The following is a 230686-nucleotide window of genomic DNA, read 5'->3' on the forward strand; positions in this document are numbered from 1 at the left end:
GCCTGGCCGCAGTCGATCAAGCGGATTGCCATCGCGCTGTGGCATTGCTCTGTACTGATCAAACTGTCGAAGAGGCGGATATTAGCCTGGAGGCGGGCCTGTAGAGCGGCGAATTCGGCGGTGTAATGTAGACGAATTGACGCGCGGCCGGCGCCGATTGCCGCACAGTTGAGGCTTTGTGACCAATTGCTCGGGCCGCCATAACGCTGGATGATTTTTTTCTGGCGCTGGTTGCCAAGCATCACCAGTCCACCACTGGCGCCAAATGACTTGGCCAGCGACGCGACGATCACACAGTCATCTTCCAGCGTCTGGATTCTCGGGCGTATCAGACCGACGCCGTTATGGCCCACGGCTGACAACGCGTGTGAATCATCCAGATAAAGAAACAGCCCGTAACGATCCTTGAGGTACAGCAGGCCTTCCATGTTGGACACGCCGCCCATGCTGTAGGCGCCATCGCCAATATAGGCCACACGACCATATTGCTGGCAGATCTTTTCCAGGAAATTCATATCGTTGTGTGGACAGGTCATCACCCGGGTTTCGTCGGCGCATGCAGCTTTCAAGTGATTCATCGAGTAATGCGCCTGACGGTCAAAGACCATCGCTGGCGGGCGATTCTCGGTCAATACACCGCTGGCCAGCAGCGGCAAGATCCCGGCACTTGCAGCGCTGCAGGACAGGGTCGTCAGGCACACTGCATCGAACAACTGCGAAAGCTCGGTTTCGTATTTTTCGAGAATCCCCAGCTTGCAGCGATTTTTCGAGTTGGCGACGCGCAGGGTGCCAGTTTCCTGCAGTGCGGCGATTGCACCTTGGAGCAGGGCTGGGTGGTGATCAAGGCCAAGGTAGGACGTGGTACAGAAGTGTTGTAACTCCCGTCCGTATTGATCGAGCAGGTGGTTGGAACCCATGACCTCGACATTGAGCCCGGCGACTTTGCCGAGCTCGGCGTTTTCCCAGTCCTGGTTTGCCAGGGCGATGACTTTTCGATAGTTGGAATAAAGGTTTGGTGCTTGCTGTGTATGGTTCATCAGGGCATCCCTTGAGCGTGGCAATCCGTGGGTCGTTGCAATTTGTGTGTATTGCCAGACTTTACGGAACACGACTTCGGGCCTGAATCAGACACTTCCTGCAATACTGAGCGGAATTGGATATTTGCTTGTAGGGCGATGTTCTGATGCGGTGTCGGGCGCCTCCGAATCCTACCCGGCAGGTGCCAGATTCCTGCTCGCCGCCCCACCAAACTGAATCAACACCACCCCGCCAATCAGCAGCAACGCGCCCAACACCCGCGACGCCGTCAGCTGTTTCTCCACCAGCCCAAACAACCCGAAGTGATCCAGCAGCATCGACGCAATCACCTGGCCGGCCAAGGCCAGCGCAACAAACCCCGACGCGCCGAGCTTCGGCAGCAACATCACCGCCAGCGCCACAAAGCACACGCCGAACGCACCGCCAGCCCACATCCACAACGGCGCCTTGCTGATAAAACCCAGCGACGGCAGCGGCAGGCGCAACGCCAGAATCACTGGCAACAGCACCAACACACTCACCAGCAACGAGGCCAAGGTTGCCCATAGCGGATGGCCGAGGCCCCGCGCCAGATTGCTGTTGATCGCACTCTGAAACGGCACCACCGCCCCGGCAAACGCGGCCAGCAGCAATAAACCGACCCACTGCAACGTACTCATGATCACTCTCCAACAGGTTTTGCTGGACTCTAGGTTATTCGTCGCGCAGATTTAAATTCCGTTTTGTCATCCAGAACATGCACAAGATGAATGATCTGCGTCGTATCGATCTCAACCTGCTGGTCGTCCTCGACGCCTTGCTCTGCGAGCAACACGTCACTCGCGCCGCCGAGCGGCTACACCTTAGTCAACCGGCGGTCAGCCATGCGCTGGCGCGTCTGCGCGACTTGCTCGGCGATCCGCTGCTGGTGCGCGCCGGTTCGACGCTGGTGCCCACGGCGCGGGCGCTGGAACTGGTTGCGCCACTGGCCGAAGCGTTGGCCCAGGTGCAGTCGCTGCTGGCGCCGAACACTTTCGATCCGGCCACTGCGCGGCGAACCTTTCGTGTGGCGATGTCCGATTACGGCGCGGCCATCATCCTGCCCGGTCTGATCCGCACTCTGCGCCGCGAAGCGCCGGGCATCGACCTGCAAATCAGCCACGCCAGCCGTGAGGGCATGCTGGAGGGTGTGCTCAACGGTGACATCGACGTAGCCACCGGGGTGTTCCCGGAAATGCCCAACGAGTTGCGCAGTAGCGTGCTGTTCGAAGAGCGCTATGTCTGCCTGCTGGATCGTCGCAGCTTGCCGGCCGACGGCGTACTGGATTTGCCGACCTACCTGTCGCGCCCGCATGTTCTGCTGGAGATGCGCGGCAGCGGCACCCCGGAAATCGAACGGGCGCTGACCTCACTGCGCGAACGCCGCCGCGTCGCCATCAGCCTGCCGCACTGGAACGTCGCCCCCGAGTTGATCAGCGGTACGGATCTGATTCTCACGGTGTCGTCACGCAGCGTGCGCGAGATTGATCAGCAGGAGCTGATTGTGCTGCCGCCACCGTTCGAGATCGCGCCGTTCACGTTTGTGCTGGCGTGGCATAAGCGCCGGGGTGGGGATCAGGCGTTGAACTGGTTGAATCGCCGGATTGAGGAGGGGATAGTGCGCGGCTGAAAACGTTATCAAGGAGTGGGATGTGACAGTGAAGTCTGGATGGATCGGGTGGGTGGCCCTGAGTGGGTGGTTGATGGCGGGGCAGGTGTTGGCTGGTTGCGTGCCAACACCGATGGCAGGAGATCTGGATCTTTCTGTCTGCAAGGAGTGGCCTGCATATCCAGGATTAACCATCAACGCCACTGCACAGTTTAAGCGCGGATCCCCATCTGATGACCCAGAAGCGCTGAGTACCTACGATTTCGACTTGTCCGTTCTGGACTCCGCTCAATCGAAACCCATTGCGACTTATTACAAAGCGGCTGCATTTGTATTGGATGGCGTCAGTTTGCGAGAAATAACGCTCGATACGGCTCGCTACACACTGACTACCGATCTTCGTGCCTTTGGCGTACGTGCGTTATCCACTAATGGATCCCGGATCAATCCGATGGAAGAAAACCTGCTTTCGCTCTACGTGAAAGAGGGCGAAAAATTGCGCCCGGTATTGGATAAATTAGTGGTTTATCGGTATGGCGGCGAGTGGGATGGTGACTGCGAAGGCGAGCGATATGAGATTTCAAGAACGGTAGAAATCGCTAAAACGAGCTCTCTCGGCTATGCAGATCTGATTGTCAAAACCTTGGAGAAAGACACAACAAGTGTGGGGACGGGAGACGCATGTAAAACTAAAACCACTGACAACAAACCCGTTTTGACAACATTGCACTACGACGGAAAATCATACGTTTTGCCAAACGGTTTCCAAGGCCTGTAACCCGCCAGCCGACACTTATCAAGGAAGAACCATGCTTAACCCCACCAGACTCCTGATCGCCTTCGTTTTGCTGGCCATCACCACCCAAGCCCACGCCGCCTGCACCACCAAGAGTTTCGACGGCAAATCCATGTCACGCTGCAACGTCTGGCCGGCGTTCCCGAGTCAGGCGATTTCGGTCAAATCCACCTATCTGGCCGATTCTGGTGGTGACGATGCCGGGGCGTTCGATCTGGACCTGGCGCTCCTCAATGCGAGCAACGCCAAACCCATCGCCACCTACCGTAAGCCGGGCGCCTACAACTCTGATGCCGTGCGCCTGGATGATGTGCGCATCGACACGGCGCGCTACCGTTTGACGCCGGATATCCGCGCTTTTGGGCTGCGAGCCAAGTTCGTCCACAGTTCCCATGCCATTCCCTATGAAAAAACCGATCTGGCGCTGTATGTGCGCGAGGGCGACGAGTTACGTCCGGTGCTTGAGGGCCTGGTGGTCTTCAAGGACAACGGTGAGTTCGCGGATGACTGCGAGGGCTACAGCAAGAAAATCCGCCGAACGCTCGAGATCGCTCCAACGAACCACAATGGTTTTGCCGATCTGATCGTCACCACCAGCGGCAGCAAAATGAAAAACACCCGGTCCGGCAGTCAATGCGTTTCGAAAACCACCGAGCTGAAGAAAAAGCAGATCACCCTGACGTACGATGGCCAGCAGTACAACGTCCCCGAAGACCTCAGAGGTTACTGACCCATGCTCACCGGCCTCAACCACCTGACCCTCGCTGTCAGCGATTTGCCCCGCAGCCTGGCGTTCTATCGCGATGTGCTGGGTCTGCGCGTCGAAGCCACGTGGGACGCCGGTGCCTATCTGTCGCTGTCGGGGCTGTGGTTGTGTCTGTCGCTGGATACGCAGCGCAGCGGCGAGCCGTCCGTCGACTACACCCATTATGCGTTCAGCCTCGCTGAGGCGGATTTCCCGCTATTCGCGCAGAAGCTAAAAGCGGCGAACGTGCGGGAGTGGCGTGACAACCGCAGCGAAGGTGCGTCGTTCTATTTCCTTGACCCCGATGGTCACAAACTAGAGGCTCACGTCGGCGATCTCGCCTCGCGACTGGCAGCCTGTCGGTTGAAACCGTACTCAGGCATGCGTTTTTACGACGCGTCGTGATCAGACACATTGGGCTGATATAGACTGGCCATCATTTGTACTGGCGCCAGCAGGTTTTCCATGACTCCATCGCTACTAATGGCCGTTCTGGCCTCGGGTTTCATTTACGGCATCACGCCGGGGCCGGGTGTGCTGGCGGTGTTCGGCATCGGCGCGGCGCATGGACGGCGCGCTGGCGCGGGGTTTCTTTGTGGGCACTTGCTGGGGGATGTGGTCTGGTGCAGCACCGCGCTGATCGCCATCGTCGGTGCCCGGGAAATCGGCAGCACCGCGTTCGATGTGCTGGGCGTGCTCAGCGGCTTGTACCTGTTCTGGCTTGGCTGGCGGGCGGTGCGGGCCAAACGGCGCCGCGATGATCAGCCGCAGGGCGCGGCGCGTCAGCCGTTCTGGCACGGCATCCTGTTCGGTTTGACCAATCCCAAGGCCTACCCGGTGGCGGTCGCGACCTTTACCGCGCTGCTGTCGAGTCGTGCCGAACTGCTCAACTGGTCGATGCTGCCGGCGCTGATCGCCCTGAGCTTTCTCGGCGGATTGCTGGCTTACGCTATCTTGATCGGCGTTGTCGGCGCCCGACGGGTGCGCACGCTGTATCAGCGTCACGAGTTGATGATCACCCGCCTGTGCGGGGTAATGTTCATCGGTTTTGCCATCAATGCGCTGCTGCATGCGCTGCCGGGATTGCTACCGAACAAGGCATGAAATGATCTGCAGGGATGCATGACAAAGGGTCAGGGATGGTTGAACAGTGCTGCATTGTCCGGACACCTACGCTGAACCATGGAAAGCCGAAATTCCGCGCCGTTGGCGAGTTATATGGACCTGTTGCTCGATGCCGTCTGTGCGGTTGACAGGCAGGGCCGTTTCGTTTTTGTCAGTGCCGCCTGCGAGCGTATTTTCGGTTATACGCCTGACGAGTTGATCGGCCGGTCGATGATCGAGCTGGTGCATCCCGCAGATCGCCAGCGCACCCTCGCCGCCGCCCGCGACATCATGGGCGGCGAACCCAAACACAATTTCGAAAACCGTTACGTGCGCAAGGATGGCCGCATTGTGAACATCCTCTGGTCGGCACGCTGGTCAGAGGTCGATCAGTTGCGGATCGCCGTGGCCCGTGACATCACCGAGCGCAAGCAAGCGGAATCGCGTCAGGCTGCGCTGTATGCGATTTCCGAAGCGGCGCATGTCGCCGAAGACTTGCTGGCGCTGTTCAAACGCATTCACCTGATCATCGGCGAATGGCTGCCGGCGCTGAATTTCTCTGTGGCGCTGTACGACGAGCACTGTGCGCAGTTGAATTTTCCCTATCACGTCGACGATCACGAATTGCAGCCCGAGCAACCGGGCACCGTCACCGGGCGTTTGTGTGCGGAGGTCATCCGCAGCGGTCAGCCGATTCTGCTGACGCCGGACAGCCCCGACGCCTCGCCCGACTTCGCGGCGCTGGTGGCGGGGCAGGACTCACCGTGCTGGCTCGGTGTGCCGCTGAACTCGAAGAACGGCACCATCGGTGCGCTGATCGTCAAAAGTCTGCCGGGCGGCGAGCGTTACACCGAACAGGACAAGGAACTGCTGCAATACGTCTGCGCCCAGGTCGCCACCGCCATCGAGCGTCAGCAACTGCACGCGCGGCTCAAACGCATGGCGCAGTACGATCAACTGACCCAGTTGCCCAATCGCGGATTGCTCAAAGACCGCCTCAAGGCTGCGCTGGCCGGTGCCCGCGAAACCTCGGGAAACATGGCGCTGCTGTACGTCGATCTGGATCGCTTCAAACAGGTCAACGACACCTTTGGCCATGCGGTCGGCGACATGCTGCTGCAAACGGTGGCGAGTCGGCTCAAGGGCTGCGTACGCGATTCCGACACCGTCGCGCGCATTGGGGGCGATGAATTCGTGGTGCTGTTGCACAGCGTTCACGCCGCTGAAGACGCCGATAGCGTGGCCGGAAAAATTCGCCAGGTGCTGATGCAGCCGATGCGCCTGGACGGTCACAACCTGCACATCGAACCGAGCATCGGCGTGGCCCGTTATCCCGAACATGGCAGCGAGGAACAGCAATTGTTCCGGCATGCCGACCAGGCGATGTACGCCGCCAAACGCCTCAATCATGGGGCGCTGGATAGCTGAAGCATTGCGCGCCGTTCGTCGCGGCGCGGGCAACTTTTCTAAACCTTTGGCAGTCCGGCAATTCTCAATCTAGGCGGGCACCTGCTCGCCAACGATCAACACCAAGAGGAAGAGAATCATGCCTAATTCAAGAAACTCGAACTCGGGAAACTTCGCCAACGATCGAACCAAGGCATCTGAAGCCGGTCGCAAAGGTGGGAAAACCACCACCACGACAGTCGACAAAGAGCCTGCGAAAACCGAAATGGGCCGCAAGCCAGCTCAGAAGTCGAAGTAGTCGGTGAGGTAGTTTTGATTGAGAGGCGGGGGCGCAAGCCCCCGCTTGAATTTGCAGAGATAGGAGGGCGCGACCATGAGCCGGATGGCCACCCAGATACGTCGTTTCAGTTTTGCCACGCTGTTGGGTTTGTTCGCTGGCAGTGCATTCGCCCAGTCGCCTGCCGACTTCATCAACGATGCGTCCGCCAAAGGCATGGCCGACATCGAAGCCAGCCGTCTGGCGCACCAGAAATCCGAATCCAAAGAGGTCAAGGATTACACCATTGTCGTGATCAATGACCGCACCACGGCCAACCAGCATCTGGCGAAGATCGCGAAGAAACTTGATCTGCCGGTCGCGCCCCGTGAAGAAATCGCCGACAAGGCCAAGACCATGATCCCGCAGGTCAAGGACGGTGAAACCTTCGACCAGGCCTACGCCGCAAGCCAGGTGAAAGCGACCGAAGAGGCCATCCAGCAGATCCAGCAGGAAGCGCAGTCGACCGACGTGCCGGAAATCAAGGCGTTTGCTGACGAGACACTGCCAAAGCTGCAAAGCCATCTGGAAATGGCCCGAGCGCTGCAAGCCAGCCGCTGAGTTCGGATTTAACCAATTTCTGTGGCGAGGGAGCTTGCTCCCGCCGGGCTGCGTAGCAGACCTCTTCAGGGGTACTGCGCGTCCTGGCGGGAGTAAACTCCCTCGCCGCAAAGTTTGACCTGCTAGCGGTGCTTTCAGCAGTCATTCAAATCCTGCTTCGGCTTGCTCTTCTCCCCCAGCCCCTCAAGGTTGAACACCTCACTCTCGCCCAAACTGCGGTAATGCTTGCGCAGCGCCTCCAGTCGTTTGAGATCCAGCGATTCCAGACCGAGCATCGCATTCTGCGCCTCCTTGTTCACCCGCAATAACTCATCAAGCTTCAGATGCAGGATGTCTGTATCACGGTTCTGCGTGTTCTGGATCAGGAACACCATCAGAAAGGTGATGATCGTCGTCGAGGTGTTGATGATCAGTTGCCAGGTGTCATTGAAATCAAAAATCGGCCCGCTCAACCCCCACAGAAAAATCAGAATCAATGCACCCATGAAGGTTTTCGGGCTACCGGCCCAGAGGGCCAGGGTCTGGGAGATTTTCGCGAATTTCATTGCGGTGTTCCTTATTGGGAGAGCTTGAAATTCAGACATCCGGGGCGCGATGAAAATTCTACTTACAAATGGCGACTGCCAATAATTGTGAGGGCGAAGACATCCCTTGCAATAAGCCCGTCTGGAACTGCCCGCAGCGCTCCCTGTATTGTGACGAACCGCAGGAATGTCCCGACAGGAGAACGCAATGAGTTGGTCCGCCAGACAATACGTCGCTTTCGAAGATGAACGCACCCGCCCGGCTCGTGATCTGCTCGCGGCGATTCCCACGGTTCAGGCGCGATCGGTGGTCGATATCGGTTGCGGCCCGGGGAACTCTACCGAGCTGCTGGTGCAGCGTTTTGAGCAGGCGCAGGTCAGTGGCCTCGACAGCTCGCCGGACATGATCGCCGCGGCGCGCAAACGCCTGCCGCAGTTGCAGTTCGAAGTCGTGCAAATCGATAGTTGGGCGGATCAAGGGCCGTTCGATGTGATCTTCGCCAACGCCGTGCTGCAGTGGGTGCCGGATCACGCGACGTTGCTGCCGGCACTTACCAACAAGCTGTCGGATGGTGGCAGTCTGGCGATCCAGATGCCGGACAACCTCAACGAGCCTTCCCATCGACTGATGCGCGAAGTCGCCGCCAACGGCCCATGGGCTGCGAAACTGGCTGGGGCCGCCGGGCAGCGCACCGACATGGCGAGTGCCAGCGATTACTTCTCGATGTTGCGCCCGCACTGTTCGCGGGTCGATGTGTGGCGCACCACCTATCACCATCAGTTGTCCGGTGGAGCGGCGGGGATCGTGGAGTGGTTCAAGGGCAGTGGCCTGATTCCGTTTCTGAGCCCGCTGAGCGAAGAGGAGCAGGCGCAGTATCTGCAGCAGTATCTGGTGGCGGTTGCCGAGGCGTATCCGGCGTTGCCCGATGGTTCGGTGCTGTTGCCGTTTCCGCGGTTGTTTATCGTCGCGACTCGGTAAAGGCAAACACCAATTCTGTGGCGAGGGAGCTTGCTCCCGCTGGACTGCGAAGCAGGCCCAAGATCTTCAGGGCTCTTCGCGCCCCAGCGGGAGCAAGCTCCCTCGCCACAATGTATATGCCGCGAGTTAGCGCTGCACCGCCACCAACATCATCATTGGCCGCTCCCGCTCTTCAGCCAGCGCCGGTTGCGCCGCCACCTGCGCATCGCTCGGCCCCCATTCGTTGACATGGCGAATGGCAAAACCTGCCGCGATCAACGAATTCAACAGCGTGCCCATCGTGCGGTGCTGCTTGATTACCCCTTCGGCCAGCCAGTGGGTCACCCGCTCGCCCTCTATTTGATAGCTGTCCAGCGGCCAGCGCTTGTGACCGTCGCTGTCGACCAGCCAGCCCGGATTGCGCGGCGCCATGAAGATCGGGTGTTCGATGGAGAACACAAAATGCGAACCCGGTTTCAACGCCGCGTACAGATGAGCGAACAGTCCGGCCAGATCCTTGATGTAGTGCAGCGCCAGCGAACTGTAGGCCAGATCGAAACTGCAGGCCGGCAAGTCGAGGTGTTCAAGATCGGCACGTTCATAGCGAATGTTCGCCGCCGCAGTGGTTTCGCGCGCCCGCTCGAGCATCTTTTCCGAGACATCCAGCCCCAGTACATGGGCGGCGCCGTGCTCACTGGCCCAACGGCTGAACCAGCCATAGCCGCAGCCGAGGTCGACCACATGCAAATCGTGCATCGATGGCAGCAATGCCTTGAGCGCCGGCCACTCCGGCGCGGCGTCGAGGCCGCCTATAGAGCGGTTCATCTGGCTGTAGCCCTGGAAAAACTCCGGGTCGTCGTAAATATTTTGCGTCATGGTGGAAATGCTCTTTTGAGTTCGGTCATCAGCGGCACAGGGGCCGCGCCATGGAGTCCCTCGAAAGTCAAAACGCGTATTCGTCGATGGCCGCGCAGGGGGAGGGTGGTGGGTGATGGGGAAATGCTAGCGGAGGGCCCGATTTGCATTCAACCTTGCTGCAAGACCTTCAACGCTGCCGAAGCCAGAAACCCCGAACGACTTTTCTCTTCCGGGTGATGAAGCACATATTCATCAATGCGGTTGAGCAGATAGCCGGGTAGTGTGATGTTGAGTTTCTGCGCCTTGCCCAGGTATTTGGTAACGTCGATATCAACCACAGCCCAGGCACAACCGGCATACTGCGGGTTCGCTACGTGCACGCCAAGCTTGCTGGCTGGCGGGATCGACGCACCGTCCTCGGCCAGAATTTCGAAATGACCCTCAATGGCTTCACGAGCCATCGCGACGGCATCATCCAAATCATCCCCGGCAGAAAAACAGCCGGGAATATCCGGCACTTCCACTCCCCAGGCATGTTCTTCATCACCTATTGAAATTGCGATCGGGTAAAGCATGTTCGTGGACCTCCTGGACGCTGTCGGTGGAATGAGTCAAAGCAGCGCCTGTTTCAAAATGCTGATGGCCGTTTTTTTAAGCAGGTCCTTCTTTGGATGCGGCACCGTCACCAGACCAGGTTTTATGGGATGTTTAAAGTGGTGATGACTGCCTTTGACCCGCACCAGATACCAACCGTCTGCGACGAGTTGACCGATTAAAAAGCGGCTATTCACAACACCTCCTTGTGGTGTGCTTGGTGGGTACTATAACTACTGATTTTTTTTGATCAACACTATAACCACCGAGCGGTCATCGTCCTTTGATTGGCTCGGTGGCAAGATTCAGTCTAGGCTGGGGCGTCGCGCTGGGATGATGGGTGTGTTGCAGGCCTTTACGGGGCAATGCGGGCAAATCCCGGACACAAAAAAACCGGCCCTGTAGGCCGGTTTTTTCTGTTCCTGCATCCCCCGTCATAACACGACGTGAGACCCGATTGAGTGGAGCGGGTAGAGGGAATCGAACCCTCAACTAAAGCTTGGGAAGCTTTCGTTTTGCCACTAAACTATACCCGCTCAGAGCGGCTGACTTTGTACCAGAGTCGGGCGCGGATTTGAAGTTTTTCTTTTGCCCGCAGCGCGTTACAGCATTGAAAATGGTCATTCGCGGGCAAATCTGCAGGGCAATCAATGCTGGTTTTCCAGCCCCACAGACTCGCTCGCGACGACACTTCTTCAAATGGCCAATGCATGGTGATCCTGGACGAACGCGTAACGTGTTCGGCTCGACTGCGGTGACGGTTTCAGGAAGCTGAGCAGGGCGTTCTGGCTATCGCGACAGGCGGCCTTGTGCTCCATGTCGAGGAAATGCCCGGTGGCCTGCAGCGTGGTGAAGGTGCTGTGCGCCACGTGGTTGCCGAAAATCCGGGCGTCTTCGGCGGCGGTGTATTCATCCCATTCGCCGTTGAGGAACAGCACTGGCACGTTGATCTTCTTCGCCGCATTCAAATAGCACTGACGATCGCTGTGCAGTACGTCACTGATGTGAAAGTGCATCTGCCCGTATTCGTGCTCGGCCAGGCTGCTGACGTGGCGATAGTTGAAGCGCTTGAACAGTGACGGCAGGTGTTTGCCGATAGTGCTGTTGACCAGGTGCCCGACGCGGTCGCCGTCGCGCTGGCCGAGGTAATCGACACCGCGCTCCAGATAATCAAGCATGTGTGCGTTGATCACCGGCGAGAACGAGCTGATCACGGCTTTTTCGATGCGCCGCGGCTGGTGTGACAGGGCAACCAGGGTCGCCGCACCACCCCAGGAAAACGACAGCACATGTTCGGCGCCGAAGTGGTCGATCAGCTCCAGCAGGATCTGCCCTTCGACTTCCTTGGTCAGATGTTTCTCGTGGCGGTTGTGGATTTTCGACCTGCCCGCGTAGGGCTGGTCGTAGCAAACCACGTTGAATTGCGGGTGCAGGTTTTTCACAGTCTGTGCAAACGACGCAGTCGTGGCCATCGAGCCGTTGACCAGGATGATGGTCTTTTCTGCGGCGTCTGCGCGATAGAACTCCGTGTAAACCCGATACTGACCCTGTATATCCAGCACAGCGATTTCTGGCCTCATGTCATAAGACTCCTGGCAAGCAAGCGGGTATGCGCGCAACCAGAGATTGCACGAGCTTTGTGACAGGTAGGCATACGCCTGGAATTTGCCTGGCCCATGTCGATCCATGACTACGGTCGACGGGTGTTGTTATTGGCGGGCAGTCTGCCGGCTGAGGCGCAACCCAAGGGGCTGACGACCGGCAAAAAGTTTCTTGGAAGTATGGTGTGACTAATCGGTCACAATCTGGCCGACGTCCTGATTCAAGCAGTGGGATGGGGATCGCGCAAGTGCCGTTGGTAAATTGTTCGACAACTTCTGCTGAGCGGTCGCCGGCTTAGAACAAATGAATCTCTTCGGTGCGCAAAGCACGGTACTCGCCCGGTTTTAGCGCGTTATCCAGCGACAGCGGGCCCATGGATTCGCGGTGCAGACGCAGCACTTTATTGTTGAAGTGACCGAACATGCGCTTCACCTGATGGTAGCGCCCCTCGACGATGCTCAGGCGCGCCGCTCGCGGGCCGAGCACTTCGAGCTGCGCCGGTTGCGTGGTCAGGTTTTCGAAGGCGAAGTAGATGCCCTCGGCAAACGTGAGCGCGTATTGCGGCCCGATCTCCTGTTCGGTCTCGACGTAATAGACCTTCGGCAGTTTGGTCTGCGGTTGGGTCAGGCGTCGCGACCAGCTGCCATCGTTGGTGATCAGCATCAGCCCGGTGGTGTTGAAGTCCAGGCGACCGGCGATGTGCAGGTCGTCCTTGTCCGGTTCATCGATCAGGTCGAGCACGGTCGGGTGTTGCGGATCGCGGGTGGCGCTGACGCAGCCGGGCGGTTTGTGCAGCATGAAGTAGCGCGCCGGTTTGCCGGTTTGCAGGACTTCTTGATCGACTTCGACGCGGCTGAATTCCAGCACTTCGCTGTGCGGGTCGCTGACGACTTTTCCGTCGATCCGCACGCGCTTTTCCACCAGCAACAGGCGAACCTGCTGACGGTTGTAGCGGGGCAGGTTACTGAGGAAACGGTCGACGCGCATGGTCAGGAATCGGCGGATAAAGGGCCGCGTATCTTACGGGATCGGCCGCGCCGCTGCTTGCAGTTGCGCCTCGACCTGAGCGCAGCGCGGGCACAGGCAGGATTTGTCGCGCAGCGCTGCGGGCAAGGCTTCAAGCACGGCCGGATCGATGCTCACGCCATAGCACCAGCAGGCCTGGTCGGCGGTGCGCGGGTCGGCCAGACTGCAGTCGTTGCGTGCGCCACAGGCCGGGCAAAGGTCGGGTTTAGTGTCGGAATCAGGCATAAGACGAGTGAGGCATTTCCACGCAGGTGCGGTTACGGCCAGTTTGCCTGGCCCGGTACATCGCATGATCGGCCCGGGACGGCAGCGTGTGCAAGATGCATCCGCTTGCTCAGTGGTAGCACCCGATCAACACGTTCGGGAAATAACTGCTCCCTGAGTGGCGCGAATGGTCGTTGTTGTATTCCTGGGCCTTACGCAGACCAACTGTGGGAGCGGGCTTGCTCGCGAATGCGCTGTTCCTGCCACCTTGAAGTTGACTGACCCAGCGCTTTCGCGAGCAAGCCCGCTCCCACAGGGGATTCTCAGTGTGACTGACACCACTGATCTGCAGCTTTTCCGCGCCCGGCACTTGCCCCAGGCCAAACAGACAAAAACCGGGTCGGCTGCACTGTACTGCTGCGGCCGAAGGTCTTTCTGAAGGCTGTTAGCAGCGGCTGCATGACAGTGTTTTGCAAATGAACAGGATTTCATCAATCACATGTTTCAACTTGTTACGGAATCGCACCAGATTCGGAAAACGCTGTCAGATATTTCGTCAGTCACCGAATAAACGACTGATGCCTGCCAGCGTCGCTGGTGCGGCTACCCGCGGTCCAGGAGGCCGCCATGTATCGACGAATTCTTCTACTTGCTGCGATGATGTTTTCCGTTGCCGGTTGCGCTCCCTACTCCTACGCAGACAGTTATTACAGCTCGCAGGTCTACACCTCACCCGCGCCGGCCTACTACAACACGGGCGGCACTTACTACCGCGGCGGCAGCACCTATTACTCGGCCCCGCGCTATTACCAGGCGGCCCCACGCTACTACCAACCGGCTCCGCGTTACTACTCGGCGCCACGTTACTACCAGGCTGCGCCGCGGCACTACCAGCCAGCGCCGCGTTACTACGAAAGTCGTCGCTGGCACGGCAACGATCGTGGTCGTTGGGACGGTCACCGCGGTGGTGGCTGGGATCGTGACCGGGGCGGACGTGATCATCACGGCAATCGGGGCGATCACGGCGGGCGAGGCGGTCGCTGGTAATCATCCGCAACTAAAAAGCGGCGCATTGAGCGCCGCTTTTTTTGTGCCTGCAATTTGCCGGGCAATCAGTAAACCGTCAGATCCGCCAACGGATGCCGACCTTCCCAGACCTTGTGAAAATGCGCCTCGACCACCGCATCCGGCACATTGTTTATATCCGGCCAATGCCAGTGCGGTTTCTGATCCTTGTCGATCAGCCGCGCACGAACCCCTTCGCTGAATTCCGGGTGCCGGCAGCAATTGAGGCTCAGGGTGTATTCCATCTGAAACACTTCGGCCAGCGACAGATAGCGGGCGCGGAGGATCTGTTCCCAGACCAGATGTGCGGTCAGCGGCGAGCCTTCGCTGAGGGTTTTCGCGGCGCGGGCGATCAGCGGATCACTGCTGTCGCGTTGCAGGCTGATGGCTTTCCAGGCACAAGTGACGTCGCTGACGTCGAGCAGTTCATCGATCTGCTGACGCCGCGGCAGCCACTGCGCCTCGGGCATCTGCCCAACGGCCTCCTGTTGCAGGGCCTTGAGCAGACTGTTGAGCTGCATGTCGGTCTGTTCCTGCCAATTGAGTTGCAGCAGGCCTTCGATCAATTGCGGTTGCTGCTCTTCAAGCAGGAAACGATCGGCCAGATCCAGATCGATCGCATCGCGGCCGTTCATGTGCGCGCCGGTCAGACCGAGGAACAAGCCGAGCTTGCCTGGCAACCGTGAGAGAAACCAACTGGCACCGACGTCCGGATACAGGCCGATGGTGATCTCCGGCATCGCCAGGCGACTACTCGGCGTGACGATCCGCGTGCTCGCGCCTTGCAACAGGCCCATGCCGCCGCCGAGCACGTAACCGTGGCCCCAGCAGATCAGCGGTTTGGGGTAGGTGTGCAGGCTGTAGTCCAGGCGATACTCGGCGGCGAAAAACTGCGCAGCGAGTGGCGGGACTTCACCGGGATGGGCCCGGCAGGCCTCCACCAGACTGCGCACTTCGCCGCCGGCGCAGAACGCCTTGGCGCCATTGCCGCGCAGCAGCACGCAGACGATTTGTGGATCCTTGGCCCAGGCGTGCAGTTTGTCGCTCAGGGCGTTGATCATCGGCAAGGACAGCGCGTTGAGCGACTTTTCAGCATCCAGGCTGGCGATCCCGAGGCGGGCGCCGTCGGTGCCGGTAAGTTCTTCGAAGTGCAGATTCATCGTGACCTCGATCGGGAAATTGAGCGTTCAGTATGATCGCTGTGTGGGAAAGTGCCGGATCTGCGTCAGATCAATTGACAAGCGTGGTCGGCTTTCCTAGGGTTCGCCCCATTGTTTTTGCCGGGTATGACCATGACTGCTGACGACCGTATCAAACTCGAACCGAGCTGGAAGGAGGCACTGCGTGCTGAGTTCGACCAGCCTTACATGGCGGAGTTGCGCAATTTTCTGCAGCAGGAGCGGGCGGCCGGCAAGGAGATCTATCCGCCGGGGCCGCTGATTTTCAACGCGCTGAATTCGACGCCGCTGGATAAAGTCAAAGTGGTGATTCTCGGCCAGGACCCGTACCACGGCCCAGGCCAGGCCCATGGTTTGTGCTTCTCGGTGCAACCGGGCGTGCCGGCGCCGCCGTCGCTGGTCAACATCTACAAAGAGTTGAAGCGCGACCTGAACATCGACATCCCCAACCACGGCTACCTGCAGAGCTGGGCCGATCAGGGCGTGTTGATGCTCAACACCACCATGACCGTCGAGCGCGCCAATGCCAACGCGCACAAGGACAAGGGCTGGCAGTTCTTCACCGACCGGATCATCGAACTGGTCAGCGAACGGCAGCCGCATCTGGTGTTCATGCTGTGGGGCGCGCATGCGCAGAGCAAACAGAAGCTGATTGATGCGACCAAGCATTTGGTGCTGACCTCGGTGCATCCGTCGCCGTTGTCGGCTTATCGGGGCTTCCTCGGTTGCGGGCATTTCAGCCGGACCAACAAGTTTCTCGAGCAGAATGGTGAGGCGCCGATCGAGTGGAGGCTGCCGCCGGTCTGATCGGCTGACCGGGCCGGCCCCTTCGCGAGCAAGCCCGCTCCCACATTGGTTTTGCGGCATGCACATAACCAATGTGGGAGCGGGCTTGCTCGCGAAGAAGGCAACTCGGTAAATCAGTGTTACTCGGGATTACGATTCCAGTACTTGAACAACGGCTCCGCCAGAAACAGTACAAACAGCAGCCGCATCACCTGCATCGCCGTCACCAGCGGCACCGACAGTTGCAGGGTTTCCGCCGTCAGACTCATCTCGGCGATGCCGCCGGGCATCATGCCCAATGTCAGCGAACGCAGATCCAGATGGGTCAGTGCACTCAAACCCAGCGCGGCCAATGTGGCGATCAACATGGTCAGCGCCGTGCCGATCAGCGTACGGCCCATGAATGACGGTGCGCGGCGGAAGAACTGTCGATTGAAGTGACAGCCCAGCCCGCTGCCGATCAGCCACTGGCCGATCTGGCTGCCACCGTCCGGCAGGCCGATGTGCAAGTCCCAGGCAATGCTCACCGTGGCACTGACCAGCAACGGTCCGAACAGCCACGGATTGGGTTGACGCAAACGCTGCCAGAGCCAGGCGAGCAGGGCGCCTGTAGGAAACAGAATCGCCAGCCAGTGCCAATCGACGTTGCCAGCGTGGGAAATCGGTGTGCCGTCGCCCAACAGATACTTGAACGCGGCCGGCACGCACAGCACTACCACCAGCACCCGCAGACTCTGCCCCGCCGCGACATGGCTGAGCAGCGCGCCATTGCGCGCGCCGAGGTTGACCATCTCCCCGGAACCGCCGGGCATGCTCGAGAAAAATGCCGTGGCGCGATCTTCGCCGGTACGCCGCATCAACCACACGCCGACCACCGCCGACAGGCTGGTGACCAGTGCGCCGAAGAAAATCAAACCGAAATGACTCAGCACCTGCTCCATCACCAGCGGCGTGAAGTGCAGGCCGATGCCAATGCCGACGATCCATTGGCCGCATTTGCGTCCGCCGGGGATTTCCGTGAGTTGCCACGGGGTCAGGCAGCGCACGAGGATGATCGCCAGCAACGAGCCGACCATCCACGGCAGTGGCCAGCCGATCTGGCTGGCGATGAAACCGCCAAGCAGACCGACCAGCGGGGTCGCCCACCAGCTTCTGAGGGAGGAGCGATCAGACATCGGCGATGGCGCGTTGCGCCGCCGAACGTTTGCGCCAGATGCGCAGCAGCGGCATCAGCAACATGATCGCGGTCAGGATCCACACGCCGAAGGTGATCGGGCTCGACCAGAGGATTTCCAGCGCACCGTTGGAGATCGACAGCGCACGACGCAGGTTCTGCTCCATCAGCCCACCGAGGATGAACCCGAGCAGCACGGGCGACAGCGGGAAATCCAGCTTACGCAGGATGTAGCCGAAGATACCGATGCCGACCATCAGGAACAGGTCGAAAGTGGTCGCATGCACGGCGTAGACGCCGATCCCGGTGATGATCGCGATCACCGGCACCAGTGCCCAGTTCGGCACGGCGAGGATGCGGGTGAAGATGCGGATCATCGGGATATTCAGGATCACCAGCATGATGTTGGCGATGAACAACGACGCGATCAGGCCCCAGACGATGTCCGGTTGCTGTTGGAACAGCAGCGGCCCCGGGGTGATGTTGTACAGCGACAGCGCGCCGATCATCACGGCGGTGGTGCCCGAACCGGGTACACCGAGGGTCAGCATCGGCACCAGTGCGCCGCAGGCCGAAGCGCCGATCGCGGTCTCAGGAGCGGCGAGGCCACGGGCGTCACCCTGACCGAATGTGCCGCCAGTACCGGCGATGCGTTTTTCGGTCATGTAGGCCACGGCACTGGCCAGTGTCGCGCCGGCACCCGGCAACACGCCCATGATGAAACCCAGCAGGCCGCAACGGATGTTCACCACAAACACCGACGCCGCTTCCTTGAAGTTGAACATCATGCGCCCGGTGGCTTTCACCGCTTCCTGACCGCGATGGGTTTTTTCCAGCAGCAGGAGAATTTCACTGACCGAGAACAGACCCAGTACCAGCACCACGAACTGGATGCCGTCGGTCAGGTGAATGTTGTCGCCGGTGAAGCGGTATACGCCGCTGTTGGCGTCGATGCCGACGGTCGACAGGAACAGCCCGATCAGCGCCGCAATAAAGGTCTTCAGCGGTCGATCGCCGGCCATGCCGCCGAGGCAGACAATCGCGAACACCATCAACACGAAGTATTCCGCCGGGCCGAAGGCAATCGCCCATTTCGCCAGCAGCGGGGCGAACAGCACCATGCCGCAAGTGGCGATGAACGCGCCGATGAACGAACTCCATGCCGACAGCGACAGGGCGACACCGGCCAGACCCTGACGCGCCATCGGATAGCCGTCGAGGGTGGTCATCACGGTGGAGGCTTCGCCCGGAATGTTCAGCAGGATCGAGCTGATCCGCCCGCCGTATTCGCAACCCAGATACACCGCCGCCAGCAGAATCAGCGCCGACTCCGGCGGCAGGCCGAGGGCAAAGGCGATCGGGATCAGCAGGGCCACGCCATTGATCGGACCCAGGCCCGGCAACAGCCCGACCACGGTGCCGATCAGTGTGCCGGTCAGGGCCGTGACCAGGTTGTACGGACTCAGCGCGACGCCGAAGCCCTGACCCAAATAACCGAGAGTATCCATATCAGTTCTCCAGAACGTCGAGCAGGCCCAGAGGCAGTGGAACGTCCATCAGACGGTCGAACAGCAGGTACAGACCGATGGCCATCAACGTTGTCACCACAATGCTCGGTAGCCAGCGACCGCCATACAGGCGCGCCATCGGGATGCCGATCAGGATGCTGCTGAGGATGAAGCCCAGCGGTTCGAACAGACCGGCGAAGACCAGCAGCAACAGCACGCAGATGCCGATCTTGGTCAGGGTTTGGCGATCCAGCGGTGGCTCGTCTTCGCTGTGTTTGATCGGTGCCGGGCGGAACACCATGTACAGCAGCGCCAAGCCCATCAGGCCGAGCATCAGCAGGGGAAAGGCGCGCGGGCCGACCGGTTCGTAAGAAAAAGCCGCTTGATACGGCCACGCCATCAGCGCCAGGCCGACGCAGGCCAGCAATAGCACCGAGGCGAAAATGCGTTGTAAGAGCATGGGAAACTCCTGTGCCGAGGCCTCGATGCGCGAGGCCGCAGCCGCTAGACAGAGACGATCACTGAATCAGGCCGAACTCTTTGGCCAGCACCTTGTAGTCCGCCACCTGCTTCTTCACGTAGGTGTCCAGCTCTGGGCCGGTCATGGCGAACGGGAACAGCTCACGTTGATCGCGCAGCTTGGCGAACTCTTCCGAGGCCAGCAGTTTGTCGAAGGCGTCCTTCCACCAGGCGTAGTCTTCGTCGCTGACTTTTGGCCCAAGGTAGAAACCACGCACCACCGGCCAGACGATGTCGTAGCCCTGCTCGCGCGCGGTCGGGATATCCTTCATTTCTGGCTCGTCGATGCGCTTGTCGGCGAACACTGCGAGCAGACGCATGTCACCGCTCTGGATGTGCGGCATGGAGTCGGAGATGTCGGTGCTGCCGACCTGGATGTGGCCGCCGAGCAGCGCGGTGGCGATTTCGCCGCCGCCTTCGAGGGCGACGTAACGCAGGTCACGCGGGTTGATCCCGGCAGCCTTTGCGATCAGTGCGGTCTGCATCCAGTCCTGGCTGCCGACCGTGCCGCCGGAACCGATGACCACGGAACTCGGATCTTTCTTCAGGGCTTTGACCAGATCGTCGAGGGTTTTGTAGGGCGAATCGCTTTTCACCGCGATGGCACCGTAACTGGTGCCGACGGCGGCCAGCCAGCGCACATTGGTTTCATCGAAACGACCGAATTTGCCTTGCGCCAGATTCAGCAGCGAACCGCTGGACCACGCCACGAGCGTGCCGGCGTCGGCCGGGCGTTGGGCGACGACCGCGTTGTACGCCACCGCGCCGACACCGCCGGGCATGTAGGTCACGCGCATCGGTTTGGTCAGCAGTTTTTCGTTGACCAGCGCGCTCTGCGCCAGTTTGCAGGTCAGGTCGAAACCACCGCCGGGGGAGGCCGGGGCGATGCATTCCGGACGTTTCGGTTCAGCCATCAATTGGCCGGCGAACAGCATGACGCCAGCGGCCAGAGCAACTTTACGCAGTGACACATTCATTGGTTTCTCCACGGTCTTGTTGTTGTAGGGCTTTTTGTAGGAGCTGCCGCAGGCTGCGATCTTTTGATCTTCCAACCCGCAGCATTTCAATCAATTACCAAAGGGCAACGCTATAGCTCACCAGCAACCGCACTTCATCGGCATCGCGAGCCGAGTAGTTGGAACGGTAAGTGGCATTACGCAAACGCACCGCGACGTCCTTCAGGGCGCCGCTTTGTACTACATATTTGATCTCGGTGTTGCGCTCCCACTCTTTGCCTTCTTCGCCATTCTTGAGCTTGATGTTGTCACCGCTCAGGTAACGGCTCATGAACGACAGGCCAGGGATGCCGAGGCGGGCGAAGTCGAAATCGTAACGCGCCTGCCACGAGCGTTCTTCGGCGCCGGCAAAGTCGTTGATCTGTACGAAGTTGACCAGGTACGGGTCGCTGCCATCGACATAGGGGAACGCGCTGTCGCCGGACATGTGCTGATAACCGGCGCTGAACTTGTGGCCGCTCAGGGCGTAGCTGACCAGACCGTTGAGCGAGCGGTTGTCGATCTCGCCACCACGGGCCGCGCCCTGATCGTCACTGACGGCAAAGCGCAGGTCGGTGGCGAAGGTGCCCGGGCCCATCGGCCGCGAGGCGACCAGACCGAAGAAGTGCTGGTTATAGACTTCGTCCAGTTGGGCGAAGTGGTAACTGCCGGTGATCTTGTCGGTGAACTTGTAGTCCACGCCGGCAAAATCGAAATGCTTGCCGGCAGCGGTACCGGCGAAACGGCTGTTCTTGTTGTTGAGGGCGATGTCCTCGAAATCGGTGCTGTCGCGATCCTTGGCTTTCTCCAGACGCCCGCCGGTGAAGGTCAGGTTCTTGATCTCTTTGGAGGTCAGCAAGCCGCCTTCAAAGGTCTGCGGCAGGATGCGCCCGTCATTCGGTTTGAGGATCGGCAGTTCAGGAATCAGGCTGCCGATTTTCAGTTCGGTGGCGGAGATTTTCACTTTGCCGGTCAGGCCGACTTTCGAGTATTCGTCCGCCGCGCGCCCGTCATCGTGGGTCGGCAACAGGCCGGTGCCGGTACGATCCGGGCTCGAATCAAGTTTGACCCCGAGCATGCCCAGCGCATCGACACCGAACCCCACGGTGCCGTCGGTGTAACCCGATTGCAGGTTGAGCATGAAACCCTGCGCCCATTCATCACGCTTGCTCTGCTGGGCACTGGTGCCGTCGCGAAAGTCGCGGTTGAAGTACATGTTGCGGGTTTCAAAAGTGGCGGAACTGTCTTTGATGAAGTCGGCATGGCTCAGCGGCGAAAAACCGGCGAGGGCAGCAGTGCTGGCGAGGGTGGCGTGGCGCAAACGAGAAGGACGAACAGGCGTAGGAGCCTTGGTCTGCAAGGACGGCATGCGGGTGTACTCCGTTTATTGTTCTTATTGGTCGAAAACGCTTCGAGGCGTTTTTCGTATCGCTGTGTGGCAGCAGCGACGGCAGTCGAAACTGTCCGTGACCGGACTCTAACGGGCTAACCTTTCACTAACCTTTCAGCTGGATTTCGCGGGTTTCGGGCTTCACAGCGGCGGTTGCGGCTGTAAACTCCGCGGCAAAGAGTGGCGTCGGCCATCCCTGAATGAGGTAGAGATCCATGCGTGTTCTGCTCGTCGAAGACCATTTGCAACTGGCCGAAAGTGTCGCCCAGGCGCTCAAGAGCACCGGTCTGACCGTGGACGTGTTGCACGATGGCGTGGCCGCCGACCTGGCGCTGGGCAGTGAGGAATACGCAATGGCGATCCTCGACGTCGGCCTGCCGCGCATGGACGGCTTTGAGGTGCTGGCACGCCTGCGCGCACGCGGCAAGAACCTGCCGGTGTTGATGCTGACGGCGCGCAGCGATGTGAAGGACCGCGTACACGGGCTCAATCTCGGTGCTGACGATTACCTGGCCAAACCCTTTGAACTGACCGAGCTCGAAGCGCGGGTCAAAGCCCTGCTGCGACGCAGTGTGCTCGGTGGCGAGCGCCAACAGCGCTGTGGCGTGCTGGCCTACGATCTCGACACCCGGCGCTTCAGCCTCGGCGAAGAACTGCTGACCCTGACCTCTCGCGAACAGGCAGTGCTCGAAGCGTTGATCGCCCGCCCGGGCCGAGTGATGAGCAAGGAGCAACTGGCGGCACAGGTGTTCGGTCTCGACGAGGAGGCCAGCCCTGACGCCATCGAAATCTACGTGCATCGCCTGCGCAAGAAACTCGACGGCCAACCGGTGGCGATTGTGACTTTCCGTGGCCTCGGCTACTTGCTGGAAAGCCGCGATGCATAAGCCCAGCAGCCTGCGCTGGCGGTTGCTGTGGAACCTCGCGTTGTTGCTGGTGGTGTTGATGCTCGCCAGTGGTTTGAGCGCGTACTGGAACGGGCGCGAAGCCGCCGATACCGCCTACGACCGCACCCTGCTGGCCTCGGCGCGGACCATCGCCGCCGGCCTGTCGCAGCGCGACGGCACCCTCAGCGCCGAGGTGCCCTACGTGGCGCTGGATACCTTCGCCTACGACAGCGCCGGGCGGATTTACTACCAGGTCAACGACATCCATCAGAAGCTGATTTCCGGCTATGAAAACCTGCCTGGCCCGCCACCCGGCACGCCAAGAACCGACGATTACCCAGCGCTGGCGCGCTTCTATAACGCGACCTATCGCGGGCAGAACGTGCGCGTGGTCAGCCTGCTCAAAGCCGTCACCGAACCGAACATGAACGGCATGGCGGAAATCCGTGTCGCCGAAACCGATGAGGCGCGGGTCAGCATGGCCCGCAGTCTGGCGGCCGATACGCTGCTGCGTCTGGGCATGCTCGCGATCGGCGCCTTGTTGCTGGTGTGGTTTGCGGTGAGTGCCGCGCTGCGCCCGCTGGAGCGTTTGCGCACGGCGGTGGAGGAGCGTCAGCCCGATGATTTGCGGCCGCTGCCGCTGGTGGAAGTGCAACATGAATTGTGGCCGCTGGTGCGCGCGCTCAATCACTTCACTGAACGTTTGCGCGGGCAATTCGAACGACAGGCGCAGTTCATCGCCGATGCTGCACACGAACTGCGCACGCCATTGGCGGCGTTGAAGGCGCGGCTGGAACTGGGGCTGCGTTCGACTGAGGCGCAAACCTGGCGCAGCACGCTGGAGTCCTCTGCGCAAAGCACCGACCGCTTGACCCATCTGGCCAATCAACTGCTGTCGCTGGCGCGTGTGGAAAACGGTGCCCGTGCCATTGCCGAGGGCGGCGCGCAACTGCTCGATCTGAGTCAGTTGGCCCGCGAGCTGGGCTTGGCCATGGCGCCGTTGGCTCATGCACGCGGGGTCGCGCTGGCGCTGGAGGCGGATGAGCCGGTATGGCTGCGCGGTGAGCCGACGTTGCTCAATGAACTGTTGAGCAATCTGGTGGACAACGCACTGGCGCATACGCCACCGGGCGGCAACGTGATTCTGCGGGTCGCGGCGCCCGCGGTGCTTGAGGTCGAAGATGACGGGCCGGGCATTCCGCTGGAAGAGCGGGATCGGGTATTCGAACGCTTCTACCGGCGCAATCAGCAGGTTGCAGGCTCAGGGTTGGGGCTGGCGATTGTCGGAGAGATCTGCCGGGCGCATCTGGCGCAGATTACCTTGCACGATGGCGAGCAGGCCGGTTTGAAGGTTCGGGTGAGTTTTATTGCGGGATAGCAGCCGAGAGGGCTTTTGTGGCGAGGGAGCTTGCTCCCGCTCGGCTGCGCAGCAGTCGTGATCCCTGAGTGCAGGGTTTGCCTGATGAAGGGAGGCCGCCTGGTTTTGGGGCCGCTTCGCAGCCCAGCGGGAGCAAGCTCCCTCGCCACAGGTCAGTAAAACATCGTCCGCGATTCTTCCAGATCCGCGCACAATTCCTTGTTCTCCGTATCGATCCCAAGCTTCCTGAACGCCGGTACACTGTGCGGATCAATCCGCGCAAACGGATGCTCGGTGTTCTTGTGGCAATACAGGCTCGCCACCTGCACCAGATCGACGTAATCAATCTGCGCCGAGTTGCGCTTGAAATCCAGATACAGCCCCGGCAACGCCACCAGTTGCTCGGGAAATTCCCAGACCCGCAACAACTTGTCGCCCAGCAGCGGATGAATATGGTCGATCACATGGTTGAGGCTTACCGGGTCCGACAGCAGTTCGTAGTGATCTTCGGCGTAGGTCAAGATCGGCAGCACGCCGATCTGATGCACCAGCCCGCCCAGCGCCGCCTGATCAGGTTTGAGTTGGGTATGCCGGCGGCACAGGGCGTAGCTGACGCCGGCGATTTCCAGGCTCTTGCGCCAGACTTCGCGCATCTTCTGTTCGACCACCTCGGAGCGGGCGTGGAAAATCTGTTCCATCACCAGCCCGATCGCCAGGTTGCTGCTGTAGTTCACCCCAAGGCGGGTGATCGCGGTGTGCAGGTCGGTGACTTCCTGGGTGGCGCGCAGCAACGGGCTGTTGACCACTTTGATCAGTCGCGCCGACAACGCCGTGTCGCGGCCGATCACTTTGCTCAGGTCGCTGACACTGATCTCCGGGTCTTCGGCGGCCTTGCGAATTTGCAGGGCCACTTCCGGTAAAGTTGGCAGAACCAGGTCATCGTTATCGATGGCCTCAACCAAATCCTGTTGGACCTTATCCGCCAGCTCGCTCATGTAGATTCTCTAGGGTGTTGCAACAAAAGCTGCGATCAGCGCTGGATTTCGCGGTCGCGATCCAGTTCGTAGGGCAGGTCGAGCAAATGCAGGGCTGGCCCTTCGAGGGCGCCCAGGTGCAGATCACCCGCTTCGGCAGCTTCGGCCTGCAACACCGCCAGCAGTTCAATCTTTTCTGCGGCGCGGGCGGCAATCACTACTTCGCCGATGGCGCTGCTGTGGCTTGGGGCGAACAGCGGGGTTCCCGGCTCGGGCAATTCGCTCGCGTCCAGTTGCACGCGATAGAGACGACGCTTGAGCTTGCCCAGGTACTGCATGCGCGCGACGATTTCCTGGCCGGTGTAGCAACCTTTCTTGAAACTCACGCCGCCGACGGCCTGCAGGTTGAGCATCTGCGGGATGAACAGCTCGCGGGTGCTCGGCATGACCTGACCGATACCGGCGCGAATCTGCCCCAGCAGCCATTGGTTCAACTCGCCTTCAGGCAGGGCGCCGGCCAGTTTGGCCTTGATGGTGTCGGCTTGATCGGCCGGTACCCAGAGTTCGGCGCGATCCGGCGAGACACGAATCGCGATCAGGCCCGCGCTGCGCACCACGCTGTCGGTTTCGCTCGGCAGATCCAGACCCAGACTGGCCAACGCTGCGTCGCCGTGCTCCAGACCAAAACGCACCCAGGCGGCGCTTTCGTCGGTCAATTTGGATTTGGAGAACACCGCGTACTTTTTCAGATCCGCCAGTTGCGGTTCCAGCAGTTCGCTGGCCATCGCCAGCAGCACGCCGTCACCTTCGAGCAGAATGCGGAAGCTCGACTGCATCCGGCCTTTTTGCGTGCAGCGCGCGCCCAGGCTGGCCTGGCTGTCGCTGAGGTAGTTGAGGTTGCAGGTCAATTGGCCTTGCAGGAATTTGCCGGCATCCACGCCGCGAACCGCGAGTACGCCTTCATGAGACAGGGTGCAGAAAAAAGCAGAATCGGCCATGGGTCATCGCAGGGTAAAAAGTCTGGGGCACATCATAAGGGCGCGTTGTTGAAATGGGTAGTTGATAAAGGATCGGTGGTGCCCGACCAAAGCCGACTGTGCGACCCGCGCCGGGGCTGTATACTGCGCGCCTATTTGAGGAGGGCTCCATGGTCGAACAAGTTGAACTCAATCGCCTCTTCTGGCACAGCCGCCGCGGCATGCTGGAACTTGACGTGCTGCTGGTGCCGTTCGTGCAAGAGGTCTATCCGCACCTCAACCAGGTCGATCGCGACTTGTATGTCCGTCTGCTGACCTGTGAGGATCAGGACATGTTCGGCTGGTTCATGGAGCGCAGTGAGTCCGAAGACCCGGAGCTGCAGCGCATGGTCCGGATGATCCTGGACCGTGTTCAGCCCAAGTAACACCTTCGAATGCCGCTGGCATGCCTCACGGCAGTTGCTGGCGGCGTATCTGTTGGCCCAAGCGTTCGCTCTGGGTGTGTTGTTTCTTCTGACGATTCCACTCTGGGCCAGTTTGCTCGGGGCTTTCGCTTGTGTGCTGCACGCCGCGTGGGTGTTGCCACGGCAGATTCTGCTGACGCATCCGCAGGCTTTTTGCGGACTGCGCCGCGACGCCGATGGCTGGCAGTTGTGGAATCAGGCGGGCGGCTGGCAAGCGGTGCAGCTGCGCCCGGATAGCCTGGCGTTGCCGTTGATCGTGGTATTGCGCTTTCGTTTGCGCGGCGAGCTGCGGGTGCGCTCGATCTGTGTACCGCGAGACTCGCAGGCAGCGGATGTGCACCGACGCCTGCGAGTGCGGCTCAAGTTCAGCCGGCGTAGGTGGGCGGCACCAGAATAGTGTCGAGCGCCTCGGGCAGCAGGTTTGGATAGTCGAGTGTGTAATGCAGACCGCGACTTTCCTTGCGCTCCATGGCCGAGCAGATCATCAGTTCGGCGACTTGCGCCAGATTACGCAGCTCGATCAGATCGCGGCTGACTTTATAGTTGCTGTAGAACTCGTCGATCTCGTCCAGCAACAGACGCACGCGGTGCTGCGCCCGTTGTAGACGCTTGTTGGTGCGCACGATGCCCACGTAGTCCCACATGAAGCGGCGCAACTCATCCCAGTTGTGGGCGATGATCACGTCTTCGTCGGAATCGGTCACCTGGCTGGCGTCCCATTCGGGTAGAGCGCTTGGTGCTGCGATTTCGTCCAGTTGCGCAAGAATGTCCGCTGCCGCCGAGCGGGCATAAACGAAGCATTCGAGCAGCGAGTTGCTGGCCATGCGGTTGGCCCCGTGCAGACCGGTGAAGCTGGTTTCGCCGATGGCGTACAGCCCCGGCACGTCGGTGCGACCGTGTTGATCGACCATCACGCCGCCGCAGGTGTAGTGCGCCGCCGGTACGACCGGGATCGGCTGCCTGGTGATGTCGATGCCGAAACCCAGGCAACGTTCGTAGACGGTCGGGAAGTGGCTTTTGATGAAGGCTTCAGGCTTGTGGCTGATGTCGAGATACACGCAGTCGACGCCCAGCCGCTTCATTTCATGGTCGATGGCGCGGGCGACGATGTCCCGCGGCGCCAGTTCAGCACGTTTGTCGAAGCGCGGCATGAACCGTTCGCCGTTGGGCAGCTTCAGATGAGCACCTTCGCCGCGCAGGGCTTCGGTAATCAGAAAACTCTTGGCCTGTGGGTGGTACAGGCACGTGGGGTGGAACTGGTTGAATTCCAGGTTGGCCACCCGGCAGCCCGAACGCCAGGCCATGGCGATGCCGTCACCGCAGGCGCCATCGGGGTTGCTGGTATAGAGGTAGACCTTGGCCGCGCCGCCGGACGCGAGGATCACGAAGCGTGCGCCGTAGGTATCGACTTCGCCGGTCGCGCGATTCAGCACATAGGCGCCGAGGCAGCGCTCGCCGTCCATACCCAAGCGGCGTTCGGTGATCAGATCAACGGCAACCCGTTGTTCCAGCAGCTCGATGTTGCTGCGCTCTTTGGCCTGAGCAAGGAGGGTGGTGAAAATCGCTGCGCCGGTCGCGTCAGCGGCATGGATGATGCGCCGATGGCTGTGCCCGCCTTCGCGGGTCAGGTGGAATTCGAAACCGCCGTCTTCGGTGCCGGACTGTTCGTCGCGGGTGAACGGCACGCCCTGGTCGATCAGCCACTGGATGGCTTCGCGGCTGTGCTCGACGGTGAAGCGCACCGCGTCTTCATGGCACAGACCGCCGCCGGCGTTCAGGGTGTCGTCGACGTGGGATTCGACAGTATCGGTATCGTCCAGCACGGCAGCGACGCCGCCCTGGGCCCAATAAGTCGAGCCGTTGGCCAGATCACCTTTGCTCAATACCGCGACGCGCAAATGACCCGGCAGGGTCAGTGCGAGACTCAAACCGGCAGCGCCGCTGCCAATCACCAGAACATCGTGTTGAAACTGTTGGCTCATTTCAGGATTCCGCTCAAAGCGACCCGGATCGGGGTTGGCGCAAGACAGCTGGATCGGCGAGTCAAGACAGCCACACAGCCCACTAGTATATAGAGGGGGGGAGCGGCACAATAGCCGGGCTCGTATGGCATTGTGAAACTACTGTGACGACAAAAGCTTGACGTTTCGTCGGACGTTTTTTTCCGTCGTTTTCGGAAAAGGCGACTGTATCGAGGATGAAACAGGCTTTTTCAGCACACGGTTGCTCAATGTCGCTTCAGCCCGGCTATAAATAATTGGAACTTTTGCCAGAGGCCCAAGATCAATAGTCAGTTGCCAGAAGCATGGGACAGTGTCGGCTTCAATGCAGAACCTGCGATTGGGTTTTTGCCGGCGAACCGATGACAAGATTATTCGCGCAGCCGGTTTATCCCGCGCTGCGTTTTTCGTGCGTGCCAAATCAGAGCCCGCAGGAAACTTGCCTGGAGGGGGAGAACTTTTGCGAAAAGCCCGAGTCTATGTTTGCAAGTCTGGTCGTTTAGTTATGCAAGCCTCCTCCATGCTTATCGAGGAGTGTTCATGCTAACCCAGGAAGAGGATCAGCAGCTGGTCGAGCGTGTTCAGCGTGGCGACAAGCGAGCTTTCGATCTGCTGGTGCTGAAATATCAGCACAAAATTCTCGGGTTGATCGTGCGTTTTGTGCACGACACCCATGAAGCCCAGGATGTGGCTCAGGAAGCCTTTATCAAGGCCTACCGAGCGCTAGGAAACTTTCGCGGAGACAGCGCGTTCTATACGTGGCTTTACCGCATTGCCATCAACACGGCAAAAAACTATCTGGTTTCACGCGGCCGCCGGCCGCCGGATAGCGATGTAAGTTCTGAAGATGCAGAGTTCTACGACGGCGATCATGGCCTGAAGGATCTCGAATCACCGGAACGCGCATTGCTGCGGGATGAGATCGAAGGCACCGTCCATCGAACCATTCAGCAACTGCCAGAGGATTTGCGTACGGCTTTAACTTTACGTGAATTCGATGGTCTGAGTTACGAGGACATTGCGAGCGTCATGCAGTGTCCGGTGGGTACCGTGCGCTCCCGGATTTTCCGCGCTCGGGAGGCCATCGATAAAGCCCTGCAGCCGTTGTTGCAGGAAAACTGAGACAGCGGCGACAGCCAAGAGAGGAACGCCATGAGTCGTGAAGCCCTGCAGGAATCGCTGTCCGCAGTGATGGATAACGAAGCGGACGAACTGGAATTGCGTCGAGTGATCAATGCACTGGACGATGTTGAAACCCGTGAGACCTGGGCTCGTTATCAGATCGCTCGGGCAGCCATGCACAAGGATCTGCTGCTTCCGCGTCTGGACATTGCTGCGGCAGTTTCTGCTGCGCTGGAAGACGAAACGGCTCCGGCCAAAGTATCCCGCGGCCCTTGGCGCAACCTTGGTCGTCTGGCCGTTGCGGCTTCGGTGACCGTTGCAGTACTGGCTGGTGTGCGCCTGTACAACCAGGACGAGATCGCTGGCGTCGAGCTGGCCCAGCAGTCCAACCAGCCTTCGCTGGTTGCGCCGCAGGTCAAAGGCCCGGCTGTTCTGGCAGGCTACAAGGAAAGCTCGGAAACCACCGGCCCGATGGCCAATGGCGTCCTGCAGGGTCAGCCAGGCTGGCACGATCAGCGTCTGCCAGGCTATCTGCGTCAGCATGCTCAGCAGGCTGCATTGAAAGGTACTGAAAGCGCTCTGCCTTACGCGCGTGCAGCAAGCATGGAAAACCGTTAAGGAGGATCATGCGCGCCATACCTCTACTTTCGCTTCTGCTCAGCGGCTGGTTTGTTGTTCCAGCCCATGCCGACGAGGCCCAGGACTGGTTGATCCGCCTGGGTCAGGCCGAGCAGCAGCAAAGCTTCCGCGGCACTTTCGTATACGAGCGTAACGGTAGTTTTTCTACCCACAATATCTGGCACCGCGTCCAGAATGGTCAGGTTCGCGAGCGTTTGCTTCAGCTCGACGGATCGGCACAGGAAGTCGTGCGCGTTGATGGGCATACTCAATGCGTCAGCGGCACCCTGATTGCGGGGTTGGGAGATTCTCCCAACTCGACCGCTCGTTCGCTTGATCCCCAAAAGCTGAAAAACTGGTATGACCTTGCTGTCATCGGCAAGTCGCGCGTGGCCGGGCGTGATGCGGTCATCGTGTCGCTGACGCCTCGCGATCAGCATCGCTATGGTTTCGAACTGCATCTGGATAAACAGACCGGGTTGCCACTGAAATCGTTGTTGCTCAACGACAAGGGGCAGTTACTCGAGCGTTTCCAGTTCACCAGTCTTGATACCGCAGATGTTCCGTCGGACAAAGACCTGCAAGCTGGCACCGAGTGCAAGGCAGTTACGCTTGACAGTGACAAGGCGTCTGCCGTCAAGACGGCTCAGGTTTGGCGTTCCGACTGGTTGCCACCTGGCTTCGAACTGACCAGCAGCACCTCGCACAAAGACCAGGAAACCAAAACTCAGGTTAATAGCCTCATGTATGACGACGGGTTGGCGCGTTTCTCGGTGTTTCTGGAACCGTTGAACGGTGCGACAGTCACGGATACGCGCACGCAGCTCGGTCCGACCGTCGCCGTTTCCCGTCGTCTCACCACGCCTCAGGGCGAAATAATGGTTACGGTGGTTGGCGAGATCCCCATTGGCACAGCTGAAAGAATTGCCTTGTCGATGCGTAACGATGGCGCTGCAACCAGCAAGCAGTGAGCTGATTTCAGTCATTTCCACTTGTTCTTCGAGACGTAGATGAAATGTTTGCTCAGCATTTTCATTTGCAAATCCCCCGAAAGTTTTTTATAGGTCAGAGCCTCACGGCTCTGGCCTTGTCTGTTGTTCCCGGAACAAAAATACCGGCCCGCGGTTCCCGGTGTTCCTTGCTCCATATCGCTTAACCCTGCTCGTCGTAACGGGAGCTGTATGTCGATACTTAGCTTGAAGTCTTATCTCTCCATTTTCGCCACCGTGCTCGTGCTTGGTCAGGCGGTGCCCGCTGCCCAAGCGGCCGACTTGCCTGACTTCACCCAACTGGTTGAACAGGCCTCGCCTGCAGTGGTGAACATCAGTACCACGCAGAAGCTGCCGGACCGCAAGGTGAACCAGCAGATGCCTGATCTTGAAGGCTTGCCGCCGATGTTGCGCGAGTTCTTCGAACGCGGCATGCCGCCTCAGCAGCGTTCGCCACGCGGTGATCGTCAGCGCGAAGCGCAATCGCTGGGTTCGGGCTTCATCATTTCCTCGGATGGCTACATCCTGACCAACAACCATGTGATTGCCGATGCCGACGAAATCCTCGTGCGTCTGGCTGATCGCAGTGAAATGAAAGCCAAGCTGATCGGCACTGACCCACGCTCTGACGTGGCCCTGCTGAAAATCGATGGCAAGGATCTGCCGGTGCTCAAGCTCGGCAAGTCCCAGGACCTGAAGGCCGGTCAGTGGGTGGTGGCAATCGGTTCGCCGTTCGGCTTTGACCACACCGTGACCCAAGGCATTGTCAGCGCCGTCGGCCGTAGCCTGCCGAACGAAAACTACGTGCCGTTCATCCAGACCGACGTGCCGATCAACCCGGGTAACTCCGGTGGCCCGCTGTTCAACCTGAACGGTGAAGTGGTCGGGATCAACTCGCAAATCTACACCCGTTCCGGCGGGTTCATGGGGGTGTCGTTCGCCATCCCGATCGACGTGGCGATGGACGTTTCCAATCAGCTGAAAAGCGGTGGCAAGGTCAGCCGCGGCTGGCTGGGTGTGGTCATTCAGGAAGTGAACAAGGATCTGGCCGAGTCGTTCGGTCTTGATAAGCCGGCCGGTGCGCTGGTTGCGCAGATTCAGGATGATGGTCCGGCAGCCAAGGGTGGCCTGCAAGTGGGCGACGTGATCCTGAGCATGAACGGTCAGCCGATCGTCATGTCCGCCGACTTGCCACACTTGGTCGGTGCGCTGAAAGCGGGCGCCAAGGCCAACCTTGAAGTGATTCGCGACGGCAAGCGCAAGAATGTCGAGCTGACAGTCGGTGCGATTCCGGACGAAGACAAAGAGCTGGCAGCACTGCCGAAGTCCGGCGCGGAAAGCAGCAGCAACCGCCTCGGCGTTTCGGTGGCGGAACTGACCGCTGAGCAGAAGAAAACCTACGACCTCAAGGGCGGTGTGGTGATCAAGGAAGTTCAGGACGGCCCTGCGGCCCTGATCGGTCTGCAGCCGGGTGACGTGATCACTCACCTGAACAACCAGGCCATCGGCTCCACCAAGGAGTTCACCGATATTGCCAAGGCCCTGCCGAAGAATCGTTCGGTGTCGATGCGCGTTCTGCGTCAAGGTCGCGCCAGCTTCATCACCTTCAAACTGGCTGAATAAGCCGGTCGCGGTGAAATAAAAAACCGCCTCGAGAGAGGCGGTTTTTTTGTGCCTGAAACTTTTATCTCGCTGATGAAAACTCAGCCCATCATGTCCTTGATCATGCGCTCCTGCTCCATCAGCTCGCGCTGGCGTGCATCAATCCGCGAGGACAGCGGGAAGTTGCTGCCCGCCTTGCGCTTGGCAAAGTCGAGCTGCTGGATCGCCTGCCGATAATCACCGACCAGCGCGAAGTACTCGGCGCGGGCCTGATGCAAGCCGATGATGTTGCCTGAGAGACCACGGGTCTCGGCCACCTGGTACCACACGTCCGGATCATTCGGACGGGATTTGAGCAGGCTATCGAGAGCCTTCTCTGCGTCGGCAGTGCGATTCTGTTTCAGCAACAGATCGACGCGAACCTGATTCAGCGGGTAATTGCCAGGATACTGCGTGAGCATCCGGTCGACCCGCGTTTGCGCATCCGGCAGGCGGTTGTTGGTGATGTCCAGGTCGATCTGCGCGAGGTTGTAGATGATTTCGTTGGGCGACTTGGCCAAGAGCTGTTTGAGGTTCTCCCGGGCTTCATTGAGCTGCCCACCCTTGATCTGGGCGATTGCCAGGCCGTAGCGCGCCACGTCGTTCTTCGGATTCTCATCCAGTTGTGCGCGAAAGCGTTTGGCGCCCAGCCCCGGGGTTTCTTCGTAGATCAACTGTACGCGAGCGCGAATCAGCTGATAGCGCATGCTGTCTTCGATGCCGCCCGCTGGCGCTTGTTCTGCGCGGTTACGGGTGTCGGCGATACGCGATTCGGTGACCGGGTGAGTCAGCAGAAACTCCGGCGGCTTGGCGTCGAAGCGATACTGGCGCATCAGGCGTTCGAACATGGTCGGCATCGAGCGCGGATCGTATCCGGCCTTTTCCAGGTTGAGGATGCCGATGCGGTCGGCTTCCTGCTCGTTCTGGCGCGAGAAGGTACGCTGCGACTGAATGGCTGCGGCCTGAGTACCGGCGATGGTCGCGATCCCGGCATCACCGCCCCCGGCGGCGGCAATCACGATCCCGGCGAGCAGAGCCGCCATCATCGGCACCTGCATCCGCTGCGAAGCTTCGACGCCGCGAGCAAAGTGACGTTGTGACAAGTGAGCCAGTTCGTGGGCCAGTACCGAGGCATATTCGCCTTCGGTCTGCGCGTTGAGGAACAGCCCGCCGTTGACCCCGACCACGCCACCCGGCGCGGCGAAGGCGTTGAGCTGCGGGCTGTTGATCAGGATGAACTCCAGGCGGCGGTCGGTCACTTGGCTGGTTTCCACCAGTTTGTAGACGCTGGACTCGACGTAGTCCTTGAGCTGCGGATCGTTGAGCTGTGCAACCTGGCTGCGCAACATCGCCAGCCAGGCGCGGCCCAACTGGTATTCCTGTTGCGGAGAGACAATGGCAGAACTGGCGTCGCCAAGTGACGGCAGATCGTCGGCAAAGCCCGGTGAGGCGAGCAGGCAAGCGAGCGTCAGCAGGGTAGGGCGCAGAAATGTCATGCACAAAGCCTTAGAAGACAAAGACCTTACTGTAGCCGGACACCGGGCGTGCGACCAGATATTCTAGGCGCCTCAACCACCTGAACCGGAGTGACGCAATGACTGACGCTGTAGCCCATGACTGTGAACTGGACGCCAGTGGCCTGAATTGCCCGTTGCCATTGCTCAAGGCCAAGATGGAACTCAACAAGCTGTCCAGCGGCGCGGTGCTCAAGGTGATCGCCACGGATGCGGGTTCGCAGCGCGACTTCCGCACCTTTGCCCGTCTGGCCGGTCATACGCTGCTGCGCGAAGAAGAGGAAGCAGGCGTCTACCGTTACTGGTTGAAAAAAGCCTGAAGCCAACAGCGTAAAAGACCTAAGGATTATTGATGTTCAAAGTGTTACGCGACTGGATTCAGCGCTACTTTTCCGATGAAGAAGCGGTGGTGCTGGCGGTGCTGCTGTTTCTCGCCTTCACCGCGGTGCTCACGCTCGGTGGCATGCTTGCGCCGGTATTGGCCGGGATGGTGCTGGCGTATCTGATGCAGGGGCTGGTGCTCGCCCTTGAGCGTATGCGCGTGCCTGGTGCGGCGGCGGTGGGCCTGGTGTTTGCGCTGTTCATGGGCGTGTTGCTGGTGTTCATCGTGGTGGTCTTGCCGCTGCTGTGGCATCAGTTGATCACGCTGTTCAACGAGCTGCCGGGCATGCTCGCCAAGTGGCAGTCGCTGCTGTTGCTGCTGCCCGAGCGTTATCCGCATCTGGTCTCCGACGAGCAGGTGCTGCAGGCCATCGAAGCGGCGCGTGGCGAGATCGGCAAATTCGGCCAATGGGCGCTGACCTTCTCGCTGTCGAGCCTGCCGCTGCTGGTCAACATCATGATCTATCTGGTGCTGGTGCCGATCCTGGTGTTTTTCTTCCTCAAGGATCGGGCCATGATCGGCGAGTGGGTGCGCGGCTATCTGCCCCGTGAGCGGGCGCTGATCACCCGCGTGGCGCAGGAAATGAACCGGCAGATCGCCAACTACATTCGCGGCAAGGTCATCGAGATCGTGATCTGTGGCGGCGTGACCTACATCGCCTTCGTCGCGCTTGGCCTCAACTATGCGGCGCTGCTGGCGTTGCTGGTCGGGGTGTCGGTGGTGGTGCCGTACGTCGGTGCGGTGGTGGTGACCGTGCCGGTGTTACTGATCGCGCTGTTCCAGTGGGGCTGGAGCGATCAGTTCATCTATCTGATGGCGGTCTACGGGATCATTCAAACGCTGGATGGCAACGTGCTGGTGCCGTTGCTGTTTTCCGAGGCGGTCAACCTGCACCCGGTGGCAATCATTTGCGCGGTGTTGTTGTTTGGCGGGTTGTGGGGGTTTTGGGGCGTGTTCTTCGCGATTCCGCTGGCGACGCTGTTCAAGGCAGTGCTGGACGCCTGGCCGCGCAAGGAGCCGGTTGTAGCTCCGTTGCTTTAAAACCGGATTACTCGTTGCGGCTTATGGCCCCTTCGCGAGCAAGCCCGCTCCCACAGTTGACCGAGGTCTATGTGGGAGCGGGCTTGCTCGCGAAAGCGTCAGTGAAAACGACGCAGAAATATCAGGCTTTATTGAGGGCCTGAGCCGCAGCCAGCACCGCATCCACATGCCCCGGCACTTTTACACCGCGCCATTCCTGACGCAGTACACCGTTCTTGTCGATCAGGAATGTGCTGCGATCAACGCCCAGATACTCCTTGCCGTACAGCTTTTTCAGCTTGATCACGTCGAACAACTGGCAGACGGCTTCGTCCTTGTCGCTGATCAGCTCGAACGGAAACTCCTGCTTGCACTTGAAGTTCTCGTGAGACTTCAGGCTGTCGCGGGAGATACCGAAAATCTCGGTATCAGCGGCCTGGAACGCCGCGTACTGGTCACGAAAACCCTGGCCTTCGGTGGTGCAGCCCGGGGTGCTGTCCTTCGGATAGAAGTAGATCACCACTTGTTTGCCCTTGAGGGCGGACAGGCTGACGGTCTGCCCGCTGGTGGCAGGTGCTTCGAAATCCGCAACCGGTTGGTCGATGACGACGGCCATGAAAGCTTCCTTACATTGGGTTTTGTGGGCGCCAAGGTTCGATCAGCGCATCCAGGTTCATTGCGTCGGCGAAATCCAGGAACTGGTCGCGCAGCCAACTGATCTGGGTGCCGGCCGGCAGTGTCACGGTGAACGTGGCGTTGAGCATGGTGCCGCCGGTCTGCGGCGCCTGATAGGTGTCGCAGGTCAGGTTTTCCAACTCGACGTTGTGATCCATGAAGAACTGGCACAGCTCATTGATGATGTCCGGGCGATACGCCGAGCTGACATAAGCCACGTACGGCAGGGCCTGCGGACGGTTTTCCAGAGCCGCGCTGCGTACCACGTTGACGGTGAATGCGTGGCGCTTGGCCAGGGTCGGCAGGCTGCCTTCGAGGCGGGCCAGCGCGTCCCAGCTGCCGGAGATTTCCAGCACCAGGGCGCTGCATTCGCCATGGCGAGTCAGGCGGGAGGTGACGACGGCGCAGCGATTTTCATGGCTGGCGCGGCACAGGACGTTAGTCAGCTCCATGGGGTTGGCGCCAAGGGCACTGATGACAAGGAATTGTTCGCGAACTGTGGGGGTGGACATGCAGCATTCCTAAAGCGATGAGCGGTCGGTAGGTCGATGGGCATTGGCCGTCGGGATGCGTCTGCGCGTGCCCGTTCAGAAAGCCCCGGGCCGTGGCTCGCAATTCGCTCCAATAAAGGCGGAGCGTGCAGCAGCGACACTGGAACGGGGCCTGGGAGGCCGAAAGGGGAGGCTGGAACCCGGCGTACAAGCTGATCTGTACCGATCAAAGTCTGAAGGGTAGCGAAAACCGAGGCCAAGGGGAATGGCGGCGCAGTACTTCGCTTGTGCAAGCATCTTGGCGCCAGTACCATTACCGCTCTCTTTTTCCGGCAGGAGCGGTTTCATGATTGCGGGCAGTATGGTGGCACTGGTCACTCCCATGGATGCACAAGGGCGTCTTGACTGGGACAGCCTCAGCAAACTCGTGGACTTCCATCTCAAGAACGGCACCCATGCCATTGTCGCGGTCGGTACCACCGGCGAGTCGGCGACCCTTGATGTAGAAGAACACATCGCCGTCATCAAAGCCGTGGTCAAACAGGTAGCCGGGCGCATTCCGGTGATCGCCGGTACCGGCGCCAACTCGACCCGCGAAGCCGTCGAGCTGACCCGCAACGCCAAGGAAGCCGGCGCCGACGCCTGCCTGCTGGTAGTTCCGTACTACAACAAGCCGACCCAGGAAGGCCTGTACCAGCATTTCAAGCACATTGCCGAAGCAGTCGACATTCCACAGATTCTCTATAACGTTCCCGGCCGCACCTCCTGCGACATGCAGGCCGAGACCGTAATTCGCCTGTCCAGCGTGCCGAACATCATCGGCATCAAGGAAGCCACCGGCGACCTGAAACGCGCCAAAGCCATCATCGACGGCGTGAGCAAGGACTTCATCGTGCTGTCCGGCGATGATCCGACCGCGGTCGAGCTGATCCTGCTGGGAGGCAAAGGCAATATCTCCGTAACGGCCAACGTCGCCCCGCGCGAAATGGCTGACCTGTGCGAGGCCGCGCTGAAAGGCGACGCCGAGACCGCACGGGCGATCAACGAAAAATTGATGCCGCTGCACAAGGACCTGTTCATCGAAGCCAACCCGATTCCGGTGAAGTGGGCTTTGGTTGAAATGGGCCTGATGCACGAAGGCATCCGCCTGCCGCTGACCTGGCTGAGCGCTCCTTGTCATGAAACGCTTCGCACGGCCCTGCGCCAGTGCAGCGTCCTGGTTTAATTGAGGAAGTACAACGCATGAAGCGAATGGCCGGACTTTCCGCACTTGCCTTGATTATCTCCAGCACCAGTGGCTGCGGATGGGTCTGGGGCCCGGAAGGTTATTTCCGTGACCGTGGTAGCGATTACCTGGAAGCGCAACAGACTGCACCGATGCAACTGCCACCGAATGTCAGCACCTCCAAGCGTCTGGATCCGCTGTTGCCGATCCCGCGCAACGTGGCTGATGACACGGCGAAGGGCGAATACGTGGTACCACGTCCGCAACCGCTGACGGCGGTTGCCGATGCGACCGACTACTCGCTGCAGAAGAGCGGTGACTCGCGTTGGGTCGTGGCCCAGCACCCACCGGCCGAAGTCTGGCCAGTGGCGGTGCAGTTCTTCCAGGACAACGGTTTCCGACTGGATGAACAGCGCCCGCAAACCGGTGAGTTCACCACCACCTGGCAGCATTCCGACGAGCTGTCCGCCGCTGTGGCCAAGCGCCTGAGCGCCGCCGGTGTCGGTGCCGACAGCGAAACCCGCGTGCGGGTGCGTATCGAGCCGGGCGTGCAGCGCAACACCAGTGAAATCTACGTGGTCAGCGCCGAGCGTCCTGCCGGCAGCACCGCCGACGTCGAGTTCACCAACCGTTCGGTCAACACTGGCCTGGACGCAGCGCTGGTCGACGACATGCTGGCGAGCATGAGCCGGATCTCCGAGAAGGGTGGTTCGGTGTCGATGCTGGCTTCGCGCGATTTCGATACCCCGAGCCGTGTCAGCCTCAGCGAAGACGGCAGCGGCAACCCGGTATTGAACGTCGGTCCGGACCTGGATCGTGCCTGGTCGAGCGTCGGTCGTGCGCTGGAGCAAGGTCAGTGGCGCGTTGAAGACATCAACCGCAGCCTGGGCCTGTACTACATCAACCTGGCCGAAAAAGCCGAGAAGAAAGACGACAAGCCTGGTTTCTTCAGCAGCCTGTTCGGCAGTGCGCCGACCAAGGAAGAAGTTGAAGCCCGTGCCGAGCGTTATCAGGTTCGCCTGAGCAAGGTCGGTGAGAACGTTCAGGTGACCGTCGAGAAGAACATCAACACCGTAGCGCCTGCCGATGTGGCGCGCAAAGTGTTGAGCGTGATTCAGGACAACCTGGGCTGATCACATGCGCTTTGCCGTTCTCGGCAGCGGTAGCCAAGGGAACGGCACGCTGATCGCCAGCGCTGATACGTATGTGCTGGTGGATTGTGGTTTTTCCCTGCGGGAAACCGAAAAACGCCTGTTGCGCCTGGGTGTTCACCCGGCGCAACTGAGCGCGATACTCGTAACCCACGAACATGCCGACCACGTGCATGGCGTGGGTTTGCTGTCTCGGCGCTACAATCTACCGGTCTACCTCAGTCGCGGCACACTGCGCGGGATGCGCAAACCGATCGAACCCGCAGGCTTTCTCGCCGGCGGCGAGCAGCTGCAGATCGGCGCACTGAACATCGGGGTCATTGCCGTGGCCCATGATGCGCAAGAGCCGACTCAGTACGTATTCAGTGACAGCGAGCAGCGGCGCTTCGGCCTGCTGACCGACCTGGGTTCCTACTGCGAGCGGGTGCTGGACGGCTATCGGGATCTCGATGCGTTGATGATCGAGTCCAACCACTGCCGCGACATGCTGGCCCGTGGTCATTACCCGTACTTTCTCAAGCAACGGGTGGGCGGCGAGCTGGGACATTTGAACAACCATCAGGCGGCATTCCTGGTGGCCGAGTTGGGGTGGCAGGGCTTGCAGCATCTGGTTCTCGCCCACCTGAGCAGCAAGAACAACCTGCCGCAGCTGGCCCGGCAATGTTTCGTCGATACCCTCGGGTGCGACCCGGACTGGCTGCAACTGGCCGATCAAGATTCAGGGCTCGACTGGCGCCATATCGCCTAGCCCATCTACTTAGCAAGCGGAGCCCATCATGGAAAAACGTGAAGAACTCTACCGCGGCAAAGCCAAATCGGTTTACAAGACCGACGACGCTGACCGCTTGATCCTGCTGTTTCGCAACGACACCTCGGCGTTCGACGGCAAGCGCATCGAGCAGCTCGACCGCAAAGGCATGGTGAACAACAAGTTCAACGCCTTCATCATGCAGAAACTCGAAGCGGCCGGCATTCCGACCCAATTCGACAAACTGCTCGGCGACAACGAGTGCCTGGTGAAGAAGCTGGACATGATCCCGGTCGAGTGTGTCGTGCGTAACTACGCCGCTGGCAGCCTGGTAAAACGTCTGGGCGTCGAAGAGGGCATGAAGCTCAACCCGTACACCTTCGAACTGTTCCTGAAGGACGACGCCAAGGGCGACCCGTTCATCAACGAATCCCACGTCGTGGCATTCGGCTGGGGCACCGCCGAGCAACTGGCACGCATGAAAGAACTGTCGCTCAAGGTCAACGAAGTCCTGAGCAAACTGTTCGACGACGCAGGCCTCTTGCTGGTCGACTTCAAGCTTGAATTCGGCGTGTTCAGCGACGGCTCGATCGTCCTGGGCGACGAGTTCAGCCCGGACGGCTGCCGTCTGTGGGACAAGGACACCAAGAAGAAAATGGACAAGGACCGCTTCCGTCAGGGCCTCGGTGACGTCATCGAAGCCTACGAAGAAGTCGCCAATCGTCTGGGTGTACCGCTTTAATCGACGCAAGCATCTGATAGCACGAGAAATTTTGCGAAAGAGGGTTTGCTTTCGGCAAAAGTGTTGTTATGATGCGCGCCGTTGGAGAGATGCCAGAGTGGCCGAATGGGACGGATTCGAAATCCGTTGTACCTTCACCGGTACCTAGGGTTCGAATCCCTATCTCTCCGCCATACATAGAAAAAGCCCCGTAGCTGAAAAGCTACGGGGCTTTTTTGTTTCTGTTGAAAAAATGCGATAGCAGGGCGATGAGTTGTGCGTGCCCTTTGGTGACTGAGTCCATTGTTGTCACGGAAGGATACTTTTTTGTTTTTATGCTGGATGTGTTCGTGCTCATGAGGGGTGGTAGATTCAGTTCACTTTAGGGAGAAACCGATGACATCACTGGAGCAGGGCATATCTGAACGCGCATTAGCCTTTGCCAAAGCCAATCGCACCCGCATCGCGCGTGAAGTTGCGTGTTTGACCAGGCATCCACGAGAGGATCACCCTGTGTCAGTTTTCATGGCTGGTTCTCCGGGAGCGGGGAAAACGGAAGTATCCAAAGCGTTTATCAATGTGATCGGGGCTGGCGGCTCACGTGCACTGAGGATCGACCCGGATGACTTCAGGGGGTTCTTTGCTGAATACAGTGGAAATAACTCCAGCCTTTTTCAGCGAGCGGTAACAGCCATAGTCGAGCGGACTCTTGATTTGGTCTATCAGCAAGACCAGTCATTTTTGCTGGATGGGACGCTAGCTAATCCAGAGGTCGCGAGAAGAAAAATTCTGCGCTCCATTGATAGAAAAAATAGATCTGTACAGATCATTTACGTTTATCAACGGCCCGAGTTAGCGTGGGAATTTGTTCTTGCGCGTGAGGAAACGGAGGGGCGAAACATTCCATGCCGCGAGTTTGTGAGGCAGTTTTATGCTGCAAAAGCATCTGTCTGTGAGTTGAAGCGAGAGTTGGGCGATTCGTTGCAGGTGGATGTGATCCTTAAAAACACGGATGGCGGGAATGCTGACATTGGTATCAACCTTTCAGCTGATGAAATTGACCGGTTCGTTAACCAGCCCTATGATCAGAACGAACTGGAATGTATTTTGAACGGAGTAGCCTTATGAAAGGCGAAAGCGACGAAATCAAGGAAAAAGCATTATCGACCCCGATGTCGGCTTTTTTTCATGCTGGGTCCATAGAAGAAAGACGTGAAGCGTATCTTGTTGCAGCAAATGAAGCGATTGAGATGCAAAAAGCGATAATTCGGACTGCCAAAAAGATTAAATTAGAGTCTTCCAAGTAAAGTCGTAAGACTTCCGGTCTAAAAGCCCAGCGTTATTGCTGGGCTTTTTCATTTTCAGGAAAAAAATACCTGATCGGCCTCCGATTTGCGTGGTTCTGAAGCCGGCCCGCTCGGGAGAACGAACCGCACCGCTTAAATTTCCTTCACCGGTGTCTCCCCCTGCACACCCTTGATCAACTCGATCACATGTAAACAATCAGCCTTGTTCACATACGACTCGCCACTGGCAATCGTCTCGTGGTTCCCCGCCCGCAGTCTCCAGCGCCATTGGCCTTTGCCGGTGCTCGGGGTGCCTCGGGATTGCCTGTAGATCTCGAAATACATTCAGTTCGCTCCTTGCGATGGTGTTTGCGACAACCTGTGTGGCGCATCGTCGCAAGCCTAGCGGAGCGAGTTTTTTTCGCTATCGGGCATTTGTTTCCAATCGTTGGCAGATGTTTCTGAAGAGTGCGGGCCAGAGCGCACGCATTGACGTCTGGATTGGCCAGAATGTCGCCACTTCCACCTTGCAAGGCTATCGACGCTACTGCTTAATACGGGACGGCTCATGGCGTCGAAAATGCTTCGACGACCGACAAACACTATAAAAAGAGCATTCCCTTGACTGAGCATGGAACAGCACAGGCCACACGGGTCACGTTATCGCTGGTTGTCCCGGTTTTTAACGAGGAGGACAGTCTCGACGCGTTCATTCTGCGCCTCGATGAAGTCTTCCAGCACCAGGCCTCAATTGCTCTGGAGCTGGTGTTCGTCAATGACGGCAGTTCCGATGCCACGCTTGAGCGGCTGTTGGAGCGCCAGTTGCGCGACTCGCGGCTGCGCATTGTCGATCTGAGTCGCAACTTCGGTAAAGAGGCGGCGTTGTCTGCGGGATTGCAGATCGCCACCGGGCAGATCGTCGTCCCCATCGACGTCGATCTGCAGGACCCGCCCGAAATCATTCTGCAAATGATCGAGCGATGGCGCGAGGGCTATGAAGTCGTGCTCGGTCATCGCGTCAGCCGCCGCAGCGATACGTGGGCCAAGCAGACTTCGGCGCATTGGTTCTATCGTTTGCACAACAAGATCGCCGAACAACCATTGCCGGAAAACGTCGGTGATTTTCGCCTGATGGACCGTTGTGTGGTCGATGCCTTGCTGACCTTGCCCGAGTCCCGGCGCTTTATGAAAGGCCTGTTCGCCTGGGTCGGTTTTCGCACCACCCACGTTGATTACGAGCGGCCCGAGCGCGTGGCGGGGCAGAGCAAGTTCAACGGTTGGCGGCTGTGGAATTTTGCTCTGGAAGGCATCACCAGTTTCAGTACCGAACCGCTGCGGATCTGGACGTACATCGGCGCGGCGGTGTCGCTGGTATCTTTTGCCTTTGCCATTTTTATCGTGTTGCGCACGCTGATCCACGGCGTCGACATGCCCGGTTATGCCTCGTTGATGGTAGCCGTGACGTTCCTCGGTGGCCTGCAGTTGATTGGCATCGGCGTGCTCGGCGAGTACCTGGGTCGCACTTACATCGAATCCAAACGCCGGCCGATTTTTCTGGTGCGTCGCGTCTACGACCCCAAGGACTGAAACATGGATCTCAAGGAAACCGACATCCTCGGCGACAGCATCGGTGAGCATTGGTATTACTGCTCCAAAGCGGCTGCGACGCGTCGTCTGCTCGGTGATGCACCGATCACGCGGATTCTCGACGTGGGCGCCGGGTCGGGGTTTTTCTCGCACCACCTGCTGACGCAAACCTCGGCGCAGGAGGCGTGGTGCGTCGATATCAGCTACCCCGCCGATTCCGATGCGACCACGGTTGGCAAACCGGTGTATTACCGCCGCGATATCGACGCCATCGATGCGGATCTGGTGCTGCTCATGGACGTGCTGGAGCATGTCGACGACGACCTTGGGCTACTCAAGGCCTACGTCGATAAAGTGCCGTCCGGCAGCCGCTTCCTGATGACCGTGCCGGCGTTCCAGTTCCTGTGGAGCGGGCATGACGACTTCCTCGAACACAAGCGCCGCTACACCCTGCCGCAGTTTGAAACCCTGGCCCGTGATGCCGGTTTGACTGTGCAGCGTGGTGCCTACTATTTCGGTGCGGTGTTTCCGATCGCCGCGGCATTGCGTTTGCTGCCCAAAGGCCCGCAGGCCGCAGTACCGCAGTCTCAACTCAAACGCCATCATCCGTTGGTCAACGGCGTGCTCAAGACCCTCTGCAGCCTTGAACTGCCGCTGATGGGCATGAATCGCCTGGCCGGTCTGAGCGTTTTCGTGCTGGCGCGTAAGCCGTGATCTCAGCCGACCGATCGGCGTTGGTCCAGCGTGGTTTGCGCTTTGCCGTGACCGGTCTGTTCGTCACCGCACTGCATGCGCTGGTGGCGGTGCTGTTCATCAACTTCGTCGCGCCGCAACCGCCGTTGGCCAACGGGGTGGCATTTGCTGTGGCGACGGTGGTGTCCTATGTGATCAACACCACCTGGAGTTTTTCGGCCCGTTTGCATGGCAAAACCTTGCTGCGCTTCATGCTGGTTTCCTGCGGTGGATTCTTGCTGGCGATGTTGGTTGCGTGGGCGGCGCAACTCGCTGGACTGCACTATTTGCTGGGCATCGGCGCGGTGGCACTGATCATCCCGGCATTCACCTTTGTGCTGCATAACTTCTGGACGTATCGATGAAGGGCTTGAACAAGCACCCGTCCTTGGCGCTGTTGCCGATCCTGCTGGGAGCGCTGGCGTTTTTTCTGGTGATCGGCCCGCGTGCCCTCGATCCGCAAAACATTGCCTGGCTCAAGGACGGCGACCCGGCAACGCACTATCTGGGCTGGGTATTCTTTCGTCATTCGCCCTGGACTTTTCCCCTCGGGCTGAACCCGTCCTATGGGATGGAACTGGGCAGCTCGATCATTTTTTCCGATTCCAATCCGCTGCTGGCGCTGCTGTTCAAACCGTTTAATGGCTGGTTGCCGGAGACGTTCCAGTATTTCGGTTTATGGCTGCTGGCGTGTTTTATTCTGCAGGCCTGGTTTGCCTGGAAGCTGCTCGGACTGATCACCGACAATCCCGTGTTGCGCCTGCTCGGTGCCGGGCTGCTGGTGTTTTCGCCGCCGATGTTTCTGCGTACCGGTGGTCATCTTTCGCTGGTCGGGCATTTCCTGATTCTTGCGGCGCTGTATCTGGCCTTGCATCCGGCGCTGCCGCGACGACGCTTGGCGTGGGGCGGTTTGCTCGCCGCGACAGCACTGGTCCATGCCTATCTGCTGGGGATGGTAGCGCTGATCTGGGTGGCGGATCTGTTGGGCAAGTTGTGGGCCGGCAAGTTGAGTCGACGTCAGGTGCTGATCGAGCTGGTCAGTTTGTTCGCGCTGGTGAGCGTGTGCTGCTGGCAGGCGGGGTATTTCAGTATTACCGATGGGGCGGCGGGCGGCGGTTTCGGCTTTTATCGAATGAACCTGTTGTCGTTGGTGGATCCAGACGGTTGGTCATTTGTCTTGCCGGGCATCCCCAAGGGCGGCGGTGATTACGAAGGCTTCAACTACCTCGGACTGGGTGTCCTGCTGCTAGTGCCAGTGGCGGCAATCGGCTGGTCCAGAAGTGGTATCTCGTTGAAGGCTTTGTTGTGCAGTCGCCCGTTCCTGTTGTTGGCGTTCGTTGGATTGACGTTGTTTGCCCTGTCGAATCAGATCGGTATCGGCTTGCATACTTTCGGCTATCCGCTCCCCAAGTTCGCGCTGCGTGTGGCGAGTATTTTTCGCGCTTCAGGACGCATGTTCTGGCCGGTGTTCTACGCCATCGTGATATTGCTCACCTACCTGGTGGTGCGCGGTTATCGGCCGCGTATCGCCATGGGGCTGCTGGCGCTGGCGTTGGTGGTGCAAGTCGCCGATAGCCGAATCGCCTGGGCCGGTTTGAGAGCGGCGAAAATGCTGCCCGAATCCTCGGCCTGGGCCAGCCCGATGCATGATCCGTTCTGGGCCATTGCGGCGGCGCACTACAAGAGCATCCGCGCCGTGATGCCGAAAAATCAGCCTGATCAGTGGCAGGCGATTGCCGATTTCGCCGCCACCCACGGGCTGAAAACCGATGCGGCTTACCTGGGCCGTACGAGCCCCAAGGCGCTGGACATGCTGCTGCGCACGACGCAAAGCCAGCTCGCCAGCGGCCAGTACGACAGCGATTCGCTGTACCTCCTCGATGACGATGCGCTGGAGCTGGCGGTAAAGAGCATTCACAGCGACACCGATCTGTTGACCCGCGTCGACGACTTTGTCGTGTTGGCCCCAGGCTGGAAACGTTGCAATCAATGCCTGGCGATGGTCGACCAGGGGCGGGCGCTGTCATCGATACCCTTGAGCCAGCCGGGACTGGTGCAAACGTTCAACCGCAGCACTCGACAATTGGTCAAAGGCTGGTCCACCCCGGAAGCCTGGGGCACCTGGAGTGATGGACAGGATGCGGAACTGCTGCTGCGTGTTGCCCCCGGGTCGCATGCGCTGGTGATCGAGGCGCTGGCCTTTGCCATGCCGCCGAACCTCAGTCAGCGGGTGATCGTCAGCATCAATGGGGTCGAGGCATTGTCGACGCGTCTGACTGAGGTGCAGGGCAATCGGCTGGAAATACCGCTCAGCGCAGCGCAGGTGGCCGAGGAATATCTGAATGTCCGATTGCATCTGCCCGATGCAGTCAGCCCGAAAACACTGGGCTTCAATGACGATGCGCGAGTCATGGGGCTGGGCTTGAAAACCCTGACGGTACAGTGAAATTGTCCAACAAACCGCCAATCGTCTGATAGACGTCAGTCCCAAGGACTTCATACACTGCCGGCAGTCTGGGGAGCGGGGGGCAATGGATGAATCGAAATGAACTACGCAAGGCCGACATCAACCTGATGGTGGTGTTCGAGACCTTGATGCTCGAACGCAACGTGACCCGGGCGGCGGAGAAACTGTTTCTCGGCCAGCCGACCATCAGCTCGGCACTCAATCGCTTGCGCGCGATGTTCAATGATCCGCTGTTCATCCGCGTCGGCCATCGCATGGAGCCGACTGCCCGGGCCGAAGAACTGTTCAAGTACCTGTCGCCAGCGCTCGACTCGCTGTCGGTGGCTCTGAGTCTGACTCACGATTTCGATCCGGCCGTGAGCAACATGACGTTTCGTATCGGCCTGTCCGATGACGTCGAATTCGGCCTGCTGCCACCGTTGCTGCGGGCATTGCGCCAGGAAGCACCGAGCGTGGTGTTCGTGGTGCAGCACGTCGACTACTGGCGCATCCCCGATCTGCTGGCCGCCGGCGACATCACCGTCGGCATCAGCCAGACCCGAGGTTTGCCAGCCAATGCCAAGCGCAAACTGCTGCGGCATATCCAGCCAAGCATCCTGCGCGCCGATGCCTCGGACTCGCCGCTGACCCTCGACGAATACTGTTCACGCCCGCACGTACTGGTGTCGCACACGGCCAACATCAGCGGCTATGCCGATGAGTGGCTGGCGGAAATCGGCCGCACCCGGCATGTGGTGTTGTCGGTGCCGCAATACAGTGCGCTGCCGGCATTGCTGGCCGGTACCGACCTGATCGCCAGCCTGCCGGACTACACCGCCGAAGCCATGGCTGCCTCCGGGCTGTTGTTCAAGGAACCGTTTCCGTTCAAGACGCCGATGCTGGATCTGTCGATGGTCTGGCTCAGTCACGTCGACAGCGATCCGGCCGAGCGCTGGCTGCGTTCGCGGCTTGAAACGTTCATGAGTGAACGGCCGCTGACCGCGCCCTGAATCCCACCACAAATCTCCCCTGTGAGAGCAAGCCTGCTCGCGAAAGCGCAGTGTCAGACAACATTGATGTGACTGACACACCCTCATCGCGAGCAGGCAAAAACCCGCACGGGAGTAGGGCGGTGCTGTGGTATATGTACGACCTTTCTGCCGACTGACTGGAGCATCCCCATGCCACACCTGCACATGGAATACACCGCCAACTTGCCGCAGTTGAACGCTGATGTGGCGTTGATCCGCCTCAACAACGCCCTGGTGGGTTCCGGTCAGTTCGCCGCCGAGTTCGATATCAAGAGCCGGGCGGTGAAGGTCGAGACCTTCAAGGTCGGTACCGGTATGGGTGAGCGCGCTTTCGTCCATGTGAAGCTGGCGCTGCTCAGCGGTCGTTCGCCGCAGATCAAGAAGCAGCTCTCGGATAGCTTGCTGGCGGTGTTGCAGGATTTGTGCGAGTGGCCGGCCGGGGTCGAAGTGCAGCTTTGCGTGGAGTTGCTCGATATCGACCGCGACTCCTACACCAAGACCGCCATCGGCGTGTAGGACTCAGGCCGCATCCAGCTCACTGCACACTTTGATCACCTGCTCGCGCAGCCAGACGTTGGCGCTGTCCTGATCGACGCTCTGGCTCCACTGCATGTCGAGGGTGAACCCCGGCAGGCCGTTCGGTGCCTCGCAGTGATTGAACACCGCGTCGTTGGTCAGCAGGCGCTGGATGCGCCGGGGCAGGGTGAGGATGAAGTCGGTGCCGGTGATCATCTTCAATGCCGCGCTGTAACTGTTGGAGCGCGCGACGATCTGCCGTTTCTGCGCCTGACGCGCCAGCCAGCCATCGACCATGTTGGTGGTGGAAGTCCACGGTGTCGGGAACACATGGCGCCGTTCGGTGAAGGCCTGCAGGCTCAGGCGCGGCTCCAGCGGTGTTGCGCGTTTGTCGAAGACACAGACCAGATCGTCCTCCAGCAGCATTCGCGATTTCAGGTCGGTGTGGCTGCGGTGGAAGTTGGGGCCGAAGCAGATCACCAGATCGAGGCTGCCGTCGCGCAGTTCGTCGGCGGGCACGTCGGTCTCGAACTTGTGCATGTTGACCACCACCGGCAAATCGTCGAAGTCGAAACGCTTCAACAGGCGCGGCAGCACCAGTTGCTCGAAGTATTCCGGGGCACAGATATTGAAGGTCACTGCTTGCCGGGTCGGATCGAAGGCCGGGGCGCCGGCGTGGCACAGGTTGATGCTTTCGAGGATCTTCTGCACATGGCCGTACATGGTGCCGGCCTTGTAGGTGGGACGCATGCCCGTGCGGGTGTTGATGAACAACTCGTCTTCGAAACTGGTGCGCAATTTTTTCAGGCAATAGCTGACAGTGGACTGGCTGACGCACAGCGTCTCCGAGACATCCGTGACGCTGCTTTGCTCATACACGGCGATAAACACCATGAGATCCTGCATGTCGAGCTTTCGAAGCAAGTTACTGTTCAGCATCCGTTCCGTCCCGCTGTGCTCCTTGCGCTGAATCCGCGCAAACGTGTGCGCATGATCGTAGCGGAACGATGGTGCCAGGACAAAGCCCTGTAGGACGTTTCAGTGTCAGTTGTGGGACAGAAAGTTTTAGGAACACGACGCCGTTAAATAAACCGGCAAAAGATGGCAACAGGCCTCTAGCCCGGTAACGGCATTCAGCTTCAACGGAAGTGTCGGGCGTAATGCCGAGGGTCAAAGCGCAGCACTATCAGCAACATCACCACCATGACCGCAGTCAGCGACCACCAGGCCCATTCGAAGCTGCCGAGACGGTCGCGGATGATTCCGGCCAGCAGCGGCGAAAGCCCGGCGATCAGGTAGCCGATGCCTTGCACAAACGCGGTCAGGCTGCCGGCGCGCTGCGGGTTGTCGAGGTGATCGAGCGAGACAATCAGACTCATCGGGAACAAGCCACCAATCCCCAGCCCCAGCAGGCATGGCCATAACAGGCTGAGGTGTTGCGGGCTGAGGATCAGTCCGCAGAAGCCGCCGATGATCAACAGCAGCAACGCTGCGAGGACGGTACGGCGATCACGGCTGCGATTGGCGATGGCCGGCGTCACCAGCCCGGATATCACCTCCATGGCGGTCAGAAAGCCCAGCAGCAGACCGGCGTGCTGTTCGCTCCAGCCCTGTTCCACGTAGTACGGCGCCAGCCAGGCGAGCACGCAGGTGTAGGACGCCGTGCCGAGGCCGAAGAAGAGGGCGAGCAACCAGGCTCGAGAATTGCGCGTGAAGGACTCTTTTCCTACAGGCGTGTTGTGGATGGATGATGGGGTCGACTGTGTCCACCAGACCAGCAACGCGAGCACGGCCAGTCCTGCCCAGATCGCCAGCCCGGTGCGCCAACTGCCGGTCTGCCCCATTACCAGCGGCGAGAATGAGGCGGCCAGCGCGGCGCCGCCCATGATTGACGTGACATACAGGCCCATGCACAGCGCCACGTTATCGGGGAAGCGTGATTTGATCAGCGCCGGCATCAGCGCCTGAATCAAGGCGATGCCAAGCCCCGCCAGCACCGCGCTGCCAATCAATTGCGGCGCCGAATCGAGCCACAGCCGCGACAGCGTCGCCAGCCCGATAATCAGCAACGACAGGATCACCGTGCGCTGCTCGCCCAGGCGTCGGCTGATGCCTATGCCGAAAAACATCGCCAGCCCCATCGCCATCACCGGCAGCATGGTCAGCAGCGAGGCCGCGCTGAAACTCAGCGGGATATCGCCACGAATCGCCGACAACAATGGCCCGACAGCTGCCATGGACGGGCGCAGATTGAGCGCGACGAGGATGATGCCCAGCATCAGCCAGACAGCGGGGCGGGAGGTGGCACGGACGTTTTCCATCGGCAGACTCTGGATTGCGGAGGCTGTCGATTAAGCGGCGCGCAGCACTTATCGGCAAATCAGATTTCCCCAGTACTATTTAAAAACTAAATAACACTCCCCTGTGTAGGAGCTGCCGAAGGCTGCGATCTTTTGACGTTGGTTTTTAAAAACAAGATCAAAAGATCGCAGCCTTCGGCAGCTCCTACACGGGGAGGTTCGGATCCCTCGTGCTGACCACGCTGTAAGACTATTCTTTTTTTCTGGCAGGACATTTCGTTACAGCTCTGGCCCAGCGCAGGCGCGTAAAACGCCGGCGGCGATATATACTGCGCGCCATTCTTCAAGGGAGAGCCGTGTGGCTATCGATATTCACTGGATTCGCGACAACGAAAGCCTCGCGCAGTTTTGCGCCGAGTGGCAGCAGCTGCCGTTCGTTGCCCTCGACACCGAATTCATGCGGGTCGACACCTTCTACCCGATTGCCGGTTTGCTGCAGGTCGGCGACGGCAAACGCGCCTACCTGATCGATCCGCTGACCATCGACGCCTGGCAACCGCTGGCGGCGTTGCTGGAAAATCCGGCGGTGTTGAAAGTCCTGCACGCCTGCAGCGAAGACCTCGAAGTGCTGCTGCGCCTGACCGGCAGCCTGCCGGCGCCGTTGTTCGACACGCAACTGGCGGCGGCCTACCTGAACCTCGGGTTCTCAATGGGCTATTCGCGGCTGGTGCAGGAAGTGCTGGGCATTGAGTTGCCGAAGGGCGAAACCCGTTCCGACTGGTTGCAGCGTCCACTTTCCGACACACAAATCAGCTATGCCGCTGAAGACGCAGTGCATCTGGCGGAAGTTTTCGTACAGCTGCGGCCGAAGCTGTCCGACGACAAGTTCGCCTGGGTGTTGGAGGATGGCGCCGAACTGGTGGCCAACCTGCGCCGCGAGACCGATCCGTACGAGGTCTATCGCGAAGCCAAACTGGCGTGGAAACTGTCCCGTGCGCAACTGGCGGTGCTGCGTGAACTGTGCGCCTGGCGCGAAAAAGAAGCGCGTGCCCGTGATCTGCCGCGCAACCGCATCGTCCGTGAACACTCGCTGTGGCCGCTGGCCCGCACGCAACCGGACAACCTCGCCGCGCTGGGCAAGATCGAAGACATGCACCCGCGTACCGTGCGTCAGGACGGCCAGTTTTTGCTTGATCTGATCAAGCGCTCTGGCAGTGTGGGGCCTGATCAGTGGCCGCCGGCGGTGCCGGAACCATTGCCGGTCGAAGCGGCGGCGCTTATCAAGCAACTGCGCGCCCTCGGCCAGGTCGAAGCCGAACGCCTGGGCATCGCCCCGGAACTGATGCTGCGCAAGAAAACCCTCGAAGCGCTGGTCAAAAGCGGCTTCCCCGAGGGCCCTTATCAATTGCCTGAGTCGCTGCGTGGCTGGCGCCGCGAACTCATGGGCCAGATGCTGCTCGACAGCCTGGCCACCGCCGGAGAACAGCCTTGAAACGTATTTGCTCCATTTACCAAAGCTCCAAGCGAAGCGGAATGTACCTGTATGTGCTCAAGAGCGATGCTCTGGAGCGTGTGCCGGAACCCCTGATGCTGGCGTTCGGCAAGCCGAAGCATTCCTTCGATCTGGTGCTGTCGCCTGAGCGCAAGCTGGCCAGCGAGGACATCACCGTGGTCCTGGAAAACCTCGACAAGCAGGGCTATCACCTGCAGATGCCGCCGGCCGAGGACGAGTACATCGAACACCTGCCCGAAGAATTGCTGCGACGCAACGACCCGGTCTGATCTGCGAGGCCCTGTTCTGGGCCTCTTGCCACCCTGGAACTGTTTTTACGGCGACGACCGCCACGAAGGAGCGCGACTCCTTCGGCGGTTGCCTGCACGGTTTGCGAAAGGTTTGAAAATGCGCGTTCTGATTGCTGAACACGACCACGCGGTGTACGCCCGGCTGCTGCGTCAGGCGGCCCCCGAACTTGAAGTACTGACCAGTGGCGACTCCGCCGAACTGACCCGTCAGGCGGCCGATTGCCCTGTGTGGCTGGGGCAGCCGGATCTGCTGGCTACCCTGCTGCGTCAGGGCCATCAGCCGCAATGGCTGCAATCGACCTGGGCCGGCATCACGCCGCTGCTCGCCGACGGCTTGCGCCGCGATTACCGCCTGACCCGCGCGGTGGGCATCTTCGGTCAGGTGATGGCCGAATACGTGCTGACCTACATGCTCGGCCACGAGCGGGAAGTGCTGGCGCGTCTGGTCAGCCAGGTCGAGCGCAAGTGGGACAACCGCACCGGCCAGAGTCTGGTCGGGCGCAAGGTGCTGATCGTCGGCACCGGCGATATCGGCCAGAGCGTGGCGCAGTTTCTGTTGCCGTTCGGTGTCGAGTTGTACGGCATCGCCAGCAGCGCGCGCGAGCAGGCGCCGTTCGTCGAAGTCGGCTCGATGGCGGATCTGCCACGGCTGGTGGGCGCGGTCGATTACGTGGTCAACCTGCTGCCGAATACCGCGCACACCCACGACATTTATGACGCGGCGCTGTTCAAGCAATTCAAGCCGACCGGGTTGTTCATCAACGTCGGACGCGGCGTGGCGGTGGTTGATGCGGATCTGGTGGAAGCCCTGAAGGAAGGGCATCTGGCTGGTGCGGTGATCGACGTTTGCCGTCAGGAGCCGTTGCCGCAACGCCATCCGTTCTGGACTGCCTGGGGCCTGCTGCTGACCGGACACAGCTCGGCACCGACGTCGCCGGCGCTGATGGTGCAGTTGTTCGTCGAAAACCTGAAGGCGTATCAGGCGGGAGAAGCGTTGCGCGGGGAAGTGGATTTCAACCGCGGATATTAAATCCACCGCGATAACTGTAGGAGTGAGCCTGCTCGCGATGAGGGTGTGTCAGTCGACATTAATGTTGTCTGACACTACGCCATCGCGAGCAGGCTCACTCCTACAGTGGTTTTTGCATGGTGGCTTAGAGGGTGAAGTTGCCTTCCGCCACCAGCTCGCTCAGCGGACGACGCGGGCTCGGCACTTCACGAGCTTGCAGGTATTCGGCCAGGGTCGCCTTGTCACCCAGCTTGCCGATAGCGACCGCCGCATGCAGCGCATAACCTTCAGGAATATTCAGCTCCTTGCGGGTCAGCTCCTGATCGAAACCGGCCATGCCGTGGGTGTGCCAGCCGCTGATGCTCGCTTGCAGCGCCAGGTGGCCCCAGGCCGAACCGGTGTCGAAGGTGTGCCACAGCGCCGGGGATTCTTCGCTGGCACCGGGTGCGGTGAAGGTGGTTTTCGAAATCACGATCACCAGTGCCGAAGCGTGCTGCGCCCAACTGCGGTTGAATTCGTTGAGCAGACCCAGGAAACGCTCCCAGTTCGGCGTGTCGCGACGCGCATAGAGGAAGCGCCACGGTTGCGAGTTGTAGGCCGACGGCGCCCAGCGTGCGGCTTCGAAAAAACTCAGCAGGGTTTCTTCCGGGATCGTTTCGCCGGTGAAGGCGCGGGGCGACCAGCGATCGGTGAACTGCGGGTGAATGGCGTAATCGGCGACGCGAGGGTTGGCACTCATCGAAAGATTCCTTGCTGTGTTTGAGTCATGAATTCGTGGCAAAACCCTACTGGGCGGCGATTCGGCTGACAAGCGCGATTTACCGACAGTCGCCAGCGCTTGGCCCGCAAGGCCTTGGGCACTAGACTGGCGGCCTTTTCACCACCTGATGTTGATGCTTGAGCCATGGCCGCCAAAGTCGAACCGTTCTGGAAACGCAAAACCCTCGAGCAACTGGATCACGAGGAATGGGAATCGCTGTGCGACGGCTGCGGTCTGTGCTGCCTGCAGAAACTCGAAGATGAAGAAGACAACAGCGTCTATTACACGCGTATCGCCTGCAAACTGCTGGACCTGAAAACCTGCCAGTGCAGCGATTACCCGAATCGCATCAAGTTTGTCCCGGACTGTATCCAGCTCACTCCGGGCCAGGCTGAAGAATTCAAATGGCTGCCGCCGACCTGCGGTTATCGTCTGGTCAGCGAAGGCAAGGATCTGCCGCTGTGGCACCACCTGGTGTGCGGCGATCGTGACGCCGTGCACCACGAACGGATTTCCCAGTCCGGGCGCATGCTCGCCGAAGGCAGCGTGCCGGAGGACGACTGGGAAGATCACCTGATTTTCCGGGCTGGTTAAGCAACAAGGGTTCCAGGATTCAACAAGGAGTGTGTATGGCTGGGGGATTGCTGCGGGCATCGCTGATCGGCCTGCTGGCGCTAAGCGCACCAGTGTGGGCGGCAAAGAAAGTCGATCTGGATTACCACGTACGCCTGTTGCCGCAAGGCGATCAGGCCGAAGTGCGCCTGACCCTGGCCAAAGGCGAAGCGGTGCGCAGTCTTGACTTCGACCTCGGCGACGGCAGCCATTACAGCGACTTCAAGGCCGACGGCCAATGGCAACTGACCCCGGGCAAACAGACCCGGGGCCTCTGGCGCCCGATCGGCGACAAGCCCAGCCTGACTTATCGCGTCAGTATCAGCCACGGCCGCAAGGGCGGCAGCTTCGACACGCGCATGACCCCGACCTGGGCGCTGCTGCGCGGTGATGATCTGGTGCCGCCGGCCAAGCTCGATCAGCAAGATGGCGTCGAGCTGGTGTCGCGTCTGCAATTTGAACTGCCCAATGGCTGGCAAAGCGTTGAAACCGCCTGGCCGCGCATCGGCAAGAATAAATTCCGCATCGACAACCCTTCACGCCTGTTCGACCGCCCGACCGGCTGGATGCTCGCCGGTCACCTTGGCAGCCGTCGCACGCGTCTGGGTGAAACCGAAGTCACTGTGGCCTCACCGCAAGGGCAGGGCATGCGTCGCATGGATGTGCTGACCTTGCTGACGTTCGTCTGGCCACAGGTGCAAGCGGTCTATCCCCGGCATCCGAAAAAACTGCTGATCGTCGGCGCCAACGACCCGATGTGGCGCGGCAGCCTCGGTGCGCATGAGTCAATTTACCTGAACACGCGTTTGCCGCTGGTCAGCGAGAGCGGCAGCAGTGCGCTGGTGCGCGAGCTGGCACAGGTGTTCGGGCGGATCAACGACGAGCAGCGCAGCGATTGGATCAGCGAAGGCTTTGCCGAGTACTACGCGATCGAATTGGTGCGGCGTGCCGGGGGCATGAGCGATGAGCGCTATCAGGCGTTGCAGGCGAAGTTGACCAAGGACAGTCAGAAAGTCACGTCTCTGCGCGGCGAGAAGATCAACCAGGCGCAGCTTGCAAAAGCGGTGCTCATGCTGCAGGAACTGGATCGCGAGATTCGTCTGAAGACTCGCAACAAACGTTCGCTGGATGATGTGTTGCGCGGGGCGATGCATCTGGGCACGGTGAGTACCAAGGAATTTGTGCAACTGGCCGAGAGTGTTCTGGGCGAGTCTTCCAAAGTCCTCGATAGCGCGTTACTTCAGTAATACCGCCTTCGCGAGCAAGCCCGCTCCCACCTTTGATCGCATTCCAACTTTCAATGTGGGAGCGGGCTTGCTCGCGAAGAGGCCAGAAGCCTCAACGAAAATTCAGGCTCAGACCCCGGCTTTCGGTGACTTCACCGAATCATTGCCAGTCACCGTCGCCGTGCTGGTCGCCGCCTCGGCATTGGCCTTGAGCTGGCTCAGCTCTTCCCCGGCGCGCTCGATCTTCGCCCGCACGTTGTTCATGTCCTGACGGCTTTTCTCCAGCAGGCTTTTCACCGAGCTGTGCCCGGTGATGCCGCGGGCCATCGCCACGCCGCCAATCGCCACCTGAATCAGACCGAACACGCCGCCACGGCGCAGGCCCTTGCCGACCATGATCACGCCACCGGCCAGCGAGCCGATGCGCTCCCAGCCCTGGACGTTCTGCTCGGTCGGGCTCTGGAACGGGGTGGAATCGATACGTTGGACGCGTTTGAGTTCGGTCATGATCTGTCTCCCAGGCAATGTGCAATAGATAGATAAGCTGACTGCCGCAGCGGCCGGCTCGTTCCATCGGATGTGCGACGTTTCAGCGGAATTTCGGCCCGGAGCGGGTATTCAGACCCTTGGCCATGCGGTCGTAGAGCACCACGTTGACCGTGGCGGCGAGGTTCATGCAGCCAGTGGTCGGGATGTACACGACGTCTTCGCACCAGTCGCGGATCTCTTTATCCAACGAGCCGTCCTCCGGGCCGAAGATGTAAAGGGCGCGATCCGGGTGGGTGTATTCCGGCAGCGGGCGGGCGCCCTCGACCAGTTCCACGGCGACCGGGACGCAGTTGAGCGGGAGGATCTTTTTCAGGTCGTCGATGCCGATCAGCGGGATGTCGTAGTGCACGCGCTTGGTGTCGGTGACGAAATCGGCGGCGCGTTCATAACGCTTGCCGGTGTAGAACACCGACGCCACGCCGTAACAGCCTGCGGCGCGCATCACCGAACCGACATTCTCCGGTGACTTGGGGTTGTACAAACCAATGCAGCTGTAACGTTTGTCTGCCACGAGCGGGGTGCCTTCGGGAAAAAGAGGGCGATTATACGGGGATTGGGCAGTTGTGGTCAGATCACGGATTACCGGTGTCTGATCGACCGCTTTCGCGAGCAAGCCCGCTCCCACAGTTGGAATGCGTCCACCTGTGGGAGCGGGCTTGCTCGCGAAAGGGCCGGTTCAGGCGCTGAAGATCTTCAGTCTTCTTTTTTCATCAGCCCGGCGAGGGCGGCGAACGGGTTATGCGTTGCCTTGGCGATTTTCGGCGTGCTCAGCGAGCCGTCGCCGAAGTATTGCTGATCGGTGTAGCGCGAGTGTTCGTTGTCGTGGCAGTACAGGCACAACAGTTCCCAGTTCGAGCCGTCCTGCGGGTTGTTGTCGTGGTTGTGATCGCGGTGGTGCACGGTCAGTTCGCTCAGGCGCTTGCCGGAGAACTCACGAGCGCAGCGGCCGCAGACGTGCGGGTACATTTTCAGGGCCTTGTCACGGTAGCCCATTTCCTTGTCGCGCTGGTTGTCGGCAAGGATGCGATCGAGCTTCGACGTGTTGGTCGGGGTGGACGAACTCATGGGTTCACCTGTGTAAAAAGACTAATGACGGTTATGTGCAGAGTTTAGCTCAGCCCTTGAGCTTCTCGGCAATCCAGATCGTGTGGCGGGTGCCCTTGTTGCCGTGGGCGAAGACCTGGACTTCTTCGGCCTTGAACCCGGCCTTCTTCAATTTGTCGGAAAACTGCCGGTCAGCGCTGGCCGACCACACCGCCAGCACGCCCTTGGGCCGCAGGGCCTTGGCGCAGGCGTTCAGACCAGCGGCCGAGTACAGCCAGCTGTTGGCCTTCTGGGTCAGGCCTTCGGGGCCGTTGTCGACGTCGAGCATGATCGCGTCGAAACCATTTGGCTCGCTTTGCAGGACCTTGGCCACGTCGTCCTGACGGATCACCGTGCGTGGATCGAGCAAGGGGCGCCCGGACTTTTCACCGAGCGGCCCGCGGTTCCACTCGACCACGCCGGGCACCAGTTCGGCGACCACCACTTCGGCACCCTTGCCCAGATGTTTGAGCGCCGAGGCGAGGGTGAACCCCATGCCCAGACCGCCAATCAAGACTCGCGAATTCGGTCGGCCGGCGACCTTGCGGCAAGGGATCTCGGCCAGCGCATCCTCCGAACCGTGCATGCGCGTGTTCATCAATTGCCCGCCGTCGCCGCCCTGGATCTTGATGACGAAATCCTCGCCATACTCGAACAGGCACAGGGCACCGCCGTTGTCAGGGATCGGCGTGGTGTCGAGCAGAACGAAACGTTTCATGGAAATCTCTACAAAGGGGAAGGCAAGCCGGCCCGTTGGGAGTAGCCTGAGCGCAGACTAGAGGCCAAACGGAGCCCTTGATGAAGCGCACCATTCTAACGGTCATTGCCCTGGCCGCGCTCTCGATTACTGCAGTGCAGGCGCAGCAGACCATTCCGGTCAGCCCGACGCCGCAACCCGGCTCGCCGGGTACCGCCACGCCGACCCCGTATCCGCAAATCACCCCGATCAGCGCACCGAAGGCCGGTGCCGGCAGTGGCAGCCCGCCGCTGGTGCCGATCGAAATGCCCAGCCCGCCGAGCAAGGATCAACCGGTGCCGGGCATCGAGCCGAGCGGCACCAAGGTCAAATCCCCTGGCGGTTAAACCTGTTGCGCCGCCAGTTGGCCGTCGGCCATGCGCAGACGTTTGGAGAGGGACACGGCAAGGGCGCGGATGATCTTCGCGGCGATCTTCGGCGCGTCGTTGAGCATTTTTTCCAGCGAGTCCTTGCCCAGATTGAGCAGTTGGCAGTTGCTCGCCGCGATGCAGGTCGCCGAACGGCGTTCGCCATCGAGCACGGCCATTTCCCCGAACGCCCGACCGCTGCGCAGGATGGCCATGGTGATGACCTGGCCGTCGGGGCCAGTCTTCTGCACCGCGACCTGACCGGTGTGGAGGATGCACATGAAACTGCCGGCATCGCCTTCACGGAAGATCGCTTCGCCCTCAGCCACGGTGCTGATGCTGAAGTAGCCCGAGGCCGCGGCGAAGTCCGCCAGTTGCAATTGATCGAACAGGCCACAGTCCATCAGCCAGTCGCGAATTTCGTTGTTCAGTAAGGTCGGTTCTGACATGTCGTTGCGGTCTTTATTGTTTTCACGGTTTTCAGGCACTACACGGATCCTTGTAGGAGTGAGCCTGCTCGCGATAGCGGTCTGTCATTCACATCACCGGTGACTGATACACCGCTATCGCGAGCAGGCTCACTCCTACAGGGATCTGTGGTGTATCGGCCTCTTGGGTCTGGAGTTAAGACCCAAGTGACCGACGGAGTTCCTCAGGCCAGGCCCAAAACCTTGAACACAAATGCATATTCGAGCGCTACGTCACGTAATCCCTGATAGCGCCCGCTCATACCGCCATGCCCGGCGCCGAGTTCAGTCTTGAGCAGCAGCAGATTGTCGTCGGTCTTGGTCGCACGCAGTTTCGCCACCCACTTGGCCGCTTCCCAGTACTGCACGCGGCTGTCGTTGTAGCCGGCGATCACCAGGGTTGCCGGATAATTCTGCGCAGTGACGTTTTCGTACGGCGCGTACGCCTTGATTCGCTCGTAGACCTCCGGCTCTTCCGGGTTGCCCCACTCGTCGTACTCGGTGACGGTCAACGGCAAGTCCGGGTCGAGCATGGTGTTGAGCACGTCGACGAACGGCACCTCGGCAATCGCTACGCCAAACAGATCCGGACGCTGGTTCAGCACCGCACCAATCAACAGGCCGCCAGCACTGCCGCCGCTGATTGCCAGTTTCTCGGCGGTGGTGATGCCGTTGAGGATCAGGAATTCGGCGCAGGCAATGAAGTCGCTGAAGGTGTTGTGCTTGTGTTCCTGCTTGCCGGCGCGATACCAGGCTTCGCCCAGCTCGCCGCCGCCACGCACGTGGGCGATGGCAAAGGCCATGCCGCGATCCAGCAGGCTCAGGCGGGCATGGGAGAACCACGGGTCGAGGCTGGAGCCGTAGGCGCCATAACCGTACAGATACAGCGGCACCGGTTTGCCGACCATTTCGCGTTTCATCACCAGACTGATCGGCACCTGCGTGCCGTCCGGCGCGGTGGCCCACAGGCGTTGGCTGACGTAGGCGTCGGCGTCGAACGGGCCGAGCACCGGGGTTTCCTTCAGCACGGTTTGCTCGCCGCTGGCCAGCAGCAACTGGCGCACCTGCGCCGGACGATTCAGCGCCTCGTAACGCAGACGGATGCGGTCGCTCTCGAACTCCAGGCTGTTCTGCACATAGAGGCTGTAAGCCGCGTCCGGCAATTGCACGCGATACGGCGTCTGGCCTTGCGGATGAACTTCGATGATCGGCAGACCGCCTTCGCGCAGGCTCAGGGTCATGGCCGCCGTGTTCAGCGTCACGCCGTCGAGCATCACCGTGTCGCTGTGCGGAATCAGGTTCTGCCAGTCGGCCTCGCTCGGCACCACACCGGTGTCCGGCGCCTGATACAGGGCGAAGTTGATGCCGTCGCGATTGGTGCGGATGAACCAGGTCCACACGCCATCCAGCGCACCGTGATCGACATCGTATTCGTGATCCTCGACCCGTGGCGCCAGGCAAGTGAAGGGCAGGTGCGGCTGGTGCGCGTCCAGCGCCCAGACTTCGCTAGTGGTCTTGCTGCCCAGAGTCAGCAGCAATTGCTGCTCGGAACTGGAGCGATAGCAATGCAGGAAGAAACGCCCGTCCGGCTCGTGGAATACCTCTTCGGCGGCGGTGCCATCGAGGCGATAGCGAAACAGCTTGTGCGGGCGGTGAGTGTCGTCGAGCACACCGAAGAACAGGGTCAGGCTGTCGTTGGCCCAGGTCATGCTGCCGTCGCAGTCCTGGAATTCCAGTTCGCTGACCTTGTCATTGGCCAGTTCCTTGACGAACAGCGTGTAGATCTCGTCGCCCGAGGCGTCGACGCTGTAGGCCAGACGCTGGTGATCCGGGCTGATGCTGAACGCGCCGAGCGAGAAGAAGCCGCCATTGGCCAGCACGTTCGGGTCGAGCAGCAGTTGCTCACGGCTTTCGTCGAGGGTCAGGCTGTCGTCGGCCGGACGCGGGCAACGGTAATGGCGGGCGTATTCGTCACCCGCCGTGGTGCGCGTGTAATACAGGTACGGGCCCCATGGCGAGGGAAGGGACAGGTCGGTTTCGAGGATCCGGCCCTTGATCTCTTCGAACAGGCTTTCGCGCAGGCCGGCTTGATCGGCGGTCTGTGCTTCCTGATAGGCGTTTTCAGCCTTGAGGTAGTCGAGCACCGCGTCGGTGTCGCGTTCCTGCAACCAGGCATACGGGTCGGCACCGGCTGCCTTGCGGGCGATCGGGGCACTGATGACGTGGGCGGATTCGGGCATGGAAGGCTCTCGGACATTTACGGAATAAGGGTTTTCGCAGCTCTTGAAACCATCGCACTCCCCTGTGGGAGCGGGCTTGCTCGCGAAGGCGTCCTGTCAGTAAAGACTTATTTGGCTGACACACCGCTTTCGCGAGCAAGCCCGCTCCCACAATGATTGCGGCGGGCCGTCTGGCATTGGGACAAGCCTGGCGGGCGAAAAGTCGTTACTATAAGCGCCTCTTTGCCTGCCTTGCCATGGACACCATGACCGAGAACGACTATCTGATCGCCTGGGGCCTCTACGCCTTTGCCGCTGTGGGCTGCCTGTTGGTAGGGATGCGCCTGACCCGCTGGATGTGGCGCTGGTTGCGCGAGCCGCTGCGGGTGCTGATGGCGGTGTTGCTGTTCAGCCCGACCATCATTGACCCGGTGAAAGCCAAGGTCGCGCCGTCGATCGCCATCACTGCGCTGGATCTGGCCTTCAAGGTCGGCAACAACGCCTGGCGAGCGGTCTCCGATCTGTTCATGTACGGCATGATTGCGTTCGGCATTTACCTGATCTTCGTGCTGATCCGCTTCCCGATCGAACGTGCCTCGCGCGCCCGCCGCGAGCAGGCCGAAGCCGCCAAGGCTGCGGCGCGTGCCGATGATCGCGACGACGATCAGCCGTTCGGCGCTGCCGGTGATGACCGCTATGGTCGCCCGCCGGTGCCGAACAATCCGCAGCGCATGCGCGTCGAGCCGCGTCTGTAAAACCGAGAGTCCGCACATGTGTGAATTACTGGGCATGAGTGCCAACGTGCCGACCGATATCGTGTTCAGCTTCACCGGCCTGATGCAGCGCGGCGGGCGTACTGGCCCGCACCGCGACGGCTGGGGCATCGCCTTCTATGAAGGGCGCGGTCTGCGCCTGTTCCAGGACCCGGCCGCGAGCAGCGAGTCGGAAGTCGCCAACCTGGTGCAGCGCTATCCGATCAAGAGCGAAGTGGTGATCGGCCACATCCGCCAGGCCAACGTCGGCAAAGTCTGCCTGTCCAACACCCACCCGTTCGTGCGCGAACTGTGGGGGCGCAACTGGTGTTTCGCGCACAACGGCCAACTCGCCGATTTCACCCCGATCAAAAGTTTCTACCGCCCAGTGGGCGACACCGACAGCGAAGCAGCGTTTTGCGATTTGCTCAACCGCGTGCGTGCAGCATTTCCGGAACCGGTCGATATAGAAGTGCTGCTGCCGGATCTGGTCGCCGCGTGCGCTGAATACCGCAGCAAAGGCGTGTTCAACTGCCTGCTCAGCGACGGCGACTGGCTGTTCTGCTATTGCTCGACCAAACTGGCACAGATCACCCGGCGCGCACCGTTCGGCCCGGCGCGGCTCAAGGATGTCGATGTGATCGTCGATTTCCAGGCGGAAACCACGCCTAACGATGTGGTCACGGTGATCGCCACCGAGCCTTTGACCGAAAACGAAACCTGGACCCGTTACCAACCGGGCCAATGGAGCCTGTGGCGACGCGGCGAATGCGTCAGCCAGGGCACGACCGAATAAAGGATCTCTCCTCGATGTTGCTCAGTTATCTACGGCTGGTGTTGTTTGCGGCGGGCCTGTTGATCGGTGTCCAGGTGCCGGGTTTCATCAACGATTACGCCAAACGCGTCGAAGCCCATCTGATCGAAGCGCAGACCGGTCTGCGCGGTTTTCAGGGCACCGCCGAGCAGTTTTTCAAGGGCGACTTGCAGGCGCTGGTCGCGCATTACCGCGCCAGTGATGACCCGGTGTTTCGCAGCGACGCCGACAGCCTGAGCACCTTGCTCAACCGCCAGATTGCGCTGGATAAACAGTTCCAGGCGATGCAGGGCCCGTGGTACATCCGCTTCCTGCAAGTGGTGCTGGCCGCCGACCCGGACATTCGCAAGGAAACCTGGAATGGCTACAGCTACCAGATCCTGCTGACCCCGGAAGCGATGATCTGGGGCATGAGCGGCGCGTTGCTGCTGTCGTTCGGCATCGAGTGCCTGATTCGTCTGATTGACTGGGTGGTGCTCGGCGGCCGGCGTTTGCGCCAGAGCCGGCCGATTGAAGACCGCGACGTGCGCGGCTTGTAAGTCTGGCAAAACTCCTGTGGCGAGGGAGCTTGCTCCCGCCCGGCTGCGCAGCAGTCGTAAAGCTATGAACTCAATTGTCCTGAATGATTGGGATGTCTGGTTTTTGGGCCTGCTTCGCAGTCCAGCGGGAGCAAGCTCCCTCGCCACAGGGTGTCAGGCACTCAAGACAATGTAGTTCTCACCGACCTTGCGCGCATACCCCTCCAGCACCTGCTGACACAACGTCACCATCTCCTCGACCCACTCCACGCCAACTCGCCACGACACCACCACCTGCAGATTCGGCGGTCGCTGGTCGATGTCGAGCAAGGTCAGTTCACCCCGCGCCAGTTCCTCGGCCACCAGCACCGGCGGCAGCACGCCAATACCAAAACCATCACGCAACAGCCGGGTAATCGCCGACACCGAATTCACGCAGTTCAGGCGCGGTGCCAGCACGCCGTTGGCCTGCATCAAAGCGAGCAGATCCTGATGCGGTCGGGAGTTTTTCGAGTAGGTGATGAGCCGTTCCTGCGCCAGTTCGCCGAGGTCGGCGTAGTCGCGGTTGTAGATCGAATTGCTCGCAACGATCCAGCCCAGCGGATGGCTGGCCAGCTCCAGGCTACGCACGCTTTCGTGACGTATCAGATCGGTTTGCAGAACGATGTCGAGGAAGCCTTTTTGCAGTTGATCGCAGAGGTTCAGCGAGGTATCCGCCACCAGCTCGATTTCCACCCGTGGGTACAGATCGGTCATCTGTGCCACCAACGGGCTGAGCCAAGTGTGGATCACCGTGTCCATCACGCCGATGCGCACCCGGCCGACCTTGCTCGAACGGGTCTCGATCGATTGCTTCAGCGCCGACATCGTATCGAGCATCTGCTCGGCGTAATCCAGCACCTTCAGGCCTTCGGGCGTCAGGCTGACGCCGCGTGAATCGCGCAGAAACAGCTTCACCCCCAGCTCGCCTTCGAGCACCGCGATGCGGCTGGAAATCGACGCCTGGGTGGTGAACAGCTTGTCGGCGGTCAGGCGAAAACTCTTCAGCCGGGCGACCCAGACAAAGGTTTCGAGAAACTTCAGGTTCATGGCAACGGCTCGGGTGACAAATTTTTCTTATGCCTAAGGCGGGTTTTTATTCGTTGGACGCAGCAGGGCCGGGCGACGAAAAATCGGCGCATCCGGTTCCCACGATAGGCGTCGTCGGAACTTCGAACAAGACCAATAAAAGCCTGCGGAGACTTGCCATGCGTGCGCCCGACACCCTCGACCTCCCCAAGAGCACGGCCCGCCCGGGACCGTTCGACTGGTATCGCAACATCAATCAGCAAGAGCGTCGTACCTTCTGGAGCTGCAAGATCGGCTATGGTCTGGACGGCATGGACACGCAAATGCTCAGTTTCGTGGTGCCGACCCTGATCGCCATGTGGGGCATCACCACCGGGCAGGCCGGGCTGATTCACACCAGCACCCTGATCGCCTCGGCCATTGGTGGCTGGGTGGCGGGGATTCTCTCCGACCGCATCGGCCGCGTGCGTACTCTGCAACTGACGGTGCTGTGGTTCGCTTTTTTTACGTTTCTTTGTGGTTTCGCGCAGAACTACGAACAGCTGCTGATCGCCCGCACCCTGATGGGCTTCGGTTTCGGTGGCGAATGGACTGCCGGCGCGGTGTTGATCGGTGAAGTGATCCGCGCCAAGGATCGCGGCAAAGCGGTGGGCATGGTGCAATCCGGCTGGGCGCTAGGGTGGGGGCTGACGGCGATTCTGTATGCGCTGCTGTTCTCGATCATGCCGCCGGAAGACGCGTGGCGTGCGCTGTTCATTCTCGGCATCGTCCCGGCAATTTTCGTGATCTTCGTACGTCGGCTGGTGAAAGACCCGGAGATCTATCGCGAAGCCAAGGCGGCGCAAACTCCGCAGAATCCGGCGAAGTTCTACGAGATCTTCGCCCCCGGCATGCTGTTCACCACGTTCCGTGCGTCACTACTGACTACCGGTGCGCTCGGCGGTTACTACGCGATCACTTCGTGGCTGCCAACCTTCCTCAAGAACGAACGCGGTTTGAGCGTGCTCGGCACTGGCGGGTATCTGGCGATGGTGATCGTCGGCTCCTACGTCGGCTATGTGATCAGCGCTTATCTGACTGATCTGCTGGGACGTAAAAAGAACTTCATCCTGTTCGCGGTCGGCTCGTTCACCATCGTTCTGCTGTACACGCAGATGCCGGTGAGCAACGGCGTGATGCTGTGGCTGGGTTTTCCGCTGGGCTTCTTCGCTTCGGGGATTTTCAGCGGCATGGGCGCTTTTCTCACTGAATTGTTTCCAACGCGGATTCGCGGTTCGGGGCAGGGCTTCTGCTACAACATCGGTCGGGCGCTGGCGGCTTTGTTTCCGCTGCTGATTGGTTTGCTGAGTCAGAAAGTCCCGTTGAGCGTGGGTATCGGTGCGTTCGCTGCGGTGTCCTACGGCGTGGTGATTCTCGCCGCATTGAGCCTGCCGGAGACCCGTGGCAAGCAACTGGATGCGCAGTAACTGATAACCTGCCGGGCAAGCGTCCTACAGATAAAAAGACCAGAAGCTACAGGAGTGTTCACCGTGAGCCGCCTGCTATTGAACTGTGACATCGGCGAGAGTTTCGGCAGCTGGACCATGGGTCTGGACGCCGAGGTCATGCCCTTCATCGACTGCGCCAACGTTGCTTGCGGCTTCCATGCTGGTGACCCGAGCATCATGCGCAAGACCGTCAGCCTGGCCCTGAGCCACGGCGTGCAGATCGGCGCGCACCCGGCCTATCAGGATCTGGTCGGTTTCGGCCGGCGTTCCATGGCCTATTCCGCCCAGGAACTGCAAGACATCCTGCATTACCAGATCGGCGCGCTTGACGGCATCTGCAAGGCGCAGGGCGGGCGGGTCAGTTACGTCAAACCTCACGGCGCGATGTACAACGACATGATGGCCAATCCGGCGCAATTGCGGGCGGTGATTCAAGCTGTGGCGACTTACGATCGCACGTTGCCGCTGATGCTCATGGCCACCCGTGACAATTCGGCGGCGCAGCAGCTCGGTGACGAATACGGCGTGACCCTGTGGTTCGAAGCCTTTGCTGATCGCGCCTACGACAGTGCAGGTCGGCTGGTTTCGCGGCAACTGCCGGGCGCGGTGCATCACGAGCCAGAAAAAATCATCGAACAGGCGCTGACCATCGCCCGTGGCGGCGAGCTCGTTGCCTGCGACGGCAGCGCGCTGCACCTGCAGGCCAACACCTTGTGCGTGCATGGCGATAACGCCAGTTCGGTGGCCGCCGTGCAGCGCATTCGCGAGGCCCTGAATCAGCAGAGCGCGCCATGAACCCACGGATTGAAGTGGTGGCCCTGGACTGCCTGATGCTGCGCCTGTTCGATGAAATTGCCGAAACCAACATGCCGTGGATGCTCGCCGCCAGTGAGCGTCTGCGCGCGGTGTTAGCCGCGCAGTTGATCGATCTGGTGCCGTCCTACACCACGCTGATGGTGCATTACGACCTGGCTGCGTTGAGCCCGAGTCAGGCCCGTGAACTGATCGCTGAAGCCTTGATCGACCTGTCGCCGAATGCGCGCACCAGCGGCCAGTGCCATGTGTTGCCGGTCTGGTACGACCTGAGTGTCGGCCCCGAACTGAGCCTGCTGGCGCAGCGCAGCGGGTTGGCGGTGGAGGAGGTGATCCGTCGCCACAGCGCTCGTGAATATCAGGTGTTTGCCCTCGGCTTCGCCCCGGGATTCGCCTTCATGGGGCTGGTGGAGGAAATCCTCGCGGCGCCACGCCTGGACACCCCGCGCAAGAAAGTCGCGGCCGGCAGCGTCGGTATCGCCGAACGGCAGACCGCTGCTTATCCGGTGGTCTCCCCCGGTGGCTGGAACCTGATCGGCCGTACCCCGGCGAAACTGTTCGACCGCCATCGCGACGGCTATAGCCTGATGCAACCCGGCGACACGGTGCGTTTCGAAGCGATGAGCCACGCCGAGTTCATCAACCTGGGCGGCGATGACACGCCACTGGAGGCGCTGGCATGAGCCGACTGACGATTGAGGCGAGCACGCCGCTGTGCCTGTTGCAGGACGCCGGGCGCTTTGGCGTGCGCCATTTGGGCGTGACCCAGGGCGGTGCCGCGGACTGGTGTTCGATGAGTTGGGGCAATTGGTTGCTCGGCAATGCGTTGGATCTGCCGGTGATCGAAATCACCCTCGGCGGGTTTGCCGTGGTGGCGCAGGAGGATTGCCTGCTGGCATTGGCCGGGGCGGATCTTGGCGCGCAGATTGACGGGCAGGCGCTGGCGGCGTGGCGCAGTTTCAAACTGGGCAAAGGCCAGACATTGAAGTTCACCCAACCGCTGCTCGGCGCCCGGGCTTATCTGGCGGCGCCCGGTGGATTCGACGCGCCGCAGGTGCTGGGCAGCAGTGCCACGGTGGTGCGCGAAGAACTCGGTGGATTGGATGGTATGGGGTTACCGCTGACCAAGGGCGCGACATTGAGTTATTGCGGTGCGGCTCTGCAGGTGCGTGAAGTACCGCAGGCGCATCGACCTGATCTGCGCCTGAATACGCCGCTGGATCTGGTGCTTGGCGCACAGATCGGTCAGTTCAGCGGGCAGAGTCTGTTCGATGTGTTCAACAGTCCGTGGACGCTGGACAGTCGCGCCGACCGCATGGGTATTCGATTGCTGGGCAAGGCGTTGCAGTATCAGGGCCGACCGATGATTTCCGAGGGTATTCCGCTGGGCGCGGTGCAGGTGCCGCCGGACGGACAGCCGATCGTGCTGCTCAATGATCGGCAGACGATTGGTGGCTATCCAAGGTTGGGAGCGTTGACACCGTTGGCGCTGGCGCGACTGGCGCAGTGTCTGCCGGGGGCGCAGGTGCGGTTGAGGCCGGTGGTGCAGGAAGTGGCGCACCGCGAGCATGTCGAATATTTGCAGCGTTTTGGTTGAAGATCAAAAGATCGCAGCCTGCGGCAGCTCCTACATGGAAACGCGAATCCCCCTGTAGGAGCTGCCGCAGGCTGCGATCTTTGGCTTTTATTTGGACAAAAACCGCATCCCTTCTTCCAGCCCACGCAGGGTCAACGGATACATCTGATCCTCGATCAAATCACGCACGATATTGGTCGACGACGTGTATCCCCACGTGTCCTTCGGATACGGATTGATCCAGATGAGCTTCTTGTACTTCTCCATGAACCGCTGCATCCACAGGTAGCCCGGCTCTTCGTTCCAGTGCTCGACACTGCCGCCGGCCTGGGTGATTTCGTAGGGCGCCATGGCAGCGTCACCGATGAAGATCACTTTGTAGTCGGCGCCATACTTGTGCAGCAAATCCTGGGTCGAGAAACGCTCGGACGTGCGGCGCATGTTGTTCTTCCACACCGACTCATAAATGAAGTTGTGGAAGTAGAAGTACTCCAGATGCTTGAACTCGGTCTTGCAGGCTGAGAACAGTTCCTCGCAGATCTTCACGTGCGCGTCCATCGAGCCGCCGATGTCGAACAGCAGCAACAGCTTCACCGCGTTGCGCCGCTCCGGGCGCATCTGGATATTCAGCAGGCCGGCGTCCTTGGCGGTGTGGTCGATGGTGCCATCGATGTCCAGCTCTTCAGCCGCACCCTGACGGGCGAATTTGCGCAGACGACGCAGGGCGACCTTGATGTTGCGCGTACCCAGCTCCACCGAATCGTCGAGGTTCTTGTACTCGCGCTGATCCCAGACCTTGACCGCTTTGCCCTGACGCTTGCCGGCATCGCCGACCCGAATGCCTTCCGGGTTGAAGCCGCCGGAGCCGAACGGGCTGGTGCCGCCGGTGCCGATCCATTTGTTGCCGCCGGCGTGGCGTTCCTTCTGTTCTTCCAGACGCTTCTTGAACTCTTCGATCAGCTTGTCGAGACCGCCGAGGGACTGGATCTGCGCGCGTTCCTCGTCGGTCAGCGAGCGCTCGAATTCCTTGCGCAGCCAGTCTTCGGGAATCAGCGCCTGCAAGTGATCGTCGAGTTTTTCCAGGCCATTGAAGTAGGCGCCGAACGCACGGTCAAACTTGTCGAAATGCCGTTCGTCCTTGACCAGAATCGCCCGCGACAAGTAATAGAACTCGTCCATGTCGGCGAAGGTGACGCGCTGCTTCAGCGCGTTGATCAGGTCGAGCAGCTCGCGCACCGACACTGGCACCTTGGCTGCACGCATTTCATTGAACAGGTTGAGCAACATGGCATCAGCCTCTTAGCGAGAACCGCGACGGCTCATGAACGCCAGGCGCTCAAGCAACTGCACATCCTGTTCGTTCTTCACCAGCGCACCGGCCAATGGCGGAATGGCCTTGGTCGGATCGCGCTCGCGCAGCACCGCTTCGCCGATGTTGTCGGCCATCAGCAGCTTCAGCCAGTCGACCAGTTCCGAGGTCGACGGCTTCTTCTTCAGGCCCGGCACCTTGCGTACGTCGAAGAACACGTCCAGCGCTTCGCTGACCAGATCCTTCTTGATGTCCGGGTAGTGCACATCGACGATTTTCTGCAGGGTGCTGCGATCCGGGAAGGCGATGTAGTGGAAGAAACAGCGGCGCAGGAAGGCGTCCGGCAGCTCTTTCTCGTTGTTCGAGGTAATGATGATGATCGGGCGTTTCTTGGCCTTGATGGTCTCGTCGATCTCGTAAACGTAGAACTCCATCTTGTCGAGTTCTTGCAGCAGGTCGTTAGGGAACTCGATGTCGGCCTTGTCGATTTCGTCGATCAGCAGAATCACCCGCTCTTCGGACTCGAAAGCCTCCCACAGCTTGCCCTTCTTCAGGTAGTTGCGCACATCGTGGACTTTCTCATTGCCCAGTTGCGAGTCGCGCAGACGGCTGACCGCGTCGTACTCGTACAGGCCCTGATGGGCCTTCGTGGTGGACTTGATGTGCCAGGTGATCAGCTTGGCGCCGAACGATTCGGCCAGTTGCTCGGCGAGCATGGTCTTGCCGGTACCCGGTTCGCCCTTGACCAGCAGCGGCCGCTCCAGGGTGATGGCGGCGTTGACCGCCAGCTTCAGGTCATCGGTGGCGACGTAGGCCTGGGTGCCTTCGAACTTCATCTGCTAATCCTCGAACGGTAACGCCGACCTGCACGGGCAGGGCGGGGGCGAAAAAATCGGATGCCCCGACTATAACGCGCAGCCCGGTCGACTGTGAACGCAGACGGCTTATTCAGTCTCTGAATGGGGCGTCACATGTTGACTCGGTTTCGGCCAGGGGCCAGTATTCAGGTATCGCCGATTTGGCGATAGTCTGTCGGGCATGACGACTAAATACCGATTTCGCGACAAATACCGCATTCAGTTGCGCGAGAAGGATCACCCGCCACCCCATGTCCACCTGATTGGTGGCGGTTTGGATGTGATGCTGAGCCTTGAAACCGTTGAGGTCATGACGGGCAAGGCACCGCCGCTGATCATCAAGGAAGCGCTGGCCTGGGTTGCGGCGCATCAAGCGCAATTGCTGGAGGACTGGAAACGATGTTACCCATGAAAAGGCCTCGTCTGTCGGCTGTGCAGGCGCTGTCAGATTCTCGATTGAAACTGACTTTTATTGATGGTCAGGATCTGACACTTGATCTGAGCCGAGATATTCACGCTTATCCAGGTCTGCAACCATTGCTGGATCCGGAAGTGTTTGCGACTGCGGCCCTGGACGATTATGGCTGGACGGTCGAGTGGCTTGAGCCCGATATACAGATTGGCGCAGATACGCTTTATATGGATGCGCTGGCTCAAAACACTGCCGATGAAAACACTCGGATTTTCATCGATTGGCGCGCACGTACCGGACTCTCTCTGAATCAGGCAGCCGAGGCGCTGGGTGTCAGTGCCCGCAGCATCAGCCGATACAGTAACGGGCGGGAGGCGGTGCCTAAGTCATTGGCGTTGGCTTGTCTGGGCTGGGACTCATTGCAGCAAAAGTCCACGCTGGCGGCTGAAGCGTCTGGTCGATATATCGTCAATCGTAAGTCTTAGCCCGCATCCGGCTTAGGCCTTTCATACCGCGCATTGAAGGCCTGAATGAAGCCATTGCGCAGAATCTGCAAAAACGCTTCGAATGCGCTGATATTTTGCTGATGCACGTTGCCGCTGAGCTCGACCTTGGTGGCGAACTGGTTTTTGGCCTGGTTCTTCAGCACGGTTTCCGTGCCGCCGACGATGGCCTCCCAGACTGAGCGGAAGATGCTCTTGTCCTTGTTCTCCACGTCCTGCTGCCAGTTGAACACTTCGACGTCGCGCAACAGCGGCTTGATATAGCCGCTGACCTGGGCTTTTTTCGCCTGGGATTCGATGACCACGTCGCCGTGGCCGGCGTTGAAATCAAACTTGCCGTAGGCCGAGGCGAAGTCGTTCATGCGCTTGAGCTCGATGTCGCGGGCGCGCAGGCGGAACTGGAAGTCCTCGAAGTTGCTCAGCGGGTCGAAGGTGGCAGTGGTTTCCAATGGGGCATGTCCGAGCAGAAGCGCTTTGCCTTCGAAGCGGGCGTCGCGTTTGCCCTGTTTGTCGACCACGTTGGTCAGGTTGTAGATGCTCGCTTCGACGTTGGTGGCATTCATGTTGACCGGTGGCTTGGAGTTGAAATTGCGAAAAGTGATTTTGCCCTCGTGAATCTGCACCTCGTCGAGGGTGATCGGTAGCAATTTGCCCAGTTGTTCGCGCCAGTCGGTGCCTTGACCGGTTTGAGAGTTCTGCTTGTTGGCGCCACCATCGACGAAGTTGACTTCGGGTTTGACGAATTTGACCTGCGCGACAACGGCATGGTCGTACCACAGCGAATGCCAACTGACCGCCAGGTCGATCAGTGGCGCGTTGACGAAAGGCACCGGCACCTTGCCGTCGACCTTGACGATTTTCAGGCCGTTGATTTTGTAGGCGCCGCGCCACAAGGCCAGATCGACGTCGGTGATCTGGCCGCGGTAATCGCCCATGTCCGCCAGTTTGCCGTTCAGATAATCGCGCACCATGTAGGGCAGGGCGATGTGCAGGGCGATCAACAGCACAACGACGACGGTGAAGATCCCTAGTGGCCAACTGTAGCGACGCTTCATGACAACAATTCCCGAACGATGTAAGCGATTGACTGTGGCGCGGCGCAGACGTTCGACCCGACTGGACTGCGCCAGGCAACAGGCATACCTTGAAACGCTGAATTCAACGCTGCATAAGGACCCAGCCATGAGCCGTATTTTTGCTGACAACGCCCACTCCATCGGCAACACGCCGCTGGTGCAGATCAACCGCATCGCGCCGCGTGGCGTGACCATTCTGGCCAAGATCGAGGGGCGCAACCCCGGTTATTCGGTCAAGTGCCGGATCGGCGCGAACATGATCTGGGATGCCGAAAGTAGCGGCAAACTCAAGCCGGGCATGACCATCGTCGAGCCGACGTCGGGCAATACCGGCATCGGTCTGGCCTTCGTTGCCGCCGCCCGTGGTTACAAGTTGATGCTGACCATGCCGGCTTCGATGAGCATCGAGCGTCGCAAGGTCTTGAAAGCACTGGGCGCAGAGCTGGTCCTGACCGAACCGGCCAAGGGCATGAAAGGCGCAATCGAGAAAGCCGCCGAGATCGTTGCCAGCGACACCGACAAATACTTCATGCCGTCGCAGTTCGACAACCCGGCCAACCCGGCGATTCACGAAAAAACCACCGGCCCGGAAATCTGGAATGACACCGATGGCGCTGTCGATGTGCTGGTGGCCGGCGTCGGAACCGGCGGAACCATCACTGGCGTTTCGCGGTATATCAAGAATACCCAGGGCAAACCGATTCTGTCGGTGGCGGTGGAGCCGGTGTCTTCACCGGTCATCAGCCAGGCGTTGGCGGGTGAAGAGATCAAGCCGAGCCCGCACAAGATTCAGGGGATTGGCGCTGGTTTTGTGCCGAAGAACCTCGATTTGTCGATGGTCGACCGGGTGGAGCAGGTCACTGACGACGAATCCAAGGCCATGGCGCTGCGTCTGATGCAGGAAGAAGGGATCTTGTGCGGTATCTCCTGCGGCGCGGCCATGGCTGTGGCAGTGCGTCTGGCCGAGAAGCCGGAAATGCAGGGCAAGACCATCGTGGTGATTCTGCCGGACTCCGGCGAGCGCTATCTGTCGAGCATGTTGTTCAGCGATCTGTTCACCGAGCAGGAGAATCAACAGTAGTCGAATTTGACTCAGATCAGCCGGGGTTCAGGATCGTTATGCTAATAAATGCTTTGTTGCGCAATTCTTAACACTGAATCTTGGGTTCAGCGGGTTTTTCCCGAGGCCGGTAGTGTTTATCATGGCCGGCTGCCATGCCGGGTAAAGGGCATTGCGCAGCGTTGTCTTTATTCAAGGAGTCGTTGATGAACTTTTCGTTAGCCGCCAAGGTGTCGGTGTTGCTGTTGTTTGCGGGCAGCATCCTCTATGTGCATTTGCGCGGCAAGGCGCGCCTGCCGGTTCTGCGTCAGTTCGTCAACCACTCGGCGCTGTTCGCCCCGTACAACGCGCTGATGTACCTGTTTTCCGGCGTTCCCTCCAAACCGTATCTGGATCGCAGCAAGTTTCCAGAGCTTGATGTGCTGCGCGATAACTGGGAAACCATTCGCGACGAAGCCATGCACCTGTTCGACGAGGGCTACATCCGCGCCGCCGAGAAGAACAATGACGCCGGTTTCGGCTCGTTCTTCAAGAAGGGCTGGAAGCGTTTCTACCTCAAGTGGTACGACAAACCGCTGCCGTCGGCCGAAACCCTGTGCCCGAAAACCGTGGCGCTGGTCAATGCGATCCCTAACGTCAAAGGCGCGATGTTCGCCCTGTTGCCGGGTGGCAGCCACCTGAACCCGCACCGTGATCCGTTTGCCGGCTCGCTGCGTTATCACCTGGGTCTGTCGACGCCGAACTCCGACGATTGCCGGATCTTTGTTGATGGTCAGGTTTATGCCTGGCGTGACGGTGAAGACGTAATGTTCGACGAGACCTACGTGCACTGGGTCAAGAACGAAACCGAACAGACCCGCGTCATCCTGTTCTGCGATATCGAACGTCCGCTGAGCAACCGTGTGATGACCCGCATCAACCGCGCCGTCAGCGCCTGGCTGGGACGCGCCACCGCCCCGCAGAACCTTGATGATGAACGCGTCGGCGGGATCAATCAGGCCTACGCCTGGAGCAAGAACTTCAGCGACCGGTTCAGCGGCTTGGTCAAGCAGTGGAAACGCCGCAATCCCAAGGCCTACCGCATCCTGCGTCCGGTGCTTGCGGTGGTGGTGTTGACGTTGTTGGGGTATTGGCTGTTTGGTTGAGGCTGGATATTGAAATAAAAAAACCGCTCCTTGTGAGCGGTTTTTTCATGAAGGGAAGGTGAAAGAGGCGCCGGCAAGAACACCCCCAGGCTCCTCAACGGCCGGTTTTGCCAACGCCTCCCTGATACGGTGCAACTCTCTCTCAGAAAGCTCTGAGCACGAGCGCTTTTTATCGACCTTTATAGACTTGGCGACCGACGCCTTGTTTTCAACGACAGCTTTCATGGTATCTCCGACGTTGATCATTAAATGAGCAGATGGCCCGATACTAGACTTAGTCAATAAGCTTCACAAGTCGCCCCTCTGCGTCGAACTCAAAACCCAGTTGCCTGTAAAGAGGAATTACTGCTGGAAGAGGTTCCTGAATTTCTATTTGTTCGCTGCCTATGATTCGTGCGAAGTGAGTAACGGCGGTCAAGGCAAACGTTGCGATGCGGCTCTTGAGGGGGTGATCCGTTCCCGGTTGGCCTTCAAGACGCACGATTTTCACGCGCAACCGGCTCTGGTTAGGATTCGCGAAGCAGAGTCCGCAAAGCTCTTGATCAAACCAAATTGCCAAATCGAACGCCATAGGCTCTCTGGCCTTCCACCTGACAACTTCCTGCCAGGAAAAATAAGGATCAAGCCATTTTTCATAGGCATTCAGGGCCAGAGCATCGATGGCCTCAAAACGAACTCTGGAGTGATCCAGATCCACGATCCCGTTCTGTTGCAGATCTTTCTGCAGTTTTGCAAAAGTAATACCGGCCTGCTTCCGCGCCTCTGACCGATAGACCTGATACCGCAAATATGTCCGTTCCCTTGGCATGTGATCCCGAGCATTCCCTGTCTCCCCGTTTTGGGCCTATCTGTTGCTCATCAGCCTATGCGCCTGCCATCGAGCTGTCCCTGCTGGCCCTTTGTCCAAATCATTGCAATCCATGTCCCCCGCTGGTTATAGTCGGCGCTCGTGAATCAGCTGATTCACTCTTCAAACCCTTCAAAAAAGATCAGCCCCAATGCCTGCATCCCTCATCAACGCGGTAGTCGATTCAGCGGTCAACGCTGGCGTCGTGCCGTGCGGGAATCAGCAGCCTGGGCAGATCAGTCATTACCCTCCACCTGTCAGTAGCACGCCGGTGTGCGCCCTCGTATCACCGCCGGGCGTTGGCGTTTCGGGCTGATCGGCATTCTTTGCTGACCCCTGCGCCCGCCAGAAAAACCTACTGAATTTCAGCCTCGGCTGAATTGGCTATTTGCCTGACTACAGGTGGTATTCATGTTTGTCCTATCAAAAAAATCCGCGCTCGCGGCGACGTCCACGAGCCTGTTCGTTCTGCTGTGGAGCAGCGGGGCGATCTTCTCCAAGTGGGGGCTGGCCCATGCATCGCCGTTTGCCTTTCTGCTGATTCGCTTTGTGATCGCGCTGTGCGGGCTGTTGCTGTTGACGCCGCTGCTCAAGTTGAAGCTGCCCAAGGGCGGTCGGCCGATGCTGTTTGCGATTGCAACGGGCGTGGTGTTGTTGGGGGCGTATCAGATTTTCTATCTGCTGGCGCTGAACACCAAAGTCACACCGGGGGTAATGGCGACGATCATGGGCGTGCAGCCGATTCTCACGGTGGTATTGATGGAGCGGCAGCGTTCGGCGAGCCGGATGTTTGGTCTGGTGTTGGGGTTGGCCGGGTTGATCATGGTGGTTTACCAAGGCATTGGTTTGGCCGGGATGTCGTGGGCGGGGATGTTGTTTGGCTTGCTGGCGCTGGTGAGTATGACGCTGGGGTCGATCATGCAGAAACGCATCACCGACAATCCCCTCGGAACGTTGCCGGTGCAGTATCTGGCGGGCCTGTTGCTCTGCGGGATCTTTGTGCCGTTCCAGCCGTTTCACTTCGAACACAGCGCCGGTTTCATCGTACCGGTGCTGTGGATGGGGCTGGTGGTGTCGGTGCTGGCGACGCTGTTGCTGTATCGCCTGATCGCCCGGGGCAATCTGGTGAATGTCACCAGCCTGTTCTATCTGGTGCCGGCGGTGACGGCGGTGATGGACTATCTGATTTTCGGCAATCGCCTGGCGGCGTTGAGCGTGCTGGGGATGCTGTTGATCATTGTCGGGCTGGTGTTTGTGTTCCGTAAAACTGCTTGAAAACCTTCGGGCTGACCCGGGCATTTTCAGTGTCTGGGCCGGCCTTTTCGCGAGCAAGCCCGCTCCCACAATTGGAATGCATTCCCCTGTGGGAGCGGGCTTGCTCGCGAAGACTGACTTATCAGCGCCGCAACATCAGCGAGCTGTTGCTACAGCCGGCTTCAACACCAGCCACAACGCCAGCGCAATCAGCACCCCGCCATACAGGTGCGCCATCGACAGCGGCTCATCCAGTAGCAACGCCCCCCACAACACGCCGAACGCCGGAATCATGAAGGTCACGGTCATCGATTTGACCGGGCCGATGGAGCTGAGCAGGCGGAAATAGATGATGTAGGCGAACGCGGTGCAACCCAGCCCCAGGCCCAGCAGCGACAGCCAGACATTCCATCCACCCCAGCTTGCCGGAGGCGCAGTGATCACGCTGTAGCCGAACAGCGGCAAGAGAAACAGCGAGGCGCCGAGCATGCTGCCCACGGCCGAGAGGCGACTGTCGAGCCCGCCACTGTGATCCAGCCAGCGTCGCGTGAGAAAACCGGCGAAACCGTAGCAAGTGGTGGCAAGCAGGCAGGCTAGGGCGCCCATCAGCAACTGCAGATCGAAGGCTACCGGTCCTGCACGCGTCAGCACACCGACACCGAACAAGCCGAGAAACACCCCGGTCAGTTTCGCGACAGTGAGTTTTTCACTGAAAAACAGCCCGCCAATCAATACGCCCATCAGCGGTGTGGTGGCGTTGAAGATCGCCGAGTAACCCGCCGGCAACACTTGCGCTGCGACCGAGTACAGCGTGGCCGGAATCCCCGAGTTGATCACTCCCAGCAGCATCACGGTTTTCAGCTTGCCCTTGAAATCCCAGCTGATGCGCATCAGCCCGAGAATCACCAGCAGACCGACGGCAGCAATCGACACTCGAAAGAACGCGGTCGGAATAGTGCCGATCACCGGCGCAATAATGCGCATGAACAGGAAGCTCGCGCCCCAGATGGCTGCCAGCGACAGCATGCGGAAAATATCGACAGCGCTCACGATGGCACTCCTTCCTTGATCGGGACGAGAGTGTTGCCGAGCGTCCTGACGATGGCAACCGCTAATCGGGCATTTAATTCTCTGCAGCGGTCTGCCTGGCGAAAAATGCCATCGACGTACGCTGGCGTTCCGGTTTTGGCAGAAATTGCACTTCACCTGCACCCGGTTCCGTGGCTAAGCTCAGGCACAGATTTCCACTTGCACGCCGAGGTCTCATCTATGCCGCAGCAATGGCCAGCCACCGACATCGCCCGCATGATCCTCGATGGCTTCGACGATTACCGCGAGCATTTCCGGCGGATCACCGACGGCGCGCGGGAACGCTTCGAGCAGGCGCGCTGGCAGGAAACGCAGACCGCGTCGGCGGCACGGATCAATCTCTACGAGGAAAAGGTCGGCGAAACCATCGCCCGCCTGCGCGAGCATTTCGACGACGAGACGCTGATGAATGTCGGCAGCTGGCCGCTGGTGAAAAGTGCTTACATCAGTGTCATCGACCTGCGCTTCGACGATGAATTGTCCGAGACCTGGTACAACTCGATCTTCTGCGGGCTGTTCAGTCACGACCTGATCAGCGACGGCTGCATGTTCATCCACACCACCCGGCCGAGCCTGCGCCGCGCCCGGGCCGCGCAGACCCGCACCTACAAGCCGCAGGGCCAGTTGTCATCGATGCTCGCGAGCATCTTTGCCGACTACCGCTTCAGCGAGGATTACGCCGATTTGCCCGGCGACCTGCAGCGCCTCGAGTCGCAACTGCGCGAGAACCTGCCGGACTGGGTGTGCAAGGATCCGGAGCTGGGCGTCGAGCTGTTTTCCTCGGTGCTGTACCGCAACAAGGGCGCGTATCTGGTCGGGCGCATCTATACCCGCGACGAGCAGTGGCCGCTGGTGATTCCATTGCTGCATCGCGAAGGCCGCGGGATTCAGATCGACGCGCTGATCACCGACGAAGCCGATGTGTCGATCATCTTCTCCTTCACCCGTTCGTATTTCATGGTCGATGTGCCGGTGCCGGCTGAGTTCATCGGTTTCCTGCGGCGCATCCTGCCGGGCAAACACATCGCCGAGCTGTACACCTCGATCGGTTTCTACAAGCACGGCAAATCCGAGTTCTACCGCGCGCTGATCAATCATCTGGCCAACACCGACGACCAGTTCATCATGGCTCCCGGCGTGCGCGGCATGGTCATGAGCGTGTTTACCCTGCCGGGCTTCAACACCGTATTCAAGATCATCAAGGACCGTTTCTCACCGTCGAAAAACGTCGACCGGGCGACGGTGATCGAAAAATACCGTCTGGTGAAAAGTGTCGACCGGGTCGGGCGCATGGCCGATACCCAGGAGTTCGCCGACTTCCGTTTTCCGCTGAGCAAGTTCGATCCGGCGTGCCTGGAAGAACTGCTGGAAGTCGCGCCGTCGACGGTCTCGGTCGAAGGCGACACGGTGCTGATCCGCCACTGCTGGACCGAGCGCCGCATGACCCCGCTCAACCTCTATCTGGAAAACGCCAATGAAGCGCAGGTGCGCGAGGCGCTGGAAGATTACGGGCTGGCGATCAAGCAACTGGCAGCGGCCAACATCTTTCCCGGCGACATGCTGTTGAAGAACTTCGGCGTCACCCGTCACGGGCGCGTGGTGTTCTACGACTATGACGAAATCTGCTTCCTGACCGAAGCCAACTTCCGCCACATCCCCGCGCCGCGCACCCCCGAGGACGAAATGGCTTCCGAACCGTGGTATTCGATCGGGCCGCTGGACGTGTTCCCGGAAGAGTTTCCGCCGTTCCTGTTCGCCGATGCCGGGCAGCGCAAACTGTTCGATCAACTGCATGGCGAGTTGTACAACGCCGATTACTGGAAGGGTTTGCAGGAGGCGATTCGCGCCGGGAAAGTCATCGACGTATTCCCTTACCGCCGCAAGGGCCTCGATAACGAATAATTCCGGCGCATGACGAATTTGTGGCGAGGGAGCTTGCTCCCGCCGGGCTGCGAAGCGGCCCCGAAACCATCCACCGCGTCCTGTCAGTGAGCTCCCGACAACCGGATTACGATTGCTGCGCAACCGAGCGGGAGCAAGCTCCCTCGCCACAGTAGGAGGCAAATCTGCGACAATCGGCCCCCTGCATAAACAGACGACCGAATTGCGTACCCGATGACCGACGAATCGCCCTCCATCGACAAACTGCTGAAAAACCTCGATCACGCCATGCTCGCCGACCGTCACCGGCTGCGGCGGCAGTTGCTTGAGCTGCGCAAGAAACCCGACGAGGCCAAACTGGCCCAGTGGGTGGCGCGCATGCAGGCGTCCTGTGATCAGGTGCTGGCGCGCCGTGCCAGCCTGCCGGTGATTCGTTACGACGACAGCCTGCCGATCGCCGCCAAGCGCGACGAAATCAAGGCAGCGCTGGAGAAGCATCAGGTGCTGATCATCGCTGGCGAAACCGGCTCGGGTAAAACCACGCAGTTGCCGAAAATCTGCCTGGAAATCGGTCGTGGTCAGCATGGCTTGATCGGCCACACCCAGCCACGCCGAATCGCTGCGCGCAGTGTCGCCAGCCGGGTGGCCGAAGAGCTCGGCACACCGCTGGGTTCGCTGGTCGGCTATCAGGTGCGCTTCGAAGATCAGAGCGACTCCAACACCCTGATCAAACTGATGACCGACGGCATCCTGCTGGCGGAAACCCAGAACGACCGTTACCTCGAACGCTACGACACGATCATCGTCGACGAAGCCCACGAACGCAGCCTCAACATTGACTTCCTGCTCGGTTACCTGAAAACCCTGCTGCCGCGTCGCCCGGATCTGAAGGTCATCATCACTTCGGCGACCATCGATCTGGAGCGTTTCTCCAAGCATTTCGACGATGCGCCGATTGTCGAAGTCTCTGGTCGGACTTTCCCGGTAGACACCTGGTATCGCCCGCTGACCCTGGAGCAGGACGAAGAGGGCAACCGCGTCGAGGACGACCTGACCGTGGATCAGGCGATCCTCGCCACCCTCGACGAAATTGCCGCCTACGAACGCAGCGAGCGCCGCAGTCCCGGCGATGTGCTGGTGTTCCTGCCCGGCGAGCGCGAGATTCGCGACGCTGCCGACATGCTGCGCAAGGCCCAGCTCAAACACACCGAAATCCTGCCGCTGTACGCGCGCCTGTCGCCGGCCGAGCAGCAGCGGATTTTCCAGTCGCACCCGGGGCGGCGCGTGGTGCTGGCGACCAACGTTGCCGAGACCTCGCTGACCGTGCCGGGCATCCGTTACGTGATCGACAGCGGCACCGCGCGTATCAGTCGCTACAGCTATCGCGCCAAGGTTCAGCGCCTGCCGATCGAAGCGATTTCCCAGGCCAGCGCCAACCAGCGTAAAGGCCGCTGCGGCCGGGTCGAACCGGGGATCTGTGTGCGGCTGTACAGCGAAGAGGATTTCCTCGGTCGTCCGGAATTCACCGATCCGGAGATTCTGCGTACCAACCTTGCCGCTGTTATCTTGCAGATGTTGCATCTGCGCCTCGGCGAAATCACTGCGTTCCCGTTCATCGAACCGCCGGACGGCAAGGCGATCAGCGACGGTTTCAACCTGCTGCAAGAACTCTCGGCGGTGGATCGCAACAGTCAGCTGACCCCGCTCGGCCGCCAGCTGGCGCGCCTGCCGGTAGACCCGCGCATGGGCCGCATGCTGCTCGAAGCGGCAAAACTCGGCAGCCTGCAGGAAGTGCTGATCGTCGCCAGCGCCATGTCGATTCAGGACCCGCGCGAGCGTCCGCCGGAGCGTCAGCAAGCAGCCGATCAGGCCCACGCACAATGGAAAGACACCGACTCCGACTTCGCCGGGCTGGTCAATCTGTGGCGTGGTTTTGAAGAGCAACGTCAGGCACTGACTGCCAGCCCGCTGCGCAACTGGTGCCGGAAGAATTTCCTCAACTACCTGCGCCTGCGCGAATGGCGTGACTCTCATCGCCAGTTGAGCCTGATCTGCCGCGACATGCAGTTGAGCCTGAATAAAGAGCCGGCGGATTATCCGAAACTGCACAAAGCAGTATTGGTCGGCCTGCTCAGCCAGATCGGCCAGAAAACCGAAGACGGCGATTACCTCGGCGCCCGTCAGCGGCGCTTCTGGATTCATCCGTCGTCGGGCATCGGCAAGAAACGTCCGCAGTGGCTGATGACCGCCGAACTGGTGGAAACCACCAAGCTCTACGCGCGCATGGTCGCCAAGATCGACGCCGACTGGATCGAGCCGCTGGCCGGGCACCTGATCAAGAAAAACCATTTCGAACCGCACTGGGAGAAGAAGCGCGGCCAGGTCGTGGCCTACGAGCAGATCACCCTGTTCGGGCTGATCGTGGTCGGTCGCCGCCCGGTGCATTACGGCCCGGTGGATCCGGTGGTTTCGCGGGAGCTGTTTATCCGCGAAGGCCTGGTACGTGGCGAGATTCAGTCGAAAGCCGAGTGCCTGACCGCCAACAAGCAGTTGCTCGAACAGCTCGACGAGCTGGAAGCCAAGGCCCGTCGCCGCGACATCCTCGCTGACGAAGAAACCCTGTACGCGTTCTACGATGCGCGCTTGCCGGCGGAGATTCATCAGACCGCGACGTTCGACAGCTGGTATCGGGTCAACAGTCAGAAAGATCCGCAATTGCTGATCATGCGCGAAGAGGACGTACTGGCCCGTGAGGCCAGTGAGGTCACCGCGCGCGACTACCCGGACACGCTGCACATCGGTGATCTGGAACTGGCGCTCAGTTATCACTTCGAACCCAATCACCCGCGCGACGGCGTGACCCTGCGCGTGCCGGCACCGCTGCTGCCGATGCTGCCACCGGAACGTCTGGAATGGCTGGTGCCGGGGCTGATCGAGGCCAAGTGCATTGCGCTGGTGCGCAATCTGCCGAAAGCCTTGCGCAAGAACTTCGTGCCGGTGCCGGATTTCATCAAGGCGGCGTTGCAGCGCATGACCTTCGCTGAAGGCTCATTGCCGCAAGCGCTCGGTCGCGAGTTGCTGCGCATGACCGGTGCGCGCGTCAGCGATGAAGCATGGGCGGAAGCCGCGCAGCAGGTCGAAAGCCATCTGCGGATGAACCTGGAAATCGTCGACGGCCAAGGCAAGTTCCTCGGCGAGGGCCGCGACCTGGCCGAGCTGACCGCGCGTTTTGCCGAAGCCAGCCAAGCGGCATTGGCCGTACCGCAGAGTGCAAAAAGTCAGCAACCGGTGGAGGCCAAGGTCTTCGCCCCGGTGGCGGAAAAGACCCAGCAGAAGATTGCCGGGCTGTCGATGACGGTCTATCCGGCGTTGGTGGAAGAGGGCGGCACGGTCAAGGAAGGGCGGTTTTCGACCCCGGCCGAAGCCGAGTTCCAGCATCGCCGCGCCTTGCAGCGGCTGCTGATGCAGCAATTGGCCGAGCCGGCGAAATTCCTGCGCGGCAAACTGCCGGGCGTCACCGAGCTGGGCCTGCTCTATCGCGAGCTGGGCCGAGTGGATGCGCTGGTCGAAGACATTCTGCTGGCCAGTCTCGACAGCTGCATTCTCGAAGGCGAAGACCCGCTGCCGCGTGACGGCGCCGGGCTGGCGGCATTGGCCGAGCGCAAACGCGGCAACTGGACCGAACACGCCGAGCGCGTGGCGCGGCTGACGCTGGACATTCTCAAGCTGTGGCACGGTCTGCAAAAACGCTTCAAGGGCAAGATCGATCTGGCTCAGGCAGTGGCGCTTAACGACATCAAGCAGCAAATCAGCAATCTGGTGTATCCGGGTTTCGTCCGGGAAACACCGATGCAATGGCTCAAGGAGTTGCCGCGCTACCTGAAGGCGGTCGAGCAGCGTTTCGAGAAGCTTGGCGCGCAAGTGCAGAAGGACCGGGTCTGGAGCGGGGAACTGGCCGGCCTCTGGGCGCAATATCAGACCCGCGCCGCCAAACATGCCCAGGAAGGCAAACGCGATCCGCAGCTGGAGCTGTACCGCTGGTGGCTGGAGGAATACCGGGTGTCGCTGTTCGCCCAGCAGTTGGGCACCAAAGTCCCGATCTCCGACAAACGCCTGAACAAGCAGTGGACTCAGGTCGAACCGTAACCTCGAGCCATACGCAATCCCCTGTAGGAGTGAGCCTGCTCGCGATTGCGGTGTGTCAGTCGCATTATCACTGGCAGACAGACCGCTATCGCGAGCAGGCTCACTCCTACAGGGGGATCGCGTTTAGCAGGAGAAAGGCGCCAAAATCCTGCGTTTATGGCAAACTTCGCGACCATAAATGCCGTTTTCGCGACCCAGAGCCTTCGGCGAGGTCACGGGCGGCACTATAAAGATGCCAGGTCAGCGTCCCGCGGACGGGAACAGACCCTTTGTGTGTTGGTACGTCGGTGCCAGCGCTTTCTGCCTGAACAGATTAGAGAAACGACCATGCATAACGTCGTCATCAGCGGCACCGGCCTGTACACCCCGGCCAACAGCATCTCCAACGAAGAGCTGGTGCAGTCTTTCAATACCTACGTCGCGCAGTTCAACGCCGACAACGCCGACGCCATCGCCAGCGGTGAAGTCCAGGCGCTGACCGAATCCAGTGCCGCGTTCATCGAAAAAGCCTCGGGCATCAAGAGCCGCTTTGTCATGGACAAGGACGGCATCCTTGATCCTGCGCGCATGGCCCCGCGCCTGCCGGAGCGTTCCAACGACGAATGGTCGGTCCTGTGCCAGATGGCCATCGGCGCCGCCGAACAGGCCCTGCAACGTGCCGGCAAGACTGCCGCCGACATCGACGGTGTGATCGTTGCTTGCTCCAATCTGCAACGCGCTTACCCGGCGATCGCCATCGAAGTCCAGGAAGCGCTGGGCATTCAGGGTTTCGGTTTCGACATGAACGTCGCCTGCTCGTCGGCGACCTTCGGCATCCAGCAAGCCGCCAACAGCGTGCAACTGGGCCAGGCCCGGGCGATCCTGATGGTCAACCCGGAAGTCTGCACCGGTCACCTGAACTTCCGTGACCGCGACAGCCACTTCATCTTCGGTGACGCAGCGACGGCGGTGATCATCGAGCGTGCCGATCTGGCGACGTCCAAATACCAGTTCGACGTGGTCAGCACCAAACTGCTGACCAAGTTCTCCAACAACATCCGCAACAACTTCGGCTTCCTCAACCGCGCCGCGGAAGAGGGCATCGGGGCCCGCGACAAGCTGTTCGTGCAGGAAGGTCGCAAGGTGTTCAAGGACGTCTGCCCGATGGTCGCCGAGCTGATCGGTGAGCACCTGGAAGAGAACAAGCTCAACGTCGGCGACGTCAAGCGCTTCTGGCTGCACCAGGCCAACCTGAGCATGAACCACTTGATCGTGCGCAAGCTGCTGGGCCGCGAAGCCACCGAAGAAGAAGCGCCGGTGATTCTCGACACCTACGCCAACACCAGCTCTGCCGGCTCGGTGATTGCCTTCCACAAAAATCAGGATGATCTGGCCGCCGGTTCGCTGGCCGTGCTGAGCTCGTTCGGCGCCGGTTACTCGATCGGCAGCGTGATTCTGCGCAAGCGCTGAGTCACCCGCCCTTGTGGCGAGGGAGCTTGCTCCCGCTGGAGTGCGTAGCGCTCCCAACACCGGCGATTGCGGTCTTGCTGAAGAACCACAATCGCCGGTTTTGCGACTGCTGCGCAGCCGAGCGCGAGCAAGCTCGCTCGCCACAGGGTCGAGTGCGTTAACGTCAATCGGTATTGCAAACGAGGCGTGCATGGCCGCAACGGACGACACCCAACTGCTCGAACGCCTGCTCGCGGGTGAGCAAAAGGCCTTCAAGGAACTGGTCAGCACCTACCAGAGCGCCATGCGCGCCGTGGCTTACGCCATCGTCGGCCAACGCCATGTCGAAGAGGTTGTGCAGGACGCCTGGCTCTCGGTGGTGCGCCATATCGATAGCTTCGAGGGTCGTTCCAGTCTCAAGACCTGGCTGCTGACCATCACCGCCAACTCGGCCAAGAGCCGCTACAAACAAAACCGCCGCGAAGTGTTGATGGATGACCTGCCGTCACCCCACGGCACCATCGACGACGATCGTTTTTCGCCCGGTGACGGCCATTGGCTGGTGGCGCCATTCGCCTGGCATCAGGACACGCCGGAAGCCTTGCTCACCGAAAGCGAGTTGCGTGACTGTCTGGAGCACACCTTGCTCAGCCTGTCGGAATTGCAAAGCAGTGTGTTGCTGTTGCGCGAGCGTCAGGGCCTGGAGCTGGAAGAGATCTGTAATCTTCTGGAAATCTCGCTCTCCAATGTCCGGGTGCTGCTGCATCGGGCGCGACTGAAAGTCTTCGCCACGGTGGAGCATTTTGAGGAGACCGGCGAATGCTGACCTGCAAGGAACAAGTAGCGCGTTCCAGCGATTATCTCGATGGCCAGTTGAGCTTTCGCGAAAAACTGATGGTGCGCCATCACCTGATGTTTTGCCCGAACTGCCGGCGCTTCATTCGTCAGATGCGTTTGATGCAGGCCACGCTGAAGGCGATGCCTGAAAAGCCGGATGAGGGTGTGGATGCGTTGGCCGAACGTCTGGCCGAGCAACGCCGCAACGATCGCTCCTGAAAAATGATGTGGCGAGGGAGCTTGCTCCCGCTGGGGCACGAAGGGCCCCCCGCTCTACGAAAGCAGGGGACTGCTGCGCAGTCCGGCGGGAGCAAGCTCCCTCGCCACAGGTAAGACAAAAATAGCCCGACGCGGACGAAACGAACGGATGATGGGGATCGTTCCGCCCACGCCAAGCTACAGGGTGACGCGTTTTAGAACTTCGCTTCCGCGTCCAGCTGCAGGGTGTTGGTGTCTGCGTCACGCTGGGTACGGCTGGAGAAGTCGGCCTTGGTCAGGAAGTACGTGGCGCCGATGGCGAAGTTCTTGTCGATGTCGTAACCGACCTTGAACTTGTGCCCACGGGAACCGGTGGTGCCGTTGGCGAAGTCGGAGTCGGTGAACGCGCCGACCACGGCGTTGCGTTGTACGTCACGATAGTTGTAATCGAGGTTCAGGCCGACGACTTTCGACTTGGCACCCAACAGCCACGCGGTGTCCTGATCGGTCACGGCATCGTTGTTCTTCACGTACTGGCCGTAGAACGACAAGGGCATCGGCAGACCGCCGATGTCGACCTGGCTGAACCCTTCATACAGACGGAATTCGTTGTTGGCCGAGTTGCCGTTGACCGCCAGGGCGCACGGTGTGGAAGTGCCGGTGCAGCGGCTGTCTTCGTCGTTCTGGTAGGCGTAGACGCTGCCGCCCAGGGTCAGTTTCAGGTTGTCGGTGATGTTGAAGCGGCTACCCAGCTGGCCAGCGGTCAGACGCAGGTCGTGACGGAATTGCACGCCATCGCCGTCGACGTTGTCCTTGAGATTGTAGTTACCCAGGCTGCCGAACAGTTCGGCGCTGCTGCCCAGTGGATATTTGTAGGTGACGGCCAGACCTTCCGGGTTGATGTCGCTGTCCCAGATCACGTCGCCCATGCTGACCCACGGCTGGAGCATCTTGCCGCCGATAATGTGCAGGTTCTTGATCTGGTCCGGGTGGTAGTCGATGTAGCCCAGATCCAGCCAGATCTGCTTCTTGTCGAAGTAGTTGTCCTGGTCCTGGTTGGTCGAACGGGCATCGTCGCCGCCGCCGGTGGCGATACGGATGCCAGTGTCGACTTGCGGGTTGATCTCGGTGTAGGCGCCCAGACGGGCACGGATGCGCTGACGATCCTTGTCGCGGCCGCCGTTGTTCGGCTCGCCGTCGATCTTGATGGTTTCCTGACGGATACGCACGTCGCCCTTGAACTGGGTCTTGGCGGCCCAGGCGAGTTTCTGGTCGAAGGAGCTCAACTCGTTGGTTTTCTTCGCGGTCGCCGCGATTTGCTCGTTGGTCTCTTGCTGCGCCTGCTGCGCGATTTGCTGAGCCTTCTGATCCTTGGCCAGTTCAGTTTGCAGTTCGATGTACTGCGCCTGGGAAATGGAACCGTTGGCCTTGAGCATGTCGAGCAGTTTGGCGTCGACTGCAGCACTGGCCGGAACGCTCATGGCCAGCAACAGGCCACCGCACAGGGCCGCCGCAGTTTTCGTGGAAGCAAGACGCATAGCAATCTCCGAAGATGAGAGGGATGGCTGAACCATCCGGGGCACACCGACGCGCACGTCGGAAAACAGTGTCCGGGTAGAACCCGGCGCTCTAAAAACAGGAGCGAGTATCGCGATGGTTTATGACAGAGCAGTGGCTAAGTGATGTCATGTCGATGACGATATAAAGTTGTCCTGAACTATTGATCTAGAGCGCTGTCGTCCGAATGCTCGTGTGCAAAGGGCAGCGATAAGCGATACTCGCGGGGCTTTGAAGCCCGGAAGTGGAGAGTCAGTGGATGCCGTTGCAACGCCTGCAAAGCCTGTCAGAAATCGCCCCTGCGACTTGGGATGCACTGGTGCCCGAGAACCAGCCGTTTCTGCGGCACGCCTTCCTCTCGGCCCTTGAAGACAGCGGCAGCGTTGGCCCGCACACGGGGTGGCAAGCCGAGCATCTGCTGCACGTCGAAGACGATCGGCTGATCGCGGCGCTGCCCAGTTATCGCAAGTGGCATTCTTACGGCGAATACGTGTTCGATCACGGCTGGGCCGATGCCTGCGCCCGGGCCGGCATCGATTACTACCCCAAACTGCTGACGGCGGTGCCGTTCAGCCCGGTCAGCGGCCCACGACTGTTGGCGGCGAATGTCGAGGACGGTTTCGAACTGCTCAAGAGCTTGCCGGGTTATCTGGAAATCGAAGAACTTTCCAGCGCCCACATCAACTTTACCGACCCGTTCACCGACGCCGCGATGGCCGAGCAGCCGGGCTGGCTGCAACGTATCGGCTGTCAGTATCACTGGCAGAATCGCGGTTATCGGGACTTCCAGGATTTTCTCGACGCGCTCAGTTCGCGCAAGCGCAAGCAAATGCGTAAAGAGCGCGAGCAAGTGGCGGGGCAGGGCTTCGAATTCGAATGGCTGGAGGGGCGTGAGCTGGATGAATCGCAATGGGATTTTGTCTACGCCTGCTACGCCAATACTTACGCCGTGCGCCGCCAGGCGCCGTACCTGACACGCGAGTTCTTCAGTCTGCTGGCTGCTCGGATGCCGGAGGCGATTCGGGTGGTCTTCGCCAGGCAGGGTTCACGTCCGGTGGCGATGGCCTTCAGTCTGGTCGGGGGCGACAGCTTCTACGGACGCTATTGGGGCTGTCTGGCCGAGTTTGACCGGCTGCATTTCGAGACATGTTTCTATCAGGGCATGGACTATGCGATTGCCCAGGGGTATCAGCGCTTTGATGCCGGCGCTCAGGGCGAGCACAAGCTGATTCGCGGCTTTGAACCGGTGATCACCCACTCGTGGCACTACCTGCGTCATCCCGGTCTGAAAGCCGCAGTCAAAGACTTCCTGCAACAGGAACGTGCCGGCGTCCTTGCGTACGCCGAGGAAGCGAAAACCGCCTTGCCCTATCGCCAGACATAGATCCTTTGTAGGAGTGAGCCTGCTCGCGATAGCGATCTGTCAGAGCCATTGATGTTGACTGACACACCGCTATCGCGAGCAGGCTCACTCCTACAAAGGGAGCTCAGGCACCCCTCAGGTTTCTTCTTTGCCCAACCAGCGATAAATCACCCCGCCTGCCACAGCGCCAATCAGCGGCGCGACCCAGAACATCCACAACTGCGCGATCGCCCAGCCGCCGACCATCAGCGCCGGTCCGGTGCTGCGCGCCGGGTTCACCGAGGTGTTGGTGACTGGAATCGAGATCAGGTGAATCAGCGTCAGGCCCAAGCCGATGGCAATCGGTGCGAGGCCCGCCGGGGCGCGTTTGTCGGTGGCACCGAGGATGATGATCACGAACATGGCGGTCATCACCAGTTCGGTGACAAATCCGGCCGCCATCGAGTATTTGCCCGGTGAATGCTCACCGTAACCGTTGGAGGCCAGACCTGCGGCGATATCGAAACCCTCTTTGCCGCTGGCAATGTGCGCAAGCAGCGCGGCGGCGAGAATCGCGCCGAGCACCTGCGCGATGATGTAGGCGGGCAGCTCTTTGGCCGGAAACCGACCGCCAACGAACAGACCGACCGAGACGGCCGGATTGAGATGACATCCGCTGATGTGGCCAATGGCGAACGCCATGGTCAGCACCGTCAGACCAAACGCCAGGGCCACCCCCAGCACCCCGATGCCCAAGGGCGAAGACGCGGCAAGCACCGCACTGCCACAACCACCCAGAACCAGCCAGAACGTACCCAACAACTCAGTGACTGAACGTTTGAACAGAGACATGAGAGAGTCCTTGATAGGCGTGCTATCGAGACTGTATCGAGTTGTGCTTCCTTGCCGATTTACGACAGGTCCCGTGCTGGAACCTTGGCTGAGTACAGCACGCTTTGGATGGATTTCCAGCAGGCGTAAAAAAACCGCCAGAGCCCGTGGTTAAAGGGCTGGGGCGGTTCTCAATGTATTGTGGGAGGGGGCTTGCTCCCGAATGCGGTGTGTCAGGCAAATGTTCGGTACTGACACCCCGCTTTCGGGAGCAAGCCCCCTCCCACATTGGAATTGTATTGACCCAATGATCAATCGATCCCGACAAACCCTCCGGTCTGGTGCGCCCACAACCGCGCATACAATCCGCGATGTGCCAGCAGTTCGGCGTGGGTACCGCTCTCGGCGATCTTGCCGTTTTCCAGCACCACCAGCCGGTCCATGCGGGCGATGGTCGAGAGACGGTGAGCGATGGCGATCACGGTTTTGCCTTGCATCAGGGTTTCCAGGCTTTCCTGAATCGCTGCTTCGACTTCCGAGTCCAGCGCCGAGGTCGCTTCGTCCATGATCAGGATCGGCGCGTCCTTGAGCAGCACTCGCGCAATCGCGATGCGCTGACGCTGGCCGCCGGACAGTTTCACTCCGCGTTCACCGACGTGCGCATCGAAACCGGTGCGTCCCTCCGCATCCGACAGCAACGGGATGAACTCGTCGGCGCGGGCCTTGTGCACCGCGTCCCAGAGTTCGGCGTCGGTGGCGTCAGGCTTGCCGTAGAGCAAGTTGTCGCGGATCGAGCGGTGCAGCAGGGAGGTGTCCTGAGTGATCATGCCGATGCGTGCGCGCAGGCTTTCCTGGCCGACTTCAGCGATGTTCTGCCCATCGATCAGGATCCGTCCGCCCTCTACGTCATACAGGCGCAGCAGCAGGTTGACCAGGGTCGATTTGCCGGCGCCGGACGGCCCGATCAGACCGATTTTCTCGCCGGGTTTGATGGTCAGGTTGAGGTCGCCGATGATGCCTTTCTTCTTGCCGTAGTGAAAATCCACGTGCTCGAAACGCACTTCGCCACGAGCCACGGCCAGCGGTTTGGCCTGCTCACGATCGGTGACGCTGACCGGTTGCGAGATGGTCTGAAGACCGTCCTGCACCATGCCGATGTTTTCGAAGATGCCGGTGACCACCCACATGATCCAGCCGGACATGTTGACGATACGAATCACCAGGCCGGTGGCCAGGGCGATCGCGCCGACGGTGATCAGTGACTGCGTCCACAGCCACAGTGCCAGTGCGGTGGTGCCGACGATCAGCAGACCGTTCATGGTGGTGATCGCCACGTCCATGCTGGTCACTACGCGGCCGGCCATTTGCGCCTTGACCGTCTGTTCTTCGATGGCTTCCTTGGCGTAGTGCTGTTCGAAGTTGGTGTGGGCGAACAGCTTGAGGGTGGCGATGTTGGTGTAGCCGTCGACGATCCGTCCCATCAGTTTCGAGCGCGCGTCGGAAGCTTCCACCGAACGCTCTTTCACCCGTGGCACGAAGTAATACAGCGCGCCGATGTAGGCGACGATCCACGTCAGCAGCGGGATCATCAGACGCCAGTCGGCTTCGGCGAACAGCACCAGCGAACTGATCGCGTAGATCACCACGTGCCACAGCGCATCCACCGCTTGCACGGCTGAGTCACGCAGCGAGTTGCCGGTCTGCATGATGCGTTGGGCGATGCGCCCGGCGAAGTCGTTCTGGAAGAAATTCAGGCTCTGCTTGAGCACGTAGCTGTGGTTCTGCCAGCGGATCATGCTGGTCATCCCCGGGCTCAGGGTCTGATGCACCAGCAGGTCGTGCAGGCCGAAAAAGATCGGCCGCAGTACTAGGGCAACCACCACCATCCAGGTCAGTTCGAGGGCGTGGTCGCTGAAGAAATTCGGGTTGGGTGTGCCCTGGGCCAGGTCGATGATGCGGCTCAGGTAACTGAACAGCGCGACTTCGATCAACGCGGCAAACAGGCCCACCACCAGCAGGGCGGCGAAACTCGGCCAGACCTGCTTGAGGTAATAGGTGTAGAAGGGCCAGACACGATCTGGAGGAGACGCCGTCGGAGCGTCGCGGAATATGTCGATCAGTTGTTCGAAACGGCGATAGAGCATCAGATAACCGCCCGGATGCCGGGCTCTCCTTTTATCGGTGTGAGCGACGTGGTGTCAGGCCAGCGCCGCTCGAAACGCCCTGTACAGCTTAGTCGATGACTTTGGCCGACTTGATGATCACAGGGTCGACAGGCACGTTTTGCATGCCCTGTTTGGTGGTGGTCTGCGAGTTGACGATGATGTCGACCACGTCCATGCCTTTGACCACTTTGGCGAATACCGCGTAACCGGCGTCACGGCCCGGATCAAGGAAAGCGTTGTCGGCGACGTTGATGAAGAACTGGCTGGTGGCCGAATCAGGGTTGGAGGTGCGCGCCATCGACAGCGTGCCGCGAACGTTATGCAGACCGTTGCTGGCCTCGTTCTTGATCGGCGCCTTGGTTTCTTTCTGCTGCATCTGTGGCGTGAAACCGCCGCCCTGCGCCATGAAGCCCGGGATCACGCGGTGGAAAATGGTGTTGGTGTAAAAGCCGCTGTTGACGTAATCCAGAAAGTTTTTGGTACTGAGCGGCGCCTTGACCGGATCCAGTTCGATTTCGATCTGGCCGTTGGTGGTGTCCAGCAGCACGTGTGGTGCTTTTGCAGGCGTTGCAGCCATCAGGTTGGCAGCAAACAGCACGGTGCCGGCGGCGAGGGCGAGTTTTTTCAGCATGGGTCAGAGATCCTGAGATTGAATGTCGGCTGCGGCGAGAAACTCCAGCAGCGTTTGGTTGAAGCGTTCGGGTTGATCGAGCGGGGTGGCGTGGCGCGAGTCGGCGATGACCACCAGCCGCGCATCAGGCAGCAGTTTTACATAGGTTTCTTTCAGTGCCACCGGTGTGTAGTCACGGTCGGCAGTGACGATGAGGGTTGGACAGGTCACCCGGGAAAGTCGTTCCTGAACGCCCCAGCCAACAATCGCATCGAAGCTGGCGAGATAAGCACGTTTGTCGTTTTTTGCCCAGCGTTCGGCCATTTTCTGCCGCAGATCGGCCTGTTCGGGCTTGGGGAAAAGTTTGCCGCCCAGCGCTTTACCAATGGACGCGAGGCTGAGCACGCGCATCAGGCTCCAGCGTTTGAACCATTGCCAGTAATCGTCGCGGCTGCGGATTTTCACTTCGGGAGCGCTGTTGACGATGGTCAGGCTTTTCAGCATTTGCGGCTGATCGACGGCGAACTGAAAGCCGATCATCCCGCCCATCGACAGCCCGACGTAGTGCACCGGGCCGAGGTTCAAGTGTTCGATCAGTGCCAGCAGGTCGGCACTGAAACCGGCGATGCTGTAGCGCTCGCGAGGTTTGTCGGAGCGGCCGTGACCGCGTATGTCGGGGACGATCACCCGATAGTGCGTCGACAGCGCCGGGATCTGCATTTCCCAATCCAGGGTGCTCGAACCCAGTCCGTGAACCAGCAGCAACGGTGTGCCGTGGCCATATTCCTCGTAGTGCAGGTTGCAACCGTCATGTTCGAAATAGGCCATCGGTGAACTCCGTGTCAGGCTTGCTCAGGGGCGGCGAACGGTGCGTCCAGCGGCAAGGTGTCGAAGGTACGCAGCAGTTCGATGAGGATTTGTGTCGCCGGGCCCAGCGGTTTGTCCTTGTTCGAGTACAGATAGAAGCTCGGGTTGCGGCTGCCGCCCTGATCCAACGGTAGCAGCTTGAGCGTGCCTTCCTTCAATTCCCGTTCGATCATGTGCCGTGGCAGCCAGGCAAAGCCCAGGCCGCTGCTGACGAATGTGGCAGCCGTAGCGAGGCTGCCGACGGTCCAGCGCTGTTCGGCACCGAGCCAGCCGACGTCCCGTGGTTGCTGGCGACCGGAGTCGCGAATCACCACCTGCATCTGGGTTTCCAGGTCCTGAAAGCTCAGCTCGCGATTGAGCCGATGCAGCGCGTGATCGGGGTGGGCGACGGCGACAAATTCGACGTCGCTCAATTCCGCGCCGAGGTAACCGGGGATGCTCAGGCCGGTGATCGCCAGGTCGGCCACGCCTTCCAGCAGCACTTCTTCGACCCCCGACAACACCTCTTCGCGCAGCCGCACGCGGCAGCCGCGACTCTGCGGCATGAATGCGGTCAGCGCGCGGACAATGCGTGCGCTCGGGTAGGCCGCATCGACCACCAGCCGCACTTCGGCCTCCCAGCCCTGTTCCATGTGATGGGCGAGGTCTTCCAGTTGACTGGCCTGTTTCACCAGTTGCCGCGAGCGCCGCAGCAGCACGCCGCCGGCTTCGGTGAGCACCGCTTTGCGTCCGTCGATGCGCAGCAATGGCACGCCGAGCTGGTCCTGCATGCGGGCGACGGTGTAACTCACCGATGATTGCGAACGGTGCAGTGCCTCGGCGGCCTGGGCGAATCCGCCGTGGTCGACCACGGCCTGCAACGTTCGCCATTGATCAAGGGTCACGCGGGGCGCTTTCATCAATAGCTCCTCTTGTCCTAAGCTGGCCGTCCCCCATGGAGACTGGCGAATGAAAAAATTCTGTTGTGTGTTGCTGGCGCTGCTGCCGCTGACGGCGTTTGCGTACCCGATCGATGTGCAGAAGGATCTCAATGGTCTCAAGATCGACTATGAGACCTACGACACTGACAATGACATCGGGTCCATCCGTGTGGCCAACTATGGTGATGTCGATGCGACGTGCAAAGCAGTGTTCAGCAATGGCCCGGAAGCACCGCGCACCCGAACGATCGATGTGCCGGCCGGCAAACATAAAAACGCCACGGCCAAGTTCACCCGCGAGATCATCAAGCTGCGCATCAAACTGACCTGCACCCCGAAATAACGGTCGATCCCTTGTAGGAGTGAGCCTGCTCGCGATAGCGGTGTATCAGTCAGAGAATGCGTCGATTGACACACCGCTATCGCGAGCAGGCTCACTCCTACAAGGGTACGTGTCAGCATCTAAACGAATTATTCGATGCTTTGCAGCAATTATTTGCGCTTTTTCATCGAGGCGGCTCTGTTTAACCTTCACTCCATCGACCTACAACATTCTCGGATGGAGACTACACACCATGTCCCGCGTTCTGATCATCGAAAGCAGCGCCCGCCAGCAAGACTCGGTTTCCCGTCAACTGACCCAGACCTTCATCGGTCAGTGGAAAGCGGCGCATCCCAACGATCAGATCACCGTGCGTGACCTCGCCGTGAATCCCGTTCCACACCTGGACGCCAACCTGTTGGGCGGCTGGATGAAGCCTGCCGAACAGCGCAATGCCAGCGAACAATCGTCGCTGGAGCGCTCCAACGAGTTGACCGATGAGCTGCTCGCCGCCGACGTGCTGGTGATGGCTGCGCCGATGTACAACTTCGCGATCCCGAGCACTCTCAAGGCCTGGCTCGACCACGTGCTGCGTGCCGGCGTGACCTTCAAGTACACCGAAACCGGCCCGCAAGGCCTGCTCAGCGGCAAACGTGCCTACGTGCTCACCGCTCGCGGCGGCATTTACGCCGGCGGCCCGGCCGACCACCAGGAACCGTACCTGCGTCAGGTCATGGGCTTCATCGGCATCCACGACGTGACGTTCATTCACGCCGAAGGCATGAACCTGGGTGGCGACTTCCAGGAGAAGGGCCTGAATCAGGCCAACGCCAAACTGTCCCAGGTCGCTTGATATGTTAATCGCCAGATAATCGCCGCTTGTTTAAGTGACCTGGCGCAACCCCTTCAAGGCTTTACGCGCATCGAACCTCCCTTTGCACTTGTTGCTCCTGAGTGCTGTAGCCCGATTGAACGCTTTAGCGAGATCGGGCTTTTTTTTGCCCGGGATTATCTGAGCAACGTGTAACCCCTGTGGGAGCGGGCTTGCTCGCGAAGGCGGTGGGGCAGTCAAATATTCGTCGACTGACACGATGCCTTCGCGAGCAAGCCCGCTCCCACAGGGTTCAGTGTTACCTGAGGTTCGCGGTCTGGCTCAAAAACCGCTATCGTCGCCGCCATTCGAAACAGAGGCGAGCATGGGCTATCTACTTTTTGTCACGCTGATTCAGGCGTTTTCCTTCAGTCTGATCGGCGAATACCTCGCCGGGCACGTCGACAGCTACTTCGCGGTACTGGTGCGCGTGGTGCTGGCCGGGCTGGTGTTCATCCCGCTGACCCGCTGGCGCTCGGTGGAACCGGCGTTCATGCGCGGCATGCTGCTGATCGGCGCGTTGCAGTTCGGCATCACCTACGTCTGCCTGTACCTGAGCTTTCGCGTGTTGACGGTGCCGGAAGTTCTGCTGTTCACCATCCTCACGCCGCTACACGTGACGTTGATTGAAGATGCGCTGAACCGCCGCTTCAATCCATGGGCGCTGATTGCGGCGCTGGTCGCGGTGGGCGGGGCGGCAGTGATTCGCTTTGACCGGATCAACCCGGACTTCTTCATGGGTTTCCTGCTGCTGCAACTGGCCAACTTCACCTACGCCGCAGGCCAGGTGTTGTACAAGCACCTGGTGGCGAAACACCCGAGTGATCTGCCGCATTACCGGCGTTTCGGCTTCTTCTACCTCGGGGCACTGGCGGTGGTATTGCCGGCGTTTCTGCTGTTCGGCAAAGCCAACTTCCTGCCCGAAGCACCGCTGCAATGGGGCGTGTTGCTGTTCCTGGGACTGGTCTCGACCGCCTTGGGCCTGTACTGGTGGAACAAAGGCGCATGCATGGTCAACGGCGGCACGCTGGCGGTGATGAACAACCTGCATGTGCCGGTGGGGCTGTTGTTGAACCTGCTGATCTGGAATCAGCATGAAGAGCTGGGGCGATTGTTGCTCGGCGGCAGCGTCATCCTCGCGGCCGTATGGATCAGCCGACTGGGCATCCGCAATTCCCAAGCCACCGCATAACCCCTGTGGGAGCGGGCTTGCTCGCGAAAGCGGTGCGTCATTCAACGATTATGTTGACTGACCTGACGCGTTCGCGAGCAAGCCCGCTCCCACAGTTTTGATCTGTGGGGTTACATGAGATGTTTTTGCGGTTCCGGAATATGCGCCGAACCCAGCACCGCCGGCAGCAACCCGGTACGCAAATCCCCGCCACTCGGCTGCTGATACAGGCTCAAGCCGAACTCCGGTAGCACCGCCAGCAGATAATCGAAAATATCCCCCTGAATCCGCTCGTAATCGGCCCACACCGTGGTGGTCGTGAAGCAGTAGATTTCCAGCGGAATGCCTTGGGCTGTGGTCTGCATCTGCCGCACCATGCAAGTCATGTTCGGCTGCACCTCCGGGTGACTCTTCAGATACGCCAGCGCATAAGCGCGGAAAGTGCCGATGTTAGTCATGCGCCGACGGTTGGCTGACATCGCGGCGACGTTGCCCTGCGCCTCGTTCCATGCCTTGAGTTCGGCTTTCTTGCGGCCCATGTAGCCGGTCAGCAGGTGTACCTGGGAGAGCTTTTCTTCTTCGTCGTCGCGGATGAAGCGCACACCGCTGGCGTCGATGAACAGGCTGCGCTTGATCCGCCGCCCGCCGGATTGCTGCATGCCGCGCCAGTTGCGGAACGATTCGGACATCAGGCGCCAGGTCGGGATCGAGACGATGGTTTTATCGAAGTTCTGCACCTTGACCGTGTGCAAAGTGATGTCGACCACGTCGCCATCGGCGCCGACCTGCGGCATTTCGATCCAGTCACCAACCCGCAGCATGTCGTTGCTGGTCAGTTGCACACTGGCGACGAACGACAGCAAGGTGTCCTTATAGACCAACAGAATCACCGCCGACATCGCACCCAGACCGGACAGCAGCAACAGCGGCGAACGGTCGATCAGGGTGGCGACGATGATGATCGCGCCAAACACGTACAAAACCATCTTCGCCAGCTGTACGTAGCCCTTGATCGAGCGGGTGCGGGCGTGTTCGGTGCGGGCGTAGATATCGAGCAGCGCATTGAGCAGGGCACTGACCGACAGCAGCAGGAACAGGATGGTGAAGGACAGCGCCACGTTGTCGAGAAAGGTCATCGCGGTTTTGCTCAGTTCCGGCACCAGGTGCAGGCCGAACTGAATCACCAGCGATGGCGTCATCTGCGCCAGACGCTGAAACACCTTGTTGTGGCGAAAGTCGTTGATCCAGTGCAGCGCCGGCTGGCGCCCGAGCATGCGGCTGGCATGCAGGATCAGATAACGTGCCACTCGTCCGAGTACCAGCGCGATCACCAATAGCAGCATCAGCGCCAGGCCGGATTGCAGGAACGGGTGCTGTTCGAGGGCACCCCAGAGGTCTTGGGCGTTGAGCCAGAGCTGTTTGAAATCCATGGGAGCAACGATTCTTCTGTAAGACGCGATGGGCGATTAGAGCATTTAAGACGCTGTGTATTACCGTTGGAGACAAATCGAGCAACAAAAAAGCCACTGATTACGCCCGTTTGTATAAAGAAACTCGGCCTGAGCGCTCGAAACCGGTAACCTATGCAGCTGTTTTTTTGCATATCTTCGAGGTAGCACCCGTGTTTTCCCAATTCGCCCTGCACGAACGCCTGCTCAAAGCCGTGGCCGAGCTGAAATTTGTCGAGCCAACGCCTGTGCAAGCAGCGGCCATTCCGCTGGCGCTCCAGGGGCGTGACCTGCGGGTGACGGCGCAAACCGGTAGCGGCAAGACCGCCGCTTTTGTCCTGCCGATCCTCAATCGCCTGATCGGCCCGGCGAAGATCCGCGTCAGTATCAAGACCCTGATCCTGCTGCCGACCCGCGAACTGGCCCAGCAGACCCTGAAAGAAGTTGAACGCTTCTCGCAGTTCACTTTCATCAAGTCCGGTCTGATCACCGGCGGCGAAGACTTCAAGGTCCAGGCCGCCATGCTGCGCAAAGTGCCGGACATCCTGATCGGCACCCCGGGCCGGATGATCGAGCAACTCAACGCCGGCAACCTCGACCTCAAAGAAGTCGAAGTGCTGGTGCTCGACGAAGCCGACCGCATGCTCGACATGGGTTTCGCTGAAGACGTGCAACGTCTGGTCGACGAATGCCCGAACCGTCAGCAGACCATGCTGTTCTCCGCCACCACCGGTGGTTCCGGCCTGCGCGAGATGATCGCCAAGGTGCTGAACAACCCTGAGCATCTGCAGCTCAACGCGGTCAGCCAGCTGAACTCGACCACCCGCCAGCAAATCATCACCGCCGACCACAATCAGCACAAAGAGCAGATTGTGAACTGGCTGCTGGCCAACGAGACCTATCAGAAGGCCATCGTCTTCACCAACACCCGGGCCATGGCCGACCGCATCTACGGCCGCCTCGTGGCTCAGGAATACAAGGCGTTCGTGCTGCACGGCGAGAAAGACCAGAAGGATCGCAAACTGGCGATCGATCGTCTGAAGCAGGGCGGCGTGAAGATTCTGGTAGCCACCGACGTCGCGGCCCGTGGTCTGGACGTTGATGGCCTGGATCTGGTGATCAACTTCGACATGCCACGCAGCGGCGACGAATACGTGCACCGCATCGGTCGTACCGGCCGCGCCGGCAACGACGGTCTGGCGATCTCGCTGATCTGCCACGGCGACTGGAACCTGATGTCGAGCATCGAGCGCTACCTGAAGCAGAGCTTCGAGCGCCGCACCATCAAGGAAGTCAAAGGCACCTACGGCGGGCCGAAGAAGGTCAAGGCCTCGGGTAAAGCCGTCGGCGTGAAGAAGAAAAAGACCGACGCCAAGGGCGACAAGAAGAAAACCGCCGCCAAGACCCCGACCAAGCGCAAGAGCGCCAACCGGCCGAAGCCGGATTCGTTGGTGAGCAGCGACGGCATGGCCCCGCTCAAGCGTCGCAAGCCGGCCGAGCCTGCGGCTGAATAAGTCGTCACAAATGGCCAATAAAAAACCCGGACAGTGTCCGGGTTTTTTTATGCGCAGGGTTTGTCAGTTCCCCAACTGTCCGCTGGTGTCCGCGTCAAAGCGCTGTATAGCGCGATCGGCCGCCGGTTTGAGCAGCGCGAGCAGCGCGGCTTCGCTGTACAGCCGCGAGTCCCCGAGCTCTTTCGGCGTTGGCTCGATCGGGATCAGTACATCTTCACCGTCAGCGTGCAGCCAGATCGCCACGACGTGCAGTGCCGAGACGAACAGCACGCGCAATTCAACGCTCTTGCCCTGCAGCTGCGCCGCCTGTTCCGCCAGTTTCAACGCGCCCACGGTGTCGGCGGCCCGGGTGCCGTGGTTCAGCGAAGCGAACTCGACATGGCCACGCACTTCGGCCAATTGCGCATCGGCAATGCTCACGCCGTCGGCAAATACCAGGTAATGCCAGTCGCCGATGCGCGCGTCCTTCAGACCTTTGCCCTGGCTCAGATCGTCCAGCGTCAGCGCGTAGCCGCGATAGGCTTCGCTGAGGCTGATTTTGGCCGGTGTCGCGTTGGCGAATTGGCGGTTGATGCCGAAGCCCTGGTTTTGCAGCGCGGCTTGCAGCACCGGACGCAAAGTCTGTACGCCGTTGGAAGGCGCCTTTGGATAAGTCAGTTGCATGATGTCGCCCTCCTAGTTTTTTGCGGTGAAATAAGTGTGAGTCCAGTTGCCGCCGCCGTTGTACGAACCGGGGAATGAGTTCAGCGCGCGGGTCGAGTAACCGTAGATCGAGTCGGCGATCAGCACGTAGTTGCCGTTGGTGCCGTAGATCGCCAGGAAGTGTGCGCCACCCCCGTACCAGGCACAGCGCAAGCCGACCGGGCGGCCCATGTTGATCTGGTTCTGAATGGCCGACATCTGCAGTGAACCCTGATTCATCCCGTTGTAACTGCGAGTGGTTTGCAGGGCCGAATCCAGGTAGCCATAAACGTTGCACGGCCCCGGCTGGTTGCAGCAATTGCGGTCCAGTTGGGTGCTGGCGACGCCGCACTGGGTCCAGTTTCCAGTGCCGTAATAATTGCCGACCGAAGCGGAAACAGCGGCCCAGCACCAATTGGTCTGAGTCTGTTTCTGCATCGTGAAGTTAAGGTTGGCAGCGGCCAGTGCCGCCGTTTGCGCAGTGGCTTGAACCTCGACCAGTTGCGGGTCGAGCAGGTGGCCGACGAGGCACCTTGGCAGGCTCTCGCCGGTGAACGATGTTGCTTGAGTGGTTAACATTTTTTCAGTCCTCCATGAATGAAAACAAGCGTCCAGCTTGTGATTGTGTTGCGGTATTGCCGAGCGATCGGTGGTAACGGTTTTCATCTGCGATGAACGGTGCCGATCTCCTTGCTCGATGTAACCTTAGTCTGGATATGCGTTTATGCAAGAAAATAAATGCACAAATGCATTTTTAAGATCAAAAGATCGCAGCCTGCGGCAGCTCCTACAGGGATCGGTGCAGGAGCTGCCGCAGGCTGCGATCTTTTGATGTTGCTTTTAGCTCTCGGCTTTTTTCTCGGCCGTGCCCAATTCCTTCAACCGCTGATCAATCAACTGGCACTTGTCCGGCAGATCGGCACTGGCCGTGCCCAGATCCATTTTTTGCAACTCGGCGTTGATCTCCTTGGCCTTGGCCGGATTCTGTTCGGTGAGCTTGGCCACTTCCTTGGCCAGTTGTTCACGTTTTGCGGTGGCTTCTTCCGGTGTACAGGCCCAGACCGGCAGGGCGCAGGCGAGGGTGGCGGCGAGGGTGAGCTTGAGCATGGTTTTCATGGGGGCGGGCCTCCGTTCCGGTTAAGGCGGGTTAATCGGTGGAGGGTTTAGGGCGGTGAAAAGTTCAGTTCCAGTGTTTTTGACTCGCACAATTTGAGTGACCGAGCGGTCGCGATCTCCCCTGAAAAGTAGGCTTCTTGAGGAAAAGCCGTGGGCTAGAGAGGTTGCGTAAAAAGACGCTGCACGGCTTATTGACGCCAGAATGATGGCAATCTACCATCGCGCCATCACATTGATATCAAATTGTGATTTCGAGGGATCGAACAAACTATTCGCCAGCGGTTCTGCGATCGTTTTTGCCACGCTTTGGACGTTCTGACCGAGGCGCGCATTTATCCCCCTTTTTGCTTGTTCTCTCACCTGGCCCCGTGTTTTGCCAGGCAGGGATCGCTTTGCCTGTTGATTACCCAGACCTCATTCGCCTGTCGCAACGAGAGCTTAAACATGGACGTTCGCCAATACGCCTTCCTCGCTGGTCAGCCTTCTGCTGACGTGAAAACCCGTGAGTCGTTTCTGGGCATGCCCAAGCGCGGGCTGGCGTTCCTGCTGGCGAACGTGATGTTCTGGCAGCCGATGTGGGCGCAGGCCGACGGCATTGTAGTGGCCAACCCGAACACCGCGCTGGATCGGGCCGGCAATGGCGTGCCGATCATCAACATCGCCACGCCTAACGGCAGCGGCCTGTCGCATAACCAGTTCCACGATTACAACGTGGGCGCGCAGGGCGTCATCCTCAACAACGGCTCGGCACAGACCTCGAACACCCAGTTAGCCGGGCACATCATTGGCAACCCGAACCTGAAAAACAGCGGTTCGGCGCAAGCAATTCTCAACGAAGTCATCAGCGGCAACCCGAGCCAGTTGCGTGGTTACACCGAAGTGGCGGGGCAGTCGGCGCGGGTGATTGTTGCCAACCCGTATGGCATCACTTGCAACGGTTGCGGCTTCATCAACGCGCCGCGCGTGACGCTGACCACCGGCAAACCGGTGCTGGATGGCGCGGGGCGGCTGGATCGTTTTCAGGTTGATCAGGGTTCTGTGGCCATTGAAGGCGCCGGGCTTAACGCGAGCAACGTCGACCGCTTCGAAATCATCACCCGCAGCGCCAAAATCAACGCTGAGCTCCAGGCGCAAAATCTGACGATTGTTGCCGGGCGCAACGACGTCAACGCACAGACCTTGAACGCCACGGCCCGCGCCGATGATGGCAGCGCCAAACCGCAACTGGCGATTGACTCCTCGGCACTCGGCGGGATGTACGCCGGGGCGATCAAACTGGTTGGCACCGAGGCCGGGGTCGGGGTGAAACTCGACGGCAAACTGATCGCCAGTGGTGGCGATATCCAGCTCGATGCCAACGGGCAGTTGAGTCTGGCCGATACCTCGGCGACCGGTGCGGTCAACGTCAAGGCGGCCAGCCTCGATGCGCGCGGGCCGGTGTATGCCGGCACGACATTGAACGTGCAGACCCAAGGCAATCTGACCAACCGGCAAACCCTCGCGGCCCGCGACAGTATTGCTCTGAGTGCCGGTGGGCAATTGACCAACGGCGGTGTCATCGAAGCCGGGGTCAACGCCGATGGCAGCCGCAACGGCAACGGTGATCTGAGCCTGAGTGCGCAAAACCTCGACAACACTGGCAAGAGCCTCATCGCCGGCCGCAATCTGACAGTCAGCACTGCGCAAACCCTGAGCAACCAGGGCGGCACCCTCAGCGGACAAATCACGGCGATCACGGCGGGCACCCTGGACAACCGCAATAGCGGGCGCGTACTGAGCGGCGGCACGATGAATCTGAATGCCGCTCAATTGCTGAACAACAAAGGCGTGATCAACAGCCAGACCAGACTGACCGGCAACATCGGTCAATTGATCAACCGCAATGGCGAACTCAGCGGCCAGACCGACGCAGTGCTGACGGTCACTTCGCTGGATAACGTCGCCGGTGTGATGAGCGCCGGGCAGTTGCTCGACATCACCGCCCTCGGCGCGATCAACAACAGCAACGGCGGCCGGATCGGCGCCAGACAAGCGCTGACCCTGCGCGCACAGCAATTCGACAATAGCCAGCAAGGCCAGTTGACCAGTGAAGGCACGCTGAACACGCGCATCAGCGATCGCCTGGACAACCAGGACAAAGGCCTGATCCAGGCCAACGGCGCCATGGACGTGCAGGCCACGCGCCTGGATAACCGCGCCGGCAAGATTTCCAGCCTCAACACCCTGACGGTTACCAGCGCCAATACGGACAACCGCGGTGGCACGATTCGCGCTGATCAGGCGGCGAAACTGCTGATCAGTGAACTGGATAACGGCGACAAGGGCCGCGTTGAAAGCAAGACAACGCTGACGTTCGAGGGCAACACGCTGGACAACCGCAATGGCGGTCTGCTCACCTCGACCGGTTTGCTGAGCCTCAAGGCCAACAATGTCACCAACGATGGCGGACGGATTTCCGGCAAGGACGATGTCGACGCCAACATCGACAGCCTGAAGCAGCAGGGCGGTGAATTGGTCGCCGAAGGCAATCTGTTGCTGACTGGCAAGGCGCTGCAGAACCATCAGGACGGTCTCGTCGGATCGCTCAAGACCCTGACGGTCAACGTCGACCAGATCGACAATCGCGGCGGCTCGCTCTCCAGCCAGCAGGACTTGCACATCAACGGGGCGCGCCTGGACAACAGTGAAGGCGGCAAAGTGTTGTCCGACACTACGTTGGAGGCGAAAGTCGCGCAGATCATCAACGCCAGCAACGGCCTGATATTCAGCAAGGGCGCGAGCACCCTGAGCGGCACCGGGTTGAATAACGTCGCTGGGCGGATCGTCAGTCAGAACAGTCTGGGGCTGACCTTCGACGGCGCGATGGATAACCAGCAAGGCCTGATCAGCAGTGAAGGGCAAATGATCCTCACCGCCGGCAGCCTCGACAATCGCCTGGGCAAACTGTCGAGCCTTGAAGCAATGGCGCTGACCGCTACCGGCGCGGTACTGAGCCAGGGCGGCCTGATCGTCTCGCAGAAAGGCCTGACCTTCAAAAGTGGCAGCCTGGATAACAGCGCCAACGGCATCATCAGCGCCAAGGCCGATTCGACGCTGACCACCGGCGAGTTGAAAAACCTTCAGAGCGGCAGCATCGCCACCGATGGCTCGCTGTTGTTGACCGCCGGGCACCTGGACAACTCCGGGGGCACCATCGGTAGCCAGCAGAAACTTCAGGCTTCACTGACCTCGCTGGAACAGGACGGCGGCGAGCTGTTCAGCAACGGCGACCTGACCCTGGACATGAACAACGGTCTGCTCAATAACCAGCGCGGCAATATCCATACGCCGGGCCAGTTGCTGCTGAAAAACCTCAAGGACGTCGACAACAGCGCCGGTGAAATTTCCGCTGCCAAGGCCTGGAGCCTCAATGCGCAAAGCCTGAACAACGACGGCGGCAAGTTGCTCAGCAATGAAAAGCTCACCCTGGTCATCGACCGCGCCCTGAGCAACGTCAAAGGGGTGATTGCTTCCGCCAGCCTCGACAGTCGCAGCGACAGTCTGAACAACAACAGCGGCGACATTCGCGTGCGGGGTGATGTCGATTTCAGCGTCACCGGAATGTTCGATAACCAGAACGGTGTGGTCATCGCTGACAACGGCCTGACGATCACGGCCGCCAGCCTGGATAACCGTCAGGAAGGCCTCATCGGTTCAACAAAAGCGCTGAACCTCAACGTCGACCGTATCGACAACCGGAGCGGCGAGCTGTCGAGCAAGGCTGATGTGAGCCTGATCGGCGCCTGGCTCGACAACAGCGACAGCGGCTACATGCTCGCCGGCGGCAATCTGGCGCTGACGGTTAATGAAGTCATCAACCGCAACAAGGGGCTGCTGTCCGGTGACAGCGGCCTGACCCTGACGGGCAAGACCCTGGAAAACAGCGGACGTCTGACCAGCCAGAAAGATCTTGCGATCAACCTCTCTGCGGATCTGAACAACGCACAGGGCAGCCTCGTCAACGAAGGCGCTTTGGCGATCACCGCGCAAAGTCTCAATAACAATGGCGGCACGGTTTCCAGCGCCAACGCGCTGACCATCGACACTCGCGGCGCCGTCAGCAACCAGGGCGGCAAACTGCTGACCGACACCGACCTGACGCTCAACAGCAGCGCGCTGGATAATCAGCAAAAAGGCGCGATCAGTGGCAAAGGCAAACTGAGCATCACCACCGGCGACCTCAACAACAGCCAGGCCAGCATTTACTCCGCCGATCAATTGCACATCACGGCCGGCCAGGTGACCAACACCGCCGGCAGTCTCGGCGCGGCCAATTCGCTGGTGGCCAATGTTCGTGGTCTCGATCAGCAGGGCGGCAAGCTGTTCAGCAGCAATGCTGATGTCAGTGTCGATCTGAACGGCGGCACGTTGAACAACCAGGGCGGCGTCATCAGTGCGCCGGGTCAGTTGTCGTTGAAGAATCTGGCTGACGTGAACAACCGTGGCGGCGAGATTTCCAGCGAGCAGGCTTTTGAACTGATCGCCAAGTCGCTGGACAACAGCGGCGGCCAACTGCTGAGCAATCAGAAACTCACCCTGCAGATCGACAACGCGCTGACCTCGATCAAAGGCAAGATCGCGGCGGCGGCGCTGCAGGTTCGCGCGGCGAGTCTGGATAACAGCGGCGAAGGTGTTTTGCTCAGTGACAGCGATATCGAGGTCAAGGTCGCTGGTCTGCTGAACAACCAGAACAAGGGCAGCATCAAGGCCGCGCAACAACTGACCCTCAACAGCACCGGCCTGAACAATCAGGGCGGCACGCTGGTGGGCGTCTCAGGCCTGACGATGGATCTGGGCACCACCGCCCAGGATCTAAATAACCAGGACGGTGTGATCAGCAGCAAGGGTTTGCTGAGCATCGCCCACCTGCGTGACCTGAATAACCAGAACGGTGTGATCAACAGCAAAGGCGTGCTGAGCATCGATACGCTGCGCAACCTGAATAACCAGCAGGGCGAGATTTCCAGCGTCAACAGCTTCAGCCTCAAAGGCAACAGCCTGGACAACCGTGGCGGCAACTTGATCAGCAACGATCAACTGACCATTACTGCGGCGGATCTGAAAAACCAGAGCGGTCTGCTCTCCGGCTGGAAAAAGGTGAGCCTCAGCGGCGGCACCCTCGACAACAGCCTGGAAGGCGCGATCTCCAGCCAACTCGGCAATGTCAACATCGACCTCAGCGGCGCGCTGCTCAACCACAGCAAGGGTGGCATCGGTGGTCTCGGCGAAGTGACCATCACGGCCGCCAGTCTGGACAACAGCGCCGGCACGGTCAGCAGTGACGGCAAACAAACCCTGACCATGACCGGCGGCGCGATCAGCAACGCTTCGGGTGGTCTGATCAAAAGTGGCGACGCCCTCGATATCCGCGCAGCCAGCCTGAACAACACCTCCGGCAACGTCATGGCGAAAAAAGCCCTGACCTTCACCGGCGGGCCACTGAACAACACCAGCGGCAGTCTGGTCGGTGACGACAGTGTCACCCTCGATTTGCTCGGCGCCCTGACCAACGTCAACGGCGCACTCGGCAGCACGGGAGCGCTGTTGATCAAACGCGCCACCAGCATCGATAACCAGGGCGGCCAGTTGATCAGTCAGACCCTGCTGAGCCTGCTCACCAGCGGCGATCTGAACAACAGCCAACGCGGCACCGTCTCGGCCAACAGCCAACTGGATCTCACCGTTAGTGGAACGTTGCGCAACGATGCCGATGGTCTGCTGTCGAGCCGCGACGCCGGCGTGACCCTCACTGCCGCCGCACTGAACAATGCTAAGGGCGCGGTGCAAAGCATGACCGCGCTGACCGTGAACACCGGTAACGGTGCGATCGACAACCAGGGCGGCAAAATCATTGCCCAGAGCGGCAATCTCAACCTCACCGCCGCCAGCCTCGACAGCCGTGGCGGTGTGCTCTCAAGTCTCAACGGCCTGCTGCAAACCCGCCTGAGCGGCGTGTTGCGCAACGGCCAGGGCGGCAAGATCGAAGGCAGCCGCCTCGACCTGCAAGCACTCGGCGGCATTTACAGCGACGGCGGACGGATCGCCGCCAACACCGGCAATATCCTGCTCAACGCCGGCGGCAACACCCTCGACAACAGCGGCGGCGGAATCTATGCCAAAGGCGTGGTGAAAACCATCGCCGGCCTGATGAGCAACAACAATGGCCAGATCAGCGGCAGCAGCATCGAGCTGGGTGTCGACGGCAACCTGGCTAACCGCAGCGGCCTGATTGAAAGTGCCGGCACACTGGCGGTTCGTGCCGCCAACCTCGACAACCAGGGCGGCAAACTGCGCGCGCTCGGCGCTGGCGGCAAAACCGATTTCCAGATCGGCAGCCAGTTCGATAACCGCAACGGTCTGGTGGAAACCGCCAACAACGACTTCAATCTCGCCACGCCGAGCCTGCTCAATGCCGGCGGCTCGATCACCCATGTCGGCGTCGGCGAATTCGGCATCTCGACCGCCAACGTCATGAACGCCGGCGGCTCGCTGGTGACCCTCGGCGGCCTGACGCTGAACGCGGACAGCTGGACCAACAGCAGTGTGATTCAGGCTGGGCGGTTGACCGTCAATGTCGGCAATTTTGTGCAGACCGCTAGCGGGCAGTTGCTGGCGTCGAACCTGTTGGTGGCGCGTGGCGGCAACTGGACCAACGAGGGTTTGATCGCCAGTGATGGTGGCATGGACTTCCAGATAGGCGGGACTTACGGCGGGAATGGTCGTGTCAGCAGCTTGGGTGACATGACCTTCAACGCGGCGCAACTGGGCCTCACCAGCGTCGCCAGCATCGGCAGTGGCGGGCAGGGTAACTTCAACATTGGCGGGCTGTTGAACAATGCCGGAGGTCGACTGACTTCCAACAATGCCATGACGATCAATGCAGGCGCCGTGAGCAACACCGGTACGCTGGGTGCCGCGCAGGACCTGACGATCAGGACGGCTAGCCTGGTGAACGACCACGGGCTGGTCTTCAGCGGCGGCAACATGAATCTGCTGGTCAATGATTTCACCAATCAGACCGGGGACGTTTACAGCATTGGCAACCTGACGATTGCCGGTATGGCTGGCGGTCGGGCAAACAGCGTCAACAACCTCGCGGCTTCAATCAATGTGGACGGTGATTTTTCGCTGTCGGCCAACAGTTTCAATAACAAGACTGAAGGTGTGATTGGCGAGGAGAAATTTCTCTCGGGCGACATTACGTTCAGCGGTACCACGTTCTACGTCAACGAAAACTTTGAGTCGACCTCGAAGATCACCGGGCCGCAATCGTCGCTCTCGGTGGCTGGCAATCTGACTGCGAATGTCGGGGCCTTCACCAACACGGCGTCGCTGATTTCCGCGGGCAAGAACATCACCCTCGACGTTGATAGCTTCGATAATTTCGGCTTGCAGTCGGGCACCTTTACACGGATGCGCACCTACAAACTCGGCGGGCTTCCAAACAAACCCCAATCGAGCTGGGTCAGCACGGACCTGCAGGCTTATGCCGACCGAAACTCAAAAAATCAATATGACTATATTGATAGCTGGCACGAGCCTGACAAGGGCGGGATGCATTGGGATTACCAGGCACTGAACAAGCAGTTGCTCAACAAGGTCAACACCAAGTTCGGCATCGGGCCCGAGGTCGCAGTGCCGGCACAGATTCTGGCAGGCGTGAAGCAGCGCGATGACCGGGTTTTCACCAACGGCGGCGGCAGTGTTCCTTCGATCATTCAGGCCGGACAAGCGGTACAGATCAACGCCAAGACCACCATCAACAACGGCAACCTGAACCCCTATACAAACTTTGACGGCACCACTAAGGGCGGTGCCGATACCGGGGTGAAAAACGCGGCCAAACCGACGGTGGTTTTCTTGAACCCGCAGTTGCCACCGGATCTGGCGCAACAACAGGTCAACCCGCTGGCACTGCCAGGCTTCACGCTGCCGACCGGTGACAATGGCCTGTTCCGTCTCAGTGGCAAGGGCGGCACGGAACAAGCGGTGGTTGCCGGCAAGGACTGGACGATTGGTTCCATAGCCGCAAGTACTACAGAGCGCTCCGATGGCATGCCGGTCAGGCACGCCACTGACTTGCAGTTCGACAAAAACGATCCGGTCTCGGTGAAAAACCGTGAACTGGCGTTGGCCAGTCGCCCATCGTTGAACCTCAACGACAAGACGGCCGTGATCAACGTCAACGCAGCCGCGGGTGATGGTCCGGTCGGCGTGCTGTTACCCAATCGGGGAAGCGCCTCATTCAACGTTCCGCGCGTCCAAGGCTTGCCTGACACCAGCGTGCGCTCCAATCCGCACAAATACCTGATCGAGGCCAACCCGGCACTCACCGATCTCAAGCAGTTCATGAGCTCGGACTATCTGCTCGACAAACTGGGGTACGACCCGGACAACAGCGCCAAGCGTCTGGGCGATGGCCTGTTTGAACAGCGCCTGGTCCAGCAGGCTGTCGTTGCCCGCACCGGTCAACGTTTCATCGACGGCCAGACCTCCGACGAAGCGATGTTCAAGTACCTGATGAACAATGCTGTCGCCAGCAAGAATGAACTCAACCTGTCGATGGGCGTGACATTGACGGCGCAACAAGTGGCGGCATTGACCCACGACATCGTCTGGCTCGAAGAGCACGAAGTGAACGGTGAGAGGGTGCTGGTGCCGGTGCTTTACCTCGCCCAGGCGAATAACCGCCTGGCACCCAACGGCGCATTGATCCAGGGCGGTGACGTGACCCTGATCGCCGGTGCGGACCTCAATAACGCCGGCACGCTTCGCGCCTCGAACAACCTGTCGGCCGAAGCCGGCAACAACCTCACCAACAGCGGTTTGATCGAAGCCGGTGAGCGTCTGACGCTCAAGGCTGGCAACAACATCGTCAACAAGGGCGGCGGCGTTATTTCGGGCAAGGACGTCAGTCTGACGGCCACCAACGGTGACGTGATCAACCAGCGCGATGTTTATGGCTACGACACCAACTATGGCGGCACGCTGCAGCACCGCGACGTCCTGAACAACGCGGCACGGATCGAAGCGGCCAATGATCTGACGATCAATGCCGGGCGTGATATCAGCAATATCGGCGGTGTGCTGAAAAGCGGTGGGGACATGACGCTTGATGCCGATCGCGACGTGAACATCACCTCGGTTCAGGATCGCCGCACGGATTCACGTGGCAGCAACTTCCTGAATCAGACCATTACCCAGCACGGCGCTGAAGTGACGTCCGGAAGGGATCTGTCGATCAGTGCCGATCGGGATGTGGCGATCGTGGCCAGTCGGCTGGATGCCAAGCGGGATATCAGCGTCGACTCAGGCCATGACATTGTCATCACTTCGGCGGCCGACGAGAGTGACTACGTCTCGCGCAGCAAGAAGCGCGCGAACGAAACCCACAGCATTACTCAACAGTCGTCGGTTTTAAATTCCGGGCGCGACATTGCCCTGAAGGCAGGTAACGATCTTGGGATTATCGCCAGCCGGATCAAGGCCGAAGATGATGTCAGCCTCGACGCAGTACAGGATATTACTGTCGCCTCGGCCAAGGACGAGAGTTCCGCTTACTACTACAGGAAGAAAAAAGGCTCTTTTGGTCGAAGCAAGACGACCCAGACAGAAAGCTATGAAAGTGAAAACGTCGCGTCAGTGATCGACGCGGGCCGTGATCTGACCGTCAACGTCTCAAGGCGTAAAGACGGCGACCTCAGTCTTGATGGCGGTCGTAACGTTACCATCATCGGTAGCCAGATGAAGGCCGGTAATGATCTGTTTGTCGGTGCGACCAACGATGTCGCGGTGCTTTCCGCTACGGAGGAGTCGGGCAGTTACAGCAAAAAAACCAAAACCGGCCTATTCGGCATGTCCAAAAGTGGCAGCAGTCATTTGCAGACATCGGTTACCCAGGTCGGCAGTGAGTTGAACGCTGGTCACGATACGGTGGTTCTCGCCGGGCGTGATGTTCGCCTGAACGCCAGTGAAGTCAACGCCAAAAACGACGCTGAACTACACGCTGGCCTGGTGGACAAGGAAGGCGATATCACCCTGTCTTCCGCCGATGATCAGGCCTACAGCCGTGCCGAAGAGTACAAAAAGAAACTGGGCCTTTCGCTGAAGGACGCAATCGGTTGGGCTGCCGGAACGCCGGGCTTTGGCGCGGACATGACTTTCGCCACCTCCCACAATGGAGGACGGGAAGTTGTCAGCTCCGAGAGTATCGGTAGCCAGGTCAATGCCGGGCACGATGCCATTCTCAATGCGTCGCGTGACATCAATGTCATTGGTAGCGGCATCAGTGCCGACAACAATGTTTCGCTCGACGCGGGTCGCGACGTCAACGTGGTCGCGTCCATCGACAACCAGCGCAGCAGCAGCTGGGAGACAGACAAGACCGTTGGTATCAAACAGACCATCGACAGCAATGCTTTCACCACCTTCGCCGGTAGTGAAACCATTCAACATGGTGTCAACAGCAAGGGCTACACCGCTGCGGGCAGTTCCATCGATGCGGGGATTAACATCACCGTAAACGCCGGTCGTGACATCAATCAGCAAGGCTCGGACTTGACGGCGGAGAACAACATCCGCCTCAAGGCCGATCGCGACATCAACATCGATGCCAAGGAGGAGGCCAGCGAAGTCACCATCCGTGACAGCATCAAGCGCAACGGCATCACCGTGACCACGGCCTACAACATCGGCAATACGATGGATGGCCTCAAAGGCACTGGCAAAGGTGAGGACGGGGTCAGCAAGGGCTCAAGTGTTCTGAAGTCGGTTGATACGCTGGATCAGTTTTTCAGTGGGCCGAAATTTGACGGCCATATCGGTGGATCGAGCGTCAGTTCAAACCAGACTCAAACGTCGGTTACTCAACGTCCGTCGACACTTTCTGCAGGCAATGACATCTCGCTGGACGCCGGCAACAACGTCAACGTTAGCGGTAGCCAGTTCAATGCCGGCCGTGACATCAACGTCAAAGGCAAAGACATTACCTTTGATGTCGCGCACGGTTCAGAAAGCAGCGACGGGCATTCAACCCAGAGCAAGGGCGGCGTCAAAGGGGGCACCACCGGCGGCTTCAAACTGGGCGTAGGTGTCAGCAATGCCGGCACTGCAGACAAATCCACGCAGGGCACCTCGACGGCAACTCAGTTGAACGCCGGTGGCAGCATCAACCTTGACGCGAAAAACGACCTGACGCTGATCGGCACCCGGGCCACCGCCGAGCGGGATATTTCACTCAAGGCCGGTAACGATCTGAATATTCTCTCGGCGCAAAACGCCTACGAGAGTTCGCATGATCGGCGCAGTTGGGGCGCGGAGGGCGGCATCATCGCGGGCCAGGACGGCTTCGGGATTTATGGTTCGGCAAATGTGGGCATTGGCGATCTCAACCGGGAAGGCGTCAAGCAGCAAGAAGCCTATCTGTATGCCGGAAACAAACTGGGCTTCGAAAGCGGCCGTGATACCACGATTGCTGGCGCGACTCTGCGCGGCGACGAGGTCATCGGTGATGTGGGTCGCAACCTGACCGTGACCTCGGTACCCAACACCGGCAAGGTCGAAGGCAAGGAGTTCGATGCCAGCCTGACGGTTGCGGTCAGCTTCGGTGCAACGGTCAGTGGTTCTTTGGGTTATGGCGAAACCAACGGCAAAACCAACTGGGTCGACAACCAGACGGTTATCAGTGGCAAAAGCAAAGTCGACATCCGTACCGAAAAACATACGCAACTCGATGGTTCGGTAATCAGCGCCGACAACGGAAATCTGAAACTCGACACCGACACCCTCGGCTACCGCAACATCACCGGTAAGGATAACGAGCACGGGTACTACCTTAATGTCAGTGGCAGCTATGGCGGTGGCGGTGGCTCCCAGGCCGACAAGCCAAACAAAGGCATGGAAGGCGAGAGCAAAAATAGCTGGGCAGTTGAAGGCTACAAATATGACAAGGATCGCCAGCAGACGTTGAACGCCACGGTGGGCGAGGGGCAGATTGTTGTACGTAACGACAAGACTACCGGGCAGGATTCCACGGCAGGTCTTAATCGTGATGTGAACAAGGCGTATGAAATCACCAGGGATGAAGAACATCGCACGACGCTGTATGCGAGCAGTTCCTCGATTGATGCCGTTAGCCATCCGCTGGAGACGCTTGAGCGTTGGGGCGATAACGTCATCAACTTCAAGAAGAACATGCTCGATCAAGCCAAAGCGGGCGCCAGCTTTCTGCAAAACCTGAATCAGGCGATCAATGCTCAGCTTGTTGACATTGATGATGTTTCTCCAACGCTGATCACTGAGTTGGGTAAAGAGCGCGCTCTGGCAGTCACCAAGAACTTCGTTCGACAAGGGCTTGATCCCAACCAGATAAAATCATTGCCTGAGACAGTTTTGAAAGGGCTGTCCGAGTTCGCGAAACAAGCGGCTGATTACGAAAAGCTGGTAGAAAGCTGCACCGCAAACAACACCTGCCCACAAATGACGGCTGATCCGTCAAGCGGCCCAGACAAACCCGGAACAATGACGCTGCCGCCTATTCCGGTTCCCGCAAACCTGATCACTCATGGTCAGTTGGCATTGAATCAAGTTCTGGACTTGATTGATCTCACGAAGGATATGCCGACCGAGAAAATTCAGGCCACCGTTATTGCTGTACAGGCAGTCATGGGGCCGATGAAGTTTCTGTTGAGCATGACCGCCAATGGATTACTCAACGCCGCGTATGGCGACAAAATCGACGAACTGAAAGATCTGGCAGCCATCAAGTTGGCCGCGAAATTACTGGGTGAGAAAGAGGAGGACCTGACGAAGCTCCACGAGACTGCCAAACAAGAGCACGAAGGGGGTAATGAGGAATACAAATACGATGGTGATGGGTATGTTGTCGCTACCCGTTTCCTGATCGATGCGGTACTTGGGGAATTCAAGTCCATTGGGATGAAGGCCGTCACGAGAACGGTTGCCGTCGTCAAAAAGGATCCGGCAGATGTATTGGGCGGTCCGCACAAAGACACCAGCAAGCCAGTAAACGACGGGCTGGACTCGCACCATTGTCCTGCTCAGAAATGCTACAAAGGCGCGCCAATCAGCAGTCGTGATGGTCCTGCCATCAAGATGGATCCAGAGGATCACAAAAACACCGCGAGTTTTGGTCGTTCCGAAGAAGCCAAGGCTTATCGGGACAAGCAGCAAGCGCTGCTCGAAGAGGGTCGCCTGATGGACGCTATTCAGATGGATATCAACGACATCAGAAGTAAGTTTGGCAATAAATATGATGAAGGAATAAAACAAATGTTGGAGTATGCCTCCAAACTAGATCCGAACGATTTCAGGAGGTAGCGGAGGTGGACTTTTCATTCCATGTGCTCGGAGCGGTAGGGCCGCTGAGTGGAACCTTGTCCAGAATGCAGGTGCGCAGTATTTTGGGCCGGGATTTCGAGGAGTTCAAGAAAACGGCTGCCTCGTTGAACACTACCGATTCTTTTGTACGTCACGACCTGCATGTCTTTTACGACGAGCAAGACATGGTAAAAGGTGTGGAATTTTTCGATAGAAGCGGCGTCTCCTGGCAGGGACACAAACTTGTGGGAGAAAAACTGTTCCCCGTACTGAGTCTGTTTCGCGGTAATGGCATCCAACCCGTCATTGACGATGACGGGTTCGACGTTAGCGAATTTGGCATGAGCTTTTATGTCCCGGACATTGAGGACGGCGAGGATGCATTGATCAAATCCTTGTATATGAACTTGCGTACCGAAAGGTAAGTCACCTTCTGGCTGCGTCGATAGCGGGGCGAACCCCGCTTTTTCCGATTGGGTTCAACATTCTTTGTCATGACAGCAGTCAGACTTCATTGCCGACTCATACCGATCATGATGCCGCACCCACTCCATGATCTCGTCCTCATTCCTGCCCTTTGGCGTGAGATCGAGGTAGTTGTAGGCGCCGACCAGCATGTCCAGACCACGGGCATAAGTTGAGTAGGTGTGGAAAATGTCGCCCTTTGCATCACGATAAAACACGCTCAGCCCCGGCATTTCTTCCTCGGCGCTGTCAGTCTTTTCGTAGTTGTAGGTAGCCTTTCCTGCAGCCACATCTTTAGCGCGGGCGCAAACACCAAAGTCGTAATTGAAATCGCAACCGTCTGACGACACCCAGTCGAATTTCCAGCCCATACGCCGCTTGAAGGCCTGAAACTGCTCAAACGGGGCGTGGGAGACCGCGACCATTGCGATGTCGTGATGCGCCAGGTGCAGATTGGCGCCGTCGATGTGGTCGGACAGGAACGAGCAGCCCTGACAGCCTTCCTCCCAGTCCTTGGCGAACATGAAGTGGTAAACGATCAACTGGCTGTGCTTGCCGAACAGGTCGGCCAGTTTCAGTTCGCCGTTTGGGCCTTGAAATCGGTAGTCCTTGTCGACTTTGACCCAGGGCAAGGCGCGGCGCTTGGCACTGAGGCGGTCGCGTTCCTTGGTAAAGGCCTTTTCTTCGGCCAGATGTTGTTTGCGCGCAGCGAGCCATTCTTCGCGCGATACCACCGGATGATTCTCGACGTTCATGATGATTTCTCCTGCGGGGGGTTGAAACCGTCTTTGTCAGACTAGTCGTTTAACCCTCGGGCAATTCGACAGACCGCCGGTCGGTCGCCGCGTGAAATGCGGCTGAACGGCTGCGGTACGTCCGGGTCACAACCTATGACAGCGCCCCAAATCACGCGCACCGGAGGTTGAATCAGGATGACGACTTATAACTGGGATTTGATTGAACGCCTGCTGCATGAAGTTCAGAACAGTGCAGGCGAAAGTTTCGCGCCTAGAAAATACGCCGAGGACTATGCGGCGCAGAAAGCCAGTGCGGGCGAGCCGATCGAGAATCTGGATCACCTGAAAACGGTGGCCTGCGAGTATGAAGGCTTGTTGCTTGATCGTGGATTTATTGAACCGCGCCCTGATCATATGGGCAGTACCGGCAGCAATTTCATTCTGACGCCACGCGGATCAAGCCTGCTGAGCCTGATCGACAGCAGCATTCCCGGCAACGATCATCCGCGGCAGGTGCTGGATGAGCAGGAAGATGCTCTGGATCAAGCGACGTTTGATGAGGTGGCTTCCAAGGCGCAGATTGCCTGATAGCCTTTGTGGGAGCGGGCTTGCTCGCGAATGCGGTGTGTCATTCACCCTATACGTGTCTGATACACCGCATTCGCGAGCAAGCCCGCTCCCACTTTGTTTTTTACATAGCCTTAAGGTTTTTGCGCGGCCTTCAGGCATTTGAGGTCGTTGAAATCTTTACGTACGCCTTCGATCTTTTTCAACAACCGCTGACGTTGCTGCGGCGTACTCTCGGCCATCAGATCCACCGCCAGCGAGCGCGCCTGTGCTTCGGTGTTGGCGTAGGCCTTTTGGTAATCGGGCGTCCATAAACGCTCGCGGTTGACCAGAAGTGTCTCGATTCGCTGTGGGAATTCCGGACTTTTGCGCTGGGCAACGGCGTTACTGAACTGTTGCTGCCAGTGCGCGCGGTTGGCGATCCATTGAGTGTTCTGATCGCCCAGAGCGGTCGACCAGGCCATCACCCGTTGTTCCTGAGTGGCGCTCAACGGGCCAAGCCAATCGGTCAGGCGCTTGTCCATGCGCGCGCCGCGCTCGGCGATCTGCTGCGCCAGTGGTGGTTTGACGTATTCCTTTTCCCGTTTGCGCAAATCCTTGGCGAACGCATCGTTCATCTCGGCGACTTGTTTGTCGTCCAGCCCTTGCAGCAGCTCGATGGCCGATGGCGTGATCTGGCGTGCGGTTTCGGCAATGGCTTTTTTCGCTTCTTCGGTTCGTGCTTGCAGCGCAGCGTCGGTCACCTGATTGCTTTCGACCATCGCCTGCAAGCGATCCAGCCAGTCGAGGTAGCCCGGCAATTGCGTGGTGCAGTGCCAGTTCAGATGCTCTTTGAGCCGTTCGTTGAACCAGTCCTTCTGCTCGCCGTTCATGTCCAGGTAGTCGCCAAGCGTCCACGGGATAATCACGTCGAGATTGCGATAGGCCAGGCCGACGCGGCTGCAGGCGCCGAGGGCGAGGGTGAAGATCAGCAGGGTGGCGAGGTGTTTGAACCAGCGAGACATGAGCGAATCCTTGCGAGAGCCTGACGTCTGATTCTCATGTGAACGCAGGAAGCTCCCGGCAGTTCAGCCGATCAATAGAATGCGCGCTCGGCCTTGAGTGTCACCAGCCCGTCACATTGACTGTTATGTCCCGAATACGCCGAGCATTCGCTGCCGCTGAGGTTGGAATTACTGTAGATCAGGTCCAGGTCGACGCCCATGAACGGCCGGGAAAATTTCACCGACCAGTCGGTAAAACTGCTGACATAACCACCGTCCACCGACACCGGCGTGTTCAGTTGGTGGGTGGTGTATTTCATGCTGATACCGATGCCGAACGGCTGATTGCCGCCCAGGTCGGCGAACAGCGTGTTGTTCTGTTTGTCCGGGTCGTTGCTGACGGCCACACCGAAGCGGCTGCCGAGCAGGGTCAGGCCGCCGAACAGCTCCTGGCTGTCGAGGGTATCCACCTTGGGATAGCTGTAGTGGATCATCCCGACTTCGTAGCCGAGGGTTTGATCGAAAGGTTGTTTAAAGCCGATGTAGGAGTCGATTTCGAGGTTCTTGCCCGGGGTCAGGCCCATGCTCGGTGCGTACTGGCCGACATACAATCCGCTGTCGTGGCTCAGATCGAGGCCGCCGTGAAACGAGCCGACGGCTGACGGCTTGACCAGTCCCTGAGCCATGCTGCGGCTGGGCGTGGTGCCGAGTTTGAGGTCGAAGTCGCCAAGCTCGCGCTGGAAAATCTGCGCGTGCGCCGATGAGCAGGCTAGAAAGCCTACAAACAATAAACATGAATTTGGTTTGAGCATGCGTCACTCCATGAACAGCGAGGGCAGGGCTTGGCCTGCTGAAACGCTTGATCCAGACGCGTGCAAGGATACCGGCGAATGCTCGGCAATGATGGCCGTTCGTCGATTTTCAAAGGATTTGATTAAACAGAAGGAGGTGTAGCGCGGGTGCCAGTCCAGGCGCTTCGAAGCTCAAAGCGCCTCTGGACGGGTGTATTACCGGGTGTTACTTCTTGCCCAGGCTGATCTGCTTGGACGGACCGAACGTCTGGCCGCTGACGCCTTTGGCAATTTGCTGGATTTCGCCGCCGGACTTGAGGAACGCTGCGATCTGATCGTTGATCGATTCGCTGGTTTCAACGGCTGGAGCTGGCTTTGCTTTGCTGGTGGATGCTTTTACACGCATGGCGGCCATTAACCTGTAGAAAAGTAACTCGGCCAGGCATCGTACAGGAATAACTTGACAATTGCTTGATAAATATCCCCGGGAATAACTGAGCGCGTGGGTGGATTATTCTCGATTAATTATCCGAAATATCCCCCTAAGCTACTGTTTTAAATAAGAACATTTATTGGTCATTAGCGGAAATATTCGCCGTGAAACGGCGCCGCAGGCTCCGTGCTGGTCTGACGAATGGCGAGCCGTCCGCGCCAAACCCAGGAAAATCAAGGTGTCCGCAGATTTTCTGCGGCCGGCTGCTCACCCGGCGAACGAGACCGGCAAAACCGGGTAGAATGCCGCCCACGCAATGAGGGTTCTGGAAAATGGCTTTAGTCGGGCGTTACAACAGTTTGCAAGTGGTTAAACACACTAACTTCGGTTTATATCTGGACGGCGGTGCCGACGGCGAAATTCTTTTGCCCAACCGTTATATCCCTAAAGATATTCCCAGCGAAGATGAAGACTGGCTCAACGTTTTTATTTATCTGGACAGCGATGACAAACTTATCGCTACCACTGAAAAACCAAAAGTTCAGGTCGGCGAATTTGCCAGCCTGAAAGTTGTTGAAATCAACAGCATCGGCGTGTTCCTCGATTGGGGCCTGCCCAAAGATCTGTTGCTGCCGTACTCAGAAGAAAAGCGTCAGATGACCGCTGGCGAGTACTGCGTGGTGCACGTCTATCTGGACAAACACACGCGCCGCATCACCGCCACCGCGCGTCTGGATCGCTATCTCGACAAGACCCCGGCCAACTACAGCGCCGGTCAGGAAGTTGATCTGCTGGTGGCCGAAGCCACCGACATGGGCTTCAAGGCGATCATCAACAACAAGCACTGGGGCCTGATCCACAAGAATGAAATCTTCAAGTTCATGCGGTCCGGCATGCGCGAGAAGGGCTTCATCAAGGAAGTGCGCGCCGACGGCAAGATCAGCCTCAGCCTGCAACCGGTGGGTCAGGAAGCGGCGAGCAGCCTGAGCTCGAAGATCCTCGCCAAGTTGCGCGAAAGCGATGGCTCGCTGGCCGTCAGCGACAAAAGCGATCCGGCGTTGATCAGCAGTCTGTTCGGTGTCAGCAAGGGCAACTTCAAGAAGGCCATTGGTTCGTTGTACAAGGAAGGCAAGATCGTCATTCATGCCGATCGTATTGAACTAACCTGAGTGACCGTCGGCCCCATGTAGGAGCTGCCGCAGGCTGCGATCTTTTGCCCTTTGAAGATCAACAGATCGCAGCCTGCGGCAGCTCCTACATGAGGATTCGCAAATGAAGAAAGCGCTGATCGCTTATATGGCTACGCTGCTGGCGTTTCTGTTGCTCGATGGCATCTGGCTCGGCGTATTGATGGCGCCCACCTACCGCGAACTGCTCGGTTCGCTGATGCTCGAAAAACCGCTGCTGGTTCCGGCAGCGGTTTTTTATTGCCTGTATGTTTTTGGCTGTGTGCTGTTTGTGGTCTTGCCGGCGCAGAGCTGGCAACGTGCGGCAAAGATGGGCGCGCTGCTGGGGCTGGTGGCGTATGGCACGTATGACCTGACCAATTGGGCCACGTTGCGCGGCTGGTCGGTGCAGGTGAGTTTGATGGATTGGGCGTGGGGGACGTTTGCCACGGCTGTGGCGTGTACGGTCGGCTTTTTGGTGGCAAAGCGATTTTGAAGTCAGCCCCGTAATCTTTGTTGTCTGGAGCGACGCCTTCGCGAGCAAGCCCGCTCCCACAGGGGGAATGCGATCATCCTGTGGGAGCGGGCTTGCTCGCGAATGGCGGCGCAGCCGACAGCCATTCACCCCTGACGCCACTGAAGCACAAAATGTCTTTTCCAGACGGCTTTTTCTGTCCGACTGATTGATAATCCCGACACAGATTTTTGACCAGTGGATGGCTGCCATGTTGTGTGTGTTCGAGGTGTTGCGGTGAGTGTCGAGCGGCGCAATGCCGACGGTTTTGCCTTGCAGGTGATGATCGGCCTCTGCCTGATCTGGGGCGTGCAGCAAGTGATGATCAAGTGGGCCGCGCCCGACATCGCGCCGGTGATGCAGGCCGCCGCGCGCTCGGGGATTTCCGCGTTGCTGGTGGGCTTGCTGCTGTGCTGGAAGGGCGGCTGGGATCAGGTGGGCAACACCTGGCGCGGCGGACTGCTGGCCGGCGCATTGTTCGGTCTGGAGTTCTTCTTCATCGCCGAAGGTCTGCAACTGACCACCGCCGCGCATATGTCAGTGTTCCTCTACACCGCGCCGATTTTTACCGCACTGGGCGTGCATTTCCTGTTGGCCAGCGAACGCTTGCGGCCGTTGCAATGGCTGGGGATTCTGCTCGCCTTCGTCGGTATCGCCATTGCCTTCGCCGGCGGTGTGTCGTGGGACAACCTCGACCGCCGCATGCTGCTGGGCGATGCGTTCGGGGTCATTGCCGGCGCCTGCTGGGGCGCGACCACCGTGGTGGTGCGCGCCTCGCGTCTGTCAGAGGCGCCAGTGACGCTGACCCTGTTCTATCAGCTGATCGTCGGCTTCGTTGGTCTGCTGTTGATCGCACTGTTCAGCGGCCAGATCACTCACGTCAGCCTGACCACCGTGGCGGTGGCCAGCGTGTTGTTTCAGGGCCTGGTGGTGTCGTTCTTCAGCTACCTGACCTGGTTCTGGCTGCTGCGGCGATATCTGGCGGCCAATCTAGCGGTGTTTTCGTTCATGACCCCGTTGTTCGGCGTCACGTTCGGCGTGGTACTGCTCGGTGAAAAATTGAGCGTGAACTTCGTCATCGGCGCGGTGCTGGTGTTGCTCGGCATCACCTTTGTCAGCGCTGAGCAGTGGGTGCGTCGGCGTTTGCGCAAAGCCCTCGGCCAGCGCTGACCGATTGCAGCGCCAGCCCGCCGGCAATCAGCAGACCGCTGCCGGCAATGATCAGCGCCGGTTGCAGACCACCGCTGAAATGGCTGCTCAGCGCCGCCAGTAACGGGCCGCTGAGCTGGCCGACGGCAAAGCACGCCGTCAGCAGCCCGGCGTTGCGCTGGGTTGTGTGCGGCGCCAGTTCCCGCGAGCGTTGCATCACCAGTTGCATACAAGCGAGGAACGGCATGCCGCACAACACCACCCCCAGCGCCAGGCCATAAGCGCTGCCCAACAGACACGCGAAGACCCCGAGCGCCTGCAACCAAAGGGTGGCGGTCAGCCAGTGCCGCGTGGTGTTCGGATCATGGCGACGCAGGCTCACCAACAGCACGCCAATCGCCGCACCAAGACCGAAACACGGCCAGAACAGATCGGCCTGCCATTGCCCATGAAACTGCGCGTTGGCCATTTGCGAGAGAAATGTGGCGGGGATGATGTAACCCACGCCATATAACGCATACACCGCCGCCAGTCGCGGGATACCGCGATTCGAATGGCTGACGTTGAGGGTGACGACCGGCGTTTGCACGCCCGGTTGCGGCAGGATCCGCACGATCCCCAGCAACATCAGCAGCGCCACGGCGGCATAGATCAGCCACAAGGTGGCAGACGTCTGATTCAGCAGATGTGAGAACAGTGCCAGCAACCCGGTCAGAAAAATCCCCAGCCCCGGACCGGCAAATACCAGCGCACCCAGCCGTGGCCGGCCTGCCGCCACTGCCAGTGGTTGACTCAGCGCCGTAATCATCACCAGCACCCAGGCACTCGCCACCCCGGTGCCGAAGCGCAGCAGCAAATGCGCCCAGAAGCCGTTGGCCCAGAACGAGGCCAGGGTCAGCAGCACACACAGCCACAAACCGCCATGCAATCGGCGCTGCACTTGCTGCGGACGATGGGCGAACATCGCGTCCACTGCGCCCAACAGGTAGCCGAGGTAGTTGGCTGCGGCAATCAGACCGGCGGCGGTCAGGTCGACCTGGCCTTCGCTGAGCAGGTGCGGCAGTTGCGGGGTGAGGGCGAAACGCCCGATGCCCATGGCCATCATCAGGGCGACGAAACAGGCGGATAAGCGAATCAGTGGCGACATGGTCGGGATTCCTTTGAAGAAGCAATGACCGTCAGGCTAGAAGCGATTGACCTTCTTTAAAAATGAATAATAGTGAGCAACTTGTTCTGTTATGGAGAATGGTGGTGGAGTTCAGCCAATTGCGGATCTTCCAGGCGGTGGCCGAGGAGGGTTCGATCACCCGCGCCGCCGAGCGTTTGCACCGGGTGCCGTCCAATCTGTCGACTCGGCTCAAACAGCTGGAGGAGCAACTGGGCGTCGAACTTTTCGTTCGTGAGCGTCAGCGTTTGCAGTTGTCGCCTGCGGGAAAAGTCCTGCTGGACTACACCGGCAAGCTGTTCGCCCTGCGCGATCAGGCCAGTGCGGCGGTGATGGGCGGGCAACCGGCCGGGGATTTTGTCCTTGGCACGCTGTACAGCACGGCGGCGATCCATTTGCCGGCGTTGCTGGCGCGCTATCACAAGCAATACCCGGCGGTGAATCTGCAAGTGCAGTCCGGACCCAGCGGTGAATTGCTCGAAGGCCTGGTCTCCGGGCGTCTCGATGCGGCGCTGGTGGACGGCCCGCCACAACTCGCCGGGATCGACGGCGTGCCCCTGTGCGACGAGCGTCTGGTGCTGATCAGCGAGGCCGACCACCCGCCGATCCGCAGCGCCAAGGACGTCGAGGGCAGGGCGGTGTTCACCTTCCGCCACGGTTGCGCCTACCGCGCGCGGCTGGAGGCGTGGTTCGTTCACTATCAGGCGGCGATGGGGCGGGCGATGGAAATCGAGTCCTATCAGGGCATGCTTGCCTGCGTGATTGCCGGCAGCGGTGTGGCATTGATGTCGGAGTCGATGCTCGCCAGTCTGCCGGGGCGCGAAAGCGTTGCAGTGCACCCGTTGGCCGAGCCGTTTGCCAGTGCGACAACGTGGCTCATGTGGCGCAAGGGCATGGTCGGGGCCAACCTCAATGCCTGGATTGAACAGCAGCAAGCGCTCTATCCCGTGGCCGCGAATGAATCCCGGCAAACGGCGTGAACCAACCAATCGTAATTCTGTTCAATTCAGTAACAGATCATTGCTGATTTGGCCGAGCATTGCGTAGGACTTCGGACTATTATCAGTGCGAAGCGGCCTCAGAATTCCGGCCGCTCAGCACTACCCTGAAGGGGGCATGACGATGAAAGAGAAAATTCAGAACTGGCTGCACGATTTGGGTGTTGCCCTCGGCTTGATCGAACCGCCTCTGCAACCCGTACCGATCCGCACCGATGACGAACAGCGCCGGCGTCAACAACGTCGCCGGTAAGCACGACTCACAAGTGAGTGACGCTTGTTGTGGCGAGGGAGCTTGCTCCCGCCCGGCTGCGCAGCAGTCGTAACGTCACTGAACAAGGTCGTCTGGCACAACCGGGCTGAATGGGGTTAGGGCTGCTTTGCAGCCCAGCGGGAGCAAGCTCCCTCGCCACAGGGTTTGAGCTCACCCTGACGGATGTATTAGGCAATCTCCCTCAATGCCGTCCAATCTCTAGCAAAAAACGACTCAGGTCATTCGCGGTCTTCGCGGTCTTGAGCATGTGATCCTCTTCGGCAGTAAACGCCGTCAGTCCGAATTCATCTTCCAGATGAAAGATCAGATCCTCGATATCCGCCTTCTCCAACCCGAGTTGCACCAGACTGGTGTCGTCGTTGAATTCGCGGGATTCCAGCAGGCGCCGAATGTATCGGTGCACCGCAGCACGCACGGCAGCTTTTCTCATGGCAGAGGTTTTCGTGGTTGTTTCGACTGATTACAGCAGGCCTCAAGCGTGCCCGCGCAGCCATTCGTCAATCATCGAACGCAGATGCCCGCCGGAAAAGCTGCCGAAATGCCCGCCATGCACGGTGCGGATCGGCAGCGCCTGCAAACGCCGCAGACTGGCCGCGTAATCCTGGAGATTGGAGTGGTAGGCGTCCTCGATCAATGGCCCGTCGTAAATGATGTCGCCGCTGAACAGGGTTTCGGTCGCCGCTTCATACAGGCTGATCCCGCCCGGCGAATGCCCCGGCGTGTGCAGCACCTGCAAGGTGCGATTGCCCAGATCCAGCACGTCGCCATCCTCGACAAACCCGGTGGCCGGCGCTGCCTTGACCCGGTATTCGGCGTAGCACAGCGGGCAGTCCGGGTGCGCCTCGAACATGTCGTCGCCGACGAAGGCCCGGCTCAAGTCATTCTCGCCATCGGGTGCTGCAAGAATGTCGGCCTCGGCGCGATGCACCAGGCGCTCGGCGAATTCGTGATGCCCGGCAATATGGTCGAAGTGGCAATGACTGGCGACAGCCACCAGCGGCCGCTCGGTGAGCCACGGCAACTGTTCGCGCAGGCTGACCAGCCCTGAACCGCTATCGAGCAACAAGTCTTTGTCGCGGCCCTGCACGTGCCACAAATTGCAGCGGTAGAACGGGCGGATGTACGGCTCGTGGATCAACCGGATGCCATCGCTCAAACTCAAAACTTCGAACCATTGATCGCGAGAAACAATCTTCATCAATCATTTTCTCCAGACGAAAAAAACGGGTGTGGCAACCGACGCCACACCCGTCGAAGAAAGCATCAAGTCGTTACATCAGAGCTTAGATCGCACTCGCCACCGTCGCCGGGCGAGGGGAGACCAGGCTGACCACCACAAAACTCACCAGACCCACAGCCAGGCTGTAGTAGATCGGCGTGTTGGCATCCAGACCGTCCTTGAACATGAACAGCAGCGCGGTGGCGAAACCCAGGCCCATGCTGGCGATGGCGCCGGCGGTGGTCGCGCGTTTCCAGAAGATCGCACCGATCAGCGGAATCAGCATGCCGCCGACCAGCAGGTTGTAGGCCAGGGTCAGGGCGCTGATCACGTCATTTACCACCAGCGCGATGCCGAGCACCACGACACCAGTCAGCAGGGTGAACAGGCGGTTGATTGCCAGGCTCGACTGTTTGCCGCCACGCAGTTTCGGCAGAAGGTCTTCGGTCAGCGTGGTGGCAGCAGCCAGCAGGCCGGCGCTGGCGGTGGACATCATCGCGGCCAGTGCTGCAGCGATCACCAGGCCACGGATGCCGTCCGGCAGCGACAGTTTGACGATGGCGGCGAAGGCGTTGTTGACGTTGTCCAGATCCGGGATCAGTACGTGAGCGGCCATGCCGATCAGCGCGCAGGCCAGACCGTAGAGGATGCAGTAGATACCGGCGATGCTGCCGGCGTACTGGGCGACTTTGGCGGTCTTGACGGTGAACACCCGTTGCCAGATGTCCTGACCGATCAGGATGCCGAAGAAGTAGATCATGAAGTAGGTGATGATCGTGTCCCAGCCGATGGTGGTGAAGTTGAACGCCGCTGCCGGCAGTTTCAGCACCAGTTCGTCCCAGCCGCCGACGCGGTACAGGCAGATCGGCAACAGGATGAACATCAGGCCCACGGTCTTGATGATGAACTGGACGATGTCGGTCAGGGTCAGCGACCACATGCCGCCGATCGCCGAGTAGATCACCACCACGCCACCGCCGAGCAGTACCGAGATCCAGAACGGCAGGCCGAACAGCACTTGCAGCACGGTGCCGATGGCGAGGATCGAGGTTACGCCGATCATCAGCGCGTAGGCCAGCATGATCGCCGCGCTCGCCGAGCGGGCCATCGGGTTATAGCGTTTTTCCAGCACCTGGGTAACGGTGTAGATCTTCAGTTTCAGCAGCGGTTTGGCGAGGAACAGGTTCAGCGCGACGATGCCGCAACCCAGCGCGGCGCACAGCCAGAAACCGGAGATGCCATGCACGTAGCCCAGGCGCACGGTGCCGACGGTGGACGCGCCACCCAGTACAGTCGCGGCCATGGTGCCCATGTACAGGCTTGGGCCGAGGTTACGACCAGCCACGAGAAAGTCCTCGTTGGTCTTGGCCTTGCGCATGCCGAAGTAGCCGAGCAAGAGCATGCCGGCGGCGTAGATGAGGACGACGAATAAATCCAAAGCCATGATGGCGTGTCTCCGATTGTCTTTTTTATGTGGAACGCTGAATCGAATGCCTCTCTGTGGCGAGGGAGCTTGCTCCCGCTGGGCTGCGAAGCGGCCCCAACAGCTTCATTGCGACTGCTGCGCAGTCGAGCGGGAGCAAGCTCCCTCGCCACAAGAACTCCAATCCTTCAAGTTTTCTGTGTGAATCAGGCGGCTTGGCGCAGTTCAGGTTTTTCTATGACTTGGCTGCGGGCATCCGTGGGCCCGAACACCTCCCGCGGTTCCGGGAACAGGCTCAGCAGCGTCAGGTACACCACCGACGCCAGGCCCAGGGTCACCGGCAGGCTGATGTCGATACCACCGGCCAACTCGCCCAGCGGGCCGACGAATTGCCCCGGCAGGTTGACGAAGCACAGGCCGACCGCCGCGCTCGGGATCCATGCGCCCAGACCACGCCAGTTCCAGCCGTGGTTGAACCAGTAGCGTCCGCCCTGTTCGCCGCGAGTGAACACTTGCAGGTCATCCGGGCAGTAGAAGCCGCGACGCACCAGCAGGCCGATGATCATGATCACCATCCACGGGGTGGTGCAGGTGATGATCAGCACGGCGAAGGTCGACACGCTCTGCACCAGATTCGCCGCAAAGCGCCCGATGAAGATGAAGGCAATCGACAGCACGCCGATCAGCAGCGTCGCCTTGACCCGCGACAGCACCCGTGGAAACACGCTGGACATATCCAGCCCGGTGCCATACAGCGAGGTGGTGCCGGTGGACATGCCGCCGATCACTGCGATCAGGCACACCGGCAGGAAGAACCAGCTCGGCGATACCGCCAGCAGGCCGCCCACATAGTTGTTCGCCGCGATGTAGTCGGGTGCCTTGATCGCGACGATGGTCGCGGTGCTCAGGCCGAACAGGAACGGAATGAACGTGGCGATCTGCGACAGCACCACGGCGGCCATGATTCGCTGTTTGGAGGTTTCACGCGGAATGTAGCGCGACCAGTCGCCGAGGAACGCCCCGAAGGAAATCGGGTTGCTCATCGCGACCAGCGCCGCGCCGATGAACGCCGCCCAGAAGCCCGGTTGACCGAGGTTCACCGTGCCGGCGTAGTTGACGTCGAAAGGACCGGCGAAGGCGAAGATGCCCAGCAGGAATAACAGGCTGGCACTCCACACCGCGATCTTGTTCACCCACAGCAGAAAGCGGAAGCCGTAGATGCACACGGTCAGCACCAGAATCGCGAACAGGCCGTAGGCCAGGCCCAGGGTCAGGTCGGTTTCCGGCAGACCGATCAGGCGTTTCGCTCCACCGATCAACGCATCCCCCGAGCTCCACACCGAGAGCGAGAAAAACGCGATGGCGGTCAACAGCGACAGGAACGAACCGACGATCCGCCCGTGCACGCCGAAGTGCGCTCCGGAGGACACGGCATTGTTGGTGCCGTTGAGCGGGCCGAACAGGCCCATCGGTGCGAGGATCAGCGAGCCGAGCAGCACGCCCAGCACAATCGCCCAGACACCGGCCTGAAACGACAGACCGAAAAGCACCGGGAAACTGCCAAGCACGGCGGTGGCAAAGGTGTTCGAACCGCCGAAGATCATCCGGAACAAATCCGTCGGGCCTGCGGTGCGTTCGTGGTCCGGGATCTGTTCGACCCCGTGGGTTTCAATTTGCGTAAGGCTTTGGTCGTTGTTGTTGTTATTCATGATCTGCTCCGATCATAAAGGCGCGTCTCATCGTGTGTGAGGCGTCACCTGTTTGGCTAAGGGGATGGCAGCCCTTCCGGCATTGCGGACAAATGTTCGTGGCAGGCCAGCCAATGGCCTTGTTGTTCTAGGCTCGACGCTTGTTTCCTGAAAACAATCGTCTCGCGCTCCTGGCTGAAATGTTGCTCCCCTTGCATGCGCAGCTCGGTGGCCACGTCATGGATAAACACCGCCACGTCACCTTGCAGGCTGACGAAGGCGTTGCTCGAAGTGCACGACAGCACTTCAAAGCCATCCTCGGCGCGCCAGCTGTCCCACAAGGCCTGATAGGCATCGCGCGACAGCAGCGGCTGTTCGAGGGTGTAAAACACGAAGCTTGCGTCGGCGCTGAACGCGCCGAAGTAAGCTTGGCGATCGTTACGAGCGAAGGCGGACACCAGATCGGCAGCCGCTTGCAACACCTGATCACGTTCGTTCATGGCCGAACCCTCAGCGGTGGACCACGCCAGGCAGTACGCAGAGCATTTCGTACAGCAGGTTGGCGGCCAGCAGCGAGGTGTTGCCGGTGGTGTCATAAGCGGGCGAGACTTCTACCAGATCGCAGCCGATCAGGTCGAGGCCCTGGCAGCCGCGTACGATTTCAATCGCCTGAATGGTCGTCAGACCACCGATTTCCGGGGTGCCGGTACCTGGCGCCCAGGCCGGGTCGATACCGTCGATGTCGAAGCTCAGGTACACCGGGCCGCCGCCGACTTTCTCGCGCACTTCGGCCATCAGCGGTGCCAGCGACTTGTGCCAGCACTCTTCGGCCTGCACCACGCGGAAACCCTGATCGCGGCTCCAGTTGAAGTCGTCAGCGGTGTAACCCTGCGCGCGCAGACCAATCTGCACCACGCGGTCGCAGTCCAGCAGACCTTCTTCGACGGCGCGACGGAAGGTCGTGCCGTGGGCGATCTTCTCGCCGAACATGTGATCGTTGACGTCAGCGTGCGCATCGATGTGCACCAATCCGACCTTGCCGTGCTTCTTGTGAATCGCCCGCAGGATCGGCAGGGTGATGGTGTGGTCGCCACCCAGGGTCATCGGGATCACGTTGTGCTCGAGGATGTTGTCGTAGGCTTCTTCGATGATGCGCACGGCGTCGAGCAGATTGAAGGTGTTGATCGCCACGTCACCGATGTCGGCGACCGACAGCGAGTCGAACGGCGCGGCGCCGGTGGCCATGTTGTACGGGCGGATCATCACCGATTCGGTGCGGATGTCGCGCGGCCCGAAGCGGGTACCGGGGCGCAGCGAAGTACCGATGTCCAGTGGCACGCCAACGAAGGCAGCGTCCAGGCCGGCAGCGGTCGGTACATGGGGGAGTCGGAGCATGGTGGCGATGCCGCCGAAGCGCGGCATTTCGTTGCCGCCCAGTGGTTGGTGAAGAATCTTGTCCACGGGTAGGGCCTCATCGTCTTTGTTTTATTTATGTCGGCGCACCGTTGAACACAGGTTCGGACGCCGCTGTGGGGCCGATTCTGCGAAATGTAGTGAAGGGGAAGAATCGCTACGGGCAAAAACTTAGTTCAGATTTTTCTAAACTAATGGTCAGGCCCGGGATAGACTCTTTGGCCATGTATTGATGGCCCTGTGGCGAGGGAGCTTGCTCCCGCTGGGCGGCGAAGCCGACCCAAAACCCCACGACTCGGTACACCTGATTAACTGTATTTGCCGGGTTTGCGACTGCTTCGCAGCCGAGCGGGAGCAAGCTCCCTCGCCACAGGGGATGTGGTGTGGTGCAGCGTTCTACGCACCTGTGATCCTTGTTTGTGGAGTACCTGATGGCCAACGCTTTACCCGACCTGAAACTATTGCGCATCTTCGTCAGCGTGGTCCGGCATCAGGGCTTCGCCAATGCGCAGCAGGAGCTCAACCTGTCGACCTCGGCGATCAGCACCTACATGAGCCAGCTTGAAGCGGCGCTCGGTCTGGTGCTGTGCCATCGCGGGCGCGGCGGGTTCAGCCTGACCAGCAAGGGTGAGTTGTTCCATCAGGAAACCCTGCGCCTGCTGGCCGAGCTCGAAGGTTTCGAGCAATACGCCGCCGCGCTGAAGGGCGAACTGCGCGGCACGCTCAACCTCGGGGTGATCGACTCCACTGTCAGCGACAAGGCTTTGCCGTTCGCCGAAGCCATCGGTGCCTACAGTCAGGAACACCCGGCGGTGCATTTGCACCTGTCGGTGATGAGCCCTTACGAACTGCAACTCGGCGTGCAGGACAATCGCCTCGACTTGGCGATCGGCGCGTTCTCCACGCGCATGAGCGGTCTGGTGTACATGCCGCTGTACCGTGAGCAGCACTGGCTGTATTGCAGCAGCCGGCATCCGTTGTTCAACGAACGGCGGATTCCCGAGCAGGTCATCACCCAGCAACGCATGGTTGGCCGTGGTTACTGGAGTCAGGCCGAACTGGCGCGCCACGGTTTCAAACACAGCGCGGCGACCGTGGAAAGTATGGAGGCGCAACTGATTCTGGTGCTCTCCGGCGCCTACATCGGTTATCTGCCGGAGCACTACGCCCAGGCCTGGGCCGACAAGGGCGACCTGCGCGTGTTGCTGCCGGCGACCTTCGGCTATCAGGCGCCGTTCTCGATGATCATGCGCCGTGGCCGCAGTCGTGAGCCGCTGATTCAGACTTTTCGTGATCTGCTCAAAGCACAGCTCAATCAGGCATAAGAACCATGTCCAGACCCCAATGCCCGCGCTGCCTGCGCCCACAAACCCACTGCCTGTGCCCGCTGATCCCGAGCCTCGACAGCCGCACCCGAGTGCTGCTGTTGCAGCACCCGAGCGAGGTCAATCACGCGCTCAACACCGCGCGACTGGCGGCGTTGGGTTTGACCAATGCCGAGCTGATTGTCGGGGAAGTGTTCGAGGATCTGCCGACGCTGCTCAATCGGCCGGGGTATCAGGCGCGGTTGCTGTTTCCCGCTGACGATGCGCAGCCGCTGCAGGCTTACCGCGAATCCGCTGAACCGTGGTTGCTGGTGGTGCCGGACGGCACCTGGCGCAAGGCGCGCAAGATGCTCCACCTCAACCCGCTGCTGGCGGCGTTGCCACGGGTGACGCTGGCCGCGGGCGGGGTGTCGCGCTACCGCTTGCGCAAGGCCCCGGGGCCGGGGGCGTTGTCGACCATCGAGGCGATTGTACAAGCGCTGGAAACCCTTGAAGCGCCGACGACGTTTGCGCCGTTGCTCAAGCCGTTCGAAGCGTTGATCGAGGGGCAGATTGCGGCGATGGGAGAGGAAGTTTTTCAGCGTAATCATGGCGACAGATAGTTGTTGCCAGTAACGGCCTCTTCGCGAGCAAGCCCGCTCCCACAGGGGAATGCATTCCAAAAGTGGGAGCGGGCTTGCTCGCGAAAGCGCCGGATCAATCAGCGCAAATCCCAACAATGCCTACCGCTCACGCATCGCCTCGGTCCGGGCTTTGAGCACCGGTTTGAGCAAGTAATCCAGCACACTTTTCTCCCCGGTAATAATGTCCACTGTCGCCACCATCCCCGGGATGATCAGCAGTGGTTTCGCATCCCCGCCCAAGTGGTTTTTATCGGTGCGCACCTGAATCAGGTAGAAGCTGTTGCCCTTGTCATCGGTGATGGTGTCGGCGCCGATCAGTTCCAGTTTCGCGCTCAGCCCGCCGTAGATTGTGTAGTCATAGGCACTGAACTTAACCATGGCTTTCTGGCCCGGATGCAGGAACGCGACGTCTTGCGGACGCACCTTGGCTTCGATCAGCAAGTTGTCTTCCAGCGGCACGATTTCCACCATGTCGCTGCCCGGCTGCACCACACCGCCGATGGTGTTGACCTTGAGTTGCTTGATCACCCCGTGCACCGGCGAAGTCACGGTGGTACGGCTGACGCGGTCGTCGATGGCGATGCTCGACGCGGTGATTTTCGACAGGTCGGTGCGTTTCTGATTGAGGTCCTTGGCGGCGTCGGAGCGGAAGGTCTGTTCCGATTCGTCGATCTTGCTCTTGATCTCGTTGATTGCCGATTCCGCCCGTGGGATGGCCAGGGTCGTTGCGTTCAGTGAACCGCGAATTTCCACCGCGCTACGTTTCAGTCGCAGAATCTCCACCGGCGACACCGCACCAGTGCCGACCAGCGGCGCCGACATGTTCATCTCTTGCTGCAGCAGCGCGAGGCTGGAACTGTACTGGCCTTGCTTGGAACGGAACTCCGCCAGCTCCTGAGTTTTCTGCCGCAGCTGTTCGGTGAGGGTGCGTTGTTCGCTGGCCAGACGCCGTTGGCGCTGGTCGTACAGCGCCCGCTCGTCTTCGGCGACCTGTGGCGCCTTGGCGATCACCTCGTCAGACAGCTTGAACGGGCGGCCCTCGGCTTCGGCGGAAAGGCGTTCGACTTGCGCGGTCAGGGCGTAACGGTCGGCTTCGCTCTCACCCTTGTTCGACAGGAAGCGTGTGTCATCCAGGCGCAGCAGCTTGTCGCCTTTGTTCACCATTTGCCCTTCGCGGACAAAAATCTCGGTGACGATCCCGCCCTCCAGGTTCTGGATCACCTGAACCTTGCTCGACGGAATCGCCTTGCCTTCGCCCATGGTCACTTCTTCAAGCACCGCGAACTTGGCCCAGACCAGCGCACTGACCAGCAGCGCCGCGGCCAGCCACACGGTGATCCGCGACCAGCGTGGCGAATCCTGCAATGAAGCGCCGGCGGTTTCCGGCATGAACTCGGCTTCGGCGCTTTTGCCGAAACTGTCGAAGTAGCCGCGCTCTTTCGAAGATGAAGCTGACATGCGGCGATACCCCTCAATCAAGAGAAACCAAGCCAATCCGACTTGTGGCGAGGGAGCTTGCTCCCGCTGGGTTGCGAAGCAGCCCCAAAGATCTTGTGGGCGCTGCGCACCCAAGCGGGAGCAAGCTCCCTCGCCACAGACACTAGGTGGCCACAGGTTTGTGTTGCATCGACTAAACCGCTGCCGAGCCGACGCGGCCCTTGCGCAGTGCATCGATGACCGCTTCTTTCGGGCCGTCGGCGACGACCCGGCCGTTGTCCAGTACCAGCAGCCGGTCCACCAGACTCAGCATCGAGGTGCGGTGGGTGACCAGCAGCAGAGTTTTGCCTTGCACCCAGCCGTGGAGCTTCTGGCGCAGCAGGTCTTCGCTGCTGTTGTCCATGGCGCTGGTGGGTTCATCGAGCAGCATGATCGGTGGGTCGAGCAGCAACGCTCGGGCCAGTAACACCGCCTGACGCTGGCCGCCGGAGAGCAACTGCCCGCGCTCGCCCACCGGCCGGTCGAAGCCTTGCGGATGCTGGCGGGCCAGTTCGGTGACGCCGGTCAGTTCGGCGACTTCGAGCATGCGCGAATCGCTGATGTAGCGCGCGCCGAGGGTCAGGTTGTCGCGCAGGCTGCCGGCCAAAAGCGGCAGGTCGTGGGCGACATAACCGATCTGCTGGCGCAGGTCGGCGACATCCAGTTGCCGCAGATCGAGGCCATCGAGCAGCAACTGGCCTTCCTCGGGTTCATAGAAGCCCATCACCAATCGCGCCAGGGTACTTTTACCCGAGCCGCTGCGACCGATGATGCCGATCCTTTCGCCGGGTTTCATGCTGAAGCTGATGTTGCTCAGCGCCGGCGCATTCTGGCCGTTGTAGTGAAAGGTCACGCCGCTGACGTCCAGCGCGCCTTGCAGTTGTGTGCGTTCCAGTGGCCGCTGCTTGCCGTCGCGCTCCTGTGGCAGGCCCATCAGCGCGTCGGTGCTTTTCATGGTCAGTTGCGCTTGCTGGTAGCGCGTGATCAGCCCGGCGATCTGCCCCAGCGGCGCGAGCACCCGGCTGCCGAGCATGTAGGTCGCCACCAGCGCACCGACACTGAGGTTGCCGGCGATGATGCTGTAGACCCCGGCGACAATCGTCGCCATCCCCGAGAACTGCTGGATGAACAGTGTGCCGTTGGTCGCCAGCGCCGAAAGGTTGCGCGCATGGCTGTCGAGGCGGGTGAGGGCGCCGTGGGTGCTTTCCCATTTGTGCTGGCGCTCGCTTTCGGCGTTGCAGGCCTTGAGGGTTTCCAGCCCACCGAGGGTTTCGATCAGCAGCGCCTGCCGTTCGGCACCGAGGCTCAGACTTTTCTGCACGGTGTCACGCAGGCGCACCTGAATTGCCAGGGCAAAAATGATCGTGAGCGGAAACGCCAGCAACGGAATCACCACCAGCCAGCCGCCGAGCAGGCCGATCACCACCAGCATCAACGCCACAAAGGGCAAGTCGATCAGGCTGGTCAGGGTCACCGCAGTAAGGAATTCGCGCAGGCCCTGAAAGTCATGAATGCTTTGGGCGAAGCCACCGATGGTCGCTGGCCGCGCCTTCATCGCCATGCCGGTGATGCGCTCGAATAAAGTCGCAGAAAGGATCACATCGGTTTTCTTGCCGGCGGTGTCCAGCAGGTGCGCGCGCACCACCCGCAGCACCAGTTCGAAACCGGTGCCGATCAGCAGGCCGATCGCCAACACCCACAGGGTCGACGTGGCCTGATTCGGCACCACGCGGTCGTAGGTCTGCATGACGAACAGCGGCACCATCAGGCCTAAAAGGTTGATCAGGAAACTGGCGAGGATCGCGTCGCTGTACAGCCATTTCGACAGCTTGAGGGTGTCGCGAAACCAGGCGTGGACCCGCGGCACCAGCGGTGAGCGCAAGTCTTCGAGTTCGTGGCGCGGACGGGCGAACAAGGCCTGGCCGCTGTAGTGTTCGGCGAGTTCTTCGCGCTCGACCCATTGCTCGCCGCCATCGGCTTCGCTGGGCAGGATCAGCGCCTTGCCGTCGTCGGCGAAACGCCGCAGCACGGCGGTGCGCCCATCCTTGAGCAGCAGCAGAATCGGCAGATTCAGTGCAGAAATATCCTTCAGTTCGCGGCGCAACAGGCGCGCCTGCAAACCGGCCCGGGCCGCTGCACGGGGCAGCAGGTCCAGGCTCAGGCGTTGCTTGTTCAAGGGCAGCCCGGCACTCAGGCTGGCGCGACTGACGATCGCGCCGTGGAGTTTGCAGAGGATCAACAGACCGTCGAGCAACGGGTCATCGAAGCTCAGCCGCGGATCGATCCCGGTGTGTCCGCCTTCGGCCATGCTGGTCATATTGATCGCCCCTGTAATGACTGGTCCAACCTGTGGCGAGGGGATTTATCCCCGATGGCTGCGCAGCAGCCCCATGGATCTCATCGCTGCTCAAATCTTTGGGGTCGCTACGCAACCCAGCGGGAGCAAGCTCCCTCGCCACAATGGATCGTGGGACTTACTTCAGCTCAGGCAGGCGCGCTTCATTTTTCACCTCGGTCGCGGCGATCGCATCTGCTGGCAGCACCACCCGTTGCTTGCTCAGCAACTGGCCCATGTTCGCCAGCACGCGGTACATCGAGTATTCCTCGGTGTAACGGATTTCGGTGTAGCGGCGGTTGGCGTTGTAGAGCTCGTTTTCACTGTCGAGCAAGTCGAGCAGGGTGCGTTGGCCGAGACCGAACTGATCCTGATAAGCCGCGCGCACACGCTTGGTGGTCTCGGCGTATTCACGGGCGGTCGGGGTCTGTTTCTTCGCGTTTTCCATGGCGTTCCACGCCAGACGGATGTTCTCGTTGAGCTGGCGAAGGGCGTTGTTGCGGATGTCCATCGCCTGATTGATGTCGTGGGCATTGGCGGCCAATCGGGCCTTGTCGCTGCCGCCACGGAACAGGTTGTAGTTCATCACCACACCCACGCGCCATTCGTTGTCGTGGCCTTCATCGCCTTGCACGTTGTTATTCGCGCCGACGGCGGCTTCGGCATCGAAGCGCGGGTAGAACGGCGATTTGGCGACTTCGTACTGGCTCTCGGCCGATTGCACGTCAGCCTGGGCGGACTTCAGATACGGGTTGTTGTCGACCATGCTCTGCTGGGCTTCACGCAATTGGGTCGGCAGTTCGCCACGGGTCGAGGCTGGCGTTTCCAGCTCATCGGGCATGCGTCCGACCACGCTGTAGAAGTTCGATTCGGCGTCGGCCAGATCGACTTCAGCGGTGTCGAGGTTGTTCTGCGCCAGCGCCTTACGGGCCACCGACTGATCGGAGTCGGCGGTACTGCCAATGCCGCGCTCGGTGCGCAGGCCAATCTGATCATTCACCCGCAAGTGCGCTTGCAGGTTGTTCCTGGCCAGCGTCACCAGTTCACGGCGCTTGAGCACTTCGAGGTAGACCTCGATGGTGCGCAGGGCCAGATCCTGAGCGGTGCCTTGTGCGTAATAGGCCCGCGAATTGGACACGCCCTTGGTGCGTTCGACTTCGTTGGCGGTGTTGAAACCGTCGAACAGCATCTGCCGCAGACGCAGCTCGGACTGTGTGTAGTTGAGAATTTCGGTGTGGTGATTACCGAAGGCCCGGGTGTTGGTGTTGTCGCTGTAACCACGGCCATACGCGGCGTTCAAATCGACGGACGGATAGAAGCCACCTTTGGCGACTTTCACCTGTTCATCGGCCGACAGTCTGGCGTCCACGCGCGAGGCGAGTTCCGGGTGAGTGGCGATCGTGCTTTGGATCGCCTCGGTCAGGTTCATGGCCTGGGCTTGGGAAGTGCAAGCCATGGCCAGCAAAACCGCGCTGCAGAGGGGGGTTAGTACGCGCATGGGGTGCATCTCCCTGGTCCTGATGGTGCGTTACTGTCGCCAAATATTTGACGATAATTTGAGGTGTAAGCGTTTCACTCTTGTAACAACAGAGCTAAGAACATCCTGAAGCGTAGCTAAGAAAAAATTTTCATAAGGCTTATGCCGAAAAAAACTTATGCGGTTCTCGAAAACCGGCACATTGTTCACGGCGAAAGCCTTTGTTTCATGCGCTTTAGGGAGCACAAAAAGGCTTGAGGAAAGTTCCATTCACTTTGCGACATACGGCGAAGTACTGCTGAAGGGGAGGGACGCGTAGCGGCAGATGAGCGACAGATTTTTGTCACTCGGGTGATTCACCACCGTTACGTAGCGTTAGTGGGGCTGCTGCAACGATCAGGATCGCGAAGTGCCTGAAAGCACTGAAGTTTCCTTGTTTGCGCACCCTGCGAAACGAACTGTCGAAGTGCGAGCGTCACTTCGGCAACCCGATTGAGCCATGGGCTGCTTCGCGAACCAGTGCCGACGGTGGTCGGCAGCGGAGGAATTTCACATGGCAACGCTCATCGGGACCGTCACTAAAGTCATTGGTCAGGTTTTTGCGCAGGGCACCGACGGCACTCGCCGCGCGCTGGTCGAGGGTGACCGCCTGTATGCCGGCGATCAATTGATCACCGGGGCAGAAGGCGCCGTCGCCGTTCATCTGCAAAATGGCCGCGACTTGACCTTGGGCCGCGACAGCAGCATGACCCTGTCCGGGCAACTGCTGGCCAATCAGGCGGTGCATGTCGATTCCCCTGAAGCGCTGACTCCCAGCCAGGCACAGCTGACTGATGTCGAGCAGATCCAGAAAGCCATCGCTGCCGGCGAAGACCCGACCAAAGCGGCAGAAGCCACCGCCGCCGGCCCGAATGCACCGGGCGGCGCGCCAGGTGAACTGGGTGGCGGCCACAGTTTTGTCCTGCTGACGGAAGTCGGTGGGCGAGTGGATCCGGTGATCGGCTTCCCGACTGCCGGTTTCAACGGAATTCCCGAGTTTCCCGAAGAGCGGCGTAACGCAGTCATCGACAATGGTAATGACGACGCAGCGCCAATCGTTGTGCCACCTGCGCCGGTAAACAACCCGGTCACGCTCGCCGGTCTTGATGTGCAGGGTGGCGAACTGACGGTCAACGAAGCCAATCTGCCCGATGGTTCGGCCAACAACAATGGAGCGCTGACCCAGAGCGGCAGCTTCACCGTCAATGCACCAGACGGCTTGACCAGTCTGAGCATCGGCGGCATCAGCGTCATCGTGGGCGGCGTGCCGGTCGGTTTCCCGCAGTCGATCACCACGCAGTTGGGCAGCACCCTGACCATCACCGGTTATAACCCGGCCACCGGCACAGTGACCTACAGCTACACGCTCAACGGCAACGAAAGCCATTCGGCTGGTGACGGCTCGAATTCGCTCAGCGAGCAGTTCACTGTCGTTGCCAGCGACAGCAATGGCGACACCGCCACCGGTACCCTCGACGTCAATATCACCGATGACGTGCCGCGGGCAGTGGACGACAGCAACGGTATTGCTTCAGAGACATTCCTGACTCTCACTGGCAACGTCCTGACCAACGATGTCCAGGGCGCCGACCGCGTCCCCACCGGCCCCGTCACCGCCGGCACTTTCACCGGCACTTACGGCACCCTGGTACTGAATACCGACGGTACCTACACCTACACGCTGAACACCACCGACGCCGACTTCAAAAACCTGCACGGCGGTGGTGACGGTACGGAAACCTTCGCCTACACCATCACCGATTCGGACGGCGATACCAGCACTGCGAACCTGGTTCTGCAGATCCACAACAACGACGATCCGGTGGTGATTAACGGGCTGAATGTCGAGGGCGGCGAACTGACGGTTTCCGAAAAAAACCTCAGCACCGGCAGCGCCCCGGATGCCAACGCACTGACCCAAAGCGGCACGTTCACCATCACTGCGCAGGACGGCGTCACCACGCTCACTGTCGGCGGCATCGCCGTGGTCACCAACGGTGTGGCCGCAGGCTTCCCGCAATCGGTGACTACACCTTTGGGCAGCACGCTCACCATCACCGGTTTCAACGCCAGCACAGGTGTCGTCAGCTACAGCTACACCCTGGTCGACAACGAGGCCCATCCGACGGCCAACGGTGCGAACAACCTGCCTGAACAATTCGCCGTCACCGTGGTGGACGACAACGGCACGACTGCCAATGCAACGCTCGATGTGAACGTGATCGACGACCTGCCCAAAGCGGTCGATGACAGCAACACCGGCACCGCCTCGGAAACTCAGTTGACCCTGACCGGCAACGTCCTGACCAACGACGTCCAAGGCGCTGACCGCGTTCCGAGTGGCCCCGTCACCGCCGGCACCTTCACCGGCACCTACGGCACCCTGGTACTGAGCACCGATGGCACCTACACCTACACGCTGAACACCACCGACGCCGACTTCAAAAACCTGCACGGCGGCGGCAACGGCACCGAAACCTTCGCCTACACCATCACCGATTCGGACGGCGATACCAGCACTGCGAACCTGGTGCTGCAGATCCACAACAACGATGATCCAGTGATCATCAACGGTCTTGATGTGAACGGCGGCGAACTCACCGTTTACGAAAAAAACCTCAGCGACGGCAGCGCGCCAGATTCCACCGCACTGACCCAAAACGGCACCTTCACTATCACTGCGCTGGACGGTGTCACCACGCTGACCGTCGGTGGTATCGCGGTCGTCACCAACGGCGTCGCCGCCGGGTTCCCGCAATCGGTCACCACGCCGCTGGGCAGTACGCTGACCATCACCGGTTTCAACGCCACCACCGGAGTGGTGAGTTACAGCTACACCCTGGTCGACAACGAAGCTCACGCTAATGCCAACGGTGCGAACAACCTGCCTGAGCAATTCGCCGTCACCGTGGTGGACGACAACGGTACGACTGCCAATGCAACGCTTGATGTGAACGTGATCGACGACCTGCCAAAAGCGGTGAATGACAGCAACGCCAACACCGCGTCAGAAACCAATCTGACCCTGACCGGCAACGTCCTGACCAACGACGTCCAAGGCGCTGACCGCGTTCCGAGTGGCCCCGTCACCGCCGGTACCTTCACCGGCACTTACGGCACTCTGGTACTGAACACCGACGGCACCTACACCTACACGCTGAACACCACCGACGCCGACTTCAAAAACCTGCACGGCGGCGGCAACGGCACCGAAACCTTCGCCTATACGATTACCGACTCGGACGGCGATACCAGCACCGCCAACCTCGTCTTGCAGATCCACAACAACGACGACCCGGTGACCCTAAACGGCCTCGATGTGAATGGCGGCGAACTCACCGTCTACGAAAAAAACCTCAGCGACGGCACCAGTCCCAATGCACCGGCCCTGACCCAGAGCGGCAACTTCACGGTGACTGCCCTCGACGGTTTGCAAACCCTGACCGTGGGCGGCATCAACGTCGTCACCGGTGGTGTGGCCGCAGGCTTTCCGCAATCGATCGTCACGCCGTTGGGCAGCACGCTGACCATCACCGGCTATAACCCGGCGACCGGCGTGGTCAGCTACAGCTACACCCTGGTCGACAACGAAACCCATCCGAACGCCAACGGCGCCAACAGCATCACCGAGAACTTCAACGTAGTTGCTACGGACACTGACGGCAGCACCGCCAGCGGCCAGATCAACGTCAACATCGTCGATGATCTGCCCAGTGCCCACCCTGACGCCGCCTCGGTGGCGGAGGGCGGCACTGTCAGTGGCAATGTCCTGAACAACGACATCGGTGGCGCCGATGGCCCGGCCGTAACCGGTGCTGTAGTCGGCGTGCGCGCCGGTGCCGACACTTCGACCTCGGCCATTGGCGGCCTCAACAGCAACATCAACGGCACCTACGGCTACCTGACGCTGGATGCCAACGGCAATGCGGTCTACCACAGCAATCCCAATGCCGTGAGCGGCCCAGGCGCGGTGGATGTGTTCACCTACACCGTGCGCGATTCCGACGGTGATGAAAGCACCACCACCATCACCATCGATGTCGCCAACAGCAAGCTGTACGCGACCAGCGACACCGACGTCACCGTCTACGAAAAAGCCCTCGACCTGACCAGGGACGGCGCCGATCTGGCCCCCGGAACGGTCACCGGTAGCGATCCGGGCAATACCGGCGAAACCGCGTCCGGCACGCTGGTCGGTTCAGTCACCGGGGCGGTCGGCGCCATCAGCTATGCGCTGGTCGGCAGTGCCACCGGCAACTACGGGCAGATCGTGCTCAACCCCAACGGCACCTACACCTACACGCTGACCTCGCCGGCAACCACCACGCCGCATGCCGACGATGGTGCCAATGCCCTGACTGAAACCTTCACCTATCAGGCCACCGATTCGCTGGGCAACATCGTCACCAGCACTATCGTCGTCAGCATCGTCGATGACGTGCCGAAAGCCGTGAACGACAGCAACGCCACCAGCGCCTCGGAAACCCAGCTGACCCTGACCGGCAACGTGCTGACCAATGACGTGCAAGGCGCCGATGTGGTGGCGACCGGGCCGAATGCCGGGCCGATCACTGCCGGTACGTTCACCGGGACTTACGGCACGCTGGTGCTCAATGCCAACGGCACTTACACCTACACGCTTAACCCGGCTGACGCCGATTTCAAAGCGCTGCACGGCGGTGGAAACGGTACCGAAACATTCACCTACACCCTCACCGATGCCGATGGCGATACCAGCACCGCCAACCTGGTGCTGAACATCCACAACAACGACGATCCGGTGGTGCTCAACGGCCTCGACGTGAATGGCGGCGAACTCACCGTCTACGAAAAAAACCTCAGTGACGGCACCAGCCCCAACACCCCGTCGCTGACCCAGAGCGGTACCTTCACCGTCACGGCCCTGGATGGACTGCAAACCCTCACCGTCGGTGGCATTGCCGTAGTGACCAACGGGGTCGCCGCAGGCTTCCCGCAATCGGTGGTGTCGCCGCTGGGCAGCACGTTCACCGTCACCGGTTACAACCCCGCGACCGGCGTGGTCAGCTACAGCTACACGCTGGTGGACAACGAAAATCATCCGACCGCTAACGGCGCCAATAGCCTCACCGAAAACTTCAACGTGGTCGCGACGGACACCGACGGCAGCACCGCCAGCGGCCAGATCAACGTCAACATCATCGATGACCTGCCGACTGCCAACGCCGATACCGGTTCAGTGGCGGAGGGCGGTACGGTCAACTTGAGCGTGCTCGGCAACGACGTCACCGGTGCCGATGGCGCCGCGGCGGGCGGAGCAGTAGTTGGCGTGCGCGCCGGCAGCAACACCGCGACCTCGGCGATCGGCGGCCTCAACAGCAACATCAACGGCGCTTACGGCTACCTGACCCTGGATGCGGCGGGCAACGCCGTGTATCACAGCAATCCGAACTCCGTCAGCCCGCCGGGTGCCACCGACACCTTTACCTACACCGTGCGCGATTCCGATGGCGATGAAAGCACCACGACCATCACCATCAACGTCGCCGACAGCAAACTGATTGCATCGGTGGATCAGGACGTGACGGTCTATGAAAAAGCCCTCGACCTGACCAAGGATGGCCAGGATCTGGCCTCTGGCACGGTCACCGGCAGCGACCCGAGCAACACCGGTGAAACCGCCAGCGGCACACTGGTCGGCGCGGTCACCGGCGGCAGCGGGGCGATCACCTACACCCTGGTCGGCAGCGCCACCGGCACTTACGGGCAGATTCAGCTCAACGCCGACGGCACCTACACTTACACCCTGACCTCGGCGCCGAAAACCACGCCGAACGCCAACGACGGCGCCAACACCCTGAGCGAAAGCTTCACCTACAAAGCCACCGATGCGCTGGGCAACAGCACCACCAGCACCCTCGTGGTCAACATCGTTGATGACGTGCCAAAAGCCGTGGCGTCGGATCGCTCGGTGGCGGCGGTTGAAATCGATTCCAACCTGCTGATCGTCCTCGACATCTCCGGCAGTATGGCCGACGCCTCCGGTGTACCGGGGCTGTCACGGCTGGCGCTGGCCAAGCAGGCCATCAGTGCCTTGCTCGACAAGTACGATGATCTCGGCGATGTGAAGGTGCAGCTCGTCACCTTCAGCAGTAATGCCACTGACCGGACTTCGGTGTGGGTGGATGTCGCGACGGCCAAGTCCATACTCGCCGGCCTCACCGCCGGTGGCGGTACCAACTACGACGCCGCCGTGGCGGTGATGCAAACCGCGTTCAACACCTCGGGCAAACTCACCGGGGCGCAGAACGTCGGCTACTTCTTCTCCGATGGCAAACCCAACGAAGGCGACATCAACGCTGCCGACGAAGCCGCGCTGAAAAACTTCCTCGATGCCAACAACATCAAGAACTACGCCATCGGTCTGGGCAGCGGCGTGAGCAACGCCAACCTCGATCCGCTGGCCTATGACGGCATCAGCCACACCAACACCAATGCGGTGGTGGTCACCGATCTCAATCAGCTCAATTCGGTGCTGTCGGGCACTGTGGAAGGTGCGCCGGTCACCGGTTCGCTGCTGGGCGAGGGCGGTACCTTCGGCGCCGATGGCGGCTTCATCAAATCCATCGTGGTCGACGGCACCACCTACACCTATGACCCGCGCGCCAACAGCGGCCAGGGTTCGCTGACCGCATCCGGCGGCACCAACCACGGCACGTTCAATACGGTGAACAACACGCTGAGTATCGCCACCAACAACAGCGGCACCCTGGTGATCAACCTCGACACCGGCGACTACAACTACACCTCGCAAAAAACCACCACTACGGTGATCACCGAGAACATCGGCTTCACCCTCAGCGACAACGACGGCGACCTCGCCAGCTCGACGCTGACCGTGAAAGTGATCCCCAATTCGCCGCCAGTGGCGGTGGACGACCATGTCATCACCAACGTGCTGTCGGGCAATATCGTCGTGCCGGGCGAACTGTTGCTGGCCAATGACACCGATCCCGACGGCGATACGCTCAACGCCACGCCTACCAGTTTCAACACGGGCTGGATCTCGAAAGCGGCGGACTTCACCGGCAACGGTGCGATCAACTTCACCGGCACTAACGCCAACACCGCCGCCAACCAGAATCTGGCCAACGTGCGTAATTCGTTCAGTGCCAACGCCGCGACAATGACTGCCGTGCTGGTGGTCAGTGGCTATCTCGGTGCGGTGACCAACAGTAACGCCAACGATGAAGACCGCATTACCGTCAACCTGCGCCAGGGCGAAACCCTCAACCTCGATCACAACCTGGCGGCCGGTCACGTCACCATGGAGTACTCGATCAACGGTGGCGCCTACACAACCCTGGCGGACGGGCAAACCCTTACCGCATCGGCCGATGGCGTCTATCACATCCACATCACCAATATCACCGATCCCACCGGCGGCGGTAACCCCAACGCGGCGGAAAACTATCAGCTGACCATGACCCTCAACTACGCCGGGGCGCATGACATTACCCCGGACTTCAACGGCACCTACACCGCCAATGACAACCATGGCGGCAGCGACACCGCCAATGTGAGCATCAGCTATCAGGACGGCCACACCCTCACCGGCACCGCCGGGGATGACATTCTGGTGGCGGGCACCGGCAACAACATCCTCAACGCCGGCGACGGCAACGACGTACTGACTGCCGGTTCCGGCAACAACGAGATGCACGGCGGTGCGGGCAACGACTTGCTCTACAGCGGCCCGGGCAATGACCTGCTCGACGGCGGCACCGGCAGCGACACCGCCAGCTACGCCCACGCCACCGCTGCCGTCACCGTCAACCTCGGCCTGCTCGGTGCGCAAAACACCCTCGGGGCCGGCACCGACACCCTGACCGGGATCGAGAACCTCGTCGGCTCGAACTTCAACGACACCCTCACTGGCGACAACAATAACAACGTGATCAACGGCGGCCTGGGCAACGACATCCTCAACGGTGGCGGTGGTGATGACCTGCTGATCGGCGGCATGGGCAACAACACCCTCACCGGCGGGGCGGGCGCGGACACCTTCCAGTGGCTCAAGGGCAACAGCGGCCACGACCTGATCACCGACTTCACCCCAGGCACCGACAAGCTCGATCTGTCGCAACTGCTGCAAGGTGAAAACGGCACCACCGCCTCGCTCGACGACTACCTGCACTTCACCGTCACCGGCAGCGGCGCCTCGGTGCTCACTAGCATCGACGTCAGCGCCATGGCCGGCGCCACGCCGAACCAGACCATCGACCTGGCCGGCGTCAACCTCGCCAGCCACTACGGCGTGACCCCGGGGGCGGGTGGGGTGGTAGCCGGCGGGCACGACACGGCGACGATCATCAGCGGCATGCTCAATGATCATTCGCTGAAAGTGGACACGGTGTGATCAAGGCCTGAAAAGACAAAACCCGCCGCCCCGAGCAGCCGGGACGGCGGGTTTTGTCTGTCTGGAGAACTGCGTTGCCAGTGAGTCAGCCTTCGCGAGCAAGCTCGCTCCCACATTGGATTTAGGGTGCTCAGCATTTTGTGAACAACAAAGCTCCCCTGTGGGAGCGGGCTTGCTCGCGAAACCGGCCTCACAGCCGACCAATCCCTGACTGAATGCACTCAGTCAAATGGTGGGAGCTGGCTTGCCAGCGAAGGCGGCCTACCAGCCGACCAATCCCAACCTGAATGCACGCATTCCAACTGTGGGAGCGAGCCTGCTCGCGAAAGCGGCCTCCCAGCCGACCAATCCCCAACTGAATGCACACACTCCAACTGTGGGAGCTGGCTTGCCAACGATGGCGGCCTCCCAGCCGACCAATCCCCAACTGAATGCACTCGGTCAAATGGTGGGAGCTGGCTTGCCAGCGAAGGCGGCCTACCAGCCGACCAACCTCCTACCTGAATTCACGCATTCCAACTGTGGGAGCGGGCTTGCTCGCGAAAGCGGCCTACCAGACAAAATCAAAACAACAGAGCAAACCCCGCAAATAAACATCACCCCGCAACCACGTTTAAAGTACACGAACCGTTACGCCATACCGGCTACAACGCCTTGCGCCGTTACCTACGCGTACGCCAGAATCCGCCGGCTTACACGGCTATGGGCCGGGCTATATCGTTTCCCTGTCACTGAAAATCAGTGATCGGGTTTGGTAGCCCGTTTCATTACAGTCGTGCGCCACATTACAGATCCGTTTTTGGGACTCTGCTTTATGGTGGCCATGCGTGGGGCTCCTTCGGGAGCGCCGGGTTTACTGTTTTGACCGGTCTACCAACCCACAAATGGCCGCCACCCTTCGTTTGGTAGCGAGAGTGATGGCTCCTCACTTATTCAAAACAGCGAGTCACCTATGTTCAAAGCCACACCCAACCCCCCGGACACCTCGATCCCGTACGACCCAGCCCTCGACCCGCAGAAGATAAAAGCGGCAACCGACCGCGCCATCAACTTCTACCTCAACCCCGGTGCCCTGAAGATATCGATCCCTTCAACCTCGTCATGCAAGGCGAACAGAATCTTCCTCATCGACCCCACCGTGGACGAAGAAACCTTGCTCGTCGAAGCCTGCGAATCGTTAGCCGCCGCCAGCGACATGGCCCGCGATATTGGCGACGTCGTCGACCACCCACAGCGCCGGGCCATGCTGATGCTGCATCAGGTGATCATGCTCAGTGAACTGATGGTCAACCGGGTACTTGATGGCCGCCGCGTGCCGAACTAACTGCCCGGTCCCCCTGTAGGAGCTGCCGAAGGCTGCGATCTTTTGATGTTGCTTTTAAAAAACAAGATCAAAAGATCGCAGCCTTCGGCAGCGCCTACAGGGAGTCATTCTTCCAAAGTGCCTCGATCGGAGTTCCAGCTGATGCCCGAAACCCCACCCAATCCGCCGGCCACAGACCCGGTATCACCCTACGAATCCCTCAACTCCAGAAAACTCCACGAAGCCGCCGAACGCGCCCTCGACCATTACCTCGCCCCCGCGCAAATCATGGCCACCCCCTACACCCCCAACAGCATGTTCCTGGTCAATCCACAAACCGACACCGAATCCCTGCTGGCCAACGCCTGCGAATCCCTGGCCTCGGCCACGGTGATGCTCGGCGATTTCGCCGGGACGCTGGAAGGGCCGAGTCGTAATACGGTGTTGGGCATTGCGCAGGTGGTGATGCTGGGGGAGTTGGCGGTGAATCAGGCGCTGGATAATGTTGTGCCAAAGGAATAGCCGACAGCAGTAATGGCCTCATCGCGAGCAGGCTCACTCCTACAGTGGATCTGCGTTGGTCACAGCTTGTGTGCCCTTCAAAGATCACTTGTAGGCGTGAGCCTGTTCGCGATTTTCATTAAATAAATGCATTTCTTTATCCCTCCAAACTTAGCGAAGTCGAGTGACAGCTTGAACTTCACAGCATAATTTAAAGTGTTGTTTTTTAAGGCGGGAGAGCTAGGCGAAAAGTCAAGGTGCATGCCGTCAGGATACTGATAGTCGTGAGCGTTAATTGCGTTCCTGATTGTTTTTTTGCGGTCCAAGAATTGGCCTGCATATATTTTGAGTGATGAAGATAAAAATTCCGATAAGGCTGTGCTCGGATCAATTGATCGGGGTAAAACTTTCGTGGGAAAGCGTTATCCCTGCCAATAACCTCCTGTGTCTACTTCAGTTCATCGAAAACACACCATCATTTAGTAGCAAGTGCTAAGCACCTCCCCACCTAGGAGAGGCGCTTAACGTGGATTACAAGTTTTCGTGTCAATGATACTCTTGGATGGTGATTTCCTTCACTGCCGCGTTAAAGGCAACAGAAGTTTTTAACTTTTGAAAGAGACCGAACTTAGAAGTATACGCATCACAGCTCCGTTTGATTCTCCAGACGTCATCACAAATTTGATTGTATTGAACGCTTGACCGCTGGATGGGGCGACCTCTCTGTCAATTATAATACCAGCGCCATTGCCGGGGCCGTCGTAGAGTAATATTGAGCCCACCACAAAATTGCCTTGTAAGAGTTCAAGCTGGACGCGTATCGGATATGCGGTGTCAAGAATGCATTTGATTGTCGCGCTCTTAACGCTGCCTTGGTTTAGTGCTAAGGAGTACGCCAATAAGCTCTGGGTACTATAGGCAAACAGAACACTCACTAGAGCATAAATCGGATCATCGTTAGACTGGACTAAATGTCTCCTTTGCCCATTCCCGGTACTTGTGATAATCGTTACTTTGGTGCGCGTCCCCTCGAGATATGCACCAGTGTTTTCGATAGGTACTTCATGTGGATATGACTTAAAGTCTTCGACGAAGTCAATGAGATCGACCACGTTGACTATCCACTCTCCCGACTCCGTCCCGCTGCCATACAACGCCTTGGCTTTGAACACATGCTTCGTACGTGTCAGCCCGGTCATTTCAATCGTCCATTCGCCTTTGACATCGGCCCTGGCCTTTTTGCCAGTGGAGGTGGCTCCGTCGTAAATCTCCACCTCAAGAAAGGTGTTCGCCGTCCCCGTCAGGCGGATACGGGTGTCAGGAGTACTTCCACCATTGCTGATTGGCTGCCCGTTGGAATCCTGCGCGGCGGTGATGGCCGGCCTCACGCCATTCAACGCCGTCAAACGCCAAAGGTTCGATGTCGGATTGTTCGCGTATTGGCCAACGGCCTTTAAGGTGTGCAGTACGTCCAGCGATAACCCGCTCACGGTACGGGTCCAGGTTCTGTCGGGGCCAGCTTCCGCGATGCCTTTGGAGATTGCACCGAGGAAAACTTCCACCTTCTGGCCATCAGGCGCGGAGCCAGTGAGCGTGACGCTGGTGTGCACGGTATGACCGTTATCGGGAATGTTCCAGTTGCTCTGATCTTTTACTGAGGTGATGGTCAGTGCGGTATTGGCCGTCACCGTCAACGTCCACGCCGCGGATACCTGCCCACTGCCATACAGCGCGATGGCGGTGAAGCTGTGAGCGGCCACGCTCAAGCCTGTCAGGGTCAGTTCCCACAGGCCGGTCGTCAGGTTAACCGTGGCTTCACCTTTGACGGTGGTGCCATCCTTGATCTGGACTTTCTGACCTTTGGCACCGGCCCCTGACAACTTGATCTGGGTATCAACGGTGAATCCGCCTTTGGCAATCTCATTCCCTTTGGAGTCGATGGCCTTGGTGATGGTCGGTGGGTTACTGGCCGTCACCGTCAACGTCCACGCCGCGGATACCTGCCCACTGCCATACAGCGCGATGGCGGTGAAGCTGTGAGCGGCCACGCTCAAGCCTGTCAGGGTCAGTTCCCACAGGCCGGTCGTCAGGTTAACCGTGGCTTCACCTTTGACGGTGGTGCCATCCTTGATCTGGACTTTCTGACCTTTGGCCCCGGCCCCTGACAACGTGATCTGGGTATCAACGGTGAATCCGCCTTTGGCAATCTCATTCCCTTTGGAGTCGATGGCCTTGGTGATGGTCGGTGGGTTACTGGCCGTCACCGTCAACGTCCACGCCGCGGATACCTGCCCACTGCCATACAGCGCGATGGCGGTGAAGCTGTGAGCGGCCACGCTCAAGCCTGTCAGGGTCAGTTCCCACAGGCCGGTCGTCAGGTTAACCGTGGCTTCACCTTTGACGGTGGTGCCATCCTTGATCTGGACTTTCTGACCTTTGGCCCCGGCCCCTGACAACGTGATCTGGGTATCAACGGTGAATCCGCCTTTGGCAATCTCATTCCCTTTGGAGTCGATGGCCTTGGTGATGGTCGGTGGGTTACTGGCCGTCACCGTCAACGTCCACGCCGCGGATACCTGCCCACTGCCATACAGCGCGATGGCGGTGAAGCTGTGAGCGGCCACGCTCAAGCCTGTCAGGGTCAGTTCCCACAGGCCGGTCGTCAGGTTAACCGTGGCTTCACCTTTGACGGTGGTGCCATCCTTGATCTGGACTTTCTGACCTTTGGCACCGGCCCCTGACAACTTGATCTGGGTATCAACGGTGAATCCGCCTTTGGCAATCTCATTCCCTTTGGAGTCGATGGCCTTGGTGATGGTCGGAGGGTTACTGGCCGTCACCGTTAACGTCCACGCCGCGGATACCTGCCCACTGCCATACAGCGCGATGGCGGTGAAGCTGTGAGCGGCCACGCTCAAGCCTGTCAGGGTCAGTTCCCACAGGCCGGTCGTCAGGTTAACCGTGGCTTCACCTTTGACGGTGGTGCCGTCCTTGATCTGGACTTTCTGCCCTTTGGCCCCGGCCCCTGACAACGTGATCTGGGTATCAACGGTGAATCCGCCTTTGGCAATCTCATTCCCTTTGGAGTCGATGGCCTTGGTGATGGTCGGTGGGTTACTGGCCGTCACCGTCAACGTCCACGCCGCGGATACCTGCCCACTGCCATACAGCGCGATGGCGGTGAAGCTGTGAGCGGCCACGCTCAAGCCTGTCAGGGTCAGTTCCCACAGGCCGGTCGTCAGGTTAACCGTCGCTTCACCTTTGACGGTGGTGCCGTCCTTGATCTGGACTTTCTGACCTTTGGCCCCGGCCCCTGACAACGTGATCTGGGTATCGACGGTGAATCCGCCTTTGGCAATCTCATTCCCTTTGGAGTCGATGGCCTTGGTGATGGTCGGTGGGTTACTGGCCGTTACCGTCAACGTCCACGCCGCGGACACCTGCCCACTGCCATACAGCGCGATGGCGGTGAAGCTGTGAGCGGCCACGCTCAAGCCTGTCAGGGTCAGTTCCCACAGGCCGGTCGTCAGGTTAACCGTGGCTTCACCTTTGACGGTGGTGCCATCCTTGATCTGGACTTTCTGACCTTTGGCCCCGGCCCCTGACAACGTGATCTGGGTATCGACGGTGAATCCGCCTTCGACAATCGCTACCCCTTTGGAGTCTTCCAATCCGGTAATTTCTGGCCGCACATCCTCAAACGCTTTGATCGTGTAAGTGCGCACTGGGAAGGGCACCGCCTCGCTTTCATTCGTGCTCTTGCCGAACGCGGCTTTGAACTCCATGGTCAACGGGCTGCCATCCTTAAGGTTTCTCAAGCCTGCAAAAGCGATGCTCCGCTCGTAATAACCTTGTTCGAGCCACTTGTCGCTGACCATTGAGCCTGGTGCCGTATGAATCTGCAGGTTGTAGTCGCTGCCATCAGCGTTCGTCCCTTTCAGACGCAGCCAGACATATTGGCCTGTGGCAATCAACGGCCAGACGCCCATGCGATAGGTGGCATTGCTGGTGAGATTCCCTACATTGAACTCCTGGCCCTCGCCGTCATCGTCGGCGTCCATGATCACCGGCAGGATCAAGCTTGAGTCCGGCAGAGTGCCGACATTCAACAACAGCGGCAACGAGGTCCGGGGCGCACCGTTGCGGGTAACGGTGTACGTCACGGTGACGGTTTTGCCCAGGTTGAATGCCAGCACGGTGACCGGCAGTTCGATTGTCAGTGTGGTTTCACTGATGGGTCTTGCCGGGGTGGTGTGCGAGCCGCCGGCGGCAGTGCCGGGTGCGCCGGTCCAGGTCACGCTGAGCAGATCGCTGAACAGCAAGTCTTGCGAATCGATGTTGACGGTCAGGGCTTCCACGGCCTTGATCGGCTGCAAGGTAGTGCCATCGGATTCGGCCTGTTGAACCTTCGGCCGGGTCAGCAGCACCGCTTCGCCGACAGTGAAATTCAACGTCCGCGAGTAGCTGATACGTTCCGGCGTGGCGCCTGCCGCCACCCTGAGGATTTCATACATCGCGTCCACGGTGCCGCCGCGATTGGGTTCGATGTGGGTCTGGACGAAGGTCGGGTTCAGGGTGAAATCGATGGCTCTACCGGCATTGAGCGAATTGATCGGCACCGAGTCGCTGGTCTTGCCGGTTTTCGAGCCGCGCCAGGTATAGGTGACCTTGTCACCCGCTTTGGTGGGTTCGGCGGCAGCCTGGGCGGTCAGTTTGCTCGAACCGCCGGGCAGGTCGTCGGGTTCGAGTGTTCCGCCGGCCTCACCGAGGACGATGGGCGCGACCAGTTCCAGCAGCGGTTCACCCACCCGCAACAGAGCATGGTGCAGTGACTCGCGCCGAATGATGCCCCCATCGCTGCCCTCGGCCATCAGCACGTAGAACAAATCCAGCGTACCGCCCTCGATGGCTTTGAGGTGTTTGCCTTCGACGATGATCGGGATCGGTTCTTTGTCGTCGATATCGCCCTTGCTAAGGGTGTGCCAGTCCAGCTCCGGGTCGTAGACGCCGAAATCCTGGCGGGTGCCGACCCAGCGCAGAATGATGACCATGCCCACCTGCATCATCGGATCAAAGGGGATGACGGCGGTGGTGTACACCCGATCAGGGTCGAGTGCCCCTTGTTGCGCATCCAGGGCAATCGGCGCGAGCAGGCGTCGGGTTGCTCCGATGATACTGACGAAGCGCCCCTTGGAGGCGCGATCATCAGACCCGCTGCGTTCCACGCGATAACTGAACACGGCCTGGGTTTTGGCCAGCAAACGTATGTCGGCGCTTGGCAGGGCCAATTCGTAGATGTTGCCCACGCTGATGAGCGGCTCGCCGCGGACTTCAACGCTGATCGGTTCGCCGTCCAGCGTGGTGCCCTTGCCCAGGCCGATGATCACATCACCGATCCGGAAGTCGGGTGCGTCGACCAATACCTGCAAGGTCAGCGGCGCATCCCCCAGTTTGTCCATGTCCACAACGCTATTGAAGGCCTCTTTGACCATGGGAGGCGACAGGCGCGTGTTGCCGGTATCGACGGCAATCTCTACTGCGGCGCACCAGTCTTCGGAGCGGTTGTCGACAATGTCGTGTACTTCAAAGGCTACAGCCAGGCCATCGGTATCGCCGGCGGCGAGGATGGTGGCCTTGTCGACATGGATGATCAGTGGATGGCCTTGCGGGTCATCGATGTGATCCTGGGTCACCCGTGGCGAATACACAAACCAGCCACCCCAGGTCAATTTGCAACGGTCACCCACGGCCATGTTGGGGTAGGGCAACAGGCTGCTGCTGTCGGGTTTGGCCTGGATGATGATGTCGAGGCCGGTTTCGGCGGTTTCCTTGTCCACGCCATCGTTGATGATCCGCGGATCGATGTACATGTACAGCTCGGAATGCCCCGGGGCACTGCCGTTTTCATCCTTGCCGCCGGGCCGGTCGAGTTTGACGAAGATATTCACCGGAGGCAGCGAAGTTTCCGGAGTCTGTTCGAATACCTTGACCCGATATTGCAGCGTATAGGCCCCGGTCACGAACTTCTGGGGCGGGACATACAGGGTGACACGCTCGCCGACATCCCCTGGCTTGACGAGGGTGGTCTGGTCGACCTGAATACCGTCGAGCAGCAGCTCGATGTGGTCACCTAAACCCATAAGGTTCCAGGGTGGGCAATAGACTTTCAGCCCCTTGTCGGGCGCCAGCAACTGCGCGGCGGCAATATTGATCCCCCACACCCCTCCCTCCAGGGCTGGCTGCGTACGGTCGGGTATTTCCAGTTGCCGCAGAGACTTTGGGGCCGGGAGGCGAGGGCGCTGAATAAGCATGCTGAAGACTCCAGAGTCGTGGGGAGGCAAAGAAGACGCTGGAAGTTATTTAGGGGCAGGGGGCGAGCGTTGGCTACTGTCAGAAATTACAGGTAAGGACGTATTTGCGATGAACGGTCGTGAGCCCTAGCCACTGGATCGCCGCATATCAATGTGGGAGCGCGCTTGCACGCGAACAGGCCGGCATATTCACCATCACAGGTGTCTGACCCGACGCCTTCGTGAGCAAGCTCGCTCCCAAAGGGGGATTGTCGTCGGACACAACACTGTGCCTACACGACTACACGGTGGGCGCGAACTTCGTTTCGGATAAACGCCACAGTTCATTTTGCGTCGAGGACCATGGTCGTTTCCGACGGACGGTAGCAATACCTGTAATTTCTGACAGTAGGCAGGGCTTTTTACCCGGCATTAAATGAAGCCATCACCCAGGCAGCTCCAACCGCGCTGCCGTCAATGTCGAAAAGGAAGTCCGGAGATGGCGAAGTCCAAAGAACCTGGCGAACAGGCATCCGTTGACGATGCGACTCTGGAAGCTGTGCAGATCGACGCGCCGAAGGTGCCTGCCGTGCTGGATCCCGATGACCCGTGGGGGCTGCTGCCATTGTCGGCACTGGGTGATGATCTGGCCGTCACGTTCATGGATTTTCAACAGGGGGCTCCTGGGCCGGGCGAGGCCGATCGGGTCGAGCTGGGATTCATGTCTAAAGGTGCGGCTTTTGAAATGGTCGCTGAAAAGTGGTATCCGACCAGCGACCTCATCGTTTTTCCGCAAACACTGAAAGTGCCGAGTTATCGGCTCAAGGAAGGTGTTTACGAGGTGGCGATCCGGATTTCCAGGTACGGCAACAATCCGGTCGAAGGTGAACGTAAAACCCTGACCATCGATACCAGTAAACCCAATTTCGGCAACACACCTGGCCCGGTGGTATTCCCTGCCGAGTTGGGCGGAGTCATTACCGAAACCTATCTCATCCAGGAGGGCGAGGTCAGTGTGCTGGTGCCTTGGTATATCGATGCAGCAGTGGGCGACCGTGCCGAGTATTACTGGACCGATAACGCCAGCCCGCCGGACTCTGAAGTGCCGATACGCGAGCAAGAGTTCAGCCCGAAAGATATCGCCGACAAACGCCTGCGCATCACCGTGTACGCCGATGAGATTCGTGTCTGGGGCCCGGGTCGTCGCGCCCTCTATTACTATCTGAGGGACCGGGCCGGTAACGAAGGGCCCCGCTCCATTCTTTCGTGGATCGAGGTTGACCTGTCGCCCTCACCGGGTGTGCTGCAACCGCCCAAAGTGCCGCTGTCCGACCGGGGGGTGCTTGATCGGCAACAGGCGCGTGACGGTGTGGTCGTGGAAATCCCTGAGTACGACTTTGCAGACGCTACACACTGCGCTGCCATCTACTGGGATGAGATTCTGGTCGATGAAATTCCAATCGATCCTGCGGACTTTCCGGCGATTGTCCCGGTGCCATGGATGAACTTGCACGCCAGGGGCGACGGACCGCGCCAGGCCAGTGTCTATTACCGGATTCGCCAAGGCTCGACGTATGGGCCTCCTTCTCCGTCGACTTTGGTTGCCGTCGACTTGACGCTGGCAGGACAGGACCATGCTAACGCACCGGTGCTGCTCAACGCAGACCTGGCGCTGGTTGAGGTGTATGGAGAAAAAACCCTCACCCTCAATACCTTGCTCAGCGCCGATTACGGTTATCCGGCCACGGTAAAACTGAAACTGTATGACGCCCCGCAGGCCGGCCAGGTACTTGAGCTTTATTGGGGAAGCTACCCCGGTTTAGTTGCCCGCTATGTGGTCAAGGCTTCAGATGTGGCCGGCAAAACAATCAGGTTTTCAGTGCCCTGGAATGTCATCGATACCGATAAGGAGAATCCGGCACTGCCCGTTTATTACACCACCAGTAATGGCGTGAATCAGCAGCAGTCGCTGCCAACTCCGGTCAGGGTGCAAATCGTTCCGATAACGGATCTGAAAGAGCCGGTCTTTCCAGATGCGGGAAAAGAAGGGGTGCTTCATTGCTGTTCCAGACCCCGACTCTGGGAGGGCGTCAAAGTCAGAGTCCCGGCCGATGCACGCATCGAACAGGGCGATGTCATCACCCTGGTCTGGCAAGGTTGTGCCGGGCCTAACGGCACCCAGCCGATTGAAGGTACTTACGCAGAAATAAGACGGGAGTTGACGACGTACCAGCCCGGGGAGGATGTCGACATAGTCGTTGACGACTACGACACCCTGATTGCACCCATGGTCAATCGAGGTTCTGCACTGGTTCATTATCGGTTGAAAAAGCGCAATGGTGACCGAGGTAACTCGCTTGCAGACTTCGTGATCATCAATCGCACCCTGCCCAGCGGTGAAATATGTTCACCCACCAACGATTTATGTAACGAAAACTGACGAGTTTCGCTTCGTGCAAGTGCAGTAAATGCCGGGTGTCTGTCTGGAAATCTGTAGTGGGAACAGATGGCCTGGCGAATCCATTTGATCAGGAGAACAGGCAATGAACAACTTGAAGATGTTATCCAAGGCAGAGGCTGCCCGTAGAAAACTGTATGTGTTGCGCCAGTCGCTGAAAAAACGGTCGATCATAGCACCGGAGGTTGTAAATTTATTACCGGCACTTCCAGGCGATCAAAACGTGAAGAAGTTGCAATTATATCGTCAGGGACAAAACTGCGATGTCCAAGTCGTCGATGTAGAAAGGCCTGAGGGTTCCACACCGGATGAACTATTCATCGCTTTGTTCAAAGGAGACAACTTAGTGTCAAAAAAATGGATGCAAGTGCCTGAATTTAGCGATGATTTTATATTGGAATTATCAGGGCTTTACACTGCTGATCCTGGCCTGTTTAATTTGAAATACGTAGTTGATTACGGCGGTGTTCTTACTGCATCTGAAGTGTCGCAGTTTTATATCGATAACGTAGCGCCCAACCATGGTAACCCGGGTGATGTTGCGACACCGCCCGACGTAGTAATTGATGGGGTGTTGACGCGTGAAATTCTAGATGCATACCCGAACATAACTATGATCGTGCCTGTGCCCGATGATGTCGCACAGGGTGATATTTATCGTGGTTATTATGGGAATCTGAAGGAAGGTATTCTTGTTGGTACTTTTATTGTTGATGAAGATTCGGGTGCTCCAATCGAAATTAATATTCCTACGAGTCTGATTAAAGGTGTGGGTGAAGGCAATTTTAATTTTTACTGTGTGTATCAAGATCGGGTGGGAAATGTCGGGAAGGATGGCTTACCATTTAAATTCACTGTGGAACTGACACCAAGACCCAGCGGTCTGCAGCCACCAAAGGTCCCAGTGAACGATGACGGTGTAACCGATCTGAAGGATGCCTACCCTGTTCTGGATGTGGTCATTCCAACATTTGACAATGGCTTGCCAAATGACAAGGCCGTGGTCACTTTCGATGGAAAACCTCAGGCTGGCATGCCTACCGACGGCACGAGTCCAGTGATCGTCAGCGTTCCTTTTGCAGATGTGGCGGCCGATGACGATGGACCTCGGGAGGCAACGGTGACTTACGCCATCGTTCGCAATGGCAAGGAATTCCCGGAACCAACAGGGGAGACAGTCCAGATCGATTTTACTATCCCCGGCCCCGATAATCCGGAACCCGACCCGGAATTGGGCAACCCGAACCTGGACATATTGGTCGTCAATGGCTCGAGCGAAGATAATGTATTGGTGGAAGCCGACATTGGCACTGATGTCAATATAGATCTGGACTTTCCTGATGACCTCAAGGCCACCGATGTTATCACCCTCGTCTGGGAAGGCCAGAAAGTTGCCGCACCCGAAGGTGTGTATACAGTGACTGGATTGGAAGACCCTGATTTCAAGGTCCCATTCAAACTTAAATCGGCGGTGTTTGAAGAAACCAAAAACGGCAGGAAAACAGCTCGTTATGTGATTACCAATCCGGCCAATGGTGAGAATGAAAATCCATCCCCGCCTACCCCAGTCAAAGTCTCTATATATCCCGTGACCTTGCCTGTTCCGGTCATCCAGCATCTTTATACCAATCCGGGAAATATCACGTATCTGAATTGCGATTCGCTTCGGGATATAGCCGTCATTGGGTCGGCTGCAGTTGTCCGGGTCGCTGGCGGTGGCTCTCTTGAAGCAGACATGAAATTGGAGTTTGTCTGGTCGCGAAGCAAGCTTGAACCGGGGGCGCCTGATATTGAGGATTATAAGTTCGAGAAGACATTGCAGGGCAGTGAACATTTAAATGGGTTTGAAGTTTACTTGCCATTCGCTGATGCACTTCGCCCGATCAAGGACGGGAACGGCAAAATTGTATATTCAACGGTTATCGATGGGGACACTCATTCCTCTGCAGAACATGCGGTCAGGGTCGTTGTCGCGGATTTCAACGATATATATTGTGACGGATCCACAGACGCGTAAAAGCGTCTTTTGAAGGGCGGAGGCGTGTATTGCGCTTCCCTCCTTCTGTCTGTCCGTGTACTGGGTATTAATCTCTATCAAGTTAAGGATTTTTCCTACAGAAAGAATGATGGGCTCCTTGTACATTGCCCCGCAGTTTTGCTGGTAATTCAGCGCAAGCATTTCCCTCGAAAAGTGGTAAGGAGGTCATATGGGTTGTCGTACATATCTGTTTTCATCAACGTGGTCAAGAACACATCTGGCATGGTTGTCCCTGGTGCCAGTTTTCTCTACCAGCCCTCTTGTTTTTGCCTTGACGTCGGTTGGAGCAGGGCAAACGCTGAATATCGATCAGAACACTGCGCAGGATAATTACATTGCCCGCGATGGCGGCGTATTGAACGCCAGTGGTGCGAGTACTTTTGAGGTATCGATCAACACGGGAGCGCAGTTCAATGCCTTGGGCGGGACTTATTCGGGCAGGCTTGGCAGCGCGGGCATTGCCGTCACCAACGCCGCCGCCAATGTGTCTGATGCCACAGTGACGGGCTCGCGCATGGGCATGTTCATCGGACGCAACAGTGGTACCACCACCGGTTCAACCGCTGTGATCAGCGGCAGTCGGATCACTGGCCAGACGGCGGGGATCGAAAGCAGTGGCGGCAGTGATATTCAACTGACCGATACCCACCTGAGCGCCACTGGGGCAAGCGGTGTGGGCCTGAGCGCCTTCGGTGCAGAGGTCCGGGCGGTGGGGGGCAGCATGACGGGGGGCATGAACGGTATCCGGTTGCGTCCGGATCTCGGTGGGGTCGGCAATGGCGCCAATGTGTCGCTGGACAATGTCCTGGTGCAAGGGCTCAGCGGGGCAGCGATCCTCGCGAATTCCGGAGTCAATGCGCAAATACGAGTGCTGAACGGAACCCAACTGCTTGCCGGCAATAATGTGCTGCTTGACGTACAGGATGCCTCGACCGCGACCCTGTCCGTGGAGGGCAGTACGCTGGAAGGCAATATCAACATTGCCGGCAGCAGCACCGGCAACCTGACCTTTGATCAAGGCCGTATGACCGGCGATGTGCTGGTCGAAAACGGTTCGACTGCCAACGTCACCCTGCAGAACAACTCGCAACTGACCGGCCGTCTCGACAATGTCAACGGCGTGACCGTCAACAGCGGTTCTAGCTGGACCCTGACAGGCGCTGACACTGTAGGAACACTCGCCATGAATGGCGGGACGGTGCGCTTTGGTGCGCAGGATGTGCCAGATACGTTCTACCAGTTGAACGTCGGCACGCTGGCCGGCTCTCTGGATGGTTCCAGTACGTTCGAAATGAAGGGCAATTTCGCCACCGGTCAGCACGACTTCCTCAATGTCACGGGCGTTGCCAGCGGGCAATTCGGATTGCTGGTGGCCGCTTCCGGTCTGGACGCGCTGAACCCGCAGCAGTTGACCCTGGTGCACACCGCCGCCGGCGACGCGCAATTTGCCCTGAGAGGCGGGGATGTCGATCTAGGTACCTGGTCTTATAAACTTGATTGGCGAGAAGTGGGGGAGGGCGGAACGGAATGGTTTCTCGACCCGACCACCAAGACCATCAGCCCCGGGGCGAAATCGGTGCTGGCGCTGTTCAACGCTCCGGTGACGCTGTTGTATGCCGAGGCGGCAACTTTGAGCAGCCGCATGGGCGAGTTGCGTTTCAATGGGGGGGACACCGGCCTGTGGATGCGCACCTACGGCAACAAGTACAACATCAGCGCCGCTTCCGGCGTGGGTTATCAGCAGACCCAGCAAGGGCTTTCTCTGGGGGCCGATACGCACCTGGGCGACAGTCTGTGGGTGGCCGGGATCATGGGCGGCTACAGCCATACCAACCTGGACGTCGCACAGGGGACTTCGGGTACGGTCGACAGCTACTATCTGGGCCCTTACGTGACCTGGATGAACAAGCAGAGCGGTTACTACTTTGATGCGCTGCTCAAGTTCAACCGCTTTCAGAGCGATACGAAAGTCGGCATGAGCGATGGCACCCGCGCCAAGGGCAGTTATGACAGCTCCGGTGTCAGCGCTTCGGCGGAGTTCGGTCGCCAGATCAAACTGGAGGATGGCTACTTCATCGAGCCGTACGGCAAACTGTCGACGGCGGTGATTCAGGGGCGCAACTTTGATCTGGACAATGGCATGGAGGCCGACGGCGATCGCAGCCGCTCGGTGCTGGGTGAAGCGGGAACCACTGTGGGCCGCAACTTCAACATGGGCAATGGCATGGTCGCCCAGCCTTATGTGCGCGTTGCGGTGCAGCACGAGTTCATCAATAACAACCGCGTGACGGTCAACGCTGATAATCAGTTCAACAACGACTTGTCTGGCACCCGTGGTGTGCTGGGCGCAGGCGTTGCAGTGGCATTGACCAAGGACCTGCAGGTGTATGCCGGTTACGACTACAGCCATGGCAAGTACATCGAGAAGCCGTATGACTTGAATGTCGGAGCGCGCTGGACCTGGTAAGCAGCCTCATGATGTGAATACCTGAAAACGCCTCGCACCTGCGGGGCGTTTTTTTGTGCTGGCCTGCCGGGCAACCCGCTGTCCGGGCCGGCGGGTTGACCTGACACCTGCGACTCAGGTGAATCGCAACACCTTGATTTCCTGGTGCCCGGACTCATGCGTGCCACGCCAGTGCGGCCCGTCACGGGACACCCGGTAGAACAGATTCAGTGCACCGTTCTCCAGCACCCGCAGATGTTTTCCTGGCACGTACAAGGTCACGAGATGATTTTCCACGTCCTGCGGGCTGACGATGTGCCGAGCCTCATACAAGTAGGGAATGCCATTGGCCTTGGTGCCCAGCCAGGCCATGTTGACGATATCGTCCGTGGTCATGCCCGGGTACTGAATGTTCACGGTGGCCGATGTGATATCGGCGCTCACCGTATTGTCCGCGGCTTCGCTTAAGACCGGCGCGGGGATCCGGCCTTCCACGCTGGCGAGTTCGTGCCTGGAGGGGAGCGCAGAGCCGTCGTCCTTTTTGTAGCGCACATACGATACGTCTGCGGTTCCCATGGCAATCGCCCGGACCTGCGCATTCGGAATCTGAAACATGAGGATGCTGGGGAAGCTTTCCACCCTCTGGGATTGTCGGTTGGGCAACGGAGCACCGGTGGGTGGTGTGCCTACCCAAGTCATGGTGACGGTGTCACCCACCTCGAAATCACTGGTGGAGGCGCGAACATGCACGTTGACATCGCGATTGTTCAATTGGTCGAGATCAATGATGCCGTTGACTGACTCCTGGATAATCGGCTCATCCAGCTGCCGGATTCCGGACATGACTTTGACTGGGGTCCTCAGCGACCACTTCTCGGAGTGGTTGAATACCTCGTCATGGATCCCGTAATGCACCACCTGCGCGTTGCCGTCGCCACCGGCCACAATATCGTCCTTGTGTGCGGTGATCTCGATAGGTGCCGTGCCGGCTGCCTCATCGGCGCTGACGGTATGAGGTGGCAAGAAGGCATTGCCCCATTGCACTTGGATAACGTCGCGCACGGCGATGTTCGGGTAGCGAGGAATAACCATCGGCACACCCTTGGCTGCCCAAACCGCATCCACGCCGTTAACGATGACGTCGCGCGGCAGCTGCACAATGTGCAATTTTGCATGTCCGGGCAAATGGGGCTTATCGTCTTTGCCGCCTGGCAGATCCAGCTTCACCAGTATTCGCAAGGGCGTGGCGGGCTCGTCGGGGCTGGTGCTGCCTGCGCGGGTCAGTACGTAGTAGACCTCGTCGACCCAGCCGGGAAGGATGTTCGTCACAGGCAGGAAGAAAAACACCGGTTGGTTGCTGCCGTCTTCGTCATCTTGCAGTACCCGGGTAAAGATCTTGTGGTCCTTGCCCCAATAGATATCGAGCGTGTCACCTTTGCGCATGGGTTCGGCGTAGGCATCGACGGAGCAGAACAAACCGTCGGGAAACTGGTAGTAGGTTTTGCAGTTGATACCGCCGTCCCCATCGACGATCGGCTCTATCATGGCCGAAATCCGCAAGGGACGCAGTTTCAGCCCCGGAATTTCAGTCTGCAAGCGTGGAAACAGGAAGGAGTGAAAGTGCGTCATGACGAAAAACCTCAGCGAAGGACATGGGGCTCTGCCAGGAAGGCGTTGATTGATTGGGCCTGATGTGGCGAGTGTTGCCTACTGTCAGAAATAACAGGTAGGAGGTTTTTTCCGACGAGCGGTCAGTGGCAGGGCACTTGGATAACTGGCTCGAAACACACGAAACAGACAGCCTGAGGCGCTGTATCGGGGATAAATGCAGATGTAGCAGGGGCGGCGGTATTCAGGATTTATCCAAAGTCTTTTGCCGAAGGATGTACACCGTCACCAACACCGCGCTGGTCAACATGAACCCCCGTGCCCACGGCAGCGGCACCAGGTAACACGAAAACAGAATGCTCGCCCACATCAAGCCGATCGCGTAGACCTTGCCCTTGAGCGGTATGCCGTTGCCGTCGAGGTAGTCACGAATCCATGGCCCGAGCTTCGGGTGTTCGACCAGCCATTGATAGAAACGCGGAGAGCTGCGCGCGAAGCAGGCGGCCGCCAGCAAAAGGAAAGGGGTGGTGGGCAGAACAGGCAGGAAAATCCCGATCACCCCCAATGCCACGCTGAGCCAGCCGACGGCCAGCAGGATGTAGCGCAACATCAGGGGGCGGTTGCCTATGGGGTTGTCCATAGGCTGAGGCTTAATGGTGACGTGGCTTGAGGATCGCCGGTTTTTCGTCCGGGGCCTGGCACAGCAGGTACAGCGCGGTCAGGGCTTCCGGGATCTGCACGATCATGTCGTCCATCAGGTTGGCGTCCTTGGCGATGTCTTCGAACTCTGGCTGTTCGTCGAACAGGCCGGAACCGACCATGATCGGCAGGAGCATTTCGCTGACTTCTTCTTCAGCGGTCTCGAACCAGGCCGCTTCACGCAGGAATACGCCTTCCATGAAACCGATGCACCAGCCGCGCAGTTCGGAGTCGTCCGGCTCGTCACCCAGGTCCAGGTCGCACGGCAGTTCGAATTCTTCGTCGGACGCCAGTTGGCGGGCGATGTGTGCCTTGAGACCGATCAGGGTGGCTTCGATTTCTTCGCGCTGCGCCTCGCTGCTGTAATGCGGCTCTTCGGCGAACAGGGCGTCGATCCACTCACGCTCCGGTACGTCTTCTGCACAGATCGACAGGGCGGTCAGGTAACCGTGGGCGGCCACGTAATCCAGCGCCTCTTCGTGCAGCTCGTCGGCGTCGAGAAAGACTTGCAGGCGGGTTAGTTGCTCAGCGAAGGACATTACGGGGCTACCTTGGGGGAATAAACAATGCGGGAATTCTAGGCCTTCTTGCTCGCTCAAGCCAGCCGCATGGCAGATTTGCCGCAATTACAGGCAACACGAATATCCCTGTGGGAGCGGGCTTGCTCGCGAATACGGTGTATCAGACACTTTTGCATCGACTGGCACGCCGCCTTCGCGAGCAAGCCCGCTCCCACAGGGTTTTCGTGTTGGCGGCTAGCGGAGTCTTCTCAGCGGCACACCCTGCCGGGGAGGGCTCGGGTATACTGCCGCGTTTTGCGCTCCCTGCTCGTATTGCGGCTGTCATTGCAATGCGTTCTTACGTTTTGTTTAAGCAGCTGTGGCTGTCCTGAACCAGCCTGTGCAGGGATGTTTCGGTAGATTTTTGGAGTTTTTATGCTCGAACAGGCTCAACGCGTCCTCAAGGACATCTTCGGCTACGACAGTTTCCGTGGCCGTCAGGGTGCAATCATTGAGCGCGTGGCCAGCGGCGGTGATGCGCTGGTGCTGATGCCTACCGGTGGCGGCAAATCCCTGTGCTTCCAGGTGCCGGCGCTGTTGCGCGAAGGCCTGGCGGTGGTGGTGTCGCCGCTGATCGCCTTGATGGACGATCAGGTCGCCACCCTCGAAGAGCTCGGCGTGGCTGCGGCGGCGCTGAACTCCACGTTGAGCGCCGAGCAGCAGCGTGACCTCGCCGCACGAATCAAACGTGGCGAAGTGAAAATGCTCTATCTGGCGCCCGAGCGTCTGGTACAGCCGCGCATGCTGTCGTTCCTGCAAGGCTTGAACATCGCGCTGTTCGCCATCGACGAAGCGCACTGCGTGTCGCAATGGGGCCACGACTTCCGTCCGGAATACCTGCAACTGGGCCAGTTGGCGGAAATGTTCCCCGACGTACCGCGCATCGCCCTGACTGCCACCGCCGACAAGCGTACCCGCGAAGAAATCGTCACCCGCCTGCACCTGCAGAACGCCGAGCGCTTCCTGTCGAGCTTCGACCGGCCGAATATTTTCTACCGCATCGTGCCCAAGGAGCAGCCGCGCAAGCAGTTGCTCGCGTTTCTCGCTGAACGGCGCAGCGATGCCGGCATCGTCTATTGCCTGTCGCGCAAGAAGGTTGAAGAAGTCGCCGCGTTCCTCAGCGAGCAGGGCTTCCCGGCGCTGCCGTACCACGCCGGTTTGCCCAATGATCTGCGCGCCTATCACCAGAAGCGCTTCCTCAACGAGGAAGGCCTGATCATGGTCGCCACCGTGGCGTTCGGTATGGGCATCGACAAGCCCAACGTGCGTTTCGTCGCGCACCTCGATCTGCCGAAATCCCTGGAAGCCTATTACCAGGAAACCGGGCGCGGCGGCCGTGATGGCCTGCCGGCGGATGCGTGGATGGCTTACGGTCTGCAAGACGTGGTGATGCTCAAGCAGATGCTGCAGAACTCCGAGGGCGACGAGCGCCACAAGCGTCTTGAGCAGCACAAGCTCGACGCCATGCTCTCGCTCTGCGAAGAAACCCGCTGCCGCCGGCAGACCCTGCTGGCGTATTTCGACGAGGACATGCCCGAGCCGTGCGGCCACTGTGACAACTGCGTCGACGGCGTGCAGACCTGGGACGCCACCGAGCCGGCGCGCCAGGCGCTGTCGGCGATCTATCGCACCGGCCAGCGCTATGGCGTCGGCCATCTGGTGGACGTGTTGCTGGGCAAGGACAACGAAAAGGTGCGTAGCTTTGGTCATCAGCACCTGTCGGTGTACGGCGTCGGCAAGGCGTTGAGCGAGAGCGAATGGCGCTCGCTGTTCCGGCAACTGGTGGCCCGTGGTCTGGCTGATGTCGATCATGAAGGTTATGGCGGTCTGCGTCTGAGCGACACCTGCCGGCCATTGCTCAAGGGTGAAGTGAGCCTGGAGCTGCGCCGCGACCTCAAGCCGCAGGTCACCGCCAAGACCGCCAGCAAGAGCCCGGCCAGTCAGTTGGTGCGTGGCGAAGAACGCGAACAGTGGGAAGCCTTGCGTGCGTTGCGGCGCAAACTCGCCGAAGAGCATGGGGTGCCGCCGTACGTCATCTTCCCCGACTCGACCCTGCTGGAAATGCTCCGCAGCCAGCCGACCTCGCTGGCCGACATGGCCCGGGTCAGCGGTGTCGGTGCACGCAAGCTGGAACGTTATGGCGAGGCCTTCCTCGAAGTGCTCGGCGGCGAGGCCGAAGCGCCGAAAGTGGTCGCCGACGTGCGCCACGAACTGATCACCCTGGCCCGCGCCGGCATGACCCCGATGCAGATCGCCGGGCAGTTGCAGTGCTCGGAAAAGAACGTCTACAGCATGCTTGCCGAGGCCATTGGCAAGCAGCAATTGTCGCTGGAGCAGGCGCTGGATTTGCCGGAAGAACTGATGGGCGAAGTGCAGGACGCGTTCCTCGATGGCGAGGGCGAATTGCCGTCTGTCGCCGAAGTGGCCGAGCTGTTCGCCGGTCGGGTTCCGGAAGGCGTTCTTTACTGCGTAAGGGCTGCGCTGCAATCTGAATTCGAAATGTAAGACGGCGATTGCGCCAACCGTCAGGCAGTTGTAACGATTCGTACGGATCGGCTCTTGCCTATAGCCAAATGTCATGCTTAGCTGACTAATAATTAGTTTTTCTCTATTTGTCAGTCTACTCATGAGTGTTTTATGCCGTTAACCGATCAACACCGCTTTGGCATGCAATTGGCCCAGATGTCTCGTGGCTGGCGTGCCGAACTGGATCGCCGACTGGCCGGTCTGGGCTTGTCCCAGGCACGCTGGCTGGTGCTGCTGCACCTGGCACGTTTCGAAGATGCGCCGACCCAACGCGAGCTGGCGCAAAGCGTCGGTGTCGAAGGGCCGACCCTCGCGCGCTTGCTCGACAGCTTGGAAAGCCAGGGCCTGGTGCAACGTCAGTCAGTGATGGAAGATCGCCGGGCGAAAAAAATCGTGCTCTGCGCGCCGGCGCTGCCGCTGATCGAACAAATCGAAACCATTGCCACGCAATTGCGCCACGAGTTGTTCGAAGGCGTCGACGAGGCGGATCTGAAGGTGTGCATGCGCGTTCACGGGCACATTCTGGCCAACCTGGAAAAATCTTGAGGCATAACCGCGTGCCGGTTTTTTGAGGGATCGCGCTGAGCAGACTATAAGAACTACTGGGCAATATCGTGTTCGTACCGGATGTGCGAACGCATAGAAACCGGTTTTGCTTATTTAAGGGATGCTCATGCACGCAAGTCGGCACGTGGTACTGCGCGGTAGCGCCAAATGGCTGCTGGTCGCTGGCGTATTCTGCTATTCGACCTGGTCGATGGCACTGGGGCTGGGCGACATCACCGTCCACTCGGGCCTCAATCAGCCGCTCAAGGCCGACATCGCGCTGGTGGATGCCGCGGGCCTCAGTGCCAGCGACCTCTCGGCCAGCCTGGCCACGGCGGATGAGTTCGGCCGGGCCGGGGTCGAGCGGGTGTTTTTTCTCAACGACCTCAAGTTCACTCCGATCCTGCATGGCAATCGCCAGATGATCCGGGTGACCTCGCGCAAGCCGGTCAATGAACCCTATCTGAATTTTCTGGTGCAGCTCGATCAGCCCAATGGCCGCTTGTTGCGCGAGTACACGCTGCTGATCGATCCGCCCGGATCACCGGGTATCGTGCCGGCCACGGACGAGCCCGATCCACGTCCGCAATCCTCTGAATTCCCCACCGTCGAACCTGCCACGGCGGCCCCGCAGGCTGCCCAGGGCAAACGCGATGCGCCGCCTTCTGCGCCGGCATCGCCAGCGGCGGCTGCGCCCGTCAGCGATGCCTTGGCCGAGCAATTGGCGGCCAGCGTGTTGCTCAATCAGCAACTGCAGAAGACGGTCGACGACCTCAACGTCAAACTGCAGGCGCAGGAGGTGCAGATTGCTGACGGTAGAAAGCACGTCAGTGATCTGCAAACGCGTTTGAGCGAGTTGCAAAAGCCCCCGGCACCGGCCGTTACGCCGCCGCCACCTGCGCCCGCAGCAACCCCAGCTTCGCCAGCCGAAGACGATGGCCTCAACTGGCCGTTGCTCGGTGGTTTGCTGCTGTTGCTGGGCCTGTTGGGGGGCGTGCTGTTCGTGCGCCGTCGCCGTCAACGGGTTCAGGATGCAGCGCCGCTGGCGCTGGCCTCGACAGGTCTCGCGCCAGATCTGGACGACACACCCACCACAGCCTCGCCCAGCCTCGGCGCAGCGCACGAACATCGTGAAGAACCGGCGGCAGGCGATGTGCTGGAAGCGGTGGGGATCTATCTGGCTTACGGGCGACTGAACGAGGCCGTCGGGTTGCTGCGCAATGCCCTGGACAAGGAGCCGGAGCGCATCGATCTGGGCGTGCAGTTGCTCGAGGTGCTGGGGCGGCAGGGTGACAGCGCCGCTTATGAGCAACAGGAAAACCAGTTGCGTGGGGCAGGGGTTGATCCTCAGCAATTGGCCGCGATCCGTGAACGGCATCCGAAATTGAACAGCGCTGCGCCGATCACCCCGGTATTGCCGATCGTCGCTGCTGCGGCGGTGGCCGCTCCTGCGCCACCGGCGCCCGAGGATGATTTCGAATTGAATCTGGGTGAGCTGTCGATGGCGTCCAGTTGGGATCTTGAGGACAGTCGTTCGGCACCTGAGCAGCACGTGGATCCATCTGCATCGAATTCGGGGCTTGAAATCCTGCCAGCGGATTTCGAGTTGCCCGAAACAGTGGCCAGCGAAGAGGCGGAGCTGGAGTGGATCCCCGAACCGGACGCGCAGCCGCTGGACGATGACTTTCTCAATGCGTTCGGCGATCCTCCGTCCACTCTGGCGCTGGAGCCGCTGACGTTGCAGGAGCCGGAACCTGCTGTCGGGTCAGTGAAACTCGAGCAGGCACAGACCTGCATTGATGATGGGGATATCGACAGCGCGATTGCCCTGCTCAACGAATTGCTCAAGGAAGGGGATGAACCCCTCAGGCAAACCGCCAGAACCTTGTTGGCGGGGATTCGCTGATCTGAGTGTCATTGACTCACGAGGTGCCTGTCCTGACGCCTTCGCGAGCAAGCCCGCTCCCACACTGGAACGCATTCCAACTGTGGGAGCGGGCTTGCTCGCGAAGGCGGCCTGGCAGGCACCATAGATCCACCTGAATGATCAGAACGTCTGCCCCAGATTCAGATAAACCGCCTGCTCGTTCGCATCATTCAAACCGTAGGTGAAGTTCAGCGGCCCCAGCGGCGTATCGAAGCCGATAAACACACTGGCGGCATTGATGTAGCCGCTGTCGAATTCATTGTCGTTGTTCCATGCCCGCCCACGTTCCAGCGACGCCCCGGCATACAGCGGGAAGTCCAGGGGCAGGTAGGCGCGCGGTGTCAACCGGCGGTAATACACCGCGCGCATCAGGCTGACGTTCTGCCCGGAGATCGAATCCTCGCGAAAGCCCGACAACTGCCGTGCACCGCCGAGCAGGAAGCTCGACGTCACCACGTTGGCGTCGTCCAGCGTTCGGCCATAACGGCCGCCGAGAATCAGCGTATCCGGGCCATGGCTCATGGCTTTGTCGAGTTTGAATTCCCACTGCCGGTAGCGCGTGTCCGAGCCCAGGCTTGGTTCGAATTGCAGCAGGGTCAGGCTGACGTCCTTGCCCTCGTGGGGGAAATAGACGTTGTCCAGCGAGTCGTACGAGTACTTCAGCGAGTAGAAACCTTCAGTGAAGTTTTCCCTCGGCAGGTCCTGATCACCGATTCGCACGTCCGCCTTGCCCCAGGCCTCGCCAACCCCGAAGCGGATTTCGCCGTTGTTGCCGATCTGTCGGCCGAAATTGAGGCCGAAACCGTAGCGTTCGACGCGGTATTGGGCGATCGGATCGTTGTCGAGCACGGCATCGACGTTCTGCGCCTCAAACGCAGCATACGGCGCGACGAAGTAGCGCGAGCCGACGTCCAGCGGCTGATAGAACTCGGTATACAGTTCCTGCTTGTCGCCGATTTGTGCGCGGGTCAGCCATTCCGCGCCGAGGCGGTTGATGCCGTTGATGCGGTAACTGGCGCCGAGGTTGAAGGCGCTGTCACCGCGCATGTCGTCTGACAGGTTCAGGCCGACCCGCAGGTAATCGGTGCCGCTGCGTTTGCCCCGGGCGCTGATCACCAGCGTGTGATCCTGACCCTTGTGCACCACGCGGTACTGCACCTGTTCGAAGTAGTCGAGGCCGTATAGCGTGCCCATGTCCGAGTGCAGCCGACCGAGATCCAGCGGCTCGCCGATCGGCTGGCGGATGTAATAGCGGATCACCTCATCGCCGACTTTCGAATCGTTCTCGACCCTGATCGCGGTGATGATCGGCGTGCGCTGGCCCGGGGCGCGGGCGGCATTGAGTTCGGCGTCTTGGGATTGCTGAGGTTTGAGCTGAGCGAGGCGGGCGTCGAGAATCCGCGTGGCGCGGTAACCGGCGTCGATCATCTCCTGGGCCTTGCCGAAGTCGGTGACGCCGAACGCCGCCAGCGCCGGCTGGATCAGCACGTCGGTGGGTTTGAGGGCGGCCAGTTGCTCTTCGGAGTTACGCCGGGTCATCAGGGTGATCGACTGGTTCAGCACGTCGACCACGGTGGCCAGTTGCTTGCGGTTGCGCAGCGGCGTGCCGATGTCGACCACGATCGCCACATCGACGCCCATTTCCCGCGCGACGTCGAGCGGGATGTTATCGGTCATGCCGCCGTCCACCAGCAGGCGGCCGTCGAGTTCGACCGGGGCGAACACCGCCGGAATCGACATGCTGGCGCGGATCACCTGCGGCAGGTGGCCTTTGCGGAACACCACTTTTTCGCCGTTGGCGATGTCGGTGGCGACGGCGCGGAACGGGATCGGCAGTTTGTCGAAGTCGCGGGTGTCACTGGTGTGCGCCAACAGGCTTTCCAGCATCAGCGCCAGGTTCTGGCCCTGAATCACCCCCAGCGGCAGGCCGAGGCTACCGTCATCGCGAAAACTCAGTTGCTGTTTCACCAGAAAATCGCGGTCGTCCTGCTTGCGGCGAAACGGCACGTCTTCCCGGGGCGGGGCGTCGGACAGTGCCTGCTGCCAGTCAATGTTCAGCGCGAGTTTTTCCAGCTCATCGATCTTGTAGCCCGAGGCATACAGGCCACCGACCACCGCACCCATGCTGGTGCCGGCAATCGCATCGATCTTTATCCCTTGTTCTTCAAGAGCCTTGAGCACACCGATGTGCGCCAGGCCACGGGCGGCACCACCGGACAACACCAGGCCGACTTTGGGGCGGGGGGCTTCGGCGGCATGCACGGTGACATTAGCAAAGAGGGGCAGAAAGCCAAGCAGCAGGCAGAACAGCAAACGGCGCATGGTGAGTCTCGGGGCAAGCGATAAAGCCGGCTATTATAGCGGCGCCCTCTGTCTCAGGAGTTTCAGCGAACATGTCTGCTGCAAAACCGGAAATCGTCATCACTTATTGCACCCAATGCCAGTGGCTGCTGCGCGCCGCATGGCTGGCGCAGGAGCTGCTCAGCACCTTCGGCGACGACCTCGGCAAGGTCTCGCTGGTGCCGGGCACCGGCGGGGTGTTTCACATCAGCTGCGACGACGTGCAGATCTGGGAGCGCAAGGCCGATGGCGGTTTTCCCGAGGCCAAGGTGCTCAAGCAGCGGGTGCGCGATCAGATCGACCCTGAGCGCGATCTCGGCCACAACGAACGCACTCAGTGAGACGCGGCTTCGGCAGCCACGGTTTTCTTGTCGGCGCTGCCTGACATCCGCGCCGAGACCACGATGGCGATGATGATCAGCGCTCCCCCGATCAGCATGCGCACGGTCGGGTTTTCATCGAACAGCAGCCAGGCGATGGTGATGCCGTAAACCGGCTCCATGGCGAACACCACGGCGGCGGTGCGCGCCTTGATCACCGCGAGGCTGGCGACGAACAGGCTGTGGGCGACGCCGGTGCAGAACACCCCGAGCAGGGCGATCCACAACCAGTCCAGGGCGCGTACTTCGCTCAGTTGCGGAACGGCGACCGGCAGCAGGCACAGCGCCACCACCACGTTCTGGCACAGCGCGGCCTGCACCGCCGGGATGCGTCCGGAGCTGGCGCGGTTGGTCAGCGACAGCAGGGCGAACAGCAGGCCCGACAGCACCGCCCAGAGCAGTCCGGTGGTGGCGCCGCTGGCCAGATCGAACGCTGGCGTCACCAGCACCAGACCGACGCTGACCAGCACCACCAGCACGATTTCATTGGCGCGGATGCGTTCGCGGAAAATCAGACCTTCAAGAATCACCGTAAACGCCGGGAAACTGGCAAAGCCCAGAGTCGCAATCGCCACGCCGGCGACCTTTACCGCGATGAAAAAACTCACCCAGTGCCCGGCCAGCAACACGCCGCTGAGCGCCAGACGCCGCCAGTCGACCGCCTGCAGTTTCTGCCAGCCGTGCTGACTGGCGAAGCGCGCGAAAAAGGCCAGGGCGAGCACGGCAAATGCGGCACGTCCGAAGACGATCACCGCCGGGGAGGCGGCCGCGAGTTTGCCGAACACACCAGTCAGGCCGAACATCAGAGCGCCGATATGCAGGGCGCCGAGGGCGGTACGCGGAGTCATTGCAATCCTTAATCCGAACACAGTTTCAATGTTGCCCATTGAAACGTGTTGCGGCTCAGAAGTCTGTCGGCGAACTAGCGTTTTTTGTCGCAGGAATCGCGACGCAATTGCCCCGGCGAGGCACCAAACTCGCGCAGCACCGCCGCCGCGAACGCGCTCTGCGAGCTGTAGCCAACCCGACTGGCGATCTCGCCGATCGGCAGCGCCGTCTCGCGCAACAGGCAAACCGCTTTGTGCAGCCGCCGGCTGCGAATGTAGTCCATCGGCGTCTGCCCGCATTCAGCCATGAACCGCGCGTGCAGGCGGGCGCTGGACAGCCCGGCGATCTGCGCCAGATCGGCCACCTGCAGCGGGTAGGCGGCGTGTTGCTCGATGTGCGCATCCAGCGCCGCGTAAGGCAGGCGCCGCGCCGAGAGTTCGCCAGGTCTGGCGTGATTCAGGCTGGCCAGTAGCAACACCGCGCCTTGCTGAGCGATCAGCGGATCAGTGACCGGGCTGTTCGCCAGCCAGTTGACCAATTGACTTTGCCCGGCATCAAGGGACAACCGCGCCGGCTGGTCGAGCAAGCGCTGACTGGCCGCGGCGTGCTCGCCCAGCGAATCGCTGAGCCATTGCTCGTCGGGCACGTCCAGCACCAGACAACGACTGCCATCGGGGCTGCCGCACGCGTGATGCGCGCCGCCGGGGACCACCACGAAACTCTGCTGGCGCACCTGACTGCCCTGACCCTCGACTTCGAAATCCAGCGCACCGGACAGCCCGAACACCAGTTGCGCGTGGTCGTGGCTGTGGACGATCAGGTCGTGGGTGTATTGGCGCAGGGTGAGGATCGGGCGCATGGCAGAGGTCTCCGAAGTGAGCGCCAGTCTACACCGGGGTAGCGGACTTGCGCGCTGTCACACGACTGACGCCTGCCTGTCATGGTCGATTCACCGGGCGCGTGCACAGTGGCGAAAACATCGCAGAGGGTTGCCCATGACCAGCGCCGAGCTCGCCAGACCCAGCCGCAAACAACGGGTGCGTACCTTGTGGATTTCCGACGTGCACCTGGGCACGCGGGATTGCCAGGCCGAGCACTTGTCGCAATTTCTCAAGGGCTACCACGCCGACAAGATCTATCTGGTCGGTGACATCATCGACGGCTGGAAGCTGCGCGGTGGCATGTACTGGCCGCAGGCGCACACCAACGTGATCCGTCGCCTGCTGACCATGAGCAAGCGCGGCACCGAGGTGATCTACGTCACCGGCAACCACGACGAATTCCTGCGCCGTTATTCGAAGCTGATCCTTGGCAACATCCAGTTGGTCGACGAGGCGGTGCATGTCACGGCGGATGGCCGGCACCTGCTGGTGATTCATGGCGATCAGTTCGACGTGATCACCCGTTATCACCGCTGGCTGGCCTTTCTCGGCGACTCGGCCTACGAATTCACCCTGACCCTCAACCGCTGGCTCAATCACTGGCGAGCGCGTTATGGCTACGGTTACTGGTCGTTGTCGGCGTACCTGAAACACAAGGTGAAGACGGCAGTGAGTTTCATCAGCGACTTCGAAGAAGCCATTGCCCACGAATGCGTGAAACGCGAGTTGCACGGCGTGGTCTGCGGGCACATTCACCATGCCGAGATCCGCAAGGTGGGGGAGGTGGACTACCTCAATTGCGGCGATTGGGTGGAGTCGTGCACGGCGTTGATCGAGCACTGGGACGGCACGATCGAGCTGTATCGCCTGGCGGATGCACAGGCGCGGGAGGCACAGCTCAAGGCGGCCAAGGTTGCCGAGATTGCCTAGACCCCAGATATCTCCTGTGGGAGGGGGCTTGCTCCCGAATGCGGTGTATCAGTAAGTACATGTTTATCTGACACACCGCCTTCGGGAGCAAGCCCCCTCCCACATTGAGTTGTGGTGTTCTCAGGCCGGGCTGTGTTCTTCCATCGCCGCCTTGTAGATCGAGTGCTTCGGCTGGGCAAACAGCCGCTCCATCATCGGCTCGAAGAAGCTCAGCGGCAGGGTTTCATAGGCCGGGTCGAACGCCGCCGCATCGTACCTGGCGCAAAATTCCGCCGTGGCCTGATACTGCGGATGCGCGGCGAATTGCTCGCGCAGATGCCGATCCATGCCCAGGTGATGGAAGAAGTAATAACCCTGAAAGATCCCGTGCTTCTCGACCATCCACAGATTCTCGGCACTGACGAACGGTTTGAGAATCGCCGCCGCGATGTCCGGGTGGTTGTAGGAGCCGAGGGTGTCGCCGATGTCATGCAGCAGCGCGCAGACCACGTATTCCTCGTCGCGGCCGTCACGATAGGCGCGGGTCGCGGTTTGCAGCGAGTGGGTCAGGCGATCCACCGGAAAGCCGCCGAAATCACCTTCGAGCAACTTCAGGTGCGCGACGATCCGCGACGGCAATTGCCGGGCGTAGGCACTGAAGTCAGCGGCGATGATCGCCCAGTCTTCCTGCGTGCCGTCCTGCATGTGAGTGAAGCGGGCATTGGCGTTCATCGGCAAGCCTCCTGGTGGGTCGGGTTTCAGAACGCCACGCGGCCGAGGATCATGTCGCGGTACATGACGAAATCGCCGAGCAGACTGTACAGCGGATGCTGGAAAGTCGCCGGACGGTTCTTTTCAAAGAAGAAATGCCCGATCCAGGCAAAGCTGTAACCGGCCAGCGGCAGGGCCAGCAATAGCAGCCAGGCACCTTTGGCGATGGTCATGGCCAGAATGAAAATCACCAGCGTGGTGCCGATGAAATGCAATCGTCGGCAGGTACTGTTGGCGTGTTCGCTGAGGTAATACGGGTAGAACTCGGCGAAACTGTTGAATTGCTTGATGTTTTCCACGACTGCGATCTCTGTGGTTATTGTTCTGACGGCAAGTTGTTCGGCGGGTAGCTTATTTGAGTCTAGAGTGAACACTGGCATCAGCCAGTGACAATGGGCGCCACTTTAGTATCCTTCGCAAATCGGGTCGTAACATGCGATCCATCATGTAAAAGAATAACGCCATGAGCGAACGAACGACTTCTGCAAGCTGGGCGATGGGGATTGTCAAAGCATTGGAGATGGACGGCCTGGATTGCCGGGTACTGTTCAAGCAACTGGGGCTCGATTACGCGGCCCTGGATGATCCGGATGCGCGCTTCCCGCAAGATTCCATGACCCGCCTCTGGCAACGGGCGGTCGAGCTGTCCGGCAACCCGGCGATCGGCCTGAACATGGGCAAAGTAGTGCGCCCGGCCTCGTTCCACGTTGCCGGCTACGCCTTGATGTCGAGCAACACCCTGGCCGAAGGCTTTCAACGCCTGGTGCGTTATCAGCGGATCATCGCCGAGAGCGCCGACCTGAGTTTTCGTCTGCTCGAAGAAGGCTATGCGCTGATTCTGACGGTGCATGGCGATCACCTGCCGCCAACCCGGCAGAGCGCTGAGGCCTCGCTGGCCTGCGCGCTGGGCCTGTGCGGCTGGTTGACCGGGCGCACCCTGCATCCGGTCAAAGTGCTGTTTCAGGGCGACGAGCCCGCAGACTTGCAACCCTACCGGCAAGCCTTCCACGCCCCCTTGATGTTCAACTCGCCTTACGACGCGCTGATTTTCGAACGGGCCGACATGGAAGCGCCGCTGCCCACCGCCAACGAAGCCATGGCGCTGCTGCACGACCGGTTTGCCGGGGAATACCTGGCGCGATTCTCTGAAAGTCGCGTGACCCACAAGGCGCGCCAGGTGTTGTGCCGTTTACTGCCGCAGGGCGAACCCAAGCGCGATACCGTGGCGCAGACCCTGCATCTGTCGCAGCGCACCTTGCAGCGGCGGTTGCAGGAGGAGGGCACCAGTTTTCAGCAGTTGCTCGACGACACTCGCCGCGAACTGGCCGAGCAGTATCTGGCGCAGCCGAGCATGACCTTGCTGGAGATTGCCTATCTGCTGGGGTTTGCCGATCCGAGCAACTTCTTCCGCGCGTTCCGCCGCTGGTTCGACACCACGCCCGGCGATTACCGGGCGCGGCTGTTGCAGACACCGATCAGTGACGCCAAAAGGCCGGAATACACAGCACAAACACCGTAATGATCTCCAGTCGGCCGAGCAGCATGCCGAACGACAGGATCCACTTGGCGGCATCCGGCAAGGTGGCGAAATTACCCGCCGGACCGATGGTCTCGCCCAGCCCCGGGCCGACGCCAGATACGGTGCTGGCAGCGCCGGTCAACGCGGTCATCCAGTCGACGCCGAGCAGCGACAGCAGCAGGGCGATCACGCAGATGGTGATGGCGAAGAAGAACGAAAAGGTCAGGATCGAACGCACGATCTCTTCGTCGAGTCGGTGACCGTTGTACTTCTGCTTGATCACCGCGCGCGGGTGGATCAACTGGTTCAGGTTGGCCTTTAGCAAGATGTAGGCGACCTGGAAACGGAAGATCTTGATCCCGCCGGCCGTCGAGCCGGAGCAGCCACCGACAAAGCCCAGATAGAAAAACAGCATCAACGAGAAGTTGCCCCACAGGCTGTAGTCGCCGAGGGCAAAACCGGTGGTGGTGACCACCGAGGTCACGTTCAGCGCCACATGCCGCAGCGCTTCCAGCCAGTGCAGCTTGGTGGTCCACCAATACCAGGTGCCGAGCACCAGCCAGGTCACCAGCAACATGCCGAGCAAACCCTGCACCTGCTGATCCTTGATCAGCGCACGACGGTTGCCGCGCATGGTCGCCACATACAGGGTGAACGGCAGGCTGCCGAGGATCATGATCACCACCGCGACCCAGTGCACCGCCGGTTGCGTCCACTTCGCCAGCGACTGGTCGGAGGTCGAGAAACCGCCGGTGGAGATCGCCGACATCGCGTGGTTGATCGCATCGAACGGGCTCATCCCGGCCCACCAGAACGCCAGGCTGCCGAGGATGGTGATGCCGACGTAGGCCGCCACGATCAGGCGCGCCACCATGTGCGAGCGCGGCATGACCTTTTCCGAACGGTCGGACGATTCGGTCTGGAACAGGCGCATGCCACCGATGCGCAGCAACGGCAGAATCGCCACCGCCATGCCGATGAAGCCGATGCCGCCGAGCCAGTGCAGCAGCGAGCGCCACATCAGGATCCCCGGTGACATGTTGTCCAGCCCGCTGAGCACGGTCGAGCCGGTGGCGGTGATGCCGGACATGCTTTCGAAGAACGAGTCGGTGTAGCTGATGTGCTGGGTCAGCAGAAACGGCAACGCGGCAAAAATGCACACCACCAGCCAACTGCTCACGGTCAGCAAATACATGTCACGCGGGCGCAAGTGAATGTGTTCGGGGCGGCCGGGAATCACCAGCGCGAGGCCCGCGACAAAGGTGATCATGCTCGCCCAGAGGAACGACGGCAGGTCGCTGGTGCGTTCAAAAATCACCAGGGTCGCCATAGGCACGACCATGGCCACGGCCAGGGTGATCAGGAAGATGCCGATGATGAAACCAATGATCCGTAAGGTCGGCAACGCCATGAAGTCCGCTCGGGCTGATAGAGGAAGGGCGCCATTCTACCCGTGGGGCATGGCATGTAAACCGGCACCCTGTTGCCGGATACCGCTAGAATAGCCGCACATTTTTCTCAGGAGGTGGCCGATGCAGGCTCTCGACGCGTTGCTCAACCGTGTTTCCGTTCCACGACTGGTCGAACCGGCCCCCACTGCCGAGCAGCGCGAAGCCCTGTTTGGCGCAGCCTTGCGCGCACCGGATCACGGGCATCTGCAGCCGTATCGCTTCCTGACTGTTGAAGGCGCGGCGCGCGAGCAGATGGGTGAGTTGCTGGCTGAAGCGGCGCAAATGCAGGAAGGCGAAGTCACTGAAGCGATGATCGACAAGGCGCGCAACGGCCCGCTGCGTGCGCCGCTGGTGGTCGTGGTGATCGCGAAGCTGCAGGAGCACGTCAAGTATCCGAAGTCCGAGCAGTTGCTGGCGGCGGGGTGTGCGGCTCACGGGATTCTGCTGGCGGCCTATGCGCAGGGGATTGGTGCGGTGTGGCGTACCGGTGATCTGGCGTATTCGGCGCACGTGGCCAAAGGGCTGGGCCTGGCTGATGACGAGCAGGTGATTGCCTTCCTGTACCTCGGCACGCCGCAGAAAGAACCGCGTGTGGCGGAGAAGGTCGATCTGGCCGAGTTCGTCAGCGCCTGGCCCGGCAAGGCCTGACACCACGGATCAAATGTAGGAGTGAGCCTGCTCGCGATAGCGGTGGATCAGTCAATGAATTTTCGTCTGATCCACCGCTATCGCGAGCAGGCTCACTCCTACAGTTTTGATCAGGGTTGCACGACGGCGCCCGGCACTAACGGCAATTCCAGACTGGCGACAAACCCGCCCTCAGGATGATTGGCCAGCACCAGACTCCCGCCATGCCGCTCCGCCGCGCGCTTGGCAATCGCCAGGCCCAGACCATGTCCCGCCGCCGTCTGCCCCGGCGCCCGGTAAAACGGTTCGCCCAACTGGCTCAGGTGCTCGGCCTGCACGCCCGGCCCGTGGTCGCGCACGCTCACCACAATCCGTTCGCCCTGACGTGTGGCCTGCATTTCGATTGCCTGCCCCACCGGGTTGAAGCGTTGGGCGTTGCGCAAAAGGTTATCGACGGCGCGCTCGATCATGGTCGGCCAGCCGGTCATGCTCAGTTGCGGTTCCGCATCCAGCCGCACGGTCTGCTCCGGCGAGCCAAGTTGCGCGTCCTTCTGCAGGGTGCCGAGCAGCGCATTCAGGTCTACCGCTTCGGCACTGGCGTTGTCGGCATCGACCCGCGCCAGCACCAGAATCTCGCTGATCAGCGCTTCGAGGCGATCACATTCGCGGGTCAGGCGTGGCCAGAGCTTTTCCCGTTCTTCGGGGTTGGCGCGCTCCGCTAGCGCCAAGGCGATGCGCAGCCGCGCCAAGGGTGAGCGCAGTTCGTGGGACACATCGCGCAGCAATTGGCGCTGACTGCCGATCAGGCTCTGCAGGCGCGCGCCCATGCGGTTGAAGTCGTTGGCCAGCACGCCGAACTCGTCGCGGCGGTTGGCCAGTTTCGCCAGGCTGTTCTGTTGATAGGTGGTCTGTCCCAGATCATGCACTGCGCCGCGCAAACGGCTGAGCGGGCGGGTGATGGAGAAAGTCACCAGCAAGCTGAACAGGGTCAGCACCACCAATGCGATGCCCAGCGCACTCAGCGGCCAGAGCAGGCTTTCGCGGTGCCAGGCGTCGAGTTCCGGGTGCGGGATGCGGAAGATGAACAGGTAGGTGTCGCCGGTTTTTTCGCTGGTGAATTCGTCGGTCAGACGCCGCCAGGGCAGGCGTCGGTCATCGTTGTTCTGTCGCGCTTCGAAGGCGGCGGCGCGGCGCGGGAAGGTGCCACGCACCACCGGGTCGCCGCTTTCATTCAGCACCTGGACGTCGATGTGATATTGGCGTTTGCGTTGTTCGAGGATGTCCTGCGCGGCGTCTTCGCCCTGGGCTTCGTAGGTTTGCGTCCATTCGGCGGCCAGGGTGTTGAGGCCCGGATGGCGGCTGAGAATCCACGCGTCCTGATTGAGCATGTGCCCGAGCAGGATCGACAGCCCGGCCACCAGAGCGATGGCCAGCCAGAAGCTCGCAAGAATACGCCAAAACAATGAACGCACAGAAAATCCCCAATCAAACAAAAACCCAACGATGTGGGAGCGGGCTTGCTCGCGAATGCGGTGTGTCAGTCAACATCTCTTTGTCTGATACACCGCATTCGCGAGCAAGCCCGCTCCCACATTTGGATTGAGTGGCAACAGACCCGACGGCGTTTAGCCGTCGGGTCCGAGGTTATCGCATTATTGCGCCTTTTGCGGCTGTTGCGCTTTCCACGCCTTGAACTCGGCCCATTCGGCGCGGCGTTCAGCCTGTTTCTTCTGGATCTCGTCGAATTTCTTCTGTTGATCCGGTTTCAACAGGTTGCGTACGTCAGCTTCGGCTTTCTTGTGGTTGGCCGCGATCTCGTCCTTCATGGCTTTCTGATCCGCCGGCGAGAGTTTTTCCAGGTACTTGTCGACCACTTGCTTACGCTCGTGCATCTGCTCGCCCATGATCTTGCGGATCTGCTCGCGCTGTTCGCGGGACAGGTCGAGTTGGCTGTACGGGCCTTTGCCGTGTTCGCCGTGCATCTGACCGCCGTGGCGTGGGCCGTCGAGCGGGCCACCCATCGGGCCGCCATCCTGTGGCACAGCCATGGCGACGGTTGGCAGAGCGGCAGCGAACATCAGAGCGATAAGAGTCTTGCGCATGGTGTATCTCCTTGTCTCGTTCCCGGTACGTTCCGGATGAGTTCAGATTACGGAGATCAAGGTCAGCGGCGGTCAGCGCTGCGTAAAGCTTGGGTAAAGACACTTCGGTCCCAGCCTTACACAAATCCCCTGTAGGAGCTGCGGCACGCTGCGATCTTCTGATCTTCAAAAGCAAAGATCGCAGCCTTCGGCAGCTCCTACAGGGGGGCGTCGTTGTGTCGGACCACCTCGTCGCGGTGGTTGGATCAGAGGCTGTAGTAGTAACCACGGCTGCGCAGGGCGACGATCCGAGGGCGGCCGTCCGGGTGGGGGCCGATCTTTTTGCGCAGGTTGCTGACGTGCATGTCGAGGCTGCGGTCGTACAGGGTCAGCTTGCGGCCGAGGGCCAATTGCGCCAGTTCCTGTTTGTCCAGCGGTTCGCCGGGCTGCTTGAGCAGGGCTTCGAGCAAACGGCTTTCGGACATGGTGAGGGTCAGTTCTTTCTCGTCGATGCTGACCACGCCGCGCACCGGGCTGAAGCTCAGGTCGCCCAGTTCGAGCTGGGTCGACACGGCAGCCGGGTGACTGCGGCGCAATACGGCACGCAGGCGCGCGGTGAGTTCACGTGGATCGCAGGGTTTGGCCAGATAATCGTCGGCGCCCAGTTCCAGACCAAGGATGCGGTCGAGCGGTTCGCCACGGGCCGAGAGCATCAGCACCGGCAGCTCCGCGTGTTCGCTGCGCAATTGCTTGAGCAGTTCCAGACCGCTGCCGTCGGGCAGCATCACGTCCAGCACCACAGCGGCAGGTGCCGATTCGGCCAGCGCCTTGCGCGCGCTCTGGCCATCGTGGCAGGCGCGTACCTGGAAGCCTTCCTGGCTCAGCCAGCTACTCAGGAGTTCGCACAACTCCTGGTCATCATCAATCAGTAACAGCTCGCTCATGACTCACTCAATTTAGCCATTGCCGACGTTTTCGGCTTGCTCCACTGGCAAAGATACCGCACAGCAGCGCCAATAGCGCTACCCCGGCGCCGGTGACGAACCATTGCTGCTGTTCGGTCAACAGACGTGGCACCGGGCTGGCCTGGGCTTCCTTGAGTTGCAGCTTCAGGCGCTGGTTCTCCTGGCGCAACCGGGCGAGCTGGGCGCTTTCGCGGGTGTTGTCGGCATTTTGCAGTTGTTTGCTCAGTTCTTCCCGCTGCTGTTCGCTGGCCTTCAGGCGCTGCTGCAACTCGGTAATCTGGCTGCCGGCACTTAATGACAATGGCGTGGAGCTGCCGCTTTCGGTGGTTTCCTCACCATGGGCGGGCGCCATGATCGTCAACGTGACCCACATCAGACACAACGGACCTTTGCGCATTGCGATTCCTGCTTGCAAATGGATATTGGGCAGGTTGTCGGCAGGCAAACGAGAATAATGAGCGATTGAGAGCGGTGAGAATCGGGAAGGTTCAGTGCCAGAGGCAATGTCGAGCGTGGTGAGTTGAATAATTTGAGCTTGGGGAGTCATTGTGGCGAGGGAGCTTGCTCCCGCTGGACTGCGTAGCAGTCCCATGCTTTTGAGCTAAAGAGCGGGGTCGCTTCGCACCCCGGCGGGAGCAAGCTCCCTCGCCACAGGGTTGCCTCTTTTTACGGGAGGACTTGCTTGAACGGCTTGACGATCACATTGGCGTACACGCCGGCGGCGATGTACGGATCGGCATCGGCCCAGGCCTGGGCGGCGCTGAGGGAGTCGAATTCGGCGACGATCAGGCTGCCGGTGAAACCTGCAGCGCCCGGATCATTGCTGTCGACCGCCGGGTGCGGGCCGGCCAGTACGATGCGGCCTTCGCCCTTGAGCACTTGCAGGCGTTCGAGGTGGGCCGGGCGCGCGGCGAGGCGGGCTTCGAGCGAGTTGGCGACGTCGGTGGCAATGATTGCGTAGAGCATGTCAGTCCTCGGTTTTTGGTGTTGTGGTATCGGCGTCATGCAGATGGCGGGACAGGTAGATGCCCTGACCGACCAGGAACAGCACGGTCATGCCCAGGCTGCCGAACACCTTGAAGTCGACCCAGATGCTCTGGAAGGTGAATGCCACGAACAGGTTGGCAGCGCCGCAGAACAGGAAAAAGGCGATCCAGGCGATGTTCAGGCGGGTCCAGACCGGATCCGGAAGGGTCAGCGCGTGGCCCATGATGCGTTTGATCAGCAGGCGGTCACCGATGAAGTGGCTGCCGATGAAGGCCAGGGCAAACAGCCAGTTGACCACCGGGGCTTTCCATTTGAGGAAGGTCTCGCTGTGGAACGCGAGGGTCAGGCTGCCGAACACCAGGCAGGCGATCAGGGTCAGCCATTGGCTCTTTTCCAGCTTGCGCTGTTTGATGAATAACGCGCCGTAGACCACCAGGGAGCTGATGATCAGCATCGCCGTGGCGCTGTAAATACCGCCTACAGTCACTTCATGGCCAGCGATGTCGACGACCCGTGGATCAAGTTTGTAAACGATGAAGAACAGCAGAAGCGGGATGAAATCGATGAATTGTTTCACAGTGAGAGCCAGAAGCTGGATGTGGCGGCATAATAACAAACATATGGGCGCGCGATAGCGCCAGCTGATTTGAGGTTACAACTCCCCGTGAATGTTGATTTGCATTGCCACAGCACGGCCTCCGATGGCGCCCTGGCGCCAGCGGTTCTGGTTGCGCGTGCGTTCGAAAACGGCGTGCGAATCCTTTCGTTGACCGATCATGACACCCTCGAAGGCCTCGCCGAAGCGCGCAGCGCTGCCGAGGCGCTGGGCATGCAACTGGTCAATGGCGTCGAACTGTCCTGCACCTGGGGCGGGGCGACCATCCACGTGCTGGGCTACGGTTTCGACGTCAACGCCGTGCCACTGGTCGAGGCGATCGCCAGATTGCACGATGGCCGCTGGCTGCGGTCGGAGGAAATAAGCCGCAAGCTCGGCCTCAAAGGTATGCCCGGAGCCCTCGACGGTGCCCGGCAGATCCAGCAGGAGCTGGGCGACAGCGGCAACGCCCCGGCCCGCCCGCATTTCGCTGACTGGATGGTGCGTGAAGGTTTTGTAAAGGATCGCGCCGAGGCGTTTCGCAAATGGCTCGGCGCCGGCAAGCTGGGTGACGTCAAGCAGCACTGGCCGACCCTGGAAGACACCGTCGGCACCCTGCGCGCCGCCGGCGCATGGGTCAGTCTGGCGCATCCATGGCACTACGATTTCACCCGTAGCAAGCGCCGAAAGCTGATTGCCGACTATATTCAAGCAGGCGGGCATGCAATCGAAGTGGTCAATGGCCATCAGCCCGCAGAACAGGTCGGCAGCCTGGCCATCCTTGCCCGCGAGTTCGGTCTGCTGGTCAGCGCCGGCAGTGATTTCCATGGCCCTGGAGGCTGGTCCGAGATTGGCCAGTACCGGCCGGTTCCCGAGGACCTTCCACCCCTGTGGTGTCGGTTCAAACATGACACAGATATTGCCGCCGTCTGAACAGGTAGAGAATGTGAGTCAATTTTTCCAGATCCATCCGGAAAACCCGCAAGCGCGCCTGATCAAACAGGCGGTCGAGATCATCCGCAAAGGCGGGGTGGTGATTTATCCCACGGACTCTTCCTACGCCATCGGTTGCCAGATCGGCGACAAGACCGCGATCGAGCGCGTGCGCCGTCTGCGTCAGCTCGACGAGAAGCACAACTTTGCGCTGATCTGCAGCGACCTGTCGCAACTGGGCAACTACGCCAAGATCGACACCGGCACTTTCCGCATTCTCAAGGCGCATCTGCCGGGGCCTTACACCTTTATTCTCAACGCCACCCGCGAAGTGCCGCGCCTGTTGCTGCATCCGAAGAAACGCACCATCGGCCTGCGGGTGCCGAGCCATCCGATTGCCCTGGCGTTGCTGGCCGAACTCGGCGAGCCGCTGATGAGCGTGACCCTGATCATGCCCGGCGATGAAGATCCGCTGAGCGATCCATACGAAATGCGCCAATTGCTGGAACACCAGGTGGACCTGATCATCGACGGCGGTTTCGGCGGGATCAAGGCTTCCACCGTGATTGACCTGACCGGCGACGACCCGGAAGTGATCCGCGTCGGTTGCGGCGACCCCGCGCCGTTCATGGTCGAGGCCTGAATGTCCGCAGTGGAAACCGTTGTCGATCCCCAGGCCGGCGCCCAGCAGGAACTGCCGTTTGCCATGGTCTATGGCCAGGCGGTCACGGAAATGCCGCTGGACCTGTACATCCCGCCGGATGCGCTGGAAGTGTTTCTCGAAGCCTTCGAAGGCCCGCTCGACCTGCTGCTGTACCTGATCCGTAAACAGAACATCAATATCCTCGACATCCCGGTGGCGGAAATCACCCGCCAGTACATGGGCTATGTCGAATTGATGCAGTCGGTACGCCTGGAGCTGGCCGCCGAGTATCTGGTGATGGCCGCGATGCTGGCCGAGATCAAATCGCGGATGCTCCTGCCGCGCGCCGAAACCGTCGAGGACGAAGAGGATGACCCGCGCGCCGAACTGATCCGTCGCTTGCAGGAATACGAGCGCTTCAAGGCTGCCGCCGAAGGCATCGACGGCCTGAGTCGGGTCGGCCGCGACGTGGTCGTGCCCAAGCTCGACGCCCCCGAAGCCCGGGCGCGCAAGCTGTTGCCGGATGTCGCGCTGGAAGAGATTCTGATGTCCATGGCCGAGGTACTGCGCCGTGGCGACATGTTCGAAAGCCATCAGGTCAGCCGCGAGGCATTGTCGACCCGCGAGCGCATGAGCGATGTGCTGGAACGGCTCAAGGGCGGCGGCTTTGTGCCGTTCGTCGAGCTGTTCACCGCCGAGGAAGGTCGCCTCGGTGTGGTGGTGACCTTTATGGCGATCCTTGAACTGGTCAAGGAATCCTTGGTCGAGCTGGTGCAAAATGAGCCGTTCGCCGCGATCCACGTGCGAGCCCGAGCCGAATAACGAGTCGAAACATGAACCTGACTGAACCCCGCGAGCTGGCGCCCCTGCTTGAAGCCTTTCTGTTGGCCTCGGGAAAACCGCAATCGCTTGAACGCCTCTACGAACTGTTCGAAGAAGGCGAGCGGCCCGAACCGCCGGTCTTCAAGAAAGCCCTGAGCCTGCTGGCCAAGTCCTGCGAGGGCCGTGCGTTTGAGCTCAAGGAAGTCGCTTCCGGCTACCGCCTGCAGATCCGCGAGAAGTTTTCGCCGTGGGTCGGGCGTTTGTGGGAAGAACGTCCGCAGCGCTATTCCCGGGCGCTGCTGGAAACCATGGCGCTGATCGCCTATCGCCAGCCGATCACCCGGGGCGAGATCGAAGACGTGCGGGGCGTGGCGGTCAATACCAACATCGTCAAGACGCTGATCGAGCGCGAGTGGATCCGCATCGTCGGTTACCGCGACGTGCCGGGCAAACCGGCGATGTTCGCCACCACCAAGGCGTTTCTCGATCATTTCAACCTGAAAAACCTCGAAGACTTGCCACCCTTGGCCGAACTGCGCGAGATGGAAACCGAGCCAGTCCTCGATTTCGACGACGCACCGGTGCCGCAGGGCCTGCAGGAACAGGCCGACGCCAGCGCCGAGCCGGAAGAGCCGAAGGAAGAAACCAGTTTCCACACCTTGCTGCTGGAGCTGGACAGCATGGAGGAGGGGATCAAGACCGACTTCGATGATCTGTTGCGCGATGCCGTGGATGGTGAAGCGTCGAAGACTGATCCGGAAGTCGAGACCGTCGAGCCGGCGATTGAAGTTGAACTCGAGACCGAGCCAGAAGCCGAACCGGAAGAGGACATTCTTGGCGTTGCCGAAGCCCGGGAAAAACTCCTGGCCGCCGTCGCCGCCCTCGAACAACCGGTGCCAGCGCCCGAACCCGAGCTGAGCGAAGAAGAAGCCGAAGCCCGTGCGCTGGCCGAAGCGATCGAAGCCGAACGCCGCGAATTCGAAGACTGATCCGGTTTTCAAGATCACTGGTCAACCCCTGTGGGAGCGGGCTTGCTCGCGAATGCGGTGTGTCAGATATGCATGTATTGCCTGATAAAGCGCATTCGCGAGCAAGCCCGCTCCCACAGGGGCAAGTGTTGTTCTGGAGTATTCGATGAGTTCCACCAAAGACCCGTGCATCAGCCTCTGCAAGTTCAGCGACGACATCTGCCTCGGCTGTGGCCGCAGCAAGCGCGAAATCCGTGCCTGGAAGAAACTCGACAAGGACGACAAGCGCACAGTGCTGGCTGAAGCCGCGCTGCGCCTGATCAAACTCGGTGGCGCCGGTCGGCGGAAAAAGAAATAAGTCGCAAACCATCAGCTAGTCTCTGATGCGCGATGGCGCACATCCGCGTATGATTCGCGACCCTTCGGCGATCCCTTCGCCCGAAAACCAGATTTCAATGCTTCAGGCGCCGCCTGAACAGACCACACCGGGAGGTGCCCAGATGAGTGACATCAATCAGAAAGACGACCAGGAAATCGGCCCAGCAGGCGAAAAACTGCAAAAAGTCCTCGCCCGTATCGGCGTTGGCTCGCGCCGTGACGTCGAAGCCTGGATCAGCCAGGGCCGGATCAAGGTCAATGGCAAAGACGCTACCCTCGGCCTGCGCGTCGACATGCACGACGCCATCACCATCGATGGCAAGGTGATCAAGCGCGAAGAGGCTGCCGAGTCGGTACGCCGCGTGATCATGTACAACAAGCCCGATGGCGAAATCTGCACCCGTGACGACCCGGAAGGCCGTCCGACCGTGTTCGACAAGCTGCCGCGTCCGAAAGAAGGCCGCTGGATCAACATCGGTCGTCTCGACATCAACACCACCGGCCTGCTGATGTTCACCACCGACGGTGAGCTGGCCAACCGTCTGATGCACCCGTCCTACGAGATGGACCGTGAGTACGCCGTGCGTGTACGCGGTGAAGTCGACGACGAGATGATCGAGCGCCTGAAGGCCGGCGTGGTGCTGGAAGACGGCCCGGCGCGTTTCACCGACATTCAACAGGCACCAGGCGGCGAAGGCTTCAACCACTGGTATCACTGCGTGGTGATGGAAGGGCGTAACCGTGAGGTTCGTCGCCTGTGGGAATCCCAGGGCCTGGTGGTCAGCCGTCTGAAGCGCGTGCGTTTCGGTCCGGTGTTCCTCAACTCTGATCTGCCGATGGGCCGCTGGCGCGAAATGAGCCAGTACGAAGTCGACGTGCTCAGCGCCGAAGTCGGCCTGACCCCGGTGGCGATGCCGCAACTCAACGCCAAGAGCAAGGACAAGCTGGAGCGTATGCAGCGCAAATCGTCGCGGCCGATGGCCAAGACCGAGCGCGTGCGTACCCTGCGTCCAGCCGCTGGCGCGCCAACCGGCCCGCGCCCGAGCCGTGAGCCGCAGATCGAAGGCGAGCGTCCGGGTCGCAAGCCAGTGGCCCGTGATGGCGAGCGCGCACCGCGTCCGGCCAACGGTCGTATCGAACGTGGCGAAGGTCGTGCTCCGGCCGGTCGTGGTACGCCAGTGGCGGATCGTCCTGCCGACACCACCAACAAGCGTCCGGCCAAGCCTGCACCGAAGCGTCCGGGTATCAAGCTGGTCGACGGCGACAAGCCGTCGGGCAAGCGCCGTGGCGCACCGGCTGGTTCTGGCCAGCGTCCGGGTTTCGGTCGCAAGAAGCCGGAATAAGGCAGATGTGAGCTGTGAGCTTTGAGCGGCAAGCTTCGAGCTAAAGCAAAAACGCCAACCGCAGGGTTGGCGTTTTTTTTCGTCTGGTGAAAGAGTTGCATTGGCTGAACCGGCCTCTTCGCGAGCAAGCCCGCTCCCACATTGGAATTGCGTCAAACACAAATCCCATTGTGGGAGCGGGCTTGCTCGCGAAGAGGCCAGTGGTTTCAGCCCATAAATTTCAGGCTAAAACACAAACCGCCCATCAAACACTGGCTTGTCATCCAGCGCCAACACCCCGCCAGAGAAAATCAGATCCAGGTGATGACTGCCCTTGGCCCCACCACCCAGTCCCAGATGCAACCCGCAATGCCGCTCTTCGAACCCGGCATTGCGCGCATACAGCTCTTTCACCCCTTCATTGGTGCCAATCCCCAATTCCTCGATGCGTCGGTTTGACGGGTTGGCGTCCAGGTATTTGTTGAAGTCGTGTTCCAGCCCCGGCACATCGGTGGCAATGCGGCTGATGGTCGAGTTCTCGATCCACAGTTCCAGCGGCGACTCCAGCACGCCGTACTTGCGCGCAAACGGGATGGTGCTGAGGAACGTGCCCTTGAATTTCACATGACCGTTGATGGCTTCGCTATGGGTGGCGATTTCGCCGGGAGCCAGGTCGAAGTTGCCGACACCGTTGATGTCGGTCCACTTCTTGATGCTGCTCAGCGGTGTTTCAAACCAGGAGCCGTGGTCGTCCTTGAAGCTCAGCGTCGTCGCCTGGGACATGCGCTGGATCAAGTGGCTGTTGAGCCCCGCGATACGCTGCGGGGTGACGCTGAAAGTGTCGTAGAAATAGTCGCCGTAATCCTTGAACAGCAGCGACTTCTTCCAGTTTTCCGCCATCACGCCTTGCAGGGCGCGGACGAACTCCGGGCCGTCGGGGCGCGGATTGGGCAGGGTGGAAGAGTCGTAGAAGAAAATGTACAGATCGCTGTCGGCAATCGCCGCGGTCAGCGTGGCGGTGCTTTCCAGGTCCAGGCGACGGGCACTGAACGTGAAGCGGGGATGATCGCCGGCCTGTTCGGCGATGGCGCCGGTCAGGGCTTCGTAATCGGCGGTGTGGCCGAGCAGTACCTTCGCCGAGTCGAGACCGGCAAGGGCAGGGTGATGTTCGAGGTAGTAAAGGAAATGCGAGATCGCGCGGGGCTTATCCATGAGTCCTCCCTGACTGACCGTGAAGAAAGTGGCAGGCACGACCGGCCGGATCGTGCCTGCCCGGGGATGTCTTACAGAGGCCACATCGCCGTGCCGAACGGAACCACCGCGTCGGCTTGCATCATTTCCACAGCCGCCTCATGGGTCGGTGCTTCGAACCATTCGTCCAGTTGCAGTTCGGTGTCCAGGTCTTTTTCCAGTGCTTGCATGGTCGATCTCCTAGATGACTTTCACGGTTATGACTGGCCGGTCGAGTTGGCCGGCAAGACGTGAAGAACCTAGTTCAGGGTGTTTTGTAATGCAAAAAATTATTTATTTAAAATTTAAATAAACTTTTTATTCTGTTTTTAAGCGGCGGATTTCTTATTTGAAAACAAAAAACTAAGCGACAACTTTCATTAGCAAGCTTGCTACCGTCAATTTGCAGACGTCCTACAGAATTTTCCGAAATGGAAAATCTGCGTTACGCATCGTAAAGAAAAGTTTACGAAAATCCCGATAAAGCCCAGTGAATTTACCCCCTTGCAGACGCTGTAAGGAAAACCTGCCGAAGCCCGGCCGCAAAGGCCTTGTGCAAGGCTCTGGCGCGCTTGTTTCAGCGCCGTTTGCAGGGTGAGATGCGCCTCATGCCTGTCGTGCAGGTGCATAACAAGAAGGAGGCGCAATGAACGCCGAGATTGATCTTCACTTCTCTCTGTGGGGCGGTTTTTCGCTCGTCCCCGTCGATGGCCTGCAAAGGCCTGACTCAATTTTTGCAGCCGTCCGGACATCTCGAGGCGGACCCACGCAATCCCGGCAAGCGCCACGCTGATCCAGCGGGGTCTGGCAGCAGGGGGTTGGCGGTGTACAATGCGCCGCGTTTTAACTGTGACCCTCTGCGTAATCGCGTAAACCTCAAGGTTATCCGCCTTGTTCACTCCGCCGCGTCACAAGCGTGTCGGGTTCGATTTCGTCACAGATAAAAACAAACAGGTGACGCATGACCGTTGTAAAAAAGCTGAATTCCTGGTGCTTGCGCTGGGGTTTGATCGAGGTTGTCTGAAATCGCAACCTTGCAGCAACGTCTACTGAACATCATCAAACCTTGCGTGGGACCTTTTTCATGAGTGGACAAAACTCGCAATCAGGCGAGCTGAAACGCGGCCTGAAAAATCGCCATATTCAACTGATCGCCCTCGGTGGCGCGATCGGTACCGGATTGTTCCTCGGCTCGGCCGGGGTCTTGAAATCGGCCGGCCCGTCGATGATCCTCGGCTACGCCATCTGCGGCTTCATCGCCTTCATGATCATGCGCCAGCTCGGCGAGATGATCGTCGAAGAGCCGGTGGCCGGTTCCTTCAGCCATTTCGCGCATAAGTACTGGGGCGGCTTTGCCGGTTTCCTGTCGGGCTGGAACTGCTGGATTCTGTACATTCTGGTGGGCATGTCGGAGCTGACCGCGGTCGGCAAGTACATCCACTACTGGGCACCGGACATCCCGACCTGGGTTACCGCTGCAGCGTTCTTCGTGCTGATCAACGCGATCAACCTGGCCAACGTCAAAGTGTTCGGTGAAGCCGAATTCTGGTTCGCGATCATCAAGGTCGTGGCGATCGTCGGCATGATTGCGCTGGGCAGCTACCTGCTGGTCAGCGGCCATGGCGGCCCGCAGGCCTCGGTCAGCAACCTGTGGTCGCACGGCGGGTTCTTCCCCAACGGTGTCAGCGGTCTGGTGATGGCGATGGCGATCATCATGTTCTCTTTCGGCGGTCTGGAAATGCTCGGTTTCACCGCCGCCGAAGCGGACAAGCCGAAAACCGTGATCCCGAAAGCGATCAACCAGGTGATCTACCGCATCCTGATTTTCTACATCGGTGCGCTGGTGATCCTGCTGTCGCTGACTCCGTGGGACAGTCTGCTGGAAACGCTCAACGCTTCCGGCGATTCGTACAGCGGCAGCCCGTTCGTGCAGGTGTTCTCGATGCTCGGCAGCAACACCGCTGCGCACATCCTCAACTTCGTGGTGTTGACCGCGGCGCTGTCGGTGTACAACAGCGGCACTTACTGCAACAGCCGCATGCTGCTGGGCATGGCCGAGCAGGGCGATGCGCCGAAAGGTCTGGCGAAAATCGACAAGCGCGGCGTGCCGGTGCGTTCGATCCTGGCTTCCGCAGCGGTGACCCTGGTCGCCGTGCTGCTTAACTATCTGATCCCGCAGCATGCGCTGGAACTGCTGATGTCGCTGGTGGTTGCAACGCTGGTGATCAACTGGGCGATGATCAGCTTCTCGCACTTCAAGTTCCGCCAGCACATGAACAAGACGCAGCAGACGCCGCTGTTCAAGGCGCTGTGGTACCCGTACGGCAACTATGTCTGCCTGGCGTTCGTCGCGTTCATCCTTGGCGTAATGCTGCTGATCCCGGGCATCCAGATATCGGTGTACGCGATTCCGGTGTGGGTCGTGTTCATGTGGGTCTGCTACGTGATCAAGAACAAGCGCGGTGCGCAGCAGGCGCTGCATGCGGCAAGTGCTTCGAAGTAAGCGCTGAGGCAAAAACGACAAACCCGGCCAATGTGCCGGGTTTGTCGTTTTTGGGGTTTACACAATCCCTTGTAGGAGTGAGCCTGCTCGCGATAGCGGTGTATCAGTCGACAAATATTTATCTGACTTACCGCTATCGCGAGCAGGCTCACTCCTACAGGGGGATCGGAGGCTCGGACGGTTTCGCGGTATCCTGCACCCTCTGATTACGGACGCTTTTCCATGCTGGTGATTTCCAACAACGTGCATCTGCCGGATGCCGAGATCGAATTGACAGCCATCCGCGCGCAAGGCGCCGGCGGGCAGAACGTCAACAAGGTCTCCAGCGCCGTGCACCTGCGCTTCGACATTCCGGCTTCGTCCTTGCCCGAGTTCTACAAGGAGCGACTGCTGGCGTTGCGTGACAGTCGCATCACCAGCGATGGCGTGCTGATTATCAAGGCTCAGCAATACCGCACGCAGGAAGCCAACCGTGCCGATGCGCTGGAGCGTCTGGTCGAGCTGATCCTCAGCGCCACCAAGGTCGAAAAGAAACGTCGCCCGACCAAGCCGACCCTCGGCTCGAAGAAACGCCGGCTAGAATCCAAGACCAAGCGCGGCAGCATCAAGGCCGGGCGCGGCAAGGTGGATTTTTAAGGGTTGGTGTCATGGAGTTGTTCCATTTCATCCGGAGCGCACTTTGTATCCATTACGCACCTCTCAACTTAAATCAATTTCCGGATATTGAACGACTCTTTTATAACTAATTGGTCTACATGACTGTCATATCTGACAGGTGTGCCGGATTGCTGTTACACGTTTACTGAGCTCTCTTTTTATTGATTGAGCAAAAGTAAATGAATAACTTAAATGATGTGCGTGGTACTCCTGATACTGATTTTGGTGTGCGCAGTGAAGTCGTTTTATACGGAGAACAAGGTCAGAGGCTTCAGCCTCGGGTCGTCACTCTTCTCTCAGAACCGAACAGGATTCTTTGCGCAGCAACTGACGAGGAGCGGCAAGAGATTTACCTGTGCATGCTTGATGAGGAAGGAGGTATCGACGAGAGTTTCGGAAAAGCGGGTAGTGTTTTTTTTAAACTTTCGGAGTTTTTTCCTGGGTGGGATTTGCCGCAGCCCTATAGCGTGAAGTTTGATAGTGTTCATGGCAAGTATGTGTTGGGGTTCTTCGCTCGTAAAGACGGCTTTAATCGTGCTACCGGCCTGGCTCGATTCGATTTGAATGGGAAACTTGATGAAGGGTTTGGCAGCAAAGGAGTCATGTTGTGGAGTCCAGATCTGAAAGAGGTTGTTCCTGCAAGTTCAGATGTTCCAAAGGTGAAGCAGCCTCTGGCGGATAAAGGCCGCGACTACCACGGAACTATGGAGTTATTGGACGATGGCGGCGTTTTGCTTCTGACCACGCTTGACGACAGAGGATTTTTCGATAGGGCGTTTGTGGTCAAGTTAAAAAATAACGGTGGGTTGGACGAAACGTTCGGTAATGGCGGGTACCGATTGGTTTCTCGAGGTTCATCTGTTTTAGTCATAGGACAGGATATGTTTCGCCAAGGCGATGGTCATGTTGTCGCCGCTTCAGAGGGGCTGCGTGATAAACGTTGGTTTGTTGGCCGGTATGATGCCCGTGGTGATCTTGACGCCAGTTTTGGGGTCGGAGGATATTATGATGGAGTACCTTCGGTTAAAAGCGTCATTCTGAAACGCGACGATCGTTCTCAGTTTTATATTGTAGGTACTTCGGATAATGGAGTTCCGCAGTATCTGTTTCTCCAGCTTCAACGTCGCGGGCTCAAAGGCGAGGAAGATCCACTTTTTGGCAAACAAGGGTGGGGAGGATTTATCACTGATGATTTCAGCGATATCTATATGACGAAAGCAGTACTCTATAATTTGAAATCAACCGTTGTGGTAGCAGGTTATGCTTATTTGCGTGGCGGGTCGGATAGTCAGGCATTTATTGCCAGTCTTGAACAAGACATGGGTTGGGACGAGGGGTTTGGTAATGTTGGAAAGGTTGTATTTCCAAAAGACCAGATTATTCACGATCTCGCGGTCCAGGAAGATCGAAAAATTGTGTTTGTATCCAGTAAAAATAGAGAGAACGGTAGCTTCGCCATTTTCCGTTTGCATGGTTAGCTTATAAAAGCCGCGGTTGTGAATTGGCCATTCGGAACCAATGAATGGCCAATATTGGGCGATCAATGAAAGTGGTGTTTTGGTTTAATGCGGTACAAATACACACTCAGGATCAGGCCGCTCAGTGAGGCAATGGCGGCACACAGAAAGATCGAAGCAAAGCCGAAACCCGCTGCAATTGCCCCCGCCAATGGTCCGGTGATCCCCAGCGACAAATCGATGAACAACGAATATGCGCCGACCGCTGCGCCACGGCTGGAGGCTGGCACCAGGTTCACCGCTTCCACGCCCAGCGCCGGGAATACCAGCGAGAAGCCGAAACCGCTCAACGCCGCGCCGGCCAGTGCCCAATGCGCATCCGGTGCCAGCCACAGCAGCAACAGGCCGAGGGTTTCCACCGACAGGCAGGCGATCGCCACGCGGAAGCCGCCGAGGCGGTTGATCAGGTTGCCGAACAGCAGTCGCGCGCCGATGAAGCTGGCGCCGAACAGGCTCAGGCACAGCACCGCGTTATCCCAGTGCCGGGTGGCGTAATACAGGGTGATGAAGGTGGCGATGGTGCCGAAACCGATCGAGCCCAGTGCCAGACCGCAGCCGTGCGGGAACACTCGACCGAGCACGTGCATGAATGGCAGACGCTCGCCGGCGACAATCGGCGCCGCGGTTTTCGGCCACGCCAGCAGCAGGCCCAGCGCTGCCAGCAGGATGATGCTGACGCCCATGCTCCACAATCCCAGCTGGCCGACCAGCCAGACCCCGAACGGCGCGCCCACCGCGAGCGCGCCGTAACTGGCGATGCCGTTCCACGAGATGACTTTGGCGGTGTTCGCCGCGCCAACGCGGCCGATGCCCCAGCCGATCGAACCGGAGCCCACCAGACTTTCCGCGCTGCCCAGCACCAGACGCCCGATCAACAGGCTGATCAGGCTGAACATCGGCAAGTTGGGTGTCCACGCCGAAATCAGCATAAACACACCACTCAAGCCGCATCCGGCCAGACCGATCATCACCGCGCGCTTGCTGCCCTGGTTGTCGATGATCTTGCCGGCGTACGGGCGGCTGAGCAGGGTGGCGAGGTATTGCACGCTGATCACGAGCCCGGCGATCACCGCGCCAAAGCCCAAATTACTGTGGACGTAACCCGGCAGCACGGCGAGCGGAATGCCGATGTTCAGGTAGCCGATGAAGGTGAAGAGGACGATGGACACGACTTGCAGCGTGACCGCCAGGGGGCGCTGGGGTTGTGGCATAGAGGACGACATGAGAAACGATCCACGGCAAAGCAGGATTAGATAGGCTGCTTATGATACCGGCGCGGACGAGTCAGGGGCGGGGAAAAGTAAAACTATTTGCCGGGAGGGTGGCTTCAGGGTTTGGCCGGGGCGACCAGTTGTGTGGTGACGAGGGCGGCGAGGGCGTTTTCTTCGCTGCCGAAACGGGCGAGCAGGGCGGCCTGTTTTTCCGGGGAGAGGCGGTTCCAGATCTCGATCATTTTCTCGGTGGCGCCGATCAGGACGGCAGCTTGGCTTTCAGAGAATTCGTCGGTCATGGCGGGCTCGGTTTCAGGCAGTGTGGAAAGCGCATCTTAGCGCTTTCCACACGGTCTGTACGGCGGGTTTTACTCTTCGCTGTCGGCCTGGCGGCTCTCAACGGCTTCTTTCGGCTCGGGCTGTTGGGCACCGGCTTGTTGCGTGGTCGTCTGCTCAGGTACGTGCAGGCTTGGGAAGGGGAGATTAGGAATCTCGTGCATGGTTGCGCTCCTCGCTAAGTCTGTTGATAGATCTGGTAGATCCGCGCTTCTTGAAAGCCTGCGCAGGATACAGCAGGAAAAATGACAATCAGACTTTTAATTGAAAATAATGCGACAGATGGCCGCAGGGAGAAGCGCAATAACAAAGGTCGCCGCAAAAACATTTGTAGGAGTGAGCCTGCTCGCGATGGCGGTGTGTCAGTCAACTCATATGCTGGCTGATACGCCGCTATCGCGAGCAGGCTCACTCCTACAGGGGTATTGCGGGGTTACTTGCAGGCGTCAGCGATGGCTTGCGCCAGCAATGCGAGGCGGGTGGCGTCGATCCCGGCGACGTTGGCCCGGCCCGAGCTGACCATGTACACGCTGTGCCGCTCACGCAGTTGTTTGACCTGCTCCGGCGACAGCCCGGTGTAGGAGAACATTCCGCGTTGCACGCCAATGTGCGCAAAGCGCTCGCGCAGACCGTGCGGTTCCAGTGCTTCGACCAGACCGCTGCGCAGTTGCGCGATGCGCAAGCGCATGGCTTCCACTTCATCGGCCCAGCGCGCTTTCAGCTCCGGGTCGGCGAGGATGGTCGCAACCACGGCCGCGCCGTGATCCGGTGGCGTCGACCACAGGTTGCGGGCGATGTTGGCCAGTTGGCTGCGGATGTCGATCAGCTTGTCAGCGGTTTTCGCGCAGACAATCAGCGCGCCGGTGCGGTCGCGGTACAGGCCGAAGTTCTTCGAGCAGGAGCTGGTAATCAGCAGCTCGGGCACTTCGGCGGCGAACAGTCGGGTCGACCACGCGTCCTGCTCCAGTCCGTCGCCAAAGCCCTGGTAGGCAAAGTCGATCAGCGGCAACAGGTCACGGCGGCGCACCACGTCCAGCACGCGTTGCCAGTCATCGTGGCTCAAGTCAAAACCGGTCGGGTTGTGGCAGCAGGCATGCAGTAGCACCACGTCGCCCTTCGGCACTTCGTTGAGCACGGCGAGCATCGCATCGACGTCGAGGCGGTTGTCGCTGCCCACGTACGGGTAGTGACCGACCTTGACCCCGGCTGCGGCGAAAATCGTTTCGTGGATCGGCCAGGTCGGGTTGCTCAGCCACACGCCCTTGCCCGGCAGGCATTGGGCGATGAAGTCGGCCGCCAGACGCAGCGCGCCGGTACCGCCCGGAGTCTGGGTGGCGCCGGCGCGCTGGTCGGCGATCAGCTTGGAGTCGGCGCCAAGCACCAGTTCATTGATGACTTTGCCGAACAGCGGATTGCCGTGCCCGCCGATGTAGGTCTTGGTGTCCTGGCTTTCGACCAGTCGCGCCTCGGCGATTTTCACCGCTTCGGGGATTGGCGTCAGGCCCTGGGCATCCTTGTAGACGCCAACGCCCAAGTCGAACTTGCGCGGGTTAATGTCCTGCGCATAGGCCTCCATCAAACCGAGGATCGGGTCGCCGGGTACCCGGCCGATGGCGTCGAAATGCATTACTTGCGTCCTTCTGCGGTCTTGGCCACTTCGTCAGTGCGCGCGGCCATGATGAAGTCGTTGCGGTGCAGGCCCTTGATCGAGTGGCTCCACCAGGTCACGGTGACTTTGCCCCACTCGGTCAGCAGACCCGGGTGGTGACCTTCGGCCTCGGAGATCTCGCCGACGGCGTTGGTGAAGGCCAGTGCGTGCTTGAAGTTCTTGAACAGGAAGACCTTCTCCAGCTGCATGATGCTGTCGCGTACTTCGATGTTCCAGTCCGGGATCTGCTTGATCAGGATCGGCAGTTCTTCGTCGCTGACTTGTGGCGCATCGGCACGGCAGGCTTCGCAGTGGGCTTGGTTCAAAGTGGACATGGTGTGATTCCTGAAATCGAGTGTGTTTTTTTTTATAGAAACTATCGGCCCGTCAATGCCGTCACGCTAAACCAAAGTGGCGGCAACTGACAGGCTCAATTCTCAGCAAAAGTCGCGGATCACGCGGCTTTCGGTTTTGGCGGAAACTTCGGTGCGTGCAACCCCAGCTGCATGCCTTGGCGAACCATGGCCATGATGTCTTCATGGGCGACGTCGAACAGGCGCTTGAGGTTCGGCAGGACAAAGTACAGCGGCTGCAGGATGTCGATGCGATACGGCGTGCGCATGGCTTCCAGCGGATCGAAGGCCTGATGCTCGGGCTCGTCCGACAGCGAGTAAACGGTTTCCTTCGGCGAGGACAGGATGCCGCCGCCGTAGATGCGCTTGCCTTGCGGGGTATCGACCAGGCCGAATTCGATGGTCATCCAGTACAGGCGCGCCAGGTACACGCGCTCTTCCTTGGTGGCCTGCAGGCCGAGCTTGCCGTAGGTGTGAGTGAATTCGGCGAACCATGGGTTGGTCAGCAGCGGGCAGTGGCCGAAGATCTCGTGAAAAATGTCCGGCTCTTGCAGGTAGTCCAGTTCTTCGCGGGTACGAATGAACGTGGCCACCGGAAACTGTTTGCTGGCGAGCAATTCGAAGAAGGTCTGGAAGGGGATCAGTGCCGGGACGCGGGCAACCTGCCAGCCGGTGGTCTCACCGAGCACCTTGTTGATCTCGCCCAGTTGCGGGATGCGGTCGTGGGGCAGGCCGAGTTTTTCGATACCGTCCAGGTATTCCTGGCACGCGCGACCCTCGATCACTTTCAACTGGCGGGTGATCAGCGTGTTCCACACCGCGTGTTCTTCGGCGGGGTAGTCGATAAAACCTTGCGCATCGGGCTCGCGGGCCACGTATTGCGTCTGCTTCATACTGCTCTCCTGCTAGGGGAATCGTTCTTGTTATGTCCAGCGATGGGGTCAGGATTACCCGAGAGCGCGGTGGGATGCAGCAGGTTGAACGCGTTCCTGGCAGGAATAATCGCGGGTTTTCGTAAAAAAATCGTTACGCTTTGGCGGGTATCTCGCATTTGCGGTGATTTGCAGGTTTGAAAAGGGCTATGGCTGTCACATAATCTTGACAACTATCTGCGCGCCTCGACAGAAAATTCGTGGCGCAACCCCCTGTGGGAGCGGGCTTGCTCGCGAAAGCGGTGTATCAGCTGCATGAATGGCGACTGACACACCGCTTTCGCGAGCAAGCCCGCTCCCACAGGGATCGATTTCAACCCCTCATCCTCGTCGGGCCTCTTTATATGCGTATCAAAGTCCACTGCCAGAACCGCATCGGCATCCTGCGCGACATCCTCAACCTATTGGTGGAGTACGGGATCAACGTTGCGCGCGGTGAGGTCGGGGGTGAGCACGGCAATGCGATCTACCTGCACTGCCCGAACCTGATCAACATTCAGTTCCAGGCGCTGCGGCCGAAGTTCGAGGCGATTGCCGGGGTGTTTGGGGTCAAGCGCGTCGGGCTGATGCCCAGCGAGCGCCGGCACATGGAGTTGAACGCGTTGCTCGGTGCGCTGGAATTTCCGGTGCTGTCGATCGACATGGGCGGCTCGATCGTTGCTGCCAACCGCGCGGCGGCGCAGTTGCTCGGGGTGCGGGTGGATGAGGTGCCGGGGATTCCACTGTCGCGCTACGCTGAGGATTTCGACCTGCCGGAACTGGTGCGCGCCAACAAGTCGCGAATCAACGGCATGCGCGTCAAGGTCAAGGGCGACATCTTTCTCGCCGACATCGCGCCGCTGCAATCGGAGCACGACGACAGCGAAGCCATGGCCGGTGCGGTACTGACCTTGCACCGCGCAGACCGCGTCGGCGAGCGCATCTATAACGTGCGCAAGCAGGAGCTGCGCGGCTTCGACAGTATCTTTCAGAGCTCGAAAGTGATGGCCGCTGTCGTGCGTGAAGCGCGGCGCATGGCGCCGCTGGATGCGCCGCTATTGATCGAAGGCGAAACCGGCACCGGCAAAGAGTTGTTGGCCCGTGCCTGTCACCTCGCCAGCCCGCGCGGGCAGTCGCCGCTGATGGCGCTCAATTGCGCAGGGCTGCCGGAGTCGATGGCCGAGACCGAGCTGTTCGGCTACGGCCCCGGCGCGTTCGAAGGCGCGCGTGCCGAAGGCAAGCTCGGTCTGCTGGAGCTGACGGCGGGCGGCACGCTGTTTCTCGATGGCGTCGGTGAAATGAGCCCGCGCTTGCAAGTGAAGTTGCTGCGCTTTCTGCAGGACGGTTGCTTCCGCCGGGTCGGCAGCGACGAAGAGGTGTATCTGGACGTGCGGGTGATCTGCGCGACTCAGGTCGACTTGTCCGAGCTGTGCGCGCGTGGAGAATTTCGTCAGGATCTGTATCACCGCTTGAACGTGCTGTCGCTGCACATCCCGCCGCTGCGCGAATGCCTCGACGGTTTGACCCCGCTGGTGGAGCACTTCCTTGATCAGGCCAGCCGCCAGATCGGTTGCTCGCTGCCGAAACTGGCGCCGGCGGCGATGGATCGCCTCAGTCATTACCACTGGCCGGGCAATGTGCGGCAACTGGAGAACGTGCTGTTTCAGGCGGTTTCGCTGTGTGATGGCGGCACGGTCAAGGTCGAGCATATTCGCTTGCCGGACTACGGGGTGCGTCAGCCGCTTGGCGATTTCTCTCTGGAGGGCGGGTTGGACGAAATCGTCGGGCGCTTTGAAAAAGCGGTGCTGGAGCGCCTGTATTCCGAGCATCCGAGCAGTCGGCAACTGGGCAAACGGCTGGGGGTTTCGCATACCACCATCGCTAATAAGCTCCGTGAGTATGAGGTCGGTAAAGACCCAGCCGAGTAACCATTGTGGCGAGGGAGCTTGCTCCCGCTGGGTTGCGCAGCAAACCCAAATTCGTTCAACAAGGTGAATCAGACATGCCGCATTCGCCGGGTTTACGACTGCTTCGCAGCCGAGCGGGAGCAAGCTCCCTCGCCACAGGTTTTTTACGGGTCTTCGAAATCCGGGATTGCCGCCAAGCGGCATAACACCGCCGGTTTTTCGACTTCGATACATTTCAAATTTTCCCGCAAAACCTCTCAAGTCCTTTGTTTGCCGGGCCGCAAGCCGCCAGAGAAAAGTTGGTCTGCAAATTGCTTATGGCTCAGCAGTACAGCGGTGGGCGGCAAACGTCCGGCATGCAGAGGAAAGAGTGTGGACAAGTACCTTTATGTGGCAATGACCGGCGCCAGTCAGAACGCACTGGCGCAAAAGGCCCATGCCAACAACCTGGCGAACATTTCCACCAATGGTTTTCAGCGCGACCTGGAGCAGGCGCGTTCGATGCCGGTGTTCGGTGACAGCTTTCCGGCGCGTGCGTTTGCCATGAGCGAGCGGCCCGCCACCGACTTTACCGCAGGCTCGCTGGTGCAGACCGGGCGTGACCTCGACGTGGCCGTGACCGGCAACGGCTTTATTGCCGTGCAGAACCCTAACGGTGGCGAAAGCTACGTGCGCACCGGCAGCCTGAACATCGACGCCCTCGGCGTATTGCGCGCCGGCAACGGCATGCCGGTACTTGGCAATGGCGGTCCGATCGCCGTGCCGCCGGAGCAGCAGGTCGAGGTCGGCGAAGACGGCACTATCAGTATTCGTGCGATGGGCGAAGGCCCGCGCGTCATGGCGGAAGTCGACCGGATCAAACTGGTCAACCCGGACATCAAGAACCTCAACAAAGGCCTCGATGGCTCGATTTACACCAAGGACGGCCAGCCGGCGCCGGCCGATGCCAACGTCAAACTGGTGTCGGGTTTCCTTGAGTCGAGCAACGTCAATGCCGTGGAAGAAATGACTTCGGTGCTGGCCCTGGCCAAGCAGTTCGAGTTGCACGTCAAGATGATGAACACCGCCAAAGACGACGACCAGGCCATGGCTCGGGTCTTGCAGATCAGCTAATTATCAGAACGTCGCGCCGTAAAACAGGCGCACGAGGAGAATCGAATGCTTCCGGCTCTATGGGTTGCCAAAACCGGTCTGTCCGCCCAGGACACCAACCTGACCACCATTTCCAACAACCTGGCGAACGTGTCGACCACGGGTTTCAAACGTGACCGTGCCGAGTTCCAGGATCTGCTGTATCAGATCAAGCGTCAGCCAGGCGCCCAGTCGACCCAGGACAGCGAACTGCCGTCGGGTCTGCAGCTGGGTACCGGTGTGCGCATCGTCGGCACCCAGAAAAACTTCACCGCCGGCAGCCTGCAAACCACCGAGCAGCCGCTGGACATGGCCATCGACGGTCGCGGCTTCTTCCAGATCCTGCAGCCGGACGGCACCACGTCCTACACCCGTGACGGTACTTTCCACCTCGACTCCAACGGCCAGATCGTCAACGCCAGCGGTTTCGCCCTGGAGCCGGCCATCGTCATCCCGAACAACGCGCAGAGCTTCACCGTCGGCACCGACGGCACCGTGTCGATCACGGTGCCAGGCAACCCGGCCGCTCAAGTGATCGGCAACCTGCAAACCGCCGACTTCATCAACCCGGCCGGTCTGCAGGCAGTAGGCAACAACCTGTTCCTGGAAACCGCTGCTTCCGGCGCGCCGCAAATCGGCACCCCGGGCCTGAACGGTTTCGGTACCACCCTGCAGAACACCCTGGAAGGTTCCAACGTCAGCACCGTTGAAGAGATGGTCAACATGATCACCACTCAGCGCGCCTACGAGATGAACTCCAAGGTGATCTCCACCGCCGACCAGATGCTCTCGTTCGTAACGCAGAATCTGTAATCAAGTCTATGGGGCGGTCTTGAGGCCGCCAGCAATACCGTGAGGTAGGGTCATGAAACGCTTCGTATCTGTTCTGGCATTGGGTGGGGTCGTCTCGCTCGCGGGCTGTGTCGCCCCGACACCCAAGCCCAATGACCCTTATTACGCTCCGGTGTTGCCGCGCACGCCGTTGCCGGCAGCCGCCAATAACGGCTCGATCTATCAGGCCGGTTTCGAACAGAACCTGTACAGCGACCGCAAGGCGTTCCGGGTCGGTGACATCATCACCATCACCCTGAACGAGCGCACCCAGGCGAGCAAGAACGCCAACTCGCAAATGGACAAGAACAGCGACAACTCGATCGGTCTGACTTCGTTGTTCGGCTCCAGCCTGACCACCAACAACCCGATTGGTGGCGGCGACCTGAGCCTGAACGCCGGCTATAGCGCCGACCGCTCGACCAAGGGCGACGCCAAGTCCGGGCAGAGCAACAGCCTGACCGGTTCGATCACCGTGACCGTCGCAGATGTGCTGCCCAACGGCATCATCGCTGTGCGTGGCGAGAAGTGGCTTACCCTCAACACCGGTGACGAACTGGTGCGCATTGCCGGCATGGTTCGTGCCGATGACATCGCCACCGATAACACCGTGTCGTCGACGCGTGTTGCCGATGCACGCATCACCTACTCGGGTACCGGCGCGTTTGCCGATACGAGTCAGCCAGGCTGGTTCGACCGTTTCTTCCTCAGCCCGCTGTTCCCTTTCTAGGTGGCTACGTTGAATCTGAAAAGCTTCATGCTGGCGGCGGCCATGATGTCCGCTGCCTTTGGTGCTCACGCCGAGCGGTTGAAAGATATCGCCAGCATTTCCGGCGTGCGCTCCAACCAGTTGATCGGTTACGGCCTGGTGGTCGGGCTTAACGGCACCGGCGACCAGACGACGCAAACCCCGTTCACCCTGCAGACCTTCAACAACATGCTCTCGCAGTTCGGCATCAAGGTGCCGCCGGGATCGGGCAACGTGCAGTTGAAAAACGTCGCGGCGGTATCGGTGAGTGCCGATCTGCCAGCGTTCGCCAAACCGGGTCAGCAGGTCGACATCACCGTTTCGTCCATCGGTAACTCCAAGAGCCTGCGCGGCGGCACCCTGTTGCTGACCCCGCTCAAGGGTATCGACGGCAACGTCTACGCCATCGCTCAGGGCAACCTGGTGGTCGGTGGTTTTGATGCCGAAGGGCGTGACGGTTCGAAGATCACCGTCAACGTTCCGTCGGCCGGTCGGATCCCCGGTGGTGCGTCGGTGGAGCGTTCAGTGCCGAGCGGTTTCAACCAGGGCAACAGCCTGACGCTGAACCTCAACCGTTCCGACTTCACCACCGCCAAACGTATCGTCGACAAGATCAACGACATGCTCGGCCCTGGCGTGGCGCAAGCCATCGACGGCGGCTCGATCCGTGTGACGGCGCCGCTCGATCCGAGCCAGCGCGTCGACTATCTGTCGATCCTCGAAAACCTTGAAGTCGACCCGGGTCAGGCAGTGGCGAAAGTCATCATCAACTCGCGTACCGGCACCATCGTCATCGGCCAGAACGTGAAGGTTTCGCCGGCCGCCGTGACCCACGGCAGCCTGACCGTGACCATCACCGAAGACCCGATTGTCAGCCAGCCAGGCCCGTTGTCCAACGGCCAGACTGCTGTGGTGCCGCGCTCGCGGGTGAATGCCGAACAGGAAGCCAAACCGATGTTCAAATTCGGCCCGGGTACTACCCTCGACGAGATCGTACGGGCGGTGAACCAGGTCGGCGCGGCACCGGGTGACCTGATGGCCATTCTCGAAGCTCTGAAGCAGGCCGGCGCGTTGCAAGCCGACCTGATCGTGATCTGAGGACGCCGACCATGGATATGCGTAAAGGCAGTCTGGTGGGCACCGGCGATTCGGGTTCGTACTCCGACCTCAATCGTCTGAACCAGCTCAAGGTCGGCGACAAGAACAGCGATGCGAACATGCGCAAAGTGGCGCAGGAATTCGAATCGCTGTTCCTCGGCGAGATGCTCAAGTCGATGCGTTCGGCCACCGAGGCGCTGGGTAAAGACAACCCGATGAACACCCCGGCCGCCAAGCAATATCAAGAAATGTACGACCAGCAACTGGCGGTGTCGCTGTCCCGCGAGGGCGGTGGTATCGGTCTGGCCGACGTGCTGATGAAGCAGATGTCGAGGGGCAAACCGCTGGCACCGGGTGAGGCTGCGGCTGCGTCCGCCGCCAAGCAAGAGGCGGCGAAAGCCGCTGCTGTGCAGACGCCGATTGCGGCCGGCACGACTGCCACCAACGGGCCGTTATCGCGACTCAATGGCGAGCGTCCGCTGTGGGCATCGCGTTCCGGGCGTGTCGCCAATACCGAAACCGTGCACGCCAACGACATGGAGATGATCAACAAGCGTCGTCTGGCGTTGCCACCGAAGCTGGCTGATCGTTTACTCGCAGGTCTTGTGCCTTCCGCCACGCCGACTGCGGCCAATGCCTTGCCGCAACGTGCTGCGACCACGGCCGCCACCGGCGCCGGCCCGCTGTACAACGGCGACTGGCTGAGTCGTGCCGAAGACGCCAAAGCCTCCGGCGGGCAGATGCAGGTTTACGGCCGGGCGATGGCGCAGATTCCGCTGGCACCGGCCAAGCGCGCGTTCAGCTCCGCCGATGAATTCGTCAACACCATGCTGCCGATGGCCAAAGAGGCCGCCGCGCGTATTGGCGTCGATCCGCGCTACCTGGTGGCACAAGCTGCACTGGAAACCGGTTGGGGCAAATCGGTCATGCGCGCCCAGGATGGCAGTAGCAGCCACAACCTGTTCGGTATCAAGGCCAGCAGCAACTGGACCGGCGATTCGGCCCGGGCGATCACCAGCGAGTTCCGTAACGGGCAGATGGTCAAGGAGACGGCGCAGTTCCGTTCCTATGCCTCGTACAAGGACAGTTTCCACGATCTGGTGACTTTGCTGCAGACCAATAATCGCTATCAAGATGTCGTGAAGTCGGCCGATAACCCAGAACAGTTTGTACGCGAGTTGCAAAAGGCCGGTTACGCGACCGACCCGAACTACGCGACGAAGATTTCGCAGATAGCCAAGCAGATGAACAGTTTCGAAAACTACGCTGCGGCCGGCGTTTCAACGACGCCTCTATAAACACACGGTAAGGTTTGAATCATGAGTTTGCTCAATATCGGGATGTCGGGGTTGTCCGCGAGTTCTTCCTCTCTCGCGACCACAGGTAACAACATTGCCAACGTCGACACCGCCGGTTATTCACGCCAGCAAACCGTGCAGAGCACCAAGTCCTCGCAGCAGTTCGGCAACGTCTTCATCGGTACGGGGACGACCCTGGCCGATGTGCGCCGGGTCTACAACTCTTACCTCGAAAACCAGCTGCATACCGCCACTTCGCTCAATAGCGAAGCGGCTGCGTACGGTGCCCAGGCCACTGCGCTGGATGCTTCGATGTCCGATACCAACACCGGCCTGACCGGTGTGCTGCAAAAGTTCTTCACCTCGATGCAGGGTGTGGCGACTTCGGCCACTGACGACACTTCCCGTCAGTCGGTGCTGACCGGTGCGCAGGCGCTGACCAGCCGTTTCAATGCGCTGGCCAAACAGCTGAACGATCAGAACACCACGATCAATGGCAACCTGGGCGACATGACGTCCCAGGTCAACAAGCTGGCCACTTCGATTGCCACGCTTAACCAGAAAATCGGCGAGATTTCCACCAGCGGCGGCCAGCCGAACGATCTGCTCGACAGCCGTAACGAAGCCGTGCGCCAGCTCTCCGAGCTGACCGGGGCGCAGGTCGTCGAACGTGGCACCAGTTTTGACGTGTATATCGGCACCGGCCAGCCGCTGGTGATCGGCAACACCACCAACACCCTGAGCACCGTGCCGAGCAAGGACGATCCGACGCGCATGGCCATTCAGCTGGACCGCGGCTCAAGCGTGATCGACATCACGTCGGCCATGAGCGGTGGCGAAATCGGTGGCCTGCTGACCTATCGCAAAGAAGTGCTCGACCCGGCGCTCAATGAGTTGGGGCGTGTCGCATTGGTGGTGGCCGATCAGGTCAACAGCCAGCAAGCCCAGGGTATCGACAAGAACGGTGACTTCGGCGCAGCAATCTTCAACAACATCAACAGTGCCGCGCTGGTCAGTCAGCGCAGTATTGCGCAGTCGACCAATAGCGCCGGCTCGGGCAACCTCGATGTCACCATCAAGGACACCGGCAAGCTGACCACCAGCGATTACCAGGTGACCTTCACCAGCGCCACCAATTATTCGGTCAAGCGCTCCGACGGTACCGACATGGGGTCGTTCAGCACCACGACCACGCCACCGCCGGTGATCGACGGCTTCACCCTGGCCCTCAACGGCGGCGCCCTGAGCGCTGGCGACACCTTCAAGGTGACCCCGACGCGTAATGCGGCAACCTCCATTCAGACGGTACTGACCGATCCGAAGAAAATCGCCGCGGCAGCACCACTGACCGGCGTGGCCAGTGCCAACAATTCCGGTACCTACACCCAGCCGACGCTGACCGATTCGATCAACATCTACAACCCGGCGTCGCAGACCGAGTTGCAGAATGCGCTCAAGTATTCGACGCCGGTCAAGCTGGTGTTCGGTGCGGTCGCCAGTGGCAGCCAGTCGTACAACATGGTCGATGCCAAGGGCAACACCATCGGTTCGGGCACCATCGTGCCGGGGCAGGCCAACACCTTGAACCTCAAGGTCGGCATGGTCGACTCCACCGGTGCTCCGGTGATGGACACCACGGTCACGCCGAACGTGCAGAAGACCTTTACCGTACAGACCACCGTGGGCGCGACGCCGAAGTCCGGCGAAACCTTCACCATCAACCTGACCGGCGCGGCCTCTTCGGACAACCGCAACGCACAGGCACTGGTTGGCCTGCAGACCAAGCAGACGGTGGACACTGGCACCGGGAGCAAAGGCATCAGCCTGACCGACGCCTACAACAAACTGGTGACCAACGTCGGTACCAAGGCTGCACAGAGCAAGTCCGACAATGAAGCCACCTCGGTGATCCTCGATCAGGCCAAAGGCGCGCGTGATTCGCTGTCCCAGGTCAACCTCGATGAAGAGACCGGCAACCTGGTCAAGTATCAGCAGTACTACACAGCGTCTTCGCAGATCATCAAAGCTGCGCAGGAAACCTTCGCCACGCTGATCAACAGTCTTTAAGGAGTCGTAATTCATGCGCATTTCCACCGCCCAGTATTACGCGACGCAAGCTGCTCAATATCAGCGCAACTACAGCAAGACGGTCGCGACCGCCAACGAAGCGAGCAGTCTGCAGCGCATCAACACCGCTGCCGACGATCCGATCGGCGCCGGTCGTCTGCTCAAGCTGGGTCAGCAAAGTGCGATGCTCGACCAGTATCAGGGCAACATCGACACCACCAAGAGCTCGCTGACCGTGCAGGAGTCCACGTTGAACTCCATCACCACGGCTCTGCAGCGCGCCAAGGAAATCGGCCTGGCCGCCAACAACGGTATCGCTACTGACGACAACCGCAAGGCGTACGCGGCGGAACTGAGCCAGATCCAGCAACAAGTGCTGGGCCTGATGAACTCCAAGGATGCCAACGGCAACTATCTGTTCTCCGGTTCCAAGACCGATACCGCGCCGTACTCGCAAAATGTCGACGGCACCTACACCTATAACGGTGACCAGACCCAGATCAACCTGGGCATTGGCGACGGCATGTCGGTCGCGACCAATACCACCGGTTGGGACGCCTTCCAGCAGACCATCAACACCAGCCGCACCCAGACCACCATGACCGCTCCGGCGGTGGATGACGGTCGTGTGGTGCTGTCCAACGGTACGGTTGGCACCGCGGCGACCTACAACGCCAAGTTCACGGCGGGCCAGCCATACACCGTGGATTTCATCAGCAGCACGCAGTTGAAAATCACCGATGCCCTGGGCAACGACGTGACGTCCGAGGCCAGCCAGAACGGCCTGATCAGCAACAGCAATGGTGCCAACCAGACCGTCAGCTTCCGTGGCGTCGACATGAAGTTGAACATCAACCTCAAGGCCGGCGACACCAACCCGGATGCGGTCATCGCCGGTCACAGCTTCCAGCTGTCGGCCACACCTGACTCGTTCACCACCGCGCGCAGCCCGGGCAACCCGTCGACAGCGGTCATCACCGGTTCCAGCGTGACCAACCAGGCGGCCTACAGCGCGGCCTTCCCGTCGGGCGGCGGGGCAGTGCTGAAATTCACCAGCGCCACCGATTTCGACCTGTACGCGGCACCGGTCACCGCCGACAGCAAACCGGTGTCGTCGGGCACCATGGTTGGTGGCAACGCCACGGCTGCCGGTGTGACCTTCGCCATCGGCGGTACGCCAGGCGCGGGCGATCAGTTCTCGATCCAGTCCAACAACCACCAGACCCAGAACGTGCTCGACACCCTGGGCCAGATGGTCACGGCGCTGAACCTGCCGGTTGACGGTGATCCGGTGGTCAAACAGAAGTTCCAGGGGGCCATGGAGTCGGCACTGGGCAACCTCGACAGCGCCTCCAACCAGATTGGCGCAGCGGTGACGTCGATCGGTGCGCGTGGTCAGTCGCTGGATGACCAGAACACCACCAATCAGAGCCTGATCCAGGCCAACACCACGACCCAGGGTTCGATCCGTGATTCGGATCCGGCCGAGGTGATGACCCGCCTGACGTTGCAGCAGACCATGCTGCAAGCCTCGCAACTGGCGTTCAGCAAGATCAGTCAGTTGGGTCTGTTCAACAAGATCTGACGTTGGACGGGCGCGCAGGCGCCCGTTTGTCTCGTCCCTCAGTTAATGTTTTTTTGCGGTTTCATGGGCTCGCTTTACCGAGCGGGCTCGTACCGCCTGTGAGCCCGCCGTGAATCCACTTCCTCTCGTCAGTCTGGTCATTCCCGCCTTCAACCCGCGCTTCTTCGAGCGGACTTTGAACAGTGCGGTGAGCCAGACTTATGGCCAGCTCGAAATCATCGTTTGCGACGACAGCCGCGGCAGCGAGATTGAAACCATTGTTGCGGCGGTAGTCGAGCAGTCCGGCGTCGCCGTGCGTTACGTGCGCAATCCACGAACGTTGGGGCTGGTCGACAACCTCAAGGCTTGTCTCGAGCAGGCGCAGGGCGAGTACATCAAGTTTCTGTGCGATGACGATCTGCTCTATTCCGCTTGCATCGAGCAGCAGGCCCATGAGATGCAGCGTGAGGAAGTCAGCCTGGTGGTGGCGCAACGGCTGCTCTGGGACGCAAACGACATTATTCTGCCGGCGCGCATTGAAAACACGCCGTTGTCGCCCGTCAGTGGATTGCTCAAGGGCGATGACGTACTGGGCATCTTTGAAAAATTCCCGGTCAACGTGCTCGGTGGCTTCAGTAATGCGCTGATGCGTCGTGCCGACGTCGTCGAGCTGTTGCCGGCATTGACCGAGGACGGCGCCTGCTTCGTCGCAACGCTGGATTTTGCCCTGTACGTCTGCCTGCTGAGGCGTGGCAATCTGGCGGTGTCCAACAGCGTACTCAGCGCCGAGCGCCTCTACCCGGAGCGTCTGAGCGCACAGCAACCGATGAAGGATGCTGCGCAAGTCGAGCGCGAGTGGATTTCGCAAATGCTCAAGGCGCGCAGCGGTGAGTCGGCGCCTGCTCCGGGATGGGTGCGTTATGTGCCGTTGTCCCGGGCCGATGAGTTGCCCCGGGTCTGGCAAGAGTTGCCCCTGAGTCGAACCCTGGGTTCCAAGCAGAGCCGTCAGGAGTGGGGAGTCGGCGTCAACAGCTTCAGCTTCGGCGAACTGTACGCGCAGTGGCTGGCATGCCGGGTGCTCACCGAGCAGCAGCGCCACTGGTTGCCGGAAACGCTTGCCAGTTGGCCCAGCCAGCCGCGCATCGTGCCCATTATCATTGACGGGCAGGGCAGCCGCGATGGTCTGGAGCGCACATTGGAGGCGCTTGCCGCGCAGGATTATCCGCCAGAGCTGATCCTGGTCCTGTCCGTTTCGTGTGCCGAGGCGCGCCTTGATGGGCGAGTGTTCCACATGCCGTTGCAGGATGACGGGCTGGAGCAGATCAACACACTGCTGCCGCAGCTCGAAGGGGCTGACTGGTTCTATCTGTTGCAGCCAGGCGATCGCCTGGTGGCGCCGGCGTTGCTGGTCATGGCCGACCGGATTGCGCACACCCCGACTCTGACATGTCTGTACAGCGACGAAGGCAGTCTGCGCGACGGCGAGTCGGCAGAGCCTGCGTTCAAGCCGGATTTCAACCTCGACCTGATGCGCAGTTATCCCTATGTCGGGCGCGCCCTGGCATTCAAGCGCGAGCGATTTCTGGCGCTCGGCGGCTTTGCGCCGACGTTTGCCGAACTGGCGCCGCATGATGTGCTGTGGCGGATGGTCGAGAACGACGGCTTGCACGTCGTGGGGCACATCGCTGAAGTGTTGCTGGAGTCCAAGTTCGACCTTTCCCAGTGGCTGACCGAGCCGGGTGTCGTGGCGCAAAGCCCGCGGATTCTCGAAGCGCATCTGCAACGCCTGGGGATTGCCCATGACATCCGCCGTGGCGGCAGCGAACTGCTCAACCGCGTGGATTATCAGCATGCCCGACGTCCGCTGGTGTCGGTGGTGATTGTCACTCAGGACCAGACGGCTGCGTTGCAGCGCTGTGTTGAAACGCTGCTGGAAAAGACCGCTTACACCGAGTACGAATTACTGTTGGTCGACAACGGCAGCGAAAGCGCCGAGGCGCGGGTGTGGCTGGACGGCATGGCGCAACTGGGCAGCGAGCGGATTCGTGTGCTGAGCTATCCGCAAAAGGGTAATGCGGCGGCCGCGCACAACTTTGCGGTCAGCCATGCGCGTGGCGAGTATGTGTTGCTGCTCAATGCCTTTGCGGTGATCACTCAGGCCGACTGGCTCGACGAACTGCTCAATCATGCGCAACGCCCGGAAGTCGGCGTGGTCGGTGCGAAGCTGTTCAACCCGGACGGTGGTGTGCTGCACGCCGGGCTGATTCTCGGTTTGAACGGACCGGTCGGGCTGCCGTTCTATGGCCAGCCCGTGCAATCGGACGGGTATATGTTCCGCCTGCAAGCGGTGCATGACCTGAGCGCGGTTGGCGGCGATTGCCTGATGATTCGCAAGTCGGTCTTCGACGTTGCCGGTGGGCTCGACGAACAGGATCTGAAGCAGACGCTGAACGTCGTGGATCTGTGTCTGCGGGTCGGCCGCGAAGGCTATCTGGTGGTGTTGAATCCCTACGCCATGCTCGCTGTGGGCGCACGCCCGAGCGCCGCGGCGACGACTGAAGACGAAGCGCTGTTCGCCGAGGAAAGGGAAACCTTCTACCAGCGCTGGTTACCGACCATCGCCCGTGACCCGGCCTACAACACTAACCTGACTCTGCAGGGTGTCGGTGCCACCAACTTCAGTCTTGAGCCTGGCCTGCGAACCGGTTGGAGTGCCTTTTCCAAAGCGCAGTTGCCGAATGTGCTGGTGGTGCCGATCAACGCCTCGGCCATCGGCCATTACCGCATGAGTCAGCCGATGATCGAGCTGCAGGCGGCCAACAGGGTCGAGGGGCGCATTTGCTATGGTTTGCCGTCGATCATCGATATCGAGCGCCAGTCGCCTGATGTAATCGTGCTGCAAGGGCGCTATTCGGAACACGCCATCGATGAAATCCCGCCACTGAAAAAATACTTCAATGCGCGGCGCATCTTCGAACTCGATGACTATGTCATCGACGTTCCCCATCGCAATGCGCACATCCGCAACATGCCGAGCAAGCAGGACATGGAGCGTATGGTGCGACGTGCCATCGGTCTGTGTGATCGTGTGGTCGTATCGACTCAGCCATTGGCCAATGTGCTGTCGGACATGCACCACGATATTCGTGTCGTACCGAACATGCTGTCCAAGGACTTGTGGAGTCACTTGCGCAGTCAACGCCGCACCTCGAAGAAACCACGGGTTGGTTGGGGCGGCGGGACCAGTCACCACGGTGATCTGGCGGTGATCGCCGATGTGGTGCGCGAATTGGCCAACGAAGTCGACTGGGTTTTCTTCGGCATGTGCCCGGATGATCTGCTGCCGTACATGCATGAGTTCCACGGCGTGATCGATCTGGAGATCTATCCGGCGAAGCTGGCCAGCCTGAACCTGGACCTGGCCCTTGCGCCGCTGGAATTCCACGTCTTCAATGACTGCAAAAGCAACTTGCGGCTGCTGGAGTACGGTGCCTGCGGCTATCCGGTGATCTGCACCGACACCGAGGCCTATCGTGGTTATCTGCCGTGCACGCGGATCAAGACCAACAGCACGGACGAGTGGCTGCAAGCGATCCGCATGCACCTGGCCGATCCGGATGCCAGCTACCGCATGGGTGATGAATTGCGTGAGGTGGTGCTGCGTGACTACGTGTTGCGTGGCGATAACCTGCGGTATTGGGAGTATGGCTGGCTGGCGGATTGACCGATTCGCGCACGGCCCCACTGAAAAAACAGGCGACTTTCGAGTCGCCTGTTTTTTTTTGCGTGGCGAAAAGTTTTTGGATCAAGCCCGATACTTTTTTGGCGGCGGGCTCAAGCATCGGGTTTTTTCTGTCGATACCTTTCCATGCGCTCAATTGGCACGGTCAGCGAAGACCTGTCCGGCCAGTGTCTGAGGTGACCGATTTCCGGATTCGACAACAACGCAAGGAAGAAGCAAATGGCAGTAGTAAATGGAACGAGTGAAGCGGATGTTCTGTTGGGCACCGATGACAATGACGAACTCCATGGACTGGAGTCCGACGATCAACTGCTGGCCAGTGCGGGATCCGACCTGCTCGACGGTGGTGAAGGTTTTGACACGGCAAACTATTACGCAATGGGGTCGGGTGTCAGCGTCGAGTTTGGCACCGGTGCGGCAACGGTCGCAGGGTCTGACGGCAAGGTCGATACGCTGGTGTCGGTGGAGAAGGTGGCCGGCAGTTACCACAACGACACGTTCACCGTTTCGGTAGGCGGGGTGACGCTGGACGGCAGCGGCGGTGATGATCTGTACATCGTCGACGCCGAAGGCGTGACCCTCGTTGAAGAAAACTACGGTGGCTACGACGAACTGCGCACCAGCCTCAACATGATCAAGATGGATCCGTTCATCGAGAAGCTGACCTTTACCGGTACCGGCGATTTCAAGGTTTACGGCAACGCCAGTGATAACGAGATCATCGGCGGTGCTGGCAATGACTGGCTGTGGGGCGGCGCCGGTGCCGACCACTTTGTCGGTGGTGATGGCTACGATACGGTCAGCTACAGCGACAGTCTCGAGGGCGTGCGCGTCGAAGACTTTACCAACTACGACGGACTGACCATTGCCTACGGCGATACCTTTACCGGTATCGAGGCGATTCAGGGCTCGGGGTTCGATGATGTGATTTATCGCCATCAAGGCTCGATGGTCATCGATGGTGCCGACGGTCATGACACCGTGAATTATCGTTACGCGTTCGATGTTGCCAACGTTGTGATCGGCGGTGGCACCAATGCTGCGGGCGATACGTTGCTTGGCGTGGAAGAAGTCATCGGCTCCACCGGTGCTGACCGCTTCACCGTGAACACCAGCGGTGTGACGGTCGCAGGCGGTCACGGTGATGACATTTATGTGGTCAACAGCGCCGGCGTGACGGTCGAGGAAGACGACAGTTTCATGGGCGGAACCGATCACGTGTTCACCAGTCTTTCGGAACTGAAACTGAGTGCTTTCGTGGAAAACCTGACCTATACCGGCACTGCAGACTTCACCGGCTACGGTAATGACGAAGTCAACACCATCATCTCCGGTGCCGGCAATGACGTGTTGCTGGGCGGGGCAGGTGGCGACCGTTTCGAAGGCGGCGCCGGAATCGACATCGTCAGTTACGACGACAGCACTGAAGGCCTGAGCGCCTCTCTGAACTGGGGGCCGCAGAGCGGGATTGCGCTCTACGATGTCTACATCGATATCGAAGGCCTGCGCGGCAGCCAGTACAACGATTCTTTGCAAGGCAATTCGGACGACAACACCCTTGAGGGCGGGGCCGGCGACGACCAGATTACCGGTGGCGATGGCAATGACCATATCTACGGCGGCCTGGCATCCGGTGTGGATAAACCCGGGCAGTCCGACACTCTGTCGGGCGGCGCGGGGGATGATGTCATCGTCGGTGCCAGCAATGATCTGTTCACCTGGGCCAGTGGTGATAACGGCAACGACACCATCACGCTGGGCCGGGGCATGGCCTTTGGCGGTGAAGGCAACGATGTGCTGACCGCTACGGGCAGCAACTATGTGCTGAACGGTGATGGCGGGAATGATCTGCTGATTCTCAATCTTGCCGGCCAGTCGTACGCCGGCGGCAGCGCCTACGGCGGCCAGGGTGACGACACTTACGTGGTCAACACCAGCGGCCTGGTGACGATTCAGGATTACGGGCTGGACATCAACGACACCCTGATCCTCAACACCATCACCAACGCCAGCCAGTTGAACGTCACCCGCATCGGCGATGACGCCTACCTGCACAGCGCCAACGATGGCAGCAGCGGTGTGCCAGACAACGGCGTGAAACTGGCGGGGTGGTATGCCGGGTTCAACAACATCGAGCACCTGCAGACTGCCGACGGCCAGGTCTATGACCTGCCGGCGACTGTCGATGGCTTCGCCCTGTTTGGCTGATCGCTCAATCTGTTGATGCAGCGCAATGAAGGGGATGAATCCGCTGCTGGATTCATCCCTTTTTTCATGCCTCGCGGCGCACCTGACGCAGCGCTCGCGGAGCTGGCGCGTTTCCTGCAAGTCCCCCTCAAATCGCCATAAAACGAGCGCTCGCGGTCATCGCAGCGGCGCCGCAGGCGGCAAAAGGGTTAGCCAGACGGCCCGCATCGCTCAACAAAGCCATGCGCAGCCCGGTGACGAACGAGAGGGGAGACGATGAAGGCAGTTATTTTGGCGGGTGGCCTCGGCACGCGCATCAGTGAAGAGTCGCACCTCAAGCCCAAGCCCATGATCGAGATCGGCGGCAAGCCAATTCTCTGGCACATCATGAAGCAGTATTCCGCCCACGGAATCCACGACTTCGTGATTTGCCTGGGCTACAAGGGCTATGCGATCAAGGACTTCTTCGCCAACTACTTCCTGCACACCTCCGACGTCACGTTCGACATGCGCAATAACCGCATGGACGTGCACCAGAACTACAGCGAGCCGTGGAGCGTCACCCTGATCGACACCGGCGAGGAAACCATGACCGGTGGCCGTCTGCTGCGTGCCGGCCGTTACCTCAAGGATGAAGAGGCGTTCTGCTTCACCTACGGCGACGGCGTTTCCGACATCAACATTGCTCAACTCGTCGATTACCACAAAGCCCACGGTCGTCTGGCCACCGTCACCGCGGTGCAGCCGCCGGGACGTTACGGTGCCCTTGAGCGCCAGGGCGATCAGGTGCTGGGTTTCACCGAAAAACCGCGCGGCGACGGTGGCTGGATCAACGGCGGCTTTTTCGTGTTGTCGCCCAAAGTCCTGTCCTACATCGCTGGCGATGAAACCACCTGGGAAGCCGAGCCACTGGCACGTCTGGCAGAGGATGAACAGCTGAACGCCTTCGAACACGAAGGCTTCTGGCATCCGATGGACACCCTGCGCGACAAGAACCATCTCGAAGCGCTGTGGCAGAGCGGGGAGGCCCCATGGAAGCAATGGGCCTGAGTGCGGATTTCTGGCGCGGCAAGCGTGTACTGGTCACCGGTCACACCGGTTTCAAGGGCAGCTGGCTGACCCTGTGGCTGCAAAGCCTCGGCGCGCAAGTCAGCGGTTTTTCGCTGGATCCGTCGACTGAACCGAGCCTGTATGAACTGGCGCGGGTTCACGAAGGGATCAACGATCAGCGCGGTGATCTGCGCGATCTCGGCGCGCTGCTGGAGATCATCGCCGACACCGAGCCGGAAATCGTCCTGCACCTGGCTGCGCAGCCACTGGTGCGTGAAGGCTATCGCGATCCGCTGGGCACCTACTCCAGCAACGTCATGGGCACGCTGAACCTGCTCGAAGCGATTCGTCAGGTCGGTTGCGTGCGCGCCTGCGTGCTGGTGACCACCGACAAGGTCTACGCCAACAAGGAATGGCTGTGGCCGTACCGCGAGGACGAAGCCCTCGGCGGCCACGATCCCTACAGCAGCAGCAAGGCTTGCTGCGAACTGTTGGCGCAGTCTTACGCCGCGTCGTTTTTCCCGGCTGACAAGTACGCCGAACACGGTCTGGCCCTGGCCACCGCGCGCGCCGGCAACGTCCTGGGCGGCGGCGACTTCGCCCCTGAACGCCTGATTCCCGATGTGCTCAAGGCCTGGACTGCGGACGAGCCGGTGACCCTGCGTTACCCGCAAGCCGTGCGCCCGTGGCAACACGCGCTGGAGCCGCTGGCCGGTTACCTGCAACTGGCTGCCGGCCTCTATGAACAAGGCCCGGAATACGCCGGGGCGTGGAACTTCGGCCCGGGCGAGGCGGACATGTGCAGCGTCGGCGAAGTGGTCGAACTGCTCGCCAGTCGCTGGCCGCAGGCACGCGGTCTGCGCATCGAAAAAAGCGAGCTGCACGAGGCTGGTTTGTTGCGTCTGGACAGTAGCCGCGCCCGTCAGGTACTGGGCTGGCAGCCACGCTGGACCTTGCAGCAATGCCTGACCCAGACCCTCGACTGGCACCTGGCGTGGCAGAACGGCGATGACATGCGCGCCGTGACCCTCGGCCAACTGAACCTGTACCGGGGCGCGCTGTGAGCGAGTTTTCCTTGAAACAATTGCCGCTGGCCGGGCTGTTCAGCGTTCAGCACAAACGCTTCGAAGATCAGCGCGGACACTTCGCGCGGCTGTTCTGCGAGGGCAGCCTGAGCGCATTCGGCAGCGAGTTTCATATCCGCCAGATCAACCATTCCTGCACCCGCGAGAAGGGCAGTGTGCGTGGTCTGCATTATCAGAATGCCAACGCCCCGGAAGCCAAGCTGATCACCTGCCTGCGTGGTGAAGTGTGGGATGTGGCGGTGGATCTGCGTCCTGATTCCGAAACCTTTCTGCACTGGCATGCCGAGCATCTCAAGGCCGGCGACGGTCGCAGCCTGTTGATTCCGGCCGGTTTCGCCCACGGTTTTCAGACTCTGACCGCCGACGCCGAACTGCTTTACCTGCACAGCGCCGATTACGCGCCGGAGCATGAGGGCGGCTTATCGGTGAACGATCCACGGCTGGCGATTGCCTGGCCGTTGCCTGTCAATAATTTGTCAGCGCGTGATTCCAGCCATCCCGCGCTCGATCAACACTTTGCTGGAGTGCGTCTATGAACTGTCGTGGGTGCGCCGCACCGCTGAGCCTGCCGCTGATCGACCTCGGCACCTCGCCACCGTCCAACGCCTACGTGCATACCGAGCGCCTGGAACAGGCCGAGCAATGGGTGCCGCTCAAGGTTGCCGTGTGCCAGCAATGCTGGCTGGTGCAGACCGAGGATTACACCCGCGCCGACAGCCTGTTCGACGCCGAGTACGCCTACTTCAGTTCGTTCTCCAGCACCTGGCTGGCCCATGCCGAGCGTTATGTCGCCGAGATGGTCGAGCGCTTTGACCTGAACGCCGACAGCCGTGTGGTCGAAGTGGCCGCCAACGACGGTTACCTGCTGCAGTACGTCGCTGCTCGCAGCATTCCGTGTCTGGGTGTCGAGCCGACTCGCAGCACCGCGCAAGCAGCGCGGGAAAAGGGCCTGCAGATTCGTGAGGTGTTCTTCGGTCGCGACAGCGCAGCGCAGCTCAAAAGCGAAGGCTGGGGCGCCGACCTGATGGCCGCCAACAACGTGCTCGCGCATGTGCCGGACATCAATGATTTCCTCGGCGGTTTCGCCACGCTGCTCAAGCCGAGCGGCGTCGCTACCTTCGAATTTCCGCAACTGCTGACGCTGATGGCTGGCGCACAGTTCGACACCCTGTACCACGAGCACTATTCCTACCTGTCGCTGACCGCGGTGCAGACTCTGTGCGAACGCAATGGTCTGGAAGTGTTCGATGTCAGTCAGTTGAGCACTCACGGCGGTTCGCTGCGGGTGTTCGTGCAGCGCCAGGACGGAGAGCGTCGTGCGGTGCAGCCGGCGGTGCAGCAACAACTGCAGGCCGAGCTCGATGCCGGGGTGAAAACCCCTGAGTACTACGCGACCCTCGCGCCGGCTGCCGAACGCATCAAGCATGAACTGCTGCGCTTCCTGTTGCAGGCCAAGGCCGACGGCAAGCGTGTGGTCGGTTACGGCGCGGCGGCCAAGGGCAACACCTTGCTCAACTACGCCGGGGTCAAATCCGACCTGCTGGCGTGGGTGGCCGATGCCAATCCGCACAAGCAGGGCAAGTTCCTGCCGGGCAGTCGCATCCCGATTGTCGCGCCGGCGCAGATCGACATCGAAAAACCGGACTACGTGCTGGTGCTGCCGTGGAATCTGCTGCACGAAGTCAGTCAGCAACTGGCGCAAGTGCGTCAGTGGGACGGACGCTTCGTGATCGCCGTGCCTGAGATGAAAGTCCTGTGAAAGTCCTGGTCACCGGGGCCACGGGCTTCGTCGGTCGGCATCTGGTCGCGGCGTTGCTCGCCCGTGGCTGCGCCGTTCGCGCGGTGGCGCGCAATACAGACACGGCTGCGAGCATGCCGTGGATCAACGACGTCGAATTCGTCGCGGCGGATATTCATGCGCCGACGCTGGACATTGCGGCGCTCACCGACGGCGTCGATGTCCTCGCGCACCTGGCCTGGCCAGGGCTGCCGAACTATCGGGCGCTGTTCCATTTCGAGCACAACCTGATGGCCGACTATCGCTTTATCAAAAGCGCGGTCGAGGCGGGTGTGGCGCAAGTCCTGGTGACTGGCACCTGCTTCGAGTACGGCATGCAAAGCGGCCCGCTCAGCGAAAGCACCGCGCCCCAGCCGAGCAATCCTTACGGGTTGGCCAAGCACACCTTGCACCTGTTTTTGCAGAACCTTGCGCAAGAACATCCGTTCACTCTGCAGTGGGCGCGCCTGTTCTACCTGCATGGCGAAGGGCAGAACCCCAACAGTCTGCTGGCGGCGCTGGATCGGGCGATCGATAACGGCGACGCGTCATTCAACATGTCTGGCGGCGAGCAGTTGCGGGACTTTTTGCCGATCGCCAGCGCCGCCGATTACCTCGCCGCGATCGTCCATCAGCGCGATTTCAACGGCGTGATCAATTGCGCCAGTGGCCAACCGGTATCGGTGCGCGCACTGGTTGAACAACGGCTGCGCGAGCGCGGTGCGGCACTGAATCTGAACCTTGGCCATTACCCTTATCCGACCCATGAACCGATGGCGTTCTGGGCCGTGACCGAGCGTTTGCAACAGCTACTGGGAGAGCCGCAATGAGGCACGAGTTGTATCGGGTCACTGACCTGCCGGTGTTGCAGAACCGCACCTTTGCCGACCCGGAGTCGGCAAAAGCCTCGGCCAGCGCCGACATGCTGCTGGTGCAGGATGAGCGCAGCGGCCTGATCTTCAACGCCGCGTTCGATGCCGACAAGCTCAGCTATGACGCCGACTATCAGAACGAGCAGGCCCATTCGGGCCAGTTCCAGAAGCACCTGAGCGACGTCGAAGGCATCATCGCCAAACACTTCAAGGGCCAGGAGCTGATCGAAGTCGGCTGCGGCAAGGGCTACTTCCTTGAGCTGCTCAAGGGCCTTGGTTATTCGATCACCGGGATCGATCCGGCCTACGAGGGTGAAAACGCCGACGTGATCAAGGCGCCGTTCACCCGAGGTCTCGGACTGGCGGCGGACGCCATCGTGCTGCGCCATGTGCTGGAACACATCGAAGACCCGGTCAGCTTCCTGTCGGTGATCGCCGAAGCCAACCAGGGCGGGCAGATCTACATCGAAGTGCCGTGCTTCGACTGGATCATCGAGCACAAGGCCTGGTTCGACCTGTTCTACGAGCACGTCAATTATTTCCGCCTCGATGACCTGCGCCGGATGTTCGGCACCGTGCACGAGGCCGGCCACCTGTTTGGCGGCCAATACCTGTACATCGTCGCCGACCTGTCGACATTGCGCCTGACCCCGGAGCAACCGGTGCCACGCCTGACGCTGCCGGACGGTTTCACCGCGAGCCTTGAGCGCGCGGTGCAGATCATTCAGTCCGCACCCGAGCAGGGTTCGGCGATCTGGGGCGCGTCGTCCAAAGGCGTGATCTATTCGCTGTTCCTGCAGCGTGCCGGTGTCGCGGTGGATCGCGTGGTGGATATCAACCCCGCCAAGCAGGGACGTTATCTGCCCCTGAGCGGCGCGCGGGTGTCCTCGCCGCAAGAGGCCATGGATGCCTTGCCCGAAGGCGCCCACCTGTTTGTGATGAATTCCAATTACCTCGAAGAGATCAAGCGGATGACCGGTGGACGCTACGTCTATCACGCCGTCGACAGCGCTTCGTTTCAGTGACCCTTGAGATTATTAAAATGACCGACAACAGCATCAACCAAGCTTTCGAAGCCGAGTGCCGCGAGCAGATCGCCCAGCAGGGCGACGACCAGAAACTCACCGGCCTGGCCCGTGATTTCTTCAATGAATCTGCCAAACACAAGTACAGCTACCACTTCTCGTGGATGGGCCGCCCGATCATCCAGCTGCCGCAGGACATGATGGCGATGCAGGAGATCATCTGGCAGGTCAAGCCGGATCTGGTCATCGAGTGCGGCATCGCCCACGGCGGTTCGATCATCTACTACGCCTCCCTGCTGGAACTGCAAGGTCACGGCGAAGTGCTGGGCATCGACCTCGACATCCGCCCGCACAACCGTGAAGCGATCGAGAGCCACCCGATGGCCAAGCGCATCAAGATGATCGAAGGTTCGAGCATCGACCCGGCCATCGCCGCTCAGGTGCAGGCTGCGGCCAAGGGCAAGAAGGTCATTCTGGTGCTCGACTCCAACCACACCCACGACCACGTGCTCGAAGAGCTGCGCTTGTATGCGCCGCTGGTCTCGGTCGACAGCTACTGCGTGGTGATGGACACCGTGGTCGAAGACATGCCGGCCGATTTCTTCCCGGACCGTCCATGGGGCCCGGGTGACAACCCGAAAACCGCGGTGTGGAAGTACCTGGAAGAGAACCAGGACTTCGAGATCGACCAGCAGTTGCAGAACAAGCTGCTGATCACCGTGGCGCCGGACGGCTATCTGCGCCGCGTTCGTTAATTCGCAACACCCCCAAAGCGTTATCTCGGCGAGTCGCCGGTTGTGGAGAGAAGTTATGCAAGGCAAGTACAGTTCTGAACTGGCGCTACCGCTCAACGAGCTGTTGACCGTGGTGCTGATTACTCACAATCGGCCGGCGTTCCTGCGCCGGGCGGTGAAGTATTACAGCAGCTTGCCCTGCCGGATCATGGTGCTCGACTCGACGGTCGAGCGGCCTGAAGGGGATTTTTCCGCCGTCGATTATCACCATGTGCCGCAGTTCGCCTACTGGGGCATGCAGGCCAAACTGGCTTATGGTGTGGAGCAACTGACTACGCCGTATATGGTGCTGGCGGCTGACGATGACTTCATCCTGCACGATTCGCTGACCGAGTCCGTCAACTTCCTGCAGGCGAATCAGGACTACGGCATGTGCCACGGCTATTGCCTGATGTACCTGTCTCTGGCCCATGGCGTGAACTACTACCGTCGTGACAAGAAAGTCCAGGAAGACTATTCGTCCGAGCGGGCGCAGGATCGGGTCATCGATTACATGAGTCAGTACATCCCGCCCTTCTACGCGGTGACCCGTACTGACCTTATGAAAAACTGGCATTCGGCGTTGCCGCCGGGTACCAATTTCCAGTGGCAGGAAATTGGTCACGTCTATTACCTGCTGGCCAGTGCCAAGGCACGCATCCTGCCGATGCCTTATGTGGTACGCGAGATCAACTACGGTGTCTCCGAGCACAATACCGATGTGTATCACTCGCTGACCTACGCCGACGGCAAATCGGTCGCCGAACGAGAAGCCTTTGCCGAGTTTCTTGCCTCCCTGCCAACGGCGATTCAAGGGCTTGATGCCGGACAGCTCAAGGCGTTTGCCCTGCAGAGTTTCGAGGCCATGGCCGACAGCTTGAAGAATGGGCGCGCGCTGACTGCAGAACTGATTTTCGAATCCACCTGGAACCAGAACCTCAGGCATCCGGATCGTCGTTTTGGCCCGTTGCAGTACGTCGAGATGCCGTTCTACAACCAGCCGTTCTTTGATCGTCTGGAGCAGTTCGAATTCATGCTGCACGCCATGCCCGCCGGCCGTATGCAACTGGAAGGACTTGAAGGCATATGGACGCGTCAGGCGCACTTGCTGCAGGCGCGCAACAACGATACCCCGGAAAGTGTGGTTGATCGCTTGTGGCAGGCGCACGACCTCAATGCTTTCAACCAGACAGTCGTCAAACGCCTTGCCGCGCATCTGAACGATATGGGTGAAGACGAAGCCGCCCAGTCGGTGCACGAATGGATCGCTCGGCTTGAAGCGCTGACGGTTGAAGATAATCAGGCAGTCTTCGAAAAAATGAAGTCCGGTCGCCTGCTGCAGTGGCTGGCCGCGCGTGAGCCGTCGGCGCAACAGGTCGAGTCGATCACTCGACATCTGTCGGCCAATGACGGGGGGCCGCAGTTCGGCATTTTCCTGCTGGATCTGGATGACCAGATCGACAAGGTGCAGGTCTCGCTCGACAGTCTGCTCGAGGGGCACTGCAAAGCGTTCAGGATTGTGGTGTTCACCACGGGCGAACCGCCGGTAGCGACCACCGCGCAAAACACCCTGCACTTCGTGCGCGTCACTCAGAGCAACTACGTCGACAAGTTGAATCAGAGTGCTCAGCAGTCAGCGTGCGACTGGCTGCTGCTGGCGCAAGCGGGCGACGAGTTCACCGCTGGCGGCTTGTTGCGAGCCAGCCTGGAACTGATGTCCGCCGAGGGTGTACGCGCTGTTGCCACCGATGAGATCCAGCGCAAGGAAAACGGGGCGCTGGTCGACGTATTCCGCCCGGGCTTCAATCTGGATCTGCTGCAAAGCATTCCAGCGCTGATGGCGCGTCATTGGTTGATTCGCCGCGAAGTGTTGCTCGAGGCCGGTGGTTATCAGGCCGACTTCAGCAAGGCGCTGGAACTGGATCTGTTGCTGCGCATCATCGAGCAGGGCGGCATTGGCGGCCTGGCGCACCTCGACGAGCCACTGCTGATCACCCAGGCCTCGGTACTGGAAGAGAATGCCCACGAACGTCAGGCGCTGCTGCGTCACCTGACCAATCGCGGATACAAGGCCAGGGTCACCTCGGCGACGCCCGGTACCTATCAGATTGATTACCGTCACGCCGAACAGCCGCTGGTGTCGATCATTGTGCCGGCCATCGATGACCTGCCGGCACTGCGTCGCTGCCTGGAAGGCGTGTTGCTCAGAACCCGTTACAGCCGCTATGAAGTGCTGATTGCAGCGAATCCGAATCAGTCGGCCGAGGTCAATGACTGGCTGGGCACGCTGCGTAACCCTAAAGTCAATGTGCTGCGTGCCGATCAGCCGCTCGGCGAGACGGCCTTGTACAACGCCGCCAGCGAGCAGGCGCAGGGTGAGTATCTGGTGCTGTTGGCCGCTGACAGCGAAATCGTCAATCCGAACTGGATCGACTCGTTGCTCAATCATGCACAGCGTCCGGAAGTGGCTATCGTCGGTGCCAAACTCGTCGATCGTGACGGCAAGATCGCCCATGCCGGCTTGATTCTTGGTCTGAACGATGGCGTGGGTTCGCCTTTCATCGGCGAAAAACACGCCGCTGAAGGCTACATGCAGCGTCTGGCGGTCGAGCAAAACTATTCGGCGGTGTCGAAGGTGTGCCTGATGGTACGCAAAGAACTGTTCAACGCACTGGGCGGTCTGGACGAAGCGACGTTCACCGATGGCTTCAGCGATGTCGATCTGTGCCTCAAGGCCGGTGATGCGGGTTACCTCATTGTGTGGACGCCGCTGGTGCAGGTTGTGCATCCGGGCCTCTTGCCGCAAGCGCCATCAGCGCTGGCTGCTTTGCGTGAGAAATGGGGCGGCGCCTTTACGCAGGACAGTGCCTATAACGCCAACCTGTCCCTCATCGGCAAAGGTTTTACCTTGGGTGAAAGCACGTCGGTCAACTGGGTGCAGTTACTCGCTTGAGTGCGTCGGTAAAGGAACAGGAATCAGTAAATGTTCAACGGTAAATCGGTCTTCATTCCAGCCAGCATGGGATCGCTCGGTCGCAAGTGTGTCGCACGTTCTACCGTGACGCCGTGCGCCGACATGGCCAGCTCGCGCGGCGGGGTGATGGCGTATTTCTGCAAGCCGGATACCGATCTGTACGCGGAGCTCTCGACATGATTCCTTACGGTAGACAGAACGTCGATGAGGCGGATATCGAAGCAGTGGTAGCGGTGCTGCAATCGGATGGGGTAACCCAAGGGGGGGCGATCGAAAGCTTCGAACGTGCAGATATCGATGCGGTAGTGGCGGTGCTGCAATCGGACTGGTTGACCCAGGGACCGACCATCGAACGTTTCGAGCGGGCCATGGCTGAACGCTGCCAGGCCGACTTTGCCGTGGCCGTGTGCAACGCCACGGCAGCGCTGCACATTGCCTGCCTGGCGGCGGGACTGGGCCCTGGCGATCGCTTGTGGACGACGCCGAATACCTTTCTGGCTTCGGCCAATTGCGGGCGTTACTGCGGCGCCGACATCGACTTCGTGGACATCGACCCGCTGACCTGGAACCTTGACGCCGAGGTGCTGGCCAGCAAACTCCAGGTCGCTGAGCGTGACGGCTTGCTGCCGAAGGTACTGGTCGCGGTGGCTTTTGCCGGGCAGAGCTGCGACATGCGGCGCATTGCACAACTGGCGCAGCGTTATGGTTTTACGGTGATTGAGGATGCCTCCCACGCGGTCGGAGCCTCCTACGCGGGGCGACCGGTGGGTTGCAGTGAATTTGCAGCGATGACCGTGTTCAGTTTCCACCCGGTGAAAATCATCACCAGCGCCGAGGGCGGAATGGTGCTGACCAATCGAGCGGAGCTGGCCGAGCGCTTGCAACGCCTGCGTTGCCATGGCATGACCCGTGATCCGGCGCAGATGATCGGGTCAACCCATGGCCCTTGGTATTACCAGCAGGTCGAGCTTGGCTTCAATTACCGGATCACCGACCTGCAGGCGGCGTTGGGCCTGTCCCAGATGAGCCGGCTGGATGATTTCGTCAGTCGCCGTCGCGAGCTGGCAGCGCGGTACGAGCGATTGCTGGCGTACTTGCCGGTGACGTTACCCAGCGCGCAGGCGGAAGCGGATTCGGCCTGGCATCTGTACGTGATCCGCCTGCAGGCCGAACGAATCAGCCGTACTCATCGCCAGGTGTTCGAAGGTTTGCGTGCGGCGGGTATTGGCGTGAACCTGCACTACATTCCACTGCACCTGCAGCCGTATTATCGCGACCTCGGGTTCGCCGAAGGCGACTTCCCCGAAGCCGAGCGTTATTACGCCGAGGCGATCAGCCTGCCGCTGTACCCGTTGCTCAGTGACGAGCAGCAGGATCAGGTGGTCGAGCAATTGCGCCGGCTGATTGAATAAATCCCGCTGCGGCGGTGAATGAGACTGTGTAATGCGTGATCTGAGTGAGCAGGAAAAATTCTGGCAGGGCGATTTTGGCAACCAATACGTGGATCGCAACGTCGGGCATCCGTTGGTGGCGGCCAACCTGGCGTTGTTCGCCAAGGCCCTGAGCCGCGCCGGGCGCATCGAGAGTGTGGTTGAACTGGGCACCAATGCCGGCAACAACCTGCAGGCGCTGCATCAACTGCTGCCGTACAGTGAGTTGTTCGGCGTCGAGATCAACCAAAGCGCCTGCGCTCAGGCGCGTGCACTGGGCATCGCGCAGATCTGGCACGGCTCGCTGTTCGACTTTCCGCGCGAGCGCAGTTACGACCTGACTCTGAGCAAAGGCGTGCTGATCCATCTGGCGCCGGAGCTGCTGCCGACCGCCTATGCGCAGTTGTATGCGTTGAGCCAGCGCTACATCCTGATCGCCGAGTACTACAATCCGGCGCCGGTGGAAGTGTCCTATCGCGGCAACAGCGGCAAGCTGTTCAAGCGCGATTTCGCCGGGGAAATGCTCGACCGGTATGCCGATCTGCACTTGCTCGATTATGGCTTTGGTTATCACCGTGACCCGCAATTTCCGGTGGACGACATCACCTGGTTCCTGCTGGAAAAACGTCCTTGAACAGCGTTGCAATCATCCCGGCCCGTGGCGGCAGCAAGCGCATCCCGCGCAAGAATCTGCTGGCGTTCGACGGCGTGCCGATGATTGTCCGCTCGATCCGTACGGCGCTCGACAGTGGCCTGTTCAAACAGGTCGTGGTCAGTACCGATGACGCCGACATTGCCGAGCTGGCGCTGGCACACGGTGCGCAAGTGCCGTTCCTGCGCCCGGCTGAACTGGCGGATGATTTCACCGGCACCGCTGCGGTTATCGCGCATGCCTTGCAGCAACTGCCGGCCTTCGATTTCGCCTGTTGTGTGTACGCCACGGCGCCGCTGTTGCAGGCGCGATTCCTGCGGCAAGGATTTGAGCTGCTGCAGCAGCACCCGGACAAAGCCTTTGCGTTCTCCGTGTGCAGCTTTGGTTTCCCCGTGCAGCGGGCGCTAACGCTGGACGGGCAGGGCGCATTGACTGCGTTGTATCCGGAATTTCGCAATACCCGCTCGCAGGATCTGCCTGAAGCTTTTCAGGACGCCGGCCAGTTCTACTGGGGCCGTAGCGAGGCGTGGTTGCGCGGCGAGGTGCTGTATTCAAGCGCCAGCCTGCCGGTAATTGTGCCGCGGCACCTGGTGCAGGACATCGATACGCTGCAAGACTGGAAGCGCGCCGAATACCTCTACGCCGCGCTCAAGGCCGGCGGAGAGCTGCAATGAGAGTGCTGATCCGCGCTGATGCTTCGCCAACCATCGGCAGTGGCCATATTGCCCGCTGCCTGACGCTGGCGCGAGTGCTGCGCAAGCAGGGCAGTCATGTCGCGTTCGCCTGTCGGCAGTTGCCGGGCCATCGACTGGATGCACTGAAGGTCGAGGGATTCGAAACCTTCACGTTGCCGGACTTTTACCCCGACGAAGACCCGCAGCAGACCATCGAATCGATGCTGCCGTGGCAGGCGGATATCGAGGCGCTGGATGCCTTGCTGGCAGGTCACGCCGCATTCGACTGGATCATTGCCGACCACTACGGCCTCGATCATCAGTGGCAGACCGCCGCCCGGCGTTGGGCGCCTCGGATCGCGGCGGTGGACGATCTCGCCACCCGCCGTTACAGCGTTGATCTGCTGCTCAATCAGAACCTGTCCGGTCTCAGCGAAAACTATGCGCCGTTGCTGCCCGCCGATTGCCGCACCTTGCTCGGCCCGCGTTACGCCATGCTGCGTGAAGAATTCGTCTGCCCGGCCATCGAGATCAAACCCATGGCCCGCCAGGTGCTGGTGAATTTCGGTGGTTTCGACGCGGCGATGCAGACTCATCACGCGATGTTGGCACTGAAGGATTTCACTGAGCTGGAAGTGGATTTCGTCGCCGGTGCAGACAATCCTGCGTGGGCGCAAATGCAGGCACTGGCCGCAACACGGCCGCATTGGCGCCTGCACAGTTTCGTCAGCGATTTCCAGCAACGCATGACCGCGGCCGATCTGTTTATCGGTGCCGGTGGCGGCACCAGTTGGGAGCGTGCAGCCCTCGGCCTGCCGACGATCTGCATCGCGGTATCGAACAACCAGCAAGCCAACGGCGAAGTCATGGCCGCGGCGGGGGCGCATGTGTTCATGGGCGCCCGCGAGCAGGTCAGCGTCGAACAACTGCGCGACGCCATCGGTTTTGTCGTCGACAATTTCTATCTGCGCCAGAGTCTGGCCGAGCGTTCACGCCAATTGGTCGATGGGCGCGGTGCGTTGCGCGTGGCGGCGGCGCTGGCCGGTGCAGTGCTCACGCTGCGCCCGGCGACCCTCGATGATGCGCAGTTGCTGTTCGACGGGCGCAATGCCGAGGCTGTGCGGCGCTGGTCACTGGACACGGCTGCAATCGAATGGCCGCAGCACCTGAGCTGGCTGAGTACGAGCCTGCGCAATCCACAGCGTCTGCTGTTGATTGCCGAGGCCGATGACGGCGCGGTCGGCGTCTTGCGTTATGACTTGCGCGGCTTTGAGGCTGAAGTGTCGCTGTATCTGCTGGAAGGCCGGCTGGGTCTCGGCTGGGGCAGGGCGTTGCTGGCGCGAGGCGAGGTGTTTGTCCGCGGGCACTGGCCGCAGATGACCGCCATCACCGCTCAGGTGCTGCCGGGCAATCGTCCGTCTTTGAATGTGTTTCGTGACGCCGGATTCACTCAGAGTGCCTGCGCGTTCACCAAGGTTTTGAAGGATCACCGCGATGAGTAGTTTCAAGATTGGCGAGCGTCTGATCGGTGCCGATGCGCCACCGTTCATCATTGCCGAAATGAGCGGCAACCATAACCAGTCACTGGAGGTGGCCCTGCAAATCGTCGAGGCCGCCGCCAAGGCTGGCGCGCATGCCTTGAAGTTGCAGACTTACACCGCGCAGACCATGACCCTGGATCTGGCCGAGGGTGAGTTTTTCATCAAGGATCCGAATAGTCTGTGGACCGGTACTTCGCTGTACGACCTATACGAGAAGGCCCACACCCCGTGGCAGTGGCACGCGCCGATTTTCGCCCGGGCCAAAGCGTTGGGCATGCTCGCGTTCTCGACGCCTTTCGATGACACGGCGGTGGACTTTCTCGAAAGCCTCGATGTGCCGGCTTACAAGATCGCCAGTTTCGAAAACACCGATCTGCCATTGATCCGCCGTGTGGCCGCGACCGGCAAACCGCTGATCATCTCCACCGGCATGGCCAGCATCGCCGAGCTCGACGAAACCGTGCGCGCCGCCCGTGAGGCGGGGTGCAAGGACCTGGTGCTGCTCAAATGCACCAGCACCTACCCGGCAACCCCGCTCAACAGCAATGTGCGCACGATCCCGCATCTGCGTGAACTGTTCGGTTGCGAGGTGGGGCTCTCCGATCACTCCATGGGCGTTGGCGTGTCCGTGGCCGCCGTGGCACTTGGGGCAACGGTGGTGGAGAAGCACTTCACCCTCGACCGTTCGGCAGGTGGGGTCGATGCCAGTTTCTCGCTGGAGCCGGCGGAACTGGCCAGCCTGGTGGTGGAAACCGAACGCGCCTGGCAGGCCATGGGACAGGTGCATTACGGCGTCACTGAGGCCGAGCGCAAGTCGCTGGTCTATCGCCGCTCGCTGTACGTCACTGCCGACATGGCGGCCGGTGAAGCCTTTTCCGGGGACAATCTGCGCGCCATTCGCCCTGGTCTCGGTCTGCCGCCCAAGCACACCGATGCCGTCCTCGGTCGCCGCGCTCGCCAGGTGATAAAACGTGGCACGCCGCTGGACTGGTCGTTAGTCGAATAACCCGATCTGCACCCGATTCGGCAAAATAGCGTGACCTGCGAGTCATAACGCGCATCTTCACTGTATTGTATTGACCGGGGAGATGGCGCCTGGCCGTGTAATCGGTTCCAGTGATAGCCCTTTACGCTCCCCGTGGCTGCCCTTTGTGGCGGCCGTTTTCTGTTTGTCGGCGCCCCTCGAATCCTTGCGAGCGGTGGTTTTGGGCTGTTTTTTATTGGGAAGCCGTAATGATTGGCATAAAAAGCATTGCGAGCTACGTTCCTGTAGCCGGCGTGGACAATTACGCACAAGGTGCAAAATTCGAGAAGGATGAAGAGTTCATCCTCGGTAAAATCGGCTCTGCCTTCCTGCCGCGCAAAGACGCTGAACAGGAAACCTCCGATCTGTGCGTGGAAGCGGCCAATG

The 230686-nt window shown here is 60.0% G+C and carries 204 protein-coding genes and 2 tRNA genes (2 of these 206 running past the window's edge); 119 read left to right on the forward strand and 87 right to left on the reverse strand.

Features of this window, described 5'->3' with window-relative positions; genetic code table 11:
- Positions 1–1037: the 5' portion of an aminotransferase class I/II-fold pyridoxal phosphate-dependent enzyme gene (locus AC1RBR_RS06820; protein WP_492563562.1), read on the reverse strand. Its footprint begins 199 nt before the window's first position; the window shows 1037 of its 1236 coding nt (coding positions 1–1037); its start codon is at positions 1035–1037; its stop codon lies beyond the left edge, outside the window.
- A gap of 171 nt (positions 1038–1208) precedes the next feature.
- Positions 1209–1697, reverse strand: coding sequence for a DMT family transporter (locus tag AC1RBR_RS06825; protein WP_336840910.1), 489 nt, complete (start codon positions 1695–1697; stop codon positions 1209–1211).
- A 77-nt stretch (positions 1698–1774) separates the two neighbouring features.
- On the opposite strand from AC1RBR_RS06825, the gene AC1RBR_RS06830 reads away from it, so the two are divergent.
- The 8 genes from AC1RBR_RS06830 (at position 1775) to AC1RBR_RS06865 (ending at position 7594) form a co-directional block, all read left to right on the forward strand.
- Positions 1775–2686 (forward strand): LysR family transcriptional regulator, encoded by a 912-nt coding sequence (locus AC1RBR_RS06830; protein ID WP_492563563.1) that lies wholly within the window; start codon positions 1775–1777, stop codon positions 2684–2686.
- Positions 2687–2708: 22 nt separating this feature from the next.
- Positions 2709–3443, forward strand: a complete 735-nt coding sequence (locus AC1RBR_RS06835) for a PA3715 family protein (protein WP_492563565.1) — start codon at positions 2709–2711, stop codon at positions 3441–3443.
- A 31-nt stretch (positions 3444–3474) separates the two neighbouring features.
- Positions 3475–4191: a PA3715 family protein gene (locus tag AC1RBR_RS06840; protein ID WP_492563566.1), complete on the forward strand. Its 717-nt coding sequence runs from the start codon at positions 3475–3477 to the stop codon at positions 4189–4191.
- 3 nt (positions 4192–4194) lie between these two features.
- Entirely contained in the window at positions 4195–4611 is a 417-nt protein-coding gene (fos, locus tag AC1RBR_RS06845) for a fosfomycin resistance glutathione transferase (protein ID WP_492563568.1), read from the forward strand.
- 60 nt (positions 4612–4671) lie between these two features.
- On the forward strand, positions 4672–5310 hold the full coding sequence (locus AC1RBR_RS06850) for a LysE family translocator (protein ID WP_492563570.1): 639 nt from the start codon (positions 4672–4674) through the stop codon (positions 5308–5310).
- A 78-nt stretch (positions 5311–5388) separates the two neighbouring features.
- Positions 5389–6738: a sensor domain-containing protein gene (locus AC1RBR_RS06855; RefSeq protein WP_492563572.1), complete on the forward strand. Its 1350-nt coding sequence runs from the start codon at positions 5389–5391 to the stop codon at positions 6736–6738.
- A 118-nt stretch (positions 6739–6856) separates the two neighbouring features.
- Positions 6857–7015 carry a KGG domain-containing protein gene (locus AC1RBR_RS06860; protein ID WP_003222499.1) on the forward strand — a complete coding sequence of 53 codons (159 nt, stop codon included), beginning with the start codon at positions 6857–6859 and terminating at the stop codon, positions 7013–7015.
- A gap of 75 nt (positions 7016–7090) precedes the next feature.
- The gene (locus tag AC1RBR_RS06865; RefSeq protein WP_007963247.1) at positions 7091–7594 is read left to right on the forward strand and encodes a DUF4142 domain-containing protein; all 504 of its coding nucleotides are present in this window, start codon (positions 7091–7093) and stop codon (positions 7592–7594) included.
- Positions 7595–7728: 134 nt separating this feature from the next.
- Here AC1RBR_RS06865 and AC1RBR_RS06870 read toward each other — a convergent pair whose 3' ends face one another.
- Positions 7729–8139, reverse strand: coding sequence for a low affinity iron permease family protein (locus AC1RBR_RS06870; protein ID WP_492563575.1), 411 nt, complete (start codon positions 8137–8139; stop codon positions 7729–7731).
- Between the two features lie 187 nt (positions 8140–8326).
- On the opposite strand from AC1RBR_RS06870, the gene tam reads away from it, so the two are divergent.
- Complete coding sequence (gene tam / locus AC1RBR_RS06875) at positions 8327–9097, forward strand: trans-aconitate 2-methyltransferase (protein WP_492563577.1); 771 nt, start codon at positions 8327–8329, stop codon at positions 9095–9097.
- Positions 9098–9223: 126 nt separating this feature from the next.
- Here the strand turns inward: tam and AC1RBR_RS06880 are convergent, their stop codons facing one another.
- The 7 genes from AC1RBR_RS06880 to AC1RBR_RS06910 form a co-directional block, all read right to left on the reverse strand.
- Positions 9224–9952: a class I SAM-dependent methyltransferase gene (locus AC1RBR_RS06880; RefSeq protein ID WP_492563579.1), complete on the reverse strand. Its 729-nt coding sequence runs from the start codon at positions 9950–9952 to the stop codon at positions 9224–9226.
- 149 nt (positions 9953–10101) lie between these two features.
- Entirely contained in the window at positions 10102–10509 is a 408-nt protein-coding gene (locus AC1RBR_RS06885; protein ID WP_095138523.1) for a type II toxin-antitoxin system HicB family antitoxin, read from the reverse strand.
- A 36-nt stretch (positions 10510–10545) separates the two neighbouring features.
- Positions 10546–10725, reverse strand: coding sequence for a type II toxin-antitoxin system HicA family toxin (locus AC1RBR_RS06890; RefSeq protein ID WP_007963251.1), 180 nt, complete (start codon positions 10723–10725; stop codon positions 10546–10548).
- Between the two features lie 265 nt (positions 10726–10990).
- Positions 10991–11064, reverse strand: a tRNA-Gly gene (locus tag AC1RBR_RS06895).
- Between the two features lie 159 nt (positions 11065–11223).
- Entirely contained in the window at positions 11224–12108 is an 885-nt protein-coding gene (locus tag AC1RBR_RS06900) for an alpha/beta fold hydrolase (protein WP_204895736.1), read from the reverse strand.
- Between the two features lie 316 nt (positions 12109–12424).
- Entirely contained in the window at positions 12425–13117 is a 693-nt protein-coding gene (locus tag AC1RBR_RS06905) for a pseudouridine synthase (protein ID WP_481396681.1), read from the reverse strand.
- A gap of 33 nt (positions 13118–13150) precedes the next feature.
- A complete protein-coding gene (locus AC1RBR_RS06910) occupies positions 13151–13381 on the reverse strand; it encodes a cysteine-rich CWC family protein (RefSeq protein ID WP_115986181.1) in 231 nt (76 codons plus the stop codon).
- Between the two features lie 606 nt (positions 13382–13987).
- On the opposite strand from AC1RBR_RS06910, the gene AC1RBR_RS06915 reads away from it, so the two are divergent.
- On the forward strand, positions 13988–14407 hold the full coding sequence (locus AC1RBR_RS06915; protein WP_253150859.1) for a hypothetical protein: 420 nt from the start codon (positions 13988–13990) through the stop codon (positions 14405–14407).
- A gap of 65 nt (positions 14408–14472) precedes the next feature.
- On the opposite strand, the gene dspII is transcribed toward AC1RBR_RS06915, so the two are convergent.
- The gene (dspII, locus tag AC1RBR_RS06920; protein ID WP_492563582.1) at positions 14473–15585 is read right to left on the reverse strand and encodes an enoyl-CoA hydratase/isomerase DspII; all 1113 of its coding nucleotides are present in this window, start codon (positions 15583–15585) and stop codon (positions 14473–14475) included.
- A gap of 132 nt (positions 15586–15717) precedes the next feature.
- Here dspII and ung point away from each other — a divergent pair, with 132 nt between their 5' ends.
- A complete protein-coding gene (ung, locus tag AC1RBR_RS06925; RefSeq protein ID WP_007963257.1) occupies positions 15718–16410 on the forward strand; it encodes a uracil-DNA glycosylase in 693 nt (230 codons plus the stop codon).
- Between the two features lie 119 nt (positions 16411–16529).
- Here the strand turns inward: ung and AC1RBR_RS06930 are convergent, their stop codons facing one another.
- The 5 genes from AC1RBR_RS06930 to AC1RBR_RS06950 all read right to left on the reverse strand — a co-directional run bounded on the left by AC1RBR_RS06930 (position 16530) and on the right by AC1RBR_RS06950 (position 21954).
- Entirely contained in the window at positions 16530–17564 is a 1035-nt protein-coding gene (locus AC1RBR_RS06930) for an AbrB family transcriptional regulator (RefSeq protein WP_115986178.1), read from the reverse strand.
- A complete protein-coding gene (locus AC1RBR_RS06935) occupies positions 17557–19071 on the reverse strand; it encodes a tripartite tricarboxylate transporter permease (RefSeq protein ID WP_492563584.1) in 1515 nt (504 codons plus the stop codon). Before AC1RBR_RS06935 ends, AC1RBR_RS06930 begins: the two co-directional genes overlap by 8 nt.
- Position 19072: 1 nt before the next feature.
- Positions 19073–19531, reverse strand: coding sequence for a tripartite tricarboxylate transporter TctB family protein (locus tag AC1RBR_RS06940; RefSeq protein ID WP_134785621.1), 459 nt, complete (start codon positions 19529–19531; stop codon positions 19073–19075).
- 58 nt (positions 19532–19589) lie between these two features.
- Complete coding sequence (locus AC1RBR_RS06945) at positions 19590–20567, reverse strand: Bug family tripartite tricarboxylate transporter substrate binding protein (protein ID WP_492563587.1); 978 nt, start codon at positions 20565–20567, stop codon at positions 19590–19592.
- A gap of 94 nt (positions 20568–20661) precedes the next feature.
- Entirely contained in the window at positions 20662–21954 is a 1293-nt protein-coding gene (locus AC1RBR_RS06950) for an OprD family porin (RefSeq protein WP_166497100.1), read from the reverse strand.
- Between the two features lie 236 nt (positions 21955–22190).
- On the opposite strand from AC1RBR_RS06950, the gene AC1RBR_RS06955 reads away from it, so the two are divergent.
- Positions 22191–22862, forward strand: coding sequence for a response regulator (locus AC1RBR_RS06955; protein WP_003222545.1), 672 nt, complete (start codon positions 22191–22193; stop codon positions 22860–22862).
- On the forward strand, positions 22855–24240 hold the full coding sequence (locus AC1RBR_RS06960) for a sensor histidine kinase (protein WP_492563589.1): 1386 nt from the start codon (positions 22855–22857) through the stop codon (positions 24238–24240). The genes AC1RBR_RS06955 and AC1RBR_RS06960 overlap by 8 nt, the downstream gene beginning before the upstream one ends.
- A 152-nt stretch (positions 24241–24392) precedes the next feature.
- Here the strand turns inward: AC1RBR_RS06960 and AC1RBR_RS06965 are convergent, their stop codons facing one another.
- A complete protein-coding gene (locus AC1RBR_RS06965) occupies positions 24393–25214 on the reverse strand; it encodes an HDOD domain-containing protein (protein ID WP_204895730.1) in 822 nt (273 codons plus the stop codon).
- Between the two features lie 35 nt (positions 25215–25249).
- Positions 25250–26191: a CAF17-like 4Fe-4S cluster assembly/insertion protein YgfZ gene (gene ygfZ, locus AC1RBR_RS06970; protein WP_492563591.1), complete on the reverse strand. Its 942-nt coding sequence runs from the start codon at positions 26189–26191 to the stop codon at positions 25250–25252.
- 149 nt (positions 26192–26340) lie between these two features.
- Between ygfZ and AC1RBR_RS06975 the strand changes: the two genes are divergently transcribed.
- Both AC1RBR_RS06975 and AC1RBR_RS06980 read left to right on the forward strand, forming a co-directional pair.
- Complete coding sequence (locus AC1RBR_RS06975; RefSeq protein WP_007963266.1) at positions 26341–26595, forward strand: FAD assembly factor SdhE; 255 nt, start codon at positions 26341–26343, stop codon at positions 26593–26595.
- Positions 26579–27031, forward strand: coding sequence for a protein YgfX (locus AC1RBR_RS06980; RefSeq protein WP_492563593.1), 453 nt, complete (start codon positions 26579–26581; stop codon positions 27029–27031). Before AC1RBR_RS06975 ends, AC1RBR_RS06980 begins: the two co-directional genes overlap by 17 nt.
- On the opposite strand, the gene nadB is transcribed toward AC1RBR_RS06980, so the two are convergent.
- A complete protein-coding gene (gene nadB, locus AC1RBR_RS06985; protein ID WP_253150845.1) occupies positions 27000–28616 on the reverse strand; it encodes an L-aspartate oxidase in 1617 nt (538 codons plus the stop codon). The two genes, AC1RBR_RS06980 and nadB, sit on opposite strands and share 32 nt — an antisense overlap.
- Before the next feature lie 558 nt (positions 28617–29174).
- Between nadB and rpoE the strand changes: the two genes are divergently transcribed.
- The 4 genes from rpoE to AC1RBR_RS07005 all read left to right on the forward strand — a co-directional run bounded on the left by rpoE (position 29175) and on the right by AC1RBR_RS07005 (position 32986).
- On the forward strand, positions 29175–29756 hold the full coding sequence (rpoE, locus tag AC1RBR_RS06990) for an RNA polymerase sigma factor RpoE/AlgU (RefSeq protein ID WP_003172477.1): 582 nt from the start codon (positions 29175–29177) through the stop codon (positions 29754–29756).
- Between the two features lie 30 nt (positions 29757–29786).
- Complete coding sequence (locus AC1RBR_RS06995; RefSeq protein WP_003222558.1) at positions 29787–30374, forward strand: sigma-E factor negative regulatory protein; 588 nt, start codon at positions 29787–29789, stop codon at positions 30372–30374.
- Between the two features lie 8 nt (positions 30375–30382).
- Complete coding sequence (locus AC1RBR_RS07000) at positions 30383–31345, forward strand: MucB/RseB C-terminal domain-containing protein (RefSeq protein ID WP_492563596.1); 963 nt, start codon at positions 30383–30385, stop codon at positions 31343–31345.
- A gap of 210 nt (positions 31346–31555) precedes the next feature.
- Positions 31556–32986, forward strand: a complete 1431-nt coding sequence (locus tag AC1RBR_RS07005; RefSeq protein WP_095138539.1) for a DegQ family serine endoprotease — start codon at positions 31556–31558, stop codon at positions 32984–32986.
- Between the two features lie 80 nt (positions 32987–33066).
- Here the strand turns inward: AC1RBR_RS07005 and AC1RBR_RS07010 are convergent, their stop codons facing one another.
- On the reverse strand, positions 33067–34500 hold the full coding sequence (locus tag AC1RBR_RS07010; RefSeq protein WP_007963277.1) for a M48 family metalloprotease: 1434 nt from the start codon (positions 34498–34500) through the stop codon (positions 33067–33069).
- Between the two features lie 98 nt (positions 34501–34598).
- Here AC1RBR_RS07010 and AC1RBR_RS07015 point away from each other — a divergent pair, with 98 nt between their 5' ends.
- Positions 34599–34838 carry a sulfurtransferase TusA family protein gene (locus tag AC1RBR_RS07015; RefSeq protein ID WP_095138540.1) on the forward strand — a complete coding sequence of 80 codons (240 nt, stop codon included), beginning with the start codon at positions 34599–34601 and terminating at the stop codon, positions 34836–34838.
- Between the two features lie 32 nt (positions 34839–34870).
- Positions 34871–35941 carry an AI-2E family transporter gene (locus AC1RBR_RS07020; protein ID WP_027614463.1) on the forward strand — a complete coding sequence of 357 codons (1071 nt, stop codon included), beginning with the start codon at positions 34871–34873 and terminating at the stop codon, positions 35939–35941.
- Between the two features lie 121 nt (positions 35942–36062).
- On the opposite strand, the gene AC1RBR_RS07025 is transcribed toward AC1RBR_RS07020, so the two are convergent.
- Together AC1RBR_RS07025 and AC1RBR_RS07030 are read right to left on the reverse strand one after the other, a co-directional pair.
- A complete protein-coding gene (locus tag AC1RBR_RS07025; protein WP_204895725.1) occupies positions 36063–36536 on the reverse strand; it encodes a peroxiredoxin in 474 nt (157 codons plus the stop codon).
- Between the two features lie 10 nt (positions 36537–36546).
- Positions 36547–37107 carry a glycine cleavage system transcriptional repressor gene (locus AC1RBR_RS07030; RefSeq protein WP_007963284.1) on the reverse strand — a complete coding sequence of 187 codons (561 nt, stop codon included), beginning with the start codon at positions 37105–37107 and terminating at the stop codon, positions 36547–36549.
- A gap of 325 nt (positions 37108–37432) precedes the next feature.
- Here AC1RBR_RS07030 and dapA point away from each other — a divergent pair, with 325 nt between their 5' ends.
- The 7 genes from dapA to AC1RBR_RS07065 all read left to right on the forward strand — a co-directional run bounded on the left by dapA (position 37433) and on the right by AC1RBR_RS07065 (position 42238).
- Entirely contained in the window at positions 37433–38311 is an 879-nt protein-coding gene (gene dapA / locus AC1RBR_RS07035; protein WP_027614465.1) for a 4-hydroxy-tetrahydrodipicolinate synthase, read from the forward strand.
- 17 nt (positions 38312–38328) lie between these two features.
- Positions 38329–39444 (forward strand): NlpB/DapX family lipoprotein, encoded by a 1116-nt coding sequence (gene bamC, locus AC1RBR_RS07040; RefSeq protein WP_095138541.1) that lies wholly within the window; start codon positions 38329–38331, stop codon positions 39442–39444.
- Positions 39445–39448: 4 nt separating this feature from the next.
- Positions 39449–40210, forward strand: coding sequence for an MBL fold metallo-hydrolase (locus tag AC1RBR_RS07045; RefSeq protein ID WP_095138542.1), 762 nt, complete (start codon positions 39449–39451; stop codon positions 40208–40210).
- A 28-nt stretch (positions 40211–40238) separates the two neighbouring features.
- Positions 40239–40952, forward strand: coding sequence for a phosphoribosylaminoimidazolesuccinocarboxamide synthase (gene purC / locus AC1RBR_RS07050; RefSeq protein ID WP_007963288.1), 714 nt, complete (start codon positions 40239–40241; stop codon positions 40950–40952).
- An 83-nt stretch (positions 40953–41035) separates the two neighbouring features.
- Positions 41036–41125: transfer RNA gene (locus AC1RBR_RS07055), tRNA-Ser, on the forward strand.
- A 202-nt stretch (positions 41126–41327) separates the two neighbouring features.
- Positions 41328–42059 carry a zeta toxin family protein gene (locus AC1RBR_RS07060; RefSeq protein ID WP_492563599.1) on the forward strand — a complete coding sequence of 244 codons (732 nt, stop codon included), beginning with the start codon at positions 41328–41330 and terminating at the stop codon, positions 42057–42059.
- Complete coding sequence (locus AC1RBR_RS07065) at positions 42056–42238, forward strand: hypothetical protein (RefSeq protein WP_115986163.1); 183 nt, start codon at positions 42056–42058, stop codon at positions 42236–42238. Before AC1RBR_RS07060 ends, AC1RBR_RS07065 begins: the two co-directional genes overlap by 4 nt.
- A 132-nt stretch (positions 42239–42370) precedes the next feature.
- On the opposite strand, the gene AC1RBR_RS07070 is transcribed toward AC1RBR_RS07065, so the two are convergent.
- Positions 42371–42562, reverse strand: a complete 192-nt coding sequence (locus tag AC1RBR_RS07070; RefSeq protein WP_007963291.1) for a YegP family protein — start codon at positions 42560–42562, stop codon at positions 42371–42373.
- A gap of 276 nt (positions 42563–42838) precedes the next feature.
- Here AC1RBR_RS07070 and AC1RBR_RS07075 point away from each other — a divergent pair, with 276 nt between their 5' ends.
- The 6 genes from AC1RBR_RS07075 to AC1RBR_RS07100 all read left to right on the forward strand — a co-directional run bounded on the left by AC1RBR_RS07075 (position 42839) and on the right by AC1RBR_RS07100 (position 48529).
- Complete coding sequence (locus tag AC1RBR_RS07075) at positions 42839–43804, forward strand: glycosyltransferase family 2 protein (protein WP_443533213.1); 966 nt, start codon at positions 42839–42841, stop codon at positions 43802–43804.
- A gap of 3 nt (positions 43805–43807) precedes the next feature.
- Entirely contained in the window at positions 43808–44518 is a 711-nt protein-coding gene (locus AC1RBR_RS07080; protein WP_492563602.1) for a class I SAM-dependent methyltransferase, read from the forward strand.
- The gene (locus AC1RBR_RS07085; protein WP_492563604.1) at positions 44515–44901 is read left to right on the forward strand and encodes a GtrA family protein; all 387 of its coding nucleotides are present in this window, start codon (positions 44515–44517) and stop codon (positions 44899–44901) included. Before AC1RBR_RS07080 ends, AC1RBR_RS07085 begins: the two co-directional genes overlap by 4 nt.
- Entirely contained in the window at positions 44898–46982 is a 2085-nt protein-coding gene (locus tag AC1RBR_RS07090; protein ID WP_492563606.1) for a DUF6311 domain-containing protein, read from the forward strand. The genes AC1RBR_RS07085 and AC1RBR_RS07090 overlap by 4 nt, the downstream gene beginning before the upstream one ends.
- An 89-nt stretch (positions 46983–47071) precedes the next feature.
- Positions 47072–47992, forward strand: coding sequence for a LysR substrate-binding domain-containing protein (locus AC1RBR_RS07095; protein ID WP_481396698.1), 921 nt, complete (start codon positions 47072–47074; stop codon positions 47990–47992).
- 171 nt (positions 47993–48163) lie between these two features.
- Entirely contained in the window at positions 48164–48529 is a 366-nt protein-coding gene (locus tag AC1RBR_RS07100) for a 5-carboxymethyl-2-hydroxymuconate Delta-isomerase (protein WP_095138550.1), read from the forward strand.
- A gap of 3 nt (positions 48530–48532) precedes the next feature.
- Here AC1RBR_RS07100 and AC1RBR_RS07105 read toward each other — a convergent pair whose 3' ends face one another.
- Together AC1RBR_RS07105 and AC1RBR_RS07110 are read right to left on the reverse strand one after the other, a co-directional pair.
- Complete coding sequence (locus tag AC1RBR_RS07105; protein WP_492563608.1) at positions 48533–49468, reverse strand: LysR family transcriptional regulator; 936 nt, start codon at positions 49466–49468, stop codon at positions 48533–48535.
- Positions 49469–49668: 200 nt separating this feature from the next.
- Entirely contained in the window at positions 49669–50850 is a 1182-nt protein-coding gene (locus AC1RBR_RS07110; protein ID WP_492563609.1) for a cyanate transporter, read from the reverse strand.
- Between the two features lie 337 nt (positions 50851–51187).
- On the opposite strand from AC1RBR_RS07110, the gene rnd reads away from it, so the two are divergent.
- From rnd to AC1RBR_RS07125, 3 genes are all read left to right on the forward strand, one after another.
- Positions 51188–52321 carry a ribonuclease D gene (gene rnd / locus AC1RBR_RS07115; protein ID WP_492563611.1) on the forward strand — a complete coding sequence of 378 codons (1134 nt, stop codon included), beginning with the start codon at positions 51188–51190 and terminating at the stop codon, positions 52319–52321.
- Entirely contained in the window at positions 52318–52611 is a 294-nt protein-coding gene (locus AC1RBR_RS07120) for a YcgL domain-containing protein (protein WP_095138552.1), read from the forward strand. The genes rnd and AC1RBR_RS07120 overlap by 4 nt, the downstream gene beginning before the upstream one ends.
- 118 nt (positions 52612–52729) lie before the next feature.
- Positions 52730–53662, forward strand: coding sequence for a D-2-hydroxyacid dehydrogenase (locus AC1RBR_RS07125; RefSeq protein ID WP_492563612.1), 933 nt, complete (start codon positions 52730–52732; stop codon positions 53660–53662).
- Between the two features lie 124 nt (positions 53663–53786).
- On the opposite strand, the gene AC1RBR_RS07130 is transcribed toward AC1RBR_RS07125, so the two are convergent.
- Complete coding sequence (locus tag AC1RBR_RS07130; protein WP_492563613.1) at positions 53787–54380, reverse strand: nitroreductase family protein; 594 nt, start codon at positions 54378–54380, stop codon at positions 53787–53789.
- Between the two features lie 165 nt (positions 54381–54545).
- On the opposite strand from AC1RBR_RS07130, the gene AC1RBR_RS07135 reads away from it, so the two are divergent.
- Both AC1RBR_RS07135 and AC1RBR_RS07140 read left to right on the forward strand, forming a co-directional pair.
- Positions 54546–54995: a YcgN family cysteine cluster protein gene (locus AC1RBR_RS07135; protein ID WP_027614519.1), complete on the forward strand. Its 450-nt coding sequence runs from the start codon at positions 54546–54548 to the stop codon at positions 54993–54995.
- A 35-nt stretch (positions 54996–55030) separates the two neighbouring features.
- The gene (locus AC1RBR_RS07140; protein ID WP_492563614.1) at positions 55031–56260 is read left to right on the forward strand and encodes a hypothetical protein; all 1230 of its coding nucleotides are present in this window, start codon (positions 55031–55033) and stop codon (positions 56258–56260) included.
- A gap of 108 nt (positions 56261–56368) precedes the next feature.
- On the opposite strand, the gene AC1RBR_RS07145 is transcribed toward AC1RBR_RS07140, so the two are convergent.
- The 4 genes from AC1RBR_RS07145 to AC1RBR_RS07160 form a co-directional block, all read right to left on the reverse strand.
- A complete protein-coding gene (locus AC1RBR_RS07145; protein WP_041070334.1) occupies positions 56369–56746 on the reverse strand; it encodes a YgaP family membrane protein in 378 nt (125 codons plus the stop codon).
- 82 nt (positions 56747–56828) lie between these two features.
- Positions 56829–57299, reverse strand: coding sequence for an RNA methyltransferase (locus AC1RBR_RS07150; protein WP_007911337.1), 471 nt, complete (start codon positions 57297–57299; stop codon positions 56829–56831).
- Positions 57300–57481: 182 nt separating this feature from the next.
- On the reverse strand, positions 57482–57853 hold the full coding sequence (locus tag AC1RBR_RS07155; protein ID WP_003222612.1) for a YajD family HNH nuclease: 372 nt from the start codon (positions 57851–57853) through the stop codon (positions 57482–57484).
- A 49-nt stretch (positions 57854–57902) separates the two neighbouring features.
- Positions 57903–58589 carry a spermidine synthase gene (locus AC1RBR_RS07160; RefSeq protein ID WP_003222615.1) on the reverse strand — a complete coding sequence of 229 codons (687 nt, stop codon included), beginning with the start codon at positions 58587–58589 and terminating at the stop codon, positions 57903–57905.
- A gap of 80 nt (positions 58590–58669) precedes the next feature.
- On the opposite strand from AC1RBR_RS07160, the gene AC1RBR_RS07165 reads away from it, so the two are divergent.
- The gene (locus AC1RBR_RS07165) at positions 58670–58954 is read left to right on the forward strand and encodes a hypothetical protein (protein ID WP_003222617.1); all 285 of its coding nucleotides are present in this window, start codon (positions 58670–58672) and stop codon (positions 58952–58954) included.
- On the opposite strand, the gene AC1RBR_RS07170 is transcribed toward AC1RBR_RS07165, so the two are convergent.
- A complete protein-coding gene (locus tag AC1RBR_RS07170) occupies positions 58951–59424 on the reverse strand; it encodes a Crp/Fnr family transcriptional regulator (RefSeq protein ID WP_095138623.1) in 474 nt (157 codons plus the stop codon). The two genes, AC1RBR_RS07165 and AC1RBR_RS07170, sit on opposite strands and share 4 nt — an antisense overlap.
- Before the next feature lie 203 nt (positions 59425–59627).
- On the reverse strand, positions 59628–61682 hold the full coding sequence (locus tag AC1RBR_RS07175; protein WP_492563617.1) for a S9 family peptidase: 2055 nt from the start codon (positions 61680–61682) through the stop codon (positions 59628–59630).
- A 236-nt stretch (positions 61683–61918) separates the two neighbouring features.
- Between AC1RBR_RS07175 and AC1RBR_RS07180 the strand changes: the two genes are divergently transcribed.
- From AC1RBR_RS07180 to AC1RBR_RS07190, 3 genes are read left to right on the forward strand one after another with little or no spacing between them, the layout of a single operon-like run.
- On the forward strand, positions 61919–62416 hold the full coding sequence (locus tag AC1RBR_RS07180; RefSeq protein WP_103369779.1) for an MFS transporter: 498 nt from the start codon (positions 61919–61921) through the stop codon (positions 62414–62416).
- Positions 62417–62432: 16 nt separating this feature from the next.
- Positions 62433–63209 carry a class II glutamine amidotransferase gene (locus tag AC1RBR_RS07185; RefSeq protein ID WP_007969599.1) on the forward strand — a complete coding sequence of 259 codons (777 nt, stop codon included), beginning with the start codon at positions 62433–62435 and terminating at the stop codon, positions 63207–63209.
- 14 nt (positions 63210–63223) lie between these two features.
- Positions 63224–63766 (forward strand): DUF2937 family protein, encoded by a 543-nt coding sequence (locus AC1RBR_RS07190; protein ID WP_064586452.1) that lies wholly within the window; start codon positions 63224–63226, stop codon positions 63764–63766.
- 153 nt (positions 63767–63919) lie between these two features.
- Here the strand turns inward: AC1RBR_RS07190 and AC1RBR_RS07195 are convergent, their stop codons facing one another.
- Positions 63920–64834, reverse strand: coding sequence for a LysR family transcriptional regulator (locus AC1RBR_RS07195; protein WP_492563620.1), 915 nt, complete (start codon positions 64832–64834; stop codon positions 63920–63922).
- 158 nt (positions 64835–64992) lie between these two features.
- On the opposite strand from AC1RBR_RS07195, the gene AC1RBR_RS07200 reads away from it, so the two are divergent.
- From AC1RBR_RS07200 to AC1RBR_RS07215, 4 genes are all read left to right on the forward strand, one after another.
- Positions 64993–66279, forward strand: a complete 1287-nt coding sequence (locus tag AC1RBR_RS07200) for an MFS transporter (protein ID WP_253150412.1) — start codon at positions 64993–64995, stop codon at positions 66277–66279.
- Between the two features lie 63 nt (positions 66280–66342).
- The gene (locus tag AC1RBR_RS07205; protein ID WP_492563621.1) at positions 66343–67095 is read left to right on the forward strand and encodes a 5-oxoprolinase subunit PxpA; all 753 of its coding nucleotides are present in this window, start codon (positions 66343–66345) and stop codon (positions 67093–67095) included.
- Positions 67092–67796 carry a 5-oxoprolinase subunit PxpB gene (pxpB, locus tag AC1RBR_RS07210; RefSeq protein ID WP_492563623.1) on the forward strand — a complete coding sequence of 235 codons (705 nt, stop codon included), beginning with the start codon at positions 67092–67094 and terminating at the stop codon, positions 67794–67796. Before AC1RBR_RS07205 ends, pxpB begins: the two co-directional genes overlap by 4 nt.
- The gene (locus AC1RBR_RS07215) at positions 67793–68710 is read left to right on the forward strand and encodes a 5-oxoprolinase subunit C family protein (protein WP_492563625.1); all 918 of its coding nucleotides are present in this window, start codon (positions 67793–67795) and stop codon (positions 68708–68710) included. The genes pxpB and AC1RBR_RS07215 overlap by 4 nt, the downstream gene beginning before the upstream one ends.
- Before the next feature lie 87 nt (positions 68711–68797).
- Here AC1RBR_RS07215 and AC1RBR_RS07220 read toward each other — a convergent pair whose 3' ends face one another.
- Both AC1RBR_RS07220 and AC1RBR_RS07225 read right to left on the reverse strand, forming a co-directional pair.
- Positions 68798–69976, reverse strand: coding sequence for a vWA domain-containing protein (locus tag AC1RBR_RS07220; RefSeq protein ID WP_492563627.1), 1179 nt, complete (start codon positions 69974–69976; stop codon positions 68798–68800).
- 12 nt (positions 69977–69988) lie between these two features.
- Complete coding sequence (locus AC1RBR_RS07225) at positions 69989–70834, reverse strand: AAA family ATPase (RefSeq protein WP_003222636.1); 846 nt, start codon at positions 70832–70834, stop codon at positions 69989–69991.
- 202 nt (positions 70835–71036) lie between these two features.
- On the opposite strand from AC1RBR_RS07225, the gene AC1RBR_RS07230 reads away from it, so the two are divergent.
- Both AC1RBR_RS07230 and AC1RBR_RS07235 read left to right on the forward strand, forming a co-directional pair.
- Positions 71037–71267 (forward strand): DUF4160 domain-containing protein, encoded by a 231-nt coding sequence (locus AC1RBR_RS07230; RefSeq protein WP_492563629.1) that lies wholly within the window; start codon positions 71037–71039, stop codon positions 71265–71267.
- Positions 71255–71752 (forward strand): helix-turn-helix domain-containing protein, encoded by a 498-nt coding sequence (locus tag AC1RBR_RS07235; RefSeq protein ID WP_492563631.1) that lies wholly within the window; start codon positions 71255–71257, stop codon positions 71750–71752. Before AC1RBR_RS07230 ends, AC1RBR_RS07235 begins: the two co-directional genes overlap by 13 nt.
- On the opposite strand, the gene AC1RBR_RS07240 is transcribed toward AC1RBR_RS07235, so the two are convergent.
- Complete coding sequence (locus AC1RBR_RS07240; RefSeq protein ID WP_166497076.1) at positions 71749–72825, reverse strand: DUF748 domain-containing protein; 1077 nt, start codon at positions 72823–72825, stop codon at positions 71749–71751. The two genes, AC1RBR_RS07235 and AC1RBR_RS07240, sit on opposite strands and share 4 nt — an antisense overlap.
- A 127-nt stretch (positions 72826–72952) precedes the next feature.
- On the opposite strand from AC1RBR_RS07240, the gene cysK reads away from it, so the two are divergent.
- Positions 72953–73927 (forward strand): cysteine synthase A, encoded by a 975-nt coding sequence (gene cysK, locus AC1RBR_RS07245; RefSeq protein WP_047598160.1) that lies wholly within the window; start codon positions 72953–72955, stop codon positions 73925–73927.
- Positions 73928–74112: 185 nt separating this feature from the next.
- Entirely contained in the window at positions 74113–75051 is a 939-nt protein-coding gene (locus AC1RBR_RS07250) for an aspartyl/asparaginyl beta-hydroxylase domain-containing protein (protein ID WP_492563633.1), read from the forward strand.
- Between the two features lie 45 nt (positions 75052–75096).
- Here AC1RBR_RS07250 and AC1RBR_RS07255 read toward each other — a convergent pair whose 3' ends face one another.
- Positions 75097–75276: a hypothetical protein gene (locus AC1RBR_RS07255; RefSeq protein WP_492563635.1), complete on the reverse strand. Its 180-nt coding sequence runs from the start codon at positions 75274–75276 to the stop codon at positions 75097–75099.
- A gap of 49 nt (positions 75277–75325) precedes the next feature.
- Positions 75326–75859: a hypothetical protein gene (locus AC1RBR_RS07260; RefSeq protein WP_492563636.1), complete on the reverse strand. Its 534-nt coding sequence runs from the start codon at positions 75857–75859 to the stop codon at positions 75326–75328.
- Between the two features lie 450 nt (positions 75860–76309).
- Between AC1RBR_RS07260 and AC1RBR_RS07265 the strand changes: the two genes are divergently transcribed.
- Positions 76310–77173: a DMT family transporter gene (locus AC1RBR_RS07265; RefSeq protein WP_492563638.1), complete on the forward strand. Its 864-nt coding sequence runs from the start codon at positions 76310–76312 to the stop codon at positions 77171–77173.
- Positions 77174–77308: 135 nt separating this feature from the next.
- On the opposite strand, the gene AC1RBR_RS07270 is transcribed toward AC1RBR_RS07265, so the two are convergent.
- A complete protein-coding gene (locus tag AC1RBR_RS07270) occupies positions 77309–78202 on the reverse strand; it encodes a DMT family transporter (protein ID WP_027614539.1) in 894 nt (297 codons plus the stop codon).
- A gap of 219 nt (positions 78203–78421) precedes the next feature.
- On the opposite strand from AC1RBR_RS07270, the gene aceK reads away from it, so the two are divergent.
- From aceK to AC1RBR_RS07295, 5 genes are all read left to right on the forward strand, one after another.
- Complete coding sequence (gene aceK, locus AC1RBR_RS07275; protein ID WP_115986142.1) at positions 78422–80143, forward strand: bifunctional isocitrate dehydrogenase kinase/phosphatase; 1722 nt, start codon at positions 78422–78424, stop codon at positions 80141–80143.
- Positions 80144–80356: 213 nt separating this feature from the next.
- Positions 80357–84268, forward strand: coding sequence for an ATP-dependent RNA helicase HrpA (hrpA, locus tag AC1RBR_RS07280; RefSeq protein WP_492563640.1), 3912 nt, complete (start codon positions 80357–80359; stop codon positions 84266–84268).
- Between the two features lie 327 nt (positions 84269–84595).
- Entirely contained in the window at positions 84596–85717 is a 1122-nt protein-coding gene (locus AC1RBR_RS07285) for a beta-ketoacyl-ACP synthase III (protein WP_095138573.1), read from the forward strand.
- A 190-nt stretch (positions 85718–85907) separates the two neighbouring features.
- Positions 85908–86522: an RNA polymerase sigma factor gene (locus tag AC1RBR_RS07290; RefSeq protein WP_492563642.1), complete on the forward strand. Its 615-nt coding sequence runs from the start codon at positions 85908–85910 to the stop codon at positions 86520–86522.
- Positions 86516–86752: an anti-sigma factor family protein gene (locus AC1RBR_RS07295; RefSeq protein WP_492563644.1), complete on the forward strand. Its 237-nt coding sequence runs from the start codon at positions 86516–86518 to the stop codon at positions 86750–86752. The genes AC1RBR_RS07290 and AC1RBR_RS07295 overlap by 7 nt, the downstream gene beginning before the upstream one ends.
- A gap of 194 nt (positions 86753–86946) precedes the next feature.
- On the opposite strand, the gene AC1RBR_RS07300 is transcribed toward AC1RBR_RS07295, so the two are convergent.
- Positions 86947–88269: a putative porin gene (locus AC1RBR_RS07300; protein ID WP_492563646.1), complete on the reverse strand. Its 1323-nt coding sequence runs from the start codon at positions 88267–88269 to the stop codon at positions 86947–86949.
- Positions 88270–88547: 278 nt separating this feature from the next.
- Here AC1RBR_RS07300 and AC1RBR_RS07305 point away from each other — a divergent pair, with 278 nt between their 5' ends.
- Positions 88548–89672 (forward strand): GNAT family N-acetyltransferase, encoded by a 1125-nt coding sequence (locus tag AC1RBR_RS07305; protein WP_492563647.1) that lies wholly within the window; start codon positions 88548–88550, stop codon positions 89670–89672.
- A gap of 114 nt (positions 89673–89786) precedes the next feature.
- On the opposite strand, the gene aqpZ is transcribed toward AC1RBR_RS07305, so the two are convergent.
- The 5 genes from aqpZ to AC1RBR_RS07330 form a co-directional block, all read right to left on the reverse strand.
- Positions 89787–90482, reverse strand: a complete 696-nt coding sequence (gene aqpZ / locus AC1RBR_RS07310; RefSeq protein ID WP_492563649.1) for an aquaporin Z — start codon at positions 90480–90482, stop codon at positions 89787–89789.
- Between the two features lie 290 nt (positions 90483–90772).
- Positions 90773–92605: an ABC transporter ATP-binding protein gene (locus tag AC1RBR_RS07315; RefSeq protein ID WP_095138579.1), complete on the reverse strand. Its 1833-nt coding sequence runs from the start codon at positions 92603–92605 to the stop codon at positions 90773–90775.
- A gap of 88 nt (positions 92606–92693) precedes the next feature.
- On the reverse strand, positions 92694–93257 hold the full coding sequence (locus AC1RBR_RS07320) for a peptidylprolyl isomerase (protein ID WP_492563651.1): 564 nt from the start codon (positions 93255–93257) through the stop codon (positions 92694–92696).
- A 3-nt stretch (positions 93258–93260) separates the two neighbouring features.
- Positions 93261–94064 (reverse strand): alpha/beta fold hydrolase, encoded by an 804-nt coding sequence (locus tag AC1RBR_RS07325; RefSeq protein WP_492563653.1) that lies wholly within the window; start codon positions 94062–94064, stop codon positions 93261–93263.
- Positions 94065–94078: 14 nt separating this feature from the next.
- Positions 94079–95002: a PA3225 family LysR-type transcriptional regulator gene (locus AC1RBR_RS07330; RefSeq protein WP_025110609.1), complete on the reverse strand. Its 924-nt coding sequence runs from the start codon at positions 95000–95002 to the stop codon at positions 94079–94081.
- A gap of 49 nt (positions 95003–95051) precedes the next feature.
- On the opposite strand from AC1RBR_RS07330, the gene AC1RBR_RS07335 reads away from it, so the two are divergent.
- The 3 genes from AC1RBR_RS07335 to AC1RBR_RS07345 all read left to right on the forward strand — a co-directional run bounded on the left by AC1RBR_RS07335 (position 95052) and on the right by AC1RBR_RS07345 (position 97408).
- On the forward strand, positions 95052–95366 hold the full coding sequence (locus tag AC1RBR_RS07335) for a 3-phosphoglycerate kinase (RefSeq protein WP_095138582.1): 315 nt from the start codon (positions 95052–95054) through the stop codon (positions 95364–95366).
- 232 nt (positions 95367–95598) lie between these two features.
- Positions 95599–96198, forward strand: a complete 600-nt coding sequence (locus AC1RBR_RS07340; protein WP_096796629.1) for an FMN-dependent NADH-azoreductase — start codon at positions 95599–95601, stop codon at positions 96196–96198.
- Between the two features lie 343 nt (positions 96199–96541).
- Positions 96542–97408, forward strand: coding sequence for a carboxylate/amino acid/amine transporter (locus AC1RBR_RS07345; protein WP_095138584.1), 867 nt, complete (start codon positions 96542–96544; stop codon positions 97406–97408).
- A gap of 110 nt (positions 97409–97518) precedes the next feature.
- On the opposite strand, the gene AC1RBR_RS07350 is transcribed toward AC1RBR_RS07345, so the two are convergent.
- Entirely contained in the window at positions 97519–98817 is a 1299-nt protein-coding gene (locus AC1RBR_RS07350) for a mechanosensitive ion channel family protein (RefSeq protein ID WP_492563656.1), read from the reverse strand.
- A 191-nt stretch (positions 98818–99008) separates the two neighbouring features.
- Between AC1RBR_RS07350 and AC1RBR_RS07355 the strand changes: the two genes are divergently transcribed.
- A complete protein-coding gene (locus tag AC1RBR_RS07355) occupies positions 99009–100349 on the forward strand; it encodes a DEAD/DEAH box helicase (RefSeq protein ID WP_041070247.1) in 1341 nt (446 codons plus the stop codon).
- Positions 100350–100412: 63 nt separating this feature from the next.
- Here the strand turns inward: AC1RBR_RS07355 and AC1RBR_RS07360 are convergent, their stop codons facing one another.
- The 3 genes from AC1RBR_RS07360 to AC1RBR_RS07370 all read right to left on the reverse strand — a co-directional run bounded on the left by AC1RBR_RS07360 (position 100413) and on the right by AC1RBR_RS07370 (position 102146).
- Complete coding sequence (locus AC1RBR_RS07360; protein ID WP_492563658.1) at positions 100413–101012, reverse strand: hypothetical protein; 600 nt, start codon at positions 101010–101012, stop codon at positions 100413–100415.
- A gap of 12 nt (positions 101013–101024) precedes the next feature.
- Positions 101025–101609, reverse strand: coding sequence for a papain-like cysteine protease family protein (locus AC1RBR_RS07365; protein WP_492563660.1), 585 nt, complete (start codon positions 101607–101609; stop codon positions 101025–101027).
- A 261-nt stretch (positions 101610–101870) separates the two neighbouring features.
- Entirely contained in the window at positions 101871–102146 is a 276-nt protein-coding gene (locus AC1RBR_RS07370) for a hypothetical protein (RefSeq protein WP_115987797.1), read from the reverse strand.
- A gap of 444 nt (positions 102147–102590) precedes the next feature.
- Between AC1RBR_RS07370 and AC1RBR_RS07375 the strand changes: the two genes are divergently transcribed.
- Together AC1RBR_RS07375 and AC1RBR_RS07380 are read left to right on the forward strand one after the other, a co-directional pair.
- Positions 102591–115523 (forward strand): hemagglutinin repeat-containing protein, encoded by a 12933-nt coding sequence (locus AC1RBR_RS07375; protein WP_492563662.1) that lies wholly within the window; start codon positions 102591–102593, stop codon positions 115521–115523.
- Positions 115524–115528: 5 nt separating this feature from the next.
- Positions 115529–115948: a hypothetical protein gene (locus AC1RBR_RS07380; RefSeq protein WP_492563664.1), complete on the forward strand. Its 420-nt coding sequence runs from the start codon at positions 115529–115531 to the stop codon at positions 115946–115948.
- A gap of 54 nt (positions 115949–116002) precedes the next feature.
- On the opposite strand, the gene AC1RBR_RS07385 is transcribed toward AC1RBR_RS07380, so the two are convergent.
- Positions 116003–116743 (reverse strand): DUF899 domain-containing protein, encoded by a 741-nt coding sequence (locus AC1RBR_RS07385; RefSeq protein WP_492563665.1) that lies wholly within the window; start codon positions 116741–116743, stop codon positions 116003–116005.
- A gap of 177 nt (positions 116744–116920) precedes the next feature.
- On the opposite strand from AC1RBR_RS07385, the gene AC1RBR_RS07390 reads away from it, so the two are divergent.
- On the forward strand, positions 116921–117313 hold the full coding sequence (locus AC1RBR_RS07390) for a transcriptional regulator (protein ID WP_095138590.1): 393 nt from the start codon (positions 116921–116923) through the stop codon (positions 117311–117313).
- A gap of 113 nt (positions 117314–117426) precedes the next feature.
- Here the strand turns inward: AC1RBR_RS07390 and AC1RBR_RS07395 are convergent, their stop codons facing one another.
- The 3 genes from AC1RBR_RS07395 to AC1RBR_RS07405 form a co-directional block, all read right to left on the reverse strand.
- The gene (locus AC1RBR_RS07395; protein WP_492563666.1) at positions 117427–118296 is read right to left on the reverse strand and encodes a DUF6279 family lipoprotein; all 870 of its coding nucleotides are present in this window, start codon (positions 118294–118296) and stop codon (positions 117427–117429) included.
- Positions 118297–118367: 71 nt separating this feature from the next.
- A complete protein-coding gene (locus AC1RBR_RS07400; RefSeq protein ID WP_095138592.1) occupies positions 118368–119087 on the reverse strand; it encodes a TorF family putative porin in 720 nt (239 codons plus the stop codon).
- A 205-nt stretch (positions 119088–119292) separates the two neighbouring features.
- On the reverse strand, positions 119293–119481 hold the full coding sequence (locus AC1RBR_RS07405) for a PFL_1563 family small protein (RefSeq protein ID WP_016985943.1): 189 nt from the start codon (positions 119479–119481) through the stop codon (positions 119293–119295).
- Positions 119482–119831: 350 nt separating this feature from the next.
- On the opposite strand from AC1RBR_RS07405, the gene AC1RBR_RS07410 reads away from it, so the two are divergent.
- The 3 genes from AC1RBR_RS07410 (at position 119832) to AC1RBR_RS07420 (ending at position 122349) form a co-directional block, all read left to right on the forward strand.
- Entirely contained in the window at positions 119832–120668 is an 837-nt protein-coding gene (locus tag AC1RBR_RS07410) for a CvfB family protein (RefSeq protein WP_480404808.1), read from the forward strand.
- Between the two features lie 103 nt (positions 120669–120771).
- Positions 120772–121161 (forward strand): DUF2177 family protein, encoded by a 390-nt coding sequence (locus tag AC1RBR_RS07415; RefSeq protein WP_492563669.1) that lies wholly within the window; start codon positions 120772–120774, stop codon positions 121159–121161.
- Between the two features lie 255 nt (positions 121162–121416).
- Positions 121417–122349 (forward strand): DMT family transporter, encoded by a 933-nt coding sequence (locus AC1RBR_RS07420; RefSeq protein WP_492563671.1) that lies wholly within the window; start codon positions 121417–121419, stop codon positions 122347–122349.
- On the opposite strand, the gene AC1RBR_RS07425 is transcribed toward AC1RBR_RS07420, so the two are convergent.
- Positions 122294–123475, reverse strand: a complete 1182-nt coding sequence (locus tag AC1RBR_RS07425) for an MFS transporter (RefSeq protein ID WP_492563672.1) — start codon at positions 123473–123475, stop codon at positions 122294–122296. The two genes, AC1RBR_RS07420 and AC1RBR_RS07425, sit on opposite strands and share 56 nt — an antisense overlap.
- A gap of 104 nt (positions 123476–123579) precedes the next feature.
- Here AC1RBR_RS07425 and ptrR point away from each other — a divergent pair, with 104 nt between their 5' ends.
- Positions 123580–124473, forward strand: a complete 894-nt coding sequence (gene ptrR, locus AC1RBR_RS07430; RefSeq protein ID WP_492563673.1) for a putrescine utilization regulator PtrR — start codon at positions 123580–123582, stop codon at positions 124471–124473.
- A 142-nt stretch (positions 124474–124615) separates the two neighbouring features.
- The gene (locus tag AC1RBR_RS07435; protein ID WP_007914492.1) at positions 124616–124744 is read left to right on the forward strand and encodes a PA1414 family protein; all 129 of its coding nucleotides are present in this window, start codon (positions 124616–124618) and stop codon (positions 124742–124744) included.
- A 202-nt stretch (positions 124745–124946) separates the two neighbouring features.
- On the opposite strand, the gene AC1RBR_RS07440 is transcribed toward AC1RBR_RS07435, so the two are convergent.
- The 6 genes from AC1RBR_RS07440 to speB form a co-directional block, all read right to left on the reverse strand.
- Positions 124947–125195: an acyl carrier protein gene (locus AC1RBR_RS07440; RefSeq protein WP_492563677.1), complete on the reverse strand. Its 249-nt coding sequence runs from the start codon at positions 125193–125195 to the stop codon at positions 124947–124949.
- 42 nt (positions 125196–125237) lie between these two features.
- Entirely contained in the window at positions 125238–125963 is a 726-nt protein-coding gene (locus AC1RBR_RS07445; RefSeq protein ID WP_492563678.1) for an MBL fold metallo-hydrolase, read from the reverse strand.
- An 85-nt stretch (positions 125964–126048) separates the two neighbouring features.
- Positions 126049–127428: a sodium:solute symporter family protein gene (locus AC1RBR_RS07450; RefSeq protein WP_456018944.1), complete on the reverse strand. Its 1380-nt coding sequence runs from the start codon at positions 127426–127428 to the stop codon at positions 126049–126051.
- Between the two features lie 185 nt (positions 127429–127613).
- Positions 127614–129116 carry a purine-cytosine permease family protein gene (locus tag AC1RBR_RS07455; protein WP_492563679.1) on the reverse strand — a complete coding sequence of 501 codons (1503 nt, stop codon included), beginning with the start codon at positions 129114–129116 and terminating at the stop codon, positions 127614–127616.
- Positions 129117–129172: 56 nt separating this feature from the next.
- Positions 129173–129595, reverse strand: coding sequence for a YybH family protein (locus AC1RBR_RS07460; protein ID WP_481396730.1), 423 nt, complete (start codon positions 129593–129595; stop codon positions 129173–129175).
- Positions 129596–129605: 10 nt separating this feature from the next.
- A complete protein-coding gene (gene speB / locus AC1RBR_RS07465) occupies positions 129606–130556 on the reverse strand; it encodes an agmatinase (protein WP_003222717.1) in 951 nt (316 codons plus the stop codon).
- A 383-nt stretch (positions 130557–130939) separates the two neighbouring features.
- On the opposite strand from speB, the gene AC1RBR_RS07470 reads away from it, so the two are divergent.
- Positions 130940–131833, forward strand: coding sequence for a LysR family transcriptional regulator (locus AC1RBR_RS07470; RefSeq protein ID WP_007956593.1), 894 nt, complete (start codon positions 130940–130942; stop codon positions 131831–131833).
- A gap of 5 nt (positions 131834–131838) precedes the next feature.
- On the forward strand, positions 131839–132435 hold the full coding sequence (locus AC1RBR_RS07475) for a tRNA-uridine aminocarboxypropyltransferase (protein WP_492563681.1): 597 nt from the start codon (positions 131839–131841) through the stop codon (positions 132433–132435).
- A gap of 120 nt (positions 132436–132555) precedes the next feature.
- Here the strand turns inward: AC1RBR_RS07475 and AC1RBR_RS07480 are convergent, their stop codons facing one another.
- From AC1RBR_RS07480 to AC1RBR_RS07490, 3 genes are all read right to left on the reverse strand, one after another.
- Positions 132556–133914, reverse strand: a complete 1359-nt coding sequence (locus tag AC1RBR_RS07480) for an HlyD family type I secretion periplasmic adaptor subunit (RefSeq protein WP_095138604.1) — start codon at positions 133912–133914, stop codon at positions 132556–132558.
- A 172-nt stretch (positions 133915–134086) separates the two neighbouring features.
- Complete coding sequence (locus AC1RBR_RS07485; RefSeq protein ID WP_492563683.1) at positions 134087–136249, reverse strand: type I secretion system permease/ATPase; 2163 nt, start codon at positions 136247–136249, stop codon at positions 134087–134089.
- 157 nt (positions 136250–136406) lie between these two features.
- Positions 136407–137765 carry a TolC family outer membrane protein gene (locus AC1RBR_RS07490; RefSeq protein WP_095138606.1) on the reverse strand — a complete coding sequence of 453 codons (1359 nt, stop codon included), beginning with the start codon at positions 137763–137765 and terminating at the stop codon, positions 136407–136409.
- A 532-nt stretch (positions 137766–138297) separates the two neighbouring features.
- Between AC1RBR_RS07490 and AC1RBR_RS07495 the strand changes: the two genes are divergently transcribed.
- From AC1RBR_RS07495 to AC1RBR_RS07505, 3 genes are all read left to right on the forward strand, one after another.
- A complete protein-coding gene (locus AC1RBR_RS07495; RefSeq protein WP_492563685.1) occupies positions 138298–146181 on the forward strand; it encodes a retention module-containing protein in 7884 nt (2627 codons plus the stop codon).
- A 952-nt stretch (positions 146182–147133) separates the two neighbouring features.
- The gene (locus AC1RBR_RS07500) at positions 147134–147505 is read left to right on the forward strand and encodes a DUF6124 family protein (protein ID WP_135295709.1); all 372 of its coding nucleotides are present in this window, start codon (positions 147134–147136) and stop codon (positions 147503–147505) included.
- Positions 147506–147646: 141 nt separating this feature from the next.
- The gene (locus AC1RBR_RS07505; RefSeq protein WP_492563687.1) at positions 147647–148006 is read left to right on the forward strand and encodes a DUF6124 family protein; all 360 of its coding nucleotides are present in this window, start codon (positions 147647–147649) and stop codon (positions 148004–148006) included.
- Between the two features lie 584 nt (positions 148007–148590).
- On the opposite strand, the gene AC1RBR_RS07510 is transcribed toward AC1RBR_RS07505, so the two are convergent.
- Positions 148591–154206 (reverse strand): hypothetical protein, encoded by a 5616-nt coding sequence (locus tag AC1RBR_RS07510; protein WP_492563688.1) that lies wholly within the window; start codon positions 154204–154206, stop codon positions 148591–148593.
- Positions 154207–154774: 568 nt separating this feature from the next.
- On the opposite strand from AC1RBR_RS07510, the gene AC1RBR_RS07515 reads away from it, so the two are divergent.
- The 3 genes from AC1RBR_RS07515 (at position 154775) to AC1RBR_RS07525 (ending at position 161238) form a co-directional block, all read left to right on the forward strand.
- Positions 154775–156715 (forward strand): hypothetical protein, encoded by a 1941-nt coding sequence (locus tag AC1RBR_RS07515; RefSeq protein WP_492563689.1) that lies wholly within the window; start codon positions 154775–154777, stop codon positions 156713–156715.
- A gap of 103 nt (positions 156716–156818) precedes the next feature.
- Positions 156819–158750: a hypothetical protein gene (locus AC1RBR_RS07520; protein WP_492563690.1), complete on the forward strand. Its 1932-nt coding sequence runs from the start codon at positions 156819–156821 to the stop codon at positions 158748–158750.
- 292 nt (positions 158751–159042) lie between these two features.
- Positions 159043–161238, forward strand: coding sequence for an autotransporter outer membrane beta-barrel domain-containing protein (locus AC1RBR_RS07525; protein ID WP_492563691.1), 2196 nt, complete (start codon positions 159043–159045; stop codon positions 161236–161238).
- 114 nt (positions 161239–161352) lie between these two features.
- Here the strand turns inward: AC1RBR_RS07525 and AC1RBR_RS07530 are convergent, their stop codons facing one another.
- The 3 genes from AC1RBR_RS07530 to AC1RBR_RS07540 all read right to left on the reverse strand — a co-directional run bounded on the left by AC1RBR_RS07530 (position 161353) and on the right by AC1RBR_RS07540 (position 164063).
- Positions 161353–162846 (reverse strand): hypothetical protein, encoded by a 1494-nt coding sequence (locus AC1RBR_RS07530; protein WP_492563692.1) that lies wholly within the window; start codon positions 162844–162846, stop codon positions 161353–161355.
- 223 nt (positions 162847–163069) lie between these two features.
- A complete protein-coding gene (locus AC1RBR_RS07535) occupies positions 163070–163465 on the reverse strand; it encodes a YbaN family protein (RefSeq protein WP_115987066.1) in 396 nt (131 codons plus the stop codon).
- 10 nt (positions 163466–163475) lie between these two features.
- On the reverse strand, positions 163476–164063 hold the full coding sequence (locus AC1RBR_RS07540; protein ID WP_007962155.1) for a UPF0149 family protein: 588 nt from the start codon (positions 164061–164063) through the stop codon (positions 163476–163478).
- A 396-nt stretch (positions 164064–164459) separates the two neighbouring features.
- Here AC1RBR_RS07540 and recQ point away from each other — a divergent pair, with 396 nt between their 5' ends.
- The 3 genes from recQ (at position 164460) to AC1RBR_RS07555 (ending at position 169062) form a co-directional block, all read left to right on the forward strand.
- A complete protein-coding gene (gene recQ / locus AC1RBR_RS07545) occupies positions 164460–166589 on the forward strand; it encodes a DNA helicase RecQ (RefSeq protein WP_095139318.1) in 2130 nt (709 codons plus the stop codon).
- 132 nt (positions 166590–166721) lie between these two features.
- Positions 166722–167156, forward strand: a complete 435-nt coding sequence (locus AC1RBR_RS07550; protein WP_007962151.1) for a MarR family transcriptional regulator — start codon at positions 166722–166724, stop codon at positions 167154–167156.
- Between the two features lie 127 nt (positions 167157–167283).
- Positions 167284–169062, forward strand: a complete 1779-nt coding sequence (locus AC1RBR_RS07555) for a motility hub landmark protein FimV (protein WP_492563694.1) — start codon at positions 167284–167286, stop codon at positions 169060–169062.
- A 141-nt stretch (positions 169063–169203) separates the two neighbouring features.
- On the opposite strand, the gene AC1RBR_RS07560 is transcribed toward AC1RBR_RS07555, so the two are convergent.
- The gene (locus tag AC1RBR_RS07560) at positions 169204–171405 is read right to left on the reverse strand and encodes a patatin-like phospholipase family protein (protein ID WP_480404827.1); all 2202 of its coding nucleotides are present in this window, start codon (positions 171403–171405) and stop codon (positions 169204–169206) included.
- 71 nt (positions 171406–171476) lie between these two features.
- Between AC1RBR_RS07560 and AC1RBR_RS07565 the strand changes: the two genes are divergently transcribed.
- Positions 171477–171764: an Rdx family protein gene (locus AC1RBR_RS07565; protein WP_166495440.1), complete on the forward strand. Its 288-nt coding sequence runs from the start codon at positions 171477–171479 to the stop codon at positions 171762–171764.
- On the opposite strand, the gene AC1RBR_RS07570 is transcribed toward AC1RBR_RS07565, so the two are convergent.
- The gene (locus AC1RBR_RS07570; RefSeq protein WP_492563696.1) at positions 171758–172651 is read right to left on the reverse strand and encodes a DMT family transporter; all 894 of its coding nucleotides are present in this window, start codon (positions 172649–172651) and stop codon (positions 171758–171760) included. The genes AC1RBR_RS07565 and AC1RBR_RS07570 overlap by 7 nt on opposite strands.
- 74 nt (positions 172652–172725) lie before the next feature.
- Positions 172726–173490 (reverse strand): AraC family transcriptional regulator, encoded by a 765-nt coding sequence (locus AC1RBR_RS07575; RefSeq protein ID WP_492563697.1) that lies wholly within the window; start codon positions 173488–173490, stop codon positions 172726–172728.
- A gap of 136 nt (positions 173491–173626) precedes the next feature.
- On the opposite strand from AC1RBR_RS07575, the gene AC1RBR_RS07580 reads away from it, so the two are divergent.
- Complete coding sequence (locus tag AC1RBR_RS07580; RefSeq protein WP_041073087.1) at positions 173627–174442, forward strand: UDP-2,3-diacylglucosamine diphosphatase; 816 nt, start codon at positions 173627–173629, stop codon at positions 174440–174442.
- 120 nt (positions 174443–174562) lie between these two features.
- Here AC1RBR_RS07580 and AC1RBR_RS07585 read toward each other — a convergent pair whose 3' ends face one another.
- Positions 174563–175153: an HD domain-containing protein gene (locus AC1RBR_RS07585; RefSeq protein ID WP_247840246.1), complete on the reverse strand. Its 591-nt coding sequence runs from the start codon at positions 175151–175153 to the stop codon at positions 174563–174565.
- Positions 175154–175179: 26 nt separating this feature from the next.
- On the reverse strand, positions 175180–175491 hold the full coding sequence (locus AC1RBR_RS07590) for an Mpo1-like protein (protein ID WP_253149376.1): 312 nt from the start codon (positions 175489–175491) through the stop codon (positions 175180–175182).
- 164 nt (positions 175492–175655) lie between these two features.
- On the opposite strand from AC1RBR_RS07590, the gene AC1RBR_RS07595 reads away from it, so the two are divergent.
- Positions 175656–176711, forward strand: a complete 1056-nt coding sequence (locus AC1RBR_RS07595; RefSeq protein ID WP_492563701.1) for an AraC family transcriptional regulator — start codon at positions 175656–175658, stop codon at positions 176709–176711.
- On the opposite strand, the gene AC1RBR_RS07600 is transcribed toward AC1RBR_RS07595, so the two are convergent.
- Positions 176668–178122: a TrkH family potassium uptake protein gene (locus tag AC1RBR_RS07600; protein ID WP_492563702.1), complete on the reverse strand. Its 1455-nt coding sequence runs from the start codon at positions 178120–178122 to the stop codon at positions 176668–176670. The two genes, AC1RBR_RS07595 and AC1RBR_RS07600, sit on opposite strands and share 44 nt — an antisense overlap.
- 121 nt (positions 178123–178243) lie before the next feature.
- Between AC1RBR_RS07600 and AC1RBR_RS07605 the strand changes: the two genes are divergently transcribed.
- Positions 178244–178810: a nitroreductase family protein gene (locus tag AC1RBR_RS07605; protein ID WP_492563704.1), complete on the forward strand. Its 567-nt coding sequence runs from the start codon at positions 178244–178246 to the stop codon at positions 178808–178810.
- Positions 178811–178920: 110 nt separating this feature from the next.
- Here the strand turns inward: AC1RBR_RS07605 and AC1RBR_RS07610 are convergent, their stop codons facing one another.
- From AC1RBR_RS07610 to AC1RBR_RS07635, 6 genes are all read right to left on the reverse strand, one after another.
- Positions 178921–180261 carry a sensor histidine kinase gene (locus AC1RBR_RS07610; RefSeq protein ID WP_492563705.1) on the reverse strand — a complete coding sequence of 447 codons (1341 nt, stop codon included), beginning with the start codon at positions 180259–180261 and terminating at the stop codon, positions 178921–178923.
- A gap of 180 nt (positions 180262–180441) precedes the next feature.
- The gene (locus AC1RBR_RS07615; protein WP_115987077.1) at positions 180442–180891 is read right to left on the reverse strand and encodes an LTXXQ domain protein; all 450 of its coding nucleotides are present in this window, start codon (positions 180889–180891) and stop codon (positions 180442–180444) included.
- A 245-nt stretch (positions 180892–181136) separates the two neighbouring features.
- A complete protein-coding gene (locus tag AC1RBR_RS07620; RefSeq protein ID WP_095139330.1) occupies positions 181137–181814 on the reverse strand; it encodes a response regulator transcription factor in 678 nt (225 codons plus the stop codon).
- 7 nt (positions 181815–181821) lie between these two features.
- Positions 181822–182232, reverse strand: coding sequence for an SH3 domain-containing protein (locus AC1RBR_RS07625; RefSeq protein ID WP_492563707.1), 411 nt, complete (start codon positions 182230–182232; stop codon positions 181822–181824).
- A 269-nt stretch (positions 182233–182501) separates the two neighbouring features.
- Positions 182502–182801 (reverse strand): YciI family protein, encoded by a 300-nt coding sequence (locus AC1RBR_RS07630; RefSeq protein WP_007966019.1) that lies wholly within the window; start codon positions 182799–182801, stop codon positions 182502–182504.
- A 1-nt stretch (position 182802) separates the two neighbouring features.
- The gene (locus AC1RBR_RS07635; RefSeq protein WP_027613975.1) at positions 182803–183399 is read right to left on the reverse strand and encodes a septation protein A; all 597 of its coding nucleotides are present in this window, start codon (positions 183397–183399) and stop codon (positions 182803–182805) included.
- An 87-nt stretch (positions 183400–183486) separates the two neighbouring features.
- On the opposite strand from AC1RBR_RS07635, the gene AC1RBR_RS07640 reads away from it, so the two are divergent.
- From AC1RBR_RS07640 to rluB, 6 genes are all read left to right on the forward strand, one after another.
- Entirely contained in the window at positions 183487–184350 is an 864-nt protein-coding gene (locus AC1RBR_RS07640) for a PHP domain-containing protein (protein ID WP_492563709.1), read from the forward strand.
- A 13-nt stretch (positions 184351–184363) separates the two neighbouring features.
- Positions 184364–184993, forward strand: coding sequence for an L-threonylcarbamoyladenylate synthase (locus tag AC1RBR_RS07645; protein WP_007966016.1), 630 nt, complete (start codon positions 184364–184366; stop codon positions 184991–184993).
- A complete protein-coding gene (locus AC1RBR_RS07650) occupies positions 184994–185815 on the forward strand; it encodes a segregation and condensation protein A (protein WP_007966015.1) in 822 nt (273 codons plus the stop codon).
- Positions 185816–185826: 11 nt separating this feature from the next.
- Positions 185827–186804 carry an SMC-Scp complex subunit ScpB gene (scpB, locus tag AC1RBR_RS07655; RefSeq protein WP_253149385.1) on the forward strand — a complete coding sequence of 326 codons (978 nt, stop codon included), beginning with the start codon at positions 185827–185829 and terminating at the stop codon, positions 186802–186804.
- Positions 186805–186949: 145 nt separating this feature from the next.
- A complete protein-coding gene (locus AC1RBR_RS07660; RefSeq protein WP_047292462.1) occupies positions 186950–187141 on the forward strand; it encodes a DUF1289 domain-containing protein in 192 nt (63 codons plus the stop codon).
- 142 nt (positions 187142–187283) lie between these two features.
- Positions 187284–188504 (forward strand): 23S rRNA pseudouridine(2605) synthase RluB, encoded by a 1221-nt coding sequence (rluB, locus tag AC1RBR_RS07665; RefSeq protein ID WP_492563711.1) that lies wholly within the window; start codon positions 187284–187286, stop codon positions 188502–188504.
- A 225-nt stretch (positions 188505–188729) separates the two neighbouring features.
- Here rluB and AC1RBR_RS07670 read toward each other — a convergent pair whose 3' ends face one another.
- Both AC1RBR_RS07670 and AC1RBR_RS07675 read right to left on the reverse strand, forming a co-directional pair.
- Positions 188730–189695 (reverse strand): M29 family metallopeptidase, encoded by a 966-nt coding sequence (locus tag AC1RBR_RS07670; protein WP_492563713.1) that lies wholly within the window; start codon positions 189693–189695, stop codon positions 188730–188732.
- A gap of 71 nt (positions 189696–189766) precedes the next feature.
- Positions 189767–189904, reverse strand: coding sequence for a hypothetical protein (locus AC1RBR_RS07675; protein ID WP_003222780.1), 138 nt, complete (start codon positions 189902–189904; stop codon positions 189767–189769).
- An 893-nt stretch (positions 189905–190797) separates the two neighbouring features.
- Between AC1RBR_RS07675 and AC1RBR_RS07680 the strand changes: the two genes are divergently transcribed.
- The 3 genes from AC1RBR_RS07680 to AC1RBR_RS07690 all read left to right on the forward strand — a co-directional run bounded on the left by AC1RBR_RS07680 (position 190798) and on the right by AC1RBR_RS07690 (position 194351).
- Positions 190798–192216, forward strand: a complete 1419-nt coding sequence (locus tag AC1RBR_RS07680; protein WP_095139336.1) for an amino acid permease — start codon at positions 190798–190800, stop codon at positions 192214–192216.
- A 222-nt stretch (positions 192217–192438) separates the two neighbouring features.
- A complete protein-coding gene (arfB, locus tag AC1RBR_RS07685; protein WP_095050152.1) occupies positions 192439–192852 on the forward strand; it encodes an alternative ribosome rescue aminoacyl-tRNA hydrolase ArfB in 414 nt (137 codons plus the stop codon).
- Positions 192853–193052: 200 nt separating this feature from the next.
- The gene (locus tag AC1RBR_RS07690) at positions 193053–194351 is read left to right on the forward strand and encodes a hypothetical protein (RefSeq protein ID WP_492563715.1); all 1299 of its coding nucleotides are present in this window, start codon (positions 193053–193055) and stop codon (positions 194349–194351) included.
- Positions 194352–194413: 62 nt separating this feature from the next.
- Here the strand turns inward: AC1RBR_RS07690 and AC1RBR_RS07695 are convergent, their stop codons facing one another.
- From AC1RBR_RS07695 to phhA, 6 genes are all read right to left on the reverse strand, one after another.
- Positions 194414–195601 carry an MFS transporter gene (locus tag AC1RBR_RS07695; protein WP_492567221.1) on the reverse strand — a complete coding sequence of 396 codons (1188 nt, stop codon included), beginning with the start codon at positions 195599–195601 and terminating at the stop codon, positions 194414–194416.
- A 116-nt stretch (positions 195602–195717) separates the two neighbouring features.
- Positions 195718–195900: a hypothetical protein gene (locus AC1RBR_RS07700; RefSeq protein WP_003222790.1), complete on the reverse strand. Its 183-nt coding sequence runs from the start codon at positions 195898–195900 to the stop codon at positions 195718–195720.
- Positions 195901–195969: 69 nt separating this feature from the next.
- Complete coding sequence (locus AC1RBR_RS07705) at positions 195970–196101, reverse strand: hypothetical protein (protein WP_256214475.1); 132 nt, start codon at positions 196099–196101, stop codon at positions 195970–195972.
- Positions 196102–196370: 269 nt separating this feature from the next.
- Positions 196371–197564, reverse strand: coding sequence for an amino acid aminotransferase (locus tag AC1RBR_RS07710; protein ID WP_492563717.1), 1194 nt, complete (start codon positions 197562–197564; stop codon positions 196371–196373).
- On the reverse strand, positions 197564–197920 hold the full coding sequence (locus tag AC1RBR_RS07715; protein ID WP_003222798.1) for a 4a-hydroxytetrahydrobiopterin dehydratase: 357 nt from the start codon (positions 197918–197920) through the stop codon (positions 197564–197566). The genes AC1RBR_RS07710 and AC1RBR_RS07715 overlap by 1 nt, the downstream gene beginning before the upstream one ends.
- A gap of 119 nt (positions 197921–198039) precedes the next feature.
- Positions 198040–198831: a phenylalanine 4-monooxygenase gene (gene phhA / locus AC1RBR_RS07720; protein ID WP_007965510.1), complete on the reverse strand. Its 792-nt coding sequence runs from the start codon at positions 198829–198831 to the stop codon at positions 198040–198042.
- 383 nt (positions 198832–199214) lie between these two features.
- Between phhA and AC1RBR_RS07725 the strand changes: the two genes are divergently transcribed.
- From AC1RBR_RS07725 to AC1RBR_RS07845, 25 genes are all read left to right on the forward strand, one after another.
- Entirely contained in the window at positions 199215–200777 is a 1563-nt protein-coding gene (locus tag AC1RBR_RS07725) for a sigma-54-dependent transcriptional regulator (protein WP_166495454.1), read from the forward strand.
- Between the two features lie 351 nt (positions 200778–201128).
- On the forward strand, positions 201129–201869 hold the full coding sequence (locus AC1RBR_RS07730; protein WP_007965507.1) for a flagellar basal body rod protein FlgF: 741 nt from the start codon (positions 201129–201131) through the stop codon (positions 201867–201869).
- A 45-nt stretch (positions 201870–201914) separates the two neighbouring features.
- Positions 201915–202700, forward strand: coding sequence for a flagellar basal-body rod protein FlgG (gene flgG / locus AC1RBR_RS07735; protein ID WP_003222804.1), 786 nt, complete (start codon positions 201915–201917; stop codon positions 202698–202700).
- A 52-nt stretch (positions 202701–202752) separates the two neighbouring features.
- Positions 202753–203448 (forward strand): flagellar basal body L-ring protein FlgH, encoded by a 696-nt coding sequence (gene flgH, locus AC1RBR_RS07740; RefSeq protein ID WP_095139341.1) that lies wholly within the window; start codon positions 202753–202755, stop codon positions 203446–203448.
- Positions 203449–203475: 27 nt separating this feature from the next.
- Positions 203476–204564 carry a flagellar basal body P-ring protein FlgI gene (locus tag AC1RBR_RS07745; protein ID WP_164747921.1) on the forward strand — a complete coding sequence of 363 codons (1089 nt, stop codon included), beginning with the start codon at positions 203476–203478 and terminating at the stop codon, positions 204562–204564.
- An 11-nt stretch (positions 204565–204575) separates the two neighbouring features.
- On the forward strand, positions 204576–205862 hold the full coding sequence (gene flgJ / locus AC1RBR_RS07750; protein ID WP_492563722.1) for a flagellar assembly peptidoglycan hydrolase FlgJ: 1287 nt from the start codon (positions 204576–204578) through the stop codon (positions 205860–205862).
- 21 nt (positions 205863–205883) lie between these two features.
- Positions 205884–207929, forward strand: coding sequence for a flagellar hook-associated protein FlgK (gene flgK / locus AC1RBR_RS07755; protein ID WP_456018972.1), 2046 nt, complete (start codon positions 205884–205886; stop codon positions 207927–207929).
- 13 nt (positions 207930–207942) lie between these two features.
- The gene (locus AC1RBR_RS07760; RefSeq protein ID WP_492563724.1) at positions 207943–209514 is read left to right on the forward strand and encodes a flagellar hook-associated protein 3; all 1572 of its coding nucleotides are present in this window, start codon (positions 207943–207945) and stop codon (positions 209512–209514) included.
- 109 nt (positions 209515–209623) lie between these two features.
- On the forward strand, positions 209624–213217 hold the full coding sequence (locus tag AC1RBR_RS07765) for a glycosyltransferase (protein WP_492563726.1): 3594 nt from the start codon (positions 209624–209626) through the stop codon (positions 213215–213217).
- A 237-nt stretch (positions 213218–213454) separates the two neighbouring features.
- Complete coding sequence (locus AC1RBR_RS07770) at positions 213455–215443, forward strand: calcium-binding protein (RefSeq protein WP_492563727.1); 1989 nt, start codon at positions 213455–213457, stop codon at positions 215441–215443.
- A 255-nt stretch (positions 215444–215698) separates the two neighbouring features.
- Entirely contained in the window at positions 215699–216472 is a 774-nt protein-coding gene (rfbF, locus tag AC1RBR_RS07775) for a glucose-1-phosphate cytidylyltransferase (RefSeq protein WP_095139348.1), read from the forward strand.
- Positions 216454–217536: a CDP-glucose 4,6-dehydratase gene (rfbG, locus tag AC1RBR_RS07780; RefSeq protein ID WP_083366619.1), complete on the forward strand. Its 1083-nt coding sequence runs from the start codon at positions 216454–216456 to the stop codon at positions 217534–217536. Before rfbF ends, rfbG begins: the two co-directional genes overlap by 19 nt.
- Positions 217533–218093, forward strand: a complete 561-nt coding sequence (locus AC1RBR_RS07785) for a dTDP-4-dehydrorhamnose 3,5-epimerase family protein (protein WP_095139349.1) — start codon at positions 217533–217535, stop codon at positions 218091–218093. The genes rfbG and AC1RBR_RS07785 overlap by 4 nt, the downstream gene beginning before the upstream one ends.
- The gene (locus AC1RBR_RS07790; RefSeq protein WP_492563728.1) at positions 218090–219316 is read left to right on the forward strand and encodes a methyltransferase domain-containing protein; all 1227 of its coding nucleotides are present in this window, start codon (positions 218090–218092) and stop codon (positions 219314–219316) included. Before AC1RBR_RS07785 ends, AC1RBR_RS07790 begins: the two co-directional genes overlap by 4 nt.
- On the forward strand, positions 219313–220164 hold the full coding sequence (locus AC1RBR_RS07795; RefSeq protein ID WP_492563730.1) for an NAD-dependent epimerase/dehydratase family protein: 852 nt from the start codon (positions 219313–219315) through the stop codon (positions 220162–220164). The genes AC1RBR_RS07790 and AC1RBR_RS07795 overlap by 4 nt, the downstream gene beginning before the upstream one ends.
- Positions 220161–221231, forward strand: coding sequence for a class I SAM-dependent methyltransferase (locus AC1RBR_RS07800; RefSeq protein WP_492563732.1), 1071 nt, complete (start codon positions 220161–220163; stop codon positions 221229–221231). The genes AC1RBR_RS07795 and AC1RBR_RS07800 overlap by 4 nt, the downstream gene beginning before the upstream one ends.
- A 17-nt stretch (positions 221232–221248) precedes the next feature.
- Positions 221249–221986: a cephalosporin hydroxylase family protein gene (locus AC1RBR_RS07805; protein ID WP_027614220.1), complete on the forward strand. Its 738-nt coding sequence runs from the start codon at positions 221249–221251 to the stop codon at positions 221984–221986.
- A 55-nt stretch (positions 221987–222041) separates the two neighbouring features.
- On the forward strand, positions 222042–224957 hold the full coding sequence (locus AC1RBR_RS07810; protein ID WP_492563734.1) for a glycosyltransferase family 2 protein: 2916 nt from the start codon (positions 222042–222044) through the stop codon (positions 224955–224957).
- Positions 224958–224987: 30 nt separating this feature from the next.
- Entirely contained in the window at positions 224988–225158 is a 171-nt protein-coding gene (locus AC1RBR_RS07815; RefSeq protein ID WP_456018983.1) for a hypothetical protein, read from the forward strand.
- Positions 225155–226390 (forward strand): UDP-4-amino-4,6-dideoxy-N-acetyl-beta-L-altrosamine transaminase, encoded by a 1236-nt coding sequence (gene pseC / locus AC1RBR_RS07820; protein WP_492563736.1) that lies wholly within the window; start codon positions 225155–225157, stop codon positions 226388–226390. Before AC1RBR_RS07815 ends, pseC begins: the two co-directional genes overlap by 4 nt.
- 31 nt (positions 226391–226421) lie before the next feature.
- Entirely contained in the window at positions 226422–227042 is a 621-nt protein-coding gene (locus tag AC1RBR_RS07825; protein WP_492563737.1) for a pseudaminic acid biosynthesis-associated methylase, read from the forward strand.
- Positions 227039–227734, forward strand: a complete 696-nt coding sequence (pseF, locus tag AC1RBR_RS07830; RefSeq protein WP_492563739.1) for a pseudaminic acid cytidylyltransferase — start codon at positions 227039–227041, stop codon at positions 227732–227734. Before AC1RBR_RS07825 ends, pseF begins: the two co-directional genes overlap by 4 nt.
- Positions 227731–229236 (forward strand): UDP-2,4-diacetamido-2,4,6-trideoxy-beta-L-altropyranose hydrolase, encoded by a 1506-nt coding sequence (gene pseG / locus AC1RBR_RS07835; protein ID WP_492563741.1) that lies wholly within the window; start codon positions 227731–227733, stop codon positions 229234–229236. Before pseF ends, pseG begins: the two co-directional genes overlap by 4 nt.
- The gene (pseI, locus tag AC1RBR_RS07840) at positions 229229–230281 is read left to right on the forward strand and encodes a pseudaminic acid synthase (RefSeq protein WP_492563743.1); all 1053 of its coding nucleotides are present in this window, start codon (positions 229229–229231) and stop codon (positions 230279–230281) included. The genes pseG and pseI overlap by 8 nt, the downstream gene beginning before the upstream one ends.
- A 227-nt stretch (positions 230282–230508) precedes the next feature.
- Positions 230509–230686, forward strand: partial view of a ketoacyl-ACP synthase III gene (locus AC1RBR_RS07845; RefSeq protein ID WP_492563744.1) — the 5' portion only. Its footprint extends 749 nt past the window's final position; only the first 178 of its 927 coding nucleotides appear in the window; its start codon is at positions 230509–230511; its stop codon lies beyond the right edge, outside the window.

This window comes from Pseudomonas sp. GW823-FHT01D03 (genome assembly GCF_058798255.1).

Excerpts from the sequence above, each read along its gene's own strand:
- AC1RBR_RS06825 (WP_336840910.1), bottom strand. The coding sequence starts at position 1,697 with ATGAGTACGTTGCAGTGGGTCGGTTTATTGCTGCTGGCCGCGTTTGCC.
- AC1RBR_RS06830 (WP_492563563.1), top strand. The coding sequence starts at position 1,775 with ATGCACAAGATGAATGATCTGCGTCGTATCGATCTCAACCTGCTGGTC.
- AC1RBR_RS06840 (WP_492563566.1), top strand. The coding sequence starts at position 3,475 with ATGCTTAACCCCACCAGACTCCTGATCGCCTTCGTTTTGCTGGCCATC.
- fos (WP_492563568.1), top strand. The coding sequence starts at position 4,195 with ATGCTCACCGGCCTCAACCACCTGACCCTCGCTGTCAGCGATTTGCCC.
- AC1RBR_RS06850 (WP_492563570.1), top strand. The coding sequence starts at position 4,672 with ATGACTCCATCGCTACTAATGGCCGTTCTGGCCTCGGGTTTCATTTAC.
- AC1RBR_RS06855 (WP_492563572.1), top strand. The coding sequence starts at position 5,389 with ATGGAAAGCCGAAATTCCGCGCCGTTGGCGAGTTATATGGACCTGTTG.
- AC1RBR_RS06860 (WP_003222499.1), top strand. The coding sequence starts at position 6,857 with ATGCCTAATTCAAGAAACTCGAACTCGGGAAACTTCGCCAACGATCGA.
- AC1RBR_RS06865 (WP_007963247.1), top strand. The coding sequence starts at position 7,091 with ATGAGCCGGATGGCCACCCAGATACGTCGTTTCAGTTTTGCCACGCTG.
- AC1RBR_RS06870 (WP_492563575.1), bottom strand. The coding sequence starts at position 8,139 with ATGAAATTCGCGAAAATCTCCCAGACCCTGGCCCTCTGGGCCGGTAGC.
- tam (WP_492563577.1), top strand. The coding sequence starts at position 8,327 with ATGAGTTGGTCCGCCAGACAATACGTCGCTTTCGAAGATGAACGCACC.
- AC1RBR_RS06880 (WP_492563579.1), bottom strand. The coding sequence starts at position 9,952 with ATGACGCAAAATATTTACGACGACCCGGAGTTTTTCCAGGGCTACAGC.
- AC1RBR_RS06885 (WP_095138523.1), bottom strand. The coding sequence starts at position 10,509 with ATGCTTTACCCGATCGCAATTTCAATAGGTGATGAAGAACATGCCTGG.
- AC1RBR_RS06900 (WP_204895736.1), bottom strand. The coding sequence starts at position 12,108 with ATGAGGCCAGAAATCGCTGTGCTGGATATACAGGGTCAGTATCGGGTT.
- AC1RBR_RS06905 (WP_481396681.1), bottom strand. The coding sequence starts at position 13,117 with ATGCGCGTCGACCGTTTCCTCAGTAACCTGCCCCGCTACAACCGTCAG.
- AC1RBR_RS06910 (WP_115986181.1), bottom strand. The coding sequence starts at position 13,381 with ATGCCTGATTCCGACACTAAACCCGACCTTTGCCCGGCCTGTGGCGCA.
- AC1RBR_RS06915 (WP_253150859.1), top strand. The coding sequence starts at position 13,988 with ATGTATCGACGAATTCTTCTACTTGCTGCGATGATGTTTTCCGTTGCC.
- dspII (WP_492563582.1), bottom strand. The coding sequence starts at position 15,585 with ATGAATCTGCACTTCGAAGAACTTACCGGCACCGACGGCGCCCGCCTC.
- ung (WP_007963257.1), top strand. The coding sequence starts at position 15,718 with ATGACTGCTGACGACCGTATCAAACTCGAACCGAGCTGGAAGGAGGCA.
- AC1RBR_RS06930 (WP_115986178.1), bottom strand. The coding sequence starts at position 17,564 with ATGTCTGATCGCTCCTCCCTCAGAAGCTGGTGGGCGACCCCGCTGGTC.
- AC1RBR_RS06935 (WP_492563584.1), bottom strand. The coding sequence starts at position 19,071 with ATGGATACTCTCGGTTATTTGGGTCAGGGCTTCGGCGTCGCGCTGAGT.
- AC1RBR_RS06940 (WP_134785621.1), bottom strand. The coding sequence starts at position 19,531 with ATGCTCTTACAACGCATTTTCGCCTCGGTGCTATTGCTGGCCTGCGTC.
- AC1RBR_RS06945 (WP_492563587.1), bottom strand. The coding sequence starts at position 20,567 with ATGAATGTGTCACTGCGTAAAGTTGCTCTGGCCGCTGGCGTCATGCTG.
- AC1RBR_RS06950 (WP_166497100.1), bottom strand. The coding sequence starts at position 21,954 with ATGCCGTCCTTGCAGACCAAGGCTCCTACGCCTGTTCGTCCTTCTCGT.
- AC1RBR_RS06955 (WP_003222545.1), top strand. The coding sequence starts at position 22,191 with ATGCGTGTTCTGCTCGTCGAAGACCATTTGCAACTGGCCGAAAGTGTC.
- AC1RBR_RS06960 (WP_492563589.1), top strand. The coding sequence starts at position 22,855 with ATGCATAAGCCCAGCAGCCTGCGCTGGCGGTTGCTGTGGAACCTCGCG.
- AC1RBR_RS06965 (WP_204895730.1), bottom strand. The coding sequence starts at position 25,214 with ATGAGCGAGCTGGCGGATAAGGTCCAACAGGATTTGGTTGAGGCCATC.
- ygfZ (WP_492563591.1), bottom strand. The coding sequence starts at position 26,191 with ATGGCCGATTCTGCTTTTTTCTGCACCCTGTCTCATGAAGGCGTACTC.
- AC1RBR_RS06975 (WP_007963266.1), top strand. The coding sequence starts at position 26,341 with ATGGTCGAACAAGTTGAACTCAATCGCCTCTTCTGGCACAGCCGCCGC.
- nadB (WP_253150845.1), bottom strand. The coding sequence starts at position 28,616 with ATGAGCCAACAGTTTCAACACGATGTTCTGGTGATTGGCAGCGGCGCT.
- rpoE (WP_003172477.1), top strand. The coding sequence starts at position 29,175 with ATGCTAACCCAGGAAGAGGATCAGCAGCTGGTCGAGCGTGTTCAGCGT.
- AC1RBR_RS06995 (WP_003222558.1), top strand. The coding sequence starts at position 29,787 with ATGAGTCGTGAAGCCCTGCAGGAATCGCTGTCCGCAGTGATGGATAAC.
- AC1RBR_RS07000 (WP_492563596.1), top strand. The coding sequence starts at position 30,383 with ATGCGCGCCATACCTCTACTTTCGCTTCTGCTCAGCGGCTGGTTTGTT.
- AC1RBR_RS07005 (WP_095138539.1), top strand. The coding sequence starts at position 31,556 with ATGTCGATACTTAGCTTGAAGTCTTATCTCTCCATTTTCGCCACCGTG.
- AC1RBR_RS07010 (WP_007963277.1), bottom strand. The coding sequence starts at position 34,500 with ATGACATTTCTGCGCCCTACCCTGCTGACGCTCGCTTGCCTGCTCGCC.
- AC1RBR_RS07015 (WP_095138540.1), top strand. The coding sequence starts at position 34,599 with ATGACTGACGCTGTAGCCCATGACTGTGAACTGGACGCCAGTGGCCTG.
- AC1RBR_RS07020 (WP_027614463.1), top strand. The coding sequence starts at position 34,871 with ATGTTCAAAGTGTTACGCGACTGGATTCAGCGCTACTTTTCCGATGAA.
- AC1RBR_RS07025 (WP_204895725.1), bottom strand. The coding sequence starts at position 36,536 with ATGGCCGTCGTCATCGACCAACCGGTTGCGGATTTCGAAGCACCTGCC.
- AC1RBR_RS07030 (WP_007963284.1), bottom strand. The coding sequence starts at position 37,107 with ATGTCCACCCCCACAGTTCGCGAACAATTCCTTGTCATCAGTGCCCTT.
- dapA (WP_027614465.1), top strand. The coding sequence starts at position 37,433 with ATGATTGCGGGCAGTATGGTGGCACTGGTCACTCCCATGGATGCACAA.
- bamC (WP_095138541.1), top strand. The coding sequence starts at position 38,329 with ATGAAGCGAATGGCCGGACTTTCCGCACTTGCCTTGATTATCTCCAGC.
- AC1RBR_RS07045 (WP_095138542.1), top strand. The coding sequence starts at position 39,449 with ATGCGCTTTGCCGTTCTCGGCAGCGGTAGCCAAGGGAACGGCACGCTG.
- purC (WP_007963288.1), top strand. The coding sequence starts at position 40,239 with ATGGAAAAACGTGAAGAACTCTACCGCGGCAAAGCCAAATCGGTTTAC.
- AC1RBR_RS07060 (WP_492563599.1), top strand. The coding sequence starts at position 41,328 with ATGACATCACTGGAGCAGGGCATATCTGAACGCGCATTAGCCTTTGCC.
- AC1RBR_RS07065 (WP_115986163.1), top strand. The coding sequence starts at position 42,056 with ATGAAAGGCGAAAGCGACGAAATCAAGGAAAAAGCATTATCGACCCCG.
- AC1RBR_RS07070 (WP_007963291.1), bottom strand. The coding sequence starts at position 42,562 with ATGTATTTCGAGATCTACAGGCAATCCCGAGGCACCCCGAGCACCGGC.
- AC1RBR_RS07080 (WP_492563602.1), top strand. The coding sequence starts at position 43,808 with ATGGATCTCAAGGAAACCGACATCCTCGGCGACAGCATCGGTGAGCAT.
- AC1RBR_RS07090 (WP_492563606.1), top strand. The coding sequence starts at position 44,898 with ATGAAGGGCTTGAACAAGCACCCGTCCTTGGCGCTGTTGCCGATCCTG.
- AC1RBR_RS07095 (WP_481396698.1), top strand. The coding sequence starts at position 47,072 with ATGAATCGAAATGAACTACGCAAGGCCGACATCAACCTGATGGTGGTG.
- AC1RBR_RS07100 (WP_095138550.1), top strand. The coding sequence starts at position 48,164 with ATGCCACACCTGCACATGGAATACACCGCCAACTTGCCGCAGTTGAAC.
- AC1RBR_RS07105 (WP_492563608.1), bottom strand. The coding sequence starts at position 49,468 with ATGCTGAACAGTAACTTGCTTCGAAAGCTCGACATGCAGGATCTCATG.
- AC1RBR_RS07110 (WP_492563609.1), bottom strand. The coding sequence starts at position 50,850 with ATGGAAAACGTCCGTGCCACCTCCCGCCCCGCTGTCTGGCTGATGCTG.
- AC1RBR_RS07125 (WP_492563612.1), top strand. The coding sequence starts at position 52,730 with ATGCGCGTTCTGATTGCTGAACACGACCACGCGGTGTACGCCCGGCTG.
- AC1RBR_RS07130 (WP_492563613.1), bottom strand. The coding sequence starts at position 54,380 with ATGAGTGCCAACCCTCGCGTCGCCGATTACGCCATTCACCCGCAGTTC.
- AC1RBR_RS07135 (WP_027614519.1), top strand. The coding sequence starts at position 54,546 with ATGGCCGCCAAAGTCGAACCGTTCTGGAAACGCAAAACCCTCGAGCAA.
- AC1RBR_RS07140 (WP_492563614.1), top strand. The coding sequence starts at position 55,031 with ATGGCTGGGGGATTGCTGCGGGCATCGCTGATCGGCCTGCTGGCGCTA.
- AC1RBR_RS07145 (WP_041070334.1), bottom strand. The coding sequence starts at position 56,746 with ATGACCGAACTCAAACGCGTCCAACGTATCGATTCCACCCCGTTCCAG.
- AC1RBR_RS07155 (WP_003222612.1), bottom strand. The coding sequence starts at position 57,853 with ATGAGTTCGTCCACCCCGACCAACACGTCGAAGCTCGATCGCATCCTT.
- AC1RBR_RS07160 (WP_003222615.1), bottom strand. The coding sequence starts at position 58,589 with ATGAAACGTTTCGTTCTGCTCGACACCACGCCGATCCCTGACAACGGC.
- AC1RBR_RS07165 (WP_003222617.1), top strand. The coding sequence starts at position 58,670 with ATGAAGCGCACCATTCTAACGGTCATTGCCCTGGCCGCGCTCTCGATT.
- AC1RBR_RS07170 (WP_095138623.1), bottom strand. The coding sequence starts at position 59,424 with ATGTCAGAACCGACCTTACTGAACAACGAAATTCGCGACTGGCTGATG.
- AC1RBR_RS07175 (WP_492563617.1), bottom strand. The coding sequence starts at position 61,682 with ATGCCCGAATCCGCCCACGTCATCAGTGCCCCGATCGCCCGCAAGGCA.
- AC1RBR_RS07180 (WP_103369779.1), top strand. The coding sequence starts at position 61,919 with ATGGACACCATGACCGAGAACGACTATCTGATCGCCTGGGGCCTCTAC.
- AC1RBR_RS07185 (WP_007969599.1), top strand. The coding sequence starts at position 62,433 with ATGTGTGAATTACTGGGCATGAGTGCCAACGTGCCGACCGATATCGTG.
- AC1RBR_RS07190 (WP_064586452.1), top strand. The coding sequence starts at position 63,224 with ATGTTGCTCAGTTATCTACGGCTGGTGTTGTTTGCGGCGGGCCTGTTG.
- AC1RBR_RS07195 (WP_492563620.1), bottom strand. The coding sequence starts at position 64,834 with ATGAACCTGAAGTTTCTCGAAACCTTTGTCTGGGTCGCCCGGCTGAAG.
- AC1RBR_RS07200 (WP_253150412.1), top strand. The coding sequence starts at position 64,993 with ATGCGTGCGCCCGACACCCTCGACCTCCCCAAGAGCACGGCCCGCCCG.
- pxpB (WP_492563623.1), top strand. The coding sequence starts at position 67,092 with ATGAACCCACGGATTGAAGTGGTGGCCCTGGACTGCCTGATGCTGCGC.
- AC1RBR_RS07215 (WP_492563625.1), top strand. The coding sequence starts at position 67,793 with ATGAGCCGACTGACGATTGAGGCGAGCACGCCGCTGTGCCTGTTGCAG.
- AC1RBR_RS07220 (WP_492563627.1), bottom strand. The coding sequence starts at position 69,976 with ATGTTGCTCAACCTGTTCAATGAAATGCGTGCAGCCAAGGTGCCAGTG.
- AC1RBR_RS07225 (WP_003222636.1), bottom strand. The coding sequence starts at position 70,834 with ATGAAGTTCGAAGGCACCCAGGCCTACGTCGCCACCGATGACCTGAAG.
- AC1RBR_RS07230 (WP_492563629.1), top strand. The coding sequence starts at position 71,037 with ATGACGACTAAATACCGATTTCGCGACAAATACCGCATTCAGTTGCGC.
- AC1RBR_RS07235 (WP_492563631.1), top strand. The coding sequence starts at position 71,255 with ATGTTACCCATGAAAAGGCCTCGTCTGTCGGCTGTGCAGGCGCTGTCA.
- AC1RBR_RS07240 (WP_166497076.1), bottom strand. The coding sequence starts at position 72,825 with ATGAAGCGTCGCTACAGTTGGCCACTAGGGATCTTCACCGTCGTCGTT.
- cysK (WP_047598160.1), top strand. The coding sequence starts at position 72,953 with ATGAGCCGTATTTTTGCTGACAACGCCCACTCCATCGGCAACACGCCG.
- AC1RBR_RS07250 (WP_492563633.1), top strand. The coding sequence starts at position 74,113 with ATGAACTTTTCGTTAGCCGCCAAGGTGTCGGTGTTGCTGTTGTTTGCG.
- AC1RBR_RS07255 (WP_492563635.1), bottom strand. The coding sequence starts at position 75,276 with ATGAAAGCTGTCGTTGAAAACAAGGCGTCGGTCGCCAAGTCTATAAAG.
- AC1RBR_RS07260 (WP_492563636.1), bottom strand. The coding sequence starts at position 75,859 with ATGCCAAGGGAACGGACATATTTGCGGTATCAGGTCTATCGGTCAGAG.
- AC1RBR_RS07265 (WP_492563638.1), top strand. The coding sequence starts at position 76,310 with ATGTTTGTCCTATCAAAAAAATCCGCGCTCGCGGCGACGTCCACGAGC.
- aceK (WP_115986142.1), top strand. The coding sequence starts at position 78,422 with ATGCCGCAGCAATGGCCAGCCACCGACATCGCCCGCATGATCCTCGAT.
- hrpA (WP_492563640.1), top strand. The coding sequence starts at position 80,357 with ATGACCGACGAATCGCCCTCCATCGACAAACTGCTGAAAAACCTCGAT.
- AC1RBR_RS07285 (WP_095138573.1), top strand. The coding sequence starts at position 84,596 with ATGCATAACGTCGTCATCAGCGGCACCGGCCTGTACACCCCGGCCAAC.
- AC1RBR_RS07290 (WP_492563642.1), top strand. The coding sequence starts at position 85,908 with ATGGCCGCAACGGACGACACCCAACTGCTCGAACGCCTGCTCGCGGGT.
- AC1RBR_RS07295 (WP_492563644.1), top strand. The coding sequence starts at position 86,516 with ATGCTGACCTGCAAGGAACAAGTAGCGCGTTCCAGCGATTATCTCGAT.
- AC1RBR_RS07300 (WP_492563646.1), bottom strand. The coding sequence starts at position 88,269 with ATGCGTCTTGCTTCCACGAAAACTGCGGCGGCCCTGTGCGGTGGCCTG.
- AC1RBR_RS07305 (WP_492563647.1), top strand. The coding sequence starts at position 88,548 with ATGCCGTTGCAACGCCTGCAAAGCCTGTCAGAAATCGCCCCTGCGACT.
- aqpZ (WP_492563649.1), bottom strand. The coding sequence starts at position 90,482 with ATGTCTCTGTTCAAACGTTCAGTCACTGAGTTGTTGGGTACGTTCTGG.
- AC1RBR_RS07315 (WP_095138579.1), bottom strand. The coding sequence starts at position 92,605 with ATGCTCTATCGCCGTTTCGAACAACTGATCGACATATTCCGCGACGCT.
- AC1RBR_RS07320 (WP_492563651.1), bottom strand. The coding sequence starts at position 93,257 with ATGCTGAAAAAACTCGCCCTCGCCGCCGGCACCGTGCTGTTTGCTGCC.
- AC1RBR_RS07325 (WP_492563653.1), bottom strand. The coding sequence starts at position 94,064 with ATGGCCTATTTCGAACATGACGGTTGCAACCTGCACTACGAGGAATAT.
- AC1RBR_RS07330 (WP_025110609.1), bottom strand. The coding sequence starts at position 95,002 with ATGAAAGCGCCCCGCGTGACCCTTGATCAATGGCGAACGTTGCAGGCC.
- AC1RBR_RS07335 (WP_095138582.1), top strand. The coding sequence starts at position 95,052 with ATGAAAAAATTCTGTTGTGTGTTGCTGGCGCTGCTGCCGCTGACGGCG.
- AC1RBR_RS07340 (WP_096796629.1), top strand. The coding sequence starts at position 95,599 with ATGTCCCGCGTTCTGATCATCGAAAGCAGCGCCCGCCAGCAAGACTCG.
- AC1RBR_RS07345 (WP_095138584.1), top strand. The coding sequence starts at position 96,542 with ATGGGCTATCTACTTTTTGTCACGCTGATTCAGGCGTTTTCCTTCAGT.
- AC1RBR_RS07350 (WP_492563656.1), bottom strand. The coding sequence starts at position 98,817 with ATGGATTTCAAACAGCTCTGGCTCAACGCCCAAGACCTCTGGGGTGCC.
- AC1RBR_RS07360 (WP_492563658.1), bottom strand. The coding sequence starts at position 101,012 with ATGCAACTGACTTATCCAAAGGCGCCTTCCAACGGCGTACAGACTTTG.
- AC1RBR_RS07365 (WP_492563660.1), bottom strand. The coding sequence starts at position 101,609 with ATGTTAACCACTCAAGCAACATCGTTCACCGGCGAGAGCCTGCCAAGG.
- AC1RBR_RS07370 (WP_115987797.1), bottom strand. The coding sequence starts at position 102,146 with ATGAAAACCATGCTCAAGCTCACCCTCGCCGCCACCCTCGCCTGCGCC.
- AC1RBR_RS07375 (WP_492563662.1), top strand. The coding sequence starts at position 102,591 with ATGGACGTTCGCCAATACGCCTTCCTCGCTGGTCAGCCTTCTGCTGAC.
- AC1RBR_RS07385 (WP_492563665.1), bottom strand. The coding sequence starts at position 116,743 with ATGAACGTCGAGAATCATCCGGTGGTATCGCGCGAAGAATGGCTCGCT.
- AC1RBR_RS07390 (WP_095138590.1), top strand. The coding sequence starts at position 116,921 with ATGACGACTTATAACTGGGATTTGATTGAACGCCTGCTGCATGAAGTT.
- AC1RBR_RS07395 (WP_492563666.1), bottom strand. The coding sequence starts at position 118,296 with ATGTCTCGCTGGTTCAAACACCTCGCCACCCTGCTGATCTTCACCCTC.
- AC1RBR_RS07400 (WP_095138592.1), bottom strand. The coding sequence starts at position 119,087 with ATGCTCAAACCAAATTCATGTTTATTGTTTGTAGGCTTTCTAGCCTGC.
- AC1RBR_RS07405 (WP_016985943.1), bottom strand. The coding sequence starts at position 119,481 with ATGGCCGCCATGCGTGTAAAAGCATCCACCAGCAAAGCAAAGCCAGCT.
- AC1RBR_RS07410 (WP_480404808.1), top strand. The coding sequence starts at position 119,832 with ATGGCTTTAGTCGGGCGTTACAACAGTTTGCAAGTGGTTAAACACACT.
- AC1RBR_RS07415 (WP_492563669.1), top strand. The coding sequence starts at position 120,772 with ATGAAGAAAGCGCTGATCGCTTATATGGCTACGCTGCTGGCGTTTCTG.
- AC1RBR_RS07425 (WP_492563672.1), bottom strand. The coding sequence starts at position 123,475 with ATGTCGCCACTGATTCGCTTATCCGCCTGTTTCGTCGCCCTGATGATG.
- AC1RBR_RS07435 (WP_007914492.1), top strand. The coding sequence starts at position 124,616 with ATGAAAGAGAAAATTCAGAACTGGCTGCACGATTTGGGTGTTGCCCTC.
- AC1RBR_RS07440 (WP_492563677.1), bottom strand. The coding sequence starts at position 125,195 with ATGAGAAAAGCTGCCGTGCGTGCTGCGGTGCACCGATACATTCGGCGC.
- AC1RBR_RS07445 (WP_492563678.1), bottom strand. The coding sequence starts at position 125,963 with ATGAAGATTGTTTCTCGCGATCAATGGTTCGAAGTTTTGAGTTTGAGC.
- AC1RBR_RS07450 (WP_456018944.1), bottom strand. The coding sequence starts at position 127,428 with ATGGCTTTGGATTTATTCGTCGTCCTCATCTACGCCGCCGGCATGCTC.
- AC1RBR_RS07455 (WP_492563679.1), bottom strand. The coding sequence starts at position 129,116 with ATGAATAACAACAACAACGACCAAAGCCTTACGCAAATTGAAACCCAC.
- AC1RBR_RS07460 (WP_481396730.1), bottom strand. The coding sequence starts at position 129,595 with ATGAACGAACGTGATCAGGTGTTGCAAGCGGCTGCCGATCTGGTGTCC.
- AC1RBR_RS07470 (WP_007956593.1), top strand. The coding sequence starts at position 130,940 with ATGGCCAACGCTTTACCCGACCTGAAACTATTGCGCATCTTCGTCAGC.
- AC1RBR_RS07475 (WP_492563681.1), top strand. The coding sequence starts at position 131,839 with ATGTCCAGACCCCAATGCCCGCGCTGCCTGCGCCCACAAACCCACTGC.
- AC1RBR_RS07480 (WP_095138604.1), bottom strand. The coding sequence starts at position 133,914 with ATGTCAGCTTCATCTTCGAAAGAGCGCGGCTACTTCGACAGTTTCGGC.
- AC1RBR_RS07485 (WP_492563683.1), bottom strand. The coding sequence starts at position 136,249 with ATGACCAGCATGGCCGAAGGCGGACACACCGGGATCGATCCGCGGCTG.
- AC1RBR_RS07490 (WP_095138606.1), bottom strand. The coding sequence starts at position 137,765 with ATGCGCGTACTAACCCCCCTCTGCAGCGCGGTTTTGCTGGCCATGGCT.
- AC1RBR_RS07495 (WP_492563685.1), top strand. The coding sequence starts at position 138,298 with ATGGCAACGCTCATCGGGACCGTCACTAAAGTCATTGGTCAGGTTTTT.
- AC1RBR_RS07500 (WP_135295709.1), top strand. The coding sequence starts at position 147,134 with ATGTTCAAAGCCACACCCAACCCCCCGGACACCTCGATCCCGTACGAC.
- AC1RBR_RS07505 (WP_492563687.1), top strand. The coding sequence starts at position 147,647 with ATGCCCGAAACCCCACCCAATCCGCCGGCCACAGACCCGGTATCACCC.
- AC1RBR_RS07515 (WP_492563689.1), top strand. The coding sequence starts at position 154,775 with ATGGCGAAGTCCAAAGAACCTGGCGAACAGGCATCCGTTGACGATGCG.
- AC1RBR_RS07520 (WP_492563690.1), top strand. The coding sequence starts at position 156,819 with ATGAACAACTTGAAGATGTTATCCAAGGCAGAGGCTGCCCGTAGAAAA.
- AC1RBR_RS07530 (WP_492563692.1), bottom strand. The coding sequence starts at position 162,846 with ATGACGCACTTTCACTCCTTCCTGTTTCCACGCTTGCAGACTGAAATT.
- AC1RBR_RS07535 (WP_115987066.1), bottom strand. The coding sequence starts at position 163,465 with ATGGACAACCCCATAGGCAACCGCCCCCTGATGTTGCGCTACATCCTG.
- AC1RBR_RS07540 (WP_007962155.1), bottom strand. The coding sequence starts at position 164,063 with ATGTCCTTCGCTGAGCAACTAACCCGCCTGCAAGTCTTTCTCGACGCC.
- recQ (WP_095139318.1), top strand. The coding sequence starts at position 164,460 with ATGCTCGAACAGGCTCAACGCGTCCTCAAGGACATCTTCGGCTACGAC.
- AC1RBR_RS07550 (WP_007962151.1), top strand. The coding sequence starts at position 166,722 with ATGCCGTTAACCGATCAACACCGCTTTGGCATGCAATTGGCCCAGATG.
- AC1RBR_RS07555 (WP_492563694.1), top strand. The coding sequence starts at position 167,284 with ATGCACGCAAGTCGGCACGTGGTACTGCGCGGTAGCGCCAAATGGCTG.
- AC1RBR_RS07560 (WP_480404827.1), bottom strand. The coding sequence starts at position 171,405 with ATGCGCCGTTTGCTGTTCTGCCTGCTGCTTGGCTTTCTGCCCCTCTTT.
- AC1RBR_RS07565 (WP_166495440.1), top strand. The coding sequence starts at position 171,477 with ATGTCTGCTGCAAAACCGGAAATCGTCATCACTTATTGCACCCAATGC.
- AC1RBR_RS07570 (WP_492563696.1), bottom strand. The coding sequence starts at position 172,651 with ATGACTCCGCGTACCGCCCTCGGCGCCCTGCATATCGGCGCTCTGATG.
- AC1RBR_RS07575 (WP_492563697.1), bottom strand. The coding sequence starts at position 173,490 with ATGCGCCCGATCCTCACCCTGCGCCAATACACCCACGACCTGATCGTC.
- AC1RBR_RS07580 (WP_041073087.1), top strand. The coding sequence starts at position 173,627 with ATGACCAGCGCCGAGCTCGCCAGACCCAGCCGCAAACAACGGGTGCGT.
- AC1RBR_RS07585 (WP_247840246.1), bottom strand. The coding sequence starts at position 175,153 with ATGAACGCCAATGCCCGCTTCACTCACATGCAGGACGGCACGCAGGAA.
- AC1RBR_RS07595 (WP_492563701.1), top strand. The coding sequence starts at position 175,656 with ATGAGCGAACGAACGACTTCTGCAAGCTGGGCGATGGGGATTGTCAAA.
- AC1RBR_RS07600 (WP_492563702.1), bottom strand. The coding sequence starts at position 178,122 with ATGGCGTTGCCGACCTTACGGATCATTGGTTTCATCATCGGCATCTTC.
- AC1RBR_RS07605 (WP_492563704.1), top strand. The coding sequence starts at position 178,244 with ATGCAGGCTCTCGACGCGTTGCTCAACCGTGTTTCCGTTCCACGACTG.
- AC1RBR_RS07615 (WP_115987077.1), bottom strand. The coding sequence starts at position 180,891 with ATGCGCAAGACTCTTATCGCTCTGATGTTCGCTGCCGCTCTGCCAACC.
- AC1RBR_RS07620 (WP_095139330.1), bottom strand. The coding sequence starts at position 181,814 with ATGAGCGAGCTGTTACTGATTGATGATGACCAGGAGTTGTGCGAACTC.
- AC1RBR_RS07625 (WP_492563707.1), bottom strand. The coding sequence starts at position 182,232 with ATGCGCAAAGGTCCGTTGTGTCTGATGTGGGTCACGTTGACGATCATG.
- AC1RBR_RS07630 (WP_007966019.1), bottom strand. The coding sequence starts at position 182,801 with ATGCTCTACGCAATCATTGCCACCGACGTCGCCAACTCGCTCGAAGCC.
- AC1RBR_RS07650 (WP_007966015.1), top strand. The coding sequence starts at position 184,994 with ATGTCCGCAGTGGAAACCGTTGTCGATCCCCAGGCCGGCGCCCAGCAG.
- scpB (WP_253149385.1), top strand. The coding sequence starts at position 185,827 with ATGAACCTGACTGAACCCCGCGAGCTGGCGCCCCTGCTTGAAGCCTTT.
- AC1RBR_RS07660 (WP_047292462.1), top strand. The coding sequence starts at position 186,950 with ATGAGTTCCACCAAAGACCCGTGCATCAGCCTCTGCAAGTTCAGCGAC.
- rluB (WP_492563711.1), top strand. The coding sequence starts at position 187,284 with ATGAGTGACATCAATCAGAAAGACGACCAGGAAATCGGCCCAGCAGGC.
- AC1RBR_RS07670 (WP_492563713.1), bottom strand. The coding sequence starts at position 189,695 with ATGGATAAGCCCCGCGCGATCTCGCATTTCCTTTACTACCTCGAACAT.
- AC1RBR_RS07675 (WP_003222780.1), bottom strand. The coding sequence starts at position 189,904 with ATGCAAGCACTGGAAAAAGACCTGGACACCGAACTGCAACTGGACGAA.
- AC1RBR_RS07680 (WP_095139336.1), top strand. The coding sequence starts at position 190,798 with ATGAGTGGACAAAACTCGCAATCAGGCGAGCTGAAACGCGGCCTGAAA.
- arfB (WP_095050152.1), top strand. The coding sequence starts at position 192,439 with ATGCTGGTGATTTCCAACAACGTGCATCTGCCGGATGCCGAGATCGAA.
- AC1RBR_RS07690 (WP_492563715.1), top strand. The coding sequence starts at position 193,053 with ATGAATAACTTAAATGATGTGCGTGGTACTCCTGATACTGATTTTGGT.
- AC1RBR_RS07695 (WP_492567221.1), bottom strand. The coding sequence starts at position 195,601 with ATGCCACAACCCCAGCGCCCCCTGGCGGTCACGCTGCAAGTCGTGTCC.
- AC1RBR_RS07700 (WP_003222790.1), bottom strand. The coding sequence starts at position 195,900 with ATGACCGACGAATTCTCTGAAAGCCAAGCTGCCGTCCTGATCGGCGCC.
- AC1RBR_RS07705 (WP_256214475.1), bottom strand. The coding sequence starts at position 196,101 with ATGCACGAGATTCCTAATCTCCCCTTCCCAAGCCTGCACGTACCTGAG.
- AC1RBR_RS07710 (WP_492563717.1), bottom strand. The coding sequence starts at position 197,564 with ATGCATTTCGACGCCATCGGCCGGGTACCCGGCGACCCGATCCTCGGT.
- AC1RBR_RS07715 (WP_003222798.1), bottom strand. The coding sequence starts at position 197,920 with ATGTCCACTTTGAACCAAGCCCACTGCGAAGCCTGCCGTGCCGATGCG.
- phhA (WP_007965510.1), bottom strand. The coding sequence starts at position 198,831 with ATGAAGCAGACGCAATACGTGGCCCGCGAGCCCGATGCGCAAGGTTTT.
- AC1RBR_RS07725 (WP_166495454.1), top strand. The coding sequence starts at position 199,215 with ATGCGTATCAAAGTCCACTGCCAGAACCGCATCGGCATCCTGCGCGAC.
- flgG (WP_003222804.1), top strand. The coding sequence starts at position 201,915 with ATGCTTCCGGCTCTATGGGTTGCCAAAACCGGTCTGTCCGCCCAGGAC.
- flgH (WP_095139341.1), top strand. The coding sequence starts at position 202,753 with ATGAAACGCTTCGTATCTGTTCTGGCATTGGGTGGGGTCGTCTCGCTC.
- AC1RBR_RS07745 (WP_164747921.1), top strand. The coding sequence starts at position 203,476 with ATGCTGGCGGCGGCCATGATGTCCGCTGCCTTTGGTGCTCACGCCGAG.
- flgJ (WP_492563722.1), top strand. The coding sequence starts at position 204,576 with ATGGATATGCGTAAAGGCAGTCTGGTGGGCACCGGCGATTCGGGTTCG.
- flgK (WP_456018972.1), top strand. The coding sequence starts at position 205,884 with ATGAGTTTGCTCAATATCGGGATGTCGGGGTTGTCCGCGAGTTCTTCC.
- AC1RBR_RS07760 (WP_492563724.1), top strand. The coding sequence starts at position 207,943 with ATGCGCATTTCCACCGCCCAGTATTACGCGACGCAAGCTGCTCAATAT.
- AC1RBR_RS07770 (WP_492563727.1), top strand. The coding sequence starts at position 213,455 with ATGGCAGTAGTAAATGGAACGAGTGAAGCGGATGTTCTGTTGGGCACC.
- rfbF (WP_095139348.1), top strand. The coding sequence starts at position 215,699 with ATGAAGGCAGTTATTTTGGCGGGTGGCCTCGGCACGCGCATCAGTGAA.
- rfbG (WP_083366619.1), top strand. The coding sequence starts at position 216,454 with ATGGAAGCAATGGGCCTGAGTGCGGATTTCTGGCGCGGCAAGCGTGTA.
- AC1RBR_RS07790 (WP_492563728.1), top strand. The coding sequence starts at position 218,090 with ATGAACTGTCGTGGGTGCGCCGCACCGCTGAGCCTGCCGCTGATCGAC.
- AC1RBR_RS07800 (WP_492563732.1), top strand. The coding sequence starts at position 220,161 with ATGAGGCACGAGTTGTATCGGGTCACTGACCTGCCGGTGTTGCAGAAC.
- AC1RBR_RS07805 (WP_027614220.1), top strand. The coding sequence starts at position 221,249 with ATGACCGACAACAGCATCAACCAAGCTTTCGAAGCCGAGTGCCGCGAG.
- AC1RBR_RS07810 (WP_492563734.1), top strand. The coding sequence starts at position 222,042 with ATGCAAGGCAAGTACAGTTCTGAACTGGCGCTACCGCTCAACGAGCTG.
- AC1RBR_RS07815 (WP_456018983.1), top strand. The coding sequence starts at position 224,988 with ATGTTCAACGGTAAATCGGTCTTCATTCCAGCCAGCATGGGATCGCTC.
- pseC (WP_492563736.1), top strand. The coding sequence starts at position 225,155 with ATGATTCCTTACGGTAGACAGAACGTCGATGAGGCGGATATCGAAGCA.
- AC1RBR_RS07825 (WP_492563737.1), top strand. The coding sequence starts at position 226,422 with ATGCGTGATCTGAGTGAGCAGGAAAAATTCTGGCAGGGCGATTTTGGC.
- pseG (WP_492563741.1), top strand. The coding sequence starts at position 227,731 with ATGAGAGTGCTGATCCGCGCTGATGCTTCGCCAACCATCGGCAGTGGC.
- pseI (WP_492563743.1), top strand. The coding sequence starts at position 229,229 with ATGAGTAGTTTCAAGATTGGCGAGCGTCTGATCGGTGCCGATGCGCCA.